This is a genomic window from Pelagicoccus sp. SDUM812003 (assembly GCF_031127815.1).
Lineage (GTDB): Bacteria > Verrucomicrobiota > Verrucomicrobiia > Opitutales > Opitutaceae > Pelagicoccus.
The window spans coordinates 55,471-228,685 of record NZ_JARXHY010000009.1 but is presented as its reverse complement, the minus strand read 5'-3'; the positions used below and the strand labels follow the sequence as shown (position 1 = coordinate 228,685).

The 173,215-nt window shown below is 58.9% G+C and carries 120 protein-coding genes (1 of these 120 cut by a window edge); 63 read left to right on the top strand and 57 right to left on the bottom strand.

The window, feature by feature from the left end:
- Positions 1-210: 210 nt before the first annotated feature.
- From QEH54_RS14030 to QEH54_RS14020, 3 genes are all read right to left on the bottom strand, one after another.
- Positions 211-852, bottom strand: a complete 642-nt coding sequence (locus QEH54_RS14030; protein ID WP_309019322.1) for a hypothetical protein — start codon at positions 850-852, stop codon at positions 211-213.
- A gap of 160 nt (positions 853-1,012) precedes the next feature.
- Entirely contained in the window at positions 1,013-3,316 is a 2,304-nt protein-coding gene (bglX, locus tag QEH54_RS14025; protein ID WP_309019321.1) for a beta-glucosidase BglX, read from the bottom strand.
- A gap of 177 nt (positions 3,317-3,493) precedes the next feature.
- Positions 3,494-4,270 (bottom strand): TrkA C-terminal domain-containing protein, encoded by a 777-nt coding sequence (locus tag QEH54_RS14020; protein ID WP_309019320.1) that lies wholly within the window; start codon positions 4,268-4,270, stop codon positions 3,494-3,496.
- A 435-nt stretch (positions 4,271-4,705) separates the two neighbouring features.
- Between QEH54_RS14020 and QEH54_RS14015 the strand changes: the two genes are divergently transcribed.
- Positions 4,706-7,837, top strand: coding sequence for an endo-1,4-beta-xylanase (locus QEH54_RS14015; RefSeq protein ID WP_309019319.1), 3,132 nt, complete (start codon positions 4,706-4,708; stop codon positions 7,835-7,837).
- 322 nt (positions 7,838-8,159) lie between these two features.
- Here QEH54_RS14015 and QEH54_RS14010 read toward each other — a convergent pair whose 3' ends face one another.
- Positions 8,160-11,327, bottom strand: a complete 3,168-nt coding sequence (locus QEH54_RS14010; protein ID WP_309019318.1) for a response regulator — start codon at positions 11,325-11,327, stop codon at positions 8,160-8,162.
- A 216-nt stretch (positions 11,328-11,543) separates the two neighbouring features.
- Between QEH54_RS14010 and QEH54_RS14005 the strand changes: the two genes are divergently transcribed.
- From QEH54_RS14005 to QEH54_RS13975, 7 genes are all read left to right on the top strand, one after another.
- Complete coding sequence (locus tag QEH54_RS14005; protein WP_309019317.1) at positions 11,544-12,329, top strand: 5'-nucleotidase; 786 nt, start codon at positions 11,544-11,546, stop codon at positions 12,327-12,329.
- 17 nt (positions 12,330-12,346) lie between these two features.
- A complete protein-coding gene (locus QEH54_RS14000; RefSeq protein WP_309019316.1) occupies positions 12,347-13,264 on the top strand; it encodes a metallophosphatase in 918 nt (305 codons plus the stop codon).
- Positions 13,265-13,544: 280 nt separating this feature from the next.
- Complete coding sequence (locus tag QEH54_RS13995) at positions 13,545-16,427, top strand: TonB-dependent receptor (RefSeq protein ID WP_309019315.1); 2,883 nt, start codon at positions 13,545-13,547, stop codon at positions 16,425-16,427.
- Positions 16,428-16,523: 96 nt separating this feature from the next.
- The gene (locus QEH54_RS13990; protein WP_309019314.1) at positions 16,524-18,134 is read left to right on the top strand and encodes a fibronectin type III domain-containing protein; all 1,611 of its coding nucleotides are present in this window, start codon (positions 16,524-16,526) and stop codon (positions 18,132-18,134) included.
- Positions 18,135-18,311: 177 nt separating this feature from the next.
- On the top strand, positions 18,312-19,538 hold the full coding sequence (locus tag QEH54_RS13985) for a pyrophosphate--fructose-6-phosphate 1-phosphotransferase (protein ID WP_309019313.1): 1,227 nt from the start codon (positions 18,312-18,314) through the stop codon (positions 19,536-19,538).
- A 10-nt stretch (positions 19,539-19,548) separates the two neighbouring features.
- The gene (locus tag QEH54_RS13980; protein ID WP_309019312.1) at positions 19,549-20,667 is read left to right on the top strand and encodes an ABC transporter ATP-binding protein; all 1,119 of its coding nucleotides are present in this window, start codon (positions 19,549-19,551) and stop codon (positions 20,665-20,667) included.
- Positions 20,664-21,488 (top strand): ABC transporter permease, encoded by an 825-nt coding sequence (locus QEH54_RS13975; protein WP_309019311.1) that lies wholly within the window; start codon positions 20,664-20,666, stop codon positions 21,486-21,488. The genes QEH54_RS13980 and QEH54_RS13975 overlap by 4 nt, the downstream gene beginning before the upstream one ends.
- A 42-nt stretch (positions 21,489-21,530) precedes the next feature.
- Here QEH54_RS13975 and QEH54_RS13970 read toward each other — a convergent pair whose 3' ends face one another.
- The 6 genes from QEH54_RS13970 to QEH54_RS13945 all read right to left on the bottom strand — a co-directional run bounded on the left by QEH54_RS13970 (position 21,531) and on the right by QEH54_RS13945 (position 29,752).
- Positions 21,531-23,606: an elongation factor G gene (locus QEH54_RS13970; RefSeq protein WP_309019310.1), complete on the bottom strand. Its 2,076-nt coding sequence runs from the start codon at positions 23,604-23,606 to the stop codon at positions 21,531-21,533.
- 338 nt (positions 23,607-23,944) lie between these two features.
- Positions 23,945-24,505, bottom strand: coding sequence for an RsmD family RNA methyltransferase (locus QEH54_RS13965; RefSeq protein WP_309019309.1), 561 nt, complete (start codon positions 24,503-24,505; stop codon positions 23,945-23,947).
- A gap of 40 nt (positions 24,506-24,545) precedes the next feature.
- Positions 24,546-25,274, bottom strand: coding sequence for a MotA/TolQ/ExbB proton channel family protein (locus tag QEH54_RS13960; RefSeq protein ID WP_309019308.1), 729 nt, complete (start codon positions 25,272-25,274; stop codon positions 24,546-24,548).
- Positions 25,271-26,086, bottom strand: a complete 816-nt coding sequence (locus tag QEH54_RS13955; protein ID WP_309019307.1) for a hypothetical protein — start codon at positions 26,084-26,086, stop codon at positions 25,271-25,273. Before QEH54_RS13955 ends, QEH54_RS13960 begins: the two co-directional genes overlap by 4 nt.
- Entirely contained in the window at positions 26,083-28,917 is a 2,835-nt protein-coding gene (locus tag QEH54_RS13950) for a tetratricopeptide repeat protein (protein ID WP_309019306.1), read from the bottom strand. Before QEH54_RS13950 ends, QEH54_RS13955 begins: the two co-directional genes overlap by 4 nt.
- Positions 28,883-29,752, bottom strand: coding sequence for an HDOD domain-containing protein (locus QEH54_RS13945; RefSeq protein ID WP_309019305.1), 870 nt, complete (start codon positions 29,750-29,752; stop codon positions 28,883-28,885). The genes QEH54_RS13950 and QEH54_RS13945 overlap by 35 nt, the downstream gene beginning before the upstream one ends.
- A gap of 387 nt (positions 29,753-30,139) precedes the next feature.
- Here QEH54_RS13945 and QEH54_RS13940 point away from each other — a divergent pair, with 387 nt between their 5' ends.
- The 6 genes from QEH54_RS13940 (at position 30,140) to arsB (ending at position 39,966) form a co-directional block, all read left to right on the top strand.
- On the top strand, positions 30,140-32,953 hold the full coding sequence (locus QEH54_RS13940) for a TonB-dependent receptor (protein ID WP_309019304.1): 2,814 nt from the start codon (positions 30,140-30,142) through the stop codon (positions 32,951-32,953).
- Between the two features lie 264 nt (positions 32,954-33,217).
- Positions 33,218-36,025, top strand: a complete 2,808-nt coding sequence (locus tag QEH54_RS13935) for a rhamnogalacturonan acetylesterase (RefSeq protein WP_309019303.1) — start codon at positions 33,218-33,220, stop codon at positions 36,023-36,025.
- Between the two features lie 140 nt (positions 36,026-36,165).
- Positions 36,166-36,621 (top strand): arsenite efflux transporter metallochaperone ArsD, encoded by a 456-nt coding sequence (arsD, locus tag QEH54_RS13930; protein WP_309019302.1) that lies wholly within the window; start codon positions 36,166-36,168, stop codon positions 36,619-36,621.
- Positions 36,622-36,646: 25 nt separating this feature from the next.
- Positions 36,647-38,398 carry an arsenical pump-driving ATPase gene (arsA, locus tag QEH54_RS13925; protein WP_309019301.1) on the top strand — a complete coding sequence of 584 codons (1,752 nt, stop codon included), beginning with the start codon at positions 36,647-36,649 and terminating at the stop codon, positions 38,396-38,398.
- Positions 38,399-38,416: 18 nt separating this feature from the next.
- Positions 38,417-38,857, top strand: a complete 441-nt coding sequence (locus tag QEH54_RS13920; protein WP_309019300.1) for an arsenate reductase ArsC — start codon at positions 38,417-38,419, stop codon at positions 38,855-38,857.
- Positions 38,858-38,880: 23 nt separating this feature from the next.
- Positions 38,881-39,966, top strand: a complete 1,086-nt coding sequence (arsB, locus tag QEH54_RS13915) for an ACR3 family arsenite efflux transporter (RefSeq protein WP_309019299.1) — start codon at positions 38,881-38,883, stop codon at positions 39,964-39,966.
- Here the strand turns inward: arsB and QEH54_RS13910 are convergent.
- Positions 39,963-40,352: a metalloregulator ArsR/SmtB family transcription factor gene (locus tag QEH54_RS13910; RefSeq protein WP_309019298.1), complete on the bottom strand. Its 390-nt coding sequence runs from the start codon at positions 40,350-40,352 to the stop codon at positions 39,963-39,965. The two genes, arsB and QEH54_RS13910, sit on opposite strands and share 4 nt — an antisense overlap.
- 233 nt (positions 40,353-40,585) lie before the next feature.
- Here QEH54_RS13910 and QEH54_RS13905 point away from each other — a divergent pair, with 233 nt between their 5' ends.
- Positions 40,586-42,520, top strand: a complete 1,935-nt coding sequence (locus QEH54_RS13905; RefSeq protein WP_309019297.1) for a methyl-accepting chemotaxis protein — start codon at positions 40,586-40,588, stop codon at positions 42,518-42,520.
- Between the two features lie 84 nt (positions 42,521-42,604).
- On the opposite strand, the gene QEH54_RS13900 is transcribed toward QEH54_RS13905, so the two are convergent.
- Positions 42,605-46,306 carry a PKD domain-containing protein gene (locus tag QEH54_RS13900; RefSeq protein ID WP_309019296.1) on the bottom strand — a complete coding sequence of 1,234 codons (3,702 nt, stop codon included), beginning with the start codon at positions 46,304-46,306 and terminating at the stop codon, positions 42,605-42,607.
- A gap of 282 nt (positions 46,307-46,588) precedes the next feature.
- On the opposite strand from QEH54_RS13900, the gene QEH54_RS13895 reads away from it, so the two are divergent.
- The 4 genes from QEH54_RS13895 to QEH54_RS13880 all read left to right on the top strand — a co-directional run bounded on the left by QEH54_RS13895 (position 46,589) and on the right by QEH54_RS13880 (position 52,433).
- A complete protein-coding gene (locus tag QEH54_RS13895) occupies positions 46,589-47,128 on the top strand; it encodes a hypothetical protein (RefSeq protein WP_309019295.1) in 540 nt (179 codons plus the stop codon).
- Between the two features lie 399 nt (positions 47,129-47,527).
- The gene (locus QEH54_RS13890) at positions 47,528-48,274 is read left to right on the top strand and encodes a PRC-barrel domain-containing protein (RefSeq protein WP_309019294.1); all 747 of its coding nucleotides are present in this window, start codon (positions 47,528-47,530) and stop codon (positions 48,272-48,274) included.
- A 165-nt stretch (positions 48,275-48,439) separates the two neighbouring features.
- On the top strand, positions 48,440-50,395 hold the full coding sequence (locus tag QEH54_RS13885) for an alpha/beta fold hydrolase (RefSeq protein WP_309019293.1): 1,956 nt from the start codon (positions 48,440-48,442) through the stop codon (positions 50,393-50,395).
- 157 nt (positions 50,396-50,552) lie between these two features.
- Entirely contained in the window at positions 50,553-52,433 is a 1,881-nt protein-coding gene (locus QEH54_RS13880; protein ID WP_309019292.1) for a DUF885 domain-containing protein, read from the top strand.
- Positions 52,434-52,636: 203 nt separating this feature from the next.
- On the opposite strand, the gene QEH54_RS13875 is transcribed toward QEH54_RS13880, so the two are convergent.
- The 6 genes from QEH54_RS13875 to QEH54_RS13850 all read right to left on the bottom strand — a co-directional run bounded on the left by QEH54_RS13875 (position 52,637) and on the right by QEH54_RS13850 (position 59,993).
- On the bottom strand, positions 52,637-53,605 hold the full coding sequence (locus QEH54_RS13875; RefSeq protein ID WP_309019291.1) for a redoxin family protein: 969 nt from the start codon (positions 53,603-53,605) through the stop codon (positions 52,637-52,639).
- A gap of 93 nt (positions 53,606-53,698) precedes the next feature.
- Complete coding sequence (locus tag QEH54_RS13870) at positions 53,699-55,318, bottom strand: ABC-F family ATP-binding cassette domain-containing protein (RefSeq protein WP_309019290.1); 1,620 nt, start codon at positions 55,316-55,318, stop codon at positions 53,699-53,701.
- 168 nt (positions 55,319-55,486) lie between these two features.
- Positions 55,487-56,626 carry a histidinol-phosphate transaminase gene (locus tag QEH54_RS13865; RefSeq protein ID WP_309019289.1) on the bottom strand — a complete coding sequence of 380 codons (1,140 nt, stop codon included), beginning with the start codon at positions 56,624-56,626 and terminating at the stop codon, positions 55,487-55,489.
- Between the two features lie 82 nt (positions 56,627-56,708).
- Positions 56,709-57,776, bottom strand: a complete 1,068-nt coding sequence (locus QEH54_RS13860; protein WP_309019288.1) for a lipid A deacylase LpxR family protein — start codon at positions 57,774-57,776, stop codon at positions 56,709-56,711.
- Between the two features lie 115 nt (positions 57,777-57,891).
- Complete coding sequence (locus QEH54_RS13855) at positions 57,892-59,067, bottom strand: endo-1,4-beta-xylanase (RefSeq protein WP_309019287.1); 1,176 nt, start codon at positions 59,065-59,067, stop codon at positions 57,892-57,894.
- 89 nt (positions 59,068-59,156) lie between these two features.
- The gene (locus tag QEH54_RS13850) at positions 59,157-59,993 is read right to left on the bottom strand and encodes a CPBP family intramembrane glutamic endopeptidase (protein WP_309019286.1); all 837 of its coding nucleotides are present in this window, start codon (positions 59,991-59,993) and stop codon (positions 59,157-59,159) included.
- Positions 59,994-60,361: 368 nt separating this feature from the next.
- Between QEH54_RS13850 and QEH54_RS13845 the strand changes: the two genes are divergently transcribed.
- On the top strand, positions 60,362-61,324 hold the full coding sequence (locus QEH54_RS13845; protein ID WP_309019285.1) for a bifunctional helix-turn-helix transcriptional regulator/GNAT family N-acetyltransferase: 963 nt from the start codon (positions 60,362-60,364) through the stop codon (positions 61,322-61,324).
- Positions 61,325-61,400: 76 nt separating this feature from the next.
- Here QEH54_RS13845 and QEH54_RS13840 read toward each other — a convergent pair whose 3' ends face one another.
- Positions 61,401-63,857, bottom strand: a complete 2,457-nt coding sequence (locus tag QEH54_RS13840; RefSeq protein ID WP_309019284.1) for a DUF3160 domain-containing protein — start codon at positions 63,855-63,857, stop codon at positions 61,401-61,403.
- A gap of 175 nt (positions 63,858-64,032) precedes the next feature.
- On the bottom strand, positions 64,033-65,610 hold the full coding sequence (gpmI, locus tag QEH54_RS13835; protein WP_309019283.1) for a 2,3-bisphosphoglycerate-independent phosphoglycerate mutase: 1,578 nt from the start codon (positions 65,608-65,610) through the stop codon (positions 64,033-64,035).
- Positions 65,611-65,824: 214 nt separating this feature from the next.
- Here gpmI and QEH54_RS13830 point away from each other — a divergent pair, with 214 nt between their 5' ends.
- Positions 65,825-66,613 (top strand): class I SAM-dependent methyltransferase, encoded by a 789-nt coding sequence (locus tag QEH54_RS13830; protein WP_309019282.1) that lies wholly within the window; start codon positions 65,825-65,827, stop codon positions 66,611-66,613.
- Here QEH54_RS13830 and QEH54_RS13825 read toward each other — a convergent pair.
- The 5 genes from QEH54_RS13825 to QEH54_RS13805 form a co-directional block, all read right to left on the bottom strand.
- Positions 66,605-68,050: an ATP-binding protein gene (locus QEH54_RS13825; protein ID WP_309019281.1), complete on the bottom strand. Its 1,446-nt coding sequence runs from the start codon at positions 68,048-68,050 to the stop codon at positions 66,605-66,607. The two genes, QEH54_RS13830 and QEH54_RS13825, sit on opposite strands and share 9 nt — an antisense overlap.
- Before the next feature lie 4 nt (positions 68,051-68,054).
- On the bottom strand, positions 68,055-68,732 hold the full coding sequence (locus QEH54_RS13820; RefSeq protein WP_309019280.1) for a response regulator transcription factor: 678 nt from the start codon (positions 68,730-68,732) through the stop codon (positions 68,055-68,057).
- Positions 68,733-68,802: 70 nt separating this feature from the next.
- Positions 68,803-69,240, bottom strand: coding sequence for a hypothetical protein (locus QEH54_RS13815; RefSeq protein WP_309019279.1), 438 nt, complete (start codon positions 69,238-69,240; stop codon positions 68,803-68,805).
- A 152-nt stretch (positions 69,241-69,392) separates the two neighbouring features.
- On the bottom strand, positions 69,393-70,292 hold the full coding sequence (locus QEH54_RS13810) for a hypothetical protein (RefSeq protein WP_309019278.1): 900 nt from the start codon (positions 70,290-70,292) through the stop codon (positions 69,393-69,395).
- A gap of 99 nt (positions 70,293-70,391) precedes the next feature.
- Complete coding sequence (locus QEH54_RS13805; RefSeq protein WP_309019277.1) at positions 70,392-71,900, bottom strand: hypothetical protein; 1,509 nt, start codon at positions 71,898-71,900, stop codon at positions 70,392-70,394.
- A gap of 314 nt (positions 71,901-72,214) precedes the next feature.
- Between QEH54_RS13805 and QEH54_RS13800 the strand changes: the two genes are divergently transcribed.
- The 4 genes from QEH54_RS13800 (at position 72,215) to QEH54_RS13785 (ending at position 76,163) form a co-directional block, all read left to right on the top strand.
- Complete coding sequence (locus QEH54_RS13800) at positions 72,215-72,823, top strand: hypothetical protein (RefSeq protein WP_309019276.1); 609 nt, start codon at positions 72,215-72,217, stop codon at positions 72,821-72,823.
- A 13-nt stretch (positions 72,824-72,836) separates the two neighbouring features.
- Complete coding sequence (locus QEH54_RS13795) at positions 72,837-74,261, top strand: methyl-accepting chemotaxis protein (protein ID WP_309019275.1); 1,425 nt, start codon at positions 72,837-72,839, stop codon at positions 74,259-74,261.
- A gap of 205 nt (positions 74,262-74,466) precedes the next feature.
- Positions 74,467-75,651 carry a methyl-accepting chemotaxis protein gene (locus QEH54_RS13790; protein ID WP_309019274.1) on the top strand — a complete coding sequence of 395 codons (1,185 nt, stop codon included), beginning with the start codon at positions 74,467-74,469 and terminating at the stop codon, positions 75,649-75,651.
- A gap of 131 nt (positions 75,652-75,782) precedes the next feature.
- A complete protein-coding gene (locus QEH54_RS13785; RefSeq protein WP_309019273.1) occupies positions 75,783-76,163 on the top strand; it encodes a cupin domain-containing protein in 381 nt (126 codons plus the stop codon).
- Positions 76,164-76,310: 147 nt separating this feature from the next.
- Here QEH54_RS13785 and QEH54_RS13780 read toward each other — a convergent pair whose 3' ends face one another.
- Positions 76,311-77,552, bottom strand: coding sequence for a methyl-accepting chemotaxis protein (locus QEH54_RS13780; protein WP_309019272.1), 1,242 nt, complete (start codon positions 77,550-77,552; stop codon positions 76,311-76,313).
- Positions 77,553-77,854: 302 nt separating this feature from the next.
- Here QEH54_RS13780 and QEH54_RS13775 point away from each other — a divergent pair, with 302 nt between their 5' ends.
- The 3 genes from QEH54_RS13775 to QEH54_RS13765 all read left to right on the top strand — a co-directional run bounded on the left by QEH54_RS13775 (position 77,855) and on the right by QEH54_RS13765 (position 81,056).
- Positions 77,855-78,985: a methyl-accepting chemotaxis protein gene (locus QEH54_RS13775; protein ID WP_309019271.1), complete on the top strand. Its 1,131-nt coding sequence runs from the start codon at positions 77,855-77,857 to the stop codon at positions 78,983-78,985.
- Positions 78,986-79,044: 59 nt separating this feature from the next.
- Positions 79,045-79,359, top strand: coding sequence for a DUF3817 domain-containing protein (locus tag QEH54_RS13770; RefSeq protein ID WP_309019270.1), 315 nt, complete (start codon positions 79,045-79,047; stop codon positions 79,357-79,359).
- Positions 79,360-79,661: 302 nt separating this feature from the next.
- Positions 79,662-81,056, top strand: coding sequence for an MATE family efflux transporter (locus QEH54_RS13765; RefSeq protein ID WP_309019269.1), 1,395 nt, complete (start codon positions 79,662-79,664; stop codon positions 81,054-81,056).
- Between the two features lie 85 nt (positions 81,057-81,141).
- Here QEH54_RS13765 and QEH54_RS13760 read toward each other — a convergent pair whose 3' ends face one another.
- A complete protein-coding gene (locus QEH54_RS13760) occupies positions 81,142-82,578 on the bottom strand; it encodes a nitronate monooxygenase (RefSeq protein ID WP_309019268.1) in 1,437 nt (478 codons plus the stop codon).
- A gap of 90 nt (positions 82,579-82,668) precedes the next feature.
- A complete protein-coding gene (locus QEH54_RS13755; protein WP_309019267.1) occupies positions 82,669-83,388 on the bottom strand; it encodes an SDR family NAD(P)-dependent oxidoreductase in 720 nt (239 codons plus the stop codon).
- Positions 83,389-83,476: 88 nt separating this feature from the next.
- Between QEH54_RS13755 and QEH54_RS13750 the strand changes: the two genes are divergently transcribed.
- On the top strand, positions 83,477-83,884 hold the full coding sequence (locus tag QEH54_RS13750; protein WP_345785659.1) for a Dabb family protein: 408 nt from the start codon (positions 83,477-83,479) through the stop codon (positions 83,882-83,884).
- 404 nt (positions 83,885-84,288) lie between these two features.
- On the opposite strand, the gene QEH54_RS13745 is transcribed toward QEH54_RS13750, so the two are convergent.
- Positions 84,289-84,495 carry a hypothetical protein gene (locus QEH54_RS13745; RefSeq protein ID WP_309019265.1) on the bottom strand — a complete coding sequence of 69 codons (207 nt, stop codon included), beginning with the start codon at positions 84,493-84,495 and terminating at the stop codon, positions 84,289-84,291.
- A gap of 229 nt (positions 84,496-84,724) precedes the next feature.
- Here QEH54_RS13745 and gltB point away from each other — a divergent pair, with 229 nt between their 5' ends.
- From gltB to QEH54_RS13730, 3 genes are all read left to right on the top strand, one after another.
- Positions 84,725-89,320 (top strand): glutamate synthase large subunit, encoded by a 4,596-nt coding sequence (gene gltB, locus QEH54_RS13740; RefSeq protein WP_309019264.1) that lies wholly within the window; start codon positions 84,725-84,727, stop codon positions 89,318-89,320.
- Between the two features lie 25 nt (positions 89,321-89,345).
- Positions 89,346-90,836, top strand: a complete 1,491-nt coding sequence (locus QEH54_RS13735; RefSeq protein WP_309019263.1) for a glutamate synthase subunit beta — start codon at positions 89,346-89,348, stop codon at positions 90,834-90,836.
- A 601-nt stretch (positions 90,837-91,437) separates the two neighbouring features.
- Positions 91,438-92,007, top strand: coding sequence for an acetate uptake transporter (locus QEH54_RS13730; protein ID WP_309019262.1), 570 nt, complete (start codon positions 91,438-91,440; stop codon positions 92,005-92,007).
- A 134-nt stretch (positions 92,008-92,141) separates the two neighbouring features.
- Here QEH54_RS13730 and QEH54_RS13725 read toward each other — a convergent pair whose 3' ends face one another.
- Both QEH54_RS13725 and QEH54_RS13720 read right to left on the bottom strand, forming a co-directional pair.
- Positions 92,142-92,450, bottom strand: a complete 309-nt coding sequence (locus QEH54_RS13725) for a hypothetical protein (protein WP_309019261.1) — start codon at positions 92,448-92,450, stop codon at positions 92,142-92,144.
- A 127-nt stretch (positions 92,451-92,577) separates the two neighbouring features.
- Positions 92,578-93,513, bottom strand: a complete 936-nt coding sequence (locus tag QEH54_RS13720; protein ID WP_309019260.1) for a 50S ribosomal protein L11 methyltransferase — start codon at positions 93,511-93,513, stop codon at positions 92,578-92,580.
- 242 nt (positions 93,514-93,755) lie between these two features.
- On the opposite strand from QEH54_RS13720, the gene QEH54_RS13715 reads away from it, so the two are divergent.
- Together QEH54_RS13715 and QEH54_RS13710 are read left to right on the top strand one after the other, a co-directional pair.
- On the top strand, positions 93,756-95,735 hold the full coding sequence (locus tag QEH54_RS13715) for a glycoside hydrolase family 97 protein (RefSeq protein WP_309019259.1): 1,980 nt from the start codon (positions 93,756-93,758) through the stop codon (positions 95,733-95,735).
- A 141-nt stretch (positions 95,736-95,876) separates the two neighbouring features.
- Positions 95,877-99,422 carry an ATP-binding protein gene (locus QEH54_RS13710; RefSeq protein ID WP_309019258.1) on the top strand — a complete coding sequence of 1,182 codons (3,546 nt, stop codon included), beginning with the start codon at positions 95,877-95,879 and terminating at the stop codon, positions 99,420-99,422.
- 63 nt (positions 99,423-99,485) lie between these two features.
- Here the strand turns inward: QEH54_RS13710 and QEH54_RS13705 are convergent, their stop codons facing one another.
- Entirely contained in the window at positions 99,486-100,256 is a 771-nt protein-coding gene (locus QEH54_RS13705; RefSeq protein ID WP_309019257.1) for a metallophosphoesterase, read from the bottom strand.
- Positions 100,257-100,380: 124 nt separating this feature from the next.
- Here QEH54_RS13705 and dut point away from each other — a divergent pair, with 124 nt between their 5' ends.
- Positions 100,381-100,827 (top strand): dUTP diphosphatase, encoded by a 447-nt coding sequence (gene dut / locus QEH54_RS13700; protein ID WP_309019256.1) that lies wholly within the window; start codon positions 100,381-100,383, stop codon positions 100,825-100,827.
- Positions 100,828-101,110: 283 nt separating this feature from the next.
- Positions 101,111-101,602, top strand: a complete 492-nt coding sequence (locus tag QEH54_RS13695) for a hypothetical protein (RefSeq protein ID WP_309019255.1) — start codon at positions 101,111-101,113, stop codon at positions 101,600-101,602.
- Positions 101,603-101,622: 20 nt separating this feature from the next.
- Here QEH54_RS13695 and QEH54_RS13690 read toward each other — a convergent pair whose 3' ends face one another.
- Positions 101,623-102,915 (bottom strand): membrane dipeptidase, encoded by a 1,293-nt coding sequence (locus tag QEH54_RS13690; RefSeq protein ID WP_309019254.1) that lies wholly within the window; start codon positions 102,913-102,915, stop codon positions 101,623-101,625.
- A 155-nt stretch (positions 102,916-103,070) separates the two neighbouring features.
- Complete coding sequence (gene ggt, locus QEH54_RS13685) at positions 103,071-104,798, bottom strand: gamma-glutamyltransferase (RefSeq protein WP_309019253.1); 1,728 nt, start codon at positions 104,796-104,798, stop codon at positions 103,071-103,073.
- Between the two features lie 254 nt (positions 104,799-105,052).
- On the opposite strand from ggt, the gene QEH54_RS13680 reads away from it, so the two are divergent.
- The gene (locus QEH54_RS13680; RefSeq protein WP_309019252.1) at positions 105,053-105,829 is read left to right on the top strand and encodes a hypothetical protein; all 777 of its coding nucleotides are present in this window, start codon (positions 105,053-105,055) and stop codon (positions 105,827-105,829) included.
- Between the two features lie 119 nt (positions 105,830-105,948).
- Here QEH54_RS13680 and QEH54_RS13675 read toward each other — a convergent pair whose 3' ends face one another.
- From QEH54_RS13675 to QEH54_RS13655, 5 genes are read right to left on the bottom strand one after another with little or no spacing between them, the layout of a single operon-like run.
- Positions 105,949-107,361, bottom strand: a complete 1,413-nt coding sequence (locus QEH54_RS13675; RefSeq protein ID WP_309019251.1) for an aldehyde dehydrogenase family protein — start codon at positions 107,359-107,361, stop codon at positions 105,949-105,951.
- Between the two features lie 40 nt (positions 107,362-107,401).
- Positions 107,402-108,832 carry a RidA family protein gene (locus QEH54_RS13670; RefSeq protein ID WP_309019250.1) on the bottom strand — a complete coding sequence of 477 codons (1,431 nt, stop codon included), beginning with the start codon at positions 108,830-108,832 and terminating at the stop codon, positions 107,402-107,404.
- 18 nt (positions 108,833-108,850) lie between these two features.
- Complete coding sequence (gene amt, locus QEH54_RS13665) at positions 108,851-110,212, bottom strand: ammonium transporter (protein WP_309019249.1); 1,362 nt, start codon at positions 110,210-110,212, stop codon at positions 108,851-108,853.
- Positions 110,209-110,589: a cytochrome c gene (locus tag QEH54_RS13660; protein ID WP_309019248.1), complete on the bottom strand. Its 381-nt coding sequence runs from the start codon at positions 110,587-110,589 to the stop codon at positions 110,209-110,211. Before QEH54_RS13660 ends, amt begins: the two co-directional genes overlap by 4 nt.
- The gene (locus tag QEH54_RS13655) at positions 110,567-112,141 is read right to left on the bottom strand and encodes a flavin monoamine oxidase family protein (protein ID WP_309019247.1); all 1,575 of its coding nucleotides are present in this window, start codon (positions 112,139-112,141) and stop codon (positions 110,567-110,569) included. Before QEH54_RS13655 ends, QEH54_RS13660 begins: the two co-directional genes overlap by 23 nt.
- Positions 112,142-112,394: 253 nt before the next feature.
- On the opposite strand from QEH54_RS13655, the gene QEH54_RS13650 reads away from it, so the two are divergent.
- Together QEH54_RS13650 and QEH54_RS13645 are read left to right on the top strand one after the other, a co-directional pair.
- Complete coding sequence (locus QEH54_RS13650; protein WP_309019246.1) at positions 112,395-113,546, top strand: histidinol-phosphate transaminase; 1,152 nt, start codon at positions 112,395-112,397, stop codon at positions 113,544-113,546.
- 95 nt (positions 113,547-113,641) lie between these two features.
- A complete protein-coding gene (locus tag QEH54_RS13645) occupies positions 113,642-114,769 on the top strand; it encodes a histidinol-phosphate transaminase (protein WP_309019245.1) in 1,128 nt (375 codons plus the stop codon).
- Positions 114,770-115,077: 308 nt separating this feature from the next.
- On the opposite strand, the gene QEH54_RS13640 is transcribed toward QEH54_RS13645, so the two are convergent.
- Together QEH54_RS13640 and QEH54_RS13635 are read right to left on the bottom strand one after the other, a co-directional pair.
- Entirely contained in the window at positions 115,078-116,391 is a 1,314-nt protein-coding gene (locus tag QEH54_RS13640; protein ID WP_309019244.1) for an MFS transporter, read from the bottom strand.
- Between the two features lie 29 nt (positions 116,392-116,420).
- Complete coding sequence (locus QEH54_RS13635) at positions 116,421-118,853, bottom strand: outer membrane beta-barrel protein (protein ID WP_309019243.1); 2,433 nt, start codon at positions 118,851-118,853, stop codon at positions 116,421-116,423.
- A gap of 570 nt (positions 118,854-119,423) precedes the next feature.
- Here QEH54_RS13635 and QEH54_RS13630 point away from each other — a divergent pair.
- From QEH54_RS13630 to QEH54_RS13590, 9 genes are all read left to right on the top strand, one after another.
- Positions 119,424-122,027 carry a TonB-dependent receptor gene (locus QEH54_RS13630; RefSeq protein WP_309019242.1) on the top strand — a complete coding sequence of 868 codons (2,604 nt, stop codon included), beginning with the start codon at positions 119,424-119,426 and terminating at the stop codon, positions 122,025-122,027.
- A gap of 139 nt (positions 122,028-122,166) precedes the next feature.
- Complete coding sequence (locus tag QEH54_RS13625) at positions 122,167-122,946, top strand: DUF3450 family protein (protein ID WP_309019241.1); 780 nt, start codon at positions 122,167-122,169, stop codon at positions 122,944-122,946.
- Positions 122,947-122,967: 21 nt separating this feature from the next.
- Positions 122,968-124,350, top strand: coding sequence for a MotA/TolQ/ExbB proton channel family protein (locus tag QEH54_RS13620; protein WP_309019240.1), 1,383 nt, complete (start codon positions 122,968-122,970; stop codon positions 124,348-124,350).
- A gap of 3 nt (positions 124,351-124,353) precedes the next feature.
- Complete coding sequence (locus QEH54_RS13615; protein ID WP_309019239.1) at positions 124,354-124,959, top strand: MotA/TolQ/ExbB proton channel family protein; 606 nt, start codon at positions 124,354-124,356, stop codon at positions 124,957-124,959.
- Positions 124,960-124,967: 8 nt separating this feature from the next.
- Positions 124,968-125,372, top strand: a complete 405-nt coding sequence (locus QEH54_RS13610) for a biopolymer transporter ExbD (protein ID WP_309019238.1) — start codon at positions 124,968-124,970, stop codon at positions 125,370-125,372.
- A gap of 13 nt (positions 125,373-125,385) precedes the next feature.
- The gene (locus tag QEH54_RS13605; RefSeq protein ID WP_309019237.1) at positions 125,386-126,060 is read left to right on the top strand and encodes a hypothetical protein; all 675 of its coding nucleotides are present in this window, start codon (positions 125,386-125,388) and stop codon (positions 126,058-126,060) included.
- Positions 126,061-126,063: 3 nt separating this feature from the next.
- Positions 126,064-127,422: a tetratricopeptide repeat protein gene (locus tag QEH54_RS13600; RefSeq protein WP_309019236.1), complete on the top strand. Its 1,359-nt coding sequence runs from the start codon at positions 126,064-126,066 to the stop codon at positions 127,420-127,422.
- Between the two features lie 53 nt (positions 127,423-127,475).
- On the top strand, positions 127,476-128,615 hold the full coding sequence (locus tag QEH54_RS13595) for an aminotransferase class I/II-fold pyridoxal phosphate-dependent enzyme (protein WP_309019235.1): 1,140 nt from the start codon (positions 127,476-127,478) through the stop codon (positions 128,613-128,615).
- A 220-nt stretch (positions 128,616-128,835) separates the two neighbouring features.
- Positions 128,836-130,149, top strand: coding sequence for a hypothetical protein (locus QEH54_RS13590; protein WP_309019234.1), 1,314 nt, complete (start codon positions 128,836-128,838; stop codon positions 130,147-130,149).
- A 75-nt stretch (positions 130,150-130,224) separates the two neighbouring features.
- On the opposite strand, the gene QEH54_RS13585 is transcribed toward QEH54_RS13590, so the two are convergent.
- A complete protein-coding gene (locus QEH54_RS13585) occupies positions 130,225-131,559 on the bottom strand; it encodes an MFS transporter (RefSeq protein ID WP_309019233.1) in 1,335 nt (444 codons plus the stop codon).
- Between the two features lie 38 nt (positions 131,560-131,597).
- Here QEH54_RS13585 and QEH54_RS13580 point away from each other — a divergent pair, with 38 nt between their 5' ends.
- Positions 131,598-132,815 (top strand): N-acetylmuramoyl-L-alanine amidase, encoded by a 1,218-nt coding sequence (locus tag QEH54_RS13580; protein WP_309019232.1) that lies wholly within the window; start codon positions 131,598-131,600, stop codon positions 132,813-132,815.
- Positions 132,816-133,095: 280 nt separating this feature from the next.
- Positions 133,096-133,917, top strand: coding sequence for a hypothetical protein (locus QEH54_RS13575; RefSeq protein ID WP_309019231.1), 822 nt, complete (start codon positions 133,096-133,098; stop codon positions 133,915-133,917).
- A 37-nt stretch (positions 133,918-133,954) separates the two neighbouring features.
- Here the strand turns inward: QEH54_RS13575 and QEH54_RS13570 are convergent, their stop codons facing one another.
- Both QEH54_RS13570 and QEH54_RS13565 read right to left on the bottom strand, forming a co-directional pair.
- Entirely contained in the window at positions 133,955-136,384 is a 2,430-nt protein-coding gene (locus QEH54_RS13570; RefSeq protein WP_309019230.1) for a response regulator, read from the bottom strand.
- A 125-nt stretch (positions 136,385-136,509) separates the two neighbouring features.
- The gene (locus QEH54_RS13565) at positions 136,510-136,938 is read right to left on the bottom strand and encodes a hypothetical protein (protein ID WP_309019229.1); all 429 of its coding nucleotides are present in this window, start codon (positions 136,936-136,938) and stop codon (positions 136,510-136,512) included.
- Between the two features lie 216 nt (positions 136,939-137,154).
- Between QEH54_RS13565 and purL the strand changes: the two genes are divergently transcribed.
- The 3 genes from purL to QEH54_RS13550 all read left to right on the top strand — a co-directional run bounded on the left by purL (position 137,155) and on the right by QEH54_RS13550 (position 142,185).
- Entirely contained in the window at positions 137,155-141,087 is a 3,933-nt protein-coding gene (gene purL / locus QEH54_RS13560) for a phosphoribosylformylglycinamidine synthase (RefSeq protein ID WP_309019228.1), read from the top strand.
- 86 nt (positions 141,088-141,173) lie between these two features.
- The gene (locus tag QEH54_RS13555; RefSeq protein WP_309019227.1) at positions 141,174-141,416 is read left to right on the top strand and encodes a hypothetical protein; all 243 of its coding nucleotides are present in this window, start codon (positions 141,174-141,176) and stop codon (positions 141,414-141,416) included.
- A 412-nt stretch (positions 141,417-141,828) separates the two neighbouring features.
- Entirely contained in the window at positions 141,829-142,185 is a 357-nt protein-coding gene (locus tag QEH54_RS13550; RefSeq protein ID WP_309019226.1) for an RNA-binding protein, read from the top strand.
- Between the two features lie 122 nt (positions 142,186-142,307).
- On the opposite strand, the gene QEH54_RS13545 is transcribed toward QEH54_RS13550, so the two are convergent.
- From QEH54_RS13545 to QEH54_RS13535, 3 genes are all read right to left on the bottom strand, one after another.
- Entirely contained in the window at positions 142,308-144,392 is a 2,085-nt protein-coding gene (locus QEH54_RS13545; protein WP_309019225.1) for an endo-1,4-beta-xylanase, read from the bottom strand.
- A 120-nt stretch (positions 144,393-144,512) separates the two neighbouring features.
- Positions 144,513-145,766, bottom strand: a complete 1,254-nt coding sequence (locus tag QEH54_RS13540) for an acyltransferase family protein (protein ID WP_309019224.1) — start codon at positions 145,764-145,766, stop codon at positions 144,513-144,515.
- A 127-nt stretch (positions 145,767-145,893) separates the two neighbouring features.
- Positions 145,894-146,487, bottom strand: coding sequence for a CIA30 family protein (locus tag QEH54_RS13535; protein WP_309019223.1), 594 nt, complete (start codon positions 146,485-146,487; stop codon positions 145,894-145,896).
- Between the two features lie 196 nt (positions 146,488-146,683).
- On the opposite strand from QEH54_RS13535, the gene QEH54_RS13530 reads away from it, so the two are divergent.
- Entirely contained in the window at positions 146,684-147,055 is a 372-nt protein-coding gene (locus QEH54_RS13530) for a VOC family protein (RefSeq protein ID WP_309019222.1), read from the top strand.
- Between the two features lie 87 nt (positions 147,056-147,142).
- Entirely contained in the window at positions 147,143-148,774 is a 1,632-nt protein-coding gene (locus QEH54_RS13525) for a sigma-70 family RNA polymerase sigma factor (RefSeq protein WP_309019221.1), read from the top strand.
- A gap of 50 nt (positions 148,775-148,824) precedes the next feature.
- Here QEH54_RS13525 and QEH54_RS13520 read toward each other — a convergent pair whose 3' ends face one another.
- The gene (locus tag QEH54_RS13520; RefSeq protein WP_309019220.1) at positions 148,825-150,135 is read right to left on the bottom strand and encodes a Rid family hydrolase; all 1,311 of its coding nucleotides are present in this window, start codon (positions 150,133-150,135) and stop codon (positions 148,825-148,827) included.
- A 90-nt stretch (positions 150,136-150,225) separates the two neighbouring features.
- Between QEH54_RS13520 and QEH54_RS13515 the strand changes: the two genes are divergently transcribed.
- From QEH54_RS13515 to QEH54_RS13505, 3 genes are all read left to right on the top strand, one after another.
- Complete coding sequence (locus QEH54_RS13515; RefSeq protein WP_309019219.1) at positions 150,226-151,443, top strand: FAD-dependent oxidoreductase; 1,218 nt, start codon at positions 150,226-150,228, stop codon at positions 151,441-151,443.
- A gap of 212 nt (positions 151,444-151,655) precedes the next feature.
- Positions 151,656-151,985, top strand: a complete 330-nt coding sequence (locus QEH54_RS13510) for a hypothetical protein (RefSeq protein ID WP_309019218.1) — start codon at positions 151,656-151,658, stop codon at positions 151,983-151,985.
- A 338-nt stretch (positions 151,986-152,323) separates the two neighbouring features.
- Positions 152,324-153,007 (top strand): SDR family oxidoreductase, encoded by a 684-nt coding sequence (locus tag QEH54_RS13505; RefSeq protein WP_309019217.1) that lies wholly within the window; start codon positions 152,324-152,326, stop codon positions 153,005-153,007.
- Positions 153,008-153,098: 91 nt separating this feature from the next.
- Here QEH54_RS13505 and QEH54_RS13500 read toward each other — a convergent pair whose 3' ends face one another.
- Entirely contained in the window at positions 153,099-154,370 is a 1,272-nt protein-coding gene (locus tag QEH54_RS13500; RefSeq protein ID WP_309019216.1) for a serine hydrolase domain-containing protein, read from the bottom strand.
- Positions 154,371-154,512: 142 nt separating this feature from the next.
- Between QEH54_RS13500 and QEH54_RS13495 the strand changes: the two genes are divergently transcribed.
- Positions 154,513-156,972 carry an ADOP family duplicated permease gene (locus tag QEH54_RS13495; RefSeq protein WP_309019215.1) on the top strand — a complete coding sequence of 820 codons (2,460 nt, stop codon included), beginning with the start codon at positions 154,513-154,515 and terminating at the stop codon, positions 156,970-156,972.
- 466 nt (positions 156,973-157,438) lie between these two features.
- On the opposite strand, the gene QEH54_RS13490 is transcribed toward QEH54_RS13495, so the two are convergent.
- From QEH54_RS13490 to QEH54_RS13470, 5 genes are all read right to left on the bottom strand, one after another.
- Positions 157,439-159,454: a family 43 glycosylhydrolase gene (locus tag QEH54_RS13490; protein ID WP_309019214.1), complete on the bottom strand. Its 2,016-nt coding sequence runs from the start codon at positions 159,452-159,454 to the stop codon at positions 157,439-157,441.
- Between the two features lie 271 nt (positions 159,455-159,725).
- The gene (locus QEH54_RS13485) at positions 159,726-160,691 is read right to left on the bottom strand and encodes a hypothetical protein (RefSeq protein ID WP_309019213.1); all 966 of its coding nucleotides are present in this window, start codon (positions 160,689-160,691) and stop codon (positions 159,726-159,728) included.
- A 377-nt stretch (positions 160,692-161,068) separates the two neighbouring features.
- Complete coding sequence (locus QEH54_RS13480) at positions 161,069-162,772, bottom strand: hypothetical protein (RefSeq protein WP_309019212.1); 1,704 nt, start codon at positions 162,770-162,772, stop codon at positions 161,069-161,071.
- A gap of 33 nt (positions 162,773-162,805) precedes the next feature.
- Positions 162,806-163,663 carry a hypothetical protein gene (locus tag QEH54_RS13475; protein WP_309019211.1) on the bottom strand — a complete coding sequence of 286 codons (858 nt, stop codon included), beginning with the start codon at positions 163,661-163,663 and terminating at the stop codon, positions 162,806-162,808.
- Between the two features lie 183 nt (positions 163,664-163,846).
- On the bottom strand, positions 163,847-165,856 hold the full coding sequence (locus QEH54_RS13470) for a glycoside hydrolase family 97 protein (protein ID WP_309019210.1): 2,010 nt from the start codon (positions 165,854-165,856) through the stop codon (positions 163,847-163,849).
- A 242-nt stretch (positions 165,857-166,098) separates the two neighbouring features.
- Between QEH54_RS13470 and QEH54_RS13465 the strand changes: the two genes are divergently transcribed.
- Both QEH54_RS13465 and QEH54_RS13460 read left to right on the top strand, forming a co-directional pair.
- Positions 166,099-166,515 (top strand): hypothetical protein, encoded by a 417-nt coding sequence (locus QEH54_RS13465; RefSeq protein WP_309019209.1) that lies wholly within the window; start codon positions 166,099-166,101, stop codon positions 166,513-166,515.
- A gap of 24 nt (positions 166,516-166,539) precedes the next feature.
- Positions 166,540-166,866, top strand: a complete 327-nt coding sequence (locus QEH54_RS13460) for a TfoX/Sxy family protein (RefSeq protein ID WP_309019208.1) — start codon at positions 166,540-166,542, stop codon at positions 166,864-166,866.
- A gap of 64 nt (positions 166,867-166,930) precedes the next feature.
- On the opposite strand, the gene QEH54_RS13455 is transcribed toward QEH54_RS13460, so the two are convergent.
- The gene (locus QEH54_RS13455) at positions 166,931-167,506 is read right to left on the bottom strand and encodes a hypothetical protein (RefSeq protein ID WP_309019207.1); all 576 of its coding nucleotides are present in this window, start codon (positions 167,504-167,506) and stop codon (positions 166,931-166,933) included.
- A 406-nt stretch (positions 167,507-167,912) separates the two neighbouring features.
- Here QEH54_RS13455 and QEH54_RS13450 point away from each other — a divergent pair, with 406 nt between their 5' ends.
- Together QEH54_RS13450 and QEH54_RS13445 are read left to right on the top strand one after the other, a co-directional pair.
- Positions 167,913-170,297: a nitric-oxide reductase large subunit gene (locus tag QEH54_RS13450; RefSeq protein ID WP_309019206.1), complete on the top strand. Its 2,385-nt coding sequence runs from the start codon at positions 167,913-167,915 to the stop codon at positions 170,295-170,297.
- Positions 170,298-170,601: 304 nt separating this feature from the next.
- A complete protein-coding gene (locus QEH54_RS13445) occupies positions 170,602-171,054 on the top strand; it encodes a hemerythrin domain-containing protein (protein WP_309019205.1) in 453 nt (150 codons plus the stop codon).
- A gap of 102 nt (positions 171,055-171,156) precedes the next feature.
- Here QEH54_RS13445 and QEH54_RS13440 read toward each other — a convergent pair whose 3' ends face one another.
- Positions 171,157-172,068, bottom strand: coding sequence for a hypothetical protein (locus QEH54_RS13440; RefSeq protein ID WP_309019204.1), 912 nt, complete (start codon positions 172,066-172,068; stop codon positions 171,157-171,159).
- Positions 172,069-172,112: 44 nt separating this feature from the next.
- Positions 172,113-173,215, bottom strand: partial view of a glutamine amidotransferase gene (locus QEH54_RS13435; RefSeq protein ID WP_309019203.1) — the 3' end only. Its footprint extends 1,249 nt past the window's final position; 1,103 of the gene's 2,352 nt are visible here — the last part of the coding sequence; its start codon lies beyond the right edge, outside the window — the gene reads right to left on this strand; the stop codon is at positions 172,113-172,115.

Below are 173,215 nucleotides of genomic sequence, written 5' to 3'. Positions count from 1 at the left end.
TCATCGTTGTCTTGGTCGATAGCGATGCTGCGGCAGGCCGGCTTTCCGCGCCAGCTCGAGATTTATTCCTTAGCTGTGTTAATCCGCCACGTTGCGAAGAAGAGTTGCTCAGCCGTGGGTGTGTGGGGCGGGTTGGGGCGGTGGGCCAAAAAATGGAAACGCCTCGCTCTGGGAGAGCGAGGCGTTCGGGGAAGAGGAGGAAGGGGCGGATCAATCCTTGAGGTTGTAGGGGAATTTCTTGGCGATGCCGGTCATGAGGGCCTTGGCCATACCCTCGGCGGAGGAGCCGAGTCCTCCGGTGACCTGATGGTCGTAGCTCCAAAGGAGTTTTCCGTCGCGGCCTTCGTGCACGTTCATATTGATATTCACGTCATTGGTGGCCGAGTAGCCGATCAGCACGGCCGAAAAGACGGCGGCTCCGGTGCTCATAGGCTTGGAGCGCGAGATCGTTCCGGAAATGACGGAGTCGACGCCCAGAATGGATGCGATTTCGGCTTTGGTGTAGTCTCTAAGGTCGCTGTATTCGATGCCGGCTCGTTTGAGCAGGATGTTGGTGTCCTCGGCGTCTTGGAAGCCGACGGTGTACTTTCCTTTGCCGTATTCCTTCATGAAGCGGGTGTAGAGCTGTTTCTGGAACAGGAAGGCTTCGTCTTGCTCCTGGGCCCGCACGTCGGCCTCGGTCATGCCCTCGGGCAGCTTCTTGAGCGTGATGGTGACGGTAAAAGGAAGGATCGCTACGGTTTCGTGGCTTGCTTGGTAGTAGTCGAAATCGGTGGTTTCGTAGATGGTGGCGCAACCAGCGAGAAGGGCGAGAAGGGGGAAAACGATGAGGAAATTTCGGAGGTATTTCATGTTAGGTATTGAAACCTACGAAAAGTGTCCCATTCGCGCTTCTCTGTCGAGGTTATTGAGAAGCCATTGTCGAAGGGACGAAAGGGGCATCCGCGAGGACTTGCGACCCTCGCTCGTTCGATGGAGCTCGGTGGCGATCTTCGAGCTGACTAGAGGCGCTTTAGTCGACGAGTTCGAAGGGGGCGGAGAGGAGGTCGACGGAGTTGCCGCCGACGAAGACGTGGTGCTCGCCGGGCTCGGTGACGTGTTCGAGCTGGCTGTTGTAGAACTTCAGGTCGTCTTCGGAGAGGGTGAAGGAGACGGTCTTTCGCTGGCCGGGTTTGAGGGAGATTTTCTTGAAGCCTTTGAGCTCTTTCACCGGACGGGTGATGCTGGCGGCTAGGTCGCGAAGGTAGAGTTGGACGACTTCCGCTCCGGGGCGCTGGCCGGTGTTGGCGAGCTCGACCGAGACGGTGAGGGTGTCGCCGGGGCCGAGCTGGTCGCTGCTCAGGCGGAGGTCGGAGTATTCGAAGGTGGTGTAGCTGAGGCCGTACCCGAAGGGGTAGAGCGGGCGGTTGCTGACGTCGAGGTAGTTGGTGCGGAACTTTACGTGCTCGCTATCGGGGGGCTGCGGGCGGCCGGTGGACTTGTGGTTGTAGTAGACCGGGATCTGGCCGACGTTTCGCGGCCAGGTGGAAGGCAGTTTTCCGGAGGGGTTCACGTCGCCGAACAGCACGTCGGCCACCGCGTGGCCTGCTTCGCTGCCGGGGAACCAGGCGTTGAGAATGGCGGGAACGCGCTGGTCTTCCCATTCGAGGGTGAGGGGACGCCCGGCGAGCAGGGTCAAGGCGACGGGCTTGCCGGTTTCCAGCAGGGCTTGCAGGAGCTTTCGCTGGGTCGCGGGGAGGTCGATGTCGGACCGGCTGGCGCTTTCGCCGCTCATCTCCGCGGACTCGCCCAGGACCGCCACGATGACGTCGGCCGATTCGGCGATGCGAAGGGCTTCGGCGATCAGCTCCTCTTCGGAACGCGGGTCGCGGCCGGTGTCTTTGCCGAAGATGCTGACTCGGGACTCCAGCAGCGGATCGGCGTAGATGTTGGCCCCTTTGGCGTAGAGGATCTTCGCTTGGTCGTCGACGGCTTGCCGCAAGCCCTCAACGATGGAAACGGCGCGATCGAGATTCGCGGCCACGCTCCAGGTGCCGGGCATGTTGGCTTTGTTGTCGGCCAGGGGGCCGATGACGGCGATGGTGCCGGTTTTCTCGAGGGGGAGCAGCTGGTTCTGGTTTTTCAGGAGAACCATGCTCTGGGCGGCGATCTGGCGGGCGGTCTGGCGATGTTTTTCCGAGAAAACCTCCTTCTCTGCTCGTTGGCGGTCGAGGTATTGGTAGGGCGCATCGAAGAGCCCCAGCTCGAATTTTGCTTCCAGGATGCGACGGCAGGCTTGGTCGATCTGCTGCTCGGTGACGTCGCCCGACGCCACGGCGTTTTCGAGGGTTTGGGTGAAGCCTTCGCTCACCATGTCCATGTCGACGCCCGCTTTGAGGGCGAGGCTGGAGACGGTTTCCAGGTCGCCGAGGCCGTGGGCGATCATTTCCAGAATGGTGGTGTAGTCGGTGACCACGAAGCCGTCGAAGCCCCATTGCTTACGGAGGAGATCGGTGAGCAGCCAGCGATTGGCGCTAGCGGGGATGCCGTCGATGTCGTTGAAAGAAGTCATCACGCTGCCCGCCCCGGCGTCGATGGCGGCCTTGTAGGGAGGCAGGTAGTCGTTGTACATCTTGAGGCGGCTCATGTCGGTGGTGTTGTAGTCGCGTCCAGCCTCCGAGGCCCCGTAGAGGGCGAAATGTTTCACGCAAGCCAGCAGTGTATGCGGCTGGGAGAGGTCCTGGCCCTGGTAGCCACGCACCATGGCCTCCGCGATGCGCGAACCCAGAAAGGGATCTTCGCCCACGCCTTCCGCCACGCGTCCCCAGCGCGGGTCGCGGGAGATGTCCACCATAGGGGAAAAAGTCCAGCAGATGCCTTCGGCGCTGGCTTCGCGGGCGGCGATGCGGGAGCTTTCTTCGATCAGCTGCATGTCCCATGTCGAAGCCAAGGCCAGCGGGATGGGGAAGACGGTTTTGTAGCCGTGGATGACGTCCATGCCGAAGAGCAGGGGAATGCCGTGGGCGCTTTCCTCGACCGCCAGTCGCTGGGCTTCGCGGATCTTGTCCGGCTGGCTGATGTTGAAGAGCCCGCCGATTTCGCCGTCGATGATGCGCGTTTCGGTGACGGAATTGGTGGCTTGTCCAGTGGTGATATCCCCGGCGCTGGAGAGGTTGAGCTGGCCGATCTTTTCCCGAAGGGTCATTTTCTGCAGCAGCTCGTCGATGCGGCTTTCGGGGGCGGCGTCGGCTGCCGTGGGGAGCGATAGCTGGGTCAGACCCGCCACGAGAAGTGCGAGCAGGAGGCGAGTGGTTTTGAGCGAATGAATTGCCGTCATAGTGCGGGTCTGGTGAAGCGATGGAAAACGGGTGATGAGGCGCGTGGCAAGGGCGGGGAGCTGGCGTCTTGCCGGGGGCGTGTCCCAGCCGCTAGTCGCAAGGATTCTTCTAATGGTCCGACGAGTCGATGCAACAGCGCTCGCTGGAATAAGGGAGTGCGCGAACGGAGTCGGGCGCTAGGGTTTGCTATGGGCGGAAAGCTTTTTGTCCTGCTGGCGAAGTTCTTCTTTGTGGGTTGCGACCTTTTGGGCGTGTTCGCGCTCGGCGGAGGGGCGGTCCGGGCGCTCGCTGATTTCCTTAATCTTGTCCGCTTTTCCGTAGACGATGATTTCGTCCTCAGGCTCGAGGGTGTAGCGGCCGCGCGGCACGCCGATGTAGGAGCCGTCGGGTTTTACGATGCCGAGAATGACCAGGCCTTCTTCTGGGAGCTCGAGGTCGGAGAGCTTTTTTCCGGCCAGCCAGGTAGCGTTTTTCAAATGGACTTCGGAGACTTCGAAGTCGCCCATCAGGCTCATGATTTTCGAGAGGCTATGGCTGCGGATGTTGGCGTAGCGGTCGAGCAGCTTGCTGATGATCTGGGAGAGGATGCGGTCGAGGCGTTGGGAGCGAGCGGCGAGGAAGAGAGCGCTGATGCAGCCGAAGAGGAAAATGACGTGCCGGATCTGTCCCGCGGCGGTGTCCGGCCCGACGAAGCCAAGGATGAGCGAGGAGACCGCGGTGACCAGCCCGGCGTTTCCGAATAGGATGAGCAGGGTGATGATGCGGCGTCGCACCGGATGTTTTACCACCACTTCGGATTCGGAGGTGGTGAAACCCGCTCCGCTGAAGGCGCTGCGAGCTTGGAATTGGGCTCGGTCCTTGGACATGCCGGTGTGCACGAGGGCGATGGTGGCGATTTTCGTGACCAGCATGGAAAAGCCGATGACGAGGGTTAGGGTGACGATGGAAGCCATGTGCGCCTTCGTTCGGCTGCAGAATCTGCGCCGTTCGCGGCCTTGGAAGAGAGCACGGAGGACGGGGGAAGAGCCCTGATTTAGCGTTGATTTAGACGCGCAGCGAGAAGAGGGCATGCGAAGAGACGTTCGCGCTTGAGGGCGGTTGTGGGGGCTCGTTTGCTAGTGCCCGATCGATCGAATCGGGCCAGCCCCTTGTGGTCCCGGATTTCGATGGGTCGGCCTCAACCGAGTCGGAGCGCGCAATTTACCCTGAAAGGCCTTCGGCTTGTTTTCGTATTGAACACCAACCCCCTGAACGATCCCACCACGTTTCTCGCCGCGAGCGGCGAGTCGCCGCCTCTCTGGTCCGCATCGCATGCGAAACGCGATTCTGTCCGGAGGGCTGCTAGGGAAGCAACAATTCGCAACTACATGATAATCAATTATTCATTGATGAAAATTCGCGGACTCTGCAATAGGCAGAGCCCCACCTTACTCGGTCGCCTCGGGCGGCTTTTTCTATCTAAACCAAGAACGCGTCTGGCGTCTCTTCTCCTAGCATCTTCGCTGATCGCAGCGGGAGCCAGCGCTCAGGTGACGAGCAACGGTTTCGAAGATGGCAGCACCCAAGGCTGGGGCCCGCGCGGCACTGTGACTGTCGTCAACACCACCGCGGACGCGTACACTGGAACGAATAGTCTGCTCACCTCCGGCAGCACTGCTACCTGGAACGGACCGTCGCGCGACGTGACGAGTCTGTTGCTGCCCGACGAGACCTATCAGATTTCCGCTTGGGTCAAGATGGCGGCCGGACAGGCGCCTGCTGACCTGAAGTTCACAGTGCAGCGAAACGAAGGAAGTACCGCGAACTTCACTCAAGTGAACGCGCCGGTGACGGTGACTGATTCGGCGTGGGTTCAGTTGCAGGGCAGCTACAGCTATTCCGGCACCGCCACGACCCAAATCCAGATCTATCTCGAAGGCGCGACGACTGGGATCTCCTACTACATGGACGACTTTCTGATCGAAGGGCAGGCGCCAAACGAGTTCTGTCCCACACCACACGATCAGTCTGGTTTGATGTCTGACTTCGAGCTGGGTGGCACCGATGGCTGGTTTCCGCGCGGAGGGTCCGTTTCAACCACAGTTGTCTCCACCGACAGTTACGATGGCGACTACAGCCTGGAAGTGACGGGGCGCACCGCAACGTGGAACGGGGCGTCGATCGACACCATGTGCAAGATGCACAAGGGAGACAAGTACCTGATTTCGCTGTGGGTGAAACTGCTTCCCGGGCAGGATCCCGCCAATCTCAGGCTCAGTCTGCAATCGACCTTCGATGGCCAGACATCCTACAGCACGGTGATCGGCGATACTCAAGTCACCTCCGACGCATGGGTGAATTTGATAACTGAATACACCTTCAGCCGCGATGCCGAGTCCATGCAGCTCTACGTCGAAGCGAATAGCGCCACCGTATCCTTCTACATCGACGAGTTCCTGCTGATGTACCTGCCTCCGATTCCGATCCAGACGGACATCCCATCGGTGAAGGACGTTTGGGCGGATAGCTTCCCCATCGGGGCCGCAATCAACCCAGGGGAAACTGTAGGTCAGCACGCCGAACTTCTTCTCAAGCACTTTGCTAGTGTGACGGCGGACAACGCAATGAAGTGGAGCAGCCTGCAACCTACCGAGGGCAACTTCAACTGGGGCCCGGCGGATACGATAGCGGACTTCGCTCGCGACAATGGGCTGTTGCTGCGCGGCCATACTTTGGTCTGGCATTCGCAGGTCCCGGATTGGGTGTTCGAAGACAGTAGTGGAAATCCACTTACACCAGGGGATCCGGATGACCGGGCCCTGGTGATCGAGCGCATGCGCACGCACATCACAGCGGTCATGGAACGCTATGCGGACGTGGTCACCGATTGGGACGTGGTAAACGAAGTGATCGACTCTAATCAGCCTGGCGGCCTGCGCATTTCGCCGTGGTTGGAGATTGTTGGACCGGAGTTTATCGACCTCGCCTTCCAGTTCGCCGATGAAGTCGGCACCGGAGCTGGCCTCTACATCAACGACTATAGCACCACCAATCCCGCTAAACGCGACGCCCTGAAAGCCGTCGTGCAAGGGCTTCTGGATCGTGGCGTGCCAGTCGATGGCGTGGGCCACCAGATGCATATGAACGTGGAGTATCCGCCTCTGGATCTCATTCGCCAGACCCTTGAGACGTTTGCGGAGATGGGACTGGACAATCAGGTAACCGAGCTGGACATCAGCGCCTACACCAACAGCACCGACACCAGTCCGGTTTCTCAGGAAACCTTGATCGAGCAAGGCTATCGCTATCGCGACATCTTCGAGCTGTATCGAGAACTGAGTGACATCATTAGTACGATCACGCTATGGGGCATGGCTGATGACAATACTTGGCTGAAGACCTTCCCGATCACCCGTGACGACAAACCGCTGCTGTTCGACGAAGACCTGCAAGCGAAGTGGGCTTATTGGGGAATCGTAGATCCGTCAGTCTTGCCGCTTACGCCCAAGTCGCTCTCGGTGACAAAAGGCAGCCCACGGATCAACGCCATGGAAGAGATCCGCTGGAAAGCCATCGCTGAAACGGCCTTGGTGTCGGAAGGCGAAGAAGACAGCTGGGCGTCCTTCAAGGCGCTCTGGGAAGGCGATACCCTCTACTTGCAAGTGGAGGTTGACGATCGGCTTCGCTACGGTGACAGCGTCGAAGTCTTCGTGGAAGGCATGACGTATCGATTCGACAAATACGGACGTCAACGTCCGGCCGGAGCCAACGCGATGATCACGCCAACCTGGACTGGCTATCGGCTTGAAGCATCGATACCGCTTGGCATCGAACTCCAAGTCGATGATCAGGTGAAATTCGATGTGCGCGTGACGGATGCCGCTTCGGCGAAACAAGCATCTTGGAGCGACATTCGCCATGGTCAGGACGAGAGCGACGAAAACGCCGGCACCTTGACCATGATGGATGAGAAGAACATCGAAATCGTTCTGCCCGGTCGGGCGACGATCGATGGGTATATGGACAAACGCTGGCGCCACGCGTCGCCTTTCGAGACGCAAACCTTCGTCTCAGGCGATTCCGGCGCTACGGCTGAAGTCCGCCTCATGTACGATCGCGGTTCGCTCTATCTCTACGCGCTGGTGAGCGATCCCGTGCTCAGCAAAGCGAGCCCCAACCCTTGGGAGCAGGATTCGATCGAGATCTTCATCGACGAGAACAACGCCCAAACCACCTCCTACGACGGCGACGACGCCCAATACCGAATCAACTTCGACAACGAGGTGAGCTTCGGCGGCGCGGCTAGCGCGGATCGTATCGAGTCCGCCACGCGTGTAGTGGATGGTGGATACGTGGTGGAAGCCCGTATCGACCTGGGCGATGCGGATTCGTTTGTCGGTTTCGACATTCAGGTGAACGACGATGGCGCGGGCGATGGCATTCGCACTAGCGTCGCCACGTGGAACGACGTTAGCGGTCAAGCGTATCAAGACGCCTCGCAATTCGGGGCTCTCAAGCTGCTCGGTCGGTCGTTGTTTTAGTAGGAAGTCGACGCTCTTTTTTATTCCCTTTTGCGAGCCCGTGCCATTGGCGCGGGCTTTTTATTTGGACGACACCGGAGTGGGTAGAATTCATTTCGAGGCGTAAGAGAAATGTCGATACGAGGAACGACGCGCGACGGCTGCCTCGAACGATCCTTCTGATCGCCCTGTCCGAAATGGAAGACCGGCAGGGCGAATAGGGTAGCCTTGCGGGGCTTTGGTACCCCCTGACCCTGGCTTGCTTTTTGAGGGGTGGACGTCGCGGGGATGCAACTCTTATTTGTAACGTTGCAAAAACGAGTTGCGTCGCTGGGTGGATGGATCAGAGCGACGAGCTGTCTTGGCTGAAGCTGGTAAGGGCGTTTTGGATGCAGTCGAGAGTGCGGCTCATGGTTTCAAGCAATTCCTTCTCAAGTTCCTTAACTCCTGAATGGTTTTTCTGGATACAGGCGTTTTCGAGACGGGTGGCGACTTCGCTGAGGGCGTCGGCTCCGCACTCCGCGGCGCTGCCCTTGATGGTGTGGGAGATGTGGCGAAGCTGGTTGAGGTCTTGGTAGCTTTGTGCCTGTTTTTCCAGCGACTTGAGGCATTCCGCGAAGATGCCAAGCATTTCCGGGATGAGTTCCGGGCTGTGTCCGAAGATAGTGTTGATACGGGTCTGATCGAAGTAGGGCGGGCTCGACTTTGGCGCCTCATCCTTCTGCTGGTCCGGCGAATCGGAATGGTGGGCGGTTTCGCTAAGCCAGCGTTTGAGGGCGGCGATCAGTTTCGGAGGGTCGATGGGCTTGCTCAGGTAGTCGTCCATGCCTGCCTGGTAGCATTTGATGTCGTCTCCAATGATGGCGTTGGCGGTGAGGGCGATGATGGGAACGCGCTCTTTCTCTCGGCGCGCTTCGAGCGTTCTGATCTTTCGAGTGGCTTCGAAACCGTCCATCACAGGCATCATGCAGTCCATGAAGATGGCGTCGTAGTTGAATAAAAGATACTGATCGACGGCTTCCTTTCCGTTGGCGGCGACATCCACACGGTAGTTGAACTTTTGCTCCAGCATGGTGCGTAGCAGCGTTTGATTCACGCTGGTGTCGTCGACGATAAGGATGTGGTATGACCCGACGGGTGGCAGGATGGGAGCTTCGGAGGAGGAAGCGAGCGGCTCGGGAAGGGGCGATGAGGAGCAGACCAGTCCGCAGGCCTTTGCGATGGCGAGGCGTAGCGAATCGGGTTTGGTCACTGGCTTCATGAAGTAGGCATTGAAGCCGACGGAAAGGGATTTCGCCTGTTCAGTCGGATCGGCGCCCGAGGATATCAAGATCAGCGCGGTGTTGCTAGCGCTAGGGTCGTTACGGATACTCTGTCCGAGCGTGAGCCCATCCATATCGGGCATGCAATGGTCGAGCAACGCGATGTCGTAGGGGCGTTGCTGCTGGTTGGCGGAGGCCATCATTTCGAGGGCCTGCTTGGCGTTTTCCGCGGTGTCGCAGAGCAAGCCCCATTTTCCGCACTGCTCATGGAGTACCTGGCGATTCAGGGGAAGGTCGTCGACGATGAGGGAGCGTTTACCCGAGATGTCTGGCAGCTGCCGAGGGTGTGGGAGGTCCACTTCGTTTTCTGGAAAAGGCAGGGTGAACCAGAATGTCGAGCCTTCGCCCTCCTGGCTGGCGACGCCGATCTGGCCGCCCATCAGCTCGCACAGCAGCTTGCAAATGGCGAGTCCCAGTCCGGTGCCGCCAAACTTTCGAGAGGTGGAGCTGTCGGCTTGGGTGAATTTGGTGAAGAGCTTGTCTTGTACTTCAGGAGGGATTCCGATTCCTGTATCCGAGATCGAGATACGAGCGTAGGCCTTTGGGTACTGGGGATCGGGCGATATTTCGATGAAGACGTGCCCTTTTTCGGTGAACTTGATGGCGTTGTTCGCCAGATTCAGGATGACTTGCCTGACGCGCCCTGGGTCCGCCAGGAATCCTCGAGGGAGGTCTGGATCGAAGCGCAGGACGAGTTCCAGATTCTTTTCGTTCGCTTGGTTGCTGAGCAGCTCAGCGGCTTCCTCGGCCACGGTTCTGAGGTCGAAGGGCATGGTCTCGATGTCGAGCTTGCGGGCTTCGATTTTTGAGAAGTCAAGAATGTCGTTTATGATGGTGAGCAAGGCTTGACCGGACTGCAGGATGGAGCGGGCCCATTGGTGGGCCTGTTTGGGCAGCTGCAAGTCGAGCAGCAGGTTGGCGAAGCCGATCACACCGTTCATGGGAGTTCGGATTTCGTGGGACATGGTGGCGACGAACTCGCTTTTCGCCTTGTTGGCAACTTCGGCGGCCTCCTTGGCTTCGTTTGCGGCCTGCAAGGCGGCGATCAGATTCGCTTGGGATTTCTTGCGCTCGGTGATGTCGGAGCGAATGGCGACGTAGCGATCGATCCTGCCTCTCTCGTTTCGAAAGGGAGCTATGGTGGTGTCGACCCAGTAGCAGCTTCCGTCCTTGGCTCGATTTCGGATTTCGCCCTGCCACACCTCGCCTTGGGCGATGGTTCGGTACATCTCCGTGAAGAACGATTTGGCGTGGTGTCCTGAATTGAGGATGCGGTGGTCCTGCCCGATCAGCTCGTCCCGACCGTACTGGGAAATCTGGCAGAACTTGTCGTTGACGTACTGGATGCGGCCGGCGGTATCGGTGATGGCGACGATGGAATGCTGGTCCAGGGCATGTGTCTGGTATTCGAGTTCGGTGAGAGCGCTTTCGGCGGTGGCCCGGTGGCGTTCCGCGTCGACGGTAGCGCGCCGCAAGTGCTTGAACAGTCGCCTGCCCAGTACCACGGCGAAGGCGATGATCAGGATAATGGCCAGTCCGAGGATGGCCTGAAAGCGGGTGAAGCGCGTCGTTTGCGAATCGACTTCTCGGTAGGTTTCGAGCTGGTGGTCGCTGATCGAGTGGATGAGGCTTGAAACCAGCGAGCTGGCGTTGGCCGCCTGTCGGTCCATAGAGGGCATGAGGGAATTTGCGGCGGTGAAATCGGCCATGGAGAGGGAGTCGAAGATGGCCTGAGCCTGGGCGTCGTGCACGCGGAGATGCCCGTCGAGTTGCTCGAGCGCCTGCAGGATGCGGTTCGAAAACTCGGGATCAGGCGAGCTGTCGTGCAAATGGGCTCGCAGCCGCGCGATCGTATTCCGATAGCGGGCGTAGGAGAGGCCTTTGCGGTGGCGCTCGAGCACTGGATCGAGGCTCTCGAAGGCGTCGTTGCCCGGCTGGTTCCCTTGCAGTATGTGATCCGATAGGGTGGTGAGCTGATCGGTCGTCTGCATCCAGTAGGTTTCCTGGGCCAAGATGCGATGGCTGCGGGAGACCAGGATGTGGCTGAAGAACAGCCCGAGAGCGATGGAGAGGGAGCTGAATGCGGCGATGCCGTAGTAGGCCCACTGCCAGCTTTGAAGGCGCCTGGCGGTGGAAGCGCCCGACGCAGCCGGCGCAGTCTGATTGTGGTTTTTGGTGTTCGAAGCCATCTTGCTCGATCGTCTCGTCGACGCCAAGGTGGCCCGGTTGGAACGATTGGCGAGGCGAGTAGCTGTTTTTGAGGGCTTTTTACGCAAGAGGAGTGAGTCGGGGTGGCGGTTCGGCTCGGCGAGGGGATGGCGCGGGCTGCTTTCACGCCGACTTGGCGCGGTTTTGTGGCTCGATAGGCGCTCGGAGGGCTTGCCTGGGGGCGGATGGCAGGCAGGATGCTATCCTTTGGAATGATGATGCGAGGAAGAGGAATCTGGGTAGGGGCCCTGCTGGGGTGGGCCGCGGCGCTTACGTCGGCGTCGGCCGCCGACACGACGCAAGGATCGGAGGTCATTTTCGAGGCCCTCCCGGTTTCGTCGGATTTGCCGGCTGACGCGGAGATGGCGGATTATTTGCGTCCCTTTCGCGAAGGCGTGGAAGCCTTCGCTGCGGAGGTGATCGGGGTAGCGGCGGAGCCGCTCACGCGCACCCGACCGGAATGCGGGCTTTCGAATCTGGTGGCGGATTCCTTGAGGTTCGTCGGCGAGACGGAGTTCGAGGCGCCGGTGGACCTGGCGGTGACGAACTTCGGTGGCCTGCGGCGCGATTTGCCCGAAGGGCCGCTTACCATGGGTTTGATCATGGAGCTGTCGCCCTTCGAAAACTACCTGACCTATTTGGAAGTGAAGGGCGAGCTGGTGGAAGAGCTGGCCCGGCAGATCGCGGGCAGCGGCGGTGTCGCCGTTTCGGGAATACGCGTGGCGATCAACAGCGATCAAGAGGTTGTGGAGGCGCGGATAAATGGGGAGCTAATCGATCCCAGGAAGACGTATCGCATGGTCAGCATCGACTATCTGGTATCGACCTGGGATAGACTTTTCAAACCGGAGTGGATCATTGAGAAAGACGTATCGACAAACTTGGTACAACGCGATGCCATCGTGCTGCACCTCTCGCAGCTGACTAGGAATGGCATCGAGATTCGGGATGCCGGAGAAGGGCGTGTGTTTTTCGTCGAATAGGGAAGGAGCGTTACAAGATGAATCGTAGACGTTTTATTGGGACAGCGGGATTGGGACTGACAGCGCTATCGGGAGCGCTGGGCAAGGTGTCGCAACCAAGGCCGACGCTCACAATCCTGCAGACCAACGACACGCACTCGCGCATCGATCCTTTCCCCTTGGACGGTGGCCGAAATCAGGGGCTCGGTGGTGTGGCTCGACGGAAGGTATTGATCGACCGGATACGCGAGCGCGAGGAATACACCTTGCTCGTCGACAGCGGTGACATGTTTCAGGGCACGCCCTACTACAATCTCTACGGAGGCGAGGTGGAGATCGAGGCCATGAATCGTATGGGGTATGAGGTCGCTACGGTGGGAAATCACGAGTTCGATAACGGGATCGAAGGACTGGAGAAAACTATGCCCAACGCCGCATTCCAGTGGGTTTCCAGCAATCTCGACTGGAGCGGTGCCAAGGAGCTGGCCCCTCTGATCAAGCCATGGACCATCAAAGAGATCGGTCCGTTTCGGGTAGGGATTTTTGGACTCCTTTGCCAGCTAGAGGGCATGGTGAGCCCGGCCAACCATGAGGGAGTAGTCTATCTCGATCCGGTGGAGTCGGCCCGGCGGTGCGTGAGCGAGCTGAAGGCTCGTGGCTGCAACGTGATCGTTTGCCTCTCGCACATGGGCTACAATACCCGTTACGAAGGCGAGGAGATGCGCGACGACCGTTTTCCTGCTGAAGTCGAGGGAGTTGACCTCATCTTAGGCGGGCATTCGCACACCTTCCTTGATGAGCTAGTGGAGCTCCCGCGCAAGGGCGGCGGCGTGACGCGCATCACCCAGCAAGGCTGGGCCGGCATGCGCTTGGGACGGATCGATGTGGAGTTGGGGCGTGGAGATGTCCTCGCGATGCGTCAGCAGCCGCAGTGGGTGAGGAGTGCGATGGGGTGAGCATTGACTTTGGCTAGTCTGCTGGCCTCTATTGAATAAGGGTCTTTGCGGGTCGGGTCACTTCAGTGGATTCCGTAAGATCAGTGTAGGTAAAATGTTGATACTTGTCTTTCGATCGTGTGTCGTTTGTGTCGGTTTGACGATGCAGGTTACGGGCACGCAAAATTGATTCCGCTCTAGCGATTGACGATTGACCGGCGGGTGCGCTGGGAGAGTTGTTCAGGGTGTCATGGACCTTGAATCTATATCAAACTACACTCAGAGAATCTCTCTCAAGGCGATGCGACTGGTAACACGTTTCCGAAAGGCCTTTTTCGGATTGTTAGCTTTCAGCATAGCTTTTGCGGCAAATGCCCAATCGAACTCCGGCACCTTGACCGGTCAGGTCAGAGAAGCGGATAGCGGACGTTCCTTACAGGGAGCGATCGTCTCCGTCCCTGGAACCAGTCTGAAGGACTACACCGATGCCTTGGGTCGTTTCACCATCTCTGAAGTGCCTGCTGGAACGCAGCAGGTGAAAGTGGACTACGTGGGACTGGTCTCATACACTGAGCAGGTAGCGATCCCCTCGGGAGCTGCGAAGGAGATCGACGTGTATTTGGAATCGCGGGTGGTCGAGCTCGAGTCGGTCACGGTGCGCGGCTTCATGTCGGGTCAGGCCCGAGCCATCAACCAGCAGAAGACCGCCGCCGGCATCGTGAATGTGGTTTCGGAAGAGAACTTCGGGGCGGTGCTCGATGGCAATATCGGGCAGGCTCTGCAGCGCTTGCCCGGCATCAGCGTGGACGAGTCGCAGGACGGTTCTCAAGGCAGCATCAACATCCGCGGCATCGCGGGCGAGTTCAACTCGGTGCAGATGGACGGAAACCGCGTTCCGTCCTCGGGCGGCAGCAACAGCTACAACCCGCGCCAGATGGCAGCCGATGGCGTGACCAACATCGAAGTGATCAAGGCTCCGACGCCTGACCAAGATGGCGACGCCATTGGCGGTATCATAAACTTGGTGACACGCAGCGCCTTCGAACGTGATGGGCAAAAGATGAAGCTTAAGGTCGCAGGAGTGCTTAACGAAGAGCCGGACAACTGGGGGCACGCAGCCACCTTTTCCTACTCCGACCTCTTGAGCATGGGCGGCGGCGAGAAGAACCTCGGCATCGCCTTCACTGTCAGCAGCTACGAGACGGACCGCTACTCTCGCAATGCGGACCAGGACTGGGTGCAAGTCACTCCGGAAACCAATCCCGAGCTGGGGCTCGACGCTTACGATACGCCGGTTTGGTTCATGGAGTCGACTCACTTTGAGCACGACACCCGCACCACCACCACGCAGACGCTGAGCGGCTCGATCGACTTCCGCACGGACGAACGCAACTCCTTCTACTTCCGCCCTATGATCAGCCAGTACGAGCGCAGCGGCGTGAAGTATGAGACCGATATCGATATCGACACCGAGTTCGACAACGACGCTGACGGAAGCAAGACCTACGCTGCTCTGACTCCGACCTACGGCCGTGGTTCGGAAGACAGCGAAGCCTCTCGCGGCTGGATTGGAACTTTGGATGATCAAGATAACGACCTGTACTCCGTATCCATGGGCGGACGACACGAGTTGGAGTCGAACCTTTTGACCTACGATGTCTATTTCTCGCGAAACAAGGCGAAGATCAACGACGACAGCGAGCTTAACATGCTCATGGAGCCGGAAGATCCGTGGTTTATTTTCGAATACGATATTGTCGACGCCCGTGGCGATATCGCAGTGAACGTGGTCAATGGAGTCGATTCCACCGATCTGAGCCAGATGACCGAAGGCGAACTGGAGGACATCTGGGGCGTGAAGGAAGAGAAGGTTCACAGCGCCCGCATCGATTGGGAGCGAAAATTCGCTGGCGAAAGTGGCAGCTTCACCTTCAAGACTGGAGCCAAATACCGCAAGAGCTCGCAGTTCCGCGATATGACGGTGGACCTCTACGAGATGGACGAAGATTTTCCATATGCGGACGTCATCGTGCCGACCGACGAAGTCATTTTTCTCAAGGAAAAGTACTACAACGTGCAGCCGCAGATCGGTCTCGATATGTTGAATACGAATCCGGAGCTCTTCGAGTTTGTGGAGGACGATTCCCTAGAGGATAGCAACGTGGAAGACTACGACGCGGAGGAAACCGTAAGCGCCGCTTACGTGATGGGCACCTACGAGACCGGAATCCACACCATCATTGCAGGCGTTCGCTTCGAAGAAAACAAGTGGGACAATACCAACAAGATCGTCAGCTACCTGGACGACGTGGCGACTGTGACACCGGTGCAGAGTGGCAACTCGCACTCTTTTTGGCTCCCCGGCATTCACTTCCGTCACGCGCTCAGCGAGAACCTCATTCTCCGCGAGAGCTACAACAAGAGCTACGCCCGCCCCCGCTTAAGCGAATTGTCGCGTGGCCGTTGGGTGGATGACGATGGCAACATCGAAGACGGCAACCCGAATCTGATCCCGGCGGAGTCCGACAACCTCGACGCCCAGATCGAGTACTACACCGAGCGCGGCGGCCTCTACTCCATCGGCGTCTTCTACAAGGATATCAAAAACTTCACCTACACGCAGGTTTACGACTTCGACGAGCTGGACGAAAACGGCATCCCCATCCCAGCCGACGGCGGCGATCTGGAATACGAGCGTCCGGTCAACGGAGCGGGAGCCACCAACTATGGCATCGAGCTGATCGCTCGCCAGCAGCTCTACTTCCTGCCCGGCGCCCTGCGCGGTTTTGGGGTCGCTCTGAGCACCACCTTCACCGAGAGCGATGCCGAGTATCCAAATCGTACTGACGGCCGCGAACTACCGCTGGAAGGCTTTTCGGAGCTGCTCTATACCGCGACCTTGGACTATAACCTTGGGAACCTCAGCGCCCGCATCGACTATCGCTTCCGCGACGACTATATCGAGGGTCTTGGAGACGATATCGAGAGCGACGAGTTCTACGCTGCCGAGGAGCGGGTGGACGCGGAAGTATCCTATCAGGTTAACGAAGGCGTGCGACTCTTCGCCACCGCGACCAACCTGACGGATCGTCCTCAGATCTCCTACCAAGGCTATGCCCAGTTCGTGGAAGATGCCAGCTTCGCTGGACGCAAGTTTACCTTCGGAGCGGAGTTCGAGTTCTAAGACCTCGGCTGAAGAAGGATCGAAATTTCTAAAACACGAGAGGCGCGTGCGAGCGCCTCTCTTTTTTGCTTTGAAACGAATTTTAGTTTTGTATCGATGAAACACTTACGAAAATCCCTTTTACTTCTGCTGCTGGCGACGCCGTTTGCTTTGCTGGCCCACGAATCCGGTGACCATTGGCATCCGGCGAAGTTTGCCGTCGAGCTCGAACATGCGCCTACGCCGATCCCGGAGCGGGTGGTGCTTACCTGGAACGATGATCCTGCCACCACCCAGGCGGTCACGTGGCGCACGGATACGTCGGTCAAGCAAGCGGTGGCGGAGATCGCCATCGCCAATGCCAACGGGCGGGCTCTGAAGCCGGATCGCTTCAAAGCGACCACCGAATTTTTCAAGAGCGATATCAACGAGGCCCACTACCACTCGGTGACGTTTCGTAGTCTGGAGCCGGATACGCTCTACGCCTATCGGGTGGGCGATGGGGAGAACTGGAGCGAGTACTTCCACTTTCGCACCGCCAGCGCCACGGCGGAGCCGTTTACCTTCATCTACTTCGGCGATGCTCAAAACGAGGTGAAGACGCACTGGTCGCGCGTGTTTCGCGAGGCGTTTAGCGAGGCTCCGCGAGCGGCGTTTTCGCTGCATGCGGGGGACTTGATCAACCGCGACGAGCTGGACGCGGAATGGGGCGAATGGCATGGAGCTCCAGGCTGGGTGAATGGCACCATTCCCGTGATCGCGACCCCTGGAAATCATGAGTACTTTCGAGCCAACCAAGGCCCGGCCAACGAGCGTTTCTGGAACGCCAAGGATGGCGCGGCGCTGGATCTGGATGTGGAGATCGTAGAAACCAAGTCCGACGATGGGAAGGAGCTCTACAAGGTGACGGCTCGAAGTGCCGATGGGCGCAGCGCGTATCTGGAGGTCAATGACGATGACGAGATCATCTTGGTGGGTGAGGGCGTCGAGGAGCTGACGGGTTACTTGGAGGAGGACCTGCTCGGCACGGAGGTCGACAAGCAACCCTTGCGCGATCGCCTGCAAAATCGCGGTATTCCGACAGTGAGCACGCACTGGCGGCCTCAGTTTTCCTTTCCTCTGCAAGGGGGTCCGGGCGGCACGGAGGAGACTTGTTATTACATCGATTATCAAGGGACGCGTTTCATCTCGCTCGATTCCAACCGCAGCCGAGAGGAGCAGGTTCCTTGGCTGCGCAAGGTCTTGGAGGATAACACGAATCGCTGGACGGTGCTGACCTTTCACCACCCAATCTTTTCCCCAGCCAGCGATCGCGACAACAAGGAGCTGCGCGAGCTGTGGAAGCCGGTTTTCGACGAGTTCAAAGTGGATCTTGTGCTCAACGGTCATGACCATACCTACGCCCGCACCGGCGATATTCGTGACACGGCGGATTTCGCGAACATCCCCAGCGGCTACCAGCAGGCCTACGACCCGGAGATTGGCACGGTGTATGTGGTATCGGTGAGCGGGCCCAAAATGTACGACATCACCAAGGGAGATTTCGCCAAGCGGGTAGCGGAGGACGCGCAGCTGTATCAGGTGATTTCGATCGCGGGCGACGAGTTGGAATACAAGGCCTTCACCGCGACCGGGCGGCTGTACGACGCCTTCACCTTGAAGAAACGGGCGGGACGGCCGAACGAATTGATCGAGCTCTTGCCAGCGGAGAATCGCAGGGAGGAGTAGGTCGAATCGGTCGGCGCGATGGGGTGTCGCCTCGGCGCGGCGACCTACAGGATGTTTGTAGGGCGGGGCGCTGACCCGCCGTTTTGCGACTCGCCAACAAGCGAATTCCTGCTCCTGCTTTCTTGTATTTCTTCGGAAAGCGCTCTAGCAATGCCGTCCCTCTGAAATTTTCGAACTATGAAAGTGAAGAAAGTAGGCATCCTCACGGCAGGCGGCTTAGCCCCTTGTCTCTCCTCCGCAATTGGTGGTTTGATCCAGCGTTACACGGAAATCGATCCGGACGTGGAGATTATCTGCTACAAGAACGGCTACTACGGGCTGCTGAAAGGCTTGAGCTACGAAGTGACCCCGGAAGTGCGCAAAAATGCGGGCAACTTGCACCTGTTTGGCGGCAGCCCCATCGGCAACAGCCGCGTCAAGCTGACCAACGTCAAGGACTGCGTGAAGCGCGGCCTGGTCAAGGAAGGCGAAGACCCTCAGAAGGTAGCAGCCGACCAGCTGGTCAAGGATGGCGTGGACGTTCTCCACACCATCGGTGGCGACGACACCAACACTGCGGCGGCGGACCTGGCGGCTTATTTGGCCAAGAACGACTACGCCTTGCGCGTCATCGGTCTGCCCAAGACTATCGACAACGACGTCTACCCGATCAAGCAGTCCCTGGGCGCCTACACCGCGGCCGAGCATGGGGCGAACTATTTTGAAAACGTGGTGGCCGAGCACAACAGCAGCCCGCGCATGCTGATCATCCACGAAGTGATGGGCCGCCACTGCGGCTGGCTCGCGGCCTACACCGCTTACGAGTACCACAAGCGCCAGAAGTGCCGGTACTGGGTGCCGGAAATCGGCCTCTCCCGCGAGCGTCACGACGTGCACGCGGTCTACGTGCCGGAGCTCAGCATTGACCTGGAAGCGGAAGCCGATCGTTTGCGCAAGCAGCTCGACGAGCACGACGCGGTCAACATCTTCCTCTCCGAGGGCGCTGGCGTGGCTGACATCGTAGCCAAGAAGGAAGCGGCGGGCGAAGAAATCATCCGCGACGCCTTCGGTCACGTGCAGCTCGACTTCATCAACCCAGGCCAGTACTTCGCCAAGCAGTTCAAGGAACTGATCGGAGCGGAGAAGGTACTCGTTCAGAAGAGCGGCTACTACTCGCGCGCTGCAGCGGCCAACGTCAAGGACTTGAACCTGATCAAGAGCTGCGTCGACAAGGCTGTTGAGGCTGCGTTTGACGGTGAAAGCGGCGTGATCGGTCACGACGAAAACAACCGCGACATCCTACGGGCTTGCGAATTCGATCGCGTGGCCGGCGGCAAGCCTTTCGACACCAACCAGGACTGGTTCAACGAACTGCTCGCGGAGATCGGCCAGCCCAAGGGCAAGGTGCAGGACACTTCGCACTAAGATCGGGTGAATGGTGGGACGCGCGAGCCGAGGACGTCTCGCGCCACCTGAAGAAAATTTCAAGCCGCGGCGTTTCGAACGCTGCGGCTTTTTCGTGTTCGGACGCAGGGAGGTCGGCTTCGCGCTTGATCGAGAAGTCTTGAGCGGCAAGCTGGTCGATATGGAGGAGAGCAGTGTGGCAACCGCGGCGTTGCGGTTTGTGGGAGTGAACAAGCGATATGGCGACTTTCTGGCTTTGAAGGACGTCGATTTGACGGTGGAGCCAGGGGAGATCTTCGCCCTGCTGGGACCGAATGGAGCAGGGAAAACCACCGCCATCGGCTGCGCCTCAGGACTGATCCAGGACTTCGAGGGACGCATCGAAGTAGGCGGCTACGACGTGCGTAGTGACTTTCGCATTACGCGGCGTCTGGTTGGTCTGGTGCCGCAGGAGTTGAATTTCGACGGCTTCTTTTCAGCCCGCGAGGCCTTGTTCTACCAATCCGGCTACTACGGCCAGCGCCCGGATAAAAAGAAGATTGAACAGATGTTGCGCAGCTTCGCCTTGCATGAAAAAGCGGATACCAACACGCGTCGCCTTTCCGGCGGCATGAAACGGCGTTTGATGGTTTGCAAGGCCCTGATGCACGATCCGGCGGTGCTGTTTCTCGACGAGCCTACCGCAGGCGTGGATGTGGAGTTGCGGGAGGAACTCTGGGAAAACGTTTCGAAGCTCAAGGAGGACGGTGTGACCATCGTGCTCACCACGCACTATCTGGAAGAGGCGGAACAGCTCGCGGACCGCATCGGCATCATCGATCAAGGGAAACTGTTGCGCGTGCAGCCGCGCGAGGAGTTGCTCTCGGAGCTCGGGCGTCGCTGGGTGCGGGTTTCCTTCTCGGGTCCTGTTTCTTTGGATACGATGCTCGCAGCGAATCTCGGACGAGTCACGCAAGAGGACGGGCATCGGTTTCGCATCGACTACGAACCGAGCGAAAACGATGGTTCGGAGGAGCACCTTGTCGGCAGGCTGGTGGATTTCGGTCGAGCGCGCGGCTTGCTGGTGGTGGATGTGCAAGCGGGCAGAAGCTCCTTGGAAGATATCTTCAAGGATTTGCTGAAAAACGGCAAGAAGGAGGCTGGACGATGATCAATCGAGACAAGGCGCTTAAGCGTATCCAGCGTTCCGCTACGGAAGCCCGGGCATCGTCGGGGTGGTACAATGCGTGGATTCTCTTTCGTCGCGAGATCAAGCGCTTTATGGTGATCGCTGGCCAGAGCGTGGTCAGCCCGGTGATCACTACCATGCTCTATTTTCTGGTATTCGGCTTTTCCTTGGGGAGCCGGCTCGATGAGATGGGTGGGGTGGCGTACATGGATTTTCTCACCCCGGGGCTGATCATGATGTCGCTGATCAACAACTCGTTTATCAACTCCGCGTTTTCCTTCTTCCTGACCAAGGTGCACGGTTCGGTGGTGGACATTTTGGCGTCTCCCTTGTCGAACATCCAGATCATGACCGCCTACACCGCGGCCTCACTGGTGCGCGGTTTGATGACTTCCTGCATCATCTGGGCGATCGCGGCTGGGTTTGGGGCCCAGACGATGTACAATCCAGTTTTGACCGTGGGATTCATGGCGCTGGTCTCTGCTGCGTTCAGCTTGTTTGGGCTGGGAACCGCGGTGGTGGCTCGGGAATTCGAGCACGTCAACTTCGTGCCCAATTTCGTGGTGGTGCCATTTACCTTTCTGGGGGGCGTCTTCTATTCCATCACCCTGCTGCCGGAGCCGTGGCACGAGGTAGCCTTGTTCAATCCGTTTCTCTACATGGTCAATGGTATCCGCTATGGCATGACAGGCGTCAGCGACGTAAGCCTGGCCAGCAGCTTGGCGGTCAGCGGGGTGTTTCTGGGCTTGTCGTTCGCGATGGCTTGGGGGCTGCTCAGGTCGGGCAAGAATTTGCGCAGCTAGAGAGAGCAAGGACTGAACGCGTCCGGAGGCCGCGTCCCACCTTTAGTGGCTGTGGGCGAGTTTTTCGCTTTTTAGGACGCGGCTTTCCAGTTGCGGGGGCAGCAGTTCGTAGCGGGAGAACGTTTCGTTGTGCAGACCCACCCCGCCGGTGAGGGAGCGCAGGGTGGTGGCGTAGCGGTACATCTCCATCTGGGGGACTTCCGCTTTGATGGTGCGGTATTTGGTTTCCCCTTCGATGCCATGGATGTGTCCGCGGCGGGCGGATAGGTCGCTCATGACGTCGCCGAGAAATTGCTCCGGCACGGTGATTTCCACACTGAGCAACGGCTCAAGCAAGCAAGGCCGAGCTGCCATGAACGCCTCTCGGAAAGCTTCTTTGCCAGCGATCTGAAAGGCGATGTCCTTGGAGTCGACGCTGTGCATCTTGCCGTCGTAGAAGTCGATGGCCAGGTCGGTGATGTGGTAGCCGCCGTATATGCCCTCCTCGCAGGCCGCCTTGACGCCTTTTTCCACCGAGGGCACGAAGACGCGATCCACGTTTGTGCCGACCAGACTCTGTTGAAAATCGATGCCGCTGTCGCGTTCGCCAGGGCGGATGCGCATCCAGACTTCGGCGAACTGCCCGGCGCCGCCGCTTTGCTTCTTGTGGCGATACTTCGAATCCGCGGGCATCTGGATGGTTTCGCGAAAGGCGATGCGCGGCTCGACGATGTCGACCTCCACGTTGAAGCGGCGAGAGAGGCGGGACTTGATGACTTCGAGGTGCAGTTCGCCTTGGCCGCTGACCACGAGCTCCTTGGTCTCGTTGTTGTATCCAAAAAGAAATGTCGGGTCCTCTTCGTGCAAGGTGGTGAGTCCGGCGGCGAGTTTATCTTCGTCGCCTTGATGCAGGGCTACCATGGTGCCGTGAATATTGGGCTTCGGATAGTCGACTCGTGGCAATCGAACCTTGCGATCCGGGCTGGTGAGAGTGTTGCCGGTGTGGGTGTCGCGCAGTTTGGCCATCACTCCGATGTCGCCGGGTCCGATTTCATCGATCCCTTCGCGGGTGTGGCCTTGCAGGGTGAAGATCTGGCCGATCTTTTCGGTGACGTCGCGATGCGGATTGTAGAGCTCCATATTCGGATGGATGGAGCCGGAGTACATGCGGCAGAAGGAGAGCTCGCCCACGTGCGGTTCGCTGATGGTTTTCCAGATGTAGCAAGCCGGCGACGAGTCGCCCAAGGCGATGGAGCCCTTGTGTCCTTCTTCGTCGGTGGCGGGCACTTCGCGACGGTCCACCGGCGAGCTGCCGTATTTGGCTACGAGGTCCATCAAGCGAGCGACCCCGACGTTTTTAAGGGCCGAGGTCGCGAAAACAGGAATGAAGGTCTGGGCTTGGATGGCGGCGTGTACGCCGCTGCGCAGTTGGTCTTCGGTGAGGTCGCCTTGTTCGAAGAAGTCTTCCAGGAGGCTATCGTCCGCCTCCGCTACCAGTTCGATGAGCTCGGAGTGCAGCACCCGCACCCGCTGTTTCCAAGCCCCGTCGGCGGCGGTTTCGGTATAGGTGCCCGAGCCGTCGCGAGCGTAGTCGACCTCTTCGGAGCGCATCACATCGAGGATGCGACAGCAGCCGGGGCCCGTATCGATGGGCAGGGTCATGGGGAAGACCTTTTTGCCGAAATGGCTGCGCAGGTCGGCGAGCACTTGATCGAAGTCCACGTTTTCCTTGTCGATGCCGTTGACCACGATGAGCTTTGGCAGTCCGAAACGGTTGGCGTATTCCCAGACCTGATCGGTGCCGATTTCGGGGTCGGAAGTGGCGTTGACCACTACCATGGCGAAATCTCCCACTCGCAAGGCGCCGAGGCCCTCGCTGATGAAGTCGAGGTAGCCCGGGGTGTCGATGATGTTGAACTTGCGGTTCATCCAGGCGCAGTGGAGCAAGGAGGCGTGCACGGAGATCTGGCGTTCCTTTTCCGTGGCGTGGTAGTCGGAGACGGTGTTGCCCGCCTCCACCAGCCCCATGCGGTTGATCACTCCGGCGCAGGCCAACATGGCTTCGGAGAGGGTGGTCTTGCCGGAGCTCTGGTGCCCGACGATGGCGAAGTTTCTGATATGCTCTGGGGGGTAGGTCATGGGCGTCTTTCTCGAGTCTTGAGGGGTCCAGTTGAGGTGGCGACGTCACTGCGTCGCTTCGATTGATGGGATTTCTTGGGGTAAGAGACGTGACCGCGATTCGGGGTGGCGCACGCAGGTGAGGGCATTGGAAAAATGGCGCAGAGCCGGGCGAAGGTCAATCGAAGATGGCAGGGCCAGCGAAGCGATTCTGACAACCTCCCGCGAACCACCTGCGACGGCGGCATCTTAGTTTTTGCTACAACGTTGTAGCGAAAAGTTAGAATTGAGAGCGGGAGGTATTTTTTTTGGGTGGGGGCGGGAGGAGATTGGGGGAGGAGCGACGCGGCGGTCGCTCCCTACCTGTCGCGTAGGAGCAGGCAGGCGGTAGGCTGGTCGAGGCCTTTGCCGAGGCGCTTGCGCGGACGCCAACCAGGGGCGGCGGGTTCGAAGCGGCCGGGGCATTCGAAAATCACTAGCCCGTCTTCCGCCAGGAGCTGGTCGAAGATTGGAAAGAGTTTTGGCGTGAGGCTTTCCATCGCCTCGTATGGCGGGTCGACGAAGATAAAATCGAAGGGGGTGGGAGCGTCGGGATTGGCGAATTTCGTGACGTCGCCGATGACGATGCGCGTATCCAGTTTTTCCTGCATGCTTTTTGCCACGATGGAAATGTTCTGGGAAATCATGCTGGTGGCGCGGCGATTGAGTTCCACAAAGGTGCAATGGCTTGCTCCGCGGCTGAGGGCTTCGAGACCGTAGGAGCCGGTGCCGGCGAAGAGATCGCACACGCGGGCGCCGTCCACCAGAGGTCCAATGCTGGAGAAGATGCCTTGGCGCAGCTTGTCCATGGCGGGACGATGGACCGCCTTCTTGTCGACGCGGAGCGTGACGCCGCGAGCTTTGCCTCCGGAAATGCGCATGGGGGCAGACTGTGCAGCGGGCGAGGGCGTAGGGGCAAGTCTAGGTTTGCGAAACCCGTTCTGGCTGGCGGAGGGAATTGGCCAAGGCTTCGGTGACGGCGCTGGCCCGTCGCGATGTCTCGACCACCAAGGTGTTGAGCCGGTTGTTGAAGTAGGAGTGAGCGACCATGGCGGGGATGCCGATGCAAAGACCGGTGGCGGTGGTGATAAGGGCTTCGCCGATATCGCCAGCGAAGAGCTCTGGCCGTCCCATGCCACCGCTAGCCATGGTTTGAAAGCCGCCGATCATGCCGCTGACCGTGCCCAGCAAGCCGATCATGGGGGCCACGCTGGCGATCACGGCGAGGTAGTGTATCCACTGGGAAATGGCGTTTTCCTCCAGCTCGATCGTGGTAGCGATCTCCTCTTCCACGGAGCGGATCTCGCCTTGTCCCGTCCTCGGGTCGAGCTTGGCTAGGCCGCAGCGTAGGGATCGTCCCAGTGTGGTGGCTTCGTTGGAGAGTTCCTCGATCGCCTTGGAAACATCCCCTTCTCTTAGAAGTAGCGAAATGTCGGATACGTTTTGGTTGAGGCCGAAGTTCGAAGCCCTCGTTTCTCGAAAGCAATGAATGGCGAGGGTTAGCATGGCGAGGGAGGTCAGGACAAGCGGTATCATGGCCCACCCTCCCTGCTGGATCATCGCCCAAAGCGAGGAATCGTCGCCTTGCGCGGCTTGTGTGTAAGGAATTATGAATACGGATACGAGGGTAACAGCTCTCTTCGGTTTCATGGTTTGGGTTGGGACTTGAGGAGTTGGGAAAAGTCGAGTGAGGTTTCGACAAGAGAAGGTGGGGTGAAGACGATGGTCCGCGTCGCTTCGCTCTCGGTTTCGTTTTCGTCTTCGAATACGAGCCTTTCTGCGACAGCAGGGTAGCCAAGTTTGCGGTAGCATTGCGCGGCCAATTCGCGACAGCGTTGCAAGTCGATGGGGTTGTCGGCTCCGTGGGCGAGGGGAAAGCTGGCTTGCCAGAGAGCGGCTTCGGTGAGGCCGCGTTTCAGGTAGGCTTGCGCCAATGCCAGACGAGCAACGCTTTGCTTGCGAGGCGAGGGGTGGTTTTGGATGTAGCTGCGGGCATGGATCGCGGCTTCATCTACAAGCTGGCAGGCGAGGGCCGATGTGATGAGAAGACGATCGATCCGTTCGATGTTTTCTGACTGGGCAAGCTTGCTTTTCCAGAGCTTTGCGTAGGACAAGGCGGCGAGCGGAGCGTCAGACGAGAGGTAGCGGTCCAGATGGTTCACCAGTTTGTCCTCGTCTTCCTTCCGAAGCAGGCCGAGGTAGTCTGCTAGCTTTAGAATAGCCTGATCGTCTTCATGAAATGTCTCCGTAAAGTGGATATGGCGGATCTGTCTCGGGGAGAATCGCTGGTATCCGGTCGTCTGGTTGCGGTGGATTTCGAGGATGACGAAGTCGGCTTCGCGGCCTTGCAGCGAGCCATGCGCGGTGGTTCCGTCTGTGAGGGTGATGGTGTCCGCTCGGAAGAGAAGGCTCGGTGCTGCCGACGCGAGGGCGAGGATGAGGATGCGAGTGAGGTCGGTCATTGCATTTGGCGAATTTCATCAGCCAGATCGCGGGCGGCGAGATAGGCGGGGAATGATTCTAGGTCATCCTGTACCAGCAACTCCTCCGCGAGAGCGAGGGAGTCGTCGTATCTGGTTTTGCGATACAGGATTTTCATGCAGTTGAAGTAGGCGCTGGCGCACAGTTCCCTTTCCGAGCGGTAGAGCGTGAAGATCCGCTGAAAGTAGGCGTAGGCTTGCTCGGGTCGTTCCTGCCTGGCTTCGATTTCGCCGATGCGAAACAGGGCTTCCGCTTTTTGTTGGTGCGTGGAGGCGCGGTCGCGCAAGATCCCATCGCAGGCATCTCGACACGCATCGTACCGATGCAACTCAAAGCTCGATTTGGCCAGCAGTGTCATCGCTTCCGCCCTTAGGGAAGGGGTGAGCTCATCTATCGAAACGTGAGCGAGTTGCTCCAGGGCGCTTTCGTAGCTGTCTGCGTTCAAGTGGAGTCGAGCAAGTTGGATACGAGCATGCTGACCGAAACCCGAGTCGGGAAAGGCCTCTAGGATTCTGTCGAAGTAGTCGGAAGCGTCGACGGATCCGATATCGCCCAAAGCGGTTCCGGCGGCAAGCAGGCACTCCGGCGGCAGGTCGTCGATCGAAAATTTGGATACAAGTTCCAGGTTACGACGTTTTGCTTCCGGGTGATTTCCGTCTAATTGAAGAGTTTGGGACACCGCGAGCAGGCACCGACTGGCGAGGGTATGGCGGTTTCCTTTCAGGGCTTGCTCGCCAAGCGCCTCGGGTTGGAGGGCGCCTTCTTTGCTGGCGCGTAGGATGAGATCGGTTGTTCCTCGAGCGTGGGCATCGTTTCCATAGCGCTCGATGGTCCTGGTCAGCAGTTCGCGAGCGGCGTCCCTCTGGCCAGTTTCCGTTAGCAGATCGCAAGCGATGGCGTGAGCGGCACCGACATGCTTTGCGGGGACCAAGGCTTGGAGGTAGTCCTTTAGAAGGGCGAGCGCCTTGTCGGCTTGGTCCCCTTCGCGCAGGAGCGGGATGCAGGTCGAGAGAGCGAAGAAGCGTAGCTCGCGATCGTCGTTCGATACCTTGAGGTAAGCGTTGATGGCCTCGCCCGTTCGACTGGCGTCGCGAAGCAGGTCTCCGTAGAGCATGTAGGCCTCGTCTTGGCGAGCGTGTCGAGGATAGCTCGCGAACCAGTCCTCAAGCTGCTGCGAGGCGGTCTGGTCATCGTTGTCCGCGTAGTGGCAAAGGGCGATGCGGTAGCCAGCTTCGCCGTGCAGACTGAGCCAAGCCTCCTGGCTCAGCACGGTGCGGTAGCAGGCGATCGCCTGCGTGTATTCACTTTTTTGAAACAGGCAGATGCCCTGCCAGAGCTTGGCCTGGGCAGCGAGCAGCGAATCTGGCTGAAGGGCGTAGGCGGTCTTGAAAGCCTCGATCGCAAGGTCGAGCTGTTCGAGTTGAGCGCGGCAGATGCCGATAAAGTAGACGGCGCTGGTTCGAAGCGATTGAGCGATGTCGCTTTGGTTGACCAGTGAATTCAGGGTCTGCAGGGCGTCCTGGTAGGCCTCGGTATCGATTTGGGCTTGGGCGATCCAGTAGAGCGCTTGAGCGACGGCGGGGCTTTCCGGATAGCGTTCGATGTAGGCCTGGCCGATGATTGAGGAGGCTTTCCATGCCTGCATGGAGCGGGCGGCGCTGATCCACTCCAAGTGAGCTAGATCGGCGTGTTCGGAGTTCGGGTCGAGGGCGATGCCTTCCAGAAGCAGCCATGCTTCGATGGGACGTTGCGTTTGCAGGAAGCAGCGGGCTTTTCGCAGGTCGAGAGCATCGTCGTAGTTTGGCTGCTCTTCCAGAGCGGCGAGCTGGCGTGTCAGGTTGGCCAAGGTTTCCTGGTAGAAGTCGGTCCAGAGGCGCTGTTCGGTTTCGAGCTGGGGGGATCGATCGCTCAAGGTCTCCTGCAGCTCGCGTATTTGACGTCGCTGCTTGTGTACCAGCTCCTCGTGGGGAGGGGCGAGTTGATAGAGCTGTAGGGCGATAGCGGGGGATGAGGGGGCGAGCTGATCGGCCAGTTCGAAGGCTAGGAAGGCCAGGCTGGCGTGCTCCGGCATGGGCGCGTCGCTCCAGTTGTGGCTGACGAGACGCAGGGCGGCCTGGTTGGGGCGGGATTGCTCGGAAAGCAGGGCGGCAAGCTGCAAGGCGGCTTGCGCGGCGATGCGTCGGGATTTGGAAGAGCGCAGCAGAGATTCCAGCAAGGGGATGCTTTTCTCCGGCGGGGAGAGTCTGGCTTGCTGCAAAGTGGCGAGGTCGGAAAACGCGGTGTTCGCCGCCGCGTCGCGTATCTGGTCGAAGGCCTCGCGAGCCGCATCCAACTTATCACTACGAAGCAAGCTGACCGCGTAGAGAAAGCGAGCGAAGTGCTCGGTTTGGTCTCCGCAAGCGAAGTCGTTGAGGTAGAGGAGCAGGGCGTCCGACGCTTCGGCGTAGCGCTTCGATTTCAACGAAGCGAATCCATTGAGAGGCAGAAGCTTTTTTGGAAGCTCGCTGCTGTTCCAGATCGGTTCCTCCTGATAGTGTTCGCGGATGGAGGTGAAGGCTGCCGCTGCCGCGGTATAGTTTCCGCTCGCGAAGGCGCGCGTGCCTTCTTGGAGCAGCTGGGGCAGGGTTCTGTATTCGATCTCCGGTGACGAGACGCTGAGGCAGGCGAATGCGAGGCAGGCGAACCCGGCCAGCCGTTTTGCGAGACGGAGGCGAAGGTACGTTTTAAGGAGGGCTAGGGTCGTGGGGGGCGGCGGTTGGGGAGCCGGGGATTCCAGATTACAAGAGCATCGAAAGCATGTTCTTTCGGTCATTTATTTCGAAGCGGGCTTCGTCGATGAGCATTGGGATATCAAGAGGGTCGATTCCGAGGAGGGAAAGGGCGCTTCGGATGTGCTCGGGAGTGGCGTCCTCCCAATCGTACTTGGCGAGTTTGGTGGCGATCCAGCGGGCCAGCGAGAGCAAGGCGGTTTCCTTGAGAAAGGTGGAGGCCGAGGCCGGGTAGGACTGGTTTTTTATGGGCTGCCAGCACGCGGGCTCGAACTGCCAATGACTGAGCAGCTCCGCGCCTACGCGGTGGTGGGTCATGCCGAAGAGATCCATTTCGACGCTCTCCAGCGGTCGCGATTCGCTTACGAGGCCTGATATGTCGGCCAACTGGTCGAGTCGTTCGAGGTAGAGGTTGATGGCCAGTTTGCCGATGATGTGGAGCAGCCCGGTGATGTAGGGGTTGTTGGGATCGAAGCCGACGCGCTTGGCCAGGGTTTCGGAGGTGACCGCCACGTCGACGCATTGGTCGGCGAACTCGGTGGCGGTGATGCCGTACAGGGGCAGGGCTTGGTAGAAGCACTCGTGAGCGACCACCATGGATAGGACCTTTTGCACCTCGCGAAAGCCGATGCGGCTGATCGCGGTGTCCAAGTCGTTGATTTTAAACGAGGCTCCGTAGTAGGCGCTGTTGGTGACCCGAAGGATCTGGGCGGCCAGACCGGGGTCCATCTTCACCAGGGAGGTGATGTAGTCTAGAGCGGTGTCCTCGTTTTGGATCAGCTGGGAGAGTCGAGCGAAGATGCGCGGGGAGGCGGGAAGGCTGGAGGAATATTCCAGTAGCAGCTCCAAGTTGATTTTCTCGATCTGATCGAAGGACATGCGGGGTCGAGGTTGCTCGATATCAAAGCCTTGGATGAAAAGCTTCGTGAGCGGCAGGGGCGAGGAAAAACGGTTCGCTTGCTGGTCTCGCTCGAGGGCTACAGCGGTGGGTCGGCGGTGCGCGATCGTGCAGCGAAGCGCTCGCCTGTTCGCGAAGACTAGGGGCTTCGCCCGGGATGGAGCGTGAAAAACCTGCGAATGCCGGAGGGCGATTTGAGAAAAGCGTTAGCAGCGGTTTGAGATATCGCCGCGCTCATCTAAAATTTTTTGGCGGGTTGGTGACAGGAATCGCGCATTGGCCATGCAGAGGGCGTCTCTGCGCGCCTGCCAGTTGTACCCTTCCCCAGTGATCAATCACGACAAGCGTAAACTAACTAGAACAAAACTATGATCCCCATGACCCCCAACATGCAACCTACCACGTGTAGGAAGGCAGCGAAGCTGTCACTTGCGCTTCTTCTCACCCTCTCTCCGCTGGCCGCGTTCGGTCAGGAAGAGGACGAGAAGTTGTTTGAACTCGATGCCTTCGTGGTAGAAGGCAGCATCCGCGAGAGTCTCATCGAAGGCGTTGAGATCAAGCGCAACAACTTCCAGATGGTCGACGCGATCATCGCGGAAGACATCGGCAAGTTCCCGGACAACAACGTGGTGGAAGCTCTCCAGCGCGTGACCGGCGTTCAGGTGACGGACCGCGCCGGTGGTGAAGTCTCCACGGTCTCCATCCGCGGCATGAACGACATCGCCACCACGGTCAACGGTCGCAACATTTTCACCGCGTCCGGCCGTTCCGTCGCTCTCGCCGACATCCCGGCCTCGCTGCTGAATCGTGTCGACGTTTTCAAGACCCGTTCCGCCGAGCACCTGGAGCAAGGCATCGCCGGTGTGATCGACGTGAAGACGCAGCGCCCGTTCTACTTCGACGGTCGTAAGTCCGTGATTTCCGCCCGCTTCATCAATCAGGAGCAGGAAGGCAGCTACGATCCGAACGTCAGCTTCATGACCACCAACACGTGGGAAACGGATGCGGGCAAGTTCGGAGCTCTGATCAATCTTTCGTATGCGGAAACCAACTACCGCGACCAAAGCGTGACCGCAGGGGCCATGGTTCCCTTCACCACGAACAATCCTCCTCCGGGCTGGGGCCCTTACGAGCGCATCTTCCTTACCGATGGTCGCGTGACGGAAAACCCCATCTGGCAGGCTGGACTTGATGCCGGTCTCCCATCCGAGGCGGGATCCACGCTCACCTTCAACGGTGAAGAATACGAGTACGTGCTTTCTCGCGACGCGGTTTTCGCCAGCGACTTCACCGGTCACCGCGAACGTCCGGCCGCCAACATCTCTCTACAGTTCGCTCCGGATGAAAGCTCCGAGTACACCTTCGAAGCCTTCTACAACGGCTACCGCAACGAAGGTTTCAACTCTCTGCACTTCTCCTTCGTGGACTGGTGGGGCAACTTGGGCGAGCACTCCGCCGAGCTCTACCCGGGCACCAACATCGTCAAGTCGCGTGAGAACGTGAAGGACGTGTACGGTTTCCAGAGTGGAGACCTAACCGTGAGCAAGACCGATAGCTACCTCTTCGCCCTCGGAGGCAAGTGGAGCATCAGCGACAACCTCAAGCTGACCGCGGACCTGTCCTATCAGGATAGCACCTTCGAAAGCGACTTCCTTGCTATGCGTACCGAGCGCGTGCACAGTCAGATCGACGTGGATTTCAGTTCGGAATCCGGATATCCGTCATGGAATTTCGGTGAAGCCGACGATCTGACCAACCCGGCGAATTGGACCATCGCTCAGCTCTACGACAACTCCTACCGCAACGAAGGTGACGCGATCGAGTTCCTGTTCGACGGCGACTACAATGCGGATTGGGGCATCATCGACGCTTTGCGCTTCGGTCTCCGCTACGATGATCGTGGCGCCGTTGAAGCGAATCGCTTCCTCGACCGAAACAACGGACTTCCGGGCGAGATTGGATATGTTCCGTTCCTTGGCCAGCGCCTTAGCGATCATCCTGAACTGGCCTACCAGAACTCAGGCTTCTTCGATGGAAACACCGACGTTCCGAGCTCCTGGTTGGTTGGAAACGGCCACTACATTTTCAACAACCACGATGAGATCCTCGATCTGTACGGCCTGCCCGGCACCGACACTCACCAGTTGACGACCAACTTCAAGATCGATGAAGTCACCACCAGCGCCTACGTGGTAGCGGATTTCCGTACGGATGTCGGCGAGCGCAGGCTCGACGGCCAGTTCGGATTCCGTTTTGTAAATGTGGATACGGATATGGAGTTCTTCGATCTCCAGAACAGTGTTTGGACCGATGACTCGACCTCGACCGACGACATCCTGCCAAGCTTCACCGTTCGCTACGATTGGACTCCTCACTTCCGTACTCGTTTCAGCTACGGAGAGACCCTGCGTCGCCCAGGCTTCGTGGACCTCAACCCGATCATCCGCTATGTTGAAGACGTGACCAATATCGGATACGGTACCGCCTCTGGTGGTAACCCCAACCTCCGCGCTACGACATCGAAAAACTACGACCTCGCGTTCGAATACTACTTTGAAGACGCCGGCGCGGTTTACGCCACGGTCTTCAAGCGCAAGATCGATGGCTTGGTCGTTAGCTTCCGCAACCGCGTGACCTACGAAGGATACGACTACATCCTCTCGCAGCCGGACAACGCTTCCAATGGCGAGCTGGACGGTGTCGAATTCGGATGGGTCTACTTCCCTGAAGAGCTGCCCGGCATCCTTGACGGATTTGGCGTGCAGGCCTCCTACACCATGCTGGATTCGATCCAGGATATCCCGGTCACCGACGATACTGGTGAAGTTGTCGGTACCGACACCTCTCCCTTCTTCGGTGTATCCGATTCGTCCTACAGCGTGGTGCTCGCCTACGAAAAGGAAAAGTGGAACAGCCGCCTCTCCTACGTCTGGCGTGAAGATTGGCTCAACAACAACGAGGCTGCTCAGTTCGCGAACCCGATCGGCGTCTACCGCGCTCCGCAGCAGAGCTTGGACTTCCAGCTGACCTACAACGTCTCTGACAACTTCAAGCTGACCTTCGACGCGACCAACCTCACTGACGAAATCTACCAGAGCTACTACGAGCATCCCGAAACCAACGGCTTCGGCAACTGGCTCATCAGCCGTACCTTCGCCCTCGGCGCTCGCTACAGCTTCTAGGAGCCATATAGACTGGTTGACTCTTTGCCAAAGGCGGCTCCAGAAATGGGGTCGCCTTTTTTGTCTCATCCTCGAACCGAACAAACGACGACCCATCGAGTCGAAACAGGGATGCAACTCGTTTTTGCAACATTGCAAAAACGAGTTGCGCGACGGAAGCATCGGGCGCTGCTCGTTTGGCAGGTGTTCGGACAGTCAGAGGATTAGCGTGTCTTCTTGATCGTCTGGCTGGAGTAAGGTTTCTTTTAACCCCATTTCCCAGCCATGAGAGTTATTTCCTTTCTTTCGATCGCCTGCGCGTTAGTTGCGTTGGGCGCCTCCCAGAAGACTTTTGGTGACGAACCGGAAGCGGATCCTGAAACGGATCGGAATCTGCCGCGTCTCTTCGTGGCGGGGGATTCCACCGCCGCCCCGGGCGGAGAGGGCCGCGTAGGCTGGGCGGTGCCGTTTGCCGACTATTTCGATAGCGAGAAGGTGACGGTGCTCAACAAGGCGCGGGGAGGTCGCAGCAGTCGCACCTTCATCACCGAAGGGCATTGGGACAAGCTGCTGCAGGAGCTGGAGCCGGGAGACGTGGTTCTGATCCAGTTTGGGCATAACGACGGAGGCGCCATCAACCGCGAGCCTCCCGGGTCGACGCGGCCGCTGCGAGCGCGCGGATCGCTGCCGGGCTTGGGCGATGAGAGCGTCTTCATCGAGAACGCTGTCACCGGAAAGGGCGAGATCGTGTATACGTTTGGCCACTACATTCGCAAAATGGTTTCCGATGTGAGGGAACGCGGAGGCCAGCCGGTGCTGCTATCGCTCACGGCGCGAAACCTCTGGAAAGACGGGCGTCTCGAGCGCGGTTCCGGTATGTATGGGTATTGGGACTACGAGTTGGCCAAGGAGTTGGACGTGCCGTTCGTCGACGTGACTGGACTTGCGGTGGAGAAGATGGAGCCGATGGGAAGCAAGGAGGCGTTGGACGCGCTTTTTCCCAAGGACTATGTGCATACCGGAGCGGAGGGCGCTCGCTTGCATGCCGAGGTGGTGGTGGCCGGATTGAAAGGGTTGCGCCCGAGTCCGGTCGATGGCTGGCTCTCGGAAATGGGCGAGGCTGTAGAAAAGGACGATCCGACCTGGCTGAATCTTCCGTTTCCCGCCCGGACCGATTTGCCGACCTTGTTTCTGATCGGCGACTCCACGGTGAGAAATGGTCGAGGCGATGGCTGGAATGGCGAATGGGGCTGGGGCGACTATTTGGACCCGCACTTCAACGAAAACAGGGTCAACGTGGTGAATCGAGCGGTCGGCGGCCTGAGCAGCCGCACCTTCTACACCAGCGTGTTCTGGAAGCGAGTGAAGGACATGATCAGGCCTGGAGATTTCGTGATGATGCAGTTCGGGCACAACGACAACATCGCCCTCAATGACGCCAAACGGGCTCGCGGTACTATCAAGGGAACGGGCGAGGAGACGGAGGTAATCGACAACATGGTCACCGGCAAGCGCGAGGTCGTGCATACCTACGGCTGGTACCTGAGGCAGTTCATCAAGGAGGCACGGGAGCTCGGCGCGACGCCTATCGTTTGCTCGCTGGTGCCGAGGAAAAAATGGAATGAAGACGGGACCATCACGCGCAGCCCGGACAGCTACGCGGGCTGGGCGCGGACGGTCGCCGAGCAGGAGAACGTCGCGTTCGTGGACCTGAACTCGATCATCGCGGACCGCTACGATGCCTTGGGAAAGCGAGCTGTCGATCCGCTCTTCGCCGATGCTCACACTCATACCAGCAAGCAGGGAGCTGTTTTGAACGCTCGCTGTGTGGCTCAGGGACTGTGGGCCCTCGAGGAGAATCCTCTGTCTGGACTGATGACGGTGAACGTGGCCAATACCGGAAACATCCGCTTCGCGCTTGATGCTTCTTCCCCTGAAGACGGTATTCGCGTAGCGAAGGATCATGTCTACGATCCGGAAAGTGGATACGGCTACGATCTTGGCACGAGCGCCAGCGATGGGGCGTTTTTCTTTTCCGTGAAAGCGGAGGATGGCAACTATCGCATCGCTATCGAGTTCGGCGACGAAGACGAGGCGAGCTCCAACACGGTGAAAGCGGAGTCGCGCCGTCTGCTCCTCGAAAAGGTCGAGACCGAACAAGGGGAGAGAGTCGTTCGTAGCGTAATCGTGAATACGCGAGACGCTTATCTCGTCCCTCCGGAAAAATACGCTCCTGGCGGAACCAAGGTTGCTCTGAACGAGCGAGAGATCGGGACGTTGCACTGGGACGACAAGTTGACGCTGGAGTTCAATGGGGAAGCTCCCAGCGTACGTTCGTTGTCGATCGAAAAGGCGGAGGCGCCGACCGTTTATCTGATAGGCGACTCCACGGTGACCGATCAGCCCTACGAACCCGCGGCGAGCTGGGGGCAGATGCTGCCACGTTTCTTCAAGCCGGAAGTCGCGGTGGCGAACCATGCGGAATCGGGCGAAACCATGAAATCCTTCATCAGCGGGCTGCGTCTGGCGAAAGTCCTGCAGGGGATGAAGGAGGGCGACTACCTGTTTATCCAGTTCACCCACAACGACCAGAAGCGTCAGTGGCCGCAGACCTACGTGGAAGCGGGCACCACCTACAAGGCGTATCTGAGGATGCTGATCGAGGAAGCGCGGCTGCGCGGCGCCACGCCGGTGCTAGTGACTTCCATGCAGCGCCGCAACTTCGACGAGAACGGCAAGATCGTCAGCACGCTCGGCGACTATCCTGATGCCATGCGTCAGGTGGCCAAGGCGGAGAAGGTGGCTCTGATCGACTTGGAGAAGATGAGCGTCGACCTCTACGAGGCTCTCGGGGTTGAAAAGGCTCCGCTGGCCTTCAGCAACGACGGCAAGGACGCGACGCACCACAACAACTACGGCGCCTATGAGCTGGCCAAGTGCGTCGCGGAAGGCATTCGCCAGAGCAAGCTGCCATTGCGCAAGGCCTTGGTGGATTCCTTTGACGGCTTCGATCCTAAGCGGCCCGACGACGTGGAAGCCTTCGACCTCGCCGAAAGCCCCATAAGCAGTGATATAGCTCCGCTGGGAAACTAGTCTCGGACCGGAATCGCGCCCGTGTTCGGCGGCCCGAGTCGCTGGCGAGCTCCAGTACGGACTGCCCCGGGGAGCGATGGAATATTCCACCTGAGGAATATGGTCTTGACGAGGGCCATGCGTCGCCGGATAAGCGGGTTATGAAGACGGTTGAAATCTACGATCCTGCTTTGTGCTGTTCCTCCGGAGTGTGCGGTCCTTCTCCGGACGCCAAGCTCGTGGCGTTCTCCAACGTGGTGGAGCGGCTTAAGAAGGCTGGCGTTTCGGTCACCCGTTTCAATCTCGCCCAAGAGCCGCTGAAATTCGCCCAGAACGCCATGGTCAAGCGAGAGCTCGAGGAGAAGGGCGAAGCCGCTCTGCCGCTGGTTTTCGCCCAAGGCGAGATCGCGTTTCAGGGGACGTATCCTTCCCTGGAGGAGCTCGGCGAGCGCTTGGGGGTGGAGCTTAGTCCAGCCGCGCAATGCTGCGAAGGTGAATCCTGCTGTCAGGACGAGCCGATCGAGGCGAAAAAGGCGCCCGTCCAATTTGTCAAAGTGGATGGACCAAAGCTAAACCGATCGAACGAGTGCTGCGATCCATCCACGGGCTGCTGCTAGCCTGCCGAGTTCGAACGCTTTCGTGATGATCGACGCACGTCCATTGGCCGCCTTGGCGGAGACCGCCACCCGGTTTCTCTTTTTCACGGGCAAGGGAGGCGTGGGAAAGACGTCCCTCTCCTGCGCTACTGCAGTGGCCTTGGCCGACGCGGGAAAGCGGGTTTTGCTCGTCAGCACCGACCCCGCCTCCAACTTGGATGAAATCCTTGGCGAAACCCTGACCGAGACGCCTCGGTCGATTTCCGAGGCGCCGAATCTTTGGGCCATGAATATCGATCCGGAGGCAGCGGCCCAGGCCTACCGCGAGCGCATCGTGGGGCCCATCCGTGGCGTTTTGCCGGACGCGACGGTACGAAACATCGAGGAGCAGCTTTCCGGCGCTTGCACCACGGAGATCGCCAGCTTCAACGAGTTCTCGCGTTTGCTCGGAGACGAAACGACAGCCGCGTCCTTCGAGTATGTTATTTTGGATACAGCCCCTACCGGGCACACCCTGCGCTTGCTGGCCCTTCCCGAGGCGTGGACGGACTTCATCGCCAGCAACAAGACCGGCTCTAGTTGCCTCGGCCCATTGTCCGGGCTGTCGGAGCAACGACCGATTTACGAGAAGGCCCTAGCTGCTTTGAAAGACGCGTCGCAAACCACTTTGGTCCTCGTCGCTCGAGCGGACGAGCCGTCGCTGCGCGAAGCGGATCGAGCCAGCTCCGAGCTGAGAGCGCTCGGCATCGAGAATCAAAGTCTGATCCTCAACGCCCTCTTTGAAGCGGTAGATCGGGAGGACGCCTTGGCTCGGGCGATGGAGGAGCAGGGCAAAGCCGCTTTGCTCGGCATGCCGCGGGGGTTGGCGACTTTGCCGAAGTTCGGCTCTCGCCTGCGCGGCAGCGGATTAGCTGGTATCGCGGCCTTGCGAGCCATGTATTCGGATTCCCATGGAGCAATCGAAACGGTGGAGTCGATGGAGGCGACGGACTATCCGCGATTCGAGCGGCTGGTGGAGGATTTGGCTTCGGCCGGTCGCGGCGTGGTGATGACTATGGGCAAAGGCGGAGTGGGAAAAACCACACTGGCCAAGCGGCTGGCTCTGCGGCTCGCGGAGCTCGGGCATCGTACCCATCTGACCACTACGGATCCAGCCAATCATGTGGGAGATACCGAGGTCGAGGATTCCGGATTGCTCAGCGTGAGCGCCATCGAGCCCAAGGAAACGACGCGCAGGCACGTGGAGGAAGTGCTGGCGACCGCGGGCAAGGACCTCGATCCGGACGCCTACGCCTTGCTGGAGGAGGAGCTTCGCTCGCCCTGCACCGAGGAGATCGCGGTCTTCACCGCCTTCGCTCGCGAGGTCGCGAAAGGGGAGGAGCAGTTTGTTATTTTGGATACGGCCCCCACCGGACACACCCTGTTGTTGCTCGATGCTACGGAAGCCTACCACCGGGAAGTGCTGCGCAATGCATCGGCTTTGCCGGAGCCCGTCCAGCGCCTGCTGCCGCGGCTGCGCGATCCTGACTTTACCAAAGTCATCGTCGTAGCCTTGCCCGAGGCGACTCCCGTGCACGAAGCGGCGCATTTGCAAAGCGATTTGCGCCGGGCTGAAATCGAGCCGTACGCCTGGGTCTTGAACCAATGCCTTTCCGGAGTCGAGACCGGCGATCCCTTGCTGCGGCTGCGAGCTCGAAACGAACTTCAATACATCGAGGAAGTCGCCACCCAGCATGCGAAGCGCTGGTCGGTGGAGCCATGGCGGGCGGAGCTCAAGGCCGCCCTGTCCAGAAAGTGATTTTTTAGAATTCGATCCATGAATACAAAGAAGAAGATACTCATCCTTTGCACCGGAAATTCCTGTCGCAGTCATATGGCGGAAGGCATTTTGCGATCCGCTCTTGGCGATGCTCACGAGGTTCATTCCGCGGGAGCCAAGCCGTCAGGCTACGTGCATCCGTTGGCCATCGAAGTGATGAAGGAAATCGGGATCGACGTTTCGGATCATAGCTCGAAGCACTTGGATCAGTTTCTCGATGCCGGTATTGACACGGTCATTACGGTCTGCGGAAACGCAAACGATGCCTGCCCGGTGTTTCCCGGCATGGTGAATCGCTACCACTGGGGCTTCGAGGATCCACCGCATGCCCAGCGCGAAGGCGAGCAGGCGATCGACGCGTTTCGCCGCATTCGCGACCAGATCAAGCTGGTGTTCGAAGCCTACGCCGCAGGGCTGCTGGAAGCTCCCAAGAACTAGAACGCTTTTCAAAAACGCTAGCCATGTCCCATCCCACTCCTCAGCCATCGGCCAACGCTTGCAGTCCGACCGAACGCAAGCGACTCGGGTTCCTCGATCGTTTTCTGACCCTTTGGATCTTTTTGGCCATCGCCTTAGGCGTGGCGATCGGATCGCTTTGGGATGGGGTGACGGACTTTTTGGACCGCTTCCAGGTCGGCACCACCAATGTGCCTATCGCGATCGGCCTGGTGCTGATGATGTATCCACCCTTGGCCAAGGTGCGCTACGAGGAGATGCATCGCGTTTTTCGAAACCTCAAGGTCCTGTCGCTATCGCTAGCGCAGAACTGGTTGATTGGACCTGTTCTGATGTTCGCTTTGGCGATCCTTTTCTTGCGCGATCATCCTGAATACATGACTGGGGTGATCCTGATCGGTCTGGCTCGCTGCATCGCGATGGTGATTGTCTGGAACGAGCTGGCGGAGGGAGATAGTGAATACGCAGCGGGTCTGGTGGCGTTCAACAGCGTGTTTCAGATCGTATTCTTCAGCCTTTATTCCTGGGTATTCATAACTTACCTACCGGCCGCGTTCGGACTCGAAGGGAGCGTGGTGGCAATCACTATGGGAGAGGTGGCGCAGAGCGTATTCATCTATTTGGGGATACCTTTCTTCGGAGGTATGCTGACGCGGTATGTCGGCGTGAAGCTCAAAGGCCGCGATTGGTACGAGCAGGTTTTTATACCAAAGATCAGTCCCATCACGCTAATCGCTTTGCTGTTCACCATCGTGCTGATGTTCAGTTTCAAGGGAGATCGGATTTTGGAGGTCCCGTTTGATGTATTGCTGATAGCGATACCGCTGACTATCTACTTTCTGATCATGTTCGTAATCAGCTTCCTGATGGGCAAGTGGGTCGGGGCTGACTATCGTCAGAGCGTGACGCTTAGCTTCACCGCGGCCAGCAACAACTTCGAACTAGCCATCGCGGTAGCGGTGGCGGTGTTTGGCATCGGTAGCGGGGCGGCCTTCGCTGCGGTGATTGGACCGCTGGTGGAAGTGCCGGTGATGATCGGTCTAGTCAGCGTCGCCTTCTGGTTTCGCAAGCGGCTCTTCGCCGCGGGCTAGCAGGTTGTCTCGGCGTCGCAGCAGGTTGCGATCGGCTGGGGCTGGCAGGCCACGCTGGTGTCGATCTTGCCCAGGCGCTGGGCGTCCTCTCGGTAGGGGGATTGGCGGAAGCAGGTCGAACTCAGCTGCTGGAGATTGCTGGAAGCGATCGGCGAAGCGTCGGGGGCGAGTTCGTAGATGGTCCAGTTGTTGTGCCGGCGTGACCTGAGCAGGCCGTGTCGTTTCAGGTGGGAGAGCTGTTTGGAGACGTTGGACTGGGTGAGCTCGAGGGCAGCCTGCACGTGGCACACGCAGAGAGGCCCGGAGCGTAGCAGGTTTAGGATTCGCAGTCGGGTTTCGTCAGCCAGGCACTTGTAGATGGAAACGCAATCCATGGAGGCGATCATTCGCCGTTGCCGTGTTGAGTCAATGCCGAGGAGCCGTGACTGGTTTCCCCGGGGCCTGGCGACCCTATGGTATCGAGATGCGCTGACGACTGGTGAATCTTTGGTAAACCGAGCTGCTGGGAGTAAACATTTTCGCGATAGGCCGATTTGACCTGTGGGGCAATGCCTTCGAAGGCCTTTCTCGTACCATCACCCGCATCCCCGTCCTTTTACCTCGGCACTCTACTCCTCCCATGACTGTTCGCAGACAGATTCTTGCTCTCGTCGCCTTGGCTCTCGTGTTCACCTTGTTCCTGTCCGGCACGTTGTTTTTCAAATCGAGCAAACGGTTGGCCGAGCTTCAGCGATTCGAGAAGGTCGCCGCCTTGCTGGTTCGTTTTTCGGAGCTCGCGGATTCGGTGACAAACGAAGGAAACTTCTCTTGGAACGCTTGGGGAGAGGCCAAGCAGGGGCGGAGCGGAGAAGGTGTGGAGATCTTCGAAAACTGCGCCGCTCGCAGCGACGAGATTCTGCTCGGGATCGGGCGAATTCGTTCGGAAATGGAAAACGAGGATTACTCTTCCGAGCTCAACGAGACGCTGGTCTGGATCGAAGATTTGCGGATCAGGCTGCAGGAGTATCGCGAATCGGTGGTGGGGGCTAGCCTTGCGGAGAACAATTGGTTCACCACTCAAAAGTATCAGAAGGAGGTCAATGATCTCGTATCAAGGATACCACTACTAAGCAACGAGACGAGCAACGGCGCGTTGCTGCGTCGCATGATCGTTGCGGGAGCATTGGTAGGGTTCAAGCTCGACTATACCAATCAGGCGGGAGCGATGCTGTATTGGCTAGAGAATGATGCCATCGGAAATGACGCCATGGTGATGAGCGCTTCGTTTCGCGAAGTGGCGGAGGATCAGCTCGTGCTTCTGCGTCAGGTATCGGTGCCCGAGATAAAGGCCTTGATTGGCGAGCGTTTGGACAACGAGAGCCTGGAACGGTTTTTGCAGGTTTGCGATGACATCGTGCTAACGGGAAAGGATGAGGGGGCGAATGAGATCGATGATTCGCCCGAGTATTTTAGAGCGCTGCGAGCGGCGGTGGACGAACTGGACGAAGGGATAGAAATCTGTATCCAGAGTTCGGGTGCGGACATACAGGCCTTTACAAAGGAGGAAATCGCCAGCGCACGATGGGCGGTTTGGCAGTCGTTTCTGGTGGGGGCGCTCTGTCTGTTCGCCATGCTCGGGACCGGCTGGTACTTTGTCCGGCACATCACCGCCCAGTTGAAGCAGGTCGGCTCGGAGCTGAGAGAGGACGCGAGACATGGACAGAAGGTCGCTCACGTCTTTCGCGAAACCAGCAGCCGCTTAGCTGAGGGCGGTACGCGTCAGGCTGCTTCGGTGGAGGAAATCAGCGCCTCGATGATCGAAATGGAGTCGCTCGCCAAGCATAACAGCGACGCCTTGGATCGCATCGTGGCCCTTGGGCAGGGAGCTCAAGCGACCGCGGAGCAAGGGGGCCAGGAGGTGGAGCTCTTGACTGATGCCATGCGGGCTATGAGCGAGTCGAGCCAGCAGATTTCAGCCATCACCAAAACGATCGAGGAAATCGCGTTTCAAACCAATTTGCTTGCTCTGAACGCCGCGGTCGAGGCGGCGCGAGCGGGAGAGGCGGGCGCTGGTTTCGCCATCGTGGCGGACGAGGTGCGAAGTCTGGCTCAGAAGAGCGGCCGCTCGGCCCAATCGACGCGTGACCAGATCGATGACGCGATCAAGCGAATAGGCATGGGCCAGAATGCGAGCGAAGGCGTGAAGCAGCGCTTGAACGAGATCCGCGAAGCCACCGGCTCCTTGAGGGAGGAGATCGACAGGATTGCCAACACCTCCAAGCAGCAAAGCATCTCGATACAGCAGGTTTCTTCTGCGATTCGAGAGATCGACCAGATCACGCAGCAGAACGCTTCGAGTTCCGAGGAAGTGGCCAGCGCCGCGGAAATGCTTTCGGATTCCGCGGACGGGATCGTGAGAAAGACGCAGCAACTGGAAAGCATGTGCGGCGTGAAGGGAGACCGTTCCGTCTCCGGCGCAGGCGATACGATATCGTCGCGCTCCCCTACGCAGGGGTATGGGGCGCGTCAGACGCGCGAGCAGGTCGGTCCCTCAGCGGAGACCTTCTGGAACTGAGGCGATGCCCGTCGAAATGCTGCGGTCCCTGCAGTGGCGGGCCGAGCTTCTGGAGTTTGTTCGCTTTCTCGGGAGGACTTGGCCCTAGCGCGAGCGCTCGGCGCGAAACCGGATGAAGCGAGCGTTGCTTTCCGATAGAAACCGGAAACCGAGCTGCCAGACGCCCTTGTCCGTGTAGCGGGCTTCGGCGATTACGATTTCTTGCGAATCGACGGTCCAGCGTTGGCTTTGGGGATCGAATGCGAGTCTGGCATGGCGCCAGCTCGAGAGGTCGTTCGATATCAGGCAGTGGTAGCTTAGCTGTGAATCTCCAGTGAAGAGCGCCGCCGAGGCGAGATCGGAGGAGGCTCGAGGCAGCTTGAGCTTCTCTGTATCGAAGGCGTATTCCGCGAAGTCGCTGCGGCCGTCAAGATCGCTGTCTCGGCCGATGTCGAAGTCGGTTGGATAGTTTCGCTCCGCCGTCCAGCGCTGGAAAGGGTTCGGAGCCCCGACGGAATCCTCAAGCTGCTGCATGAGCGTGGCTTCCGCAATGCCTCCCCGGGTATCGCTGACAAGCAAGCGAGCGGATAGGGGCGTCTCTGTCTCGGCGCTTGCGTAGAGGGAATTTGAATACGAACTGTAGTGGCCGTCGCCGGTGGACCAGAAGTAATGGAGCGGGTCGTTGTCGGGATCGTTTGCGTTGGCTTCGATGATGATCGGATGGTCGCTCTTCGTGGCCTGCGGCGGGTAAGTTGAAAGCTCCACCGTGGGAGCCGCGTTGGGCTGGAACGCTTGGCTGATGGTGAGGGTTCCGCGTTCGCTGGCGTCGAGAAGTCGCCCGTTCCCGATGGCGACTGCATCGAAATGATTGTAGTTGGGGGCGGTCGTGGCGTGCCAGTTCAGGTAGTCGTCGGAGTAGAGCGTCTTCTTGTAGACCTCGGGCTTTCCGGGGGTGTTGGCGATGCCGCTTATGTAGGCGAGTTCGGGTGAGAACGCCATGGCTTCGGCGGAAACGAGTGAGGCTCCCGGCGTCGATATGTCCACCTCTCGCCAGTCGATAGCATCGCTGGACAGGTGTAGTTTGTTGTTCGATACGCAATGGAACGCGTTGTTGTTGAAAACCACGTGGCTGACGGAACTGGTTTTCAGGCGGTTCGTAATGTCCTGCCAAGTACGGCCTGAGTCGTAGCTGGCGAACAGGCGGGATCGCTCGTCGATGGCGAGGAACGCCCCGTTTCCGAAGCAGAGTCCCTTGCGATACTGCCGCCAGGGCGCTGCAGCGACCTGCCAGTTTTCGTAGTCGTGGGTGGAAAGGATCGCATTGTCCGTCAGAGCGAGCAAGGTAGCGTCCCCGTACGCAAGGTCGTGAATTAGGGTCGTTTCCTCCGGGAGTTCGAGAGCAGTCCAATCCCGCCCCTCGCGGGAAACGGCAATGCCACCCTGGTAGTGGAAAGAGCCCGCCGCCCAGTTCCGGCCGGCGGCGAAGATGGCGCCATCGGCGATGAGGGAACAGTAGACTGCTAGATCTGGGCTGGAGGAGGTCCAGTTTTCCCCGTCGATGGAGAGGTAGATGTCTTCGTAGGAGCGAGCCAGAAATCGGCCTTCCTGGTACCTGAGGAAATGGGCGGGATAGTAGCCCCAAGGATAGATGTGGCTCAGCGGGGCGAGCGGATCCGAAACAGTGAGGGGGACCCGTTGGCGGGCGTAGTTTCCTACGCTGTCCTTGACGGTGATCTCAATCTCGTAGTCGCCGCCGACTGGATACGAATGGGAGAGAGTCGGCGTTTGAGAGGCGATCGGGTATCCGTTTCCGAAATTCCACTCGTAGGAGAGCTGCTCGTTTTCGGGGTCGTAGGCCTGTAGTTGAAAATCGTAGACGGTACGCGCTTTGACGCTGGCGGGAAACTGTCTGTCGACGATGATAGGCGGCTCGTTGTTGTCGATTCGCAGACTTGCTTTTACCTCGATCCAAGCGTCTGGCCCTTCTCCTCCGCGCGCGTTCGTTTGGAGGGAGACGACTCCTGTTGGATCGGCGAAGGTTTGGCCGACTTCCAAGGCGGCTTTCTTGCTTGAGCTTTGGCTCTGGGCTCGTCCATCCATGTGGAGCAGCCTGGCGCGATCAGCGGTGTAGGCCCAGGTGACGTAGGCTCCTTGGTCGAAATTGGTAGATCCTGACGCGTTGTATCGATAGGCGATGTTGAAGACTTCGCTCTCCGAATACTGTATATTCAAAAGACGGATACGGGTAGGATCGACATTGGGGTCGTCGAATGGATACAGTCGAATGACGCGATCGACCCCGCTCTCCAAATTGAGAATCTGGTCTTCGTCGAACCAGAGCAGGCGAGCTTTGCCGTAGGCGCTGTAGTGGTTTTCCGGTCCGCTGCGGCCCATGGGATCGGAATAGTCACCGTATTCGTCATGAAAGGGCGAGTTGAGGGTATAGTCTTCGCCGGGAGGCGACATGATGCTTGGCGGGAGGGGCTTCCACAGGCTGGCGTGATACAATCCGTAGTTGTGGCCGATTTCGTGAACGAAGGTTTTGCTGTGCGAGGTGCCGTTTATCCATTGGTCTTTGCCGGCGATGCTGGCGCGTCCGCCCCAGTCTAGCGATTTGTGGGGAAACTGGTAGATGACGATGTCGAATTGATCGGGATCGTGCCCGGCTTCTCGAGCGAGGTCCAAGGCATCGTATTTCAGCTGGTGGTAGTCGAATTCGTCGCCGTTTCCGTAGTCTTGGGCGCCTTTCGAAAGGGTGAGCTTTTCGGTGATGACGGAGTCGCTTGAGACCTCGGTCTTGCCGTAGGAGTTTTCGTGAACGAAGTGAGCGGTAGCATCGAGATACGATTCGGCGGTCTCGCGCGATAGCCCGCTGTCTTCGTTTTGGAAGTTCAGGCGGATCAGAAGGATTCGCTTTGCGGTGCGCGTCCAGCTTTCGATCAGCTTGTGAATGTAGATTCGGTACGCTTCGACGGTTTGCGTTGTTTCCGAATAGGAGAGGGCAGCGGACGAGGCGTAGGGCGTCGGGGCTTTCTCCGCAATCGAGAGGCGAAGGGAAAGGGAGAGCTGCTCGCTCGGCTCGAGAGGATGAAGACGGTCGCCGACCAGCCGGTAGACCGAAACGTCAGGCGTTTCGGAAGGAAGGATCGTTAGGCCGAGCAACTCCTTGGCTGCGTAGGCCTCTCCCGCCGAAAGCGCTGGGGCGGCAGCGCGGTGGATCGTTCCGTGCCCATCTATGGCGATGCCGCTGAGGGGCATCTGGTATTTGCTGGTCAATCCCGCTCGCTCCGGTGGAAGATGGAGCTCGATGCGGCGCGTTTCCAAGTCGATGAAAAAGCGCGTCGGATGGGGTCGAGCGTGGCGCTGATCGCAGGTGGCGATCGCTTGGAAATCGGTAGCGCAGGCGAACGGGCGCTCGATCAAGCGAGCGATTTCGGGCGGCAGCGCCAGGTAGTCCGAGTAGGGGAGCATGCTGTCGATGGCCGCTCCCGGATCCTCTCGAATGAGGCGGGCCATGCGAGCGCGCCTCGCGGCTGCGAGGTCTAGACCCTGATCTAGAGAGGGTTTGCGGTCCGAGTATCGAAAACGACGCAGCCATTCGGAGAGGTTGGCCGGAGGAGAGGAGCGCTCGGCTTGCGACGATTGGGCGAGGGAAGCGGCGGTTTCGCTAGGGGGCTCCAACGAGTTGGAGGCAGGGAGCTCGGCCGGGACCGCCTCGCTCCAGCGCGGCTTGAATCCGGGGCGCGTCGCTACGAAGGCGATGAGCGACAATGCAATCAGAACGATGGCGAGGGAGGGGAGTTTCACAAGGGGGGCTGGACTAAGGGAGGGTCTCCCGGCGGAGCTTGGGATTCGAGGTCCATGCTAAACGACGCGGCGCGGAACCATCAAGCGCTGCTTCCGGATTTCTACGGATGGTCGAGTGGGGCGATTCGCGCCTCGAAAGGAATCGGAAAATCTTTCCCATAAAATCAAACGTTTGTTTGAATCCGCTGTCCCAAGGAAGACGTATCAATGGGGAAACGAGCGTTTGCGAGTCGCGGAATGTGACCCGGGCGCTCAGCGATTTAACAACAGGAGGAAACCAAGATGAAATCTAACGCTACACGTAATCGAACCAATCCGTGGCGCTTCGCGCTGGCTGCCTTGGCGGCAGTCTCCCTGATCGGCGGGGCATTTGCCAAAGCGTCGCCAGCTAAAGGTGAAAAGGCGGAGGACGGGCCTCGATTGGTGGTTCAGATCAACGACCTGCAGGGCATGGCGGAGTTTGGCTCCGAGTACGCTCGCGAGAACCTGCTGCGCGCCGCCTTCTACGAAGCCTCGCGCCGAGCGGACTGGCTGGGCGACTACGATTTCGAGTACAACCGAAATCGGGATGCGGGTGAAAGAGGACTGCTGGAGTTCAATGTCCTGCATTGGAAGCGCAGCCCGGCGGGTACCTACAACTTTACAGCATCGGTGGCCTTCACCGACCTGGATGGTAACAAGACCAATCTGGGAACCGTGCAGGGCATGCGAACCAGTATTGACGTATTCAATCGCTGGGACGTCAGCGAGAAGTTCGCTGATAGCGCCGAAGACGCCTTCAACTCCGCGCTTCGCAAGCTGAAGACTTTAGAGAATGCCTGAGCAGTCAGGTTGGATTGGGTAGGAAATGAGTAACTGCGGATTGACCGCAGCGGAGACCGGACGCTTCGTCCGGTCTCTTTTTTTGTAGTTGTAAACGTGTTACGCGGCAATCGAGCGGGGCACGTGGCTCCTCTGGATGCTAGGCGCGTGGAGCTGCGCTCACGTGTCGGCCCTCGATGTGCAACCTGCAAATTCGTCGAGGTACAAATTGCAACCTTCTCCGGTATGGACCCTACCGGATTGATTCGAGCCGCGTTTCGGGAAAAAAATGCGTGCGATAACTCCTTGGGAGCGAGCGGGGTTAGGAGAAACGCATGGGAAAACGTTAGCGAGCTGGCGCAGGCGATGCGGAAGAGCTTAACCCAAATCAACGAAAGGAACGCTATGAAAAACGCTACCATGAAAACTGTTCTCGCCATCATCACCTGTACGCTCGCGACCGGCGCTTGGGCCGGAGACAAGTCGAGTAAGCACAAGATGGATACTCGAAAGCTTTCCGAAGCGACTACCGCTCGCAATCTCGAAGGTATGGACTTCGTAAGCGAGTCGGGGAGCGAGCTGGGCCGCGTGGACGATTTCATCATCGAAAGCTCGTCCGGCCAAATCGATTCGCTCATCGTAGGTCGCGGTCTGCTGGGAATCGGAGGTCCGGAGCATCGAATCGAATTCGTAAGCCTCGGCCAAATCTCGCATGACGACGCCAATCTGAAAACTGGTCTGAGCAAGTCTCAGCTCGTCGATTCTCCTGTATTCATGGAGGAACGACTGGATCAGAAGACGGATGCCCAGACAGGCGTGCAAACCGGAGAGTTTCGCGCCATGGACTTGGTCGGTGAAAACGTGCGATCCAGTTCCGGTGAACTGCTCGGCGAAGTGCACGACTGGATCGTGGACGTAGAAAGCGGCAACGTGCCCTACCTGGTGATCCGTCAGGACCGCTTGGTCGGCCGTCCCTATCACAACTATTTCGCCATTAGCACGGAAAGCATTCGAGGCATTTCTAGCGGCGACTTGCTGACCAGCATCAACCGGTCCGATCTTGCCGAAGCGGAGCAAGCCGATGAAGGCACACCGCTTCGTCCGATCAATTCGAACGAAGTGCACCAGTTCCGATACAATGAGGAGGAACTCGCCCAATCGATGTAACGCATCTTGAGAAGGACGAGACATCTTAGCCTGAAATAGATTTCAGGATGGAAGGGAGCGGCCGCCTTTAGCAGGGCGGCCGCATTCGTTTCTGGGGGAGTCGCGCCTGCTTGGGCTACGCTTTTGCTTTCCCGCTGAGGGCGCTTATGCTTAGTTGAAAGCTCTATGAAGCCCCTCCTCGTTTCTCTCAGCCTAGCGGCGACGATTTGCTGGGCAGCGATGTCGCTCAGCGCGGCGCCCAGCGTCAGCGACTACGGCTCGCTGCCATCCGTCTCCATGATGAAGATCTCGCCCGATGGCGAAAAGATCGCCTTTCGAAAGGTTGGCGATGCCACAGACCAGGTTCTGGTCATCTCGCTGGAGGACGGTCGTTTGTTGAACCGGTTGGAGGTTGAGGAGGTCAAGCCGCGCTCCCTGTATTTCATCGGAAACGACCTGCTGGTATTGGTCGCTTCCGAGTACAAGGGCATTTGGGGGTCGAATCTGGGTTACGAATTGAGCACCGCTTTTGGCTTCGACCTTGAGACGGGGCGCTTGCAGCAGTTGTTGACGCCAGGCGACGTCATTTCCGCGGGACAGTCGGGTCTGGGAGATGTGGTGGGCGTGTCGGAGGATTTTAGATACGCTTTCATGCCAGCCTTCGTGCCGGAGAAGGATCGCCGGGCGTCCTTCACCTTGAGGTCAGGGGACGGGACCTTTTCTCGGTTTTCTCTCATGAAAGTCGATCTCGAGGATCCCGGCAATCCAGAGGTGTACATCCGGGGAAGCGAATCCACCAAAGGCTATCTGATCGATGAAGAAAACGATCTGGTAGTGGAGGAGGCCTACAACGACGATTCCGATCTGCACACTTTCCGGGTCCATCGAGGAAGCAAATCCAAGATCCTGATACAGGATGAGCGATCCGTGCCAGAGTTGAGCATGCATGGCTTTTCGCCGGATAGAAAAGCGGTTCTCGTTTCGGAGGAGGATCGCTTCTTTTTCGTCGACTTGGAGACCGGCGAGCAGTCCGATCCAGACCTGCCGTATCGGGAGGGCTCCGTCAGCCATGTGGTTCGGACTGCAGGCGGCGAGGCGCGGGGACTGGCTTATCAAGGGTTTCGGCCTACCTACTCCTTTTGGGATCAGGCCTTCGAGGAGCGTTTCGAGAAGATTCAAGCCCTGTTCCCGAAGCACTCGGTTTGGCTTAGCGGCACTTCCGCCGATTGGAAGCGATTGATCGTTTACGTGGAGGGAAACGGTTCGTCGGGAGAGTATTTTCTATTTTCCGAAGGGGAATCTCCACGTCTGATCGCTCAAGCGCGCCCGTCGATCGGGCCGGAGGACGTGAATCCAGTGATTGAATACGAATATGCGGCTCGGGATGGCTTGCGCATCCCGACCCTCTTGACGGTGCCGCGATCGCGAGTAGAGGATCCCAGCAACCTGCCCGCGGTGATGTTTCCTCACGGTGGTCCCGCGGCGTATGATCGATTTGGATTCGATTGGCTCGCCCAAGCCATGGCCAGCCGGGGATATCTCGTTGTGCAGCCGCAGTTCCGCGGGTCGACCGGCTTCGGTTTGGCTCACGAGGAGGCGGGGCACGGCGAATGGGGACGAAGGATGCAGGACGATCTGACCGATGGAATCGAGGCGTTGATCAAGCGCGGGATGGTCGATCCGGAACGCGTGGCCATCGTGGGGGCCAGCTATGGTGGATACGCCGCGCTGGCGGGAGCGGCGTTCACGCCAGAGCGCTATCGCTGCGCGGTATCCATCGGTGGAGTGGCGGATTTGCCGAGGATGTTTGACGACGACCGATTTTTGCATGGCAGCAGCAGTTGGATTCTCGACTACTGGACGGAAAGCGTTTTGGGAGATGAACGGAGCAAGGAGACTCTGCGCGAGGTGTCGCCCGTCTTCTCCGCAGCTAAGGTGCAAGCTCCGGTGCTGCTGATCCACGGGAAGGACGACTCGGTGGTCCCCTTCGATCAAGCGAAGGCCATGCAACGAGCCCTCGCAAAGGCTGGCAAGCAGGTGAGACTGGTGAAGCTCGATGGAGAGGATCATTACCTGACGCGTTCTGCCACGCGTATCCAATGCATGGAGGCGCTGATGGCGTTTCTCGAGAAGCGCCTTTGATCGGGCTTGAAGGAACTGTCGGCGGACCGCCCCGCATCGGTTGAGGGTTCAGCGGGCGTTTACGTAGTGGATACGGTCGGCGATTCGGGCGTTGCCCCGAGCCGGCCGATCTGCATTCTTTGGCTTCCCGTTTGCCTCTTTCTTTCCAACCTGCGTTATGATGAAACGAATCCTCCGCGCCACTTCCTTGCTCTTCCTATTCGCCAGCGCTTGCTCGCCTTGGCTCAACGCTCGCAGTGATGACGACCAGCGCTTATCGGAATCCGAAAAGGCGAACGCCTTTTTCGATCGCGTTTTCGAGGAGGCGGTCGCCCGGTATCCTGAATGGCAGACCTATCTCGGGATCAAGACGGACTACGGGAAGTGGAATGATAACAGCGATGCCTTCGCCAAGGAGTCGCTGGAGATCACCAAGGAGAACCTGCGTGAGCTGAGGTCGACGATCGATTATGAGAAGCTGGATGCTCCTACTCAGGTGAGCTATCGCATGTGGGTGGAAGATGCGACGAATGAGATTCGCAATTTCAAGTATCGAAAGCACAACTACCCGGTCAACCAGATGTTTGGTCGTCATACGGGAGTGCCCTCCTTTCTTATCAATATGCATTTGGTGGAGAGCGAGGACGACGCCTTGGCCTACCTTTCGCGACTGCGGGGCGTGCCCGAAGTGATGGCGCAGCTAATAGTGAACTTGGAGGAACGTGAGCAAATGGGCATCGTGCCGCCGACGTTCGTCTTTCCGCGGGCCATCGAATCGTGTCGCAACCTCCTATCCGGCGCTCCATTTGAGGAGAGCGAGGCGGAATGCCCGATACTTGAGGACTTTCGCAAGAAGATCGCAGAGCTCGACTTGCAGGAGTCGCGTCGGAAGGAACTGATCGAAGAAGCCAAGGCGGCCTTGGTGGAGTCGGTTGGACCGTCCTACCGGAGTTTGATCGGATTTCTCGAGTCCCAGCAGGAGCGCTCGAGCGACGCCGCAGGCGTTTGGAAGTTTCCTGATGGGGCTGCCTTTTACGACGAAGCCTTGCGCTTGACCACGACGACGGATTTGACGGCGGAGCAGATTCATGAGATCGGCCTGAGCGAGGTGGAGCGTATCCATGGCGCCATGCGCGACATCATGCGGCAAGTCGGTTTCGAAGGGGACCTTGCTGCGTTTTTCGAATTCATGCGCACGGACGATCAGTTCTATTATCCGAACACTGAGCAAGGAAAGCAGGCTTATCTTTCCCGAGCGGTGGAGGTGGTCGACGACATGCGGTCGCGCTTGGACGAGCTGTTCATCACCCAGCCTCAGGCGTCGCTGATCGTGAAGCGTGTAGAGGCGTTCAGGGAGAAGTCCGCTGGCAAGGCGTTCTACCAATCGCCGGCGCCCGATGGAAGCCGACCGGGCATCTACTACGCCAATCTCTACGATATGCGGGACATGCCCAAGTATCAGCTCGAAGCCTTGGCCTACCACGAAGCTCTGCCCGGGCATCACATGCAGCTCGCCTTGCAGCAGGAGTTCGAGTCGCTGCCGAAGTTTCGCAAGCATGGCGGCTACACCGCCTACGTCGAAGGATGGGGGCTCTACTGCGAAGCGTTGCCCAAGGAGATGGGGCTTTATCAAGACCCGTATTCAGATTTTGGACGCTTGGCGATGGAGCTATGGCGTGCGTGTCGACTTGTAGTTGATACAGGAATACATGCGAAGAGATGGACTCGGGAGCAGGGTATCGACTACTATCGCGCCAATACGCCGGATACGGAGCGGGATTGCATTCGGATGGTGGAGCGTCATATTGTCATGGCCTCGCAAGCGACCGCCTACAAGGTAGGCATGATGAAGCTGCAGGATCTTCGCCGAAAGGCGAAGGAGGCCTTGGGCGATCGCTTTGACATTCGGGCGTTTCACGAGGTAGTGCTCTCCAACGGCGCGGTGCCGTTGACCGTGTTGGAGGAGTTGATCGACGAATACATCGAAACCGCCTCGGGAAGCGCGTTGTCAGGTTTTGGAGCTCCGATCGACGAATACATTGCCGAAAAGCAAGGCTGATTCGCATGGGGAAACAGGTGGATCGAGAGGGACTAAGGTGGAGATCGTATCCAACCGGCCCGTACGTGCGGAAGTTTTTTAGAAGCTGAACGAGAAAGGGATCAACTGCTGTTTCTCCGTGGAGGAGTCGGAACGGCAGCAGTTGCTGAATCCTCAAGATAGCATTTTGGCGAAGGGTGGAAGGGGCGTCTTCGGCTCTTTCCTTAGTTCTCCGCAGAAGGCGCTGCGAACTCGAATTCTTCCAGCAAGGCTTGCACCTTGCCGGAGATATCGGCGTTCGGATTTCCGGGATGAAGCGCGGTGTAGCGAACCGTGCCGTCGGGCGCGATGATGGTCACGGACGGAATGCCGCGAATGCTGTAGTCGGCATTGAAGACGCTTTGGGCGCTGAAGACCACGTCCCACGTCATCTCGTGTTCTCGCATGAACTGGAGCATGAGCTCGTACTCTCGCTCGGGATCGCCTCTGGTGTTCGCATTGCCAGTTGAGAGATTGTTGACGCGTCCTTGAATACTGGTGACGCCGAGAAAGGTGACTGGGCTGTCCTCGAAATGCGTCACATGTTCGCGAACGTCGGGGAAAGAGCTGATGCAAGGACCGCACCAGGTCGCCCAGAAATCGAGCACGACGACGTGTCCCTTGAGATCGGAAAGCTTGCTGAGGCCTTCCTTGCTGGACCAGTCGAAGTCGATTTCGGGTGCAGGGCTGCCGACTAGTTCCTCCAAAATTGCCAGTCGCTCCTCTTCGCGAGCCTTGGCTTTGGCTTTCCCTTCCGGGCTGAGAGCATCAAGCCCGGCCGTGGCAAGTTTAGCCTCTCGACTGTCTGGGTAGCTTTGCTTGATGGTCTCGAAGATCGCTTTTGCAGTATCCTCATCCTTCAGGAGCTGTAGGTGGGTCATGGCTTTAGAGAAGAGGATTTGGGCGCACACGCGGTCGTCTCCCGCATGTGATTCTAGCAGCGCATCAAACTCGGCGAGTTCGGAGGAGAGTATTGCTTCTGTCTTCGTTTTCGAATCCTCGGATGAGCTGGCTCCTTGCTGGAGTCGGGTCCAGATGCGCTTGTTCAAGTCTGCAAGTTCGGGCAGTAGCGGCGATTGCGCAGCGGTTTGAATGGGTAACAGTGTTGCGACGCCGAGCGAGAGGGCCGCAAGGAAGATGCGTAGGGTTTTCATAGTTGGAGTTCCTGAATACAGGGAACGTGTGATTCCCTGGATCGCAACCCCTTTTTCTTCCGTCGCGCGCATCGCGACCGAGGTCGCTCCAGCCTACTGGCGGGCCGCCACTGTATCCAGATGGTGGAGGTAGTCGGTGACGTTTCCGGGGAAGAGCGTGAGGCCGTCGTGGCGGACTTCCAGGACCTTGGTGGCGATGGGGTCGATGAAGGCTCGGTTGTGGGAGACGATCATAAAGGTGCCGGTGTATTTTTCGAGAGCCTTGGAGAGGGCTTCCTGCGACTTGATATCCAGGTGATTGGTCGGTTCGTCGAGGATGAGGAAATTGGCCGGACGAACCAGCATCTTGGCCAGGGCCAGCCGATTTCGTTCGCCGCCCGAGAGCACGTTCACTTTTTTGAATACATCGTCTCCGCGGAAGAGGAAGGTGCCGAGGACGTTGCGGATCGAGGTGCCGTTTTTCCCTTCGGAGGCTTCCTCCATGGTTTCGAGCACGGTGAGCGTCTTGTCGAGCTGGTCGGCCTGGTGCTGGGCGAAGTAGGAGATGACGGTGGAGCCGCCCGGCTCGCGTTCTCCAGCGTCGAAGGGCTCCACGCCAGCGATGATCTTCGCCATGGTGGTCTTGCCGGCCCCATTGACGCCGACCACCGCGATGCGATCTCCTTTTTCGATGCGTAGGCTGGCGTCGCGAAAGATGCGCTTGTCGCCGTAGGATTTTGAAAGGTTGTTCAGTTTGATGACCGTTTGGCTGCTATGCGGCGGCTGGGCGAAGGAGAAGGCCACGTAGGCCTCGTCCCGCTCCACTTCGACGCGCTCCATCTTGTCGAGCTGCTTCATGCGTGACTGGGCTAGCTTGGCGGTGGCAGCGTTGGCTTTGAACTTGTTGATAAAGGTCTCCGCCTTGGCGATTTCCTTCTGTTGGCTTTTGAAGGCCTTCATCTGCAGCTCCTTGCGCTGGGCGGACTGCTTCTCGTAGAAGCTGTAGTTGCCGCTGTAGATGTAGAGGTTTCCGAGGGAGAGCTCGAAGGTGCGGTTGCAGATCTCGTCCAGAAAGGAGCGGTCGTGCGAGATGATGAGCAGGGCGCCGGGGTAGGCTTTGAGGAATGCTTCCAGCCAGTGTTGGGAAGTGACGTCGAGGTGGTTGGTCGGCTCGTCCAGCAGCAGGATGGAGGGATTGCGCAGGAGCAGTTTGGCTAGGGCGATGCGCATTTGCCAGCCGCCGGAAAACTCCTCGGTCTGCCGCTTCATGTCCGCGGTGGAAAAGCCAAGCCCCAGCAGCACGGATTCGATCTGCGACGGAAGCTTCGCCACGTCCAGTTCCTCCAGGCGGTGTTCCCATGCCCCGATCTGCTCGAGCACCTCGTAGAACTCGTCGGAACTTGTATCCAATTCGTCGAGACGCGTCTCGGCCTCAGCGATCTTGTCCTTGAGCGAAAGCACGTCGTCGAAGGCGGATTCCGTTTCCTTGAAGAGGGATTTTCCGTGGAACTCGATGCCATCCTGTGGCAGGTAGCCGAAGGTCACGTGGTTGGCGGTTTCCACCTGGCCCTTGTTGACCTCCTCTTTTCCGCAGAGAACTTTGAGCAGGGTGGACTTGCCTGCCCCGTTGCTGCCGACCAGCCCGATGCGATCCTGAGCTTCGATGGTGCCCGAGATGTCTCGATAGATAAAGCGGTCTCCGTACTGGAGGGTCAGGTTTTGTAGCGTAATCATCGTGCTGGATTGGTGCAGTTCGAACAAGAACCGAGGCGAGGAGCCAGGGTCGTGTGCACCGCTAATGGAGGGGAATGGCGGGGAATCAAGCGTGGACTTTCCAATCGAGCAGCAAAACGGCTCGAGCGCCGGCTCGAGCCAGGCCTGGCGAGGGAGGCGCGGGCTCGCCTAGGTGGCGCCCAGCACGAGCTTGAGTCCGGTTTGCAGGACGGCCATCTGTTCGGGGCTGCCAAGGCTGATGCGCAGGTAGTTTTGCCCTTGGATGAAGCGTGGGCTGATGCGCACCTTGGTGGCGCTGAAAAGGGTGCTGGCGAGCGCCTCCGAGTCTCCCTTGACCGGCATCAGCATGAAGGTGGTGCGGGACGGGATGTAGGGCTGTCCGATGCTGTCCAGGAAGGCGGCGAACGAGGCGCGAACCTTGGCGGTTTCGGAACGCACGTGTTCCAGCCACTTGGTATCCGCGTAGGCGGCCCGGGCCCCTTCGATGGAGACGTGCGAGGCTCCGCAGACCACGCCATGCACGTAGGCTTCCTTGAGGGTCTCGGCGATTTCGGGAGTGGTGACGGCGTAGCCAGCGCGCATGCCGCCAAGTCCGTGAGCTTTGGAGAAGGTGCGGCTGACGATGATGGGCAGGCCGTCGCGAACCAGTCCCATCATGGTGAGGGAGTCCGCCTCGGCGGCGAAATCGATGTAGGCCTCGTCCACGAACACTGGGCACTTGGCCGAGGTTTGCTCGCAGAAGGCTTGCAGCGTCTTCGCATCGAGCACGGTGCCGGCGGGATTTTCGGGGTTGCAGACGTAGACCAGGCCGGTGTCGGAGCGCAGCGCTTTCGTCAAGGCGGGCAGGTCTGGGGAGTGGGCGTCGTTCCAAGGGATGCGAATCACTTCGGTGCCGTGCGGCTCCGCCCAGCGAAGCAGGTCGCCGAAGGTCGGATCGGAGGAGAGGATGGAGCCGCCCGCCAGGCCGTACACGTAGGACGCCGCCTTGAGCAGGTCGGAGGACCCGGCGCCGACGAGGACTTGACTTGGCTCCACGCCTTCGCGCTCGGCGATCTCCTCGCGCAGTTTCCTCAGGGGAACCGCTGGGTATTCATGAGCATAAGACACCGCTTTCGCCATGGCCTCCCGGGCCTTGGGCGAGGGTCCCCACTGGTTTTCGTTGATGCTTAGGTTGATGTATCCGTGCGTGCTATCGCTGGGCGAAGCAGTCCCCAGAGGGGCGTAGTTGGGCTTTGCTCGCATGTTTGCGGGCAAAGCCAGGGCGCCACTGGCGATGGCGGCGCTTTTGATCCATTCTCGGCGTTTCATAGACATCTTTTTTTGAAAGACGTCCAGCGAGCACGGGTAGCGCCAGTTTGCCGAGCAGCTCGTGTTTGATCAGAAGAGCTCGCTAAAAGGTGCGGGCGATAGTGATGCCGCCGAATTCGTGCGGATCTTCCTGGCCGACAAATTCCTCGCTTCGAATGGTGTAGACGTAGCTGAAGGTCCAGTCGCCCGCGATCAGGGTCGCCCCGCCGTACACGTCGCTCACGTACTCGTGCTCTTCGAGTCCATGGCTGTCGGCCCAGGTGTTGCCCTCGATGAAAATGTTCTGGGCGACGTAGCGTCCCTCGGCGCCGAAGGTGAGGAAGAAGCCGGATCGGTTCAGGTCGCGATTGAGGCGCGGATCGTTTTCGCTGGCGGGAAAGGGGGATGTAACGCCAGGGCGGATACGCGGTGGCGCGGCGGGAGCTCCGCGGTTGTATCCAAAGCGCAGGTTTCCGCCCGCATGGACGTAGGACTGGATGGTGCCTGCCGCCAGGCCGAACGACGAATTGAGGTCAGCTCCCCAACCGGTCTGCGACTCGGGGATTCGAAACAGCTCGCTATCTCGGCGCCAAGCGACGATGCCGCCGAACTCGTTTTTCAGCTGATTGTCCCAGCCGTTGGCGATGGTTGAGCCGATCTTCTCGTGTATCCAGTTTTGAATGTCTTCCGCGTAGGAGTCGGGACCGACCAGTCCGAGGGTGAGCTCCAGGGTGTCGGTGGTGAGGCCGCGCCGCTCCCGCAGCGCCAGGCTCAGGTAGGTCCACCCTGCGTAGGGGCGATCGTCGCGAATGAGTTCGGTAGCTTCCTTGTTTTTCGGAGTGTAGATGTTTTGGCCTACGGAAAGGGTGGCTCCGAAGCCGATCGAGTCCTCCAGCGTGCTAGGCTTCTTGCTGGCGAGCAGCTGGACCCAGCCTGGGAGCTGCTCGATATCCCGGTAGGTGCCGGCCTCTGCGAAGTCCCACGAGAGCTTGGTCCCGTTGGTGTAGTTGCGGTCGGTCCCTGAAAAGACGTCGTTTTCGATGGAGAGGGCGAAGGTGACGGCATTTGAGGGGTCGCGTTGGGCGCTCAAGTCAGTCGGCAGGCCCAGTAGCGAAGCGAAGGCCAGCGCCGCGGCGGCGGTTGCCCGACGGGTTTGTGGTTTGTTAAGCATGATCCCTAGCTTTCAGATTCTGCGCCAGCTAGGTTTAGCGTCCTATTCTGCGTGCCTTCGCTGCAGAACGCACGAACGCCCAGTCCGGGCGCTGCAAGCTGCACCGGGCCTGCGGCTAGGGAGCCTCGGAAAGCGCGTAGGGCACGCTGGCGACGGAGAAGAAGGCCGGCTTGGGCTGGAGGTCGCGATCCCAAAGCAGTGGATAGTTGGTGCGCCCTGGGATAGGGTATCCGTTTTTCCACGACATCGGGTCGTGCACTCCCCACAGGGTAACTCGGTCGATGCTGTCACGCTTGCGGTAGAAGATTTCGAAAAGCTCCGCGTAGCGATGGGCGAGGGCGCCTTCGATCTCGGCCGGAAGCCCATTTGGGTAAGGGTCGAGGTATTCCTTGAACTCCTCCAGCTGGAACTGAGGGTGGAACATGCCGGTGCCGATTATCTGTCCTTCGCGGGTGAGCGGGAGCACATCGACGTCGAGCTCGGTGATCATGACTTTCACCCCGAGGGCGGCGTAGGCGTCGATGGCCTCTTCGATGTACTGGTTTTTCGGGAAGTTCAGTCCCCAGTGGGCTTGGATGCCGACGCCGTCGATGCGGATGCCCTCGGCCTGCAGCATCTTGACCATGCGCACGATGCCGTCCCGCTTGGCTGGGCGCCAGGCGTTGAAGTCGTTGTAGTAGAGCTCCGCGTCCGGGGCGTATTCGGAGGCGTATTTGAAGGCGAGTTTCACCAGCTCGTCGCCATCGCCGATGCTGTTTACCCAAGTGGTGGGGCGGTAGGAGCCATCGTCGGCGATCACCTCGTTGACCACGTCCCAAGCGTCGATGCGTCCGGCGTAGCGGCTGGCTACGGTCTCAATGTGCTGGCGCATGCGTTCTTTCTGGGCGTCGGGCGTATTCGGGTTTCCGTCTTTGTCATGGAAAAACCATGACGGTGTTTGGTTGTGCCAAACCAGGGTGTGGCCGACGATGAAGAGGTCATGTTTCTCGCCAAACTCCACGAAGGCGTCTGCGGGCCCCCAGTTGAAGACGCCCGGCTCGGGATTGACCTGTTCCGCCTTGAGGTCGTTTTCCAGGGTGATGGTGTTGAACTGAGCGAGAGCGATCTGCTGGAGTCGAGGGGCTTCTCCGGAGACGATGGAGTCGTTGACGGCGGCGCCGACCTTGAAGGCGTTTTGGTACACGCTCTTCAGAGCGATCGTTTCCTGGCAATGGGCGAGAGGCAGCGCGGCAAGGGCGCCGGCGGCGAGGAGGGCAAGGGATGTCGGAAAGGGCGTTTTAGAAAAGAGCATGGTTGTTCAATCGTTGAAACACCGTTTCTGGCACGACCTTTCCAGAGTCGCAACGGGAAAGGCCGCTTGTCCAGGTGGTCGTTGAAATCCTAGCGGGAGCGAGTTGAAACGATGCGGATGAAGGCGGCGCCGCAAACGACCATGGCGAGCAGCACGAAGGCTCGATAGTCGTTGATCAGGCGAGCCGCAGCATCGTCGAGTTCCGGAAGAATGAAGCCGCGAGCGATGTTGCTGCCGTTGGCGCTTAGATGAACGAGAAACGCGAGGAAGACGCTGCCACGGGTGTTCTTGAACACCCAAGTGAAGATGAAGCTCAGCGAGGTGGTGGTTAAGAAGTAAAGTCCCACCGAAGCCAGGGTAACTGGGGCCCCGCTTACGCCCGAGCCCTCGGCGGACCAGAACAAAGGCGTATGCCAGAAGGTGTGTATGGCGCCTAGGGCTACGCTGCTGAGGAAGAAGCCGTATCGCTCGTAGAGTAGCGGCAGGGCGTAGCCGCGAAAGCCCAACTCCTCCGCCAGCGGTCCGAAGATGGAGGCCGCTACGAACATGACCGGGATGAAGAGGAAGGCCGGGTAGTGAACGTAGCCGATGGTTCCGCCCGTAGCGGCGTAAATACCTACGCTGATGGCCATGGCCAGAGGACCGTAGAGTAGTGCGACCGCGTACCAGCGAAAGCCGACCTTGAAGATGGCGAACTTCTTCAGGAGGGCGACCACCTTGCTCGCTCCGCCATCGAGACTGGCTAGGATCAAGGCAGCTACGCTAGGGCCGTAGCCGCCCAGTAGTAGGAGAATGAATACCCAAGGCTCGGACTCGAAGGGGTTGGACTGGATCTTGTCTCGGATCGGCAGCCAGCACAGCCAGGAGAGGCCGTAGGAAAGGCCGATGAAGCAGAGGATGGGGAAGGTCTTGGTGAAGCGTGTCATATCTGGAGGAGGGGATGTAGTGGAAATGAAACTACGAAACGGATTGGCAAGTCGGCTTTGACTCAGATGAAGAGGGAGGAGACCAGAGCGCTGAGAACGAGGACGGAATAGATGACGATGAGGATCATGATGGTTTTTTCGTTTTGAGAGTTCGCGTTGACGGTGTGGCCTGTGCCTAAACAACGTCCGTGCCAGAGATTGGGGCGGAGTGCTTAAGTGCCTGGTATCCAGTGGATAAAAAATTCGTTTTTCTTTCGGCCGTGAGTCGGTCGAAAGCCCTGTCCCCATTTCGGGACGATCAAAATCCCGGTTTCGAGGCGCGATTCCGGGATTGATTTCCAGAAAGGTAAGCGCTTACGTAAATAGTTATGGAATTCTACGACCAGCTTGGGGTGTGTTCGTTGGGGAGTCGCTTGCGGCGACTGGGGGATCGTCTGGCGGAGGATGCGGCGGAGGTCTATCGGCTGTATGGGTCGGCGATTCAGCCGCGTTGGTTTCCGGTCTACTACGTGTTAAAGGAGGGGGGAAGCGAGTCGGTATCGGCGATCGCGGAGCGCGTGGGCCAGAGTCATGCTTCGGTGAGCCAGATCGCCAAGGAGATGGAGAAAGCCGGGTTTGTCAGCTCGGAGAAAGGGCGGCGGGATACGCGCAAGTCTTTCCTCTCGCTGACTGAGAAAGGGCGATCCCACGGACCGGCTTTGCAGCGTCAATTGACGGATGTGGGCAAGGTCGCGGCGGAGTTGGTGGCGGAGTCGGACTTCGATCTGTGGCAGGCGATCTGCGATTGCGAGCGAGCGCTGTCGAAGCGTTCGCTTTTCCAGCGAGTCCAGGAGGAGAAGGCGAGACGGGAGAGCGAAAGCGTTGAGATCGTGACCTACCGTCGGGAGCTTGCGGACGATTTCTACCGGTTGAACGAGGAATGGATCACGCGGTATTTCACTTTGGAGGAATCTGATCGGCGGCAGCTGTTGAACCCGGAACAGAGCATCGTCGAGAAAGGGGGAGACATCCTTTTCGCTCTGGTGGATGGCGAATGCCTGGGAACCTGCGCTCTGGTGCCGCATGGAGAAGGGTGCTTGGAAATGGCTAAGATGGCAGTCGCTCCGAGGGCCCGCGGGTTCGGGCTTGGCAAGAAGCTGGGCCTAGCGGCGATCGAGCGAGCGAAGGAGCTAGGTGCGTCGAGGATCTATCTAGAGAGCAATCGTTCGCTTGTCCCAGCTATCAGCCTGTATCGAAAACTTGGATTCGTAGAGGTAGACGGCGGCCCGTCTCCCTATGCTCGTGCCGATATTCAGATGGAGCTTCGGCTGGATGAAAAGGGAGCTCCCTAGCCCTTCTTCACGAATTTCGATTTCAGCTTCATGGCTGCGAAACTGGGGATCTGAATCGGTTTCGCTGCGAAGTGGATCAGTGCGGGTCAGGCGGTGGCGCAGCTGGCGTGGAGGCGTATGGCTGTATCCATTCTGGTAGGACAGGGGCGTTGGGAGAGTCGAGACGGGTCTTCCACTCCTGATCGGTGAGAGTGGTATCGGTCTCGAACTCGTAGTACTGCATGACGGAGCCTTGGCAGAGGATCTCCAAGCCTTGCCAAGGGTAGAGCACGTAGAAGGTACGCGGGCGACCGACGGCGGCGGAGAGAGAGCGTTGTCGCTCGGGATAGCCGACCACTTCCGCCCAGCGTGGGGCGTCGTCGCGGGGAGTGAGCCAGGAGTTTCCGAAATAGCCCATCACGTAGGCCAGCTTTTCGCCGTATTCTTTGAGGAAGGCTTCCTCGGCATGGCTCCACGGCAGCTGGCGAAGTTGCTTATGGGCGAGGCTCTCCAGCTGGCGGGCGATTTTGGCGAGTTTTTCCCAACGGTCTTCGAGGATGGACCTTTGCTGAGGAATACTGGTGGCCCCGCTCTCGATGGCCTCGGCTTTCGCTTCCAGGATTTCGATGGCCCGCAGGCGCTTTGCTTGGTAGTCGGGGTCGTCGTCATCGAGCCCGCTAGAGGGAACGATCGAGGGATCGGAGACGGCTTCGGCAACCGATTGCATTTCCAGAAAATCCTCCCATGAGGAGTCAAATCCGAGAAGCTTGACGATGGCGGGAGCGACGATGTGAGGTTTTTGCAGAAATAACGCCAGCTCACGAAGCCGGTCCGATTCCTCCCAGCGCGATGGCTGGAAACACTTTTCCGCTTCGAGGGCGTTGTGGGAGGTTTCGATCAGGCGGGCCATGCGGGCGAAGAACTCGGGGTTCGGCTCGACGAAGCCGGGTGGGACCAGGGCTAGGCCGAGGTAGTGCTGTGTCATCTTCGCCTGTAGGGTGAAGGTGTGGCGCATTTGGGCCCATGAGCCGAGAGCGCTTTGGCAGCTTTTAGCGGCCCAAGCCTCGCGGCGCATGAAGTCTGGCGCTTCTGGGGCGGCCGGGATGAAGAGGGTGCTGAGAACGTCCAGGTAGCGTGGGTAGAGCTTGGCGCTGCGGTAGCGGTCGTAGTGATCGAAGGGGTCTTGGGCGGGCTTGGGGTTGGCCTCGATGAAGCTTCGCTCCGCGGGAGCGAGGTTTTCCAGAGCATACTCGGAACCGAGCCAGGCGGCGACGGCGAGACCGGAGGGGGCAAGGTCCTGGTCCAGCATCTCCTGGAAGGTGATGGCGTCGGGGAGGGCGGCGGTAGAAACGATTCGGAAGACCAGTTTTGGGAAGGCGTCTACCACGGTGGTCTTGGCTCGCAGGTCGGAATTGATTCGGTAGTAGCCGTCCTGGATGAGCTTGAGGGAGACGCGCTTGCGAACCTCCGGGCGGCGGCAGTCGAAGGTTCGCCAGCTGCGTGGGGAGACGAAGTCCAAGAGCTTGCCCAGCTCGATCATGGTGGGATCGTCTCCTCGGCCGAGCAGCTGAGTGTAGCGAGCGAAGGCGCCCTCCTGCTTGCTCTCATCGCAAGCGATGGCCAGTAGGGCCATGGCGTCGAATTCGTGTTCGCGACTGGCTCGAAACGGCAGCATTTGCAGCCAACGCAGGGCCCGGAAGTAGTTTTGCAGGCGGGGCGAGTCGGCGTAGAATCCGACGGGTCTGCAGCGTCGATAGTCGATGGCCAATAGGGACTCGGGGTCGGCGGGAGCAAGCCAAGACGGGAGGATTTGGGAGTCGGCTTGGGTGATGAGCTGGACTTGGGCGGCGATTTCCTGCCGGTGGATTTCGGAAAAGCTCTCTAGCGGTTCGCCCATGAGGATCAGGGCCGGACCGAGGGCGAGTTCGACTTGGGAGAAGGCAGCTTCGAAGCGATCGGCGGGCATGGCTTCGCCAGGCAACCGTTCGCTGAAGGCGGTGGTGAGGGCGGAGCGGGCGGCGGCGAGGACGGCGGCGAGTCGGCCGCGAAAGGATTCGGCCCGACGAAGCTCGAGCTCGCGGAAGGAGTCTTCGAAGAGGACATGGAAGGCGTTGAGCAGGGAATCGCTGGTGATGAAGACTGGGCCGCTGAGATAGGGGGCGAAGGACTGGCGGCAGGAATCGCCGTAGGCCAGCTGGTGGTTTTCGAGGCTGTCGAGGAGGGCGGAGGAGAGTTTGCGTTTTTCTGCTTCGACTCGCCAATCGTAGTCGCTGGCGGCGGTGGGGAGGCTTTGGTTTCGGATGGAGCCTTCCTGTTCGGCGGAGTTTTCGGCCCGTTTCGCTTTCTGCAATTCGATGACTTGCTGGGCGGTTAGCTGGTTTTCCCAAGCGTCGTGCTCGGCTTGCCAGCGATCGTGAGCGGCCCGCCATTCCTCGCGGGAGAGCTCGTCGGCTGGTTGAAATTTAGGCTCGGGCGGGGGCGGTTCGCCGGCGGGAAGGTGGGGAGAGGGGTGAGAGAATAGGAGAACGGTGAGGAGGGCCAGAAGTCGGGGCATCTTGGGGCGTGGGGTATCGGATTTGGGGAGGAGTATGAGTAAGAGTGAGAAAGTTGGGTAGAAAAAAGCGGCGCGAGCTGGGAGCTCGTCGCCGCTTGGGAAATTGGTTTGTGGCGGCCGAGATGGCGGCCGCTACCTTGGGGGACGCGCGAGCCCGGAGGTCTCGCGCCACCGTTTAGTCCTTGATGAGGTTGATGCCGGTCATTTCGGCGGGCTTTTCTAGGCCCATCATGGCGAGGATGGTCGGAGCGATGTCGGCGAGGCGACGATTGTTGTCGTTGACCAGCTCCTTGCCTTTGAGGCCTTCGCCGTAGACCACGGCTTCCACCGGGTTGAGGGTGTGGGCGGTGTGAGGACCGTCCACGGTGTTGTCCCAGAGCTGATCCGCGTTGCCGTGGTCGGCGGTGATGAGGGCCTTGCCGCCCATCTTGTCGATGGCTTCCAGCAGGATGCCGATGCCTTCGTCGACCGTGGCGCAGGCCTTCTTGACCGCTTCCAGGTTGCCGGTGTGGCCGACCATGTCGGGGTTGGCGTAGTTGACCAGAATGAAGTCGTATTTGCCGGAGAGAATGGCGTCCTTGACCAGTTCGGTGACTTCGCTGGCGGACATTTCCGGGGCCTGGTCGTAGGTCGGGACCTTGGGGGACTTGGCCATGCCGCGATCTTCGCCCGGGAAGGGCTCTTCACGGTAGTCGTTGAAGAAGAAGGTGACGTGGGGGAACTTTTCCGTTTCGGCGGAGCGGAACTGGGTGAGGCCCTTATCGGCGAGGTAGGCGCCGAGCACGTTCTTCATTTTCTCCGGCTTGTAGAACACCACGTTTTCGCAGAGGCCCTTCTGCCATTCGGTCATGGCCACGAAGAAGAGGTCCAGCTTTTCGCCTCGATCGAAGCCATCGAAGTCATCCTGGATGAACGCCTTGGCCAATTCGCGCGGACGGTCGCCGCGGTAGTTGTAGAAGACCACTGCGTCGCCGTTGCCGATAGTGGCGATGGGCTGGTCGTTTTCGTCTACGATCCAGGTCGGAGCTACGAACTCGTCGCCGATGTTGGAGTCGGAAGTGGGGTTGTCGTAGTAGGCCTGGATGGCTTCCGGGGCGGACTTCGCTTTGTCGCCTTCCTTGCCGGTGAGCATGTTGTAGGCCTTGCCCACGCGGTCCCAGCGCTCGTCGCGGTCCATGCACCAGAAGCGGCCGCAGACGGAAGCGATTTTTCCGATGCCGATCTCCTTGAGTTTCGCTTCGCACTGTTCGGCGAATCCCTTGCCGGAGTGCGGCGGGGTGTCGCGGCCGTCGGTGAAGAGGTGAACGTAGACCTCCTCGACGCCGGCCTTCTTGGCTTCTTCCACCAGCCCGTAGAGGTGCTCGAGCAAGCCGTGCACGCCAGCGTCGGAGGCGATGCCCATATAGTGCAGCTTGCCGCCGGACTTGGCTTTGGAGAAGGCGCCTTCGAGGGCCTTGTTGCCGGTGACGGCGCCGTCCTTGAAGGCTTTGGTGATGCGCACGATCTCCTGGTCCACGATGCGGCCGGCCCCGATGTTCTGGTGGCCGACTTCGGAATTGCCCATGATGCCCTCTGGCACGCCGACATCGAGACCGCATGCGGCCAGCTCGGTGCGGGGCCACTCGGCGCTCAGCATATCGGAGACGGGGGTGTTCGCCAGCTTGACGGCGTTGTAGCCGTCTTGGTCGGCGTTGTGGTTGCTGCCCCATCCGTCGCGGATGACGAGGAGTACTGGTTTTTTCGCTTCGCTCATGATTCGTGAAGTGGTTTGCGCGTCACACGAAGCGCGGAAAGCGGATTGATGACAAGAGTGTATTGAATTTTAGGAGGGGGCTGGGCCTGCGGAGCTTGTAAAAAGGCTGCGAAAGCCGGGAGCTTAAGATGGGCGTAAAGTCCCGTTTTGCTAGGCTGGGCAGGACGATCGAAAGCTGAAGATCTCGCCAACGCCTTCAACCTGGAACTCTGAAATGAAACAAATGCTCACTGCCGACGCGCCGGACCTCAGGCGCCGCCACCAAAAGAGAGGCTGCTCGCTGAACGCGATATTTCCTCTAACCAGAATGACCCATATCGCGGACTTGATCTGCGACCGCTTCTCCTTCAACGAGAGGAGTCGGGTGCTTGATCTGGGCTGCTCGGACGGCGACAACGCTTTGACGCTCGCCATGAGGACGGGGGCTCAGGTGATCGGGGTCGACGCTTGCTCGGGCGCCGTGCGCGGTGCCATACGGGCCAGCGGCGAACTGGAAGCTTTGAGGTGCAATACGCAGTTTTTCGTGGAGCAGCCTGAGTCCTTGCCATTCGCTGAGAACTCCTTCGATGCGATCTACTGTGACCGGTTTTTGGATACGGTTAGCAATCCCAGGTCGGTGGTTCGGGATCTGTCTGGCATGATCAAGCCGAGCGGCTCGATTCTGGTGGCTGACATGTATTTCCGTCGAGAACCGCAGTCGATGGACAGCGAGCTGAAGCGATGGCTGGGCGGCACCTATGATCGCTCGATCGTGAGCGACGTGGTCTTGCTGTTTGAGGAGCAAGGCATGAGCCTCGTGCATTTCGAACCTTTGGACGTTCATCTATCGAACTATCTCGAGTCGGTGATCATGGGGTCGACCTTGCAGAGCAAGAATCCCATACCTGGCGCCTGGGGCCGAGGCTTGGAAAGGGAAACGGCGAGTTCTCTGCTCGCCGCTGTGGATGAAAGAGAGATCGGCTACGCGGCGATGGTGTTCGAAGCGGACCGTAAGCTAGGATAGCGGGAATTCCACGATGAAGGTGGCTCCGGGTTGGCTGGATTCGACCTGGATGCTGCCCTTGTGCTGTTCGACGATGGCTTTGGCGATGGCCAGTCCGAGTCCGACGTTGCCGCTGGCGCTCGACCTGGATTTCGAAGCTCGAACGAAACGATCGAAGATGCGGCTTCGTTCCGACGCCGGGATTCCGGGACCGTTATCCGAAATCCGGATACGAGCTCGTTCTTCGATCTGCTGTAGTTCGATTCGTATGGTCTCTCCGTTTGGGCTGTACCGTATGGCGTTGGAAAGGATGTTTGTCAGCACCTGCCCCATTCTCAGTCCGTCGATGCGAGCGGTCACCGGGGCGAGGCGTTTCGTGAAGCTCACCTCCTTTTTCGCAGCGATCGGTTCGAGCCAGTCGCAGCACTCCTGCACCAGCTCGCTCAGGTCGTAGTCGGCCTTGCGAAACTCGAGCTCTCCGGAATCGGATCGGGCCAGATCGAGCAAGCTGCTGAGCAGGTTCTTCAAGTGGTTGGCCTGATTCTGGCAGGCTTGGAAGTGCTCGATGTACTCCTCCTGACGTCGCTCGCGAGAGAGGGCGAGCTGGATCTGGGTGAGCAGGGCGGCCACCGGGGTTCTCAGCTCGTGCGACGCGTCGGCGGTGAATTGGACTTGTTGGGCGTAGGATCGGTCCAGCTTGTAGAAGGTTTCGTTCAGCACCTTGGCGAGGCTCTCGAGTTCGCAGCCTGTATCTGAAGAGCTGATACGAAGATTGCGTTGCCCGTCGGCAATCTTTTTGGCCGTGTCGCTGATCGTCTGAATGGGTCGGATGGCTCTGCCCGTCAGGTACCAGCCGCCGAATACGCCTGCGAAGATGATGAGCGCGTCGAGAGCGACGAGCTTTTTTCTCAGGGCGGCCAGATCGGCGATGTGCTCGGAAATGTCCTTGGCGAATCCGATGGTCATGCCGATTCGCGTTTTCGTAACGAATAAGCGAATACGATCGACCGTGTAGAGGTTTGGCCGGTCCGGAGCCGCGGAAAAGCTGCCGAGTTCGGGGGAAAGCTCCGTAGCGTTGGGAGACTGGTAGATTTGCTCCAGATCGCGGTCCCAGGCGTAGACCATGGTGTTCAAGTCGCTGAGCTCTTCCGCTATCTCCTGAGCGCTGGTTTGGATGCCCGGTCTGCGATCGAGCCGTGGCCTTGGCGCCGGCCGGCTGGCCATACCGGCATCCCCGGGCGGTCGGCGCGGGGGGAAGCGCTCGCGGTTCTCCCGCAGGATGAATGTTTCGACCTGGGGCAGAAGGCGCACCGAGACGCTTTGCAGGGTGACGTCGATCAGGCGCAGCTGGTTTTGCTTTTCGTAGTAGTAGTAGGAGAGGGAGAGACCGATGGTGATGACCACCAGCAGCAGACTGTGCCAGAACTGTATGCGGAAGCGTATGGACCGGTGCGGCATGCTCCTAGCTTTCCGAGTCCACGTAATACCCTTGGCCGGGGCGCGTCTTTATGACGTCCTTGCCGAGCTTCTTGCGCAACCTGCAGATGTGCACGTAGAGCGAATCCGAGATGTTGTCGTCGTCCTCGCCAAAGAGGTTTTCGTAGAGGAAGCTTCGAGAAACGACTTGTCCCGGTCGCGTCAGCAAGGCTTCGGAGATCGAGTACTCGATGTTGGTGAGCGGAACGGGGACGCCGGATTTTGTGATGCTGCGGGCGAGGGTGTCGATCGACAGGTCGCCGTGGGAAAGGACGGGGTTGGGGGCGCCTCGGGAGCGTCGGATCAAGGCTCTGATGCGCGAGTAGAGTTCGTCCAGATGGAACGGTTTGGGCAGGTAGTCGTCCGCGCCGCTATCGAGGCCGCGGATGCGATCGTCGACGCTGTCGCGAGCGGTGAGGATGAGGATCGGCACCGGATTGGTGTCTCGGATGCGAGCGATGATTTGCCAGCCGTCCAGCTTCGGCAGCATGATATCCAGGATAGCTGCGGCGTAGTCGAATTGCTGAAGGTGGTAGAGCCCTTCCTCTCCGTCGCTGGCGGTGTCGACCTTGTAGCCCTCCTCGGTGAGCCCTTGGGCGAGGTTCTTTTGAAGCTGGGGATCGTCTTCAACTACGAGCAGGCGCATGCAGCCGTTTTTCTTCATGCGGCCAGTTTAGCAAGCGGGATCTTACGAAGATCTTAAGCGAGGGGATATAAACGCGAGGGCGGGGCGGCTACAGTTCGTCGATGAGCTGTCGCACGTTTCTCTCGATTTGCTCGATGGCGTTTTGAGCGCTCTCCAAGTTCAGGTCTTCCACCCGCCAAAAGCGGATCCTGTCCAGCAGCTCCGGGTGCAGCTGTTGGAAGATGGGCTGGTGCTCGCTTTCGCTCAGGGCGATTGCGAGGGTGTCGGGAGAGATTTCCCTCGGGTCGAGCTGCCGTGGCTCGCGCAGATCGTTGCGGGGGATGATGCGCCGGCGCTGCAGGGCGGTGTAGCTGTGTTTCGAAAAGGTGCCCAGGTTGACCGTTCGCGACTCGGCGACCTTGAGCCCGGCGGAATCGGCGGTGATGGCGAGTCCCTTCTGCTCGGCGAGGTGGTTGAAGAGCTCTTCCGCGAAACGGCTCCGGTAGTAGTTTCCGGTGCAGAGAAATAGGACCTTTTTAGGTGGCATGGGGGAGAGTCTGGGCGTGGTCCGGTCGATCTGGCAACCGGCGTTTGGAAACGAATGAGCGACGAGAAGGGTGAGCGGGAGGGCCTTCCGCTGGAAGGCGGCTATGGCGTTCGCGGAGGGAGCGGCGCTTTGGTGGGAGCGACCGTTTTCCGCTACTCGGGGTACTTGGCGTTCAGGCTGTCGAGCACGACCTGCTTGGACTCGTCGAGGCTGGGGTGGTCGACCTGCTTGAGCAGCTTGCGAGCGGCTCGATGGTGTCCGAGCTCGTAGCGCACGCGGGCCGTGTAGAGGCGCACCATCTGTTTTTCGAATTCCGAACCGGCCTGATCGTAGAGCTCCTGCCAGATTTCAAGCGCCGCCATCCAGTCTGGATCCTCGATGTCGAAGAAGCTCTGGGCGTAGCGCATCTTCAGCGAGATGTCGCTAGGGGAGTAGATCATGGCCTCGCGGAAATTGTCTTGGATGGCGCGGTCCATTTCCTGGTAGTCGGCGAACAGTCCCTCGTCCATGAAGTAGTCGCGGTAGGCGAGGAGCAGGTTTCCCAGCTGGTAGTAGTAGAGGGATTCCTGCGGGGCCAGGTCGCGGGCCATGAGAAAGAAGCCGTATGCCTCCATGTACTTGCCTTCTTCGGCCATGTAGTTGCCCAGCTGATTCTTCACCACCGGCACCATGGGGTCGAGCTCGTCGGCCTTGAGAAACATGGCGTAGCTGGCCTCGCGGTTTCCTGTGCGGTTGAGCAGCAAGCCGTAGGCGATGTAGGCCGGGGCGTAGTCGGGGGCGTCGGTGATGAGCTTGTCGTAGCCGTCGATGACGGACTGCAGCTCGCGCTTGATCTGGGCCACGTCCTCTTCCGAGATGGCGGTCTCGTACTTTTGCATCGCGGCTTGCTCCCGCTCCTGCAGCTGCTTCAGCAGGTAGAAGGCGAGCGACTGGTCGCTGGGCGTCTCCGCGTTGGATTTGGCGGTTTTCGCCTTTTTGGCCAGGGCCAACGGCGCCGACGAGAGGGCGCAGAGCGCCGCGAGAGCGATGGTGAGAGGTTTTCGAAAACTCATGTGCATGTGATCGGAGGCTAGGGTGCGCGAATCCCTAAGACAGCGGCAAGCAGGATTGTTGCGCTTCGTAGGGAAGTGAAGCTCGAGCCAGGGCGGCTGCTACCAGGTGTACTTCACTTCGTAGGAGAGCGTTGTCTTGCCGTCGGCTGGCGTTTCCGCCTCGAAGGCGATGGTGTCGGAGTCGACGATTTCGTAGTGGTGGGAGCTTTCGAGGATCTCCCAGTTGTTCCAGCGGTAGAGGTGTTCCACGACGCGGATGGTCACTGGCTCTTCCTTGCGGTTGGAGAGTTCGATCGCGAAGGCTTCCTCCACCCAGTGGGCTCGATGATCGATGTTGTAGCGGACGCGGGTGCGCTCGCCAACCAGGTCGAAGGCGTTGCCGGTGTTGATGCGCAGCAGCTCGTTCTTCGGCGTGTGGTCGATGACGTTTTCGCCGGTGAACTCCAGCTGCGCGTCGTCTTCGTTTTGGCGATAGAAACGGGTCTTGCCCTTGGGCAAGGGAATGCCGAGGCCGTTTTCCTCGCTGTTTTCGATTTCCTGCATGATCCAGACCTTTGGGTTGGACTCGGTGCCGTAGGCTTCGTCCTGGCGGATGCTTTCCTGATTCCATCCGTGGTAGCGATTCATCGGGATGAACGCTCCGTCGTAGACGTAGACGCGCGTGGCGTTTACGCCGGAGGCGTGGATGAATTCCACTTGCTTGGTTTCGCGATCGCGCAGGGTGGTCGGGCGCTGGAGGGTGTAGAGGTGGAAGTCGTCGAAGCTTTTTTGGTCCACCGCCGGTTGCGAGCGGGCTTCTCTCGACATGGCGATTTCGCCGATAACGGCTCCCGCATAGCCGTCGCTGGCGACTTTGTTCACGTCGCCCGCCATGAGCTTGATTTGGGCGTTTTCGAAGCTCCGTCCGGTTTGGTTGTCCATGGTGATCCAGCCGACGAAGTCGACCGTATCGGAGTTCTCCGGAGCGATGACGTTGTAGTCGGCCATCCAGCCCATGCCTTGGGTGATGTAGCTGATCTGCGCATCCAATTTTCCACTACGAGGAGATTCGATCTTCCATTCAAGCGTTGGCTTTAGAATGGTGTCGTCTCCGAGCGAGGGAAAAATGGGCGCTCCGGGGAGGCCGAAGCGCAGCTTGCCGTCGACTTCGATGATGGGCTGTCCGCCTCCTTGGCCCATGATGGCTTGCTGGCGAATTCGATAGTCTTGTCCGTACTGGCCGTAGGCGTTTTGGTGGGGAATGTAGCCGCTACGTATGATCTTTCCGGATACGATTTCGGTCTCGTCGTCTCGGTATCGCTCGAACTCGATGGTCTTTCCTTCGAAGAGGGAGAGCAGCAAGGCCTGGGAGAGCGGATCGGCCCGGTAGTTCTGTTCGAGCACGGTGAAGTCGAAACTCCCTTGCGGGTCGCGGATCACTACGGATTGCGGTTCCAGGTGGGCGGTGGCGTCGCTGTAGGTGACAGTGCTGACGCCGCGTTCTAGGTCGATGGCGAGGGAGTCCCTCACTACGGCGAAACCATCGTTGTAGATGGTGAGAGCGGGATTGGCGAAAGCTGAGGCGCTGAAGGTGGAAGCGAGCAGCAGGGAGCGGTCGATCGTGCGCATGGGCGGATTAGGGTTGGAATGGGTGGAAGCAAGTGAACGAGAACGAAGTACGAGCTAGCTGCGTAACAGGATTCCCGCGAGGAGCTTGGACAGGTTCAAGCCCGATGGGTTTCCCTTTGTTGAACTACTTCTAGCGGCGCCTGATCGCCGTTGGAGGAAGGCCAAGCAGCGGGGGAGGGCGGAGTCTAAGCATAGTGGGGGATTTTACGAACAATTCGCTAAACCCTTATCGTTCCTCACCGATGTTGTCTTGGGATTTGGGAAGGGACGAATCGCTCGCCAGCTGGCCGCGCGCAGTCGTTTTCCCTGCGATTATGATGGGAGTGAATGGAAAAGGGAAAACGCGTCGGCAAGGAGCGAAGTCAGGCTTGGGGCTTTGGTTCGCCCTAGGTGTGTGGATCGTCTTGGTCTCCATTCCATTGAGCTATTTTTCGGCGGCCCATTTGACGAGTTTGCCGATCGCCAAGCAGCCGCTTTCCTCGTCTCTCGATGGGCGATGGAGAATCATGCATGTGCTGGGCGAAAGCTGCGCCTGCTCGCGCAGCGTGTTGGATTACTTGCAGCGGCGCGGCGCCTTGAGCGACGTCGCTGAGGAAACGCTGTTGCTGGAAGCGAGGCCCGGATCGCTCGAAGGCCTACGCCAGGCGGGATTTCTGGCCAACGGTGGCGATGCCGAGGCGCTCTGCGCCGGCTACGGGGCCGAGGGCGTGCCGTTTTTCCAGATTCTACGACCTGATGGCGAAGTCGCCTACAGCGGGTCCTATTTCGATGGCATGGCCCGACCCACCAGCGGTTTTCTCGACGTCGACACGCTGCGTACGCTGCGATCGGGCGGCTGGGTGCCGGAGCGACCGGTCTATGGCTGTCCCACCAGCGATCGCCTGCGGACCCGATTGGACCCTTTTGGATTGAAGCAATTGTAAGCGCTTAAACGATATGAACTTAGATACCAATTTTGAACGAAACTTCGATGTGCGGGCCCAGAAGATCGCGGTGTTGGCCTTGATCGGCCACATTCCGGTAGCGGTCGGGCTAGCCCTCTTTTTTGGCACGGGAGCGGGCCTTGCTCTGGTCATGGGAGCGCTGATTGTCGCGGGTCCGGTCGCGGCTCGGCAGTTCGCGCCGGGATCGCTGCTGACCACCGTGGTGATCGGCATCGCCATCACTTCCTTCTCCGCTCTGTTCATCCATTTGGGACGTGGCATGATTGAAATGCACTTTCACGTCTTCGCGTCTTTGGCGGCGATCATCGCATTGGCGTCGCGCTCCGCTGTGATCGCGGCCGCTGCCACCACCGCCATCCACCACGTGGCGTTTTTCTTCATCGCCCCCGAGAGCCTGTTTAACTACCAGGCGAGCTTGGGAATCGTCGCCCTGCATGCCGCATTCGTGGTGGTCACGGGATTGCCGGCGTATTACATCTCCCAGCGCTACCGCAGCTTTGTGAAGGCGCAGGCGGTGATAGCCGAGCACCTTGGCGAGATTGCTTTTTCGGTCGACGAGCAGACCGGACGCCTGAGCGATTCCTCGCGCGAGCTCGCCGGCGGAGCCAGTCGACAGGCGGCTTCCATCGAAGAGACGTCCGCCTCTTTGGAGCAGATCAGCTCCAGCACGCAGAGCAATGCCGACAGCGCTGAAAACGCCAAGCGACTCTCCTCCAACGCCCGCCAGATCGCGGAAAAGGGGGCCGAGCAAGTCGCGACCATGACGCGCGCCATGCAAGAGATTCGCGCTTCGAGCGACAGCGTGGCTCAGATCCTCAAGACCATCGACGAGATCGCGTTCCAGACCAACATCCTCGCTCTCAACGCCGCGGTGGAAGCGGCTCGGGCCGGGGAAGCTGGGGCAGGATTCGCCGTGGTGGCGGACGAAGTGAGAAATCTCGCTCAACGCAGCGCGGTGGCGGCACAGGAAACCGCATCCAAGATCGACGATGCGGTGACCCGGAGCCGACGCGGCGTGGAGATCAGCGAAGCGGTAGCTTCTCAGCTGGAAGAGATTTTCGACATTTCGAAGCAAGTGGACCAGCTGGTGGGAGACATCACCGTTTCTTCGCGCGAGCAAAGCGAAGGCCTCGGACAGGTGGCTAGAGCCATGACTGATATCGATGCCGTCACTCAGGCTTCCGCGGCGAACGCGGAGCGAAACGAGCAGGACGCCCAATCCTTGCGCCAGCTCTCGCAGCGTCTGGCCGACGCTCTGCGCAGCATTGACGGCATCCTCGGGCAGGAGGAGCTGTCGAATCGGCGCGGGAGCCAGCCCGCTTCCTCGCGCCCGTCCGCCGGCGGCTCCTCGAAAGCCGATTCCAACCAGAGCGGCCTTTCGCGATTTTCCCAAGAGGACTTGGTGAGCTGGAACTAGCCGTGCGGGTGTCCCTTCCGGGGACTCCGGTAGGGCTCGGGCGCGGAGCCATGCGACGAGGCGTAAACAAAGTTTAAACCTCGTCGCCCGCGGTCAATTGGGCTCGATTTCTAGACGAAGGTGAGGGGGGAGCTGGCTTTCAGCTTCTCGGTTCAACCGGAGCGCTCGACGCTCGGACTCCGTCAACCCACGACCGTTTTACACCATGACCCGACTCACCCCACGAGCAAAGATCGCCCTCGGTTTCGCCATCGTCATGAGCGCCGCCGGAGTGGTGGCATTCACCGCCCTATATTTCTTCACCCAGCTCGAGCAAGGCGTGCTGGACCTGCAGCAGACCAGCGCCGCCAGCCAGGCTCTCATCGCGAGCTTTGGCACTGCCTACTGGACGGTTCTCGTTCTGGGCGGGGCGGGCACCGTCCTTTCGCTCGTCGCCCTCTTCCTGGTGGCTCGCACCTTGAACGCCACTTTTGGGGGCATCACGGAATCCCTCCGAGCCACCTCCCGCTCCTTGCTCAGCGAATCCGAGCAGCTGGCCAACTCCAGTTCCAATCTCGCCGATGGGGCCAGTCGGCAAGCGGCGAGCTTGGAGGAAACCAGCAGCTCGCTGGAGGAGATGGCGTCCATGACCGAGAAAAACACCGCTCACGCCCAGGAGGCAAATCGCCTCACTTCGCAGGCCCGCGATGCCGCGGACCAAGGGGCCCGTGAAATGGAGGCGATGACCGAGGCCATGCTCGGCATCAAGACCAGCAGCGACGAAATCGGACAAATCGTGAAGACCATCGACGAAATCGCTTTCCAGACGAACATTCTCGCTCTAAACGCCGCGGTGGAAGCGGCTCGGGCTGGCGAGTCCGGAGCGGGGTTCGCGGTGGTGGCGGACGAGGTGCGCAACCTCGCCCAGCGCAGCGCCCAAGCTGCCAACGAAACTACCGCGAAGATCGAAAACGCCATTTCCAAGACCCAGCAAGGCGTGGAGCTGACCGAAGCGGTGATGAAGCGCTTGCGGGCCATCGTCGAAATCAATCGCCAGGTGGATTCCATCGCGGAGCAAGTGGCGGAGGCCAGCATGCAGCAGAGCGAAGGCATCGGACAGCTGCGCAGTTCGGTCTTCGACATCGACCAAGTGACGCAAAGCAACGCCGCTGCGGCGGAGGAAACCGCCAGCGCCACGCGAGCCCTGCGCCAGAAGCTCGGTCAGGTCACCGATACGGTGGACGAGCTCCGCCATCTCATCGGAGCGGATCAGATTCGCGGTGGAGAGACGGCCGCTGCTGCGGCTGCGTCGAATCGCTCCTCCAGGCCCAAGGGTCGGGATGCGGGCGAGGATGCGTTTGCCAGCGCCCGAAGCTCAGACGACCTCTGGTCGGAGTTGAAGGTCGATTGATCCCGGAAGCGAACGACGGGGAAGCTTGGCTTTAGCATTGTGCCCAGCCCTCGAATGGCGAGACTATGGCGAAACGTTTCGGAAGTCCCTCCGTGGGTGCTTCCTCCAACAGCAGCGAAAGTAGAGTAGCCATGAGCGATACGAACGAGGTGATGGTCCGCAGAGCGGAGAGCTTTCCATTGGAAAAAGTCGGAGCCGGAGCGGGAACCTGCCGCTCGGTGATGATTTCGAGCGAGCAAGCGCCGCATTTCGCCCTGCGACGCTTTGTGATGGAGCCCGGCGGAGGCATGCCTCTGCACACCAACACGGTGGAGCACGAGCAATACATTCTGAAAGGATCCGCCGAGGTGGTGATCGGAGAAACGGTTTACCAAATCAGCGAAGGCGACGTGGTCTACATCCCCGCTGGAGTGCCGCATTCCTACAAGGCGGACGCGGAGAAGGGCTTCGAATTTCTCTGCATGGTGCCCAATAAGCAGGACGTGATCGAGATCGTGGAGCCTGGTTGCTAGCGGCGGCGTTTCGCGCGTACGGGAGGCCGACAGGAAGGCGGAGCCGGGCTTCGTTTCCCGACGAGTCTCGGCAAATGTTTAAGAGGGGATCGCCAAAGCGACCCCCTCCGTTTCTTTCACAGGACGTACGAGGCGGGGTAAGCGGAATCAGGACCGCTCGAGCGAGCTGGATCGTTTCGTGTCCTGAATGAGCTGGTCGAGCAGACGGACCACCTCTTGGCTCTCTTTTTCGAGCTCGAGATACGCCTCGATGGCTCCGCGTCGATTGCTCTGGGCGTAGCGCTCGGTGGCGACGCGGCCGAGCTCGTGCACTTTGTGGTGTGGATCGAAAAGGGTTTTGAAGGCGGGATTGGCGCTGAAGCGCGGATCGTCTTTCGCCTTGTCGTACCATTTGCCCAGTCGGCATTGGTGGCAGTCCTTCAGCTCCATGCTGTTGAGAGCGGATCGGCCGGCCAGCAGCTCCGCCAGGTGCTTTTTCCAGATGAAGTGGTCGGACTGGGCTCGGTAGAGGACCAGCAGGTCCTGATCGATGTCGGTCAGCTCCTGAAACAGCTCTTCCACGATGCTTTCGGTTTGGCTGACCGAGTCGAGCGCGGCTTCCGAGTTGACGATCGACTTGTCGGCCAGGCTGGATATGGCAGCCGCCGATTCGGTGATTTCGGAGAGCGATGCGCTTTGCTCGGTGACGCTGGCGGCGGTGGTCTGGGCCTGGCTGGCGATTTCCGACATCTTGTCGCACGAATCATCGATGATGTCGGACGCTTCGATCAAGGCCGCCTTCCCCTTCAGGGCGCTTTTCTGGGTGGTTTGCATGCGGGCGACCATGCGTCCCAGCTGGGTCTGAATCCGGTCGATGGTCTGGCCGATGCGTTCGGTGGCGGCTTGAGTTTCCAGAGAGAGGTTTTTGACCTCGCTCGCCACCACTGAGAAGCCTCGTCCTGCTTCGCCGGCTCGTGCGGCCTCGATGTTGGCGTTGAGGGCAAGCATCTTGGTCTGGTTGGCGATGCCTGCGATGATGTCGACGATTTCGCTGATCTCCTTGGATTCCTTCTCCAAGGCAAGGGATTGCTGGAGGCTAGTCTCGGCCTGCGTAGCCACCTCGCCCACCGCTTCCTCGGTTTCTCGAAACGCTCGCCGAGCCGCGCCCATGTTCGACTTGCACTCGCCCGCGAAGGCGCTGGCCCGTTCGGTGGTCTGGGCGATCTCCTCGATGGCGGAAGCGGATTGCTCGACCGCGGCGGTGATCGACATGATGCGCTCGTTGATTTCGCGGGTGTCGCCCGCGGCGAAAGAGACCGACGCCATGGCGTCGCTGATTTGCATGGAGGCGTTGACGATCTGTCTGAGCTTTCGCTCGCCGCCGATGGTTCGAGAGTTGTCTGATTCCATTTGCTGTTTGGGTTTGGGGTGAAGGAACCCGGTTCGCCCCGTTGTTCAAAGAACAGCCGCAGGTATTAGCGGGCCTGCAGCAGGCTATCACTTCGATGGGCGCATTCGAAGAAACGAGAGCGCAGCTCGCGTAGACAACTGCATGACGATGAAGGCTTTTGAGCAGCTTGCGCCGCTGGCGAACGGCGCTCGAACGTGCCGATCTGATTCAATCTGAGCGATCGGTGGGGCGATCTGTAAAAAGGCTGCTAATGGCCCGCGAAAGCCGCGCGAGGTACATGCCATGCTCTCCGAAGCGTTTTATGATTTTTAATAGGTTAAGCAGAAGCAAGTCATCGATTGTAAAGGAAGGCCCGGTGGCGCGGGCTCCGAGCGCCCAGGCCAGGCCTTCGGCTTCCGGTGAGTTGCAGGAACGTCGCATATCCGACATCGCCCGGGCGTCGATCGCCCTCTCCAAGTTGGCTCCTGATCTGGCGGACCTGGCCAGCGAGATGGCGGCGGGCGCGGAACGTCAGGCGGAGGATGCCACGCGCATTGCCAACGACGCCCAGAAGATGGCCAAGGAGCTCGAACAGGCCATGGAAGGGCTCAAGCTCTCGTCCAGCAGCATTGGCGAGATCGTGGACTCCATCAAACGGCTGGCCAATCAAAGCAAGATTCTGGCGATCAATGCCGGCATCGAAGCGGCTAACGCGGGAAAGTCTGGTCGGGCCTTCGAAGCGGTGGCGGTGGAGGTGGAGAGTTTGGCCGGCCGGACCTCCAGCGCTACGGCCAGCGTGGGAGATAAGGTGACCTCCATCGAATCCTGTATTCAGAAGGCGGTGCTGGCCGCCGGATTGGACGCGACGCAGCGGGGTGACGGGTCTTCTGCCAGCATATTGGCTCTTGGCGACAAGGTGGGCTCCATCGCCGCCATCGCGGAGCAGCATTCCGCTTCGGCCATGCGGGTGGCGGAGTCCGGCTCGGCGGTGAGGGAGCTTTGCGAGCACCTGCTGCTGTCGGTGGGAACCTTTCGCATCCAGGCCCATCGGAAAGCCACTCGCATTTTCGACCAGATCGCCAGCGATCGTGAAATCCGTCTCGGCACCGCGAGCAGTCGAGAGCGGAGGCTGGCGGAACTGGTTAACCAGTTTCCCATCTTCGAGCTGATGTACATGACGGACGCTTCTGGGGTGCAGCAGACGGCGAACGTACGAAACGACGGCTCCAAGCCGGAGCGGGAAGCGATCGGCAAGGATTGGACGCGTCGCGATTGGTTTCGCCGAGCCTGCGACGGGCGGGGGGAGGCAACTGCGGTGTCGGACATCTATCGCTCCGTGGCGACCGACAGCTTTTGCTTCACGGTCTCGCGGGCCATCCTCGGGGCGGACGGCGCCTTCGAGGGGGTGCTGGCGGCGGATGTGAACTTCAGCTCCTTGCTGGCCGGCGAATAGCCGTCTCCGGATCCGGTCTGGCTTGATTTCCGGCGCTCAGCTCTTTGAGTCGGGAGCCAATGAACAACGCCAAGGACAGGGAAAGGCTGGAGCGCTTCTGCAAGGTCGCGTTTTGGGAGGGAGTTTCGTACGTGGTATTGCTCGGCATCGCCATGCCGCTGAAGTACTTGGCCGGCTGGCCGGATGCGGTGAAGTACGTCGGCTGGGCCCACGGGATTCTGTTCATCGCCTACGCGGCATTGCTGGTCGACGCTATGCTGCGCTTCAAGTGGCCGCTCACCCGCGGAGCGCTTTATTTCGTCGCCTCGCTGCTTCCGATAGCCCCGTTTCTGGTGGAGCGGCAGCTTCGCGGAAAGCTTCGCGCCGAGGCGTAAGCGGCTGAGAAAGGTCGGTCGTCTATAGGACGAAAGCCGCCCGCATGCCGCACAAGCCTGCAGCGTTGTAGGCTTGTGCGGCATGGAGCGCTCTTACATGGGAGCGATCTCTCCCCGCAAAAAGACTTGCCGCTGGCTTTGCTCGTCCGCATTCGGTCTGGCTTCTTTTTTTGTGGCGAGATTGCGGGCCATGTCGCCGCGGTCTCGTGGTTCGGCGCGTATGGGTTCGCGGGGTTGATTTGGAAACTGCGCGTCGCGGACCGGGGTTTGGAAGGGAACGGTTAAGGATGATCTGGGAAAGTGTGAAACTGAGTTTTGAGCCGGCGTTTGTTCGGCGTTTGCTGGCGACGGCCATACCGGTGTGCTTGCAGACGCTGATGTTTTCGTCGCGCTCGCTTGCGGATATCATGATGACGTCCCATCTCGGTGTCAGCGAGGTGGCGGCGGTCGGGTTTTCCGGTCGCATCATCTTCGTGATGAATCTGGCGCTTTTTGGCATCGCCAGCGGAGGCGGGGTGATCGTGAGCCAGCATTGGGGGGCCAAGAGTCGGGAGGGAGCCCGTCGCTCCACCGCGATCTCGCTGCTGCTCGGTCTGCCCTTCGCGCTGCTGTTTATCGCTTTGTGCTTCGGTTTGCCGGAGGCGATGGTGGGCTTGGCGAGCAAGGACGCGGAAGTGATCGCCCTAGGCGGCTCCTACCTGCGCATTGCGGGCTTGATGTCGCTGCCGCTGATCTTGGGCACTGTGTTTTCGGTGGCCTTGCGCAGCATTGGGCAGGCGAAGATCAGCATGCGCTTGAGCGTGATCGGCGTTGGGTCGAACGTCCTATTGAACTACTTGCTGATTTTCGGCCATGGCGGTTTTCCCGCTCTCGGCCTCGATGGGGCGGCTTACGCGACGCTGATCAGTTCTCTGCTGGAGGCGGCCTGTCTGATCGCTTTCGTCTATTTGAGGAAGAATCCGCTGGCCTGTCGTTGGAGCGATCTGAAGCTCGGTTTGCAAAGCGGATTGTGGCGCAAGGTGGCGAGGGTGAGCCTGCCGCTGGCTGTCAATGGCGTGGTCTGGTCGATGGGCGTATTGATATATAACATACTGGTAGGGCGCATGGGCACGAGTCAGTTGGCGGTGCTCTCGATGATCACGCCCATCGAGTCGATCATCGTCGCTCTCTATGTCGGCATCGCCACCGCGGCGTCGGTCATCACTGGACATCGATTGGGAGCGGAGGATTACTCCGCGGCATGGAGCGAGGGCAAGGCCTTCCTGGTCTGGTCGATGATGTGCGCCGTGTTTTCCTGCGCGTTGATTTGGAGCAGTCGCGGTTTGATCTTGAGCTTCTATCCGGCCATCGAAGAGGAGACGTTGAGCGAGGCTCTGCAGGTCTTGTCGGCCCTGGCGTTCGTGAGCGGATTTCGCTCCATCAACGTGACGGTGATCGTGGGGTTGTTGCGCAGCGGCGGCGATGCGCGGTTTTGTCTCGGTCTCGACATCTTTTGCCAATGGGCGGTGGGCATCGTGCTCACCTATTTGGCGGCCTTCGTTTGGAAGCTGCCGCTGTACATGGTTTTCCTCGCCATCAACTCGGAGGAGTTCGTGAAGGTCTTCTTGTGCGTTTGGCGCTTCGGATCCAAGAAATGGATACGAAATCTGATCAAGGGCGATGACGAGGCCGTTGCGAGTTGTCCGGCCGTCAGCTAGGGGTGGCTTGGCGGCTTTCGAAGGTGGAAAAAACAAAAGGCGCCGCTTGCGCGACGCCTTTGTTTTGGGGATATAAATCGTATTTTTAGACGGTGGCCGGTAGCTTGGCCTCGGCCCCGCAGAAGTAGTCGATCACCGCGTTGGCGTCGTAGTCTTCGGCGTGGGCGAGGAAGCGTTTCAAGTTTTCCATCAGTCCAGTGGTGACGAGGGCCAGCTCGGTGCCGCCTTCCTTGAGCTTGTGGGGGAAGCCGGCGGTGGCCAGCAAGCCGTTGCAGAGGCAGCGTCGATCGGGACAGTCCTCGGCTTTGCCGCCTTTGGCCACGTAGAGTTCCTCGGGCTCGGAGGGACAGCGCCAGCCGAGAGTGCCGTCCGCCTTGCGAAAGGCGCTGCGCAGGTAGCCGTGCAAGCAGCTTTGGCGAATGCGTTCCGCTGCGGCCCGACCGCCCTCGGTGCCGGGAAGGGGCAGGACCTTGAAGGGAAATCCAGTGGGCGATCCGCGGCCTTCGGTGAGGGTTTTGATCTGTCCGGAGATCGTGGCGGCCAGGGCTTTGAGGCGCACGCGTGGATCCATGCCGGAGTCGGAGCAGAAAGCGAAAGCGGTGCCCACCTGGATGCCGGCCGCTCCGAGCTCGCGAGCCCTTTGCAGGGCATCCGGCTCCTCTTGTCCGCCAGCGAGCCAAAACGGCAAGCCGAGGGCTTTGATGCGCTCGAGACTCACCGCGTCCTTGGGCCCGTAGACTGGCTCGTCGTTGGCGGCGGGCGACCAGCCGCGTGGACCGGCGTTGTGTCCGCCGGCGGTAGGGCCCTCAACCACGAAGCCGTCCACGCCGCCGGAGCGAGCGAGGGACATGGCCAGAACGTGGGAGCTGACGATGGCGAGGAACTTCGGGCGGAGGATGGGAGTGTCTTGGCAAGCGAACTGGCTCGGGTCGAAGGGGATCGATTCGTCTTCGCCGCCCTCAACCTTCAGTTTCAAGGAGCAGGGCTGATGCTGGGAAAGCGCGTCGAGGTGAGAGGGGATGTCTCGAGGAATGCCGGCGCCCATGAGCACGTAGTCGACTCCTGCTAGCAAGGCTCCGTAGAGAAGCGGCAGGGTGGGAGCCTGGATCTTTTCCAGAAGATTGATGCCGACCGGTCCGCTCGCGGAGCGCTTGGCCAGCCAGACTTCGGTGAAGGAGGCGATCACCGCAAGCTCCAGCAGATGGGCGGGAGGATCGGCGCTGAACATCGGAACCGGGCGGTAAGCTCCTGCTTCGGGCAAGCCTTCGGGACGGTGCCAGCGAGCGTAGACGCGGTCTGCCATTTCTCGATTGGGGAAGGCGTCGAAGGCCTGGCGTACGAGCCCATCCTGATCGCCCTCCTGGAGACGGCAGGCAACGACGCGATCGATGGCGGTGCCGGAAACCACGCCTAGGTGGCCGCGGCGAGCCACGGAGCGGGCCAGACGCCAGTTGGAGATCGCGATGCCCATGCCGCCTTGGATGAGCGCGGGCAGAGCGTTGCGAGAGAAAAAAGTAGTCATAGCGAGGCACAGTGAGCGCTCGCGGGAGTATTTCAATGGAATTAGAGACAGATTTGTCATCATTTCGGTCTGATCCCTAGGGTTCAGGCCTCACCGCAGGCGAGCCAGCGCCCCTGCCGGCAGCGTTTTAAGCAGAAAGGCGATGAGCGCCCAGCGACGAGTGATGTAGGCGACGCCTTTTCGCCGGGCAATGGCCCTGAGGATCTGTCGGGCGGCCTTTTCTGGCGAGGCGACCCAGAAGGCTTTCGACTTGTCGATCATTTCGGTATCCACGAATCCAGGACGAATATCGGTGACGTGGATGCCGTTCTTGTCAGCGATCGACCGGAGGCGGAGGCCTTCGAGGTAGTTGGAGGCGAAGGCTTTACTTGCAGCATAGGCGACGGCTGGGCCGCCGCGAAGGCCAGCGATGGAGGTATTGCCAACGAGGTGCCCGCGCCCTTGGGCGAGAAAATGCTTGTTGACGTGAGCGGCGATGAGAGCGAAGGAGCGAGCGTTGGTGTCGATCATCTCCTCGTCGCTCGTCCGGAGCAGCTCGGGATTTGTGGAGCCGACACCGCTGTTTATTATCACGAGGTCGATGGGAGCGAAGTTGAGGAAAAGCTCGTCAATCAGATGGAGAGTAGGCTCGATGCGTCGCACGTCCATGGATCGACAGGTGAAGCGCGATGAGCAGTCGCGAGAGATGTGTTCGAGGCGTTCGACTCGACGGCCCGTGGCGATGACGCGCCAGTTGTTTCTATCGAGTTGTCGGGCGAGGGCTTCTCCGATGCCGGAGCTAGCTCCCACGATGATGGCGGTTTGAGGCATGGGTAGGCTGGTTGTTCGAAAGAGTGCTCTTGTGGCGTTTGAAGGTTGGCGGCAGGGCGAAATCTGCTAGTCTTTTTTCACTATGCCTATGAAGACCCAGAATAGAAGACGCTTCATCGCCAGCGCCGCTTCGGTGGCTGCTTTAGGGGGAATTGGGGCCGCGGCCCCTCAAGCCTTCACCGATCGGTATCCACTTGTTCATCACGTTTTCTTTTGGCTGAAACGGCCTGATTCGATGGAGGATCGAGACTTGCTCATCGCCGGACTGAGGAGCCTGAAGGATATTCCCGAAGTGAAGGGCATTCACATCGGCGTGCCAGCCAGCACCGAGAAGCGTGATGTGGTCGACAACAGCTTTTCCGTGTCGGAGATTCTTTACTTCGAGTCGGCCGAACAGCAGGACGCGTATCAGGTTCACCCGATCCATAAGGTCTTCGTTGAGAAGTATTCCCATCTTTGGGAAAGGGTTGTGGTCTACGACGCAATATCGGTGTGATCGTTTTTGGTAGAGCGAATTGCGTATCTGTTTGATCAATAAGGCATTGCTCGCCGGGTTCCGGTCGCGTTGCGCTTGGGACGGTTGAGGGGCGAGACGTCCCGGGTAGAGGGGGCTAGGCTTTCTCGGCCGATTGGATTGTGGAATCCGTTTTTCGGAGGCGGTTGGAGCGACTCGCTTCTCGGTCGACTGCGGGGAAGGCAGGGGCGAAGCAAATCGAGTTCCGGAAACGGACGGCTTTTTTCATTCCCTTGAGGCGGAGGAGGGGACGGATTTAGCAATTCGCGCGCAACTATATAAAAAATAGCTTTCGATTTACGCCGCTCGTTCGGAGTCCCCGTTTCGGCCCCTCCAGTCGGAGACGGTTTTAGCGGTAAGTCCTTGCCGTAGATCTATTAGGAAATCTAACGAACCTCAGCGAGGCGCTCTGGGGAAAAGCGGGAATAGGCGACATTTAGGGCGAAATCAGGGAAAAATGACCAGCTTGCAGCGGCAAAAGGCGCTTTTTCAGGTTGCCGAGACTGTTTTGATTGTGCAGAGAAGCGGGCTTTCTTGACCGTTTCTCGGTCGCGTCGACTGTGTGCTCCCATTTCGGAAAGAACCTTTCCCATGGGATTCCTGTCTCCGCAGCCGAGCTTCAATGGTGACGCAGCAGCGCTTCTTCCAGCGCTCTTGCTGATGAAAATTCACTTGCGAGGTTAGCGGTACTAATACTAAATCTGGTTAAGGATTAATAAATTTTATTCATAACCCCGCTAACCTCAGCTAATACACCAAACAGAAACGCTATCTAACCCACGGATAGAGAACCGATTAAGGAACAGAATACACTTTAAGCTTATGATCAGCGATCGCGAGAATGTGAAAGGGCTCTACTGCCCAGAGATGGAGCACGATAGCTGTGGCATCGGATTTGTGGCAAATTTGAAGGGCCGCAAGAGCCACGAGATTATCGAGAACGCGCTGGTCATGCTGACCAATATGGAGCACCGCGGCGGCACGGGCTACGACGTGTGCTGTGGCGATGGCGCCGGTCTGCTCATCCAGATTCCGCACGAGTTCTTCGTCGAGGAGCTCACCAAGCGCGACATTCGTCTTCCTGAAGCGGGCGCCTACGGCGTGGGCATGGTGTTTTTCCCGGCTGACGAAAGCCAGCGCGAGGAGTGTCGCGCCTTGCTGAATCGCAACTTGGAAAAGCTCGGACTTTCGCTGATCTGCTACCGCGAGGTTCCCAAGGACAACTCCACTCTCGGCCAGTCCTCCCTCGATACCGAGCCGAAGATCGAGCAGGTCTTCATCGGCAAGCCCGAGGAGCTGACCAATCAGGAATTCGAGCGCAAGCTGTATGTGGCTCGCAACTACGCTATCCACATGGCTCGCGACACGGTGAGCGGGGTGGGCGACGAGTTCTACATCATTTCCATGTCCTCTCGCACCATCACCTACAAGGGCCAGTTCACCACGGCGCAGGTGCGCGAGTACTACCTGGATTTGCAGAACGAGAAGGTGGTTTCCGCTTTGGCGATGTTCCACTCTCGCTTCTCCACCAACACCTTCCCAGCCTGGCGCTTGGCCCAGCCGTTCCGCTACCTTTCGCACAACGGTGAAATCAACACCGTACGCGGCAACATCAACTGGATGCGGGCCCGCGAGGTGCTGCTGGAGAGCTCCAACTTCAGCAAGGAAGAGCTCAAGATGCTGCACCCGATCTGCGACCGCCACATGTCGGACTCCTCGAATCTTGACATGGTGATCGAGCTGCTGGTGCTCAGCGGCCGTCCGCTGGCCCACGTGATGATGATGGTGATCCCCGAAGCCTGGCAGACCCAGGAAGACATGGACCCAATCAAGCGCGCCTTCTACGAGTACCACTCCTGCATCATGGAGCCGTGGGATGGCCCGGCATCGATTTCCTTCACCGATGGCAATGTCATCGGCGCCACTCTCGACCGCAACGGCCTGCGCCCGTCTCGCTTCCTCGTGACTGACGACGACATGCTGGTCATGGGCTCCGAAACCGGCAGCTTGAAGGTCGATCCTGCCAAGGTGGTCAAGAAGGGCCGTTTGCAGCCAGGCAAGATCTTCATCGCGGATCTGGCCCAGGGACGCATCATTTCGGACGAGGAGGTGAAGCGCGAAGTCAGCTCCAGCCAGCCCTACGGCGAATGGCTCAAGGACTACAAGATCGCCCTCGACGAGCTTCCGATTCCCGAGTCCAGCGTTGTTCCAAAAAGCAACTACAAGCTGATCAACCGCCAGAAGGCCTTCGGCTACACCGAAGAGGATCTCAATCTCATCCTCGCTGGCATGGTCGGCACCGCCAAGGAGCCGCTCGGTTCCATGGGCGCCGACAACCCGCTGGCAGTGCTGTCGGACAAGCCGCAGCACCTTTCCAACTACTTCAAGCAGCTCTTCGCTCAGGTGACTAACCCGCCGATCGACCCGATCCGCGAGGAGATGGTCATGTCGCTGCAGAGCTACATCGGCGGTTCCTTGAATCTGCTCGATGAAACGCCGCGCCACTGCCACAAGATCGAGATTCGCCAGCCGGTTCTCTCCAGCGAGGACCTGCTGAAGATCAAGCACATCGACGTGGACCACTTCCAGGCGCGCAGCATCGATTGCACCTTCCCGGTCAACGGCAAGGAAGGCGCTCTGGAGCGCGCCCTCGAGCGCATCTGCCGAGACGCCAAGGACGCGGCGGCGGAAGGCTTCCAGATCATCATTCTCTCTCACCGCAACATCGACAGCGACCACGCGCCGGTGCCCTCGCTGCTCGCCACCGCGGCGGTCCACCACTACCTGATTCGCGAAGGCCTTCGCGCCGATGCGGAAATCGTAGTGGAAGCGGGCGACGTTTGGGAAACGCACCACGTGGCCACGTTGGTCGGCTACGGCGCGGCTGCAGTTAATCCCTACCTCGCCATCGAGTCGCTGCAGGATCTGCGCGACCGCGGCGTGATCGACGCCAGCTTCGACGACGCCACCTTGCTCAAGCGTTTCACCAAGGCGGTGAACAGCGGCCTCTTGAAGATCTTCTCCAAGATGGGCATCTCCACCTTGCAGTCCTACCAGGGCGCTCAGATCTTCGAAGCCCTCGGCATCAGCAAGAAGGTCATCGACAAGTACTTCGCCGGCACCGTTAGCCGCATCGAAGGAATCGGCCTCGACGAGATCGCCAAGGAAGCCATTGCCAAGCACCGCGCAGGCTTTAAGGACGACGCGGACTTGGTGGAGAATCCCGAGCTCGATTCCGGCGGCAACTACGCTTGGCGCAAGGACGGGGAGCGTCACCTCTTCAATCCGACCACCATCCGTCTGCTGCAGCATTCCACTGCCACCAACAACGTGGATCAGTTCCGTGAATACGCTCGCAACGTGGACGACCAGAGTCGCGAAGCCTTCACGCTGCGCGGACTGATGAAGTTCAAGTCCGACCGCAAGAGCATCCCGATCGAAGAGGTCGAACCTGCGGAAAACATCTTCAAGCGCTTCGCCACCGGCGCCATGTCCTTCGGCTCCATTTCTTGGGAAGCCCACACCACGCTCGCCATCGCCATGAATCGCATTGGCGGCAAGAGCAACAGTGGTGAAGGCGGCGAAGACCCGATCCGTTTCACTCCGGACGAAAACGGCGACTCCATGCTGTCCCGCATCAAGCAGGTCGCATCCGGTCGCTTCGGCGTCAACTCCTACTACCTGGCCAACGCGGACGAATTGCAGATCAAGATGGCTCAAGGCGCCAAGCCCGGTGAAGGCGGACAGCTGCCGGGTCACAAGGTCGACGCTTGGATCGGTAAGACCCGTGGCTCGACTCCGGGCGTGGGACTCATCTCGCCTCCACCTCACCACGATATCTACTCGATCGAGGATTTGGCCCAGCTGATCTACGACTTGAAGAACGCCAACAGGGAGGCTCGCGTCAATGTGAAGCTCGTTTCCGAAGCCGGCGTCGGCACCATCGCCGCTGGCGTCTGCAAGGGCTACGCGGACGTTGTATTGATCGCTGGATACGATGGAGGCACCGGAGCCTCGCCGCTGAGCTCCATCAAGCACGCCGGTCTTCCCTGGGAGCTCGGTCTTGCGGAAACGCACCAGACGCTGGTTCGCAATCGCCTCCGCAGCCGTATCACGGTGCAGACCGACGGACAGCTCAAGACGCCACGCGACTTGGCCATCGCTACGCTGCTCGGCGCTGAGGAATGGGGTTGCGCTACCGCAGCGCTCATCGTCGAAGGCTGTATCATGATGCGTAAGTGTCACCTGAATACGTGCCCGGTCGGCGTCGCCACTCAGAACCGGGAGCTGCGCAAGCGCTACCGCGGCAAGGTCGAGCACGTGGTCAACTTCTTCACCTTCATGGCGGAAGGCCTTCGCGAGATCATGGCGGAGCTCGGCTTCCGCACCATCGACGAGATGGTCGGCCAGAGCCAGTGCCTCGAGTTCCGTGACGATATCGATCACTGGAAGTACAAGGGCGTGGACCTGTCCCCCATTCTCCACCGCGAAAACCCGGTCGAGGGCGACAGCCTCTGCTGCACCATCGAGCAAAAGCACCTCATCCACGATATCGTGGACCGCAAGCTCATCAAGGATGCGGCGGCCGCTCTGGCGGATTGCGAACGCGTCGAGCTTTCGTATCCGATTGTGAATACGGACCGCGCGGTTGGGGCCATGCTTTCCAACGAGATTTCAAAGATCTACAAGGGCGACGGTTTGCCGGATGGCACCATCAACGTGAAGTTCAAGGGCTCCGCGGGCCAGAGCTTTGGCGTCTTCACTGCGAAGGGCGTTCGCTTCGAGCTCGAAGGCGATTCCAATGACTACTTTGGCAAGGGCCTCTCGGGTGGAACGCTGGTGGTTTATCCCGACAAGGAAGCCAAGTTCAGCGCTCGCGAAAACGTCATCATCGGCAACGTGGCCTTCTTCGGCGCCACGGCGGGCGAAGCCTACATCCGCGGCATGGCGGGCGAACGTTTCTGCGTGAGAAACTCCGGCGTCAAGGCCGTGGTGGAAGGCATCGGCGATCACGGTTGCGAATACATGACCGGCGGTCGCGCCGTGATCCTCGGCGAAACCGGTCGCAACTTCGCGGCAGGCATGTCGGGCGGCATCGCCTACGTGCTGGACCGCGACGGCAGCTTCCCGGCCAAGTGCAACATGGAAATGGTCAAGCTCGGCGCGGTGGAAATCGAAGAGGAAGTCGCAGAGCTGAAGGGCTTGATCGAAAAGCACAAGGCGCAGACCGGCTCAGATGTGGCGGAAGAAATCCTTAGCGATTGGGACAACATGCTCGGCAAGTTCGTGCGTGTGATGCCGGTCGACTACGAGCGCATGCTCGGCTACATGGACAAGGTTCGCTCCAGCAACGAATATAAAGACGAATACGATATCGCGGTGAAAGCCTTCGATATGCACCTCGCCACCTTGGCATAACCCAAACCAAGAATCATTCAGGACCATGGGAAAACCTACCGGATTTTTAGAAGTAGATAGAGACAACGCCAAGGATCGCGATCCGATCCTCCGTCTGGGCGATTGGAACGAGGTGCACGAGGAAATGCCCGAGAGCGAGATCAAGGCTCAGGCCTCTCGCTGCATGGACTGCGGCGTGCCGTTCTGCCACGCAGGCGATTCGGCCAACTTCACCGGCATCGCCGGCTGTCCCGTCAACAACCTCATCCCCGAGTGGAACCACTTGGTGTACAAGGGACGTTGGAAGGACGCTTTGGGTCGCTTGCTCAAGACCAACAACTTCCCGGAATTCACGGGACGCGTTTGTCCGGCCCCTTGCGAAGGCTCTTGCGTGCTCGGCATCAACCAGAAGCCGGTCACCATCAAGCACCACGAAGTCTCCATCATCGATCGCGGTTTCGCCGAAGGCTGGGTCACTCCGACGCCTCCTGCCAAACGCACCGGAAAGAAGGTGGCGGTGGTGGGCTCGGGCCCGGCAGGCTTGGCCTGTGCTGACCAGATGAATACAGCCGGTCACGAGGTGGTGGTCTACGAGCGCGCCGATCGTCCGGGTGGACTGCTCATGTACGGCATCCCGAACATGAAGCTGCAGAAGGAAGTGGTGCTGCGTCGCATCAAGCTGATGGAGGACTCCGGCATCGAGTTCCGCTGCAATGTGGAGATCGGAAAGGACATCACCGCCTCTCGCCTGAAGGACGACTACGATGCGGTGGTCATCTGCACCGGCGCTACCAAGCCGCGCAATTTGGAGATCCCCGGCCGCGAGCTCGAAGGCGTGCACTACGCCATGGAGTTTCTCGGAGCCAACACCAAGAGCCTGCTCGACAGCAAACATGCGGACGGAAACTACATCTCCGCCAAGGGCAAGAAGGTCGTGGTCATCGGCGGCGGCGACACCGGTACTGACTGTGTGGGTACATCGCTGCGTCACGAATGCGAAAGCGTGATCCAGCTGGAAATCATGCCTCAGCCAAGCGGAGACCGAGCTCCGGGCAACCCATGGCCGCAGTATCCGCGCGTGCTCAAGGTGGACTACGGACAGGAGGAAGCCATCGCCAAGCAAGGCGAAGATCCTCGCCAGTACCTGGTCATGACCAAGGAATTTATCGGTGACGACCAGGGCAAGCTCAAGGCCTTGCGCACCGTGAACGTCGAGTGGAAGAAGAATCCCGAAGGCCAGTTCATCCCGGCTGAAGTTCCGGGTTCGGAGAAGATCGTCGAAGCGGATCTCGCTCTGCTGGCTATGGGCTTCCTCGGTCCGGAGAAACCGGTGATCGAGCAGCTCGGCGTGGAGACCGATCCTCGCTCCAATGTGAAGGCGGAGTACGGCAAGTACGCCACCAGCGTGGATGGGGTCTTCGCCGCCGGCGACGCCCGCCGCGGACAGAGTCTCATCGTATGGGCCATCAACGAAGGAAGGGGTGCCGCTCGAGCGGTTGATAAATACCTGATGGGTGTCAGCTACCTTCCCTTGTGATGAATTTTTATCTCCGTATTCACGAAAGTGGTACGGAGATTTTTTCAACCAAAACAAAGATGATAAAGCAGACTAGAATCAGTCGCCAATGCAGTGTGATCGAAAGTTGCGTGAGACTTTCGGCTGCGTTCTACGAAGATGACCGTACCGGTCTCAAAACCCCTTGCACGATCGAGGGTTGCGATTCAACCCACCGATGCAAGGTCCGCACGGACTATGGGCCCAACTGGAGCCGTTGTCCGTATTTCGGCAAGCGCGAACGCGCTTAGATAGACGACGCCCGCAAAAAGAAGTGAGACGGCGCTTGCGCCGTCTCTAGCTGGGCGTCGTGTGGAACGGAGCTTCGGTTTCGCGAGGTAGGGTGGTACGGCCTCGGCCCGCCGCTCTTCCAGGACCGATGATGGCGTCTGTTTCGCCTTGGCGCTCACGGGGCTTGCGGCGTGCCCGGCGGTCACGCCCCACCAGAAGCTTCGTCGCTTATACGGCTCATTTCGAATTGTAATAAATTTGCGGATACGTAGGTCCGCATTGCGCGTCGCTTCCTTGGGTCTATGCGTTTCCAGCTTCCACCCTGATTGGGGATGGAAAACGCATTACGACAATGTCAGAGGAAACGAAGCAACAAGGAAATCCGGCGGTGGTAGGACTGGCCGGGTTTGGCATCACAACATTGCTCCTGCAATTTCACAACGTGGGCTGGTGCGAGATCGGACCGGTATTCGCTTTGGCGATACTGTTCGGCGGGCTCGCTCAGTTCATCGCGGGTTTTCAGGAGTTCAAGTGCGGCAACAATTTCGGCTACAGCGCTTTCGTGGCCTATGGAGCGTTCTGGATGGCCTTCGCGCTGATCCTGATCTGCAACAAGTACGACGTGTATCCATCGGATGGAGAGGACGTGGGCTGGTTTCTGGTGAGCTTCACCCTCTATACGGTGATCATGCTGATCCCCGCGATGCGCATCAGTACGGCCATGGCCTTGACCTTTGTCTTGCTGCTGATCGGTTTTATCCTGCTGGATCTGGCTCACTTCGGCTATCCTCACCTGACGGTGGTGGCCGGCTACGAGCTAATGTTTTGCGCCTTCGGGGCTCTCTACATGATGGCCAGCGCCATCTACACCCAGGTTTTCGGTCGCGTGGTGCTGCCGCTCGGCAAGCCTTGGCTGAAGTAGGAATGACTCCGAATCGCTTGATAGGAAAAGGCGGGTCGGCCCCCCGCCGTTCAACGCAGCTCTAGGGATTTGGATACGAAAGAACCCCGCCTCCGAGAAGGCGGGGTGTTTCAAGAAAAGGTGCCGGTGGCGTCCTAGAGGTTTTTAAACCAGTCCTGGAAGTAGATGCCAGCGCCGGGCACGGGCTTTTGCTCGCCGTTGATGGCGTTGATGAAGCCGATGATCCAAAGGATGAATGCGGCGAAATAGCCGACCAGGCCGACGAGCCAGCCGAATAGCGGGATCGAGGTGATCACGACCGACGCGAGGCCCAGGAGCATGATGCCGAGCATCTGGCGGAGGTGGAAGGAAGCAAGTTTGTCTTTAGGATTGTTCTGAATCAGGGCGATCACCCAGCCGATGATCGTGAGGTACGCGACAATCGCGCGAGTTTTGGCATCCATACTTGTGTGGGTTAGGCAATTATCTGAGTTGAAGGATACGACCACTCTAGGCAATTTTCCTCAGTTTTCAACTCAGAAGAATGCTCTTCGCCCTGGATGCGGCGCCGGCGCTCACGGGACGTTGCGACTAGCCGATGGTGTAGTTGTAGGACTGCTCTTCGACGCTGAGCTTCAGCTCGACGCTGCGGCGGTCGGCGGGATGTTTGGAGAGGTAGTAGCGCACGGTGATGACTTGCCCCTCCGCTACGTCGAAGGGTTCGATGGCGAGGAAGCTCTGCTGCCAGTGGGTGGTAGGGGCGTCGGGTCCGGTATCCAATTTCACCGAAGGGGAAAGCTGGGCCACGAACCAGCCCGCGAAGCCGTCAAGGCGCCCGTCGCGTTGCATGGTGAAGGAGACCTCGCCCGCCTGGTAGGGATGGTCCTTGGTGGCGGTTTTCAGGTCGACGGAGATGATGGGCTGCCCTGGGGCCAGTAGATCGTAGGGCGCTACGGTGGTCTTGATGGCGATGGCCTGTTTGACCTCCAGCTCCTCCAAGCAGGAGAAATCGATGCCATGCACTGGTGGAATCCATTGGCCGGGGCCTTCGTCGTCGTAGAGCAAAGGCGAGTCGATGGGGGCCAGCAGAACTTCCACTCCTGAAGGCAGCATGGAGCCCTCGGGGCTGAGGTTTTGGTCGCGGCAGTCGATGACGTCGTCCAGCATGGATTCCACGAAGGCGAAGTGGCCTAGCCATTCGCTCACGATCAGATCCACGGGCTCGGAGAGTTGGAATTCGGAAGCGTGCCCTTGGATGACCTCCACCTTGTCCTCGAGGTGGTTGTTTTCCACCACCACCTTGGCGACCTTGGCGATGTCGGAATGATCGAGCGCGTAGACGGAGGAAGCTCCCGCTTTGGCGGCCAGCATGGCTAGCAAGCCGGTCCCGGTGCCGATGTCCAGCACGCGTTCGCCGCCTTTCACAACCTCTTTGATGGCTTCGGCGAAGGCGTCGGTACGCGGCTTGTCGGAGACCATGAAACGTTGCAGCGAAAGCTCGCTGTAGCACTCGAAATAGAAGTCCATGCGAACGGGTGCACTGTTGTTGGCGGCAGGGCAACTTCAAAGATGGGGGAATCGATTGGGCGGCGGCGAAGCGGGCGTCGCTTCGCTTCTCGGAACGGGCTTGCGCCGCTCGCCCGGCGCTCGAGCCCTGCCTTTTTGGTGTGGCCATGCGGGGAATTGCCTCTCAAGGTCGCGGCTGTTGAAAGGATGCCAATCGGCCGTTCCTTCCAAGCCCGCTTCGAACCCCTATCCCCCTTATCCCTATGAAGTCCACACTGCTTGCCCTGCTCGGTTTGAGCTCCACTGCTTTAGCGTTAGATCATTCCTCGCCCTTCGAGGCGTCGTCGCCTGACGGGCAGCTGCGGTTGCAGGTCGAGGTGGCCGACGAGATCCGCTGGTCCTTGAAGCACGACAGGCAGACGATCATCGCTCCGTCCAGCATTGCGATGCGACTGGGCGGCGGAGAGGTCTTGGGCCAGGCGCCCAAGCTCGCCTCCGCTTTGAGGGACGAGGTCGATACTCGCTTCGAGACCCTGAACTACACCCGAGCGGTGGTGCCTGACCGCTACCAGATGTTGACCTTGCAGTTCGAAGGCGACTTCGCCCTGGAGTTTCGGGTTTACGATGAAGCGGTGGCCTATCGGTTCGTGACCGATCGCGATGGTGAAATCGTGGTGAAGGACGAGGAGGCGCGTTTCAATTTCACTTCGGATCACCCTGCGTTCATCCCCTACATGTGGGACTACCGGGGCGGCGAGATTTTCAACTCCTCTTTCGAGGCGCTCTACGATGAAACGCCGCTGTCGGAATGGAAGGAGGGCTCCTACGCCATGACGCCCATGCTGGTCGATGTGGGCCAAGGCAAGAAGGCGGTGATCCTGGAAGCGGACTTGGAGGACTACCCTGGCATGTATTTGGATCTCAACGACACCGGGATGGGGTTGAGCGGCGTCTTCGCTCGCTATCCTCTGGAAACGAAAAAGGGCGGCTACGAGGAGATGAACGTCATCCCCACGAAGCGGGCCGACTACATCGCCAAGACCTCCGGGAGCCGCAGCTTTCCTTGGCGGGTGGTGGTGGTGAGCGAGCAGGACAAGGAGCTGCTCGACATCGACATCGTGCAGAAGCTGGCCTCGCCGTCCCGCATCGAGGACACCTCATGGATCAGGACCGGCCTGGTGTCCTGGGATTGGTGGAACGACTACAACCTGTGGGGCGTCGATTTCGTTTCCGGTCAGAACACCCGTACCTACAAGCACTACATCGATTTCGCCGCGGAAAACAACGCCCCGTACATAATCATCGACTGGGGTTGGACCGATAAGAACGACCTGACCGATTATTCGCCCGAGGTGGACCTGCCGGAGCTCATCGACTATGGCAAGCAGCGCGGAGTGGGCGTCATCGTCTGGGCGTCCTGGTTCGCGGTGACGGAAAGCATGGAGACGGTTTTCCCGCTTTACGAAAAGATGGGAGTGGCCGGTTTGAAGATCGACTTCATCGATCGCGACGACCAAGTGGCGGTGGCCTCCACCTACGAGATCGCGGCCAAGGCGGCGGAGCATCGCTTGCTGGTCGACTACCATGGCGTCTTCGCCCCCACCGGCCTGCAGCGCACCTATCCCAACGTGGTCGGCTACGAAGGGGTGAAAGGCCTGGAGAACGTGAAATGGGCTGACGAGGACGCCCCGCGCTATGCGGTGAGCATCCCGTTCATCCGCATGATGGCCGGGCCCATGGACTACACTCCTGGAGCCATGACCAATGTGACCCAGGACAAGTTCGCTCCCATCAACAACGCTCCCATGAGCAAGGGTACGCGCGTCCACCAGCTGGCCATGTACATCATGTACGAGTCTCCGCTGCAGATGTATTCCGACAGTCCCTCCGCCTACCGGCAAGAGCAGAAGTGCACCGACTTCATCGCTTCGATCCCGACCCATTTCGATGACACGGTCGCCTTGGCAGGCGAGGTCGGCGAATACGCGGCCCTCGCTCGTCGCAGGGGCGACGCTTGGTTCGTGGCGGCGATGACCAACTGGGAACCTCGCGATCTGAGCCTCCCGCTCGATTTTCTGGAGCCGGGGGATTATCGCATGGTGGTTTTTCGGGACGGGCTCAATGCCAACCGGGTGGCCTCGGATTACGTGAAGGAAACGCTGACCGTGCAGGCCGGCGAAGTGGTGAAGGCCTCGCTGGCTGGTGGCGGAGGCTGGGCGGCTCGAATCGAGCCTTTGCCTTAGTCGGGCTCAGGTCGATGGGGGGTTGATTGTTCCGCGTGCTCGCGCTAGGCTGCGGCCCGTCCAATTCTCCCCCCTGCGCCCAATCCCATGAAAGGAAGCTCCTCCTTTTGCTGTAGTCTCGTTTTATACCTCCTTCTAGCCGTGTCTCTCCATGCTCGGGAGACCGGGGTGCCGTCATTTCGTGTCTTCGAGCCGGAAATGACGGGCGTGCATCAGGGAATCAACAGCATCCGTCAGGACGGTTTGGGCCGCTTGCTCATCGCCAGCGGCACGGATCTCGTCACCTTCGACGGCAACGACTGGGTCCAGTACCGGCAGGTAAGCTTCCATGGAGAGAAGACGTGGGCTGTGCTGGATACCGTAGTGGGCGGAGATGGAGTTCTGTACGCAGGAACTGAATACGGATTTCACAAGATCGAATTCCTCCGGGGCTTTCAGTTTCGTCTCGTTCCGGTATTTCAGGAGGAGGGGAAGGAGCCGCGTTCCATGTTCTATTTCCGAAAGCTGCAGAGCGCGGGCGATGGCATTTACGGATTCGGCTATCGCCATCTTTCGTACTTCGACCTGGAGAAAGGCGAGCTGCGGCACCTGACGCATCGGCGCGACTTCGGGATCTCGCATGCGGCCCGAGACGCGGATGGCGACCTCTTCCTCTTCAACACCGTGGGCGGCTTGTGGAAACGCGAGGCGGAGCGATGGGTGGAGAAACGTCCTGCGGGCGACCCGAGCTCGATGCGGGTTGTGCGGTCCCATGTGGAGCTGCCGGACGGCCGGCTGATTCTTGGCACGGACTACCATGGCTTGCTTGAACTGGCGAACGACTCGCTGGTCGCCTATCCGACGGAAATCGATGATGTCGGTGCCAGCACCGTGAAGGATCTGGCATTGTTGCAGGATGGGCATATCGTCGTTTCCCTGCTCGGTTTCGGCGTCGCTCTGATGAACGAGGCGGGCGAGTTCGTGCAAGTGATGAGTCGCGATCTGGACTATCGCTTTTCGGAAGCGAGTCATCTGCTGCCGACGAGCGATGGCGTCGTTTGGGCTGCCTTGGAGGACAGCGTGGCGCGTATCCGATTCATGGATCCGATCTCGGAATACACGCCGTACGTGGGGGAGTCGCTGCTGTTTCCCCGCTTCGCCAGACGCGACGGTCGCATGCATGTCATCGCAAATTTCGAATTGCACGCCGCGCAGTATTATCGAGGCGGGGCTTTGAAAGGATTTCAGAAGCGTCCGGTCCCAAAAGCCGATCGGCTCAATTTCATTTATCCCGTCGAGGAGGGGCTGCTGTGCGCCGGAAACCGAAGGATATTCTTGCTTCGAGACGACGATAGCATCGAGACGGTCGCGGATGCGAAACACACCTACCTCATCGCGCCCATCGGTCAGGGTGGCGGGCTGCTGGCCTGCGCCAGTCAAGAGTCTTATTTTCTGTTGGAAAGACGATCTGGAAGCTGGTCGGCCAAGGGGCAAGGGATCCCGTCGGGCGGCATGTCCTACGAATACGTGACTGCGAGCGACGGGAGCGTCTGGATCGAGCACGGCTTGGGCAAGGTGGCCCGGCTGTCGCTCAAGAACGAGGCGTTGAGCGCCCGCATCTTCACGGAGCAGGACGGAATCGGAAACTCTTGGATCAATCTTTGGGAAATAGATGGAGAGGCCTTGCTCTCGCAGGATGGCGATCCCTACGTGAAGTGGGTGGAAGAACAGGGGAGGTTCGTAGAAGTCAACGGCGTCATGGATATGATTCGTTCCGAATTCAACGGACCGACCAAAGGCAGCCAGGATGTCGATGGGAACGTTTGGGTGCCGGCATCTGCCAGCCACGGCGTGCTGCGTCGCTCGGCCGATGGGTCCTATTGGAAGGACAGCGTGACGCTGTCCATCGTGAACAATGAGAGGATTCTCAAGGCGCGACCGGGAGATGTAGGTGAAATATGGATGCGGGGAGTGAATTTCGTAGGAAGGTACGATGAACGATATGCCCTGAACGAGGGTGAAGCCCAGGCGCCTACGGTTTATCGAATAGAGTCTCTCGAAAATCCCGAAACGCTGTTTGATTTGAGCGATCGAGCGGAGGATTCGGTATTCGCTTTTCCATACAAAGACCGGAATCTACGGTTCCTGTTCACTGCTCCGACCCTCGGGGCGCGGCGAGCGGTCGCTTACGAGGTGTTTCTATCGGGCTTGACAGATGGGTGGGTTTCTCGAGACGGGGTTTCTAGTTTCGAAGTGGCGAACTTGGCGGCCGGAGATTACGAATTCAAGGTCCGGGTGCGCTACGAGGGAGGACGGACGGGACCGGAAGCCCAGTTGGCGTTCTCGCTCGAGCCGCCGTTCTACCGCTCCGGCGTCGCTTACCTTTCCTACGGGGCATTCGGAGCCTTCATGATGATCGGCATCGTGACAGCGGCTCGGAAGCGGGAGCGGGGAAAAAACCGTTTGCTGAAGGAGCTAGTCGAAAAGCGTACCCAGGAACTGGATGCAGCCAACGCTTCGCTGAAGGAGATGTTCGAGAAGGCCGAGGCCGGAAACGCCGCCAAGAGCACCTTCATCGCAACTATAAGTCACGAGATGCGCACGCCTTTGAACGCGATCATAGGTCCATCCAGCATGCTTGCGGAGGAGCTGAAAGGTCTCACAGGCTCTCAGAAGAAAATGCTTTCGTTGATTCACAATTCGGCTACGCACTTGCTGAGCCTGATCAACGATATCCTGACCTTTTCCGGCAAAGGCGGGAAGGCCAGCGAGGTTAGCCTTCGGGAGTTCGATCTGCATCTGCTGTTGGACGAGCTTACCGACGCCTTCAGCCAGAAAGCTGTTTCCAAAGGTCTCGACCTTCGTTGCCGGATCGAAGATGGCACGCCGGTCTGCTGGCTGGGCGATGAAATGCGTATCCGCCAATTGGTTATCAATCTCCTCGACAACGCTCATAAGTTCACTGACGAAGGGGCGATCACTCTGGAGGCGAGCCGTGGGGAAGGAAGCGGGGGGGTCTTGCGTATACAAGTATCGGATACGGGAATCGGAGTAGGGCCAATGGATGTTGAATCGATCTTCGATCCTTTCGTTCAAGGAGAGGACGTGACCGAGAGGAGCTATGAAGGCACTGGACTGGGACTCGCCATCTGCAAACAGCTGGTGGAGCAATTGGGCGGCCGTATCGGCTGCGAGCCCCTCGATCCTTGCGGTTCGCTGTTCTGGTTCGAAATCCCTATGGAATCTCTCGACGCGAAGCTGACAGCGTCGCGGAATTCAGAACTCACCGACGAACGTCTTCTGAAGCTCAACGGCAAGCGAATCCTGGTGGCGGAGGACGACCAGTCCAACCGGGCGGTGGCGGAACTGGAGTTGGACCGACTCGGTTGCCAGGCGACGTTTGCTGCCAATGGAGAGCAGGCCGTGTCCCTTCTTGCTCAGCATCGCTTCGACGCCGTGGTGCTGGACTTGAAAATGCCGAAAATGGATGGCTTGCAGGTGGTGAAGACCCTGCGGGCTCAGGAGTCAGAGCGGCGTGTGCCCGTCATCGCGGCCTCTTCCTACCTTTCGGATCAAATGAGACGTCAGTGCCGCGAAGCGGGTTTCGATGGGTTTCTAGACAAGCCAATCGAGCTGGGGGAGTTCGCCAGAGCGCTAGGGGCTCTCCTGATCGAAGTGGCTGATGAGTCTCGTGAAAACGCTTCCTAGCGATCTGGAGCGCGCAAGCTGCGTTTGCTCGATTGGGGTGAAGCGCCGTGGAAATCTGGCGCGCTAGCTGAGCTCCTTCGCGAAGGGCTTCACTTTCAGATCCGAATCGCTGAGGATTCCGTAGTGACCCGCTCGTGTATCGAGATTCCAGCTACGCTCGTTCCTGTCCGGTTTCTCCAGGATGGTATGCCCTACGATCTGAGGCCAAGGTAGCGTGTCTTCGAATTCGCCGTGCCAATCCAGCCAGGTCACTCCGCCAAACGCGTCGATCCCCCCACGGGCCGGTCCGACTCCGGCCAGGGCCACGTCGCGATCGGAAGGAAGGCTTTTCAGCTTCGAGCGGAGCTCGTCGCGGTATCTGGCGAAGCTTTCTTCCGGGCTTCCTTCGTAGCTTTCCAGGTGGTATTCGTGCACGCCGGCATGGGAGATGAGCCAGCCGTGAGCGAGGGTGAGCGGTTCTAGCGATTCCAGAAAACGTTTGGAAAGGGCCTGGCTGATCCCCCTGGTATTGTCCGGATCGTATGCGTTGCAGGAATACGGATTCTTCCAGACCGGTTTTCCTAGGGCGTGTTGCTGGATATCGTAAAGGTAGGGAAGATCGTGATTTCCAACGAGGAAGGTGAAGCGGTTTTCCTGGAACCTGTCCTTGAGCGAGGAGATGTAGATCGCCGTTTCCTCCGCCGTCGCGGCGCAGGGGAGTTTCGGGTCGAAATAGTCGCCTAGGAAGATGATGCGATCGACCGAGTCCGCCTCCGCCTGTAGGATGGATTCAGTCCACAGGATATTCTGGTGGATGTCCGGAATGACTAAGCTGCTCGAACCAGAGGGATTCATTTCGGGGTAAGCTAGGAGTCGGCTCGGGCATCGCAAGTGTAAGAGCTGGAAAACGGCTGCGCGTTTGACCATGCGGCCATTCCCGGGCTTGATTCGCGCCGGAAAACAGGCCTGACTGCCCGCCATGAGCACTGTGAATCTCCTGGTCAAGCCCATAAACGATGCCGCCCGGTCGCGCTATGCGAACCACGGCCACTTTCACGAAGGTGACGCGGGACTGGACCTCTACACGCTTGAGAGCATGCGAGTGGAGCCTGGCGAAACGGCCATGATCAAGTTCGGCATTTCCTGCGAACCCGCCTCCGGCAGGGCCTATTTTCTGATCCCCCGATCTTCCATTTCCAAGACTCCGCTGCGCATGTCCAATTCCATCGGCCTCATCGACGGAGGATATCGCGGGGAAATCATGGCTGCGGTGGACAACATCAAGTCGGAGGCCTTCGTGGTGGAAGCCGGTACCCGTCTGTTTCAGCTGGTCTTCCCCGATTGCGGACCCATCAGCTACCAGCTAGCGGACGAGCTGAGCGAGACCTCCCGAGGCAGCGGTGGTTTCGGAAGCACTGGGAAATAGGCTTCTAACCGGGCGGTGGCCGCGACGAGTCTCGGCCCCGACGGCGCTCAGCGGGACTCGCGGGCATCGAACCGGAGGAGGAGCGTCAACGTTCGCCCTTCTTTTCCCGTAATTTCTGTAACCGGATCGCTTTTAGCAGGTATCCTACGGTTAGCTTGAGGCGGTGACGAGCCCTCCGCGCGATCGCCTGAGTCCCCCTTCGCCGTCGCGAATGCGCCTGCAAATCCTTTGGGTGGAGCAGTTCCTGCTTTGCCCAGAGAGCAAATCCGTTCTGCCACCGCCCATGAAACGTCCTGTCCGCGCCCTTTTTTCGATTCTGATGGTGATGCTCTCTTTCGGCGCTGTCGCGCGAGGAGGCGAAGCCGAGCCTCTGCGTTTCGCCCAGCCCCCTTCGGATCAGCCTTCTTCGGGCGGCGCTGGGAGAGTCGAGCGCGAGCTTTACGTCGCGGCCCTGAACACGCTGGACTACTTTTTGAGAGCAGGGTTGGAGAAAAACGTGCCGCGCGGGGCCGAGCTGCTGACTTCCTTCTACGTCGACTCACGTCGCGCCATCACGGATACGCGCCGCCTCTTCAAGGATAACCAGAGCATGCTCTCCGCCTACCGGTCCGTTTCGCGGGACATCTATGGCTACGCCTTCTCGCGAAATCTCCGCGGCGTTTCAGTGGAGATCGAAGGAGGAATCGAAACCGACGAAGGCGTCACTTCGGAGTTTTCCGCTCGAATGGTTTATCGCCACAACCGCTGGCTCATCTCGGAGCTGGATATCGACTAGCGAATCGGAGGGAGCCTGCCCTAGGTCTCCTGCTTCGCCTCTTCGGCCGCCAGCGCTTCGGCGTAGTCCTGACAAGCGTCTAGGACCCGCATCACATTGGCGCCCCAGAAGAGCTCGAGTTCATCTTCGGTGTAGCCGCGACGAAGCATTTCTACGGTGATGGGCATCATTTGTCCAATGTCCATGGAGCCTTCCACGCCGCCGCCGCCATCGAAGTCGCCGCTGATCCCGACGTGCTCGATGCCCATCACCTCCACCATGTGGTCGATGTGATCAACGACTGCGGAAACGGTGCTGAGCGGTTTGGGAAACTCCTGCTGGATGGCTACGTATTCCTCCACCGATGCGACTTGTTCCTCCTCTGTAAGCTCTTTTCCACTACGGTACTTCTCGAACCAAGCTTTCATTGCCTCGCTGCGTTGCTCGTTTTCGGGAACTTCCATCATGTAGGCGCTAAACATGTTCATTTGCACTACGCCATCGCGGGCGGCGATTTCCTTGAGCAGCGCGTCGTTCAGATTTCGCGGATGCGGCCAGCAGGCGTAGCAAGCGCTGTGGGAGGCGATAATCGGCGTTTCCGAGAGCTCAAGGATGTCCCAAGCTGTCTTGTCCGAGGCGTGGGAGATGTCCACCATGATGCCGAGTCGATTGCACTCCTCCACGGCCGCTCGACCAAGGTCGGAGAGCCCCATGTGCAGATTTCCGTCGGGATCGGTGGAGGAGTCCGCGAGATCGTTGTTTCTCGAATGCGTTATGCCGAAGTAGCGAGCTCCCAGCTGGTGGTAGTCCCTTAGCAAGTCGATGTTTCGACCGATCGTATAGCCATTTTCAATACCGATGAATACCACGCGCTTTCCTTCTTCGCGAATGGCGTAGGCCTCTTCCGAGCTGGTCGCGATCGCCGCCAATGCGCTGTGCTGCTCGACTGTGTCGTGGATGAGCCGGGCGATCTCGAATCCCGACGCGATGGCGTTGGCTCGGCCTTCGTGGGTGAGCTCGCCTTGTCCGACGTAGATGACGAAAAAACCGCCATCCATTCCCCCCGCTTCCATGCGAGGAAAGTCCACTTGGCTGGCATGGTCGTGCCAACTGTGCTCGTCCGAAATGTCGAAGCCCGGTCGCTTGAGCACGATTGGCACGTCCATATGCGTGTCGATGGTCAGGCAGGAGTCGTGGACTTCCTTTGCGAGCTCGAGCAACTGGGCTTCGCTCCAGTCGTCTCTTGGCGTCCTCTCGGATTTGTCGGCGAAGGTTGCGGTCGCAATGCTTGTCGCGGCAAATACGGTGAATGTGTATCTAAGAAGTGGATGCATAGCTATTTGGTCTGGGAAGTCGAGGTTCGAGATCAGCTCGAGCAGCCGCGGGGGAGGGGCCGCGGCTGCTTTTTATGGTGTGGCGAGGAGGGTAGGGAAAGGCCGTTTCCTTGAGGTGGTTTCAGTTGTAACTTAGGTCGCATCCGGAAGGCGTTCTAGTATCCGATCGCGGTGGAGTCCGGACGCCTGGGATCGGAGCCCCCGTAGAAGATCCCATCTTCAAAGGTCACGGAGTTTGCCGTGCCCATGGCTCGGCCTTGTCGAACCTCGTAGCCCATCTGTTCGAGGAGGGCGATGGTGTCCGGGCTGACTCCTTTCTCGACCCCGAGCGTATCGGGAAGCCACTGGTGGTGTATCCGAGGAGCGGCGACGGCTTCAGCGATGTTCATCTGGTGTTCGATCACGTTGAGGATCACTTGAAGCGAAACGGAGATGATCTGGCTGCCTCCCCGACTACCTGTCAACAGGACCGGCGTCCCGTCTTTCAGCACGATGGTCGGCGACATGGAACTTAGCATGCGCTTTTCAGCTTCGATCGCGTTGAACTCGCCCCCGATCAGCCCGTAGGCATTCGGAACGCCGGGCTTGGACGAGAAGTCATCCATCTCGTTGTTGAGAAAGAACCCAGTACCGGGCGGCATGATTTTCGAACCGAAGGTGAAGTTGATCGTATAGGTGTTCGAAACCGCGTTTCCATATCGATCCATCACGCTGAAGTGGGTCGTATCCAACCCTTCATGAATCGGCTCGCCGGGGAGTATGTCCACGCTTGGTGTGGCCCTGTTGAGGTTCATCTTTTCGCGAATGGTGTCGGCGTAGGATTTTGAGGTGATCCACTCCAGCGGGACCGGGTTGAAATCGCTGTCGCCAAGGTGCTTGGATCGGTCAGCGTAGGCGTATTTCATGGCTTCCGCCATCAAATGGATGGAGGCGGCGCTGTTGTGGCCTTTGCTATGCAGGTCGAGGGGCTCCAGAATATTCAGAATCTGTACGATATGGGCGCCGCCCGAGCTGGGCGGAGGCATGGATACGATTTCGTAGCCTTTGTAGGTGCCGCGTACCGGATTTCTGAATACGGGTTCATAGCGGGCGAGATCCTCATGGGTGATGATTCCGCCATGCTTTTCCATATCGGAAACGATCAGGTCCGCGATCGCTCCCTTGTAGAAGGCGTCGGGTCCTTCTTTCGCGATCAGCTCCAGCGTATCCGCCAGTTCGGGAATCGAAATCAGGTGGCCGGGTGGGAAAGGGACGCCTTCGTCGTCGTAGAAGTAGGCGAGAGCGTGCGGGGCGTGCTTTTCCACGCGTTCCTTCCCTGTTTTAAGCGATTGGTAGAGATCCTCGTTCACCGGAAAGCCATTCCGAGCGAGTTTGATCGCTGGCTGGATTGCTTCGGCCAGAGAAATCGTACCGTATTTTTCCAAGGCCGCGGAGAGTCCGGCCACCGTGCCTGGCACTCCGGCTGAAAGATGACTGTAGCGGGATAGCTCTTTGTCCACCTCCCCGTCGGGGCCGAGGTACATGTCGCGTGTCGCGGCGAGCGGAGCCTTCTCGCGATAGTCCAGCGCAACGGTGGCGTTTGTATCCGCGGAATGGATCATCATGAACCCCCCTCCGCCGATGTTTCCCGCTTGAGGGGTGGTGACCGCCATGGCGAACGCAAGCGTGACGGCGGCGTCCACGGCATTGCCGCCGTTTTTCAGAACTTCGAGCGCTGCTTCGCTGGCTCGTTTCTCGCGGGAGGAAACCATGCCCTGCAATCCGGTTTCCGGGTGCCGCGTCGCTTCGCTGTTGTAGATGGGAGGTTCCGGCGCGGCGATGGAAAGCGAGCACAATGCGGTAGCCGCCGCCCCGATTTGAATAAGGCGTGAATAGTTAGACATCTTTTTGGTGTAGCAGTTCGCTAGCAGACCGTGCGCCGTAGGCAGAGCGAGCAAGGATTTGAGGCCTTCTCCAGGGCGGTTTTTTTGAACTACCTCAGCATCGACCTGCGAGCATGTTCCCCTGTCGCATGGGGCCTATAAAAAATCTGCATGCAAATGAACAAAACAAGCGTGGTTCAATAGCTGTCCATTAGGATCCGCACTTCGTCTGAAGTTGTTCAGGCATATTACAAACTAAGATAGGAGGAGAAAAAATGCTTAAAACGACTGTATCCATTCTAGCCATCGCAGGGGCGTTGGCAGCGACTTCAACTTTACACGCTCAGGACGGCCAGTGGTCGTTTTCGGTGCAAGGGGGGCCGGTGTATTCCACAGGCGGGGACGTGCATAGGGGGCCGTCGTTTGATGGTTCGGTTCTGCTGGGACTCGATCCGGGAAGCCTTCCGGTGGATGTCGACGCAAAGAGCTTCGACGACGTCTACGGCGATTTCATGGAGTTGTCGGTCGAAGCGATCTATCGGAAGGACAGCTCTCTGTCGTATTTCTTCGGGCTTCGTCAGATGCAGTCGGACGAGGGTATCCTGAGAGTGGGTACGGTGGCGGACAGTCTACCGCTCAACGGCCGCTTTAGCGACTACGACGATCTTGGTCTGTATGGTGGCGTTCGCTACCATTTTGTGACTGAGAGCAAGTGGCAGCCTCACGTTTCGGTGCAGCTCGGGATCAAGGAGGTGGACGAGATCACCGCTTCGTTCTCGGTGCCGGATGTGACGTTTGTTGATCCCTACCAAGGGGCTTTGACCAATGCCGCCTTCTATGACGACTCGACCGTGTGGAGCGGCGGTATCGGATTTGGTCTCGACTACCGCGCTTCCGAGACGGTGGTGCTCGGAGTGGAAACGGGTTTCTACATGCAGGAAGCTCTCGACGACAACGATTCCGTCTTGGATGTGCTCGGTCTAGGGGCTTTGAACGACGAAGGCGATATGGAGTTTATGCCTCTTCGTTTCGTGGCCAACTTCGAGTTCTAGCCTGAGCCGCATGGAGGCAGTGTCGTTCCGACCGGTTTTAGTTCATCAGTTAAGTAGGAAAACGAAGCGTCACCCGTTGGGGTGGCGCTTTTTTTGGCAGAGGGATCCGGTCAAGGCAGTCAGGAAAACACGTTGATGACCTGCGACTCGCACATGCCAAGCAGGCCCCACTCCCCAAGCTCGCGCCCCAGTCCAGAATGCTTCACTCCACCGAAGGGCGCGGAGATGTCCGCTCGCCTGTGTCCGTTGATGCCCACTCGTCCACATTCAAGTTGGGTGGCGATGTCGTATCCAAGTTTTGGGTTCGAGGTCCAGATGGAAGCGGATAGGCCGAAATTTGTCTCGTTCGACCATTCGATGGCTTGATCGAGCGTCTGGTAGGCTACGATCGGCAGGATGGGCGAGAACTGCTCTTCCTGAACCAGGGGGTGGTCTTGAGGCAGGCCGGTGGCGATGGATGGCGGGAAGAAGTAGCCACCGTCGAGTGGAGGAAGCTTTTCGCAAAGCAGGGTTCCGCAGGAGGACTCCACTAGGGACGACAGGTGCTGAGCCTTTCTCTGCTGGTCATGCGTAGTGAGAGGACCAATACGCGTGGACGCATCCAGTCCGTTTCCCACCTTGAATCGAATGGCCTCCTTGCAGAGAGCCTGTATAAGCTCTCTCTGTTTCGTCTCGTGCACGTAGACGCGTTTGATGGCGCTGCAGACCTGGCCGGCGTTTCTCCACGCCGCGTCGAGCAGCGAGGACGCGATGGATCCCACAGGCGCGTCCGGAAGCAGGATCGCGGGGTCGTTGCCTCCGAGTTCCAAGGTCACGGACTTGAGCTCCTCGGCGGAATCTTTCAGCACGCATTGCCCGGTTGATACGGAGCCGGTGACGGAGAGTTTTCGAATCGCAGGGTGGCGGGAGATAAGGGATCCCAGTTCGTCGCCACCTGACACGGTGTTGAGCACGCCAGCGGGGAGCGTCTTGCGCAGCGCCTTGCCAAGCAGCAGAGGGGAAAGCGGAGCGTAGGGAGACGGCTTGAGTATCACGCAGTTTCCGGCGAGCAAGGCCGGGGCCAGCTTCACCACCGCGGTTCCGATCGGAAAGTTCCAGGGCGTGATCAGCCCCACTACGCCAAAAGGCTTGTGGATGAGCACCGTGCGTGAGCGTTCGTTCTGGCCGAGCACCGAACCGGGAAGCGGCATCTTGGCGTACTCCTCCAGGACGCTTTGGGCGTAGCGGACCTCGCTGCGAGCCTCGGCCAGTGGCTTGCCCTGCTCGCGCGTGATGGTCATGGCGAGCTGCTCCTCTATTTCGCCGATGCGCTCCGCGCAGGACAGCAGCGCGTTGCGCCGCAGGTTTTCCGAGGTGGCCCAGTGCTTGAACGCTTTTTGGGCGGAGCCGATGGCTTCCTCTAGATCGCTGCGGTGGCAGATGGGAGCGTTGGCGAAGGCTTCCCCCGTCGCTGGATCGATCACTTCAAAGCGCTCATCTCCAGGAAGCGAGCGTCCCCCTATGGTCATCGTGCTCAGAAGCGATTTTGCCATCCCGATATCCGTTTGCGCTGCGTTCGGTCTTCTGGCCTCCCTAGCGCATGATGGCGGCGCTCGCTTCGATTTCGATGAGACCGCCTCCGACGATCGACTCCACGGGCAGGGTGGTCAAGGCAGGGGCGTGGTCGGTCTTGAAGTATTGCTTGAACATTGTCTCCCATGTTTGGATACGCTTATCCAAGGATTTCGAATCGGAGGTGGTTATGTAGGCACGAAGCTGAAAAACGTCCTCCAGGCTCGCTCCAGCCCTGTCCAGACGGGATGACAGCGAATCCATGGCGGACGCCACTTGCTCCTTCATGCTCCCTTCCACGGAAGATATGCTGCCTGCCAGAAAAAGAATGGAAGCGTCGGGGGAGACGGCTTTTCCCGCCGATGCGATCGGCTGATTGTCCATCACGGAAGGCGAGCTGCCGAAGGAAGCGGTTGCTGACTCAAAGGTGGTGGCATCAATTTCTGGATACGCAGCATAGTATTCAATGGAAATGTTCTGGTTTCGATAGTTGTAGCCAGGGGTGGACATCACGGTACGCGTGGGCCGGTTTGGGTTTTGGCTGTTGTTGAAGTACTTGGAGTACTCGGAATTGAAGGCAGCGAAACTCTTTCCTATGGAGTCCTTTCCTGGATACACGCAGGCTCTCATGAAAAAGACGTCTTCGAAGCCGAGCCCTGCTAGCTTCAGCTGTTCCGACATTTGCTTGAACAGGGAATCGGACTGCTGGGTGATGTTTCCGTACATATGGAATCCGGGAGGAGCGTTCGGGATCATGGACTGGGGACGCACCGAAGAAGAGAAGAAAAGCCCGGTGGAGCCCTCGGTCGCCTTTCCCGTGCTCATTGGCCAAGCGGGACGGCCGTAGGATTTCCAGCGATCGCTGGTCTCGGTGCGGCTAAGGCGCGTGTAGCGTTCGTGCTGACGAGATCCCGCCACGTTGGGGCCGCGTCCATCTGGAAAGACGCAAGTGAACTCCACTTCCACGCGATAGTCGGAATGGAAAAGACGAGCGATGCCAACCGTGGTGCGAGCGGGCTTGTGCGGGTTGGTGAGGGTGCCGAAGAACTCGGAGAACGCCCGGTTCCAGCCATCGAAATCCGCTTCCGGGTCCGCCACGATGTACGCGCGCACATTGGCCACGTCGCGGAGCGTCAAACCGACCTCCGCCAGGTCCTGCGTCAGTTGCGTGAGCACGGCGTAGGATTGCTGGTAGGTGTCGCCATACCGGTTTTCGACGCTATTCTTTGCGATCTCCTTCATCCGAGGACTCGCAGTGACGCCCCAGGTGAAGAAGTACTCTGACCCCGGAGCGACCTCCACCGCGTCGGCGTACGGTAGCTCGTCTGTCTCGTAGGAGTGGATACGATCATTGGTCTGGTGGCCGATGACGTGCAGGCCGCCGTAGCAAGCCACTGCCGTACCAAGGATGCCGAGAACGTATCTGAGCTTGTGATTTGGAAGTATCTTCATTCTGGATACCGTAATCTCTTAGGATCGATTGTCCGTGGCGTAGGCTTCCTGGCCGTGCTCGGAGATGTCCAGCCCGATCGATTCCTCCTCCGCGCTCACGCGGACTCCCATGACCAGCTTGATAAGATAGAAGACGATGAAGGAGAAAATGAAGGCGAATAGCGCGTAGGATAGGGAGCCGATGAGCTGCCATAGAAAGGTCGCTTCACCGAAAATGCCCACAGCGAGCGTGCCCCACATGCCGCATACCCCGTGAACGGAAATGGCGCCTACCGGATCGTCGATCTTCAGCTTGTCAAAGAAGAGTATGGAAACCACCACCAGGGCTCCGGCGATCGCTCCGACCAGGACGGCGGGAGCGGGCATCATGGAATCAGCTCCTGCGGTGATGCCCACCAGGCCCGCCAGCACGCCGTTTAGACCCATGGAGATATCCGGTTTCTTGAGCATGATTTGAGTCACCATCATGCAGCTCAAGCATCCCGCTGCTCCGGCCAGGGCGGTATTGGTCACGACTAGTCCGGTCATTTCCGGATGGGCGCTGAGCACCGAGCCCCCGTTGAAGCCGAACCAGCCGAACCAAAGGAGAAAGACGCCGATGGCCGCCAAGGGCATGCTGTGGCCGAGGATAGGACGGTTCGAGCCGTCCGCTCCGTATTTTCCAATGCGCGGTCCGAGGATGAGTACGCAGGCGAGAGCGGCGAATCCGCCGAAGGAGTGAACGATGGAGGAGCCGGCGAAGTCGTGAAAGCCGTTGCGATCCAGCCAACCTGCTCCCCATTCCCAGGAGCCCGCTACCGGGTAGGCGAAACCGACGATCAACACGGTGAAGACCATGAAGCTGCTGAGCTTCACGCGTTCGGCCACGGCTCCGGAGACGATGGTGGCGGCGGTGGCGGCGAACATTGCTTGAAAGATGAAGTCCGTCCACCAGCTGTAGTTGGCGTATTTGGCGCTCATCAGGTCCAGGTAGTCCTCCGGATTCACTCCGATCCAGAAACCGAAGCTGGCGAATCCGTTGAATTCATATCCTGGATACATGGTTCTGAACCCGAATAGAGCGAAAAGCAGCAGCCCGCTGCTAATGACGAACAGGTTCTTGAAGAGGATGTTGATGGTGTTCTTCGAGCGCGTGAGGCCGGATTCGAGCGTGGCGAAGCCCAGGTGCATCATGAAGACCATGGCGGCGCAGACGAGGAGCCAGAGATTGCTGATGGTGAAGAAGGATTCCTCGGCGGTGATCGTGTCGATGTATTCGTCGTAGGCCCCTTCAGTCACTCTGTGCTGAGCGAGTAGTGTGGCATCGAATACGGAGCTGACAGCGAGCGCCGTCAGCACGACGAGAAGGATGGATTTCAGGCGGGGAAAGGTGCGGTTCATTTGGAAGCGGTTTCTTTCGTTTGAAAGCTGTTCAGGTATTGGAGGAGGGCGTTGATTTCCTCGTCGGAAATCATTTGGCCCCATGCGGGCATGCCTTTTTCGACGATTCCGTCGCGGATGCTCTTTTCTATGTTTTCGACGCTGCCGTCGCCGTGGTGCCACTTCAGGTCGAAGAGGTTGCTTGGAGAATCGATGGTCGGATCCTCCGGACCGTGGCAGGCCTGGCAGAACATGGCGTAGGAAGCCCGTCCTTTCTCGACGAGCTCCGCGTTTAGAGTAGGGGAGTCTTCCGCCTCAAGGACGCCAAGGAGCAGGCTCGAAGCGAACGCGGCTCCCAAGGCGCCTGCGAGGCGCTTAGGAGGCCATTGCGCGTTCATGGATGCTCTTGGTTGTCAATCTTGCGGCTTCGAAGGCCCCAGCCTGCCAGCCTCCTAGGTGGGAGGCCCAGCTGGCAGCTATGTACAGTTCGCCTTCCGGTTTTATGAGAAGTGGGTAGAAGGTCTTGAGCATGGCCTGGGGGAAGTGGGCGAGGCAGCCCTCTATGTGTGGAAGTGTGGCCCAGTTGATGGAGACGGCGTTTTCGAATTCCTCGCGGTATTGGGGATGGATCTTTTCCCCGTAGGATAAGGCGAACTCGGTTCGCTCTTCGGGCGACATCTTTCCCAGCTGATCCGATACAGGGCCGAAGGTGTAGTAGCCGCCCATGACGCCTTTGCTGCCTAGGAATCCATTTGATGGATACCAAACTTCGGCGACGGGAAGATTCGTCCAGGTGATTCCGCCGAAGACGCGATCGTCCTCCTCCCAGAAGCGCCGTTTGAATTGCATGCCGATCTTTCCGGAGTTCTGGAACGGAACGATGTTGAGCGTATTTTTAAGCATCGGCGAAAAGTCCGTTTGCAGCTTCCGCAGGATGGTCGGTGGGATGGTGCAAACGCAGAAATCGCCGGTGAGCTCCTTGTCCTCTCCCTGGTGGGAGTAGACGATGCGCGAGCCAGGATCTGTTCGGCGGATCTCCTTCACTTGGGCTCCGTAGACGATTTTGCCTTTCAGCTTTTCGGCCAAGGCCATCGGGATCTTGTCCATGCCGCCCTTGGGCGTGAACATTTGGGACTGATACTGGTACTCGTTGGCCCGATGAAAGAGGTTGCCGAATCCCGACTGAAGCAGTTCGGAGAGTTGGTAGGGGTCGTCCATCTCGCCCTCCTGCAGGCCGCCGCCCGGCCATACCTTGTAGCCGCGGCGATTGTGGCCGGTGTATTCATGGGATCGATTCAAGCCGCCTTCATAGTGGAGAAAGTCCAGCAGCGCTTCCTTGTCTTCGGCTGAAAGCTCCTGATCGAGCTTGTCCTGCTCGGCCACCTTAGCCAGCAGTTCGGCGGTATAGCCCCTAAGGTCTGTCTTGACTTCACGGATACGCGTGCGCTTGCCAGCGAGCGGACCAACGTCCCCCTCGCTGTAGTAGAACGCGTTTTCGTTGAGGTTCACGAACGGCTCGATCTCCACGCCCAGCTCGCGGCAGTAGTCCATGGTGACGTGCCATTGCGGAAAGCGGGAGGGGCCCGGGTTGTAGTAGAGCCCCTCGTCGAACGCGCAGGTTTGGGAGTACCCGTTGGTTTCCGTAATCTTGTCGCCCCGACGGATCGTGATGCTTCGTCCACCCGCTTTGGCTCGGGGCTCGAGTATCACGCAGTCGAAGCCCAGCTTTCCGAGCTCGTAGGCGGTGGTGAGTCCGGCGATGCCCGCCCCTAGTATGAGGACGCGCTTCTTGGACTTGTTTCCAATGTGGGGCAAATCGGAAAGATCGGCACCGAATCCGGTGGCTTGGGTGAGCAGGCCAAGCGCGGTCAATGTGGTGAAGGCACAGCCGCCGTACGCTCCGACTTGCCGGATGAAGTTCCGGCGAGTGAGTTTTTCTGGTTTAGACATCTTTTTGTGTGAAATGACGCGCTGGGCGTCGTTCGATGTCGTTCAGCAAACGTCGTGCCGATCTAGAACAATTTGCGATTTTAGGGATGCGTATCAGTCGTTGATGCAGGGAGCGCTGAGCGATTGGCCCGTTTTGCAACTTTATATAAATGGGAACGGAGCTCGTGTAGTGATTATTTGGAACAAAAACCGAAATGGGCACGGCCTATGCTTTCAAGAGCCCTCGTCTAAACCAAACGAAAGTAACAAAAAGATGTCTACAAAACTGGATTCGAATGAATCGGGCCTCCGCCCGTTCTCAAAACTCGCGTCGCTTTTCGTAGCGGCGACTCTGGCTGCAGCGCCTCACGTAAGCTTTGCCCAGCACGAAGTTGACGATGACGCGGGCGATCGCGGCCCTATCAAGATCAATGGAAACGAAAACGCCTTCGGTTACTCCCAGATGGCCATGATGGCTATCATGCAGGAGCTGCCCGATATCAATCGGTACGCTTGGGAGGAGACCAAGGCCCTCATCGATGCGATTGCAGCTCGCGAGCTCGTGCCAGCCGACTACGTGGTACCGACAGCCGGCTCGGGACCGGTGCTGCAGATGGCGGCGATGGCCTACGCTGCGCCCGGAAAGAATGTCGTGTCAGTGGAGCCTGGATACACGCAGCTTGTTAGGACCTTTGAGGCGTTTGGCGGCGATGTGAAGACCGTGCCGTTGAACGACAAGCTGGAGTACGATCTCGAAGCGCTCAAGGGGGCCATCGATGAGGACACGGTGATGGTCTACCTTTGCAATCCGAACAATCCGACTGGAACCACGGTCGATCCGGATGCTTTGAAAAGCTTCATCAAGGAGCTGCCCGAGGATATCGTAGCCTTCGTCGACGAAGCCTACCTCGAGCTCGCCGACGGCGGCTTGGAAAAGAACAGCATGATTGGCTTGGTCCGTGAAGGTGAGAACATCATTCTCGCCCGCACGTTTTCCAAGGTTTATGGCATGGCGGGTTTGCGTGTTGGATACGGTATCATGAAGCCTGATACGAAGTCCAAGCTGCGCAAGTTCAGCATGGGCGGACCGAACAAGCTCGGTTGCGTCGCCGGTGTGGCGTCCTTGCAGGACACGATGTTCTTCGAGGAAAGCGTAAACAGCTACCGCACGGTGCGCAAAATGGTGACCGACAAGCTCGACGAGCTCGGCGTGGAGTACGCTGAGCCGCAAGGAAGCTTCGTTTTCATGAAGACCGGGATCCCGATCGAGAAATTCCAGGAAATGATGGAAGCTGAGCAAGTGCTGGTGGGTCGACCGTTCCCGCCGATGCTCGATTGGTGCCGGGTGAGCATCGGGACCGAAGAGGAAATGTCCACCTTCCTCAGCGTTTTCGAAAGCGTCATGCGTTCGCAGGGCAAGATCTAAGCGGGGTTTCATCGATCGATTTGTGAGTTAACTTCGAGGCGGGCGGAGGTCGTTGCTAGACGCCTTCAGCCCGCCTTTCTTTATGCAGTTTCAAGATGAGGAATAAGACGCGTCGCCAATGGTTGAAGCAAGTGGGGCTCGGTACCCTTGGGTTGGGTTTGAGCTCTCGGGTGATGGGGCAGGCTGTGGATGCGGCTGCGGAACGCATCGCACGGTATCCAGAGCTAAAATACATAAACCTCGCGGGAAACGAAAATCCCTTCGGGCCTTCGCGTCGCGTCACCTTGACCATCATGAAGGAGGTTTCCAACAGCTGCCGCTACCCATTTCGCGAGGAGGTTATTCTGAAGGAGCGCATCGCGGAGTTGGAAGGTGTGGATCCTGACAACGTTCTATTGGGCAACGGTTGCGACGAGATTCTCTCCATGGCGGGGGACGTCTACGGAAAGCCGGGCGCGACCTTGGTGGCGACGCAGCCTACCTATCTTCAACTGATGCACTATGCGGAGAAAAACGGGGCGCGCGTGGAGTGGGTCCCGCACAGCGAGAGCATGCATCATGATTTGTCGGCGATGTTGAAAGCGGTCCACGAGCAAGAGGCCGATCTGGTCTACGTCTGCAATCCGGACACCCCTAGCGGCACCGTTTTGCCACCTAGCGAAATACGTTCCTTTTGTATCCAGGCTTCGGAACATTGCCCGGTGTTTTTGGATGAAGTCTATCTGGAGCTGCTCGACGACTACAGGCAGCAGACCCAAACGGCTCTGGTGAAGGAAGGCTACCCGGTTATCATCGGGCGGTCGTTTTCCAAGATGCATGGCTTGGCGGGACATCGAGTGGGCTACGCTCTGGGGCGCCCGGATCTGCTGGAGGCGCTGGAAGAGCGGCGCATGTCGAGCCTTGGCTATCTAGGGGTGATGTCGGCCATCACGAGTCTGGACGACGAGCGGTTTCATGAGGAGTCGCGTCGCCTGATTCGTCAAGGGCGGGAGCGGTTCTGCTCGCTGCTGGAGGATCTTGACCTGGCCTATACGCCGTCGGTCGGAAACTTCGTTTTCCATCGCACCGGTATCGAAATCCGGGCGTTTCAAGCCTTGATGAAGGAAAAGGGGTTTCTGGTAGGCCGTCCCTTCCCCCCTTACGACGACTGGTGTCGCATCAGCATCGGCACGGTGCAGGAGATGGCGGCGTACGAGGAAGCCATGAGGGAGGTGTTCGCCTAGCGCGACGACGTGGAAGGGTTCGTTTCTGGCACTGCTGCGGAGCGCCCTGAGACGAACGGGCTCAAGGCATCCTCCGCCTCCGGCATTACATGAGGCGCGTCAAGGTGTTTTCCTGTAGATCGGAGATATTTGCCTTAATTATGAGAAAATTTCCCCTTGGCGGGGGCATATTTGAATTGATTCCATGTTAGGGCAGCTATCCAATGAAGACGGTTTTGGCACGCTGTTGCTGGCTGTTTTCTAGACATCTTCAGGTAGCAATCTGTGTGCCAGAGCCCCAATGGGGCTCTTAAGCGCTTCGCATCGAGCTACTTTTCCAGTTTCGCGGCGTACTCTGGGCTGGATTTTTCCTCGGCTCCGTCGATGGGCCGGCTCAGAGCGAAAAATGCCGCGCTTGGCAGCAGGGCCAAACCCGCGGCCAGCATCAGCAAATCCGCGGAGACGACGGGGAAGAGCAAGCTCGCAAAGGAGACGCCGATCGCTCGACCAAGGTGGTTGCAGCTTTGAGCCATGCTCATTCGCAGCCCTTTCAGCGTGTCTGGGCCGGAAAGGTTGAGCAGGTGGTGGATCGACGGGATCCGTAGGGCGATGGCGCCCAGAGAGAGGGCGAAGAGGAAGGCGGCCCAGCGCAGGTCGTGAAAGGCGATGAGGAAAAGCGAGAAGAGGACCGCGTTGACCAGAAAGGAGATCGCTGCGTTCTTTTCGGGAGCCCTGCTGGCGTTGCGCTGGCTCATGTAGGCGAGGGCGAAGACTTGGGCTAAGCCTGCGAGGATGTACATGGGCGCGATCTGGTAGGGCCGAAGTCCGGCATCGTCGAAAAGCCATTGAGCGAATGTGACGTAGAACAGCGAGGTCGCTACGAAACTGATCCCGCTGGTGGCGATAAGGCCGCGGAAGCGCTTGTTGCGAAAGAGCGTCTTGGTCTCCTGCCCGTAGCGTTTGAAACTGTAGTTGGGCGATTGATACCGATGAGTGGCGGAGGGAAGCAACTGCCGCGCGAAGGGCGCCAAGACTAGAGCGAGGATTCCGAGATAGGCGTTGAGAGCGAGGTAGCCACTTAGGTCGATCAAGGCGATGCCGAGCGGTATGGCGATGGTTTGTCCGATGGCGTAGCCCGAAAGGCTGCGTCCGATAAGCGGTTGCTGACGCTCGCGGCCAAAGGAGTCGCTCAAGAGAAGCGAAGGAAGCCCGGTAAGCAGACCGGCGGAAAAGCCGGCGCATGCTCGCAGGAAAAGCAGGGTCTCGAAGGTGGTTGCGAAGGGGTGGAGCGAAAGGGTGATCCCTAGGGAGATGAGACCGAGCAGAAGGGCGCGCTTGCGTCCATAGAAATCGGATACGGGTCCGTTTACGATGGCTGACACAGCGGCGCAAAACGGAAATGCCCCCAGCAGCAAGCTGAGCTGGGAGGCGCTGAACCCGATCGACTTCGCATGCATGGGAAGCCCGATGATGGAGAAGGAGCTTTGCGAGGAGGAGATGAGCGTAACTAGGAACAGGGTTAGCCAAACCCGCAGCTCCTTGCCATTCGAGGGGGACGCTGAAGGGAGTTGGCTAGTCGAGCTCATCGAGGCGGTGTCGCTTGTCAGCGGCGGAGGGCTGAAAGTGGAAGCGGTGGATTGCATGCGTCGCTCGTGGCCTTCCGGACCTCGGACTAGAAGCGTTGGCGAAATCCGAAGACGCCGATCCAGGAGCTGTATTGGTTTCTGCTTACGCGGTAGGGCGAGTTTTCGAAGGAGCGTTCCGGATGGTTGGTGAGGTTCGAAAGCCTTAGGTAGAGCGACCGGCCATCGCTTAGCTGGTAGCTGGTGTTGAGCGAAGTCGTGATGAAGGCCTTGCGGTAGACGTCTTCCTCCTCGTTGGTTCCTACGTCGTCCAGGGCGGCGCTTTGGTAGGTGACGGTGAGATCGTTTCTGAGCTTTCCGACTGATCCGCTGAAGGTCGCTTTCAGCAAGTGCTCGGACCGCTCCGGAACGAGCATGCTCTCGGAACGGGTAGCGACTTGAGCTTCGGAATCCGAGTAGGTGTAGGCCAAGCTCAGGTCGCCTTTCTCGTAGAAGAGCGGTCCTTGCAGTGACTTCTTCCATTGGAGCTGCAAGCCTTTGATGGTTCCGGAATCGCCGTTTTCCACGCGGCTTACGCGGTAGTCCTTCGCGTCTCCGTTTTCGAGTATGCTCTCGGTGGATACGGCACCGTAGAAGAAGTTTTCAATTTCGATCAAGTAGGCTTCCGCGGAAAACGCGCCGATGCGCTCGTTTTCGATGGTCCATGCGAGCCGAAAGTTGTCGATCAGGGTCGGCTGAAGCAGAGGGTTGCCCTCGGATATGCTCTGGGTGGGGACGCTGATGCGGCGGTAGTCTACGATGTTGAAGTACTGTGGACGCATCAGAAGCTGGAAGTAGGAGGCTTTGATCGAGGATTCTCTCGAAAGCTCCTTCCCGATCTCGACGGAGGGAAGGAGATTGTCGTACGAGTTTCCCGAATACAGATCTTTTATGACGTAAACGTCTCCGTTGTTCGGATCGATCAGCTCTTTGAGGAAGGCGCCTTCATCGGGATCGTTGACCGCCTCCGGGATCGAGTTCGTCCCTCGAGTGGCGGTTTCCGTGCGCTCGTACCGGAGGCCTGCTTCGATGCTCCAGTCGTCGATCTGGGTGAGTCCTAGGATGTAGCTCGAAGTGACGGTTTCTTCGGCATCGTAGGCCTGGGGGAGGGATTCGAGTTCGGAGCGGTAGGAGCTGAAGGCGAAAAGCTCGGGGTTGCTTGCGATGAGTTGGCGACCCTTGAGTGGATCGAGTCCGCTTTGCAACTCATATCGGCCATCGAGGATGGTGCCAGCGGGTTGGTCGTAAGCGACTTGATCGAGGTTGAAAGGGTTTGTGGAATCGGCGGTGAAGACGTCTCTTCCCTCCCGGACGGCCCGTTCCTTCTGTCGCCAAAGCAGGCCGGTTTGTATCCAGTAGGCGCGCTCGCCGATCTCGAGGCGCCGCTCGGCGTCGATGCGGCCTACTAGATCTCGGTCTCGTGTAGCGTTATCATGGATACGCACGCTGGAGAAACGGGCTGTTTCCTGATTCGTTGGGTCGAGGTTGCTGCTTTCCACTATCGGGAAATAGATGGAGCTGGCATCGTAGCTGAGATCGACTCCAGTGTCGTTGAAGTTCCAGTTGTACCACGTTCGATCCAGGTCCCATTTCTGGGAGTAGACGGAGTAGTCGACATTCCAAACCGATCCCTCGTAGCTTCCTCCGAACGTGGTGTGCTGGCGGCTGCGCGTATTGTCGGTGTCTCCGAAGTAGCGTCGCGTGCGGGCGTTTGTCACGTCCGCTTTGATGATCGAGCCGTCCTCTTTCGCATCGATGCTGCTCGGGTCGATAACGCCCGCCGCCACCTGGTATTCGATGCGGTTTCGGTAGGAGTTGTCGAAGTAGTCCTGATAGTAGGTCTTGAAATAGATGGCGTGGTTTTCGGTGAGCTGGTGGCCGATCTGCAGCGCTCCCACTTGGTTGCGGGTGAAGATGGAGTCGAAGGAGTAGCGAGGTCTATCCAATTGGAAGAGCGGATCGGAGCTGTCGCTGAAGTAGGGCTTCCACACGGCTTCGTAGTGTTCGATCAAGCGATCGGACGCGTTGCTGCGAAACTGGGCGGAGAGCGTCCAGCGATCGGAGAGAGGTTTCGTGAAGCTCAACTCCGCTCCCGGTTCGGCGATTCCGGAGAGGTTGTTGTAGTTCAAGCTGGCCCCGACCGTGAAGGACGCCGACGAGCGATCCAGGGGATTGTGGGTGGGAAAATACGCTCTGTAGTCCACCCCTTCTGCGTCCGCGTCAGCGCCGGGGCTAGAGCCTAAGTCACCAAAAACCTGATACTCCGAAGCGATCGGATTTCGTTTCACCAGGATCCGTCCACGCTCGCGTGGACTCGAGTTGGTTTCGTCTGCTCCGAGAGAGCGAGCGGCGCTTTGCTGCGTCGCGGTCTGGTTCTTGAGGGCGGGTTTGGCGTTGAGCTGGATCGGGCTATCGGCTGCATGGACGCAACACGCAATAGCCGTTCCCGCCACCGCGTGAGGAATGCGTTGGAAAAGCTTCATCTAGACATCTTGGTACGAGGCGACAGCGGGTGCCGCCCTGCGTGGCCGCTAGCATCGCATGCGCCACATTTTCGGAAGAGGACGACTTCTTTGCGCTCGGCGCAAATGTTAGGTGGAAGTGATTAGTTCCGTCTCGCTTTCGTTGCTCGATTTTGATCTTTCCGCGATTCGAACCTGCTCGTTCGGAGAAGCCTTTCGGAGCGATGCTTCAACGCTGGTTGGAGCCCCGGTCGGTGTGGATCGAGTCCCTTTATAATAGTGCTGCGTCAGGTCGTCCTTGTTCCGTCGAGTCGATGTATTGAAATTAGTGATACGCTTCTGGGAGCTGGGCTCGCGGTCGCGTCGCTCTGCCTGTTTTGACGCATGCGAACTACCTAGCGGGGCTCGGCGAAACTTCGTAAATTGTCTAATTGAACTTAGAAGCTGGGTTGTTGGCATCCTAACTGCTCAAGGGGTTTTGGTTTTAAGCAAAACTCAAACCTACACAAAAAGATGTCTAAACTAATACCGCTCGATGCGGGATGCGAAGCTATGCGTTCGCAGCCGCATGACTGTGAGAGGTCTGTCGCAATGACTCCTCTTGCTAAGGCAGCCACGGGACTGGCGATTCTCGGAATCGCTGCTGGTGCCGTCGCTCAAGAAAGCTCCACCTCTGGAATGGAGGTTTTCGAAACCTTCACCGCGGTTGGCCAAGGCGAAAGCCGCGCTAACAACTCGCTGAACCTGGAGGCCCTCGAAATCGCTATGCCTGGAGCTCTGCCGGAAAAGATGGTGGACAAGGTGCCTGGTGTGAACGTTGTTTCTCGTGACCCGTTCGGCTTCTACGAATTCGGAAACGACATTCGCGTTCGCGCCTTCAGCGTCGCCAATCTCGGGGTTACGCTCGACGGCGTGCCGGTCGGCACCAGCGATCCCCGCTACGGAACGCCCATCGGACGTATGGTCGACTCCGCCAACCTGACCACTATCAAGGTATCGCAGGGCGCCGGTGACGTGACCACGCCCGCCTACCAGGCGCTTGGCGGCTCGCTGCAGTACTTCACCAAGGATCCCTCCCAGGAGCAGGGCGCCTATGTTAGCGCCTCCTATGGCAGCTTCGATCATATCAGCTTGTTCGCTAAGTACGAGACGGGTGAAATCGTTCCTGGCCTGACGGGTTACGTCAGCGGATCTCACTTCGAGTTCACGCCTCGCGGTCTCGACGGGCTGGGCAAGGGTCTGGCGCGTCGCTACGAAGCGAAGTTCAAGTACGAGGCTCCTTCCGACAAGATGGATATCACTTACGCCATCACCTACAACGACCGTGACGACTACGATACCTCCGGTTTGGATTGGCAGGAGTGGCGGGACGCTGAAGCGGGCAACTATCGCGGTACCGGATATGGCTACCGTGAATACACGCCCTTCGATTTCCCGAACATCGATGGCGGCTACTGGCAGTACGGCGACCTTTCCGATCAGGGACGCAACCTTGGTCCGCTCAAGTACATCGACTCCTCGCTTCCGGCGGGCGAAGGCGTGAACGCTGTCTATTACAATCTGTGGCGTAATGGACGTATGGATACCTTGCAGCGCATGAAGTTCGATTTCGATCTTGATGATGGCAAGGACCTCAGCGTCGTGACCTACTACCAGGACAAGAACAACTACGGTCTCTGGGGACGCGACAACGCCTACGCGCAGACGCAGGTCCGGGCCGCTTACTCCAACGATCCCGATCGTACCGACATCTGGGCTCAGCCTTGGTGGGACGCTGAAGGAAACGCGGTGAGTGAGACCGGAGAGATCGTCGATCCCTACAGCGACGAGCACGCCCTGGTCGCTCCAGGCACTGCAGCCTACACTCCGGCAGTTTACGACGAAGATGGCGCTCTTGTGACGCCAGCTACGACCTTCGTTCCAGGCGTCCCTGGCCGTACCGGTCGTGACGAGAACTTCGGTGGCCATCGCTATGGCGTGACCGCTTCCTACACCTGGGAAACGGAGAACAACAAGCTCATCGTGGGCGGCTGGTACGAGTTCGACCACCATGGCACGGAACGTCCCAACTACAATCTTCAAGATGGTGGCAGCATCCTGGGCTGGTTCAACTACGACCAGTTCAACTTCACCAACTACACTCGCTACATCGATCAGGATGTCATGCAGTATTGGATACAGGACACCTTCACCACTATGGACGGAAGGCTTGACATCATCGCCGGCGTCAAGGGCATCAAGCTCGATCGCGACGCTCGCGGCTTCCTGAGTATCTCCGAGTGGCTGATCAATGAGGAGACGCAGCGCTCCACCACCTACGACGACTACTTCCTGCCGCAGTTCGGCCTCCTCTACACGCTGAACGACAATACTGAGCTGTTCTTCAACTATTCCGAGAACATGGCGACTCCGAACTCCGGTACCATCACTACGGCTGGCGACACATTCGATCCGGACATTTTGGCTCCCGAGTACTCCGACAACTTCGACATCGGTGTTCGTGGCAACATCTGGGGTGGCAACTACACGCTGCAGGCTTACAAGATCGAATACACCGATCGTATCCTCGCTTCCGCTGTGCCGATCGACTCGGCCAATGCTGGAGCTGCTGGTAACAGCCGTTATCTTAACGTAGGCGGTGTTGACTCATGGGGCGTCGAGGCATCCGGCGACTTCAACACGGGCATCGAAGGCTTGAGAATCTCGGGTTCTATCGCTCTGCAGGAAACAACCTTTCAGGAAGACCTCTTCGACGGGTTCACCGATGAGGAAATGAACATCCCAGGCAGCTACCGCACCGAGCCGAATCCGCAGTCCACCGGACCGGACGACGCGTATCTGCTGTTCCAGGACATCGGTGGCAATGACCTCGGCAACACGCCGTTTCTCACCGCGAACTTCGACGTGATCTACCGCAAGGGGCAATTCCGCTACAACTTCGGCGGAAAGTACTTCGACGATGTCTACGTGAACACCTTCAACACCCAGCCCGTCGATTCCTACACGGTCTTCGACGCGGGGATCGCGTATTCGGGCAAGTCCGACACGCCGCTCGAAGGTTGGCAGGTGTCTCTCAACGTCAGCAACCTGTTCGACCAGTACTTCTGGTACGCTCGTTCCTACAACGACGAGGACGGTCAGGTGCTGGCTGATCGTGGACGCAACTTCGTGCTGAAGCTCGAGACGACCTTCTAAGGGAAGCTTGCTCTGCTCGGCCTGCTCAAGCGGGCCGTTTAGGTTGATATAGAATTAAGACCCGCGGCGGAGTCGGGTAGCTCCGCCGCGGTTTATCAGATCAGATTTATCTAAGTAACTAGATCGAAACCCGCTCGATATGAAATCTCCCTCCGGAAAACAACACCTGAAAGCCGCCCTCTTTGCAGCTATCTTTCCTGCCGCCGTGTATTCGCTAAGCGCGGACACTGTGAAGCAGACGCAGAACGCATTGAGCGAGTGGATCTCGGTCGAAAAGCAAATCTCTGAAGACAAGAGCGAATGGATCGCTCAGAAGGAAGTGCTTCAGAATTCAATTGAATTTATGAAAGGCGAGATTGGTCGCCTCGAGGAAGCGATCGCTTCGGCGAAGGAAAACGCTTCGGCTGGCGAGAAGAAACGTGCTGAGCTTGACGAGAAGAAGGAAGTCCTCGACGCCGTCACCGCCGAAATGAAAGCCGCCGTTTTAGAATACGAAACCCGCGTGAAGAAGATGGCCGAAGGCTGGCCCGTGGCGTTTTTGGATACGGTGGATACCTTCCTGGATCGTATTCCGGAAGAAGAAAAGGCGGAGGATGCTCCCCTGACCATTCGCCTGCAGAACGTGGTGGCGATCCTGTCCCAGTTCGACAAGTTCCAGTCCGCCATCACCAAGGACACCGCGGTGCAGGACGTCGACGGCGAGTCGCGCGAGGTGACGACGCTCTACTATGGATTTAGCTATGCCTACTTCATCGACGGAACCGGTGAGTATGCAGGATACGGATACCCAACTGGTTCGGGATGGGACTGGGTTTCAGATCCGTCCCTCTCCGAGGATGTAGCTCAGTTGGTCGCGGTCTACGATCGCAGTACCGACGCGAGTTTCGTGGGGCTCCCTACCAAGATTGTTACACCCTAATCCATTCGACGACACACTAGCATGAAGACATTCTCATTGATATGCGCCGCAGCCTGTTTCGCGACGCTTCCGCTCTCTGCGCAGACCGCCTTGGATAAGGCCGCTGCCGATGCCGAAAAGAAACTCGAGGGAGCGTTGGCTCGCTTGTCGGACGTTCGCGAAACCATTGGCAAGGAGAAGATCCCTCTCAGCACGGAGCGCGACAAGCTGTTTTCCGATCTGCAGGAGCTGCGCCGCGAAGCGGACCGCGCCCAGCGGGTGAGCGACAACCAAAGCGCCGATCTCTCCAGCTACGAGAACACGCTCTCGCAGCAGCAGGAGATGGTGGACTACTTGATCAGCCTGAGCGCCGAGTTCGGGCGGGGATTGGGAGCCCAGCTGGACCCCTCGGAATTCGCCTTCTACGAGGACGAAATCTCCGCTTCCGAGCAGGCGGCCGAAGATCCATACATGACGCCTCTGGAAAAGCTTGGCCCGCAGAAGGCGGTTGTCACAGCCGGCCTGGATCGCATGGAAGCCCTTTCGGGCGGCGCTCTTTACACTGGAAAGGCTATCACCGAAGGCGGCCTGCTCGAAGAGGGCACCTACATCCGCTTCGGTCCGGTGACCTATTTCGCCAGCCAGTCGGGCAAGGCCGGACTGGTGCAGCAGGGATCGTCGATCGATCCGATCGTGCTGCCGATCGCCGATGGAGCTTTCGATTCGGGCATCGTAGCCGTAGCGAAGGGTGGGGAGGGCGTATTGCCTTTGGATGCCACGCTGAACAACGCCATGGCCATCGCTGCGACCAAGGAGACCTTGCTGGAGCACATTCAAAAGGGCGGCATCTGGATCTTTCCCATTCTCGGCTTCGCTTTCGTCTCGCTCGCGGTGGCCGCTTTCAAGGCCTTCGAGCTGATCACCCTGCCCAAGCCCAAGGAAGGCATCTTGGCCGAGGTGCTATCCAAGCTTGCGGAGAAGAAGAAGGACGAAGCCATTCACCTGGCGAATTCCGCCCATGGTCCGATGGGCCGAATGATTCAGCAGGGCGTTCGCTACAGCGATCACGATCCGGAGCTGGTGGAAGAGATCCTCTACGAATCGATGGTCGAAACGCAGCCTAAGGTCATGCGCCTGCTGCCGTTTATCTCCGTGACTGCAGCCGTGGCTCCTTTGCTCGGGTTGCTGGGTACCGTGACCGGTATGATCAACACGTTCAATCGTATCAAGATATTCGGTACAGGTGATGCCAAGTCGCTCTCCGGAGGTATCTCCGAAGCGCTCATCACCACCGAATTCGGTCTGATCGTAGCGATCCCGAGCCTCCTGCTCTACGCGATTCTCTCGCGCAAGGCCAAGGGCTATCTGGCTCGCATGGAGAAGATGTCCATCAGCTTCATCAACGGAATCAAAACCATCGGTTAAGGCATGAGCGAGATGCTTGCAGAAACTTGGGAGCTTTGGCGCGCCGGCGGCTCGCTGATGATCCCGCTCGCTCTGCTGGGAGGCGTGATCTATTTCGCCATCTTCGAGCTCTACCTTCACATGAGGAAGAATAGCTTCTACCGTATCGATCCCAACCAGCTAGGCCACTGGATCGACATGCCGAAGGACGCAGACGGAGAGGTGGGCGAGATGATCGACTTCACCCAGAACGGGGTAAACGATTCCAATGGGGCGCGGGCGCGCTTCGAGGAGCTGAGATCAGCTCACTTGCCGACGCTCGAGCGACGTATCCATTTTTGCAACGTATTGGTCGGAGCGGCTCCCCTCACGGGATTGCTCGGCACTGTGATCGGTATGTTGGGCACATTTTTCGGACTTTCGGTTAGCAGCGGTGGCAACACCATCGATCTGGTAGCCGGGGGCATCTCCGAAGCTCTGATCACCACGCAGACTGGTCTGGTGCTAGCGATTCCAGCCTATGTATTGATCTCCGTGGTACGGAGACAAATGGGCGAGCTGGACCAGTTTTTCACCCGCATGGAGATCCTGACCATTCTCAAACTAGAAAAAGTAGAAAGCGGCCGTTAGGCAGTCACATGAAAGCGAGACGTTCAATATTGGAAGGCGAAGCCGAAAGCGACGAGATCAACATCTCTCCGCTGATCGACATGGTTTTTATCCTCCTCATCTTCTTCATCGTCACCACGGTGTTCGTGGAGGAAACCGGAGTCGAGGTGAACAAGCCACAAGCCGCATCGGCAGCCGATTTGGAGAAAAACAGTATCCTGATTGCCATTACGGACAAGGGGAAGGTCGTCTACGGCGGCAAGGAAGTTGGCATATCGGGAGTGCGCTCGGTTGTGCGTCAGCTCGTTTCCAAAGAGCAGATGCCGGTCATCATCCAGGCCGATAAGAGCGTATCCATCGATTTGTACACCCGCGTGCACGATGAATGCAAGTTGGCGGGAGCCAACACTGTCAACCTAGCGACTGAAGGCTAAGCTCGAAAGTCCTATGGGAGCAAAATACAAGATATACAAGGGTCCGAGCATGAAGAAGCTGCCGGTGGGATCCGGCAGCCTCGCGGCGCTAGCGGTCCTGGTGATGTTCGGCATGCTGCCGTTCACCCAGTACCTCGCCGGATTGAAGAAGCCAAACATGGAGGTGCGGGAGTTCGAAGTGACGGTTCCGCCTCCTCAATTCACCCCGCCGGAGCCGCCGCCACCGGAGCCGCCGCCCGAGAGCGAGCCGCCGCCCGAGATGGATTCGCCTCCGCCGCAGCTGTCGCTGTCGCAGCTGAACATGGCCCTGAATCCGGGAGTCGGAAACGCCTTGGCGGGCGGATTCTCGTTGGGCGAAGTCGGCGTGAGCGCCTCCGATACCATGGAGCAGATCAGCTTGTTCGAGATCAGCGATCTCGACGAGGCCCCGCGCATGAAGCGCAAGCTGCCCATCCCTTGGACGCCGCGCATGAAGCGCGAAAAGAAGACCGGCCTGATCAATATGGAAGGCGTGATCAATCCCGATGGATCAGTCACCATCACGCGGATACATGAAGTCATCGACGATGATTTCGAACGCATGTTCCGGTCCTATTTCGAATCCCTCCAATACACGCAACCCACCGTAGCCGGTAAGCCGGTCTCGGCTAAAATCTATTTCAAGGTCCCCGTCGAATGGGGAAGTTAAGTCATGAAGCATCTAACGTCTACTCTACTATCTTCTGCAGCTTTCTGCGTTTGCGCCCTTTCCTCCGCTCAGGTCTACGAGCTCAAGGAGCAAACCTTCGACAATCCCGAATTCCGCGCTCGGTTCATCCAGAGCTACATCGCCGAGTCGGACATCAACCCGAACATCACCGCGGAGGAGAAGGGCCTTTTCGACGAGATCGTTCCGTTGATCGAAAGCGATCCCTCCGCCGCCATCGCTCGTCTCGACGTGGCCATCACCTCGGAGAGCAGCGCCGCCTTCGACTTCATTCTCGGAAACCTGCTCTATCAGGAGAACGAGCTGGATGAGGCGATTGCCGCCTACGAGGCCGCGATCAAGAAGTTTCCCAACTACTATCGGGCCTACTACAACGCCGGACGCGCCTACGTGGGCGCCGGCGATTACGCGAACGGACTGAAGTACCTGCAGAAGGCGCTCTCGATCCAGACCGGAGACAGTTCCATGTATGGGTTGATTGGATACTGCTACATCAATCTCGACAAGCCGGAAACGGCGCTCGACGCCTATCGCAACGCCATCATGCTCGAACCTAAGAGCCGCGACTGGAAAATGGGCAAGCTCCAGTGCTACATCGCTCTGGAGCAGCCGGAAGATGCCATTGGCATGCTTTACGAATTCATTCGCGAGGAGCCGGAAAACGCGGATTGGTGGAAGCTTCAGGCCAATCAGTTCATCGCTGTGGGCAGCACTGAGAAGGCCGCCGCCAACCTGACGGTCGTGAAGGATCTCGGCAAAGCCGATGGAGCGGCTCTCGCTCTGCATGGAGACTTGATGGTCAACGAAGGTCTGGTGGAAGAGGCCCTTGACAGCTATTTGAAGGCCATGGATGAAGGCGGAGCCCGTCCCTACCGCATGCTGGAAGTGGCCAACTCCCTCATTTTCATGGGCGAGCTCGATGCCGCAAAAAGCTTGATCGCGAAGCTGGAGTCGGCCCCGAGCATGGAGCTCTCCGACAAGCAGGATACCGATTTGCTCAACCTGAAGGCTCGTCTGGCCATGGAGTCGGACGACGTCGATGGAGCCGCTGGTTTCCTGGCTGAAGTGGTTGATAAGGACCCGCTCAACGGCGAGGCTCTGCTCACGCTCTCCGAGCTCGAAAAAGGTCGCGGAAACTTCGCCAAGGCGGAGTACTATGCGGAAAACGCCAGCAAGATCGACGCCTACGCCCACAAGGCCCTGCTCTCTCTCGCCCAGCTTAACGTGACCAAGCGCGACTACGGCTCCGCTGCCAAGTATTTGCGACAGGCTCAGCAAATCGATCCACGCGACTACGTTGCCGACTATCTCCTGCGCGTCGAACAAGCGGCTCTGCGCATGTAGCGTAGTGGTCGAACCTCTCTGGGCTTGTTCCTGAACGAACACCAACTAGCCAAATGAAAAAGATGTCTCAAACCGTCGAAAGACGACTTCGCCGCTGGATCGCTCCAGCTGCTTGCCTCAGCCTCCTCAGTGCCGGGGCCTTCGCCATCGAAGCTGCTCCTACCCTAGAGAACAGCCCGATCCGCCTCAGCAGCAACGAAAACGCCTTCGGCTACACCCCGAACGCGAAGGAGGCCATGCTGGAAGCGATCGATAGCGGGAGCTACTACAACCGCAACAACGTCGCGGAACTGGTAGCCCTCTGCGCCAAGAAGGAAGGTGTATCCGCTGACTACATACTAACGACGGCCGGGTCCGGTCCACTTCTGATGATGACCGCGCTTGCCTACGCGGAGCCGGGCGCCAATGTGGTGACTACCGAGATGGGGTACACGCAGCTGGTTCGAAAGTTCGAAGAGCGTGGTGGCGATGTCAAGTACGCTGCCTTGTCGGAGGACATGGGGTACGATTTCGAGGCGCTCGGAGCGGCCATCGATGAAAACACCAAGATCGTCTACATCTGCAATCCCAACAATCCCACTGGCGTGCTGGCCGATTCGCTGGAGCTCAAGAAGTTCGTCATGTCGATTCCGGAAGACATTCTGGTCTTCGTCGACGAAGCGTATTTGGAATTGTCCGACACGAACTTCTCCATGGCCACGTGCTCGCCACTGGTCAAGATGCGCAAGAACGTCATGGTCACGCGTACCTTCTCCAAGAGCTATGGCCTCGCTGGCTTCCGTATCGGCTACGGAATCGCTCATCCTGACATCCTGGAAAAGATCAGCGACTTCTACATGGGGCCTCCAAGCTACCTGTCCGCGATCGCGGCGTGCGAGGCCATCAAAGATACCGAACACTTGGCCATGAACGTGCAGAACTACAAGTCCGTGCGCAACTACGTTTGCGAATCTCTGGACGCGCTCGGTATCGAATACGCCAAGCCAGACGGAGCTTTCATCTACTTCAAGTCCGGCATTGACCAGCAACTGCTGCGCGACACCATGGCTGAAAATGGGGTGCTGATCAGCGGCTCCCGCGTATCCGGCGTACCGGAACAGAAGTACCAGCAATGGGCTCGCGTGAGCATCGGCACCAAGGAGCAGATGGACGAGTTTCTTTCGATCCTCGGCTCTCTGGTCGCGAAGACTTGATCGGCTTTCGGCGGGGGAGCCCGCTGTCTCATCGACTTAGTTTATAATAGGTAGTACAGTCAAAAAGCAAAAGGCGAAGGCGTGGTCCTTCGCCTTTTGTTTTGTTTAGGGAGGGCGTGTTTGCTGCCATCCGACGAGGCGTCCTCGGGGTGGGAACGCAGCGAGAGATTTGAAATATGGGTGTAACGGATTTGCTTGCGTCCGAGTATATGCAAAGCAAATGAAATCACTTCTCTCTAAAACCGCCTGCGCGAGCGTCGCCGCGCTGATCGCCCTCTCAACTGCCAACGCTGAAAACTCCTTCCAGGAAGCCTCTCAGCACATCGATCTGGATGGACCCTTCATCGCCTATCTGGATTTCGATGGGGATGGTCAGGCCATCGGCGAAAAGCTCAACGTCATCTATCAGGACTTCGCCGCTGCCAATCCGGACGTGCCGCCGTTTCCTTTGGATTTCCCGGTCATCTTCGAGGCGCTCGGGTTCGGCTCCCTAAGGGCGTGGGCCTTGAGTTCCAGCGAGCTGGACGATGGATTGGTCCGAAACAAGTCGGTTTCCTTGCTCGATGGAGCGCCAAAAGGCCTGATGGCTCTCAACCAGGGCGAGCCCATCGCCTTCGATCTAGCGAAGAGCGCCCCTGCTGACGCGGCTACCGTGATTTCAGGAAACCTCAACTTGCTCGGCGTGCAGGAAATGCTGCAGGAGCTGGCGGGTGTGGTCATGGGGCCGATGGGCGATGGCATGCTGCAGCAGGGCTTATCCCAGCCGATCCCGGGATCCGATGTGTTAGCGGGAGAACTCATCACGGCCCTTTCCGGTCGCATCGATCTGATCCTAGGGCAGGACTTTTCCAACCTTCAGAATCCAAAGACCATGGTATGGACCCGATTTGCCGATGCGGGCGCCTTGGTTAAGCGTCTGGAGCCAGCGTTGCTGCCGATGCAGATCAGTTTCGTGGATACGAAAGATGGGCGCACGGCGAACTTGTCTCACCTCGTGCAGGACCTGCCAATTGGCCTCTTTGTCCACCTGCCGAAGGGCAGCGACGACTTGGTCCTCTATACAGACGAAGATTGGGTATCGGCATTTGCCGAGGCGGAAGTTTTGGCTGAATCGGAAGCCTTTCAGCGGGTGGCAAGCAAGCTGCCTGCGAAAGCTCAGTTTTATGGATACAGCGGCGGGTTCGACCTGGAGCCAGTGATGTCCATGCTGGAGACGCAGAACGAACTCGCCCAATTCGCTCCGCTCATTCGAAGCGTCGCCGATCTGGTGGTGGGCGATTTGCTGAAGCCCAGCGCCAATGCGACCTATTTGGCGGAAAACGCCTTGGTCACTGAGATGTATTCGGAATACAGTTACAAGGACATCCTGGTGGCGGTGCCTGCCGGTATCGGGGCAGGATTTGGAGTCGCAGGGGCCATCAAGGCGAGCCTGGAGCAGCAAAACCAAGCTCAGCAGAGCTGGTCCGAAGACGAAGCCACGGAGCCCTCGGTAGCGCCCGTTTTGCCTTCGGTGCCTCCAGTGCTGGAAGAATAGAAGATTTGCATAGGTTAGTTTTGCTTCAGGGCGGAGATCATAGCGATCTCCCCCTTTTTTTTGTGCGCGGAGCGCTTAGCCGCTGACCTCCTTCAGGCGAAAGGCGCTGGCGGCGCCGGCGAAAGCCAGCAGCGCCAGCATGGCGATGGCCCCGCTGGCACCGATCGCATCCGCCAGGGCGCCGATGCTGCCGAGCAACAGCAGGGCGGCGCCGGTGAGAGTGTTGCCCACCGCGACGTATCCCGATTTGTCGCCGCTGACCATATCCACCAGGTAGGCTTTTCGTCCTAGGCGCACGCCGCCGTAGCAGACGTTTACGCCAAAGAAGAGGCTTGCTTGAACCCAGCTTTGGGAAGCCCAGGACGGGCCGATCCCTAGATCGGCGGCGTAGATGCCGATGCCGAGCGCTCCCGCTCCCAGCGCGCCGAAAACCATGGTCAGGCGACTGGAGCGATCGGCGAGCTTGCCCCAGATCGGTCCGCTGACCGTGCCCGCGAGACCGCCTGCCACGATGAGGAGGCCGAGGGCGCTGGCATTTTCGCCGCGCTGCTGGGAGAGCAGGGCGTAGTAGGGGGGAGCGAGGGCCACGCTGAGCAGGAGGCCGCGCGTCAGCAGGTAGTGGCGAAACACCTTGTCTGTTTTCAGCAGAGACATGTTCTCCACAGCCGCTTTCCAGGCGCTTCCGCTTCCGTCGGTGGCTCCAGGCTCCTCCTTGATGAGGGAGAAGCAGAGCAAGGAGGCTAGCCACAGGAATCCAGCGTAGGTCAGCAGGGAGTAGGAGAGCGATTCGCCCTGCGAGCTGCTTTGCAGAAAGGCTAGCCAGAGCCCGAGGGCTAGTAGGGCCGCGCTGGATACGCTGGAGCTGTAGCCCATAAGGGTGCCGCGTCGCTTTTTGGATACGGTTTTTCCGATGACGTCCTTAGCGGAAACGGAGCAGATCCCGCGGCCTACGCTGTAGACGGTCAGCAGGGCCAGGGCGAAGAAGCCGGCCTGAGCTCCTTGGAACTTGGAGGAGAAGAGCCCGATGCCCAGCAAGCAGAGGCCGGAAACGACCCCGCCCAGCAACCAAGCCCGCTTGCGCACCGGCATGCGCCGCAGGTAGGCGGCGACCGCCAGTTGCGGGATCAGCACTCCCGCCTCGCGCAGCGGCACGATGAAGCCGATCAGGCTGGCCGGCGCGCCGAGAGCGCTGAAGAGCCACGGGAGCACCAGTCGGGCGCTGCTCAGCTCGTCTCCGATCTTGCTGAAGATGTTGGAGGCGAGGTAGGCGAAGTAGTTTCGCGGCAGGTGCTTGCAGGCCGATTCGGGAATGTCGCGGCAGACGCGAGTTTCCTCCTCTCCGTTGATGAGGTCGTAGAGCCGATCGAGACGAGTTTCGGGCTTGGCGCTTTGCTTTTCCTTGGAAGTCATGAAACTGGTTTTTCCTGGGTCGAGTCCGCGCAATTTCGATGGACTTGACGATTCGCCATAGCAGGCTGGGCATGATGCTGAGATTTGCCAGCTTTGCTTGTTGCTGCATGATGACGGTCGCCCTTTGGGCCGAACCCGCGGAGCAGCTGAAACTGCCTGTGGACTGGGAGCGCTTGGAGGCGTTTCAAGGTCGGGTGGAACGGGCCGATTTCGAGCGGGAGCTTCGGGAAATCTACGCTCCGGGCGGGCGTTGGGAGGACTGGATGCGCTTCGATGAAGGGGGCGTGTGGATACGCCGCAGCGCCGACGAATCGGAGGCGTACTACTTGGCGTTCGCCAGGTCGGGTGAGACGGAGCCGACGCGGAGAAGCTCCGGCCTTGGCGGCTTGAAGATCGCCATCGACCCAGGCCACTTGGGCGGGCGATGGGCGGAGATGGAGCGTCGCCATTTCGCCATCGGAGACGGAGAGGCGGTGCGGGAGGGCGATCTCACCCTAGCGACGGCGAAGCGCTTGAGGGCGCTGCTGAGCGAGCGAGGGGCGGAGGTCTGGTTGACGCGCGAGGACGATCAGCCGGCGACGCGCTATCGGGCCGAGGACTATTTCGCGGAAGCGGATCGGCGATTGGCGGAGTCCGGCCTTTCGGAATCCGAGGAAACGTACGAGGAACAGCGAAACCTCTTGGCGGAGCGGCTCTTTTATCGAGATGGGGAAATCCGGGCCCGAGCCCGACGCCTGAATTGGATGATACGGCCCGATCTGGCCCTGGCTCTGCACGTCAATGCCGTAGGCTGGCCGGATCCCGAGAATCCCAGCTTGGTGGACCAGAACGATTTGCACGTGCTGGTGAACGGCTGCTACCTGCCCAGCGAGGTGGCGGACGACGCTCAGCGTTTCGAGATGGTCTGGCGCATCGTCAACGGCTACCACGAGCAGGAGATCGCCTTGGCGCGAACCATGGCGCGTACGATGGTCGAAGCGACCGGTCTTCCGCCGTATCAGTATTCTGGAGACAATGCGATTTCGATGGACGAGGAAGGCTACATCTGGGCTCGAAACCTTCTCGCCAACCGGGTCTTCGACTGTCCGGTTGTTTTCCTGGAGCCATGGACCGCCAACAGCAAAGCGGTCTACCAATGGGCGGCTTTGGGCGACTACGAGGGAAAACGCCTAGTGGGTGGGGAAGAGGTGAAATCGTTGCCAGCCCTGTACGCGGCTTTCGTATTCGAGGCCTTGCTACGTCATTTTGGCGAATAGCCGGTAAAATCGAGCACGGGGTTTTACGATCCAGCGCCAGTTCTTGATTTTCGGGTCAATCTGTGTCACGTTTCCACTCGCTTCGTCACTCCCGTGCCGAGGTCCCCCAGTTGGCGAGGCCGCCTGAATTTTTGCGGCGGACGAGCTGACACCCAAAACCCTTTGCCTTCTCCAGCTACCCCCTAGCTTCACGGAGATCTCGTTTCTTATGTTTACTCGTCACTCTCTAGAGACGACGCGCCGGCGTCGTCGTCTTTTGCTGTCGACGGTCGCCTTCGCGATGGTCGGCTTTATTGATCTGTTCGCTCAGCATCGGCTGATGATTCCCGACCCGTACGCGGGGGAAGGCCGGCTCGACGTCTACGCCTTGGAGAAAAGCTACTGTGTAGTGAATTCTGGATACGGAATGGTGCCTCTGGAGTCGGGTCGTTTCTTCTTCGAGGAGGCGGACTCTTTTTCCGAAGGCTATTTGGAGGTCAATCGCCCGCAAGGTTACGTTTCCGAGGGCAAGCGAAGCACGCGCTTCGTGTTTTCCACAAAGGTCAAAGCCAGTCGCGACTACGAGGACTGCTACGTGGTGCTGCGCCTGTTTTCGCAGGATGGCCGGGAGTTTCTTCTGCCCTATGGGATCGAGGACTTGAAGGCGGGCCGGGTGCAGCGGATCGAGATCGATCCTCAGCTCGGAGTGGAAATCAACCGTGGCGTCTACTACTATCATTTCTTCTCCGCCGGTCAGGAGATCTACTACGCGCTCACTCAGCAGGAGCTGGGAAAGCGGCGCCGGGCGCCGATCGCCTTGAACTACCATGGCAGTCGAGCTCCCGCCTTGGACCGCCTGCCTGATGCGGACCTGCCGGCCGAGGTTCGTCCAAGCCTTGCGGGTTGCGAAGCCTTGGTCGCCTTGGGCGTCAATGATAGCGGTTTCAGCGTGGACCATTTGGTGCTGGCCTCTACCAACCCTGACGCGGGACAGATGGCGGTGAATCTGCTGAAGCGCTCCCGTTTCAAGCCAGCTGCGGAGAGCGGCCACTTCGTGCGCGGCGATCTGCTGGTCCGAGTGGTTTTTGACTCTGGTGGCGGCTACCGTTTGTTGGAGGAGTAGCGATTTTGAAAAACGGTCTGGGCAGGCGGTGGGGACGTCAGTTGGCCTGATCGAGGCTCAGGTGGTACGCTTTCTCGAGGGCGGTGGCGATTTCGTTCACGCGGATGGGCTTGCTGAGGTAGTCCTGCATGCCGGCGGCCAGGGCCTGGTCGCGATCGCCCTGCATGGCGTTCGCGGTGAGAGCGATGATGTAGGGACGGCGCTCGGGCGGAAAGCGATGGATGATCTCGCGAGTGGTTTCGTAGCCGTCGAGCTCGGGCATTTGGATGTCCATGAGCACCACGTCGTAGGAGGTGGTTTCGAGGGCCTCGAGGACCTGGGTCCCGTCCTCTGCTAGGTCGCAGCTGTAGGCGATCTGCTTGAGAATGAGGCGTCCGACCTTCTGGTTCACCGGGTTGTCCTCGGCCAGCAGGATTTTTAGGGGAAACCGTTTGCCGAGGTCGCGGGTGTCGCTGTGCGGTTTGGCGACCTTGAGCGAGGTGACATCTTCGCATTTCAGGGCGGCCCCGAGGGCCTCGAGCAGGCTTCCGAGTTTAATCGGTTTCGCGACGCTTCCGTCCCACCGGTCGGACGTGGGGCGTTTCCCAAACGGTGTGAGCTGCACCAGGCGCGGCTTGGGCCGCGCCGGATCCGGGGGTGGGCGCAGGTTTGCGGCGAAGATCGGGGTGGCGTCCACGCTGCTGTCGCACAGGACCAAGGCGTAGGCCTGCTTGCGCATCATCTGCGCGGCTGTCTGACCGTCTGCGGCGGTGCGCGCCACTGCTCTCCAGAGGGTCAATGTGCGGAGGATTTTGGCTCGAAGCGTGGGATTGGGCTCGATCAGAAGCACCGGTTTGCCGCTGAGCAAGCGGCGCCCTTCATTGTCCTGCTGGGGCGAATAGTGGACGGGTTTTGTGGCAGGAGCCACGATGGTGAAGAAGAAGGAGGCGCCTTCGCCCGCTTCGCTTTTCAGCCACATGCGTCCGCCCATCAGCTCCGAGAGCTTTTTCGAAATGGCTAGTCCGAGCCCGGTGCCGCCGTACTTTCGCGTGGTGGAGGAGTCGACCTGGCTGAAGGATTTGAAGAGGCGGTCCTGCTTGTCCTTGGGGATGCCGATGCCCGAGTCGCGCACTTCGAATTCGATGGCGCAGGCTTCGGCGGAGGTTTCCCGAGGGCGAATCAGGACTTCGATCTGCCCGGTTTCGCTGAACTTGACGGCGTTTCCCAGCAGGTTGACGAGGATTTGGCGGAGTCGAGTCACGTCGCCGAGAACGCTGAACGGCACTTCCGGATGGGCTTCGTAGCAAAGCTCCAGCCCTTTGGCGCTGGCCTTTTCCGCCAGTAGATCAAGGGCTTCCTCGACGCAGGCCCTGAGGTCGATCGGCTCGGATTCCAATTCCAGCTTGTCGGATTCGATTTTGGAAAAATCCAGGATGTCGTTGATCAGCACCAGCAGGGAGTCGCCGCTGGCCCGGATGGTTTCCAGAAAGTCTTTCTGCTCCTTGTCGAGTTCGGTTTCCAGCAGGATGTTGGTCAGCCCGATGACCGCGTTCATGGGGGTGCGGATTTCATGGCTCATGGAGGCGAGGAAGGCGCTTTTGGCCTGGTTTGCCAGTTCTGCCTCCAAGGCGGACTGGTTGGCCTTGGCGATGGCCTGGTCTAGCTGCTTGTAGAGCTGCTCGGTCTCTTGGCGAATGTCGTCGGCAGGCGTTTCGCTGGTCTGTCCACGGGTGGTTCCTTTGCTGCAGATCAGCGCGCCGCCGTGGGGACGCAGGACGAAGCTGTGCTCGATGGACAGGTCGTTTTGGCGTTCCGCATCCCGCATCAGCGCGCCACTCCAGTTTCCGCTGAACTCCATGGATGGCAGGATCTCGGAGTCGAAGCGCTTGGCGGCTTCGTCGGCGAGTAGGGCGCGCCACGGCTTGCCGAGCAGTGACGCAGGGGACAGCGAGCCGTGGTGGGTGGCGAAGGCTTGGTTGGCGAATTCGATGACTCCCGCGGCGTCGATGGCGGCGAGCCCGTCGGAACTCATTTCGATGAGCTCCAGGCAGCATTGCAGCGAGCTGGCGGCGCTGGCGGATTCCTCGCTTCCGAGATCCTCGGGCGAACAGGGCCGGATGATGCCCAAAAGCATTTCCTGGTGGGGGCGCGTGACGAGGTAGCCAGGGATGCTGGAGCGGCCGAGGCTGGGAATCCAGACCAGGCCTGTGGCGCTGGAGCGCAGCTCGACGTTTCTCAGGGGCGAAGCGAGCCAGGTGTAGGGGCGGGTGGGGTTGTCTCCGATGAGCTTGCTCAGCGCGGCGTTGGCGAAAGTGATGTCTCCTTTGGGCGACGCGACGAAAGCGTAGTCGGAGAGGACTTCCAAGGCGTCCTTGCACAGTTCCAGCCCGATTTGCGAATGCAGGCGTAGCAAAGCGTCCAGCTGGCTGTTGAGCTGCAGGACGATCTCGGCGGGGATTTGATGGGGTTTCTGAGTCTCCGAGGGCATGGTCGCACCTTCTGTATCGGACAGCGGGAGCTGGCGTTGACCCGTTGCGGTCCTGGATCGCTTCGGTCTCGCTCCGCTTTACGCCTTTTTTATCAGCATGGCGGGCGTTACGAACCGATCTGGACTTAGCTTTGGCTTGGCGGCGCGCTCTTGGTGGGCGAGGATCGATGCTCCCGCTCTTGGATGGCTGTGGCAATGTAGGCCTTCGCTTCGTCCAAGGTCGAGAAATGGACCACGTCCCAGGCCGGCTCGGAGGCCACATCGATATACTCGCTACCAATCTGGTCGAGCGCAGGGGAGTTTCCCACGAAAGCCACCGTGATATTGGGATTCGAGCGAGCCGCGGCCTTGTCCATGTAGGCGATGCGCTTCACATAGGCGGCGGAATGGGAAATGGCTTCCGCTTTTTCGAAGCTGACCACCTGCCAGAGCAGCTTGTCGAATCGCTCGTCCCCGTAGACGATCTGGTTGCTTTCGAGCAGATCCTGCGAGGTTACGTCCCCAAAATAGTCGAAGAACACCGTTCGGCGCTCCCATGTGAGTCGATATGGCATGTCTGTTGGATTGGAACCCGCGTCCGAGCTCCGCGATAACTGGCTAGGCGTTTCCCTTTGCTTCAGTCATTAGGATGGAGCTTGTAAAGCGAAACGCAAAGGTCGAGGGCACCTTTTACAGATGCTAAACGTTTGCTCGCGCTGCGGGCGCGAGCGGCGGAATTTGCGCACTCCGCGCTTGTCGGTGGAGGGGGAAGCTCTCAGTTTGCCTGCGTTATGATAATCCTCCGTGGCGCTCCCTCCCATTCGGACTTTCGTCTGCAAAAGCTGATCGCAGCACTCCGCTCAGCCAACCTCCCCGTGCGAAGCATCTATGCCGAGTTCGTGCACGTGGCCGAGATCGATGGCGAACTCGATGATCAGGAGCTCGACGTCCTCAAGAAACTGCTCACCTACGGACCGAAAATCGAGTCCCACGAGCCGAAGGGACTCTTGCGCGTGGTGGCCCCGCGCCCAGGCACGCTTTCTCCCTGGTCTTCGAAGGCCACCGACATCGCTCGCATCTGCGGTCTGACCAAGCTGGAGCGCGTGGAGCGGGCCGTGGCGTTTTGGGTGGAAACCGAAGGCGCAGCAGACCTCGATGACGCCCAACTCAAAGCCCTCGACGCCAAGCTGCACGATCGAATGACCCAGGCGGTCTTCGGCAGTCAGGAGGAACTGTCCGTGCTTTTCCGCCACGAGGAGCCCAAGCCCTTCACCACGGTGCCGGTCATCTCCGGCGGCCGCGATGCCCTCGTCGAAGCCAACAAGTCCCTCGGACTGGCCCTGGCCGAAGACGAGATCGACTACCTGGTGGAAAACTTCCAGAAGCTCGGCCGGGATCCGGTGGATGTGGAGCTGATGATGTTCGCCCAAGCCAACTCCGAGCACTGCCGCCACAAGATCTTCAACGCCTCGTGGGACATCGATGGGCAAGCTCAGGAGAAGTCGCTCTTCAAGATGATCAAAAACACCTTCGAGATGCGCAGCGAAGGCATCCTGTCCGCCTACAAGGACAACGCCGCGGTCTTCGAAGGCTCAAAGGGGAATCGCTTTTTCGCCGATCCCAAGACCAACACCTACGCCCCCTCGCTGGAGGACATCGCCATCCTCTGCAAGGTGGAGACCCACAACCACCCGACCGCCATCTCGCCGTTTCCAGGCGCCGCCACCGGTTCCGGAGGCGAAATCCGCGACGAAGGGGCCACCGGCATCGGCTCTAAGCCCAAAGCGGGTCTCACTGGTTTCACCGTATCCAATCTCAAACTACCCGACGCCCCGCAGCCTTGGGAAAAGGACTTTGGCAAGCCGGAGCGCATCGTGTCCGCTCTCGATATCATGATCGACGGACCGCTTGGTGGCGCCGCCTTCAACAACGAATTTGGTCGTCCTAACATCCTGGGATATTTCCGCACGTTCGAAATGGCCGTCCCGGCCAGATCTGAAAGTTCAGATTTGAAATCTCAAATGGGCTCTAACGACAAGCCGCTAGAGCTAGTCGGCTACCACAAGCCCATCATGCTGGCGGGCGGCTTGGGCAACATTCGCCACGAGCACATCGAAAAGGGCATCGTCAACGCTGGCGACAAGCTGGTCGTTCTCGGCGGCCCGACCATGCTCATCGGCCTGGGCGGCGGGGCAGCCAGCTCCATCGATAGCGGCTCGGGCAACGAGGATCTCGATTTCGCCTCCGTGCAGCGCGACAACCCGGAGATGGAGCGTCGCTGCCAGGAAGTCATCGACCGCTGCTGGGCCCTGGGCGCGGAAAATCCCATCGCCTTCATCCACGACGTCGGGGCGGGCGGACTTTCCAACGCCATGCCGGAGCTGGTCAACGACGCCGGCAAGGGCGGCATTTTCGACCTGCGCAAGATCAACAACGACGAGCCAGGCATGAGCCCGCTAGAAATTTGGTGCAACGAGTCGCAAGAGCGCTACGTCATGGCCATTCCGGCCGACCGCATCGAGGCCTTCGAGGCCATCTGCAAGCGCGAACGCTGCCCCTACGCCATCATCGGCGAGGCTACCGACGAGCGACAGCTCATTCTCGACGACCCGCATTTCGGCAACCGTCCCATCGACCTGCCGTTGGACGTGTTGTTGGGAAAACCGCCGCGCATGCATCGCAGCGAGAAATCGCTCAAGCGCCCGCAGGAAGCCCTAAAGCTTGATGGCGTGACCCTGGAGGAAGCCGCCAAGCGCGTGCTTTCGCACCCCACCGTAGCGGACAAGACCTTTCTCATCACTATCGGCGACCGCACCGTGACCGGTCTCATCCATCGCGATCAGATGGTGGGCCCTTGGCAAGTTCCCGTGGCAGACTGCGCCGTGACCGCGTCATCATTCGATGGATACACCGGCGAAGCCATGTCCATGGGCGAGCGCACGCCAGCTGCGGTTAACAGTTCCGCCGCCGCGGCCCGACTCGCGGTGGGTGAAGCCCTCACGAACCTCGCCGCCGCTCAGATCGGCGATTTGAAACAGGTCAATCTTTCCGCCAACTGGATGGCCGCTCCCAATGTGGAAGGCGACGGAGCCGATCTCTACGATGCGGTGAAAGCCGTCGGCATGGAACTCTGTCCGGAGCTTGGCGTGACCATCCCGGTGGGCAAGGACTCCATGAGCATGAGCACCGTGTGGCAGGACGAGCAGGGCGAGAAGCGTATGACCGCTCCCATCTCGCTCATCATCTCCGCTTTCGCTCGCTGCAGCGACATTCGTCTTTCCCTCACTCCGCAGCTTATCCAGGAAACGGATACCAGCCTCATTCTGATCGACCTCGGCCGCGGAAAGAATCGCCTCGGCAGTTCCATTCTCGCTCAAACTTTGAGCCAGATGGGCGAAGGAAATCCCGACGTCGATAGCCTTGAGGATCTCAAAAACTTCTGGAACGCCATTCAACAGCTGGGCAAGGAGCAAAAGCTGCTCGCCTACCACGACCGCAGCGACGGCGGACTCTTTGCCGCCGCGGTGGAAATGGCTTTCGCCGGTCACGTGGGTGTGGATCTGGAAGTGCCCGCCGACAGCGACGCCTTTGCCGCCCTCTTCGCGGAAGAACTGGGTGCTCTGATCCAAGTGCGCGACGCCGACCAAGCGGCAGTGTTTGAGGTGTTGCGTGTCCACGGTCTGGATACATGCAGTTCGGTCGTAGGCACGCTGAATCGGGATTTCGACCTGAAGGTGCTGCAAGGCGGCGAAGCGATCTACGAAAACGGACTCTCCGAGCTGCGTGCCATCTGGTCCGATGTGACCTTCCGCATGCAGAGCCTGCGCGACAATCCCGAGAGCGCCGCCAGCGAGCACACCATCCGCCAAGACCAAAGCGATCCCGGTATCAGCCCGAAGGTCACTTTCGACCTGGATGATCTGAAATTTGAAATCTCAAATCTGAAATCACAGCCAAAGTTGGCTGTGTTGCGCGAGCAGGGTGTAAACGGCGAAGTCGAGATGGCGGGCGCGTTCTACCGGGCTGGTTTCGAGTGTATCGACGTTCACATGACAGACGTACTCAGCGGCGCTGTGTCACTGGCCGACTTCAAGGGCTTGGCTGCGTGTGGTGGTTTTAGCTATGGCGACGTGCTGGGAGCGGGCGAAGGCTGGGCCAAGAGCATTTTGTTCAACGCCAAGGCTCGCGAGGAGTTTCAGGCCTTCTTTGAGCGTGAAGACACGTTCTCGCTCGGCGTGTGCAACGGCTGTCAGATGCTCAGCAACCTGCACGAACTGATCCCCGGTACCGGACATTGGCCGCACTTCGTGCAGAACCGTAGCGAGCGCTACGAAGGCCGTCTGGTTTCGGTGAAGATCGAAAAGAGCCCCAGCGTTTTGTTCGCCGGCATGGAAGGCAGCGTCCTGCCCATCGCGGTAGCTCACGGCGAAGGCCGAGCGGAGTTCAAAAGCCCTGAAGCCGCGAAGGCATGCGATGGATCGGGACTGGTCTCCGCCCGCTACGTTGACAACAAACACCAGGCCACTGAAGCGTATCCACTGAATCCTAACGGCTCGCCGTACGGCATTACTTCTCTCACCAGCGAAGACGGACGCGCGACTATTCTCATGCCGCATCCCGAGCGCGTGTTCCGCACCGCGCAGCTCAGCTGGGCTCCCAAGGAGTGGGGCGAGGACTCCCCGTGGATGCGCTTGTTCCGCAATGCCCGCGTGTTCGTGGGGTAGCGGTGGCTAATGGTAGGGCGTGGCCGCCGTGCCACGCCTAGCGGAGCTTTGGCGATATATATTTGATCGGATCGGATCGTTCCACGATGAGCTCGGCAGCGGTGTGGCCGGTGGAGGGCAGGAGCTGCTTGAAGCTGGGCGATCTGCTCGCGGGTGGTTTGGGGCTAGGTGTGCTTGGCTTTGGGGGCGAATGCTTCGGTTGGGGTTTCGATAGCGAGGTCGCTTTGGACGGCCTGTTGGGCTGCTGCGGCGTAGTTGGGATTCTGATACTCGGGGCGGAGGTAACGGATGAGTCCGCATTTTTCCTCGGTAGCGCGTTCGTGTTTTAGGTCGATAAGGCGGTTGAGGTGGACTGGCTTGAGGTCCTAGTAGCCACGTTCGTGTCCGCCGGAGGTAGCACAGCGGGTGATGAACGCTGCGGCTTGGGTATCGGAGGTGTCCTAGGTGGGCATCGTATTGGGAGAAGTACGTAGTGTGGTGATATTGGGATATGCCAACAGGGATTTTGGGAACTCTAGGGATCGGGTTGGGCCAAGCGTCTGGGGGTGGCTCTGTGGGCAACATTTTTCGTTCGTTGAGCGATTACGCTGGTAATTGTGGGATTTTTCGAATCATGTGGCGGCTCAAGTTTCAGGGGGGCCGAGTTCATATGGCCACTCCAGGTATATTCCAGTTCAAGCGTCGCTGTTCGAATCCTACCTACTTCGAACTCAACTCAGATGCTTAATAGAAGACTAAAAAATGGAAATATACGTAGGAAACGTTTCGTTCGACGCCTCTGAAGGCGATTTGCAGGATGCTTTTGAAGCTTATGGCTCGGTGTCCGCTTTGAAGATTATCACCGACCGCGAAACCGGTCGCTCTCGCGGCTTCGCATTCGTCACCATGGATGACGCTGCGGAAGCGAAGGCAGCTATCGAAGGCCTTGACGGCCATGAGGTGTCTGGTCGCGCTTTGTCCGTTCGTGAGGCTACCCCTCGCGCCCCTCGCCAAGGTGGCGGCTACGGCGGCGGTGGCGGTGGTGGCTACGGTGGTGGCAATCGCCGTGACAATCGCGGCGGCGGCGGAGGCCATCGTGGCGGTTACGGTCGTCGCTAAGCGTCGATAAATCGAATTTTTCAGCCCGGCTTTCTCAGGAAGGCCGGGCTTTTTTGTGGGTATCGGGGATGGGCGTTTTGCTGAGGCTTGGGGGGCGGCGCCCACCCCCTACCGGTGGGGCCCTACTTCTCGAGGATGCGGAAGAAGGTGGTGGCCTCCGGGTAGAAGAGGTGCTCGTAGCTGAGGCCGGGAGTGAGGTTTTCCAGGTCGAGGATGGTCTTCCAGTTTTCCAAGTCGCCGGAGGTTTGCAGCACATAGGGCTCGCCGTCGTGTTGGGAAAGGGCCAATTCGAGGAATTCCCGACCGTGTCCGATGGAGAGCTCCGGCGGTGGCGTATTCGAAGGGTCGCTACCGATTTGCAAGGTGACGTTGGTCGCTCCTCCTTTCGCTAAGCTGAAGTCGTAGACATGAGCTTCGCCGTCGATGGTGATAGTGGCTCGGTAGTCGCCGTAGAAGCCACGATCGGAGAACAGACCGCTGGCGTCGGTGGCGCCTTGGAAGTCGTTCCACCAGGTTTCTTTGGTGAGCGTGCGCCAGGCAACGGCGTTGGGCTTTTCGCGCCAATCGCTGGTATACATTGCGGCGTCCGATCGCCAATGGGCGTTTTCCCAAAATCCCCAGCATTGCACGCCAACGGTGGCGGGGTGGCTGAAGGCGATGGTGAGGAAGTCGCGGGTGAAGTCGGCCTGCATTTCCTCGTCTTCGGTGCTGATGTCGAATTCGGTGACGCGTATATCGAGCTCGGGGAAGGCGTTGTGGTACCGCTCGAAAATGTCGTAGATGCGTTCGATGCCGGTCGGCGAGCTGCTGAAGTGACCTTGCATGCCGATGCCGTTGAGCGGGGCGTCGTTTTCCAGCAGGTAGCGGATGGTCTCTTCATAGTGGTCCTGATGGGCGAAGTCGCGTCCGCCCGCGGAGAGTATTCCGTAGTCGTTGATGTAAAGCGCATGGCGTTCGAGGTGGGCTCGGGCTTGTTCGAACCAGTCCACCATGACTTCGTCTCCGAAGGCGTCCATGAGGTAGTAGTTGTCGTAGGGCTCGTTGAGCACGTCCCACTCGTCCACGTAGTCGGCGCTGCGCGAGGCCACGTCGTCGATGTGGTCGAGCACGATTTGCTTGGCTTCCGGGTCGGCGGCCGCGGGGTTGCCTTCGGGCAGGTAGCTTTGGATGAGGTTTGGCAGGTTGCCTTTGGAGGGCCAAACCATGACGTGGCCGCGGGTATAGATGTCGCGGTCGCGCAGCCATTGCATGGCAGCGAGGGTTTGCGAGGCGGCGTAGCTGGAACCCCATTCGCCGGCCCAGGGGCCCCATTTGAAGTCGTTTTCCGGGCCGCTTTGGTTGAAGAGATCGAGAAATTTTTCTCGGTAGGTGTCATTGTCGCTGCCGGTACCCATGATGATGCTGGATACGATGACGGAGCCAAAGTGGTAGGAGTGCCGGAGAAATTCTATGGAGATGTCGGCGTTAGGGATGGGGTCTCCATTGGCATCGAGGACCTTCAGCTGAAAGTCGCCCTTGCGGTGTTGTTCGATACGTGCGGCGGCTGCGTCCCGCCAGGATGCGTCAAGCTCGCGTCCCGCGTAGGACGGGCGGGTGATGGGCAGGTCGTCCAGAGCGAGGGTTTGCTGGTAGTTTATGAACTCGATACCGGCCACTTCCCAGATTTGGGTTTTAGATCCCGCTCCGGCCCCGATCTGCAAGGAGAGTTGTCCGGAAGGGAGGCTTTCGGTCATTACGAAGGGCAGGAGATACTCGGTCCACTGATCGGTGGCGGTGATTTCGCGCTGCAGGTATTTGTTGAAGTCCGGGGCGGGGCCTTGGGGGAAGACGGTGGCGAAGCCGACGCCGGACTCGTCGTTGGACTCGATGGAGCGGAAGAAGAGGCGCACCATCATGACGTCGCCCTCGGCGACCGCCTGGTTGACGGTGAACTGCAAGGCTCCATTCCAGAATTGGCCGGCCGGGTTGGAGACCGTCACGCGTCGGGCTTGGGTGAAGTCTGGGTGGTCGACGGAAACGACGCTGGCGGAGGCGACGGGCGAGCCGCCGTTTTCGCCCGGCCAGAATCCGCCTGTCACGGTGATATTTCCAGGCAAAAGGGCCACGCCACCCGCAGGGAGTTCGGTTTTCGCCAGTAGCGGACTAATCAGAAAAAGGAAGGCGATTAGGGTAATCGCCCAAGGGGTGGATCGTGACCTGTGCATCATTTTGCGCTCAATAGAAATACGATCGGTAGCCGGTTTTGGATTTGAGCACAAGTCAGGAGGAGAGCCAAATGGGGCGATTTCGGAGTCGTTTTTCGATGCCCAGAACCTGCATTGCTTTCGCTACGCTGTGTGCAACTCCTGTGTTTTTTTGGAAGAGGAGGTTTCGGAGCCGCCTCTTGCGAAAATCGCTCTTCGCTTGCGGGCGCCATTCAGGGTTTTGCCGATGAAGGTCGAGCGCACGAACAGGTCGTAGGTGAGCAGGCTGAAGGCGATAGTGATACCGCTGATTGCGGCGAGTTTCATGAACCAGTTCAGCTGGAGCTCAGCGAAGGCGATCTGCAGCCAGACCACGATGGGCAGGTGTATCAGGTAGAGCCAATACGAGGCGTCGGCCACGTAGCGTACGATGGCGTTTTGTTTGCGAATCACGACGCGGAACAGTCCGATGCTGACAAATACCAGCGACCACATCATGACACCATAGCTGAAGCAAAAGGCGGCTCGCGCTTCGGCGATGTATTCGAAACTTGGATTCGCTTGAAAGCCAGAGAGATAGATGGTGAATCCGATGCTGGCGAAGAGGTTTATAATGCGGGTTGGAGTGAGCTGCGATAGATTCGTGAGTAATTCCGGCTGGCGATGAAGGAGCCACCCGAAGCTGAAACAGCCGAGGTAGACGAGGAAGGTTGGCAGATGGGGAATGAGGCTTTTGTCCGGTGTATCCATTCCCCACTGACTCATTCGCCAGAGACAGAAGGCGGTTGGAATGGCGAGGATGGCTGCGGAGCTGGAGGTGTTGGCCACCCACTGGATGATGCGGTCTACGGTGGCGCCTAGCCAATTCTGAGCGGACGGAGCAAGGGCGAGCAGTTTCTTGACGACGAGCGTGGTCACGGTGACAAGGACGAGGTAGTAGAGAAACCAGAGGTGGCTGCCAGTGAAGATGCCTGCGGGAAGCGCTTTCAAGGTTTGAAACCCCTGGCTAAGGCCGTTCCAGATATCGACCTCGCCGCGCATGCTTTCCGTTCCCATGACCCATCCAGACACCAGCAGTGGGCGTAGTATGAACCAGGCCACTACAAAGGGTAGAACGATGCGGGTGGCACGAGACTTTAGGAAGGCGCTGGTTCCTTTCTTGTAGAATGTCATGTGGCTGAAGAAACCGGCGATGAGAAAAAACAGCTCCATGCGAAAGGAGTGGCTGATCAGGAGAAAGATCGGCACCAGCGAGCTGGTGTTTATATCCATGACCGCCCAGCCGATGAAGCTCGGCATGAAGGAGAGGCTGGCGTGGAAGACGATGCCGAGAAGTAGAGCGAAGGCGCGAACTGCATCCAGATAATCGATACGAGAGTTGGAGGGAAGGGCGGTCATGGCGAAGTGAGTTGAATGCGAGGAGGATTGGAGGCGATGGTGTGGCTGGATGGGACCGCGATCAACGATCGCGGCCACAATCTATGGGCGGGTGCAATAGGTCCGGCGCGGCGGCCGGACCCTACCGCTAGTAGAAGCTGATTTCGTCGATTTCGTAGGCGAAGGGGCCTTTTTGCATGCCGACGGAGACAAGGCTTATGCTCTGGATCGTTTGCGGGTTGAGTTTGGTTTGTTCGGACCAAGCGCGCTTGAGGGAACTGAAGGGGATGGTGATTTCCTGGAGTTGGTCGCCTTTTTGGTAGGGCACTAGGGCGGCGTGGTAGTCGTAGTTTTTCACTTCCGAGCTGTTCACTGAAAGGGAGAGCATTCCTTGGCTTTGCTTTACCTTTAGTCGAACGCCTTGGTAGGCGGAGAGATCGACTGGCGTGCCGTCGGCGGAGAGCAGCAGGACCATACTGGCCCAGCCGGGTTGACCGCGAGGGGGAGCGATCTCGCCGCTGGCGAGCAGGACGCCGTCCTCCACCTTTTGCGCGGTGGAGGTGGATCCGCCGGTGGTGGTATCGTTCATATACATGCGCGGGAAGCCGAAGCTGTTTTTATCCGAGTCGCTGAAGTCGTCGATCAAGCTGGGCGTTTCGGCCGCTATGATAGAGGAGCTGAGGGCAGCGATTGCGAGCAGGGCCTTGGCGGCGTTCAGGAGGGAGCGGGCGATCGTTTTCATTTTTGTTAGTCTTTTTGGAGTTGGCTTGGCCGAAGCGGTCTCGCATCGGCGTTCACAGAGTATGTGCCCGTGGGGGAGAAAAAGGTGACAGACTTTTTTGGTTTTTTTTTGGAAAAACGACGATTCGCCTAGCCTTGCCCTTAGCATGGCGGATGGACTAGGCTGTCGCCGAACCTCCAACCCATGGTACTGCTCTATGAAACTCGGCGCGTTTTCGGTTAGTCTTTCAGTTAAGGATATCGCGGCTTCGCGTCGCTTTTACGAAGCTTTGGGGTTTAAAGAGGTGGGCGGGAAACAGGAGCAGAACTGGCTCATCATGAGGAACGAGGGGACGACCATCGGACTGTTTCAGGATATGTTCGAGAAAAACAGCCTGACCTTCAATCCAGGTTGGACGAGCGCGGGTGACGAGTTGGAGACATTCGAAGACGTGCGGAGCATCCAGCGAAGGCTGAAGGAGGCGGGGCTGCCGCTGGTGGCGGAAGCGGATGAGACGACCAGTGGCCCGGCTCACTTGATCGTGGTCGATCCTGATGGGAACCCGGTATTGATCGATCAGCATGTGTGAGCGGGCATGGCAGGGGGACCGTTTTTGTTTTTCTTCAAAAAGTCTGTCACCTCGGTCTGCGATTCGGGCACTGGTAAGTAACAGCTCATGAATCTAAATACCAACAGCCCCTCGTTTGAGGACATCGGCGACGCCACTCTTGTGACAGCGTCCCTCCAAGGCGATCGTCAGGCCTTCGGGAAAATTGTTACCCGGTACCAGCGATTGCTTTGCTCGGTGGCATATTCGTCGCTGGGAGATTTGGCCCGAAGCGAAGACTTGGCCCAGGAAACCTTCATCGAAGCATGGAAGAAGCTCGCCGGGCTCAAGGAGCCGGAAAAGCTCAAGTCGTGGTTGTGCGGAATCCTTCGTTTCAAGCTCAGCCATCACCGCCGCAAGGAAGCCCGTCAGCCGTTGGCCAGAGCCGAGGAGTTGGAGCATGCGAGCGAGTTGGAGTCGGATTCCCAAGGAGCTGAGGAGTACACCATGAAAGAAGAAGAACAGGCCCTGTTGTGGCAATCCTTGGAAAAGGTGCCGGAAACCTATCGCGAAGCATTGATTCTGTACTACCGAGAGCACCGTTCGGTGGAGCACGTCGCCTACGAGCTCGATCTCTCCGAGGATGCGGTGAAACAACGGCTATCCCGCGGACGAAAGCTCTTGCAGGAACGCATGATGACCTTCGTGGAAGACGCGCTGGCCCGCAGCACGCCCGGCCGTGTATTCACTGCAGGAGTACTGGCGGCCCTGCCTGCCATGATGGCCCCTCCCGCCAAAGCTGTCGGCACCGGCGCGGTGGCGGCTCAGATCGGCTCCGCGTTGAAATGGACTGGAGTGGCCACTTTTCTCGCCTCGATTTCCGGAGTCATTAGCAGCGGATTCGCTTTGCGAGCGGGGCTCGATCAATCGCGCACGGATCTCGAGCGCCGGAAAGTGATCCGCACCGTGATTTCCTACTTCGCTCTAGCTATTCTGTTTGTCGCCGGAATTCTTGGCATGCGTCAGCTCGTCATTCACGGATATTGGAATAGTGGATACGCCATGTGGCTGGCTCAAGCGCTGGCGATCTGCTTTGCCGCGAGCTACCTCTATTTGACCGTTCGAATGTTTTCCAGTTCTCGGGCCTTGCGCATCGCGGAGCGCTTGCGGAGACCGGATCTCTTTCAGAGCGAGATCGACCAGATCGGCTCGAAGAAGCGCGAGTATCGCAGTCGGGCGACGTTGTTCGGCGTGCCGCTGCTGCATGTGCAGTTCACCAACTCGGAAGGGAACGAAGGTCCGGCGATCGGTTGGATCGCCGCGGGAGAAAAGGCCTATGGACTGTTGTTCGCCTGGGGTGGATACGCGGTGGGCACGATCAGCGTTGGCATCGTCTCGGTAGGATTGATATCGCTTGGCGCGGTTGGTTTTGGCGTGATCGGAGTCGGTACCGTCGGCGTCGGATTGTTGGCCCTCGGAGCCTCCGCGATCGGATACAAGGCGTACGCCTCTCTTTCTGCCCTAGGCTGGGAAAGCGCGTTCAGCAACGGCTTTTCAGCGGCCAAGGAAGGCGCCATCGGGCCGATTGCCATGGCGAAGCAGGTGAACAACGAACAAGCGGGACAGATCGTGAACCTCGCAAGCATCGAGCAGTCTCACGTGTTCGTCATGCTAGCCATGTCGGCCTTGGTGATCGTGCCAGTGGTCTTGTATGCCAAAGCAGTGCGCAAGCGCATGGGCAAAGGCAAGCGGGAGTCCTGAGGAACGGTGGAACGCGGCCTCCGGACGCGGTCTAGTAGAGTCGCCTTACCCTAGTCTCGAGTGGCGGCGAGGACTTCGATTTCGATGAGCAGCGGGCTGGGCAGGTTTTCGATGGGGAAGGCGGTGCGAACCGGCTTTTCCGGATTCACCTTCTTGTGATCGAAGAAGCGACGATAGGCGGTGTTCCAGTTTCCGAAGTTCGGACCGAATGGACCGTCGAAGTTGAGGTAGGCCCGCAGTTGGGCTGTACTGGAAAAGTCGATACCGTGATCGGCGAGGCGGTCGTGCAAGGTCAGTAGCGCCTCGGTGGCTTGTCCGTGAATAGTGTCGCGGTCACGGTCGATCGCTCCGGAAAGCCAGATTTTCTTGGCGTCGCGAGCGAGGGCTACCGAGCCGCTGAGAAAGGAAGTCGGGTTGCCAGCGCGAAGAATGGGGGAGGACTGTTCTTCACCATGGGTGGGGAATTGGCTAAACGGTCCGGAGGCATCGGGAAAAGCGGCGTAGAACTCGATCTCGATGAGGCGGCCAGAATTGCTGAAGCCGGGGCCGGAGAATACGCTGAAGGGAGGGGCGGCGACTCGTTTCTCGCTCCAGAAGGCTTCCCATCCTGAAAGAAAACCATCTGTATCCAAAAAGCGGTTTTCCTCTTCGTCCAATTCAGGCGACAGCATGACTCGTGTGAAGGCGAGATCGCCCAAATGCAGTCCCCAACTGATGAGGGTGGCTTCCAGCTTTTGCAGGGTGGACTGGGTTTGCTGCTCCATGTCGCCGAAATCCCTTCCACCCTCCTGTAGCGGATCTGCTAGCACCCCGGAAGTAATGAGCAGGCTGGAGTAGGGAGCGATGCTGCGAAGTTGGTTTTCCGATCCCGACATGAGACGAGGATTTGCAGGAAGCGTTTCTGCGGACGCGCTCGGTTTCGACGAAGCGATGATGGCGTCGATAGCGATAAGCGAATCAGGATCGATCGCTGCAAACGAGCCGATGGTGGTGCGGGTGGGTGGAAGGGGATTGTCGGCGAAAAAGGCTTTGAACGCCTCGTTCCAGGCACCCATGTGATCGCTCATATCCTCGCCTTTCGCGGAGGTCAGGTAAGCGCGAACGTTGGCGACGTCACCACGACTGAGGCCGCTGCTGGAAAGGGCGTCATCGAGTTGCTGAAGAGCGTCGGCAGCTTGGGCGGCGAGACCGTTTCCCCGACCTTCGAAGGATTTGGTAAACGAGATCGCGGCGTCGGGATGCACCGCCACTGAGTCGCTGTACGGTTTTTCGTCAGTGTGTATGAGCTCCATGACCGGTTGAGCCACGGCTAAGTGTGAAAGGGCGACGATGATCAGGGTGATTGGGTGAAAAAAGCGCATGGCGGGGCGTGAGCAAATAGCGCGCCGCGCCAGGATCCGTCACTTTCGAGCATGGGCTCGAAATGGAACATCACCTGCTGAGGATCGGCGATGTCTAGAAACGTTCAACGCAGGGATTTTCTACGCTTCGCAGGGGCCACCGGCGCCCTTGCGCTGCTTGGCGCCAATCGCTCGCTCGCTAATGGCGAGAAGACCAAAGTCGGACCGGATCCCCGAGAGCACACATCGTATCCGAATTTTAAAGACTTGGTGCCGATCCGGGCCTCGCAGGATCGCGTCGTGCGGGAGACGGTGGGCCTGCGGCCGTTTCGTGAAACGGGTCCCAACCTGAGCGTTGAGACCATCGGCAAAAAGACGGTCGTTCACAATTATGGACACGGAGGTTCGGGCTGGTCGCTTTCGTGGGGAACCGCGATCGAAGCTTCTGAAAAGGCGCTAGCGACGGGGGCGGATTCCTTCGCTGTGATCGGCTGCGGAGCGGTGGGCATGACCACTGCGGTGATGCTTTTGCGTGCGGGCAAGAAGGTGACGATCTACAGCAAGGATCGTCATCCGAACATCACTTCAAGCGTGGCAACCGGCGTTTGGTCGCCAGACAGTCGAATCTGTCTGGAAGAGCACGGTAGCGAAGCCTTCGCTCAATGGTGGAGCAAGACTTGTCGAGCAAGCTTCGGCATGTACCAGACCTACCTGGGGCTTCCGGGCAATCCCATCGAATGGGTCGATACCTACGCTGTTTCGGACAAGCCCTGGGATGTATTGAAGGAGGAGCAGGAGGCCAATCACGAGGGGCCGCGCTTCGGGCATTTCAAGGACTACGTGCGTGACCTGACTCCTCGCTCGCGGGATCTGGAGGCCTCGGAGCATCCCTTTGCTGAGCCTTATGTGAAAAAGGGCTCTCGCATGATCTTCAACATTTCCGCTTATACGGCGACTCTTTTAGGAGAGATTCGGGCTCTTGGCGGCACTTTGGTCACGCGCGAGTTTCATGAGGTGAGCGAACTCGCCAGCTTGTCGGAGAAAACCTTGATCAACGCTACCGGACTGGGAGCTAAAACGCTTTTCAAAGACGACAAGATGGTGTCGGTTCGTGGTCAGTTGACCTTTCTCATACCCGATCCGAGCATCCAGTATCAGTTTTCCAATCCGGACGCCTACGTCATTCCGCGAAGGGATGGACTGGTGGTCGGCTCTTCGGATAACGGCCGCTACGGATCGACGGATACCGCGGTCGACGCAAAGCAAAGCTACGATGCGGTCGAGGCTCTGGCCAGGTCGATGAAAGGGTTTCATCTCGGCAATGGCTAGGGCTCGGATAGAGACCTGCGTAAGTTGTATCCGTAGACGCTTTTCCGGCGCCGCGTGGGGATCTTCGGAATCGGTAGGTCGATGCTTCTTGTAGGTGAAAAAAGGATACGGGAAAGCGGCGACAAATGCGCTGCCTCGCTCGAATTTTCCTCGTTCTTGGCGTATAGTCGCAGCCGTTCTATCCGCCTGAAAACCGAGTTCATTCAAGACCTATGCCTACCATCAACAGTTCCGATTTAAGCGTAAGCCAGCCGATCGTCGCCGGCTCTTCCGACCCGCAGCTAACCATCCAAGTCGATAGTTCGAATCCCTTGGCCCCGGGCAGCTATCGCTTTCAGCTCGTCGTATCCGACGAATCGGGAAACAGCTCGCAACCCGCGACGGTCAATGTCGTGGTGATCGACGACAATGCTCCGACTGCGATCATCGATGCGCCAAGCCGGGTAAGCTTCGGGGCGAACATCATCTTAAGCGGGGCGCGATCCACGGATATTGGAGGGGCCATCGAGAGCTACGAGTGGACCTTGATCGACACGCCATGAAGCTGAAGGTGGGGAAACCGGTTGAGACGCGTTCGCCGCGTCTGCTGGTGGAAGGCTTGAGGAAGCCAGGGCGCTATCGGTTTCGCCTGGTGGTGGTCGATGAGGAGGGAAACCGAAGCCGACCTGCGGAAGTGAGCGTCGTGATGCTTGAAAAGCGCCCTCGCGGAAGAAGGGTTGGGCCCTCGCGGCGTCGACGCTAAGGCGTTTTCGAGTGAACGTGATGCGCCGGGTCGTTCGAAGAGCCAGCCGAGCCCGCGCCTTGCGCTCGGAGGCAACGTTTTGCAGTTCCGTCGACTTTGGCATTGGGAAGAAAGCGAATCCTGTGGCATAGTGGTGGCATGGGGAAACATGTTTGCATAACGGGATGTACGAAGGGATTGGGCCGGGCCTTGGTGGACTGGTTCGTCATGCAAGGTTGGTCGGTCAGCGGATGCGGACGCAGCGCCGACGCCATCGTGGAGCTGAGCGAGGAGTCGCCGCGCGACCACACGCTTTTCAAGGTGTTGGATGTGGTGAACGACAAAGCCTTTGCCATGTTCGCCGCCGAAGTCGAATCCGCGCTCGGCGCTCCCGATCTCCTGATCAACAACGCGGCCATCATCAATCCGAACGCCCGGCTCTGGGAAGTGCCAGCGGCGGATTTCGATGCGGTGATCGACGTCAATATCAAAGGTGTGGCCAACGCGATTCGGCATTTCACGCCCATGATGCTGCAGCGCGGCCAGGGGATCATCGTCAACTTGAGTTCAGGTTGGGGGCGGTCGACTTCTCCTGAAGTCGCTCCCTACTGCGCCAGCAAGTGGGCCATCGAAGGATTGAGTCAGGCCATGGCTCAGGAACTGCCGGCAGGGCTTGCGGTGGCGGCGCTGAATCCCGGGGTGATCGATACGGACATGCTGCGCAGCTGCTTTGGAGAGGAAGCGGGCAGCCACGGCGATGCCAAGGCGTGGGCGAAGCGAGCGGGACCGTTTCTCCAAAAATTGGATACGAGCTGCAACGGGAAGCAGCTGACGGCGCCCTGAGGGCGGGAGCTTCTTTGGTGATGGGATGATCGGGTTGAGGGCGCGTGCCCGGAGGTCTCGCGCCACCTTGTTACGAGTTGCTTTGACTCGTTTACTCGCGAGGGGCGGCGGCGGTCTCGTCGTCCCAATAGATGGCGTCGCGAAAGGTCTTGTGAACCTCAATCGTGTTGAAGGGCATCATTTGCACGAAGAGCACGGCGGCGATCTGGTTCTCCGGATCGACCCAGAACAAGGTGCTGGCTCGACCGTCCCAGAAAAACTCCCCGATTTCGCCCGAGTTTTCTTCGGCGGTGGCAGGCGATGCGATGCGTGTAGCGAAGTCGATGCCGAAGCCGACTTGCCCCTTTGAGGGAAGCCAGATGCTGTCGGTCAGGGTGGCGGGCAGGGCGTTGGTCGCCATGAGCTTTATGGTATCCGGATTTAAGATACGAGCCCCGTCCATTTCCCCTTGGTTCAGCAGCATGCGGGCGAAGCGCATATAGTCGTCCAAGGTGGAGATCAGCCCCCAGCCGCCGGGTTTCAAGACGCGTGGCGCTTGGTTGTACTCGATGAAAAGAGGATCCTCAGGCGCGAAGCTGCCATCCTCTTGCCGTTCGTAGATGACGGTGCGTCGTTCATCGTATTCCGGGCCGAAATAGTAGCCAGTCTCCTCCATGCCTAGCGGCTCGAAAATGTGTTCTTGCAGGTACGCGTCGAAGGGCTGACCGCTAAGTCGCTCCACGAGGAAGGCCTGCACGTCGACGGAGTCGCCGTAGAGCCAGCGCTCGCCCGGGTGGTAGGCGAGGGGCACGCGTCCCAATCTTTCGGCCATTTCCGTGAGGGAATTATCGAGGTCCATCGGGTTCTCCGACTTGTAGGCCAGCTCTATCGGATCTCCCGGCGTTTCGCCTCGGCTAAGTCCAGCGGTGTGGCGTGTGAAGTCGCGAATGGTGGGGGCGCGATTGGGTATTTCGAAAATCGGATTTCCATCGTCGTCCGTTCCTGAATACACCTTTAGGTTGGCGAATTCGGGGGCGAATTTGGCGATGGGGTCGTCGAGGCGGAATTTGCCTTGTTCGTGCAGCTGCATGAGGGCCACGCCGGTGATGGGCTTGGTCATGGAATAGATGTAGGCTAGGGTAACGCGCCGCATGGGGCGGCCGTTTTCCCGATCTGCCATTCCGTAGGCGCCGAAGTAGGCTTCGTGTCCTTTTTCGAAAACGAGCGCCGAGACGCCAACCAACCCTTCGTCGTCTACCAGCTTGCGAAGGGCTTCGTCGACGCGTTGAGCGTTTACGAGTGGCTTGGCGTGGAGAGCGAGGGAGATGCTCGCGGTGGCAGCGATGCTGGCGAGCAGACGAATCAGACGATGAACGGTGGGCATAAGCGTGAGGGTGGGGGTTAAGCGTTTGCAGCGTAGGGACGCGAGTCGCGGGATCAAGCTCCTGGCGGTTCTCACCATAGTATGTAACCTTTCTGTTCGCAATGGGGTATCTCGGCTGACGACCCCAACTTTCCGTATCCCTATGAAAACCTATCTTAGCGACTTCAAAGTCGGCATTCGCCAGTTCCAAAAATCGCCTGGCTCCCTGCTTTTCGCGGTGGCGGCCTATGCGATCGGACTGGGTTTGGTTACCCTGATGCTGACCATGATTTTCGGGGTGGCTCGCGGCACGCCGAACTATGAAAAGATCGATCAGATGGTGACCATGCGTTGGGATCCGGCTACGGAGCACCTTTGGAAAAACGGAAACCAGTTTTCCAATTGGCGCTATGTGGTGTTCGAGGATTTCGAGGCGGAGCAAACCAGTTTCGCCCACCTGTCAGCCCTACGCGGCATCGCGTTCAACGTGTTGCTGGATGGCCAGCCGGAGCGCGTTTCGGGCTATCAGGTGACGCCCGACTTCTTCAAGGCTCTCAACGCGAAGCCGCTGATGGGGCGCTTCTTCAGCAACGAGGACGTCCGCGCGGAGATCGAGCGCTCGGTGGTGATCAGTCATTCGTTTTGGCAGAACGAACTGAAGTCGGATCCAGATATCGTGGGCAAGGGCCTCACCCTGAACGGCGGCGCCTACACCGTTCTAGGCGTCGCCCGGGAGGGATTCGATTTCGTCTCCGAATCTCAAATCTGGGTGCCATCCAAGCGTCAGGAGGACGAGTCGCGCGGAGTCGGGCAAGGGCATCTGGTGGTCGGTCTGCTGCGCGATGACGTTTCCTTGGCCCAGGCCAACGCGGAGTTCAACAGTCTCGCGAAACGCTTTCAGGAGTTGTATCCAGATACAAATACAGGATTTACGACCGTGCTTTTCGAGCCCTTGGGGGCTCTCTATCTGCCTGAAAACATCAGGAATCTCTTCGATGTGATGCTCTTATGCAGCGTGCTGGTGTTGCTGATCGCCTGCGCCAACGTGGCGAACATCCTTTCGACGCGAATGCTGGGTCGCACCAAGGAGCTGGCCATTCGCTCGTCGCTCGGAGCGGGGCGGCAGCGCTTGGTGGCGCAACTGTTAGTGGAGGGATTGTTCATCGCCATTTTGGGTGGATTGGGCGGCTGGGCGGTGGGCGAGGTGACTTCGAAGGCGGTTTGGAATTTCGTGATGAGTTCCGACAACGTTTCTCTGCCCAGCTGGATGAATGTTAACATCGATTTCAAGGAGCTCGGCTTGCTGTTCGTGGCGACTCTGGTTTCGAGTTTGCTCGCTGGCGTGTTGCCAGCTCTGAGAGCGTCGCGAACCAACGTGAACGAGGTGTTGAAGGACAACTCGCGCACCTCGTCCGGAATCGCCATCGGTCGCATCAGCAAGCTGCTGGTGGTGCTGCAGATGTCGTTCTCGCTTGGTCTGCTCATCGCGGCGGGGGCCATGGTCAAGACTGTGCAGGCGGCCCAGCAATACAGTCCGCCTTACGACACGGAGCGCATGCTGATCGCTCGCATCGATCTGTCGGGCGAGCGCTATGACACCAACCAGAAGAAGTGGGCCTTCTACGAGGAGCTGCGGCAGCGCTTGGAGTCCATCCCCGGCGTGCGGGCGGCCGGTTTTTCCAGCGCCTACGATCTGATGTACAACTGGAACAGCGTGATGAAGATCGAGGGCACGGAATACGATCGCAGGGAAGACTTTCCGCGCATGCGGAACGAAATCGTAAGCAACAGCTATTTCGAAGGACTGGGCATTTCGATCATCGAGGGACGCGGTTTCACCGCCTTCGACGTAGCTCAGGAGGAGGGAAACAACGACGGGGTGATCGTGGTCAACAAGTTCCTGGCCGACACCTATTGGCCCGGCCAGAGTCCTATCGGCAAGCGAATCCGCGATACGTGGGACGACGAAGGACCATGGCTCGAGGTGGTCGGCGTGGTGGGCGAAACGGAGATGCTGGGGCCTGGGGCTCAGGACGAAGCGAGCCGTGCGGGATTCTATCAGCCGCTGGGGCAGCGTTCCTGGCTCTCGACACCGACGGTCTACCTGTACGCCGAAAGCGATCCTCTCGCCTTGGTGGAACCGTTCCGTCGAGCCGTGCTGGAGATCGATCCTAGCCTATCGCCTCATCGTATCAAACGTGTCGATACGGCGGTGAAGGACAATCAGTTCGGGCTGTATTTCTTCCGCAACATGTTCGGGCTTTTCGGAATCGGCGCTCTGATACTGGCATCCGTCGGCATCTATGGGGTGATGTCGTTTTCCGTCGTTCAGCGCACCATGGAATACGGCATTCGCCGATCGCTGGGGGCGCCCAGCAGTCGGGTGACAGTGCTGATCTTCCGTCGAGGAGCGCTGCAGGCGGGTTTGGGCATCGTGATCGGCTTGCTCTTCGGCTACGCGCTGGTGGGCCTAGTGCGGCAGATGATCGACGAGGTGCGTGGCGACGTGATGAGTTTTCTCGTCCCGACGCTTTGCATCGTCGCGATCTCCATCCTGGCTCTTTGGATGCCTTCCAAGCGGGTGAACAGCGTCGAATTGGCGGATGTTTTGCGAGAAAGCTAGTGAAATGAACCCTCCCGAACAGCATCGCCAAAAGGGGAAAACAAAGTTTTTTGGGATGGGTTTACCAAAAACCTCAGCCAATGGAAAATTTGTAAAGGAAAGAAGGATAGTCGGTTACGGATGAGCCTCTTAAGGTATAGGTTTTCCCTATGGGCGTTAGTGGATCTAGGTATTTCCAAATATGGGAGTTTTCGGCTATAGTCTGCGGCATCGGGAAAACCGAAAGGTAAGACCGAAACGAGCGAGGGTCGAGACGATCCGCTCGGAACAGAATTTTGGGGTATAATACAAAGAGAGCGACATAAGAGTAGGGGTACTCGTCGCTCATCGAAGAGCCCGCGCCGAGACTATCTCGGGCGGGTTTTTTCGTGTCTGAAATCCGAGGTAGTATCGCCTTCGCCGTTCGGTCGATCTCTGCTGGAAGGGGCTGACTTGGCAGGGAAGCGCAATGTGGGGCATGAGCGATTTAGGGCTCGATGGGATTAGCTTCGATGCGGAGGAAGAGCGGTTCGGACTGAAACAGGATCTGGCTTTCGAGGGTAACGAATTCTTCGTCCAGAGCGCTCGCTTGTAGAGTGAGGTCGGAGCGGGTCCAGTTGACAAGATCGGAGGACAGTTCGATGCGCAGAGGGACCCAGGCGATGTGTTTGGACTTTCGAAAGCTCAGAGCGAGGGAAGTCTCGTCGAGACGAGTTAGGCGGAGCTGCTGGGGACTCGCTTGCAAGGGAGAGCTGCCTGCGAGGTATTCGAAGACGTTGGCGGCGCCATCGAGATCGGGATCGGCCTCGGGGGAAGCGACCTCCGCAGGCGCGTCCGGTCCGAAATGCTCGAGGACCCATTCTTGGAAGTTGGGAGCGGTTTGGGCGGAGACAAGGATGGACTCGTCGCTCGTTCCGGCCTCGTTTCGAGCTACGACCTTATAGTGGTAGTCGATCCCTTCGGAGAGGTCTTGGTCGAGGTATTCAGTGGCGATGAGCTCGCTGGCTATGATTGCGAAAGGGCCTTGATCGGAGGCGGAGCGGAAGATGTCGTAGCTATCAGCTTCGGGAGTGGCGGCCCAGGAGAGCTGTAGTTGAGAATTGGATATGGGGACGAGGCTTAGGCCTTGAGGCGAGTCGGGTGGAAGCGGAGCGAGGGAAAACTGCCACCAGTCCAGCAGGAATGGGGCGGTATCGTCGTCGCTCTGGAAGATCAGGTAGAGGTCGTGTAGGCCCGAGGCGAGATCAGGATCGATGGAGCAGCTTTGCGTCGCCCAGTCCTCGAAGCTGGAGCGAGGGGTGACCGTGCAGCTACCGATCAACGGACCATCGATCTGATCGAGACGAAGCTCTATCGAGCCGCCGCTGGTCCCTGCTACGCGTACCTGAAACGCGTCTGCTCCGGTGTCGAAGTCGACGCCCCGCAAGGCGATCCAGTCTCCATCCTGCATGTCGCTCAGGGCCATGGCGCCATCGCCGATGGACTGAGTCTCGGCGCCGCTTTGGGAGGCGAAGGTTTCACCTTGGACGGGACCATAGGGATCGAGGGCTTTCACTTGAACGAGCTGGTCGAAGGTGTAGCTTATCTCCTGGATGGAGCCGTCCTCCAGATAGTCGAGCGGTTCGATGCCGAGGTTTCTCAAGTAGCCAGGCGGATCGCCGGCCTGATTCGCTACGTAGCGATTGTGGTAGACGTGGTACCAGCTGTCTGCGAACTGGAAGATGCCGGCGTGGTTGTTATTGTTGTTGCTCGGTGGCTGGTCGGCTACGACGCCTGCGTATTCAAAACCGGATACAGGGTTGTCGCTGGTCATGTAGTCGATGCGTAGACCGTGGGAGGGATTGGTTGAGTAGGAAAAGTAGTAGATGCCGTCTCGCTTGTGCATCCAGGCCGCTTCGAAAAAACCAGGGGCGGTGATGGACCGGGCGGCTCCGTCGAGGCTGATCATGTCTTCGTTCAGCTTGATGATCCGCACGTTGCTTTCGCCATTTCCGCCAAAGTACAGGTAGGCCTGTTGATCGTCGTCGATGAAGACGTAGGGGTCGAACAGCCACATGTTTTCTCCGGCTGCGCCAGGGGTTGACCACTTGATGAGCAGTTCGCCCAGCGGGTCGGTGAAGGGACCGATGGGAGAGTCTCCCACCGCGACGCCGATGCCCGAGCCGCCGTTGCCAAAATAGAGGTAGAACCTGCCATGGCGCTCGCTCATGGATGGAGCCCAGGAGCGGCTCGCCCAGGAGGCGTCGTCCGGCACGCGAAAAACCGGGCCGTGGTCGGTCCAGTTTTTCAAGTCGTCGCTCGAGATGCAGACCAGCGATTTCATGAGGTAATCTTGGGCTCCGACGTTCTCGTCGTCATTCGAGCAGTACAGATAGACGCGGCCGTCGTGCACCAGCACGCACGGGTCCGCCAGATAGCGATGGGATGCGATGGGATAGTCCGCCAGAGCGAAGTGGGTGAAGCCGCAGGCGAAAAGTGCGCAGGATAGGGATTTGCGAAGCATGGCGGTTCGGGGCGGCGTTTTTTTTGGGGTGGAAGCGCTGTCGAACGATAAAGCTGGGACGTGTCGACGCAAGAGCGTAACGGCCAGTGAAGCGCCTCGACGATCGCTACGCAGGTGGACTATAAGCTATCCAGGGGATATGGCCACCGAACATGTAGTGAAGAACTGGTTACGGATCTTCGCTATCGTGTCCTGGTGGGATCGTATCTGCTAGTGAAGCTGGAGCGGTCTTCTGGCTATTTGCTCTAACTCAGGGCGAGTGAACAGCCTGCTACTCTGACGACGTGGGGAGATCCTCTTCGTTCATCTCGACCATTTCGATCTCGCCCATCGAGATATCGCCTGGCATCAAGCGTCGGCGCAGCTTGCCGGAATTCTGTCCGAAGGAGCCGGAAGCGGCACGGGCCATTTCAGCGAGCTCCTCGTCGAAGCTTCGTCCCTTTGACCGAATGCTGAAGCGAGTGACCCACAAGAGGTTCTTCTTTTTGTTCTTCAAAAGCTCCTGGAAGTCGAAGGCCTGCAGGATGACGAAGTAGCGTTCTGATTCGATCTCGTCCTCGAGATCTTCGAGAATGCCTCGCTGGGCCCCAACTCGGGGGTCCGATCGGTACAAGGCTGCCATGGTCGGGGCGTAGCCCAGCAAGCGCGCGTTGTGCTCGTTCACTCGGCGGGTTCGAAATTCGGAGAGCGACTGCTGGAGTAGCGAGATGGAGACCTTGTCGTCGATCTGGTTGAGCTGGCCTTCTTGCTCGACCGTCAGCTCGCCCTCGCCTGTTTCGTCGCTGACCATCACCGCATAGTTCACCATGGCGATTTCATTGATGGCATCGGCGATCCCCTTGGTCGATTCGGTGACCAACCCCTTGCTGTAGGGAACCGTTTTTCCCCAGTTTATCATGATCAGGAGGTCGGTCTTCTTGGGATCGACCGCGGGAACGTAATTTTCCTCGAGGAGGGCTCTGGCGATGATCCTAGCCATGTCCTCGCGACTCAGAGCGGTGAGCGAGTCGTCCTCCCTAGTGGGGTCGATCATCTCTCCGAAGCCGAATGCGTAGTATTCGGTCTTCCACTGTCCGTTGGGCAGTCGCTCGCGCTTGTAGGAATCGCTCAAGGTGGAATGGGCGGTGGTGCGAGGCGGGAGTTTGTCTCTTTTTTCGGCGGCAAATAGATGGGAGGCGCCAAAGGTAGCGCAGGCCAGACTGATCAAGGCGAGGGAGTTGCGAAATGGCGTTTTCATAGGGGTAAGTCTGAAAGTTGAGGTTGGGCCGTATTGAGAGGGAGATCGGAGCAGAGAATCGACGCTCCAGTCACCTATACTCCGGTTGGGAAGAATCTACTTCCGTAGGGGGAAATCACAATGCAAAAATAGCGCTAGCAGAAGCAGTGTATCTGCATGACAGCAGATGAAAAGGGCTGGTGCAGATCTTGATTGAAGCCCGTCCCTACCCCAGCTGCAGCGAATGTCCAGAGACCGAGATTTGATCGAGGCAGGAGAAGGCCAGCGCGACTGTTCGGCTTGTGGGGCCTGCTGTCGCTGCTACCCCATTTTTGCCAGCGAGAGCGGGTCGGAGCGGGAAGATTTCCGCAATAGGCAGAGGCAGGAGGGCGCTCGGTCTATTGGGGAATGCTGATAAGGGCGACCGAATGGCGTCGAAGTGTAGTTAATATTTTGATACTTCCGCTATTTGTATTTGAAATATCGATGGGCTGCGGCGTGAGTTCTGCCGCTTCGTGGAGAATAGCGATCTGTTCGTCGGTGGGAGGTTGGGGTTCGCCCATGGCTCGCCACACCGTGTAGGCGTTGGCGTGGTGTTCGTCGATTCGCGTAATGGTGGCAGCGGAGAGCCTAGCATCCTCGGAGAGGCCAGATAAGGTGAGAGAGACTTCCGTTTCTTCTTCGAACTCTTTTGCCACATCGTGGTAGTTCCAGATGAGAATATTCAGCGCCCCTTTATCTGTTTGGGTGGCGATCACTCCGATGTCGGGCTCTTCTCGCACGCTATGGGCGATAATGGTATCCGTTTTCAGAATACCTGACGAACTGGCTTGAAGGCGCGTTTCGCCGAGCTGGGAGAAGAGTTTGAAGGCGTTGAGCACAGGCAGAGCGACTTCGTTGGTCGTGAGGGCTCGCAGTCCGTTGAACCACGGCTGGTCGTGGAAGGTGAAGGCCCACGAGACGGCGCCTTGAAGGTTTCCGCCGTAGCTGGCGGCGAGATTTTGCTTTCGCATAAAGGAGGCGGCGGTGTAGGAGGCGAATTGGGAAGTGCGGCGATAGTCGCGCTCCGGATCCAAAGTGGCGGGACAACCGGCGCAGCCTTCGGGGTCGGACTCGCCGAGGTACACCGGCAAGTGGGCGAATTCCGGGAATCCGGCGATCATCTTGCTATAGGTCTCTATGGTGCGGAGCTGGTTGCGAAGATGCATCTCCACATGTCCCTGCTCGTCGATGCGGGTGGTGCCTTTGGCGTGGTAGGCTATGAAGTCCAGCGGGGCTCCGGTTTCTCCGGTGACCGCGTTTTTGCCGGAACGACAGTGTTCTAGAAAGGCTTTCATAAAGACATCGCCATTTTTCCAGCCTGGGTCGGTGACGTGCGGCCCGCCGACGCGAGCGTCCGGGACGATCGCTTTGACCGCGTAGGTGAAATGGTCATACATCTTGTTGTATTCTTCAACAGTGCCTCGGAAATAGGGGGACTCCGGTTCGTTCCAAAGCTCCCATAGCCAGCTAGATACCGCGTCGCGACCGTAGCGATCCACCGAATGCTGTACCCAGGCGGAGATAAGGCCTTGCCATTTTTGGTAGTCCTTGGGCGGGTAGAAGGCGCCGCCGGAGACCATGTCCTTCGGGAGTCCGCGCTGGGTGAGCTTAGGCGTGTAGGGTTCCGGCTGGGAGGAAAGGTCTTGCGGCATGAAGGCGGCTTGTACGAAAGGCTCGATGCCGGGTTGGGTCAGTTGATCCATGATGGCATCCATCAAGGTCCAGTCGTAGATCGGGTTTCCGTCTTCGTCTTCGGTATAGACATTGGTGCTCGACCATTTGAGAGCCAGCGTGCCGTCCCCGCTCGTCAGCAGGTGGTGCACTCGGATTCTGATGGGTTCGGAGTCGCTCAACTTGTTGAGCTCGCCTAGCAGATGCTGGCCTTCAGGGGTGAGAACGGTGCCGGCTTCGTCCGCTCCGAAATAGTTCCAGATCGGACGCAGGGTGCCGACTGGCTTGTCGGCGTGTACTGTCATCTCAACTACATCTGCATTGCAGACGGCGGCGATGAAGGTGGCTGAGCATAGGCAGGTGAGAAGGCGTTGGAGTGTTAGGCGCATGGAATCTTGTTGGAGGTTAGGGGTGGTTTTAGACTATTTCGCTAGTCGGTAGGCGGTGATGGAGTTGTTGCGAAGCTCAGGCACCACGAGCAGGTCTTGGGAGGTGATGTAGAGGAAGTTGGCGCAGTTGACCTGTTCTGCCCGCGTGTCGAGAAGGCGCTGCGGGGGCGAGTTTTCGGAAACGTGATACAGTTCTCCGTGGTAGAGCGAGATGAGGAATCCAGTATCCGCTTTTTGGATGCCGTCGACGATACCGGACTCGAAGCGAGCGATGGTGGAAATCTGCTTGCTCGCGAGATCGATGCGTTTGAGGGAGGAGTCGGCTGAGGTGCCTACGAGCAGAGAGTCGCCATCGGCCATGATGCCGTTGACCCCTGGCAGCGCGTCGCCGTGCGACCAGAGTTGCAGGGTCTGACCTTCGATGCGGTAGATGCTGTCGGCGCCTGGATCGGTAGCGAAGATTACCCCGTCGGCTGTGAGGCTGAGGTCGTTGAGAAAGACTGCGTCCGGTGTGGGGATCTTATCGACGGTGGTTTTCGTTTCTATATCCACCACATGGATACCCCAGCGTTCTGCGATGTAGAGCTTGTCTTGAAAGATCTCCATGCCAAGGGGCGAGGATAGTCCGTCGAGCCATTTCAGTTCGGCGATGCGTCCCTCGAGCTCTAGGCAGGTGATGAAATCTGTCCCCAGCTCTTCGTTTGGGGTGCTGAGGTCGAAGTTGGAAACGAGCAGCAGATCGCGCTTGGCGTCGTAGAGGATGGTTTCCGGTCCGCGTACGTCGGTTTTCAGCGTCCAGAGCGGTTCCGCCTCTTGGCATAGGGCGAGTGGAGAAAGAGCGAGGCAGCAGGCAAGCGTCAGGAGCGCTTTGAAAAAGGGGAGTTCAATCATGGGGTGGCAGGATGGAGCGTCCTGGCACCTTAGCGTTTGTTGGAGGAAAGTCCACAACGAGGATGCGTTGCGGGCGGCTTAGCTTGGTCTCACCAGAGAACGAAGGTGGACAATCCCGCGCCGCAAGGGGAGGAAATGAAGCGGGACTGCCGAAGCAGCCCCGCCATTGTAACCTGATGATGTTTAGAGTTTCTTGAAGCGGATGGCGGTGCCGCCACCCGGGGCCAGTTTCAGGGTGAGGCTGTCAGCGCTGGTGACCTGCTGGCTGGAGATAGCTACTTCGGTGGCGTTCTTCTGGTAGGTGATGCCTTCCGCGTCGGCGTAGATTTGGGCTTCGTAATTTGCGCCTGGCTCGAGGAAATCGAGGGAGATCTCCAGAGAGCGTCCTTCTTCGTCGGTCAGGCTGCCGAGGTACCAGTCGTCGCTGTAGCGGTCCTTGCGCACAGTGGTGATGGTGTCTCCGATCTCTGCGTCGAGCACTTTGGTGTCCTCCCAGTCGACCGGCACGTCCTGCAGGAATTTGAAGGCTGGGTGTCCATCGTAGTTTTCCGGAAGGTCGGCTAGCATTTGTATCGGAGAATACAATACGACGTAGAGAGCGAGCTGCTTGGCGGCGGTGGTGTGCACGTCGCGACCTTCGTAGCCTTGCTTGATTTCCACGTCCAGTACGCCGGGGGTGAAGTCCATGGGGCCGGCTAGCATGCGGGTGAAAGGGATGGTGGCGGTATGGGAAGGCGGATTTCCTTCGCTCCATGCGTTGTACTCCTGTCCGCGGGCTCCTTCGCGCGCCATCATGTTCGGGTAGGTGCGGCGTTCGCCGGTATCCTTGATGGGTTCGTGGAAGTTGACGGTGAGCTGGTATTCGGCGGCCTTTTTGAGGACTTCTCGATAGTAGTTCACCCCGAACTGGCCGTGGTGCCATTCGGTCATGTTGAGGCGAGAGCCGACCTGGCCGATCTTCACGTCGTTGATGCCCATCTCCTGATAGAGCTTCATACCGGCGTCGATCTGCTTGCGGTAGTTAACGATGTTGGAGCCGGTCTCGTGGTAGCCGATGATCTTGACCCCGTTTTCGCGGGCGTAGTCGGCTACGGTTTTCAAATCGAAGTCGTCGGTGCCCTCGGTGAAACTGAACATGTGCATGGCGTTTTCGTACCAGGCGGGAGTCCATCCCTTGTTCCAGCCTTCGATGAGCAGGTGGTCGATGCCGAGCTTCTTGCAGTAGTCGATGTGCTCGAGGGAGTTTTTAGTGGAAGCCCCGTGGGTTTCGCTTTCCCAGAAGGTGTATTTGCCGATGTGCATGCCCCACCAGATGCCGAGGTACTTGTGCGGCTCGATCCAGGAAGTGTCTTCGATGACGTTGGGATCGTTTAGATTGAGGATCATGTAGGAGGTGATGAGGTCGCCCGGCTTTTCCGCGATCTGCACCGTGCGCCAGGGGCTGGTGAAGGAGCCGTCGGTCTTCACGCGGTCGCCGTCGGCCCAAGGGACGAGGTCGGCTTTTAGGGAGGTGTCGTCGGTGCGCTCCAGCACCATGCTGGCGAAGTCGACCAAGCGGGCTTCGTGAAAGCTGAGGTAGAGGCCGCTATCGCTCTTTATGGTGAGCGGGGTATGGACTTTCTCCAAGGTGGAAACGGGAGACTCGGTGGTGAGGTATTCGTAGCGATTTTCCTGATACGCGCCTATCCACCATGCGGTGCCGTCCTCGGCCAGCTTGAACTCGGTGAGCTCGTCCATGATCACCAGGTCGGAGTCGCCCTGCTGGGGGAAAAGGTAGCGGAAGGCGATGCCATCGTCGAAGGCTCGGAACTGCAGGGTCAACTGCCGCTGGGGCTTGGCGGTTTCCTGCAAGGTCACGCTAAGCTGGTTGTAGTGGTTGCGGATGTGCTGCTTCTCGCCCCAGACCTGCTGCCAGGTTTCGTCGAAGCTGGAGCTATCCGATGAAACGATTTCGAAGGGGCCGAGCGGGGCATCTTCGCCTTTGAAGAGAAAGCCCAACGCGGAGGGCTCGATGACGGGCGAGCCGGCGCGATCGACCTGATAGCTAGGCTGGCCACGCTCCAGCTCGAAGCGAATGACGTTTTCGCCGTCAGGCGAGCGCACGGAAAGGTCCGCCTGAGCGAAGGCCGACGGCTCTTTCGCGCAGGCGAACAGTAGGGCTGAGAGAGCCGCGATGCAGAGTGTCTTGTACATGGGTAGGACGAGTCTAACGGGGTTGAGATTTAAGGTTAAATCTTAATTCCCTTCTTTGTAGGACTGCCGGATGGAAATGCGACCTTTTTTTCCGCGAGGAGCGGAAATTGGGCTTTGGCGGCGGGTGTCGATAGGCGATTCCGACTCGATGGAGGGGAAACAATCAAGGCGCGCTTGTGTCGGTGGGAAAGGGCCCTTTAGCTAGGGACGGTCTGTTATTTTCGTCAAAACGGGAGGACGCTATGAAGAGAGCTTGGAGAAAAATCGGTTTGTTGCCGCTGGCGTTGCTTGCGACGTCCTGCGCGGGACCCAATCTGGCGCAACGGATCGATGAGGGGATGCGCGATTTCGATTCCTGGCCGGAGGAGCGGCAGGAGATGATTCGCAAGGGGGAGATCGACCTCGGGTTTACCGAAGAGCAGGTGCGCATGGCCTGGGGCGATCCGGACTACGTGACGCGTGAAGTTCGGGCCGACGGCGAGGGCACGCTTTGGGTTTGGGAAAAGAAGTCGCCTCGCATCGGCATTGGCGTCGGCGTGGGCGGCTGGGGCGGACGAAGCGGCGTCAGCGGTAGTGTGGGAACTTCTGTGGGTGGCGATCACCGCATCAAGCGCACGGTTTGGTTCCAGGACGGCGAGGTGCAGTCGTTTAGCGAATAGTCCGAGGGCGGAAACCGTTCTGACATGGCGTACAGCGAAGCGTTGGCGGAAGGTTTGAGGCAGCAGCTGCTGGATCGATCGGGTGTGAGCGAACGCAAGATGTTTGGCGGGGTTTGTTTCTTCCTGAACGGAAACATGCTCTGCGGAACAGCCGATGACTGGTACATGTTTAGAGTGGGCAAGGAGCTCGAGGCGGAGGCCTTGAGGCGTCCGGAAGCGCGGTCGATGAATAGAACTGGCCGCAAGATGGGGGGATTCATCGAGGTGGATGCGAAAGCGGTCGACGGGCCGGCGCTGAGCGGCTGGATCGCCTTCGCTGAACGGTTCGTGGGCGCACTGCCAGGGAAATGAAAAAGCCCCGAAGCGAACTTCGGGGCTGAGGACTGTTTGTTGTGGAAAAGCGTTTTCGGACTGATCAGAAGCGCCAGCGCCCGAAGAGGCTGATGGCTTCGTCTTCCGCCTCGCTATTGTACGAAATCTCGACTCCGGCGTTGATGGAGTCGGTCAGCCAGCGGTTGATTTCGACCCCGAAAGTCACGCCGAGGTCGCCGAGTTCGTCCGTATCGATATAGGCGGTAGAAAGGTCGAGATTGGTCCTATCGGTGAGTTGATGCTCGATGCCGACTTTCGCTCCGTAGAGAAAGCTGTTCGAATCCTCGAAAAGGGATGGGTAGTCGAGGTCCACGTAGCCAGCGATCGGGCTGAAGTAGGCAAAGCTTCGCTGCCCGCCGGTCAGGTCGCGGTAGAAGGTAAGGTCGAGGGTGGCCATGATCCTGTCGCCGTCGTCGGAGCTCGCCAGATCGAGGCCGAGGTCTAAGCCTCGATGGAGATTCGAGTTGAACTCGATGCCGTACGAGGCCTCGTCGAAATCGAAATCGCTTCCGATGCTCAGGCCAACGTAGCGCTGACCCAGTAGGCTGTCGCCAGAGGCGCCCGCAGCGAAGGTGAGAGATGCGAGTCCCGCGAAAAATAGGGTTTGGATTCTTTTCATTTTGATAGGTGTGTAAGAATTGTGGATACGAAACACGTGGATTGCGCGGGCGTTTTCGCCTTTGCCGATTTCATACGTCGACTGGTTACCACGAAAACCGAGCGCTGCGGATTGCTGCTAGAGAGAATGTATCAGGGGAAATTGTATCCCATCCTAGCGGGAGACGAAACGCGTCCCCGTCATGCCTGGCGAGCCCGATCAGGTCGCTGAAGAACCACCCGACGAGCGCGGCGGTGTCGTCAGCGGATCGGACGAAGGGTGTCGCCACCGACGCTGGCTTATAGAAGGGCCACGCTTGGCGTTTGATAAAAAACCTAAAATGGACGTTGACATCCAGTTACCCAGTTTGGATGCATTGTCGTAAATTGGATGGTCCTATCCAATTTAAAAACAGGGGAACAATCCGATGCTTAGATTCAAATATGCGAACTACTGGCTGGCTTTGTCCGCAGTGATCGTGGCGTCCTTCGCGACGCTTGGTTACTATGGGCTGGAAATCTACCGAAAGGCTCCTCCGATACCGGAACGCGTGCGGTCGGAGAGCGGGGAGACCTTGTTCACTGGAGAGGATATCAGGACCGGACAGAATGTCTGGCAGTCGATCGGTGGACAGGAAGTCGGGAGCATCTGGGGACACGGTTCCTATGTCGCTCCGGACTGGAATGCGGATTGGGCGCATCGGGAGCTGCTCATGCTGCGCGATCGACTGTCCGAGCGAGAAACGAGCAAACCCTACGCCGAGCTGAGCGATTTGGATCGACTGAGGTTGGATCGGCTGGTCAAGGAGCAAATGAGACGCAACACCTATGATTCGGAAAGCGGAGCGTTGAACGTTTCCGAGGAGAGGGCGGAGGTTATTAAATCTCTTTCGGCCTACTACGCGGCGATATTCGGAGACGATACCGCGTTCGCCTCAGCGGTCGAGCCGTATTCGGATGGAGGATACGATCCTGTGGAGTTGAGGGACTACTACGCGATCGCCCGAAATACCATCAAGGACGAACAGCGCCAGCATCAGTTGAACGCTTTCTTCTTCTGGACCACCTGGGCCACCACCACGGTTCGCGATGAATATCGAGAAGGAAATCTTTGGGATAGCAAGTCTGCGATTTCCTATACCAACAATTGGCCAGCGGAGGATGCCATCGGCAATGCCCCAAGTTCGGGCGTGGTGCTTTGGTCTATCATTAGCGTGATTCTCCTGCTGGTCGGCATCGCGATTTTGGCTTGGAGGATCGCCGCATCGAAAGAGGAGGAGCACAGGGCTCCCGGGTCCGCTCCCAAGCTGACTTTGACGATCACTGCATCGATGCGGGCAACCTACAAGTACTTTGCGGTCGTAGGGTTGCTGCTTCTGCTGCAGATAGCGATGGGCATTCTCACCGCGCACTACGGGGTAGAAGGCGATGGCTTTTTCGGATTTCCGCTCGCGGACTGGATTCCGTACTCCGTCACTCGGACTTGGCATACGCAGCTTGGCATTTTCTGGATCGCAACCGCTTGGCTGGCTACCGGTCTCTTTCTTGGGCCAGCGGTTTCTGGATACGAACCGAAGTTTCAGCGTATCGGCGTCGATCTGCTCTTTGTCTGTTTGGTAGTGATCGTGTTTGGCTCCCTCTTCGGGGAGTGGCTTGGAACGCGTCAGACGATTGGTTTGGAAACGAATTTCTGGTTTGGGCATCAAGGTTATGAATACGTGGATCTTGGCCGATTCTGGCAGATCTTCCTGTTTGTTGGGCTGTTTCTGTGGCTTGGATTGATGGTGAGGGCGATTTGGCCTGCTTTGCGCAAGCCGAGCGAGAACCGTCACCTGATCGCTCTCTTTCTGGTAGCCTCGACTGCGATCGCCTTGTTCTACGGAGCTGGTTTGATGTGGGGGAAGGATACGCATCTAGCGTTGGCTGAGTACTGGCGCTGGTGGGTGGTCCATCTTTGGGTAGAGGGTTTCTTCGAAGTGTTCGCCACCGTGGTGATCGCATTTCTCTTCACTCGCTTGAAACTGATAGGAAGCGTCTTCGCGACCAAGGCCGCCCTGGCTTCGACCACTATCTTTCTCTTCGGCGGAATCATCGGCACGTTTCACCACATCTATTTTTCCGGAACGCCGACATCCATACTGGCTCTCGGTTCGGTATTCAGCGCTCTGGAGGTCGCTCCATTGGTACTGATCGGATTCGAAGCGGTTGAAAATCTGAAACTCTCGAGATCCGCGTCATGGGTGAAGGAATACAAGTGGCCGATCTACTTCTTCGTATCGGTTGCTTTCTGGAACCTGGTGGGAGCGGGCATATTCGGATTTTTGATCAATCCACCCATCGCGCTCTACTATATGCAAGGATTGAATACGACGGCAGTGCATGGTCACACGGCGCTCTTCGGAGTTTACGGCATGCTCGGCATCGGACTAGTTCTGTTCTGCTTGAAGGGCCTGCGTCCAAACGCCGTTGAGAACGATCGACTGATCTGGGTATCGTTCTGGGGATTGAACGCGGGTCTGACCGCCATGGTCCTGCTATCCCTGCTGCCGATCGGTCTTTGGCAGGTCTGGGCGAGCCTGGAGCAGGGCATGTGGTACGCGAGATCCGCCGAATTCATGCAGAGCGATACCATGGAGGCGCTGCGTTGGCTTAGAACCGTGGGAGATATCCTCTTCGCGGTAGGCGTGGGAGCCTTCGTCCTGCACGTCTTCAAGCTAGCGAAGGGAGGATCGGAGCTCGAACTTGGGGGTAAGGCCGGTGGACGAGTCAGACCTGGGTCTGCCAGTCCGGAGTCGGAGCATGCTTTGGTGTGATAGAACGTGTAACAGAATACAGAATACAAAGGAGATGGAGAATAACATATCGTTTAGAAACGCAGGTTTCGAGAATCGTCCCATCGGAGACCTCGTGGCGGAGCGCCCTGGGCGTTCTAGGATCTTCCAGAAGCATCGGATCGACTTTTGTTGCCAAGGAAAGAGAACCTTGCGCGAAGCGTGTGAAAGCAAAGGGCTTCAGGTTGATGACTTGGTTGTTTTGCTTGAGGGAGAGATGGAGGCGGAGACGCTGGAGGAGGTGAGTCCTGCCACAATGCGACTTTCGGATCTATGTCACTATATTGTGAATACGTATCATGATCGTTTTCGCGAGGAAACGCCACGTCTGCTGGCCATGGCGAAGCGAGTCGCTACGGTTCATGGGGAAAGGGAACCACGGCTTGTGGAAATCCTTGATACCTTCGATGACCTCTCGTTCGAACTCCTTAAGCAGCTCGCCAAGGAGGAGCTTGAAATCTTCCCCCAAATACATCGACTGGCCGATCCGTTGCTGACGCTCGAGCCAGCGCATGCGGACGAGCTGCTCAGCGCTATGCGATGGAATTTCGATGTAGCGGGCGAGGCCATGGCTCGCATCAAAACGTTGAGTGACGACTATCAAGCGCCCGAGCATGCATGCAACACCTACCGGGCTCTGTTTTCCGGATTGGAGGAATTCGAGGAGGACCTTAGGCGTCATGCCAATCTGGAGAACGCGGAATTGTTTCCAGCTGTCCTCGAAAGGTTGAGAAGGTGATGACGAGCCTTTGGGGAGGAGCCTGACGGAATAGGAAAGGCGTGGCGGATATCGGCTGCCACGCCTTTTATCCTGAGCCGTCCTTAGAAAGCGAAAATGCGGCTAGGAGTCTTCGGCTTCGCTCGGGAGGTACAGCACGGAGAGTTCGCTGAGGATTGCCTCCAGCTCGCGAAAATACTCCGCGTCGCTCATCGAATCGCGGTCTCCTTGCAGTTGTTCCAGTTGGAGCTCTAGTTTGTTCCTCAGTTCGCGCTGCGCGCTTGTTAGCTGGATACTCTCATCAGGCGGCTTCAGGGAAACGCGGCGAGCGAGTCGTCCATCAGCTCGGGCGATATCGACGCCCTGTGCTGCGCGCAAGCCGTCGAATAGCTCTGCCTGGCTTCCTCTCCCATCCCCATTGTCATCTATCAAAGCGTGTTCCGTGGCGAGGCGTCCGGCTTCGAAGTAATAGGAATCAACGGCTTGCGACGCGCTGAGATAGGCTTCAAGTAGCGAGACGCTCCCGTCCCTGTCCAGATCGCTTTGATCGCTCGCCAGGGCTTGAGCGAAGTATTCGCCGAATCGGGCGTAGTTCTGCTCGGATCCGCTTCGGGTCGCGGTGATGATAACCCGCTTTTCGCCCGATAACGCGGGGATGAAGGGGGCGCTCGCCGAGCCGCCGTGAATAAAGATCAAGTTGCCGGTATGGGCTCTCAGCGCGGCCGCGATGTCCTGGACGCTCAGGTCCTTCCCTACCAAGTTGAGTTTGGTCGCGGTCGAGGAATGCGTACCGTGGCCAATGTATACGATCCAGAGTTCGGAATCCTCTGGCTGCTCTGCGATCCAGGAAACGACTTGGTCCGCAGGTTCGATGCCTTGCTCCGTTTGTTGGATACGCTTGGTCTGCAGATCCGCTTGCTCCGCCAGTTCGACCCAAGTGTCTGCGGCTCGATCGAAACCTTCGCGAAAGCTCTCCTCGCCAGCCGCTCCCTGAATCAGCAGTAGGGTCTGAGCGGGCAGGCTACTCGTCAACATGGACCAGGCAGTCGCTATTGCGAAAAGGAATCTCACTGGAGAAATCACGCCAAACCTCTCTTTCTTCGCATGAGCCATTCGCCTAGAAACGCCGCGAGCGCCGCGAGGTAGAATAGGTTGTTGTGCCAGATCGGCTTGAGCAGGGTCTCGGTGGCGGGAGCAGGCTGGGATCGAATCTGCGCCCCCAGCTCCGGCAGTTCCGAAAGCTCGAGCACCTCTCCTCCTGTAGCGCGTGCGATTCTCTCCAGGTAGTTGCGATTTGGTGACAAGGAAGCGAATTCCGCCGATAGAGCATCCAGCGCCCAGCCGGTTTCCGCTTCTCCGAGAATGGCTCCGCTGCCATCGAGGACTTCGACGCTTGCATGGTAGATTCCATCCTCGAGCGCTGGTAGGTCTAACGTAAATTGTCCTGGACTGTCGGATACAGTCGCCATGTCGACCTGGAGCAGCGTTTCGCTGGTTTGCGAGCGATCGGAGGCGGATGCGATTCGGGTGACGGTCGCTAGGGCGCGGCTGGAGCGCAAAGGAAGAAATTCGGGGTCGAGGGCACGGGCTCGGAGGCTGGTTTCTCCAGATTCGGAAACGGTTGCCGAGAGGCTGAACCGGCTGAGATTGTCCTTCACCAGCCATCGGGAGACCTGACGCCAGAACTGGGCCAGATCCGCTTGAGACGCCGCGTCCTGCATGCCCCAACGCCACAAGTCGCCCACCGCCAGACTTGCCACGCGACCCGATCCGAAGTTTCGAACCAGGAGAGCGGGCCGTTCCATGCCGTCCGCTTCCTCGAGCACAGCCAGTTGCCGCGAGCCGGGTTTCGGTTTTCCGAAAACATTGTAAACGCGCAGGAGAGGCATCTGGCTGATGCGCTGCTGCTCCACTGTCTCCAGATCGTGGATGCGCATCCATGGCTCGACCCAGCCATCTCGCGTTAGGTCCCACGCGACCTGCCGATCCGTGGTTTCGTCGGAGGCGGATGGAGTGGGGTAATAGGGCAGAAGCTGGGCGAGCGGGGAGTCATGGTAGCCGCCGTCCTCGTAGCTGTTCACACCTCCGAGCATCATGAGTCCGCCTCCCCTTTGGCGAACGAAGTCTCGGATCAGGGCGAGTTGATTGAAGGTGAAGAAGTCCGCTTCGATATCGTCGAGGA

Bases quoted from the DNA above. Each gene is read 5' to 3' on its own strand.
- QEH54_RS14030 (WP_309019322.1), bottom strand. From the start codon at position 852: ATGAAATACCTCCGAAATTTCCTCATCGTTTTCCCCCTTCTCGCCCTT.
- bglX (WP_309019321.1), bottom strand. From the start codon at position 3,316: ATGACGGCAATTCATTCGCTCAAAACCACTCGCCTCCTGCTCGCACTT.
- QEH54_RS14020 (WP_309019320.1), bottom strand. From the start codon at position 4,270: ATGGCTTCCATCGTCACCCTAACCCTCGTCATCGGCTTTTCCATGCTG.
- QEH54_RS14015 (WP_309019319.1), top strand. From the start codon at position 4,706: ATGAAAATTCGCGGACTCTGCAATAGGCAGAGCCCCACCTTACTCGGT.
- QEH54_RS14010 (WP_309019318.1), bottom strand. From the start codon at position 11,327: ATGGCTTCGAACACCAAAAACCACAATCAGACTGCGCCGGCTGCGTCG.
- QEH54_RS14005 (WP_309019317.1), top strand. From the start codon at position 11,544: ATGCTATCCTTTGGAATGATGATGCGAGGAAGAGGAATCTGGGTAGGG.
- QEH54_RS14000 (WP_309019316.1), top strand. From the start codon at position 12,347: ATGAATCGTAGACGTTTTATTGGGACAGCGGGATTGGGACTGACAGCG.
- QEH54_RS13995 (WP_309019315.1), top strand. From the start codon at position 13,545: ATGCGACTGGTAACACGTTTCCGAAAGGCCTTTTTCGGATTGTTAGCT.
- QEH54_RS13990 (WP_309019314.1), top strand. From the start codon at position 16,524: ATGAAACACTTACGAAAATCCCTTTTACTTCTGCTGCTGGCGACGCCG.
- QEH54_RS13985 (WP_309019313.1), top strand. From the start codon at position 18,312: ATGAAAGTGAAGAAAGTAGGCATCCTCACGGCAGGCGGCTTAGCCCCT.
- QEH54_RS13980 (WP_309019312.1), top strand. From the start codon at position 19,549: ATGGTGGGACGCGCGAGCCGAGGACGTCTCGCGCCACCTGAAGAAAAT.
- QEH54_RS13975 (WP_309019311.1), top strand. From the start codon at position 20,664: ATGATCAATCGAGACAAGGCGCTTAAGCGTATCCAGCGTTCCGCTACG.
- QEH54_RS13970 (WP_309019310.1), bottom strand. From the start codon at position 23,606: ATGACCTACCCCCCAGAGCATATCAGAAACTTCGCCATCGTCGGGCAC.
- QEH54_RS13965 (WP_309019309.1), bottom strand. From the start codon at position 24,505: ATGCGCATTTCCGGAGGCAAAGCTCGCGGCGTCACGCTCCGCGTCGAC.
- QEH54_RS13960 (WP_309019308.1), bottom strand. From the start codon at position 25,274: ATGAAACCGAAGAGAGCTGTTACCCTCGTATCCGTATTCATAATTCCT.
- QEH54_RS13955 (WP_309019307.1), bottom strand. From the start codon at position 26,086: ATGACCGACCTCACTCGCATCCTCATCCTCGCCCTCGCGTCGGCAGCA.
- QEH54_RS13950 (WP_309019306.1), bottom strand. From the start codon at position 28,917: ATGACCGAAAGAACATGCTTTCGATGCTCTTGTAATCTGGAATCCCCG.
- QEH54_RS13945 (WP_309019305.1), bottom strand. From the start codon at position 29,752: ATGTCCTTCGATCAGATCGAGAAAATCAACTTGGAGCTGCTACTGGAA.
- QEH54_RS13940 (WP_309019304.1), top strand. From the start codon at position 30,140: ATGATCCCCATGACCCCCAACATGCAACCTACCACGTGTAGGAAGGCA.
- QEH54_RS13935 (WP_309019303.1), top strand. From the start codon at position 33,218: ATGAGAGTTATTTCCTTTCTTTCGATCGCCTGCGCGTTAGTTGCGTTG.
- arsD (WP_309019302.1), top strand. From the start codon at position 36,166: ATGAAGACGGTTGAAATCTACGATCCTGCTTTGTGCTGTTCCTCCGGA.
- arsA (WP_309019301.1), top strand. From the start codon at position 36,647: ATGATCGACGCACGTCCATTGGCCGCCTTGGCGGAGACCGCCACCCGG.
- QEH54_RS13920 (WP_309019300.1), top strand. From the start codon at position 38,417: ATGAATACAAAGAAGAAGATACTCATCCTTTGCACCGGAAATTCCTGT.
- arsB (WP_309019299.1), top strand. From the start codon at position 38,881: ATGTCCCATCCCACTCCTCAGCCATCGGCCAACGCTTGCAGTCCGACC.
- QEH54_RS13910 (WP_309019298.1), bottom strand. From the start codon at position 40,352: ATGATCGCCTCCATGGATTGCGTTTCCATCTACAAGTGCCTGGCTGAC.
- QEH54_RS13905 (WP_309019297.1), top strand. From the start codon at position 40,586: ATGACTGTTCGCAGACAGATTCTTGCTCTCGTCGCCTTGGCTCTCGTG.
- QEH54_RS13895 (WP_309019295.1), top strand. From the start codon at position 46,589: ATGAAATCTAACGCTACACGTAATCGAACCAATCCGTGGCGCTTCGCG.
- QEH54_RS13890 (WP_309019294.1), top strand. From the start codon at position 47,528: ATGAAAACTGTTCTCGCCATCATCACCTGTACGCTCGCGACCGGCGCT.
- QEH54_RS13885 (WP_309019293.1), top strand. From the start codon at position 48,440: ATGAAGCCCCTCCTCGTTTCTCTCAGCCTAGCGGCGACGATTTGCTGG.
- QEH54_RS13880 (WP_309019292.1), top strand. From the start codon at position 50,553: ATGATGAAACGAATCCTCCGCGCCACTTCCTTGCTCTTCCTATTCGCC.
- QEH54_RS13875 (WP_309019291.1), bottom strand. From the start codon at position 53,605: ATGAAAACCCTACGCATCTTCCTTGCGGCCCTCTCGCTCGGCGTCGCA.
- QEH54_RS13870 (WP_309019290.1), bottom strand. From the start codon at position 55,318: ATGATTACGCTACAAAACCTGACCCTCCAGTACGGAGACCGCTTTATC.
- QEH54_RS13865 (WP_309019289.1), bottom strand. From the start codon at position 56,626: ATGAAACGCCGAGAATGGATCAAAAGCGCCGCCATCGCCAGTGGCGCC.
- QEH54_RS13860 (WP_309019288.1), bottom strand. From the start codon at position 57,776: ATGCTTAACAAACCACAAACCCGTCGGGCAACCGCCGCCGCGGCGCTG.
- QEH54_RS13855 (WP_309019287.1), bottom strand. From the start codon at position 59,067: ATGCTCTTTTCTAAAACGCCCTTTCCGACATCCCTTGCCCTCCTCGCC.
- QEH54_RS13850 (WP_309019286.1), bottom strand. From the start codon at position 59,993: ATGACACGCTTCACCAAGACCTTCCCCATCCTCTGCTTCATCGGCCTT.
- QEH54_RS13845 (WP_309019285.1), top strand. From the start codon at position 60,362: ATGGAATTCTACGACCAGCTTGGGGTGTGTTCGTTGGGGAGTCGCTTG.
- QEH54_RS13840 (WP_309019284.1), bottom strand. From the start codon at position 63,857: ATGCCCCGACTTCTGGCCCTCCTCACCGTTCTCCTATTCTCTCACCCC.
- gpmI (WP_309019283.1), bottom strand. From the start codon at position 65,610: ATGAGCGAAGCGAAAAAACCAGTACTCCTCGTCATCCGCGACGGATGG.
- QEH54_RS13830 (WP_309019282.1), top strand. From the start codon at position 65,825: ATGAAACAAATGCTCACTGCCGACGCGCCGGACCTCAGGCGCCGCCAC.
- QEH54_RS13825 (WP_309019281.1), bottom strand. From the start codon at position 68,050: ATGCCGCACCGGTCCATACGCTTCCGCATACAGTTCTGGCACAGTCTG.
- QEH54_RS13820 (WP_309019280.1), bottom strand. From the start codon at position 68,732: ATGAAGAAAAACGGCTGCATGCGCCTGCTCGTAGTTGAAGACGATCCC.
- QEH54_RS13815 (WP_309019279.1), bottom strand. From the start codon at position 69,240: ATGCCACCTAAAAAGGTCCTATTTCTCTGCACCGGAAACTACTACCGG.
- QEH54_RS13810 (WP_309019278.1), bottom strand. From the start codon at position 70,292: ATGAGTTTTCGAAAACCTCTCACCATCGCTCTCGCGGCGCTCTGCGCC.
- QEH54_RS13805 (WP_309019277.1), bottom strand. From the start codon at position 71,900: ATGCGCACGATCGACCGCTCCCTGCTGCTCGCTTCCACCTTCAGCGCC.
- QEH54_RS13800 (WP_309019276.1), top strand. From the start codon at position 72,215: ATGATGGGAGTGAATGGAAAAGGGAAAACGCGTCGGCAAGGAGCGAAG.
- QEH54_RS13795 (WP_309019275.1), top strand. From the start codon at position 72,837: ATGAACTTAGATACCAATTTTGAACGAAACTTCGATGTGCGGGCCCAG.
- QEH54_RS13790 (WP_309019274.1), top strand. From the start codon at position 74,467: ATGACCCGACTCACCCCACGAGCAAAGATCGCCCTCGGTTTCGCCATC.
- QEH54_RS13785 (WP_309019273.1), top strand. From the start codon at position 75,783: ATGAGCGATACGAACGAGGTGATGGTCCGCAGAGCGGAGAGCTTTCCA.
- QEH54_RS13780 (WP_309019272.1), bottom strand. From the start codon at position 77,552: ATGGAATCAGACAACTCTCGAACCATCGGCGGCGAGCGAAAGCTCAGA.
- QEH54_RS13775 (WP_309019271.1), top strand. From the start codon at position 77,855: ATGATTTTTAATAGGTTAAGCAGAAGCAAGTCATCGATTGTAAAGGAA.
- QEH54_RS13770 (WP_309019270.1), top strand. From the start codon at position 79,045: ATGAACAACGCCAAGGACAGGGAAAGGCTGGAGCGCTTCTGCAAGGTC.
- QEH54_RS13760 (WP_309019268.1), bottom strand. From the start codon at position 82,578: ATGACTACTTTTTTCTCTCGCAACGCTCTGCCCGCGCTCATCCAAGGC.
- QEH54_RS13755 (WP_309019267.1), bottom strand. From the start codon at position 83,388: ATGCCTCAAACCGCCATCATCGTGGGAGCTAGCTCCGGCATCGGAGAA.
- QEH54_RS13750 (WP_345785659.1), top strand. From the start codon at position 83,477: ATGAAGACCCAGAATAGAAGACGCTTCATCGCCAGCGCCGCTTCGGTG.
- QEH54_RS13745 (WP_309019265.1), bottom strand. From the start codon at position 84,495: ATGGGAAAGGTTCTTTCCGAAATGGGAGCACACAGTCGACGCGACCGA.
- gltB (WP_309019264.1), top strand. From the start codon at position 84,725: ATGATCAGCGATCGCGAGAATGTGAAAGGGCTCTACTGCCCAGAGATG.
- QEH54_RS13735 (WP_309019263.1), top strand. From the start codon at position 89,346: ATGGGAAAACCTACCGGATTTTTAGAAGTAGATAGAGACAACGCCAAG.
- QEH54_RS13730 (WP_309019262.1), top strand. From the start codon at position 91,438: ATGTCAGAGGAAACGAAGCAACAAGGAAATCCGGCGGTGGTAGGACTG.
- QEH54_RS13725 (WP_309019261.1), bottom strand. From the start codon at position 92,450: ATGGATGCCAAAACTCGCGCGATTGTCGCGTACCTCACGATCATCGGC.
- QEH54_RS13720 (WP_309019260.1), bottom strand. From the start codon at position 93,513: ATGGACTTCTATTTCGAGTGCTACAGCGAGCTTTCGCTGCAACGTTTC.
- QEH54_RS13715 (WP_309019259.1), top strand. From the start codon at position 93,756: ATGAAGTCCACACTGCTTGCCCTGCTCGGTTTGAGCTCCACTGCTTTA.
- QEH54_RS13705 (WP_309019257.1), bottom strand. From the start codon at position 100,256: ATGAATCCCTCTGGTTCGAGCAGCTTAGTCATTCCGGACATCCACCAG.
- dut (WP_309019256.1), top strand. From the start codon at position 100,381: ATGAGCACTGTGAATCTCCTGGTCAAGCCCATAAACGATGCCGCCCGG.
- QEH54_RS13695 (WP_309019255.1), top strand. From the start codon at position 101,111: ATGAAACGTCCTGTCCGCGCCCTTTTTTCGATTCTGATGGTGATGCTC.
- QEH54_RS13690 (WP_309019254.1), bottom strand. From the start codon at position 102,915: ATGCATCCACTTCTTAGATACACATTCACCGTATTTGCCGCGACAAGC.
- ggt (WP_309019253.1), bottom strand. From the start codon at position 104,798: ATGTCTAACTATTCACGCCTTATTCAAATCGGGGCGGCGGCTACCGCA.
- QEH54_RS13680 (WP_309019252.1), top strand. From the start codon at position 105,053: ATGCTTAAAACGACTGTATCCATTCTAGCCATCGCAGGGGCGTTGGCA.
- QEH54_RS13675 (WP_309019251.1), bottom strand. From the start codon at position 107,361: ATGGCAAAATCGCTTCTGAGCACGATGACCATAGGGGGACGCTCGCTT.
- QEH54_RS13670 (WP_309019250.1), bottom strand. From the start codon at position 108,832: ATGAAGATACTTCCAAATCACAAGCTCAGATACGTTCTCGGCATCCTT.
- amt (WP_309019249.1), bottom strand. From the start codon at position 110,212: ATGAACCGCACCTTTCCCCGCCTGAAATCCATCCTTCTCGTCGTGCTG.
- QEH54_RS13660 (WP_309019248.1), bottom strand. From the start codon at position 110,589: ATGAACGCGCAATGGCCTCCTAAGCGCCTCGCAGGCGCCTTGGGAGCC.
- QEH54_RS13655 (WP_309019247.1), bottom strand. From the start codon at position 112,141: ATGTCTAAACCAGAAAAACTCACTCGCCGGAACTTCATCCGGCAAGTC.
- QEH54_RS13650 (WP_309019246.1), top strand. From the start codon at position 112,395: ATGTCTACAAAACTGGATTCGAATGAATCGGGCCTCCGCCCGTTCTCA.
- QEH54_RS13645 (WP_309019245.1), top strand. From the start codon at position 113,642: ATGAGGAATAAGACGCGTCGCCAATGGTTGAAGCAAGTGGGGCTCGGT.
- QEH54_RS13640 (WP_309019244.1), bottom strand. From the start codon at position 116,391: ATGCAATCCACCGCTTCCACTTTCAGCCCTCCGCCGCTGACAAGCGAC.
- QEH54_RS13635 (WP_309019243.1), bottom strand. From the start codon at position 118,853: ATGAAGCTTTTCCAACGCATTCCTCACGCGGTGGCGGGAACGGCTATT.
- QEH54_RS13630 (WP_309019242.1), top strand. From the start codon at position 119,424: ATGACTCCTCTTGCTAAGGCAGCCACGGGACTGGCGATTCTCGGAATC.
- QEH54_RS13625 (WP_309019241.1), top strand. From the start codon at position 122,167: ATGAAATCTCCCTCCGGAAAACAACACCTGAAAGCCGCCCTCTTTGCA.
- QEH54_RS13620 (WP_309019240.1), top strand. From the start codon at position 122,968: ATGAAGACATTCTCATTGATATGCGCCGCAGCCTGTTTCGCGACGCTT.
- QEH54_RS13615 (WP_309019239.1), top strand. From the start codon at position 124,354: ATGAGCGAGATGCTTGCAGAAACTTGGGAGCTTTGGCGCGCCGGCGGC.
- QEH54_RS13610 (WP_309019238.1), top strand. From the start codon at position 124,968: ATGAAAGCGAGACGTTCAATATTGGAAGGCGAAGCCGAAAGCGACGAG.
- QEH54_RS13605 (WP_309019237.1), top strand. From the start codon at position 125,386: ATGGGAGCAAAATACAAGATATACAAGGGTCCGAGCATGAAGAAGCTG.
- QEH54_RS13600 (WP_309019236.1), top strand. From the start codon at position 126,064: ATGAAGCATCTAACGTCTACTCTACTATCTTCTGCAGCTTTCTGCGTT.
- QEH54_RS13595 (WP_309019235.1), top strand. From the start codon at position 127,476: ATGAAAAAGATGTCTCAAACCGTCGAAAGACGACTTCGCCGCTGGATC.
- QEH54_RS13590 (WP_309019234.1), top strand. From the start codon at position 128,836: ATGAAATCACTTCTCTCTAAAACCGCCTGCGCGAGCGTCGCCGCGCTG.
- QEH54_RS13585 (WP_309019233.1), bottom strand. From the start codon at position 131,559: ATGACTTCCAAGGAAAAGCAAAGCGCCAAGCCCGAAACTCGTCTCGAT.
- QEH54_RS13580 (WP_309019232.1), top strand. From the start codon at position 131,598: ATGGACTTGACGATTCGCCATAGCAGGCTGGGCATGATGCTGAGATTT.
- QEH54_RS13575 (WP_309019231.1), top strand. From the start codon at position 133,096: ATGGTCGGCTTTATTGATCTGTTCGCTCAGCATCGGCTGATGATTCCC.
- QEH54_RS13570 (WP_309019230.1), bottom strand. From the start codon at position 136,384: ATGCCCTCGGAGACTCAGAAACCCCATCAAATCCCCGCCGAGATCGTC.
- QEH54_RS13565 (WP_309019229.1), bottom strand. From the start codon at position 136,938: ATGCCATATCGACTCACATGGGAGCGCCGAACGGTGTTCTTCGACTAT.
- purL (WP_309019228.1), top strand. From the start codon at position 137,155: ATGATAATCCTCCGTGGCGCTCCCTCCCATTCGGACTTTCGTCTGCAA.
- QEH54_RS13555 (WP_309019227.1), top strand. From the start codon at position 141,174: ATGAGCTCGGCAGCGGTGTGGCCGGTGGAGGGCAGGAGCTGCTTGAAG.
- QEH54_RS13550 (WP_309019226.1), top strand. From the start codon at position 141,829: ATGGAAATATACGTAGGAAACGTTTCGTTCGACGCCTCTGAAGGCGAT.
- QEH54_RS13545 (WP_309019225.1), bottom strand. From the start codon at position 144,392: ATGATGCACAGGTCACGATCCACCCCTTGGGCGATTACCCTAATCGCC.
- QEH54_RS13540 (WP_309019224.1), bottom strand. From the start codon at position 145,766: ATGACCGCCCTTCCCTCCAACTCTCGTATCGATTATCTGGATGCAGTT.
- QEH54_RS13535 (WP_309019223.1), bottom strand. From the start codon at position 146,487: ATGAAAACGATCGCCCGCTCCCTCCTGAACGCCGCCAAGGCCCTGCTC.
- QEH54_RS13530 (WP_309019222.1), top strand. From the start codon at position 146,684: ATGAAACTCGGCGCGTTTTCGGTTAGTCTTTCAGTTAAGGATATCGCG.
- QEH54_RS13525 (WP_309019221.1), top strand. From the start codon at position 147,143: ATGAATCTAAATACCAACAGCCCCTCGTTTGAGGACATCGGCGACGCC.
- QEH54_RS13520 (WP_309019220.1), bottom strand. From the start codon at position 150,135: ATGCGCTTTTTTCACCCAATCACCCTGATCATCGTCGCCCTTTCACAC.
- QEH54_RS13515 (WP_309019219.1), top strand. From the start codon at position 150,226: ATGTCTAGAAACGTTCAACGCAGGGATTTTCTACGCTTCGCAGGGGCC.
- QEH54_RS13510 (WP_309019218.1), top strand. From the start codon at position 151,656: ATGCCTACCATCAACAGTTCCGATTTAAGCGTAAGCCAGCCGATCGTC.
- QEH54_RS13505 (WP_309019217.1), top strand. From the start codon at position 152,324: ATGGGGAAACATGTTTGCATAACGGGATGTACGAAGGGATTGGGCCGG.
- QEH54_RS13500 (WP_309019216.1), bottom strand. From the start codon at position 154,370: ATGCCCACCGTTCATCGTCTGATTCGTCTGCTCGCCAGCATCGCTGCC.
- QEH54_RS13495 (WP_309019215.1), top strand. From the start codon at position 154,513: ATGAAAACCTATCTTAGCGACTTCAAAGTCGGCATTCGCCAGTTCCAA.
- QEH54_RS13490 (WP_309019214.1), bottom strand. From the start codon at position 159,454: ATGCTTCGCAAATCCCTATCCTGCGCACTTTTCGCCTGCGGCTTCACC.
- QEH54_RS13485 (WP_309019213.1), bottom strand. From the start codon at position 160,691: ATGAAAACGCCATTTCGCAACTCCCTCGCCTTGATCAGTCTGGCCTGC.
- QEH54_RS13480 (WP_309019212.1), bottom strand. From the start codon at position 162,772: ATGCGCCTAACACTCCAACGCCTTCTCACCTGCCTATGCTCAGCCACC.
- QEH54_RS13475 (WP_309019211.1), bottom strand. From the start codon at position 163,663: ATGATTGAACTCCCCTTTTTCAAAGCGCTCCTGACGCTTGCCTGCTGC.
- QEH54_RS13470 (WP_309019210.1), bottom strand. From the start codon at position 165,856: ATGTACAAGACACTCTGCATCGCGGCTCTCTCAGCCCTACTGTTCGCC.
- QEH54_RS13465 (WP_309019209.1), top strand. From the start codon at position 166,099: ATGAAGAGAGCTTGGAGAAAAATCGGTTTGTTGCCGCTGGCGTTGCTT.
- QEH54_RS13460 (WP_309019208.1), top strand. From the start codon at position 166,540: ATGGCGTACAGCGAAGCGTTGGCGGAAGGTTTGAGGCAGCAGCTGCTG.
- QEH54_RS13455 (WP_309019207.1), bottom strand. From the start codon at position 167,506: ATGAAAAGAATCCAAACCCTATTTTTCGCGGGACTCGCATCTCTCACC.
- QEH54_RS13450 (WP_309019206.1), top strand. From the start codon at position 167,913: ATGCTTAGATTCAAATATGCGAACTACTGGCTGGCTTTGTCCGCAGTG.
- QEH54_RS13440 (WP_309019204.1), bottom strand. From the start codon at position 172,068: ATGTTGACGAGTAGCCTGCCCGCTCAGACCCTACTGCTGATTCAGGGA.